Source organism: Variovorax sp. Soil_C_26 (assembly GCF_057657075.1).
Map to the genome: position 1 here is coordinate 55,304 of NZ_JBDGJC010000004.1, position 182,445 is coordinate 237,748.

General features: G+C 69.1%; 156 protein-coding genes and 2 pseudogenes (1 of these 158 running past the window's edge). 71 read left to right on the forward strand and 87 right to left on the reverse strand.

Annotated features, from left to right (window positions below):
• On the reverse strand, positions 1 to 75 hold the start of the coding sequence (locus AC3A6G_RS13040) for a ShlB/FhaC/HecB family hemolysin secretion/activation protein (RefSeq protein WP_487864728.1). The gene continues 1,539 nt to the left of window position 1, outside the view; only the first 75 of its 1,614 coding nucleotides appear in the window; its start codon is at positions 73 to 75; its stop codon lies beyond the left edge, outside the window.
• A gap of 188 nt (positions 76 to 263) precedes the next feature.
• Positions 264 to 1,490 (reverse strand): alkaline phosphatase PhoX, encoded by a 1,227-nt coding sequence (locus AC3A6G_RS13045; protein WP_487873814.1) that lies wholly within the window; start codon positions 1,488 to 1,490, stop codon positions 264 to 266.
• A gap of 343 nt (positions 1,491 to 1,833) precedes the next feature.
• Here AC3A6G_RS13045 and AC3A6G_RS13050 point away from each other — a divergent pair, with 343 nt between their 5' ends.
• Entirely contained in the window at positions 1,834 to 2,451 is a 618-nt protein-coding gene (locus AC3A6G_RS13050; protein ID WP_487873815.1) for a YdeI/OmpD-associated family protein, read from the forward strand.
• 27 nt (positions 2,452 to 2,478) lie between these two features.
• Here the strand turns inward: AC3A6G_RS13050 and AC3A6G_RS13055 are convergent, their stop codons facing one another.
• Positions 2,479 to 3,198 (reverse strand): GntR family transcriptional regulator, encoded by a 720-nt coding sequence (locus AC3A6G_RS13055; RefSeq protein ID WP_487873816.1) that lies wholly within the window; start codon positions 3,196 to 3,198, stop codon positions 2,479 to 2,481.
• A gap of 113 nt (positions 3,199 to 3,311) precedes the next feature.
• On the opposite strand from AC3A6G_RS13055, the gene AC3A6G_RS13060 reads away from it, so the two are divergent.
• Genes AC3A6G_RS13060 through AC3A6G_RS13080 form a run of 5 tightly spaced genes read left to right on the forward strand, consistent with a single transcriptional unit; the run spans position 3,312 to position 8,472 of the window.
• Positions 3,312 to 4,199 carry a fumarylacetoacetate hydrolase family protein gene (locus AC3A6G_RS13060; RefSeq protein ID WP_487873817.1) on the forward strand — a complete coding sequence of 296 codons (888 nt, stop codon included), beginning with the start codon at positions 3,312 to 3,314 and terminating at the stop codon, positions 4,197 to 4,199.
• Positions 4,200 to 4,208: 9 nt separating this feature from the next.
• Complete coding sequence (locus AC3A6G_RS13065; RefSeq protein WP_487860491.1) at positions 4,209 to 5,228, forward strand: TRAP transporter substrate-binding protein; 1,020 nt, start codon at positions 4,209 to 4,211, stop codon at positions 5,226 to 5,228.
• A gap of 15 nt (positions 5,229 to 5,243) precedes the next feature.
• Entirely contained in the window at positions 5,244 to 6,659 is a 1,416-nt protein-coding gene (locus AC3A6G_RS13070) for an FAD-binding oxidoreductase (protein WP_487873818.1), read from the forward strand.
• Between the two features lie 16 nt (positions 6,660 to 6,675).
• Complete coding sequence (locus AC3A6G_RS13075) at positions 6,676 to 7,179, forward strand: TRAP transporter small permease (RefSeq protein WP_487860489.1); 504 nt, start codon at positions 6,676 to 6,678, stop codon at positions 7,177 to 7,179.
• A gap of 12 nt (positions 7,180 to 7,191) precedes the next feature.
• Positions 7,192 to 8,472: a TRAP transporter large permease subunit gene (locus tag AC3A6G_RS13080; protein ID WP_487873819.1), complete on the forward strand. Its 1,281-nt coding sequence runs from the start codon at positions 7,192 to 7,194 to the stop codon at positions 8,470 to 8,472.
• A gap of 35 nt (positions 8,473 to 8,507) precedes the next feature.
• On the opposite strand, the gene bioD is transcribed toward AC3A6G_RS13080, so the two are convergent.
• Genes bioD through bioA form a run of 3 tightly spaced genes read right to left on the reverse strand, consistent with a single transcriptional unit; the run spans position 8,508 to position 11,837 of the window.
• On the reverse strand, positions 8,508 to 9,230 hold the full coding sequence (gene bioD / locus AC3A6G_RS13085) for a dethiobiotin synthase (protein WP_487873820.1): 723 nt from the start codon (positions 9,228 to 9,230) through the stop codon (positions 8,508 to 8,510).
• On the reverse strand, positions 9,227 to 10,459 hold the full coding sequence (gene bioF / locus AC3A6G_RS13090; RefSeq protein WP_487873821.1) for an 8-amino-7-oxononanoate synthase: 1,233 nt from the start codon (positions 10,457 to 10,459) through the stop codon (positions 9,227 to 9,229). The genes bioD and bioF overlap by 4 nt, the downstream gene beginning before the upstream one ends.
• The gene (bioA, locus tag AC3A6G_RS13095; RefSeq protein ID WP_487873822.1) at positions 10,443 to 11,837 is read right to left on the reverse strand and encodes an adenosylmethionine--8-amino-7-oxononanoate transaminase; all 1,395 of its coding nucleotides are present in this window, start codon (positions 11,835 to 11,837) and stop codon (positions 10,443 to 10,445) included. The genes bioF and bioA overlap by 17 nt, the downstream gene beginning before the upstream one ends.
• 545 nt (positions 11,838 to 12,382) lie before the next feature.
• Between bioA and AC3A6G_RS13100 the strand changes: the two genes are divergently transcribed.
• The 3 genes and pseudogenes from AC3A6G_RS13100 to rrtA all read left to right on the forward strand — a co-directional run bounded on the left by AC3A6G_RS13100 (position 12,383) and on the right by rrtA (position 15,506).
• Positions 12,383 to 14,719, forward strand: a complete 2,337-nt coding sequence (locus AC3A6G_RS13100) for a nitric-oxide reductase large subunit (RefSeq protein WP_487873823.1) — start codon at positions 12,383 to 12,385, stop codon at positions 14,717 to 14,719.
• Between the two features lie 37 nt (positions 14,720 to 14,756).
• Positions 14,757 to 14,858: pseudogene (locus AC3A6G_RS13105) on the forward strand (YdeI/OmpD-associated family protein); the annotation flags it as partial.
• Between the two features lie 36 nt (positions 14,859 to 14,894).
• Complete coding sequence (gene rrtA, locus AC3A6G_RS13110) at positions 14,895 to 15,506, forward strand: rhombosortase (RefSeq protein WP_487873824.1); 612 nt, start codon at positions 14,895 to 14,897, stop codon at positions 15,504 to 15,506.
• Between the two features lie 54 nt (positions 15,507 to 15,560).
• Here rrtA and AC3A6G_RS13115 read toward each other — a convergent pair whose 3' ends face one another.
• Positions 15,561 to 18,341 (reverse strand): endo-1,4-beta-xylanase, encoded by a 2,781-nt coding sequence (locus tag AC3A6G_RS13115; RefSeq protein WP_487873825.1) that lies wholly within the window; start codon positions 18,339 to 18,341, stop codon positions 15,561 to 15,563.
• 59 nt (positions 18,342 to 18,400) lie between these two features.
• The gene (locus AC3A6G_RS13120) at positions 18,401 to 19,618 is read right to left on the reverse strand and encodes a fumarylacetoacetate hydrolase family protein (RefSeq protein ID WP_487873826.1); all 1,218 of its coding nucleotides are present in this window, start codon (positions 19,616 to 19,618) and stop codon (positions 18,401 to 18,403) included.
• A 141-nt stretch (positions 19,619 to 19,759) separates the two neighbouring features.
• Between AC3A6G_RS13120 and AC3A6G_RS13125 the strand changes: the two genes are divergently transcribed.
• The gene (locus tag AC3A6G_RS13125; protein WP_487873827.1) at positions 19,760 to 20,722 is read left to right on the forward strand and encodes a LysR family transcriptional regulator; all 963 of its coding nucleotides are present in this window, start codon (positions 19,760 to 19,762) and stop codon (positions 20,720 to 20,722) included.
• Between the two features lie 23 nt (positions 20,723 to 20,745).
• Here AC3A6G_RS13125 and AC3A6G_RS13130 read toward each other — a convergent pair whose 3' ends face one another.
• The gene (locus tag AC3A6G_RS13130) at positions 20,746 to 21,447 is read right to left on the reverse strand and encodes a TetR/AcrR family transcriptional regulator (RefSeq protein ID WP_487873828.1); all 702 of its coding nucleotides are present in this window, start codon (positions 21,445 to 21,447) and stop codon (positions 20,746 to 20,748) included.
• Positions 21,448 to 21,583: 136 nt separating this feature from the next.
• Between AC3A6G_RS13130 and AC3A6G_RS13135 the strand changes: the two genes are divergently transcribed.
• Positions 21,584 to 23,647 (forward strand): carboxylesterase/lipase family protein, encoded by a 2,064-nt coding sequence (locus AC3A6G_RS13135; protein ID WP_487873829.1) that lies wholly within the window; start codon positions 21,584 to 21,586, stop codon positions 23,645 to 23,647.
• Positions 23,648 to 24,647: 1,000 nt separating this feature from the next.
• On the opposite strand, the gene AC3A6G_RS13140 is transcribed toward AC3A6G_RS13135, so the two are convergent.
• The gene (locus tag AC3A6G_RS13140) at positions 24,648 to 25,325 is read right to left on the reverse strand and encodes a GNAT family N-acetyltransferase (protein WP_487873830.1); all 678 of its coding nucleotides are present in this window, start codon (positions 25,323 to 25,325) and stop codon (positions 24,648 to 24,650) included.
• Between the two features lie 2 nt (positions 25,326 to 25,327).
• Positions 25,328 to 25,807 carry a MarR family winged helix-turn-helix transcriptional regulator gene (locus AC3A6G_RS13145; RefSeq protein ID WP_487873831.1) on the reverse strand — a complete coding sequence of 160 codons (480 nt, stop codon included), beginning with the start codon at positions 25,805 to 25,807 and terminating at the stop codon, positions 25,328 to 25,330.
• A 218-nt stretch (positions 25,808 to 26,025) separates the two neighbouring features.
• Between AC3A6G_RS13145 and AC3A6G_RS13150 the strand changes: the two genes are divergently transcribed.
• The 3 genes from AC3A6G_RS13150 (at position 26,026) to AC3A6G_RS13160 (ending at position 27,773) form a co-directional block, all read left to right on the forward strand.
• Complete coding sequence (locus tag AC3A6G_RS13150; RefSeq protein WP_487873832.1) at positions 26,026 to 26,574, forward strand: P-loop nucleotide/nucleoside kinase family protein; 549 nt, start codon at positions 26,026 to 26,028, stop codon at positions 26,572 to 26,574.
• 189 nt (positions 26,575 to 26,763) lie between these two features.
• Complete coding sequence (locus AC3A6G_RS13155) at positions 26,764 to 27,156, forward strand: VOC family protein (protein WP_487873833.1); 393 nt, start codon at positions 26,764 to 26,766, stop codon at positions 27,154 to 27,156.
• A gap of 137 nt (positions 27,157 to 27,293) precedes the next feature.
• Positions 27,294 to 27,773, forward strand: coding sequence for a shikimate kinase (locus AC3A6G_RS13160; protein WP_487873834.1), 480 nt, complete (start codon positions 27,294 to 27,296; stop codon positions 27,771 to 27,773).
• A gap of 436 nt (positions 27,774 to 28,209) precedes the next feature.
• On the opposite strand, the gene AC3A6G_RS13165 is transcribed toward AC3A6G_RS13160, so the two are convergent.
• From AC3A6G_RS13165 to AC3A6G_RS13205, 9 genes are all read right to left on the reverse strand, one after another.
• Positions 28,210 to 29,406, reverse strand: coding sequence for an IS91 family transposase (locus AC3A6G_RS13165; RefSeq protein WP_487873835.1), 1,197 nt, complete (start codon positions 29,404 to 29,406; stop codon positions 28,210 to 28,212).
• A 9-nt stretch (positions 29,407 to 29,415) separates the two neighbouring features.
• A complete protein-coding gene (locus tag AC3A6G_RS13170; RefSeq protein WP_487873836.1) occupies positions 29,416 to 30,288 on the reverse strand; it encodes a tyrosine-type recombinase/integrase in 873 nt (290 codons plus the stop codon).
• A 203-nt stretch (positions 30,289 to 30,491) separates the two neighbouring features.
• Positions 30,492 to 31,262 carry an SDR family oxidoreductase gene (locus AC3A6G_RS13175; protein ID WP_487874003.1) on the reverse strand — a complete coding sequence of 257 codons (771 nt, stop codon included), beginning with the start codon at positions 31,260 to 31,262 and terminating at the stop codon, positions 30,492 to 30,494.
• 86 nt (positions 31,263 to 31,348) lie between these two features.
• Entirely contained in the window at positions 31,349 to 31,753 is a 405-nt protein-coding gene (locus AC3A6G_RS13180; RefSeq protein ID WP_487873837.1) for a VOC family protein, read from the reverse strand.
• Positions 31,754 to 31,911: 158 nt separating this feature from the next.
• A complete protein-coding gene (locus tag AC3A6G_RS13185) occupies positions 31,912 to 45,663 on the reverse strand; it encodes a filamentous haemagglutinin family protein (protein ID WP_487873838.1) in 13,752 nt (4,583 codons plus the stop codon).
• A gap of 151 nt (positions 45,664 to 45,814) precedes the next feature.
• Positions 45,815 to 46,804, reverse strand: a complete 990-nt coding sequence (locus AC3A6G_RS13190) for a FecR family protein (RefSeq protein WP_487873839.1) — start codon at positions 46,802 to 46,804, stop codon at positions 45,815 to 45,817.
• A 34-nt stretch (positions 46,805 to 46,838) separates the two neighbouring features.
• On the reverse strand, positions 46,839 to 47,399 hold the full coding sequence (locus AC3A6G_RS13195; protein WP_487860463.1) for an RNA polymerase sigma factor: 561 nt from the start codon (positions 47,397 to 47,399) through the stop codon (positions 46,839 to 46,841).
• Between the two features lie 27 nt (positions 47,400 to 47,426).
• Positions 47,427 to 48,098, reverse strand: a complete 672-nt coding sequence (locus AC3A6G_RS13200; protein WP_487873840.1) for a TonB family protein — start codon at positions 48,096 to 48,098, stop codon at positions 47,427 to 47,429.
• 186 nt (positions 48,099 to 48,284) lie between these two features.
• The gene (locus AC3A6G_RS13205) at positions 48,285 to 49,970 is read right to left on the reverse strand and encodes an InlB B-repeat-containing protein (protein WP_487873841.1); all 1,686 of its coding nucleotides are present in this window, start codon (positions 49,968 to 49,970) and stop codon (positions 48,285 to 48,287) included.
• Positions 49,971 to 50,251: 281 nt separating this feature from the next.
• On the opposite strand from AC3A6G_RS13205, the gene AC3A6G_RS13210 reads away from it, so the two are divergent.
• Together AC3A6G_RS13210 and AC3A6G_RS13215 are read left to right on the forward strand one after the other, a co-directional pair.
• Positions 50,252 to 50,860, forward strand: a complete 609-nt coding sequence (locus AC3A6G_RS13210) for a response regulator transcription factor (RefSeq protein ID WP_487860460.1) — start codon at positions 50,252 to 50,254, stop codon at positions 50,858 to 50,860.
• Positions 50,857 to 52,716 (forward strand): ATP-binding response regulator, encoded by a 1,860-nt coding sequence (locus AC3A6G_RS13215; RefSeq protein ID WP_487873842.1) that lies wholly within the window; start codon positions 50,857 to 50,859, stop codon positions 52,714 to 52,716. Before AC3A6G_RS13210 ends, AC3A6G_RS13215 begins: the two co-directional genes overlap by 4 nt.
• Before the next feature lie 20 nt (positions 52,717 to 52,736).
• Here the strand turns inward: AC3A6G_RS13215 and AC3A6G_RS13220 are convergent, their stop codons facing one another.
• From AC3A6G_RS13220 to AC3A6G_RS13275, 12 genes and pseudogenes are all read right to left on the reverse strand, one after another.
• Positions 52,737 to 53,720, reverse strand: a complete 984-nt coding sequence (locus tag AC3A6G_RS13220) for a fumarylacetoacetate hydrolase family protein (protein WP_487873843.1) — start codon at positions 53,718 to 53,720, stop codon at positions 52,737 to 52,739.
• Positions 53,721 to 53,760: 40 nt separating this feature from the next.
• The gene (locus AC3A6G_RS13225; protein ID WP_487860457.1) at positions 53,761 to 54,423 is read right to left on the reverse strand and encodes a Crp/Fnr family transcriptional regulator; all 663 of its coding nucleotides are present in this window, start codon (positions 54,421 to 54,423) and stop codon (positions 53,761 to 53,763) included.
• Positions 54,424 to 54,432: 9 nt separating this feature from the next.
• Entirely contained in the window at positions 54,433 to 54,759 is a 327-nt protein-coding gene (gene fdxA / locus AC3A6G_RS13230; RefSeq protein ID WP_487860456.1) for a ferredoxin FdxA, read from the reverse strand.
• Positions 54,756 to 55,532, reverse strand: a complete 777-nt coding sequence (locus AC3A6G_RS13235; RefSeq protein WP_487873844.1) for a ferredoxin--NADP reductase — start codon at positions 55,530 to 55,532, stop codon at positions 54,756 to 54,758. Before AC3A6G_RS13235 ends, fdxA begins: the two co-directional genes overlap by 4 nt.
• Positions 55,533 to 55,539: 7 nt before the next feature.
• Positions 55,540 to 56,508, reverse strand: a complete 969-nt coding sequence (locus AC3A6G_RS13240; RefSeq protein ID WP_487873845.1) for a tripartite tricarboxylate transporter substrate binding protein — start codon at positions 56,506 to 56,508, stop codon at positions 55,540 to 55,542.
• The gene (locus AC3A6G_RS13245) at positions 56,505 to 57,878 is read right to left on the reverse strand and encodes a (Fe-S)-binding protein (protein WP_487873846.1); all 1,374 of its coding nucleotides are present in this window, start codon (positions 57,876 to 57,878) and stop codon (positions 56,505 to 56,507) included. The genes AC3A6G_RS13240 and AC3A6G_RS13245 overlap by 4 nt, the downstream gene beginning before the upstream one ends.
• Positions 57,875 to 58,366, reverse strand: a complete 492-nt coding sequence (locus AC3A6G_RS13250) for a RidA family protein (RefSeq protein ID WP_487873847.1) — start codon at positions 58,364 to 58,366, stop codon at positions 57,875 to 57,877. The genes AC3A6G_RS13245 and AC3A6G_RS13250 overlap by 4 nt, the downstream gene beginning before the upstream one ends.
• On the reverse strand, positions 58,273 to 58,566 hold the full coding sequence (locus AC3A6G_RS13255) for a DUF1330 domain-containing protein (RefSeq protein WP_487873848.1): 294 nt from the start codon (positions 58,564 to 58,566) through the stop codon (positions 58,273 to 58,275). Before AC3A6G_RS13255 ends, AC3A6G_RS13250 begins: the two co-directional genes overlap by 94 nt.
• Positions 58,567 to 58,710: 144 nt before the next feature.
• Positions 58,711 to 58,830: pseudogene (locus AC3A6G_RS13260) on the reverse strand (peptidoglycan-binding protein); the annotation flags it as partial.
• Positions 58,831 to 58,912: 82 nt separating this feature from the next.
• A complete protein-coding gene (locus AC3A6G_RS13265) occupies positions 58,913 to 59,905 on the reverse strand; it encodes a hypothetical protein (protein ID WP_487873849.1) in 993 nt (330 codons plus the stop codon).
• 82 nt (positions 59,906 to 59,987) lie between these two features.
• Complete coding sequence (locus AC3A6G_RS13270; protein WP_487873850.1) at positions 59,988 to 61,745, reverse strand: ATP-binding response regulator; 1,758 nt, start codon at positions 61,743 to 61,745, stop codon at positions 59,988 to 59,990.
• An 11-nt stretch (positions 61,746 to 61,756) separates the two neighbouring features.
• Complete coding sequence (locus AC3A6G_RS13275) at positions 61,757 to 62,467, reverse strand: response regulator transcription factor (protein WP_487873851.1); 711 nt, start codon at positions 62,465 to 62,467, stop codon at positions 61,757 to 61,759.
• 171 nt (positions 62,468 to 62,638) lie between these two features.
• On the opposite strand from AC3A6G_RS13275, the gene AC3A6G_RS13280 reads away from it, so the two are divergent.
• Entirely contained in the window at positions 62,639 to 62,992 is a 354-nt protein-coding gene (locus AC3A6G_RS13280) for a hypothetical protein (RefSeq protein WP_487873852.1), read from the forward strand.
• 25 nt (positions 62,993 to 63,017) lie between these two features.
• Here AC3A6G_RS13280 and AC3A6G_RS13285 read toward each other — a convergent pair whose 3' ends face one another.
• The 9 genes from AC3A6G_RS13285 to AC3A6G_RS13325 all read right to left on the reverse strand — a co-directional run bounded on the left by AC3A6G_RS13285 (position 63,018) and on the right by AC3A6G_RS13325 (position 81,301).
• On the reverse strand, positions 63,018 to 63,485 hold the full coding sequence (locus AC3A6G_RS13285) for a YbaB/EbfC family DNA-binding protein (RefSeq protein WP_487873853.1): 468 nt from the start codon (positions 63,483 to 63,485) through the stop codon (positions 63,018 to 63,020).
• Positions 63,486 to 63,604: 119 nt separating this feature from the next.
• Complete coding sequence (locus AC3A6G_RS13290) at positions 63,605 to 64,246, reverse strand: RNA polymerase sigma factor (RefSeq protein WP_487864764.1); 642 nt, start codon at positions 64,244 to 64,246, stop codon at positions 63,605 to 63,607.
• A gap of 12 nt (positions 64,247 to 64,258) precedes the next feature.
• Complete coding sequence (locus AC3A6G_RS13295; RefSeq protein ID WP_487873854.1) at positions 64,259 to 75,697, reverse strand: filamentous haemagglutinin family protein; 11,439 nt, start codon at positions 75,695 to 75,697, stop codon at positions 64,259 to 64,261.
• An 89-nt stretch (positions 75,698 to 75,786) separates the two neighbouring features.
• Positions 75,787 to 76,782 (reverse strand): FecR family protein, encoded by a 996-nt coding sequence (locus AC3A6G_RS13300; protein ID WP_487873855.1) that lies wholly within the window; start codon positions 76,780 to 76,782, stop codon positions 75,787 to 75,789.
• A gap of 110 nt (positions 76,783 to 76,892) precedes the next feature.
• Complete coding sequence (locus AC3A6G_RS13305; protein ID WP_487864767.1) at positions 76,893 to 77,411, reverse strand: RNA polymerase sigma factor; 519 nt, start codon at positions 77,409 to 77,411, stop codon at positions 76,893 to 76,895.
• Positions 77,412 to 77,415: 4 nt separating this feature from the next.
• Positions 77,416 to 78,132, reverse strand: coding sequence for a secretin and TonB N-terminal domain-containing protein (locus tag AC3A6G_RS13310; protein ID WP_487873856.1), 717 nt, complete (start codon positions 78,130 to 78,132; stop codon positions 77,416 to 77,418).
• Positions 78,133 to 78,306: 174 nt separating this feature from the next.
• Positions 78,307 to 78,744 (reverse strand): hypothetical protein, encoded by a 438-nt coding sequence (locus AC3A6G_RS13315; protein WP_487873857.1) that lies wholly within the window; start codon positions 78,742 to 78,744, stop codon positions 78,307 to 78,309.
• A 77-nt stretch (positions 78,745 to 78,821) separates the two neighbouring features.
• On the reverse strand, positions 78,822 to 80,309 hold the full coding sequence (locus AC3A6G_RS13320; protein ID WP_487873858.1) for a Fic family protein: 1,488 nt from the start codon (positions 80,307 to 80,309) through the stop codon (positions 78,822 to 78,824).
• A gap of 191 nt (positions 80,310 to 80,500) precedes the next feature.
• Positions 80,501 to 81,301, reverse strand: a complete 801-nt coding sequence (locus AC3A6G_RS13325; protein WP_487873859.1) for an IclR family transcriptional regulator — start codon at positions 81,299 to 81,301, stop codon at positions 80,501 to 80,503.
• A gap of 89 nt (positions 81,302 to 81,390) precedes the next feature.
• On the opposite strand from AC3A6G_RS13325, the gene AC3A6G_RS13330 reads away from it, so the two are divergent.
• The 8 genes from AC3A6G_RS13330 (at position 81,391) to AC3A6G_RS13365 (ending at position 88,141) form a co-directional block, all read left to right on the forward strand.
• On the forward strand, positions 81,391 to 82,377 hold the full coding sequence (locus AC3A6G_RS13330; protein WP_487873860.1) for a tripartite tricarboxylate transporter substrate binding protein: 987 nt from the start codon (positions 81,391 to 81,393) through the stop codon (positions 82,375 to 82,377).
• A 32-nt stretch (positions 82,378 to 82,409) separates the two neighbouring features.
• Positions 82,410 to 83,288, forward strand: coding sequence for a TauD/TfdA dioxygenase family protein (locus tag AC3A6G_RS13335; RefSeq protein WP_487860436.1), 879 nt, complete (start codon positions 82,410 to 82,412; stop codon positions 83,286 to 83,288).
• 194 nt (positions 83,289 to 83,482) lie between these two features.
• A complete protein-coding gene (locus AC3A6G_RS13340) occupies positions 83,483 to 84,547 on the forward strand; it encodes a LacI family DNA-binding transcriptional regulator (RefSeq protein WP_487873861.1) in 1,065 nt (354 codons plus the stop codon).
• Positions 84,544 to 85,332 (forward strand): SDR family NAD(P)-dependent oxidoreductase, encoded by a 789-nt coding sequence (locus AC3A6G_RS13345; RefSeq protein WP_487873862.1) that lies wholly within the window; start codon positions 84,544 to 84,546, stop codon positions 85,330 to 85,332. The genes AC3A6G_RS13340 and AC3A6G_RS13345 overlap by 4 nt, the downstream gene beginning before the upstream one ends.
• A 33-nt stretch (positions 85,333 to 85,365) precedes the next feature.
• Entirely contained in the window at positions 85,366 to 86,340 is a 975-nt protein-coding gene (locus AC3A6G_RS13350) for a Bug family tripartite tricarboxylate transporter substrate binding protein (RefSeq protein ID WP_487873863.1), read from the forward strand.
• On the forward strand, positions 86,333 to 87,103 hold the full coding sequence (locus AC3A6G_RS13355; protein WP_487873864.1) for an SDR family NAD(P)-dependent oxidoreductase: 771 nt from the start codon (positions 86,333 to 86,335) through the stop codon (positions 87,101 to 87,103). The genes AC3A6G_RS13350 and AC3A6G_RS13355 overlap by 8 nt, the downstream gene beginning before the upstream one ends.
• Positions 87,104 to 87,136: 33 nt before the next feature.
• On the forward strand, positions 87,137 to 87,688 hold the full coding sequence (locus AC3A6G_RS13360; protein WP_487873865.1) for a VOC family protein: 552 nt from the start codon (positions 87,137 to 87,139) through the stop codon (positions 87,686 to 87,688).
• A gap of 12 nt (positions 87,689 to 87,700) precedes the next feature.
• On the forward strand, positions 87,701 to 88,141 hold the full coding sequence (locus AC3A6G_RS13365; RefSeq protein WP_487860430.1) for an ester cyclase: 441 nt from the start codon (positions 87,701 to 87,703) through the stop codon (positions 88,139 to 88,141).
• 15 nt (positions 88,142 to 88,156) lie between these two features.
• Here the strand turns inward: AC3A6G_RS13365 and AC3A6G_RS13370 are convergent, their stop codons facing one another.
• From AC3A6G_RS13370 to AC3A6G_RS13440, 15 genes are all read right to left on the reverse strand, one after another.
• The gene (locus tag AC3A6G_RS13370) at positions 88,157 to 88,576 is read right to left on the reverse strand and encodes a BLUF domain-containing protein (RefSeq protein ID WP_487873866.1); all 420 of its coding nucleotides are present in this window, start codon (positions 88,574 to 88,576) and stop codon (positions 88,157 to 88,159) included.
• Between the two features lie 17 nt (positions 88,577 to 88,593).
• The gene (locus AC3A6G_RS13375; protein ID WP_487860428.1) at positions 88,594 to 89,556 is read right to left on the reverse strand and encodes a hypothetical protein; all 963 of its coding nucleotides are present in this window, start codon (positions 89,554 to 89,556) and stop codon (positions 88,594 to 88,596) included.
• A complete protein-coding gene (locus tag AC3A6G_RS13380) occupies positions 89,553 to 90,890 on the reverse strand; it encodes a glycosyltransferase family 2 protein (protein WP_487864781.1) in 1,338 nt (445 codons plus the stop codon). Before AC3A6G_RS13380 ends, AC3A6G_RS13375 begins: the two co-directional genes overlap by 4 nt.
• Positions 90,891 to 90,994: 104 nt before the next feature.
• Positions 90,995 to 91,249, reverse strand: a complete 255-nt coding sequence (locus tag AC3A6G_RS13385; protein ID WP_487873867.1) for a hypothetical protein — start codon at positions 91,247 to 91,249, stop codon at positions 90,995 to 90,997.
• Between the two features lie 47 nt (positions 91,250 to 91,296).
• Positions 91,297 to 91,563: a glyoxalase superfamily protein gene (locus AC3A6G_RS13390; RefSeq protein ID WP_487873868.1), complete on the reverse strand. Its 267-nt coding sequence runs from the start codon at positions 91,561 to 91,563 to the stop codon at positions 91,297 to 91,299.
• A 42-nt stretch (positions 91,564 to 91,605) separates the two neighbouring features.
• Complete coding sequence (gene blaOXA / locus AC3A6G_RS13395) at positions 91,606 to 92,415, reverse strand: class D beta-lactamase (RefSeq protein ID WP_487874004.1); 810 nt, start codon at positions 92,413 to 92,415, stop codon at positions 91,606 to 91,608.
• A 298-nt stretch (positions 92,416 to 92,713) separates the two neighbouring features.
• A complete protein-coding gene (locus AC3A6G_RS13400) occupies positions 92,714 to 93,412 on the reverse strand; it encodes an EthD domain-containing protein (RefSeq protein WP_487873869.1) in 699 nt (232 codons plus the stop codon).
• Positions 93,409 to 94,602 (reverse strand): NADH:flavin oxidoreductase/NADH oxidase, encoded by a 1,194-nt coding sequence (locus AC3A6G_RS13405; protein WP_487873870.1) that lies wholly within the window; start codon positions 94,600 to 94,602, stop codon positions 93,409 to 93,411. The genes AC3A6G_RS13400 and AC3A6G_RS13405 overlap by 4 nt, the downstream gene beginning before the upstream one ends.
• A complete protein-coding gene (locus tag AC3A6G_RS13410; protein ID WP_487873871.1) occupies positions 94,599 to 95,564 on the reverse strand; it encodes an MBL fold metallo-hydrolase in 966 nt (321 codons plus the stop codon). The genes AC3A6G_RS13405 and AC3A6G_RS13410 overlap by 4 nt, the downstream gene beginning before the upstream one ends.
• 36 nt (positions 95,565 to 95,600) lie before the next feature.
• Positions 95,601 to 96,311, reverse strand: a complete 711-nt coding sequence (locus AC3A6G_RS13415; RefSeq protein WP_487873872.1) for an ABC transporter ATP-binding protein — start codon at positions 96,309 to 96,311, stop codon at positions 95,601 to 95,603.
• A gap of 10 nt (positions 96,312 to 96,321) precedes the next feature.
• Positions 96,322 to 98,115 carry a branched-chain amino acid ABC transporter ATP-binding protein/permease gene (locus AC3A6G_RS13420; protein WP_487873873.1) on the reverse strand — a complete coding sequence of 598 codons (1,794 nt, stop codon included), beginning with the start codon at positions 98,113 to 98,115 and terminating at the stop codon, positions 96,322 to 96,324.
• Positions 98,112 to 99,035: a branched-chain amino acid ABC transporter permease gene (locus tag AC3A6G_RS13425; protein WP_487860419.1), complete on the reverse strand. Its 924-nt coding sequence runs from the start codon at positions 99,033 to 99,035 to the stop codon at positions 98,112 to 98,114. The genes AC3A6G_RS13420 and AC3A6G_RS13425 overlap by 4 nt, the downstream gene beginning before the upstream one ends.
• Positions 99,036 to 99,095: 60 nt before the next feature.
• The gene (locus tag AC3A6G_RS13430; RefSeq protein WP_487873874.1) at positions 99,096 to 100,292 is read right to left on the reverse strand and encodes an ABC transporter substrate-binding protein; all 1,197 of its coding nucleotides are present in this window, start codon (positions 100,290 to 100,292) and stop codon (positions 99,096 to 99,098) included.
• 28 nt (positions 100,293 to 100,320) lie between these two features.
• Positions 100,321 to 101,097 carry an SDR family NAD(P)-dependent oxidoreductase gene (locus tag AC3A6G_RS13435; protein WP_487873875.1) on the reverse strand — a complete coding sequence of 259 codons (777 nt, stop codon included), beginning with the start codon at positions 101,095 to 101,097 and terminating at the stop codon, positions 100,321 to 100,323.
• On the reverse strand, positions 101,094 to 102,824 hold the full coding sequence (locus tag AC3A6G_RS13440) for an FAD-dependent oxidoreductase (protein WP_487873876.1): 1,731 nt from the start codon (positions 102,822 to 102,824) through the stop codon (positions 101,094 to 101,096). Before AC3A6G_RS13440 ends, AC3A6G_RS13435 begins: the two co-directional genes overlap by 4 nt.
• A gap of 135 nt (positions 102,825 to 102,959) precedes the next feature.
• Here AC3A6G_RS13440 and AC3A6G_RS13445 point away from each other — a divergent pair, with 135 nt between their 5' ends.
• Positions 102,960 to 103,793 carry an IclR family transcriptional regulator gene (locus AC3A6G_RS13445; RefSeq protein ID WP_487864791.1) on the forward strand — a complete coding sequence of 278 codons (834 nt, stop codon included), beginning with the start codon at positions 102,960 to 102,962 and terminating at the stop codon, positions 103,791 to 103,793.
• 20 nt (positions 103,794 to 103,813) lie between these two features.
• On the opposite strand, the gene AC3A6G_RS13450 is transcribed toward AC3A6G_RS13445, so the two are convergent.
• From AC3A6G_RS13450 to AC3A6G_RS13475, 6 genes are all read right to left on the reverse strand, one after another.
• Positions 103,814 to 104,134 carry a DUF3325 family protein gene (locus tag AC3A6G_RS13450; protein WP_487873877.1) on the reverse strand — a complete coding sequence of 107 codons (321 nt, stop codon included), beginning with the start codon at positions 104,132 to 104,134 and terminating at the stop codon, positions 103,814 to 103,816.
• Positions 104,127 to 105,824 carry a PepSY-associated TM helix domain-containing protein gene (locus tag AC3A6G_RS13455; protein ID WP_487873878.1) on the reverse strand — a complete coding sequence of 566 codons (1,698 nt, stop codon included), beginning with the start codon at positions 105,822 to 105,824 and terminating at the stop codon, positions 104,127 to 104,129. The genes AC3A6G_RS13450 and AC3A6G_RS13455 overlap by 8 nt, the downstream gene beginning before the upstream one ends.
• Positions 105,825 to 105,857: 33 nt before the next feature.
• Positions 105,858 to 106,139 carry an iron uptake protein gene (locus AC3A6G_RS13460; protein WP_487860412.1) on the reverse strand — a complete coding sequence of 94 codons (282 nt, stop codon included), beginning with the start codon at positions 106,137 to 106,139 and terminating at the stop codon, positions 105,858 to 105,860.
• Between the two features lie 494 nt (positions 106,140 to 106,633).
• On the reverse strand, positions 106,634 to 107,371 hold the full coding sequence (locus AC3A6G_RS13465) for a competence protein CoiA (protein WP_487873879.1): 738 nt from the start codon (positions 107,369 to 107,371) through the stop codon (positions 106,634 to 106,636).
• Between the two features lie 105 nt (positions 107,372 to 107,476).
• A complete protein-coding gene (locus tag AC3A6G_RS13470) occupies positions 107,477 to 107,797 on the reverse strand; it encodes a type II toxin-antitoxin system RelE/ParE family toxin (protein ID WP_487873880.1) in 321 nt (106 codons plus the stop codon).
• The gene (locus tag AC3A6G_RS13475; RefSeq protein ID WP_487873881.1) at positions 107,794 to 108,078 is read right to left on the reverse strand and encodes a YlcI/YnfO family protein; all 285 of its coding nucleotides are present in this window, start codon (positions 108,076 to 108,078) and stop codon (positions 107,794 to 107,796) included. Before AC3A6G_RS13475 ends, AC3A6G_RS13470 begins: the two co-directional genes overlap by 4 nt.
• A gap of 133 nt (positions 108,079 to 108,211) precedes the next feature.
• Here AC3A6G_RS13475 and AC3A6G_RS13480 point away from each other — a divergent pair, with 133 nt between their 5' ends.
• The 5 genes from AC3A6G_RS13480 to AC3A6G_RS13500 all read left to right on the forward strand — a co-directional run bounded on the left by AC3A6G_RS13480 (position 108,212) and on the right by AC3A6G_RS13500 (position 114,101).
• A complete protein-coding gene (locus AC3A6G_RS13480) occupies positions 108,212 to 109,345 on the forward strand; it encodes an SMP-30/gluconolactonase/LRE family protein (protein ID WP_487873882.1) in 1,134 nt (377 codons plus the stop codon).
• A gap of 89 nt (positions 109,346 to 109,434) precedes the next feature.
• A complete protein-coding gene (locus AC3A6G_RS13485) occupies positions 109,435 to 111,132 on the forward strand; it encodes an FxLYD domain-containing protein (protein ID WP_487873883.1) in 1,698 nt (565 codons plus the stop codon).
• Between the two features lie 49 nt (positions 111,133 to 111,181).
• On the forward strand, positions 111,182 to 111,856 hold the full coding sequence (locus tag AC3A6G_RS13490) for a response regulator (RefSeq protein WP_487860407.1): 675 nt from the start codon (positions 111,182 to 111,184) through the stop codon (positions 111,854 to 111,856).
• Complete coding sequence (locus AC3A6G_RS13495) at positions 111,843 to 113,252, forward strand: sensor histidine kinase (RefSeq protein WP_487873884.1); 1,410 nt, start codon at positions 111,843 to 111,845, stop codon at positions 113,250 to 113,252. The genes AC3A6G_RS13490 and AC3A6G_RS13495 overlap by 14 nt, the downstream gene beginning before the upstream one ends.
• Positions 113,253 to 113,372: 120 nt before the next feature.
• The gene (locus tag AC3A6G_RS13500; RefSeq protein WP_487864815.1) at positions 113,373 to 114,101 is read left to right on the forward strand and encodes a TerC family protein; all 729 of its coding nucleotides are present in this window, start codon (positions 113,373 to 113,375) and stop codon (positions 114,099 to 114,101) included.
• Between the two features lie 6 nt (positions 114,102 to 114,107).
• Here AC3A6G_RS13500 and AC3A6G_RS13505 read toward each other — a convergent pair whose 3' ends face one another.
• Positions 114,108 to 115,292, reverse strand: coding sequence for an FAD-dependent monooxygenase (locus AC3A6G_RS13505; protein WP_487873885.1), 1,185 nt, complete (start codon positions 115,290 to 115,292; stop codon positions 114,108 to 114,110).
• A 93-nt stretch (positions 115,293 to 115,385) separates the two neighbouring features.
• Here AC3A6G_RS13505 and AC3A6G_RS13510 point away from each other — a divergent pair, with 93 nt between their 5' ends.
• The 5 genes from AC3A6G_RS13510 (at position 115,386) to AC3A6G_RS13530 (ending at position 120,339) form a co-directional block, all read left to right on the forward strand.
• A complete protein-coding gene (locus AC3A6G_RS13510; RefSeq protein WP_487873886.1) occupies positions 115,386 to 115,955 on the forward strand; it encodes a TetR/AcrR family transcriptional regulator in 570 nt (189 codons plus the stop codon).
• A 57-nt stretch (positions 115,956 to 116,012) separates the two neighbouring features.
• Positions 116,013 to 116,780: an alpha/beta fold hydrolase gene (locus tag AC3A6G_RS13515; RefSeq protein WP_487873887.1), complete on the forward strand. Its 768-nt coding sequence runs from the start codon at positions 116,013 to 116,015 to the stop codon at positions 116,778 to 116,780.
• Between the two features lie 63 nt (positions 116,781 to 116,843).
• Complete coding sequence (locus AC3A6G_RS13520; RefSeq protein ID WP_487873888.1) at positions 116,844 to 118,058, forward strand: ABC transporter substrate-binding protein; 1,215 nt, start codon at positions 116,844 to 116,846, stop codon at positions 118,056 to 118,058.
• On the forward strand, positions 118,037 to 119,701 hold the full coding sequence (locus AC3A6G_RS13525; protein WP_487873889.1) for an ABC transporter permease: 1,665 nt from the start codon (positions 118,037 to 118,039) through the stop codon (positions 119,699 to 119,701). Before AC3A6G_RS13520 ends, AC3A6G_RS13525 begins: the two co-directional genes overlap by 22 nt.
• Positions 119,698 to 120,339: an ATP-binding cassette domain-containing protein gene (locus AC3A6G_RS13530; RefSeq protein WP_487864806.1), complete on the forward strand. Its 642-nt coding sequence runs from the start codon at positions 119,698 to 119,700 to the stop codon at positions 120,337 to 120,339. Before AC3A6G_RS13525 ends, AC3A6G_RS13530 begins: the two co-directional genes overlap by 4 nt.
• On the opposite strand, the gene AC3A6G_RS13535 is transcribed toward AC3A6G_RS13530, so the two are convergent.
• Genes AC3A6G_RS13535 through AC3A6G_RS13545 form a run of 3 tightly spaced genes read right to left on the reverse strand, consistent with a single transcriptional unit; the run spans position 120,311 to position 123,685 of the window.
• Positions 120,311 to 121,303 (reverse strand): nucleoside hydrolase, encoded by a 993-nt coding sequence (locus tag AC3A6G_RS13535; RefSeq protein WP_487873890.1) that lies wholly within the window; start codon positions 121,301 to 121,303, stop codon positions 120,311 to 120,313. The genes AC3A6G_RS13530 and AC3A6G_RS13535 overlap by 29 nt on opposite strands.
• Positions 121,293 to 122,633, reverse strand: coding sequence for a TIGR04283 family arsenosugar biosynthesis glycosyltransferase (locus AC3A6G_RS13540; protein ID WP_487860398.1), 1,341 nt, complete (start codon positions 122,631 to 122,633; stop codon positions 121,293 to 121,295). The genes AC3A6G_RS13535 and AC3A6G_RS13540 overlap by 11 nt, the downstream gene beginning before the upstream one ends.
• Positions 122,630 to 123,685, reverse strand: coding sequence for a hypothetical protein (locus AC3A6G_RS13545; RefSeq protein WP_487860397.1), 1,056 nt, complete (start codon positions 123,683 to 123,685; stop codon positions 122,630 to 122,632). Before AC3A6G_RS13545 ends, AC3A6G_RS13540 begins: the two co-directional genes overlap by 4 nt.
• Positions 123,686 to 123,811: 126 nt before the next feature.
• On the opposite strand from AC3A6G_RS13545, the gene AC3A6G_RS13550 reads away from it, so the two are divergent.
• The 4 genes from AC3A6G_RS13550 (at position 123,812) to AC3A6G_RS13565 (ending at position 128,247) form a co-directional block, all read left to right on the forward strand.
• A complete protein-coding gene (locus AC3A6G_RS13550; RefSeq protein ID WP_487873891.1) occupies positions 123,812 to 125,977 on the forward strand; it encodes a dihydrolipoyl dehydrogenase family protein in 2,166 nt (721 codons plus the stop codon).
• A gap of 17 nt (positions 125,978 to 125,994) precedes the next feature.
• Positions 125,995 to 126,762, forward strand: coding sequence for a DUF3047 domain-containing protein (locus tag AC3A6G_RS13555; RefSeq protein WP_487860395.1), 768 nt, complete (start codon positions 125,995 to 125,997; stop codon positions 126,760 to 126,762).
• Complete coding sequence (locus AC3A6G_RS13560; RefSeq protein ID WP_487860394.1) at positions 126,759 to 127,868, forward strand: FAD-dependent oxidoreductase; 1,110 nt, start codon at positions 126,759 to 126,761, stop codon at positions 127,866 to 127,868. Before AC3A6G_RS13555 ends, AC3A6G_RS13560 begins: the two co-directional genes overlap by 4 nt.
• Before the next feature lie 106 nt (positions 127,869 to 127,974).
• Complete coding sequence (locus AC3A6G_RS13565) at positions 127,975 to 128,247, forward strand: hypothetical protein (RefSeq protein WP_487860393.1); 273 nt, start codon at positions 127,975 to 127,977, stop codon at positions 128,245 to 128,247.
• On the opposite strand, the gene AC3A6G_RS13570 is transcribed toward AC3A6G_RS13565, so the two are convergent.
• Positions 128,244 to 129,380, reverse strand: a complete 1,137-nt coding sequence (locus tag AC3A6G_RS13570) for an AI-2E family transporter (RefSeq protein ID WP_487860392.1) — start codon at positions 129,378 to 129,380, stop codon at positions 128,244 to 128,246. The two genes, AC3A6G_RS13565 and AC3A6G_RS13570, sit on opposite strands and share 4 nt — an antisense overlap.
• 257 nt (positions 129,381 to 129,637) lie before the next feature.
• Here AC3A6G_RS13570 and AC3A6G_RS13575 point away from each other — a divergent pair, with 257 nt between their 5' ends.
• Positions 129,638 to 129,970, forward strand: coding sequence for a hypothetical protein (locus tag AC3A6G_RS13575; protein ID WP_487860391.1), 333 nt, complete (start codon positions 129,638 to 129,640; stop codon positions 129,968 to 129,970).
• A 13-nt stretch (positions 129,971 to 129,983) separates the two neighbouring features.
• Here AC3A6G_RS13575 and AC3A6G_RS13580 read toward each other — a convergent pair whose 3' ends face one another.
• Entirely contained in the window at positions 129,984 to 130,910 is a 927-nt protein-coding gene (locus AC3A6G_RS13580) for a LysR family transcriptional regulator (protein ID WP_487860390.1), read from the reverse strand.
• Positions 130,911 to 131,008: 98 nt separating this feature from the next.
• Here AC3A6G_RS13580 and AC3A6G_RS13585 point away from each other — a divergent pair, with 98 nt between their 5' ends.
• A complete protein-coding gene (locus AC3A6G_RS13585; protein ID WP_487860389.1) occupies positions 131,009 to 131,464 on the forward strand; it encodes an ester cyclase in 456 nt (151 codons plus the stop codon).
• An 8-nt stretch (positions 131,465 to 131,472) separates the two neighbouring features.
• Entirely contained in the window at positions 131,473 to 132,393 is a 921-nt protein-coding gene (locus tag AC3A6G_RS13590; RefSeq protein ID WP_487860388.1) for an NADP-dependent oxidoreductase, read from the forward strand.
• A gap of 48 nt (positions 132,394 to 132,441) precedes the next feature.
• On the opposite strand, the gene AC3A6G_RS13595 is transcribed toward AC3A6G_RS13590, so the two are convergent.
• Positions 132,442 to 132,945, reverse strand: a complete 504-nt coding sequence (locus AC3A6G_RS13595; RefSeq protein ID WP_487860387.1) for a Fur family transcriptional regulator — start codon at positions 132,943 to 132,945, stop codon at positions 132,442 to 132,444.
• Between the two features lie 124 nt (positions 132,946 to 133,069).
• On the opposite strand from AC3A6G_RS13595, the gene AC3A6G_RS13600 reads away from it, so the two are divergent.
• The 8 genes from AC3A6G_RS13600 to AC3A6G_RS13635 all read left to right on the forward strand — a co-directional run bounded on the left by AC3A6G_RS13600 (position 133,070) and on the right by AC3A6G_RS13635 (position 142,339).
• The gene (locus AC3A6G_RS13600; RefSeq protein WP_487860386.1) at positions 133,070 to 135,172 is read left to right on the forward strand and encodes a TonB-dependent receptor; all 2,103 of its coding nucleotides are present in this window, start codon (positions 133,070 to 133,072) and stop codon (positions 135,170 to 135,172) included.
• 8 nt (positions 135,173 to 135,180) lie between these two features.
• Complete coding sequence (locus tag AC3A6G_RS13605; RefSeq protein ID WP_487860385.1) at positions 135,181 to 135,918, forward strand: ABC transporter ATP-binding protein; 738 nt, start codon at positions 135,181 to 135,183, stop codon at positions 135,916 to 135,918.
• Positions 135,915 to 137,339 carry an ABC transporter permease gene (locus AC3A6G_RS13610; RefSeq protein WP_487864811.1) on the forward strand — a complete coding sequence of 475 codons (1,425 nt, stop codon included), beginning with the start codon at positions 135,915 to 135,917 and terminating at the stop codon, positions 137,337 to 137,339. The genes AC3A6G_RS13605 and AC3A6G_RS13610 overlap by 4 nt, the downstream gene beginning before the upstream one ends.
• Complete coding sequence (locus AC3A6G_RS13615; RefSeq protein WP_487860383.1) at positions 137,336 to 138,730, forward strand: DUF3526 domain-containing protein; 1,395 nt, start codon at positions 137,336 to 137,338, stop codon at positions 138,728 to 138,730. The genes AC3A6G_RS13610 and AC3A6G_RS13615 overlap by 4 nt, the downstream gene beginning before the upstream one ends.
• Positions 138,731 to 138,832: 102 nt before the next feature.
• Positions 138,833 to 139,333, forward strand: coding sequence for a pyridoxamine 5'-phosphate oxidase family protein (locus AC3A6G_RS13620; RefSeq protein ID WP_487860382.1), 501 nt, complete (start codon positions 138,833 to 138,835; stop codon positions 139,331 to 139,333).
• Between the two features lie 113 nt (positions 139,334 to 139,446).
• Positions 139,447 to 140,415, forward strand: a complete 969-nt coding sequence (locus AC3A6G_RS13625; protein ID WP_487860381.1) for an NAD-dependent epimerase/dehydratase family protein — start codon at positions 139,447 to 139,449, stop codon at positions 140,413 to 140,415.
• Positions 140,412 to 141,725: a flavin-containing monooxygenase gene (locus AC3A6G_RS13630; protein ID WP_487860380.1), complete on the forward strand. Its 1,314-nt coding sequence runs from the start codon at positions 140,412 to 140,414 to the stop codon at positions 141,723 to 141,725. Before AC3A6G_RS13625 ends, AC3A6G_RS13630 begins: the two co-directional genes overlap by 4 nt.
• The gene (locus AC3A6G_RS13635) at positions 141,722 to 142,339 is read left to right on the forward strand and encodes a TetR/AcrR family transcriptional regulator (protein WP_487860379.1); all 618 of its coding nucleotides are present in this window, start codon (positions 141,722 to 141,724) and stop codon (positions 142,337 to 142,339) included. The genes AC3A6G_RS13630 and AC3A6G_RS13635 overlap by 4 nt, the downstream gene beginning before the upstream one ends.
• A 35-nt stretch (positions 142,340 to 142,374) precedes the next feature.
• Here AC3A6G_RS13635 and AC3A6G_RS13640 read toward each other — a convergent pair whose 3' ends face one another.
• From AC3A6G_RS13640 to AC3A6G_RS13655, 4 genes are read right to left on the reverse strand one after another with little or no spacing between them, the layout of a single operon-like run.
• Entirely contained in the window at positions 142,375 to 144,708 is a 2,334-nt protein-coding gene (locus tag AC3A6G_RS13640; RefSeq protein WP_487860378.1) for a penicillin acylase family protein, read from the reverse strand.
• On the reverse strand, positions 144,705 to 145,097 hold the full coding sequence (locus AC3A6G_RS13645) for a Rid family hydrolase (RefSeq protein ID WP_487860377.1): 393 nt from the start codon (positions 145,095 to 145,097) through the stop codon (positions 144,705 to 144,707). The genes AC3A6G_RS13640 and AC3A6G_RS13645 overlap by 4 nt, the downstream gene beginning before the upstream one ends.
• A 42-nt stretch (positions 145,098 to 145,139) precedes the next feature.
• Positions 145,140 to 145,841 carry an aspartate/glutamate racemase family protein gene (locus AC3A6G_RS13650; RefSeq protein WP_487860376.1) on the reverse strand — a complete coding sequence of 234 codons (702 nt, stop codon included), beginning with the start codon at positions 145,839 to 145,841 and terminating at the stop codon, positions 145,140 to 145,142.
• A 13-nt stretch (positions 145,842 to 145,854) separates the two neighbouring features.
• Positions 145,855 to 146,844, reverse strand: coding sequence for a Bug family tripartite tricarboxylate transporter substrate binding protein (locus tag AC3A6G_RS13655; protein ID WP_487860375.1), 990 nt, complete (start codon positions 146,842 to 146,844; stop codon positions 145,855 to 145,857).
• Positions 146,845 to 146,888: 44 nt separating this feature from the next.
• Between AC3A6G_RS13655 and AC3A6G_RS13660 the strand changes: the two genes are divergently transcribed.
• From AC3A6G_RS13660 to AC3A6G_RS13690, 7 genes are all read left to right on the forward strand, one after another.
• Complete coding sequence (locus tag AC3A6G_RS13660; RefSeq protein WP_487860374.1) at positions 146,889 to 147,989, forward strand: helix-turn-helix transcriptional regulator; 1,101 nt, start codon at positions 146,889 to 146,891, stop codon at positions 147,987 to 147,989.
• A gap of 192 nt (positions 147,990 to 148,181) precedes the next feature.
• Positions 148,182 to 151,109, forward strand: coding sequence for an ATP-binding protein (locus tag AC3A6G_RS13665; protein WP_487860373.1), 2,928 nt, complete (start codon positions 148,182 to 148,184; stop codon positions 151,107 to 151,109).
• A gap of 85 nt (positions 151,110 to 151,194) precedes the next feature.
• Positions 151,195 to 154,206 (forward strand): type VI secretion system Vgr family protein, encoded by a 3,012-nt coding sequence (locus tag AC3A6G_RS13670; RefSeq protein WP_487860372.1) that lies wholly within the window; start codon positions 151,195 to 151,197, stop codon positions 154,204 to 154,206.
• Positions 154,207 to 154,243: 37 nt separating this feature from the next.
• On the forward strand, positions 154,244 to 156,904 hold the full coding sequence (locus tag AC3A6G_RS13675; RefSeq protein WP_487860371.1) for a DUF2169 family type VI secretion system accessory protein: 2,661 nt from the start codon (positions 154,244 to 154,246) through the stop codon (positions 156,902 to 156,904).
• Positions 156,901 to 157,953: a pentapeptide repeat-containing protein gene (locus AC3A6G_RS13680; RefSeq protein WP_487860370.1), complete on the forward strand. Its 1,053-nt coding sequence runs from the start codon at positions 156,901 to 156,903 to the stop codon at positions 157,951 to 157,953. The genes AC3A6G_RS13675 and AC3A6G_RS13680 overlap by 4 nt, the downstream gene beginning before the upstream one ends.
• 34 nt (positions 157,954 to 157,987) lie before the next feature.
• Positions 157,988 to 158,629: a DUF3540 domain-containing protein gene (locus AC3A6G_RS13685; protein ID WP_487873892.1), complete on the forward strand. Its 642-nt coding sequence runs from the start codon at positions 157,988 to 157,990 to the stop codon at positions 158,627 to 158,629.
• An 8-nt stretch (positions 158,630 to 158,637) separates the two neighbouring features.
• Positions 158,638 to 159,033, forward strand: coding sequence for a DUF4150 domain-containing protein (locus tag AC3A6G_RS13690; protein ID WP_487860368.1), 396 nt, complete (start codon positions 158,638 to 158,640; stop codon positions 159,031 to 159,033).
• A gap of 10 nt (positions 159,034 to 159,043) precedes the next feature.
• On the opposite strand, the gene AC3A6G_RS13695 is transcribed toward AC3A6G_RS13690, so the two are convergent.
• The 4 genes from AC3A6G_RS13695 to AC3A6G_RS13710 form a co-directional block, all read right to left on the reverse strand.
• Positions 159,044 to 159,448 (reverse strand): hypothetical protein, encoded by a 405-nt coding sequence (locus AC3A6G_RS13695; RefSeq protein ID WP_487860367.1) that lies wholly within the window; start codon positions 159,446 to 159,448, stop codon positions 159,044 to 159,046.
• A gap of 197 nt (positions 159,449 to 159,645) precedes the next feature.
• On the reverse strand, positions 159,646 to 160,356 hold the full coding sequence (locus tag AC3A6G_RS13700) for a L,D-transpeptidase (protein WP_487860366.1): 711 nt from the start codon (positions 160,354 to 160,356) through the stop codon (positions 159,646 to 159,648).
• Between the two features lie 25 nt (positions 160,357 to 160,381).
• Positions 160,382 to 160,705, reverse strand: a complete 324-nt coding sequence (locus AC3A6G_RS13705) for a proteophosphoglycan ppg4 (RefSeq protein WP_487860365.1) — start codon at positions 160,703 to 160,705, stop codon at positions 160,382 to 160,384.
• 219 nt (positions 160,706 to 160,924) lie between these two features.
• Positions 160,925 to 161,869 carry a LysR family transcriptional regulator gene (locus AC3A6G_RS13710; protein WP_487860364.1) on the reverse strand — a complete coding sequence of 315 codons (945 nt, stop codon included), beginning with the start codon at positions 161,867 to 161,869 and terminating at the stop codon, positions 160,925 to 160,927.
• Between the two features lie 139 nt (positions 161,870 to 162,008).
• On the opposite strand from AC3A6G_RS13710, the gene AC3A6G_RS13715 reads away from it, so the two are divergent.
• On the forward strand, positions 162,009 to 162,428 hold the full coding sequence (locus AC3A6G_RS13715) for a RidA family protein (RefSeq protein WP_487860363.1): 420 nt from the start codon (positions 162,009 to 162,011) through the stop codon (positions 162,426 to 162,428).
• Here the strand turns inward: AC3A6G_RS13715 and AC3A6G_RS13720 are convergent.
• A complete protein-coding gene (locus tag AC3A6G_RS13720; protein WP_487860362.1) occupies positions 162,376 to 163,296 on the reverse strand; it encodes a LysR family transcriptional regulator in 921 nt (306 codons plus the stop codon). The two genes, AC3A6G_RS13715 and AC3A6G_RS13720, sit on opposite strands and share 53 nt — an antisense overlap.
• Positions 163,297 to 163,490: 194 nt before the next feature.
• Between AC3A6G_RS13720 and AC3A6G_RS13725 the strand changes: the two genes are divergently transcribed.
• Positions 163,491 to 164,273: an SDR family oxidoreductase gene (locus AC3A6G_RS13725; RefSeq protein ID WP_487860361.1), complete on the forward strand. Its 783-nt coding sequence runs from the start codon at positions 163,491 to 163,493 to the stop codon at positions 164,271 to 164,273.
• A 19-nt stretch (positions 164,274 to 164,292) separates the two neighbouring features.
• Here AC3A6G_RS13725 and AC3A6G_RS13730 read toward each other — a convergent pair whose 3' ends face one another.
• The 7 genes from AC3A6G_RS13730 to AC3A6G_RS13760 form a co-directional block, all read right to left on the reverse strand.
• Positions 164,293 to 164,601 (reverse strand): copper-binding protein, encoded by a 309-nt coding sequence (locus tag AC3A6G_RS13730; protein ID WP_487860606.1) that lies wholly within the window; start codon positions 164,599 to 164,601, stop codon positions 164,293 to 164,295.
• 29 nt (positions 164,602 to 164,630) lie between these two features.
• Complete coding sequence (locus AC3A6G_RS13735; protein ID WP_487860360.1) at positions 164,631 to 165,137, reverse strand: cupredoxin domain-containing protein; 507 nt, start codon at positions 165,135 to 165,137, stop codon at positions 164,631 to 164,633.
• A 43-nt stretch (positions 165,138 to 165,180) separates the two neighbouring features.
• Positions 165,181 to 166,596 (reverse strand): multicopper oxidase family protein, encoded by a 1,416-nt coding sequence (locus tag AC3A6G_RS13740; protein ID WP_487860359.1) that lies wholly within the window; start codon positions 166,594 to 166,596, stop codon positions 165,181 to 165,183.
• Between the two features lie 21 nt (positions 166,597 to 166,617).
• The gene (locus AC3A6G_RS13745; RefSeq protein WP_487860358.1) at positions 166,618 to 168,051 is read right to left on the reverse strand and encodes a TolC family protein; all 1,434 of its coding nucleotides are present in this window, start codon (positions 168,049 to 168,051) and stop codon (positions 166,618 to 166,620) included.
• The gene (locus AC3A6G_RS13750) at positions 168,048 to 168,374 is read right to left on the reverse strand and encodes a hypothetical protein (protein ID WP_487860357.1); all 327 of its coding nucleotides are present in this window, start codon (positions 168,372 to 168,374) and stop codon (positions 168,048 to 168,050) included. The genes AC3A6G_RS13745 and AC3A6G_RS13750 overlap by 4 nt, the downstream gene beginning before the upstream one ends.
• A gap of 137 nt (positions 168,375 to 168,511) precedes the next feature.
• Positions 168,512 to 168,880 carry a hypothetical protein gene (locus AC3A6G_RS13755; protein WP_487860356.1) on the reverse strand — a complete coding sequence of 123 codons (369 nt, stop codon included), beginning with the start codon at positions 168,878 to 168,880 and terminating at the stop codon, positions 168,512 to 168,514.
• Positions 168,881 to 168,937: 57 nt separating this feature from the next.
• Positions 168,938 to 169,282, reverse strand: a complete 345-nt coding sequence (locus AC3A6G_RS13760) for a hypothetical protein (protein ID WP_487860355.1) — start codon at positions 169,280 to 169,282, stop codon at positions 168,938 to 168,940.
• Positions 169,283 to 169,473: 191 nt separating this feature from the next.
• On the opposite strand from AC3A6G_RS13760, the gene AC3A6G_RS13765 reads away from it, so the two are divergent.
• From AC3A6G_RS13765 to AC3A6G_RS13775, 3 genes are read left to right on the forward strand one after another with little or no spacing between them, the layout of a single operon-like run.
• A complete protein-coding gene (locus tag AC3A6G_RS13765) occupies positions 169,474 to 170,157 on the forward strand; it encodes a heavy metal response regulator transcription factor (protein WP_487860354.1) in 684 nt (227 codons plus the stop codon).
• A complete protein-coding gene (locus tag AC3A6G_RS13770) occupies positions 170,154 to 171,494 on the forward strand; it encodes a heavy metal sensor histidine kinase (protein WP_487860353.1) in 1,341 nt (446 codons plus the stop codon). Before AC3A6G_RS13765 ends, AC3A6G_RS13770 begins: the two co-directional genes overlap by 4 nt.
• Positions 171,495 to 171,529: 35 nt before the next feature.
• Entirely contained in the window at positions 171,530 to 171,916 is a 387-nt protein-coding gene (locus AC3A6G_RS13775; protein ID WP_487860352.1) for a RidA family protein, read from the forward strand.
• 16 nt (positions 171,917 to 171,932) lie between these two features.
• Here AC3A6G_RS13775 and AC3A6G_RS13780 read toward each other — a convergent pair whose 3' ends face one another.
• A complete protein-coding gene (locus tag AC3A6G_RS13780) occupies positions 171,933 to 172,835 on the reverse strand; it encodes an amidohydrolase family protein (protein ID WP_487860351.1) in 903 nt (300 codons plus the stop codon).
• A 55-nt stretch (positions 172,836 to 172,890) separates the two neighbouring features.
• On the reverse strand, positions 172,891 to 173,889 hold the full coding sequence (locus tag AC3A6G_RS13785) for a Bug family tripartite tricarboxylate transporter substrate binding protein (RefSeq protein ID WP_487860350.1): 999 nt from the start codon (positions 173,887 to 173,889) through the stop codon (positions 172,891 to 172,893).
• Between the two features lie 148 nt (positions 173,890 to 174,037).
• Between AC3A6G_RS13785 and AC3A6G_RS13790 the strand changes: the two genes are divergently transcribed.
• The 8 genes from AC3A6G_RS13790 to AC3A6G_RS13825 all read left to right on the forward strand — a co-directional run.
• Positions 174,038 to 174,598 carry a VOC family protein gene (locus tag AC3A6G_RS13790; protein ID WP_487860349.1) on the forward strand — a complete coding sequence of 187 codons (561 nt, stop codon included), beginning with the start codon at positions 174,038 to 174,040 and terminating at the stop codon, positions 174,596 to 174,598.
• Positions 174,591 to 176,099, forward strand: a complete 1,509-nt coding sequence (gene mhpA / locus AC3A6G_RS13795) for a bifunctional 3-(3-hydroxy-phenyl)propionate/3-hydroxycinnamic acid hydroxylase MhpA (RefSeq protein WP_487860348.1) — start codon at positions 174,591 to 174,593, stop codon at positions 176,097 to 176,099. The genes AC3A6G_RS13790 and mhpA overlap by 8 nt, the downstream gene beginning before the upstream one ends.
• Positions 176,100 to 176,132: 33 nt before the next feature.
• Entirely contained in the window at positions 176,133 to 176,870 is a 738-nt protein-coding gene (locus AC3A6G_RS13800) for an IclR family transcriptional regulator (protein WP_487860347.1), read from the forward strand.
• A 46-nt stretch (positions 176,871 to 176,916) separates the two neighbouring features.
• Entirely contained in the window at positions 176,917 to 177,768 is an 852-nt protein-coding gene (locus AC3A6G_RS13805) for a fumarylacetoacetate hydrolase family protein (protein ID WP_487873893.1), read from the forward strand.
• A gap of 74 nt (positions 177,769 to 177,842) precedes the next feature.
• Complete coding sequence (locus tag AC3A6G_RS13810) at positions 177,843 to 178,295, forward strand: DUF1801 domain-containing protein (RefSeq protein ID WP_487860345.1); 453 nt, start codon at positions 177,843 to 177,845, stop codon at positions 178,293 to 178,295.
• 10 nt (positions 178,296 to 178,305) lie between these two features.
• Positions 178,306 to 178,554: a DUF7661 family protein gene (locus AC3A6G_RS13815; protein ID WP_487860344.1), complete on the forward strand. Its 249-nt coding sequence runs from the start codon at positions 178,306 to 178,308 to the stop codon at positions 178,552 to 178,554.
• Complete coding sequence (locus AC3A6G_RS13820; RefSeq protein WP_487860343.1) at positions 178,551 to 179,072, forward strand: N-acetyltransferase family protein; 522 nt, start codon at positions 178,551 to 178,553, stop codon at positions 179,070 to 179,072. The genes AC3A6G_RS13815 and AC3A6G_RS13820 overlap by 4 nt, the downstream gene beginning before the upstream one ends.
• A gap of 475 nt (positions 179,073 to 179,547) precedes the next feature.
• A partial coding sequence (locus tag AC3A6G_RS13825) for a hypothetical protein (RefSeq protein ID WP_487873894.1) occupies positions 179,548 to 182,445 on the forward strand: 2,898 nt, incomplete at its 3' end.

Below are 182,445 nucleotides of genomic sequence, written 5' to 3' on the forward strand. Positions count from 1 at the left end.
ACTGCCCAGCGCCATCACTGCCAGCCACACCGCTTTCCAGCACAGCGGCGGCCGGCTCTTCTTCATGTCATGCATTTACAGCTCGGTTCTCAAGGATGAAGCTCGCTTGCAGCGGCTCATGATGGAGAGCCTCGATGTCGCTGCTGCGTACGGTTACCTAGACGCGTGGCGTACGCAACGACTGCGGTTTGTCACGAAAACTTCATCAAGAAAAAAGGCCTCCCGATCGGGAGGCCTTGAGCAGACTCTTCACCTTGGCGTCGTCACCGCGCCGGGCGGGGCAAGACGATCTCGAAAGTGATGCCATCCTCGGATCTGCCCGTCGTGCCGCGCTGCGAGCTGAAATACAGGCGCGTCCCGTCCGGAGAGAGGGCCGGCCCGGTGGTTTCGCTTGCGTTGTGTCCGACCAGGCGCGCGATCACCTGGGCACTGCGGTCGGCACGCACGATGCCGACTTCCAGGTTGCCGCCATCCTCGGTCGCAATGATTTCGCCGAGTGCGGTGATCGTGATGTTGTCAGGCCGGTTGACGGCGAAAGTGACCGGGTCGACCGAGTTCTTGTTGCCGTCGTAGATGACCTCGATGGTCTGGTTCGCGACGTCGAAAGCCCAGATGCGGTGGTTGCTCTGGGTAGCGAAGTAGACGATGCCGTTGAAGTACCAGGTCCCCTCGCATTTCGGAAAGAAGGTGCCCGGCGGGACGACGCCTTCCGCGGGCGCCACCGCGAGGCGGACGTAGCCTTGGCCCTGCTCGGGATGGAGGGCATCGACCCAGTCGACTGCGCATGGCTTGTCGATGTCGAGCCCAGCCGTTGCTGCGGCGGCGATCACCTCGGCGTTTGCGGGCAGGCCGCGAAGCTGCAGCACCTGCAGCTTGCCGTTCTGCAAGCGCGGCCGGTCCAGCCCCTCGGGCCAGTCGGTCGCATCGCAGACGAAGCGATAGATGCGGCCACCGCTGGAATCCTCGGTCAGGTAGAGGACGCGGTTGAATGGATCGACACTCACCGCCTCGTGCGAGAAGCGGCCCAGCGCGGGGAAGCTTCGTCCCGTCTGGCCGTCGACCCACGGCGTGAACGGATCGCACTCCCACACCAGGCCGGCGCTTCGGCCGATCAACGCGACCAGCGGATCGTTCGGGGCCAGCTCGAACTCCTCGCAGGACAGCCAGGTGCCCCATGGCGTGCTTCCGCCAGCGCAATTGCCTCCGGTGTTCTTGAGGATCGGGTAGCTGTCGATCAGTTCGCCATCCTTGCTGAAGCGCAGCGCGCCGGCGCCACCGGCAGGCTTCATGTCGTCGTCCAGGGCCAGTTCGGAATTGCTGACGTAGACCCAGCCGCCATCTGCAGCGGCGAAACACGCCCCGCCATCCGGAGCGCCGTGCCAGGCCGGCCTGCCCGGCAGCGGGGGCTGGCCCGATCGCGCCACGATGCGCGAGCTGAAACCCTGGGGCAGCATCACGCCATTGGCATCGGCGGGCTGCAGTTCGGACATGTCTTCGAACGGGCTCGTCGAACGGGGCGGTTCGGACGGCGCGGGTGCGGGTTCGGGTGCAGGCGTCGGTGCAGGTTCTGGTGCGGGCGCAGGGACAGGGGGTTGTGCCGCCCCCAGTACGGGAACGATCCGGTCACTGCCGCCCCCGCAGGCTGCAACGAAGCTGGCGACGGACACGCCGCCACCGCTCGCGAGCGACAAGCGCAAAAATCGACGACGACCAGGAAGGTCGAGAGGAACAATGTCGGGCATCTTCGTGGTCTCGAAACGTGAAAAGGCGTAAGCCTGGCCGGCGTCGATGTCAACCGCGTGTCGGCTCGCTCGCTGCGGCACACTCCACGCGATGCCCGCCGCCAAACCAGCCATCCAACCCGACGCCTCCCCGGCCTTGTTCAAGAACGCCAAGGCCTTCGAGACCTGGCTGAAGAAGAACCACGCCACCTCCGACGGCCTCTGGCTCAAGATCGCCAAGCGGGGCGCCGATGAGCCCAGTGTCACCTACCCCGAGGCGGTGGAGATCGCGCTCTGCTGGGGCTGGATCGACGGCCAGAAGAAAGGGCTCGACGACCAGCACTTTCTGCAGCGCTTCACGCCGCGGCGCGCGCGCAGCGTCTGGTCGAAGATCAACGTCGACAAGGTCGCGGCGCTCATCGAAGCGGGCCGCATGCAGGCGTCGGGCCACGCGCAGATCGAGGCCGCCAAGGCCGACGGACGATGGGCGCGGGCCTACGACGGCGCGCGCACGTCCACCGTGCCGGAGGACCTGCTGGCGGCGCTCGAAGCCGAGCCGAGCGCCAAGGCCTTCTTTGCAACGATCAATGCGGCCAATCGCTACGCGGTGCTGTGGCGGATACAGACTGCCGTGAAGCCCGAGACGCGCGCCCGACGCATCGCCCAGCTTGTGGAGAAGCTCGCGCGCGGCGAGACCATTCACATCTTCAAGCCCGCTGCGAAGGCGTGATCTCGACGAGGCGGACCTGGCACGCTTCTATTGCGGCGCAAAAGAAGCACGTGAAGACGACGGACGGCTCTGGGGTGCTGCAAGCAGAGGTGATCGCAAGATGATCTCGGCCGTTGCAAGGAAATGCTGTTCCAGCTCTTTGAGGGCCGCTTTTTCGTCACGCTTCAGCACCGCCTCGGTCAGGCGGCGGTGCTCACCGCGCACATCGCGGGTGTCGGTTTCCAGAGGGGCCGAAAGGCGGCGATAGCGCTCGCTCTGCTCGTGCAGCAATTTGCGCAGCCGCAGTAGCCAGGGGCTGGGGCACGCGCTGACCAGCGCTTCATGAAATTCCTTGTGCGAATGGCTCCAGACGTCGGTGACCCGCGTTTCCGCGTCGGCTGGCGAGTCCTGCAGCCGTTCCATGCGATGGGCGGCAGCGACGATGCGCGATTCCCATTCGACGTCGCCCAGCCTCATCGCCTGCGCGAGGCACAACGACTCGATCTCGACGCGGGTGCGGGTGATGTCCAGCAGTTCTTCGCGGCTGACCGGACTGACCCGATAGCCGCGATGGGACTCGGCGATCACCATGCCCTCCGCACTCAGGCGAGACAAAGCCTCCCGAATGGCCCCGAGGCTGACCTCGAAGCGCTTCTCCAGTGCGCCGATGTTCAGCTTTGCCCCGGCAGGCAACTGGCCGTCGAGGATCTCGGCGCGTATCAGGCGACAGACCGTCTCGGCCTGCGTGGGTTTGGCGGTAGGCAGCATGGCTCTGAAATTTTATCCGGGTATGTACTAGCTGCCGAATAATATATTGTTAGCTAAATTATACATATCGCCTGATGAAAACAAAGTTCAGGTCATTCAAAGGAAAGAGACACATGAAATTGCTGCGTTTTCTGTCGGAAGGACGCGAAGGCTGGGCGGTCCACGACGCGGCTGGCGACGCATGGCACGGCACGACGCAAAGCGCCCTCGCGTATCCGGGCGCACTCGACGACCTGATCCGCCAGGGCCGGCCGGCGCTCGATGCCGCAGCATCCGTGATGCGCCAACAGCCTGCGCTGGACCTGGCGCAGGTGCAATTGCTGGCCCCGCTCGGTCGTCCCGCCAAGATCATCTGTGTCGGGCTGAATTACCGGGACCACTCGGAAGAAAGCGGCTTTGTACAGCCGGACTACCCCACGCTCTTTTCCCGCTTCACCACCAGCTTGGTCGCGCATGAAGCACCCATGTTGCACAGCGCGCTCTCGGACACGCTGGACTACGAAGGCGAACTGGTCGTGGTGATCGGCAAGGCAGGTGCGTGCATCACGCGCGAGCACGCACTGTCGCACGTGCTGGCGTATTCGGTGTTCAACGACGGCAGCGTGCGCGAGTACCAGTTCAAGTCGCCGCAATGGATGGTCGGCAAGAACTTCGACGGCACCGGCGCTTTCGGACCCTGGCTGGTCACGGCCGACGAACTGCCGCCGGGCGCCCGCGGCCTGCTGCTGGAGACGCGACTGAACGGGCAGACCGTGCAATCGGCCAACACCAGCGACATGGTGTTCGACGTGGAATCGCTGATCGTCACGATCAGCGAAGCCATCACCCTTGAAGTGGGCGATCTCATCGTCGCCGGAACCCCCTCGGGCATCGGGCATGCGCGCGAGCCGAAGCTCTACATGAGGCCTGGCGACGTCTGCGAGGTCGAGATCGAAGGCATCGGCCTTCTGCGCAATCGCGTGCAGAGCAGGCCCGCGTCCCACCCGCCCGTCAACCACTGAGGAGACACCATGAACTGGTCCCGATTTATTTCCACTGCAGCCTTCAGCACGCTCGCGGTGCTGGCGCCATGGAGCGCGGGTGCGCAGGACATCAAGGCGCGCACCGCGCGTTTCGGCCACGGCATGGCCGACGCGCACCCGGCGGGGCAGGCGGCCCGGATGTTCTCGGCCGAGATGGAAAAAGCGACCGGCGGCAAGATGAAGACCGCCGTCATCGCCAACCAGGCGCTGGGGCCCGACCCGCAGATGCTGGGTGCGCTGCAGGGCGGCGTGCAGGAGTTCTACACCGGCAGCGCGCTGGCGCTGCTGGGCCAGGTCAAGGAGCTGGGGTTCCAGGACGTTCCGTTCCTGTTCAACACCGAAGCCGAAGCCCACGCCGTTTTCGACGGACCGGTCGGCAAGCACCTGAACGACAAGCTCGCCGGTGTCGGCATCCATGTCTTGGGCTGGTGGGAGAACGGTTTTCGGCACATCACCAATTCGAAGCGCCCGGTCAACACCCTGGACGACCTCAAGGGGCTGAAGCTGCGCACCCAGCCCAACCCGCTCACGCTGGACGCCTTCAAGGCGATCGGCGCCAATGCGTCGCCGCTGCCGTGGTCGGAACTCTTCGTGGCACTGGAAACGCGGGCGTTCGACGGGCAAGAGAATCCCGTCGTGCTGATGTACACCCAGCGCTTCTACGAAGTGCAGAAGTACATGACGCTGTCTGGCCACGTCTACTCGCCGCTGATCTTTGCGGTGTCCAAGAAATTCTGGGACAGCCTTTCGGCCACCGAGAAGCAGATGATGACCACCGCCGCCGCCAGGGCCACCGCATTCCAGCGCAAAACCACGGCCGCCGAGGCCAGCAGCGCGCTGCAGGGCATGAAGGACAAGGGCATGCAGGTGACCCAGTTCTCCGCCGCCGATCTGCAGGCCATCCGCGACCGCGTGCCGCCGGCCATCGCGCCGCACCTGGAGAAGATCGGGCCCGAGTTCATGACCCTGGTTCGCAGCGAGATCGCCCGCGTTCGCGCCGCCCAATAACGTTCCCGCTCCACTGTGAATTCCCGCCCTCCACTGCCTGCCGTCTTTCTCGAGAACCTGAGCCAGCTGCTGGGCGATCGCCTGTCCACCAGCGCCGCCGTGCGCGCGCACCATGGCCGCGATGAATCGGTCCTGCCGGCCATGCCGCCCGATGCGGTCGCATTCGCACGCACCACGCAGGAAGTGGTGGCCATCGTCAACCTGTGCCGCGTGCATCGCGTGCCCCTGGTGCCGTACGGCGCCGGGTCCTCGCTCGAGGGCCACACGCTGGCCGCGCAGGGGGGTCTGACATTGAATCTGCAGCAGATGGACCAGGTGCTGGCCATCCATGCGCAGGACCAGACCGCCACCGTGCAACCCGGTGTGACGCGCAAGGCGCTCAATGCGCTGCTTCGCGACACCGGCCTGTTCTTTCCCGTGGACCCCGGCGCCGATGCGAGCTTCGGCGGGATGTGCGCAACGCGCGCGTCGGGAACCAATGCGGTGCGCTACGGCACGATGCGCGAGAACGTGCTCAACCTCACCGCCGTCACGGCCGATGGCGCGGTCATCAAGACCGCACGCCGGGCCAGGAAATCGGCTGCCGGCTACGACCTGACACGGCTGTTCGTCGGCTCCGAAGGCACGCTCGGCGTGCTGGTCGAGGCCACCGTCAGGCTCTATCCCCAGCCCGAGAGCATCATGGCGGCGGTATGCGCCTTCGCGGACATCCACGCGGCGGTGGAAGCCGTCGCCCTGATCATCCAGATGGGCGTGCCCATCGCGCGTTGCGAGTTTGCAGATGGCGTGGCCATCAAGGCGCTCAACCTGTACAGCAAGACCGGGCTGCCCGAACAGCCCCATCTGTTCTTCGAGTTCCACGGCAGCGAAGCGGGCGTGCGCGAGCAGGTCGACGTGGTGCAGAGCATTGCAACGGACGGTGGCGGTGCGCAGTTCCAGTGGGCCAGCAGCCCCGAGGAACGAAGCCGGCTCTGGGAGGCTCGGCACAACATCTATTTCGCCGCGCTGCAACTGCGTCCGGGCAGCCGCTCGGTGGTCACCGACGTGTGCGTGCCGATCTCGCATCTGGCCGCCTGCGTGACCGAGACCGCGCACGACCTTCAGCGCAGCGGCATGCTCGCGCCCATCGTGGGCCATGTGGGCGACGGCAACTTCCATGTGCAGATGCTGGTCGACGGCGCCTCCCAGGCCGAACTCGACCAGGCCGAACACCTCAACGCACGCCTGGTGGCGCGCGCCCTGGCCATGGACGGCACCTGCACCGGCGAGCATGGGATCGGCCTGCACAAGCAAGGCTTCCTGCTCGACGAACTGGGCAGCGCCCCGGTCGATCTCATGCGGCAGATCAAGCGCACCATGGACCCGCACAACATCATGAACCCCGGAAAGATCTTCTCCGGGGCCGAGCCCGTGGCTGCCCCGTCTTCTTGAACGTGCACAGACAGCAATGAAACGACTGATCCACTGGTATTTCAAGGCGCTGGAACTGGTGATGGTCCTGTGCCTGGCCGCGATGTGCCTGATGGTGTTCGGCAACGTGCTGCTGCGCCACTTCTTCGATTCGGGAATCAACGTCTCCGAAGAACTGTCGCGCTTCATGTTCATCTGGCTCACCTTCCTGGGCGCCATCCTCGCGATGCGCGAAGGCGGCCACATGGGCGTGGACATGGTGGTCCGCCGGCTGACCGGCAAGGCGCAGTTCGTGGCCGTGGTGCTGGCCCAGGGCCTGGTGTTCGGGTGCTGCGCCGTCCTGCTGTGGGGCCTGATCAGGCAGTACGCGCTCAACGCCGCCAACATCGGCCTGGTGACCGGCATCTCCCTGGCCGTGGTGTATTCGGTGGCCTACCTGTGCGCAGCGTCCATTGCCATCATGGCGTTGGCCAACATGGTGCGCCTGCTGCTCGGGAAGACCAGCGCGCAGGCACTGTTGCAGACCGGCAGCACGGACTGAGGACGCACAGCCATGATCGTCACCATCTTCGTTGTTGCGCTGCTCGCCGCCATGGCGCTGGGCGTGCCGATTGCCTTTGCGCTGATGGCCTGCAGCATGGCCATGATGCTGTACATGGACTTCTTCGATGCGCAGATCATGGCGCAGAACATGTTGTCCGGCGCCGACAGCTTTCCTCTCATGGCCATTCCGTTCTTCGTGCTTGCGGGTGAGCTGATGAACGCCGGCGGCATCAGCAGGCGCATCGTGAACGTGGCCAGCGCATGGGTCGGCCACTTCAAGGGCGGCCTGGGGTATGTGGCCGTCTTCGCATGCGTGCTGATGGCGTCGCTGTCGGGCTCGGCGATCGCCGACACGGCCGCGGTGGCGGCGCTGTTGATCCCCATGATGCGCAAGGCCGGCTACGACATCCCGCGTGCCTCGGGCCTGATCGCCTCGGGCGGCATCATCGCGCCGATCATCCCGCCGTCCATCGGCTTCGTCATGCTCGGCGTCGTGGGAAACATCTCCATCACCAAGCTGTTCATTGCCGGTATCGTGCCCGGCTTGCTGATGGCCGTGGCGCTGGTGCTGACCTGGGCTTTCCAGGCCAGGCGCGGCGACATGCCGCGCGGCGAGAAGATGCCGCTGCGCGCGCGTTGGCAAGCCACCTTTGCGGGCCTCTGGGCCTTGCTGCTGCCGGTCATCATCGTGGGCGGCCTGAAGGCGGGCTACTTCACGCCGACCGAGGCCGCCGTCATTGCCGTGTTCTACGCACTGTTCGTGGGCTTCGTCGTCTACCGGGAGCTGAAGGTCGCGCAGCTGTACGCCTTGCTGCTGGCGGCCGGCAAGACCTCGGCAGTCGTGATGTTCCTCGTCGCCGCGGCGCAGGTCTCGGCCTGGCTGATTGCCGCGGCGAGCATCCCCATGGTGGTCGCAGACCTGTTGCAGCCGCTGGTGGACAGCCCGACGCTGCTGTTGCTGGTCATCCTGTTGCTGGTCTTCGTGGTGGGCACCGCGCTGGACTTCGCGCCCACGATCCTGATCATGGTGCCGGTGCTCATGCCGATCGTGAAGATGGCCGGGATCGACCCCGTCTACTTCGGCGTGCTGTTCATCATGAACAACGCCATAGGCCTGATCACCCCGCCCGTGGGCACCGTGCTCAACGTGGTCTGCGGGGTCGCCAGGGTGCGCATGGAGCCGGTGATCCGCGCGGTGCTGCCTTATCTGCTGGCGCAGCTGGGCGTGCTGCTGCTGCTGGTGCTCTTTCCGCAGATCGTGATGGTGCCTCTTCAATTCCTGACACGTTGACGATGTCCTCGAGCCAACCTGAAGCGCCGGGCGATTCAGCATGTCGCAGCGGGCCGCGATGCGGCATGCGCCGCAATGGCGCGCAAGGCTCGCAGGTCGAGGTGCCGCGCGGCGCTGGCCGGGTCGGGCTCGGCCAGGTATGGCACGACGCCGAGCAGGGGCGCGCCGAGCGCGGCGCGCAGTGTCTGTAGGTTGGCTTCGGGCGCGAGCATCGCGGGATCGATGCTGCTTGCGACCCACCCCGCCAGCAAGAGGCCGCGCGTCCGGATGGCCTCGGCCGTCAACAGCGCATGGTTGAGGCAGCCCAGCCGCAGCCCCACCACGAGGATCACCGGCAGGCCCAGTGCGACGGCCAAGTCGGCGCTGTCGAAATCGTCGCCCAACGGCACGCGGAAACCGCCCACGCCTTCGACCACGACCGCCTCGGCGCGCCGCGCCAATGCCGCGAAGGCCGACAGCAAAGGCGGCAACTCGATGCGCACGCCCTCTTCGGTGGCAGCGAGGTGCGGGGCCATCGGCGCGCGCAGCAGGTAGGGGCAGCGCAGCGCTAGCGGCGCGTCGGCATTGCCAGCCGCGCGCAACTGCTCGACGTCGTCGTTGCGCCATTCACCCTCGACGAAGCTCAGGCCCGCGGCCACCGGCTTCATTCCGACTGCCTTCATCCCCGATGCGGCCAGCAGGCTCAGTATCGCGCTGCTCACCAGCGTCTTGCCCACGCCCGTGTCGGTGCCCGTGACAAACCAGCGCAGCGGCATCATGCGGCGTCCCTCCAGGGCTGCGCCAAGGCCTTGCCCACAGCGTCGACCAGCCGATCCACGTCGGCCTCGCTGTGGCTGGCCGACAGCGTGATCCTCAATCGCGCGGTGCCCGGAGGAACTGTCGGCGGGCGGATCGCGCCGACGCGCAAGCCGCTGGCGTCGAGGTGCGCCATCAAGTGCATCGCACGTGCGTTGTCGCCGACGATCAAAGGCTGGATCGCCGTGGGCGAATCCGGCAACCAGGCGCTGCCGTCGGGCGGCAGGATCTCCCGGAGTCCACGCCGAAATTGCACGATCCTTTCTTCGAGACGCGAGCGGCGCAGGCTGCCTTCAAGACCCTCGATCATCGCAAGGCTCGCCAGCAGCGCATGCGCGATGGCCGGCGGTGCGGCGGTGCTGAAGATGTAGGGCCTCGACCGCTGCACGAGGTAGTCGATGACGGTGCGATGCGCCGCCACGAACGCCCCCGACACGCCGGCCGCCTTGCCAAGCGTGCCGACCAGCACCAGCCGTTCCGAACGCAGCGCCGCAGCTTGCAGCACGCCACGGCCGGTGGCGCCGAGCACGCCGAAGCCGTGGGCGTCGTCAAGCACGAGCCACGCGTCGTGGCGTTCCGCCAGCGCGAGCAGTTCGGCCACCGGCGCGATGTCGCCGTCCATGCTGAAGACGGCATCGCTCACGATCAGCTTGACGGGCGCGTTGCAGGCGCCGAGCTGTGCGTCGAGCGCGGCAACTCCGCGGTGCGGGTAGCGCTCGACGCGCGCCTTGGCCAGCCGCGCACCATCGATCAGCGACGCATGGTTGAGCGACTCGGAGAAGATCACGGCCTCCGCACCGCCGAGCGCCGAGAGAACAGCAAGGTTCGCCATGTAGCCCGTGCAGAAGAACAGGCTCTGCGCCTGCGGAATGTACGGGGCCATCCAGGAAGCCAGCCGCTCCTCGAGTTCGGCATGCGCGCGCGAGTGGCCCAGGACGAGGTGCGAGCCACCGCTGCCCGTGCCGTAGCGCGCCGCGCCTTCTGCCATCGCAGCGGCCAGCGCCGGATGCGCGGCGAGGCCCAGGTAATCGTTGCTGCTGAAGCAAAGCATCGCGCGCTGCGCGGCCGAACCGGCAAGCGTGAGCGACTGCCCGGGTGCGCAGGCTGTCTCGGCGATCTGCCGGAAGCGGCGCAGCGACTGCGCGTCGAGGGCTGCGATCTCGTGCTGCAGGCGGTCAAGCAAGCGCGACATCGCCTTCTCCTTGCGTGCGGGTGGAGGCGGCCACGTCCTTCAGCGTGGCGATCGTTCCGTCGACGAGCAGGTCGATCTCCCTCTCGCCGATCGCATACGGCGGCATGAGGTAGACCGTCGCGCCGATCGGGCGCATCAGCAGTCCGTTCGCCCTGGCAGCCAGGTGGAAACGTTCGGCGAAGCGGGATCCGGGCGCACGCACGTCGAAGGCGGCGATCATGCCGCGCTGGCGCAGGTGATCGACCGGCATGCCCCGCAGAGCCTCGCGCAGGCGCGCGTTCATCCGTTCTGCACGGCCGCGGTTGCGCCGTAGCGCGTCCTCCTGCTCGAACAGGTCCAGCGTTGCGAGCGCAGCGCGGCAGGCCAACGCATTGCCAGTGTAGGAATGCGAATGCAGGAAGCTGCGCGCCACGTCGTCGTCCACGAAGCCCTGGTAGATTTCGTCGCGCGCCATCACCAGCGCCAGCGGCAGGTAGCCACCGCTGATGCCTTTCGAAAGGCACAGAAGATCCGGCCAGATGCCGGCCTGTTCGCACGCGAAGAAGCTGCCCGTGCGGCCGCACCCGACGGCGATCTCATCGGCGATCAGGTGCACGCCGTAGCTGTCGCACAGCGCGCGCACGAGGCGCAGGTATTCGGGGTCGTGCATCGCCATGCCGGCCGCGCATTGCACCAGCGGCTCCACGATCACGGCGGCTATCGACTCATGCTGCCGCACAAGCAGCGTCTCGAGGTCCGCCGCTGCACGGCGCGCCACCGCGACGGAATCCTCACCGGCTCGGGCGGCCCGTGCGTCGGGCGATGCAACGTGGTGTGCGTCGGCCAGCAGCGGGCCGTAGGCGCCGCGGAACACCGGTACGTCAGTGACATGCAGTGCGCCCAGCGTTTCGCCGTGGTAGCCCTGCCGCACTGCGACGAAACGCTGCTTGCCGCTGCGGCCCGCGTTGCGCCACGCGTGGTAGCTCATCTTCAAGGCGATCTCCACGGCAGAGGCCCCATCCGATGCATAGAAGCAGTGGCCCAGCGCATTCCCGCTGAGCGCGGCCAGCCGTTCGGCCAACTCGACGGCCGGCGCGTGCGTGCAGCCCGCGAGCATCACATGCGAGAGCGTATCGATCTGGTCCTTCAACGCAGCATTGATGGCAGGATGGGCGTGGCCGAACAGGTTGACCCACCACGAACTCGTCGCGTCGAGGTAGCGACGTCCGTCGTGATCAAACAGCCACACGCCCTTGCCCCTTGCGATGGGCAGCGGCGGCACCGCTTCGAGCCGGATGCTCTGCGTGCAGGGATGCCACACATGTTGCCGGCTGCGCTGCTGCCAACGGGTGTTTTTCGATGGCGCGGGCAGCAGGGAAGAATTGATCGGAGAGGCCATTCATTGCGTGCTGGAGTTGCGAAGGGCGCGATCGTATCGACGCGCCTCGCGTGCGACAAACCACCGGATCGGCGTCGAACATCCGCGCCGAAGCCCGAGCTTGGGTCGGGTACGCGGCGAGTTACGCGCAGCGCCGCGCAACATGGCCGCTTTTCAGCGAACCCCGCACCGGCGACGAGAGCGCAAGTTGTCGTTCTTGCGATAGATATAGCTGCGCAATGTCGATCGAACTCAACGGCCGCGGACCGTTTTTTGTAATCGGACAGCTCTATGGCGGACTCTCGCTATCGCCCGCTGCCGGCTGGTTTCCGAATGGATTCGCGCAACGCAGGCATTGACGCTGTTGATGGAGAGCGTGCCGTGCGCGCCATGAAGCGCCTATAGTGGGTCGTCAAGCCTCCGAAGCACGAGCTGCTGGCCACTGCCGCCGCATCGTTCCCTGACCAAGGAGGTCTCATGCACCGCTTTCTTTCCAATGGCCGCGACCACCTGACTGGAGTCTCCGCACGCTCGACCGCCGTCGTTCTTAATCTACGGAGACTTGCATGACCAGCACTCGCAAGCTCTGGACGGCGCTGGCCGTTCTGCTGGTGACCTCGTTCGCTGTACTGCTGTGGGCTGGTGGGGAGATCTTTCGCGCCGCGCCGCCAATGCCCGAGAAGGTCGTGGCGCAAGACAGCGCCGTCCTTTATACCCGTGGCGACATCGAAAGAGGCCGTCAGGTTTGGCAGTCGACGGGTGGCATGCAACTGGGATCGATCTGGGGCCACGGCGCCTACGTTGCGCCCGACTGGAGCGCGGACTGGCTCCATCGTGAAGCGACCGCAGTGCTGGACATATGGGCGCGCGGCCAGGGTGCCGACGTCACGTACGCGCAGCTATCTGCAGAGCAGCAGTCCGCCCTGCGCGGTCGCCTGCAGGCAATGATGCGCGAAAACACTTTCGATCCCCAGACAAGGACGATCACGGTAACGGGTGACCGGGCCGCCGCCATGTCCATCGTCGCTGCGCACTACGTCAGCCTGTTCGGCAATGACAGCGCAACAGCCGAGCTGCGCGAGCAGTATGCGATGAAGGAATCCACGGTCGGTACGGCCGAAAACCGGCGCGCACTTGGCGCCTTTTTTTGGTGGACGGCGTGGGCTGCCACCACCGAACGCGCCGACAAGCCTGGGGACCTGCCCGCGCCCGACACCGGTGGCATGACCGCCAAGAAGGTGACATACACGAACAACTGGCCCTCGGAGCCACTCGTGGGCAACGTGCCCCCGCCGGCGCTCTGGGTCTGGTCGGCCTTCAGCGTTCTGTTCCTGATCGCAGGCATCGCCATCCTGGGCTGGCACCACGCGATCACCCATGGACGCGCCGAAGAAGCGCGCGCGGTTCCGACCAGCGATCCCTTCGCATCGCTGCGGATAACACCATCGATGCGCGCCACTGCCAAGTATTTCTGGGTGGTTCTTGCGTTGTTCCTTCTGCAGATCCTGCTCGGCGCGATCACCGCCCACTACCAGGTCGAGGGGCAGGCCGCCTACGGCTTCGCGTTGTCCAACTACCTGCCCTATTCGCTCGCGCGGACATGGCACACCCAACTGGCGGTGCTCTGGATCGCGACAGCGTGGCTGGCCACCGGGCTGTACATTGCTCCGGCGCTTTCGGGCCATGAACCCAAGTACCAGCGATTCGGCGTCAACTTCCTGTTCGTATCGCTGCTGCTCATCGTGAGCGGAGGGTTTGCCGGCCAGTGGTTCGCGGTGATGCAGATCCTGCCCCTGGACTACAACTTCTGGTTTGGACACCAGGGCTGGGAGTACGCCGACCTGGGGCGGTTCTGGCAGTGGTACCTTTTCATCGGCCTGCTGCTCTGGGTCGTGATGGTTGGACGGGCCTTGTGGCCGATCTTGAAAGGACCGTCCAGTCACTCCAAATCGATCGTGGGGCTGCTGTTCCTTTCGACGGTCGCCATCGGCCTCTTCTACGCATCGGCACTGATGTGGGGCGAGCACACCCACCTCTCCGAGGTGGAGTATTGGCGCTGGTGGTTGGTGCATTTGTGGGTCGAAGGATTCTTCGAAGTGTTTGCCACCGCGGTCATGGCGTTGATCTTCACTCGCCTGGGGCTGATCAGGACATCAAGCGCCAACATCGCGGTGCTGTTCGCGACGATCATCTTCATGTCGGGCGGTGTCCTGGGCACCCTCCACCACCTCTACTTCATCGGCACGCCGATTTCGGTGGTCGCACTGGGCGCCAGCTTCAGCGCACTCGAAGTCGTGCCGCTGGCCTATCTGGGCTTCGAGGCGTACCACACCTGGAAGATGGGGCAGGCAACGCCCTGGATGGCTCGCTACCGCTGGCCCGTGATGTTTTTCATCGCGGTGTCATTCTGGAACCTGGTGGGTGCGGGGCTGTTCGGCTTCCTGATCAACCCGCCTCTGTCCCTCTACTACATGCAGGGCCTCAACCTCACTCCGTTGCATGCCCACACTGCACTGTTCGGCGTCTACGGCATGCTGGGCATCGCACTGATCCTGTTCTGCCTGCGTGGCCTGCGCGGACACATGGTCTGGAACACCGGGATGTTGAAGCTTTCGTTCTGGTCGCTCAATCTCGGGCTGGCCCTGATGGGCGTGCTGACCCTGCTGCCGCTGGGCACGCTGCAGTTGCTGGCGGCGATTGAGCACGGTTATTGGTATGCGCGTTCAGCAGCGTTCATGCAGAAGCCGATCGTGGAAGCGCTGGTCTGGATGCGCACGCCAGGCGACATCCTCTTCAGTGTGGGTGCATTCGCTCTGGCCTGGTTCGTGCTGAGGCTATGGATCGCACCCCGACGAGAGCCTGGGCTGGCTGGTGAGGTGGAAGCGCCCGGCAGCCCATCTTGAATGGGCCCGGCGCTGCGGCAAGGATGGTGGCCACCAAGCCGTGAAGCCCGAGACGCGCGCCCGACGCATCGCCCAGCTTGTGGAGAAGCTCGCGCGCGGCGAGACCATCCACATCTTCGAGCCCGCTGCCAAGGCGTGACGATCACCCGCAAGCTAACGGCACAATTCCGCCACCGTGCAACCTCTTCCACAGCGGTCCTTCGCCAATTGGCTCGTTCCCGTCGCGCTCGCCTGCCTCATGCTGGCCTTGCAGGCGGGCGGTGAGCCGGTGTACGAAGCGCTGCGCTACGAACGCGCGGCCGTGCTCGGCGGGCAGTACTGGCGCCTGCTTTCGGCGCATGCGGTGCATCTCGGCTGGGCGCACTGCCTGATGAACACTGGCGGGCTGGCGCTGTGCGCCGCGTTCGCGGCAGGCACTTGCAGCGGGCGTTCCTGGGCGGCCGCGATCGTGGTGCTGGCCTTGGGCGTGGGGATCCTGCTGATGGCTGCATCGCCCGAGGCCACGAACTACGCCGGCCTCTCCGGCGTGCTCTATGGGCTGTTCGTCTGGGTGCTGGCGCCGCGTGCCTGGCGCGGCGATCGCGTGGCCTGGATCGTCATGGTGGCCGTCATCGCACGCATCGGCTGGCAGATGTTCCATCCGCCTCCGGACGCGCAGCGTGCGCTGATCGGCGGCGAGGTGATGGTCGAGGCGCACCTGTACGGCGCGTTGTGCGCAGGAGCGCTCTGCCTGTGGCAGGGTGCGTGGCTGCACTTGCGGCGGGCAAAGGCCGGCGCCGAGGACTGACCTCGGCGCCCGCTTCACAGCTTCACAGCTTCACAGCTTCACAGCTTCACAGCTTCAGGGCCGGCGGCGGCGGACGAGCGCAAGCGCTGCGAGGCCTGCCAGCGCCAGCGCGAGGTCGCCCGCGTCGAACGATCCGCCGCGCCTGGTGAATGGGAAGGCGATCGCCATCCCCGGCGACGCAGGGGGCTGTGTCGTCGGCGGCGGCTCATTGTTCGGCGCCTGGGGCTCGATGTCGTAGGCATAGAGCTTGACGCTCGTTCCCTCCGCGGGACCCTCCGCCTGCATGGCGACGAACCCGCCAACCGATGCCTGCCGCTGGCTGATGGCGTTCCCGGCGTCCCTGTTCGGCGTCTCGCCATCGCCAAGTTCCTTCAGGACATGGTGTTGTTTGACACCGTCCTTGTCGGAATACTGGAACATCTTCATCTCGCCGGTCTTCTGGTCGATGGGCGTGTTGAACCAGACCGCCTGATCAAGCGATCTCTCGGCGATCTGCGAGCCCTCCTGGCCGTTCGTCTGGCGCGTGATCAGCGAGTGCTGGTTCCCCACGACGGTGCCATTCGCGCCATTGCCTCTGAACATGACATGCGGGTAGACATTGGTGCCATGGATGAAGCTCTGCATCGTGTGCCCTTCCTCCGCGGCGTACGGCCCTGCTGCAGGGCTCTTTGCCTCTTCGAAGACGAACTTGAGGTTGTCCTGAGCCAGAGCGGGCTCGCTCGCGGGTGCATTCGAATTGGGCAAGGGCACAAGGATGTCGCCACGGACGATGACAGGCGTGCGCGACAGCGATTCAGGTGAGGCCGTGGTCGCGGGCTTGCTTCGATTGGTCAAAGCAGCGGCTTGTGTCTGTCCGTTGAGATCCGACGCCCCGGACACGACCATGTACGTCCTCCCAGGTTCGATTCTCGTGGCGAGCCGCCAGGCTTTTTCCGTCGCTGCATGCTTTTGCAACCGCAGTCCGACCGGATTGTTGATCGGGTCTCGTGAGGACAGGACGAGCGTGTTGTGGCCATGTTTCGGCACCGCCTTCATTTCCGTGACGCCGGTCGCTCTCGCCATGCCGTCGTTCCCGTAGGAGGTCTTGTACTGCTTGAATGGGGTCACACCGTCACTGAAGCGGACTTCCGCATACGAGAGGGGTGCCTCCAGTGCGTTGGCGGCATCCATCCAGCCGACGGTCATCTTGCCGAAGGACAGCACGAACGTCGCCGTGTTCTCCACGTGGGCAGCCGCCGGTGCGGGCCCCCTCGCGGTCACCGTCACGTGGCAGGGCTTGCCGGGAATCACAGCGCAGTCGGGCGGGTTGAACTTCATGCTCTCGACGGCAAACCCCGAGGGCAGGGAGACGTTGGCAGCGGTGAAGACGACGTTCTTCGTGTCGACCGGCACGTTGATGTCGAGCATCGCCTGAGCGTTCTTGCCGCCCCAGGTCCGGGCTTTGAAGGATTCGCCGCCATAGCTGAAAGTGGCGGTCACGCCGTTCGGCGGCAAGCCCGCATCGATGAGGTACTGCTCCGGGTTCGTCGTGGCCCAGTACGCCTCCTTGGGTTTGCCGACGCTGGACCACGGGTACCCGTTGGTGTGATAGCCCGGGTCCGTCATCCCCCACCAGGTAACCCGGTGCACGCCTCCCTTGTACTCAGGGTGACGACCTCCCGGGCCGGCGGCGTATTCCTTGAGCAGGCTGAAAAGTTTCGCGTACTGGATGCCCTGCTCCATGAACAGGGCCTCCATTTCGGGGCCATTCTGGATCCGCTGTCCTTTGTCCAGGCCCAGGTTCGGCGCGAGATCCAGCTCGGTCAGATCGACATTCGCGCCGGTTTCGAGATAGGTCTTGATGGTCCGCTCGAAGGCGTCGAGGTTGAGCCTCATGTCCCAATGCCCCTGCGTGCCGATGACGTCGATCAGCGGCCTGGGCTTGCCCTTGGCGTCCAGGAGGATCCGCCCCTTGCCGGCAGCCGATTCGGCCGCGTACCGTTCATTGAATTCCTTGACCATCGCAGCGATCGCCGTGGCCTTCGAGGCGCGCTCGTTGTCGTTGAAGTCGTTGTAGTTCAGGATGGCCGTCGTGTTCTGGCGCGCGTAATAGAAAGCGTCATACATGTATTCCCAGCTCTTCCCACCCTTGGCATAGGCTTGCGCCCATCGGGCCGGCCGCTCCTCGGGACTGTAGCCCGTTCGCAGGGCGTTCCTCCAGTCGGCGGGGTTGTCGGGGTTGTCCTTGAACGCTTCGTTGACGACGTCCCATGAGTAGGCCTTGAAGGGTTCCCGATCGAAATGGCCGGCCACGGTCCGCACGTAGTGCTCCAGACCGGTCTTCGCCGTTGCGTAGTCCCACGGCGTTTCCCATCCGCCGTTCGAAGTCAGGACGTTGGGGGCCGGCCATTGCGCCGACTGGTTGTGCCAGAGCAGCACGTGCCCGGTGACCTTGACGCCGCGCGCATTGGCCGCGCTGATGTCGGCGTTGATGCCCGAGGTCAGATTGGTAAGGAAATTGGGGGTGAGATTGCTCATCCCCCCATTCCAGAAATCGGGCTTCATCGCGTTGCTCGGCGTCACCGCGTTGAAGTGTTTCAGGGTCATGGCGGCGACCGAGTTTTCACCCGGCACCACCTCGGCGCCGAAGTTGCGCGCGTCGAGATTGGTGCTGCCGATCAGGAAGTAGTTCTTGTACACGTCCTTCAGCGCCGGCCAGGCCGCAGGATCCGAAGGCCGATCAGCCGCCAGGGCAGCGCTCGCGATCACGAGTCCGGTTGGCAGCGAAATCAAAAGCCGCATGAAGCCAGGTCTGCTGCGCCCCCTCGCAGATCCACGTTCGATGGTCAGATGCATGCTTGTCTCCTTGGGTTGAAAGGACTCACTCCGGGCGGTGTCCAGGCGGTGGCCGGCCATCACAGCCGCCCCCCCTGCAGCAGACCGCGCTCGGCCAGGTTGCCGATGAAGGCTCGCAGGCCGAAGCGCCAGGGCGGCGCGGCCTCGCAATGCGTCACCCGATTCAGGAGGCAGCCCAGCCAGGGGCTGTGGATGCTGACCATGTCGCCCAGCTTGTGGGTGAACCCGCCGCCAGGCTCGTCCCGGTCTTCGGTGGGCGCGAACAGCGTGCCCAGGAACAGCATGAAGCCGTCGGGATACTGGTGGAAGGCCAGTGTCTGCGCCACCAGGTCGACCGGGTCGCGGCTGATGCTGGCCATGGTGTTGATGCCCTGCAGCGTGTAGCCGTCGTCGCCGGCCACCTGCAGGTGCACGGTCTCGTGGCGCAGCTGATCGAGGCCGAAGTGGCCATCGAACAGGCGGATGAAGGGGCCGATGGCGCAGGACGCGTTGTTGTCCTTGGCCTTGCCGAGCAGCAGCGCACTGCGGCCTTCGATGTCGCGCAGGTTGACGTCGTTGCCCAGCGCGGCGCCGACGATGTCACCACGGCTGTTGACGGCCAGCACCACCTCGGGCTCGGGGTTGTTCCAGGTCGATTCGGCGCGGATGCCGATGTCCTGGCCATGCCCCACCGATGCCAGCACGGGCGCCTTGGTGAAGACCTCGGCATCGGGGCCGATGCCGACCTCCAGGTATTGCGACCACAGCTTCTGTTGCTGCAGCAGGTTCTTCAACGCCAGTGCCTGGGCCGAGCCGGGGCGGATGTCGGACAGGCTGGTGCCGATCGACGCGGTGATCTGGCTGCGTAGCGCGAGCGCACGACTGGCGTCGCCGCCGGCCTGCTCCTCGATCACGCGTTCGATCATGCTGCCGGCAAAAGTCACGCCCGCGGCCTTGACGACCTGCAGGTCGCAGGGTGCCAGCAGCCAGGGAACGGCGGGGTCCTGGCCTTCCGCCTTGCTGTTGTCGAGCAGCGCATCGACGCTGCACAGGAACTCGCCGGCCACTGAACGCACAGCTTGCGCCGGATGGTCCGTCTCCAGCAGCGTACTCATGGTGGCGAAGTGCTTGCTCAGATCGAACACGCCCTCCGGGCGCAGCACCACCACGGCCGGGCCCGCGGGCGTGCCGGCACGCCAGACACGGCCGACGAGCGTTCCGGCCAGGCCGTCCTGCGGCAGCACCTGGTGCAGGCCATCGGTGCGCACCGGCGCCAGGTCCAGTGATCTGATTTTCATGATGTCTCCGGAATGGACACGCGGCGTGCGCCGACCTTGCCGCGACTCGCCGGCTCTCTGCGGGGCCGTGCTTGATCGACCCGAAGGCTAGGTCACGGCCCCCTGACGGTCCACTGACTTTTTCGGTAGCATCCATTCCAAATGCTTATGAGTTCAGGCAAGACTTCGGACAAACCCCTGCTGCTGGCGCAAGTCTCGAGACTGCGTTTCCGGCATCTGCAGTTTCTCGACATCCTGGGAAAGACGCGCAATCTGCGCCTGACTGCCGAGCAGATGTACATCACGCAGCCGGCGGCCACCAAGGTGTTGATGGACATCGAGGAGATGCTGGAAGCGCGCCTGTTCGATCGCCTGCCGCGCGGCATGCAACCCAATGAGCTGGGACTCTTCACCTTGCGCTATGCGCACTCGGCACTCGACAGCCACCGCAAGTTCGTGGACGAGTTCAGCAATCTGAAGCTCGGCGGGCACGGCCATTTGTCGATCGGCGCCATCTCGGGAGCGGCGGCGCATCTGCTGATCGCCGCAGTGGCCGAGCTGCAGCGCCTGCGGCCGCTGCTGGTGGTGAAGGTGCAGGAACAGAGCAGCGATCAGCTGATCGTGTGGCTGTCCGAGCGCAAGATCGACGTGATGATCGGCCGTTTCACCGATGAATCCCAACGCGACCAGTTCCACTACGAAAACCTGACCGGTGAAAGGTTGCAGGTCACCGCAGGCGTGCACCATCCGCTGCGCGGACCGAGCACCCCTGGGCTGAGGGAACTCTCGAACTGGCCGTGGATTCTCTATCCGACATCCACGGCGCTGCGCAAGGTGTCGGATGACATCTTCCACAGCCGAGGCCTGTCGCTCACCTCGGGCATCGTCGAGACGTCGTCGTTCCTGATCGCGCTGGAGTTGATGCAGAGCACGACCATGCTGTCGCTGCAGCCCGCCGCGCTGGTAGAAAAGTACGTGCGGCGCGGCCTGCTGACGCGCATTGCGGTCGAGCTCCCCAACCGCATACCCGACTTCGGCCTGATCACGCTGCAAGGCGAGCCCCCCAGCACGGCCGTGCAGGCGTTCATGGACGTGATCCGCAACATGGCGGACCAAGAGGCCTGACCAGTCGGTCGAAGCGAATCGCGCTATGCCGCGTTCGCAGGCACCGGAAACGGATGCCGGATGCCGGCCTCCAGGTAGTCCATGAACAGGGCGCGTTCCTGCGCTTCGTTGCCGCGGCGGCCGATGCTCAGCGGCCCGAACGGTGAGCGCTTCGCGTAGCTGCGGTACGAGATGCCGTAGTACAGCGAGTTCATGGTGAGCAGCAGGCGGAACTTCAGATGCTCCGTCTTGAGGTTGGGCATCAGCATGCCCAGGCGCTCGAGCGTGAGCGTGAGCAGGTCGCGGTGCAGGTCGGCCGAGATGCGCTGCCCCTCTTCGCCGAAGTCCCAACCCAGTCGGCCGATGAAACACACGGCGTCGCGCCCGAGTCCGGGCTCGGCCAGCATGTCGATCATCGGACCGAAGGCTGCCTCCAGCACCTCGCGCACGCCGTGGCCGCGCGCACTGTCCGCACTCAATGCGTTCAGGCGCTCCAGGCACCGCGGTTCGAGGATGCGCTTGAGCATCTGCGCCACTTCGCGCACCACGCTCTCGCGATTGCCGAAGTGATAGTGCAGCGCCGACAGGTTGCTGGCGCCCGCAGCGGCCACGATGCGCCGCAACGACACGGCGTTCATGCCTTCGCGAGCGAACAGGCGCATGGCTTCCAGCAGCAGACGCTCCCGCGTGCCGGTGCATGCGACATCGCGGCGGGTGTCCTGGGCGGGCGTCGGAGGCTTGGGCATGGCGTCGCGATTGTGACGCGCACGGCGGGTCATCCCTAATTCAAGTGAATTAATTCAGTGGAATTATGGCTGCTGTGAAAAGCGCGCGCCATGCGCTGGCCGTGCCCGCAGACATCCCGATTTGAAGGAGACGAACATGACGAGAGACAGGAAGACCCTCGATGCGCGCGCATCGAAGCGATGGTGGCTGCCGGCCCTCGTGGGCAGCGCGCTCGTGCTGGGCTGCGGTGGCGGCAACGGCGGAGGCGGTGGCGGCTTCGCCTTCGTGCCGCCGCCCGCGCCCGACACGCAGCCGCGGCTGTCGGGCACCTTCGCCGGCGGGCCGGTGGTCGGGCTGAACTACAGCGGCTCCGTGTCTGGCGCGCGCACCACCGATGCCGAGGGGCGCTTCCTGTACGCATCGGGCGAAACGGTCAGCTTCTCTATCGGTGCACTCGTGCTGGGTTCGGCCGCCGGCGCCGAATCGCTGTCGCCGCTGAGCCTCAGCGACGGCGCTGCATCCCCCGCCGACCCGCAGGTGAGCAACAAGCTGGTGCTGCTGCAGACCCTGGACGCCGATGGCGACCTGAACAACGGCATTCAGATCACGGACCCGATTCGCGACACGATTTCCAGACACGCTGCGGCCATCGACTTCGCGCAGCCCTCGGCCGCCTTCCGCACCAGCCTGGCGACCGTGCTGGCTGAGCTGGAGCAGGCCAACGCCTTCTCCGATCTGGACCCGCGCCCGCGCACGGCGCGCACGGCAACCGCGGCGCAGGAGCAGTTTGCGCGCGCGACCAGCGTGCGCCATGTGGTGAGCACAACGGGCGGCTCGCTGCGCGGCTTCGAGGCCACGCCGACCACCTGGCAGTACCTGGGCATTCCGTATGCGCAGCCGCCCGTGGGTGATCTGCGCTGGCGCGCGCCGCAGGCGGCCCTGCCCTGGAGCGGCGTGCGCGAGGCCACCGCGTGGTCCAACCAGGCGGCGCAGAACCCGACGATGGAGCCGCTCGGCGAAGGCGGCATGAGCGAAGACTCGCTGTACCTGAACGTGACGGCACCCAAGAACGCGTCGAAGCTGCCCGTGATGGTCTGGTTCCATGGTGGTTCGTTCGCCATCCTTACCAGCAACTCCAAGCAGTACAACAACGCGGCCAGCCTGCCGGCCAAGGACGTGGTGCTCGTCACGGTCAACCACCGGCTCGGGCCGTTCGGGTATCTGGCGCACCCGCTGCTCAGTGCCGAGAGCGGCCACGGCGGCTCGGGCAACTACGGGCAGATGGACCTCGTGGCGGCCCTGCAGTGGGTGAAGTCCAACATCGCAGCCTTCGGGGGCGACGCGGACAACGTGACGATCTTCGGCCAGTCTGGCGGGGGCGGGAAGGTCTATTCGCTGATGAATTCGCCGGATGCGAAGGGCCTGTTCCACAAGGCCATCGTGCAAAGCGGTGCCAGCGAAATTGCCACCGAGGGAACGCCGCAGTCTTCCCTGGCTACAGGCGAAGCCATCGGCAAGGCGGTGTTCGCGCGCGTGGGCGCCACCATCCTGGCGCAGGCGCGTGCCCTGCCGTGGACCGCGTTCACCCAGGCCGACCTGGACGCCGGCATCCCGCGCGAGACCTACCGGCCCAATGTGGACTATCGCTACCTCGTCAAGACCTATGGCCAGAACATGACGGACGGCATGCCCAGCGACGTGCCGCTGATGGTGGGCGCGACCTCGGGTGACTACCCCTCGCTGCGCGCCGCGCTGCCGGTCTTCATGACCCAGCGCACGCCCACCTACCGCTCGCCGCAGTACGTCTACAAGTTCAGCCGCGTGCCCGCCGGCTGGGCGCGGCTCGGCCTGTTGAGCGGACACAGCGGCGAGCTGCCCTACCTGTTCGACTACCCGCGCGGCATTGCGACCAACTACAGCCTGGGCCTGACGCTCACGCCCGACGGCAACAAGCCGCCGATCGGTGACCTCAACGGCAACGGCGTGAGCGGCAGCGCCGGTGACGAGGCCGACGTATTGGCCGCGATGGAATGGGGACCGGCCGACACCGCGATCTCGGAACAGACGATGACTTTCTGGACCAACTTCGCCAAGCATGGGCGTCCCGGCACGGCCGCGCTGGACTGGGCTGCCTACACAGTGACAGGGGATGCATTCATGGAGATCGGCCCGGAAGCGACCTCTTCGGTACGAACCGGGCTGGTGACAGCGTTCCCGTGAGCCTGACAGCCGCTGCCTGAGGTTTCGGGCAGGGCGGCCCCCGCATCGCCTTGGCGTGCAGCCGGCGCACCGGCCTTGGTTCAAGGTCGGTGTTTGCCACGCGCGGTCCAGGCCGCCATGCCGAGCGCCCCTGCCGCCTCTTTTCCAACGCCGCCTCGTTTCACCGTGCCACCGGCGTGTCGCGGCTGCGGCACTTCGTCATTGCGCTGGGGCCGACTGCTGGACAATGGCCGGACGAGCCAGAGTTGAGCGATGGCCATGCGCCGCTGGTCGCGCATGACGACTGGCATCTCTTGTCACTTGGTTCGATGTGTCCAACGCCTCGTCTCGGAAGCAGGATTCGACTCCTGTGATGATGTGGCGCATCTTTTAGACGGAGCCTGAACCGCCGAAGGCAGAATGCGGCTGTTTGCCGACAGCGAAGACTGCAATCGGGCCAAGAGCGGACTTTGAACTCGTCCTCTCGATTGTCTGGTCGTAGGCTCAACGGCCCCGCGAGTCCTTTGAAGCCGCGGCGGGCGCTGTGAGTGCGATACCTACCCTGCAGGAGTGATGCGATGAGCTTTCCGGAACGTGCCACTGATGCCTTCGAGCGGGTCCAACTGGGACTATGGGCCTCCTTCGCTGGCATCACCTTTGGCTCGCCTTCGGCCGGGTTGATGGCGTGTGCGTCGCGTGCGGCTTCTTGGCAATCTGCGGCCTCGTGGCCTGTGGCGTGAAGGCCGTCGCAGCCAAATCCCTTCGCTCCACCGTGCCTCAGCGCAGGTTTCCAGCGACGAGCGTTCCTCGGGCCCGTCGCTAAAGAAGCGCACCTTCGAGACCAGGCGCTCTATGCGCGCCTACCGCGAACGGACTCAAACGATTGCTACCAAGCGCCGTGGCGGAGCCGCCGGTCGTATCCATGTCGATGGCACCAAGTTGGCCTGATTGCGCTGCCTGCTACCCGGACTCGGTCGGCGCGATTCGCGCGCTCCGCTACGGCAGCGACCGCGACTTGGCGTCAAGCTGGCTCGTGCTGGAGCACCGCGACATTCACCGCTGTGCGCACTTCGAAGCCCAGGCTCTTGTACAACTCGATTGCGGCAGTGTTCGTTGTCCAGGCGTGCAGGAACGTCCGCTCACCGCGTCGCTGGATGTCAGCCGTCACGGAGGCCGACAGCCGCCGCGCTAGGCCGCGACCTCGGAAGTCTGGGTGGGTGCACACACCGCTGACCTCGATATGGCCGGGAAAGCGCATGCGCTCTCCTGCCATCGCGGCCAGCCGGCCGTTGACGCGCAGGCCGACGAATCGACCCATCGTGTGCGTCCGGGCAAGGAAGGGACCGGGCTGCGTCAGGGTGGCCAGGGCCAGCATCTCGGCCGCGTCGGCATCGCCTAGCACCAGCACGCCGTCGTCGTCGGCCGGCAGCCGACGCGTTGCGACCATCTGCACGCCCTGCGCCACCTTTACGGCTTGCAAGCCAGGCGGCACGGCGATGGGCGGGACCTGCAGAAGATAGACGCTGTCGTCGCCCGGCTGCACCAACTCAGCCAGCGCCGTCAGGCTGTCGGCACTCTCGTCTGGCGTCGCGGCAAAGCAGTTGACGTCACGATGGAACCGCCGCGCGCGCTTGTCACCCAAGCCCCAGTGCGATTGGTGCTGCAGGCTGGCCCAAACGGGTCGGTCGAGGTCGGACATACTCAAACCTCCTGCGCCCGAAGATGCAACGGTCTCTCCGCCAGCGCCACTTCGAGCGCGGCAAGCTGGGCGAGCAAGTCACCCTTCAGGTCCACGCAAGCCTGGGCGACGGCCGCCTCGATGGCCGGCCATGCCTCTCGTTGTGCGCGCTGCACAAGGCCGCGCCCCTTGCGGCTGAGACCCACGTGGCGGACCCGCCGGTCGTCAACGCTCGTCGCCGACTGCACAAGGCCATCGCCCTCGAGTCCCCGTAGCGCGCGTGTAATGACAGGCTGGCTGACGCCCACAGCCTGACTCAAATCGCCCACGCTCAACGGCCCCAGTCGGTCCAGCGCTGCAAGCAGCGGGAAGTGGGCCGCCGGCTGCTCGAAGCCGTGCGCCGCCAGAACGGCCTGCGTCTGTGCCTGCAGCCTCTCACCGATTCGCTTCAAACGCGTGCCCAGGCTCAGATGGCCCAGCACCTTGACAACATCTTCGACCACGATGACTCCTCGACAGCGGCAATGCATAGCATGCTATGCAATTAGCATGTGCTAGTCAACCGTGACATCGAACAGGGCTTCAGGTTGCGCAGTCCGAATGGCTAGACGAACGCCTGCATTGCGGCGCCCATTGGCGCTGGTGCACGTGCGGCAGAATGCGGCCAGTAGCGGACCTTCGTCTCTGTCGCAGAATGACGCCTATTTTCGGAACGTCAAGAATGTCGCGAGTTCATTTGATCGAGGGTCCGGTCGGGGCAGGGAAATCAACCTTCAGCGCGGCTCTGGCCGCAAGCACCCAAGGCGTGCACATTCCGCTCGACGAATGGTTCGCAGCGCTGTTCAGCCCAGACCGCCCGGCCGGCGATTTTGTACCTTGGTACGTCCAGCGCAAGGAACGGTTGCTGGATCTGATATGGACCCACAGCCGCCGGATACTGGCGTCGGGTCGAGACGTCGTGCTCGAGCTCGGTCTGATTCGGCAGCAGCAACGACTTCAGTTCTGTCGAAGAATCGCCAGCGAAGGATTTCCGCCCTACCTCCATGTGCTCGACGCGCCCGTGGAAGTTCGTCGAGAGCGTGTTCGACGCAGGAATGAAGACCGGGGCCCGACCTTTTCGATGGTCGTGCCGGACCATGTCTTCGAGATGGCGAGCCAGCTTTGGGAGCCGCCCGACGAACTGGAACGCGAAGAGTTCGACATTGACTTCGTGACAGAAGGCGTGAAGTGCCGTGTGACGCCTGATGAAGCCGATCAGCACGATTCTTGAAAGATGGCTATAGAGCAAATCGCACGTCGCTCTGTGGCTCTGCGCAACGGCGGCACGACCGGCTACAGTCGGCCAAAAGCGGACCATCTGCCTCTCCCTGCCGTGAAGCAAGCTGCCAGCCGTTGACATGGGAAGATTGAGCTACGCGCTCAGCATCGGGCACACTCACAAATCAACGCTCAACCTCAAATGAAGTTCGGATACACCATCGTCTACGTGCCAGACGTCGAAGCCTCGCTACTATTCTTTGAGCAAGCATTTGGTCTGTCGCGGCGGTTCCTGCACGAGTCCGGAATGTACGGGGAGGTTGAGACCGGGGCCACGACCCTTGCCTTCGCACACCATGAACTGGCATCCATAAACTTTCACGGCGGACATGTAGCCGCTTCGGAGTCTAAGAAGCCTTTGGGCATGGAGCTCGGCTTGGTCACTGACAACGTTGAATCCGCGCACGCGCGCTCGCTAGCGGCGGGGGCGACGGAACTGGCCGAGCCTCGCGCCAAGCCCTGGGGACAAGTCGTGTCGTACGTGCGCTGCCCGGATGGCACGCTCGTTGAGCTTTGCTCCCCCATGGGCGGTTGACGTCGGCTGGCTCGTTCCGGCCAGAACCCGACTTTCGAGTGGCTGGCTTTCTAACCATTTTTAGCAGCATGAAACTTGTTTTTGTCCATGGCCCCGTCGCTTCTGGAAAGCTGACCATTGCGAAGGAGCTCGGGCGCATGACCGCCTACGCCGTCTTCCACAACCACTTGGTGGTTGATGCCGTGGCAGCGGTGTTCCCTTTCGGAACCGAGCAGTTTGTGAGGCTGCGCGAAAAAATGTGGCTCGACATGATACGCGAGGCGGCAATGGCTAAGCGCTCTCTCATCTTCACGTTTGCGCCAGAGCCGACGGTCGTCGAAGGCTTCGACAGGCGGGTGGTGGAGAGCGTGAGGGCCGCCGGTGGCAGTACCCATTTTGTTCAACTGACCGTTCCTGCAGCCGTACAAGAGGAACGTCTTACGGCACCGAGCCGGGCTGCTTTTGGAAAGCTTCAGTCGGTGGACCTTCTGCGTGAATTGCGCACGCAGTTTGAAGCGTCCGAGCGGTTGATGCCGAAAGCGGAAGTAGTCATTGACACCTCCGCTCTCGGCCCTGCAGAGGCCGCGCGCGCGATTGCCGAAACATTGGGTTTGCCACTCCTGCCAACTCCTCACTAGTCGCGGCTATTTGGGACAATGAGGCGTCGGCTCAGCGGGAGGTCACACCGAGCGTCCGCTCCCCCGGCAGGCTGAAGGTCAGCAGTGGCTAAGGGTTGTCCGACACCTGCCCGCGCAACACCACGAGCCCGCGCACGACAACGGCCTGAGGGCAGGTGTTGGACAAGCCTCTAAGGAGGAAACCGCGGAATGCGCTGCTGCGGACTGGGAAGGCTACGGACCTATGGGGATTCGGGACGCTTGGCCCGATCTGGCTCCGATGCGGCGCCCGGGGGCGCCTCCAATGGCGTTGCCGAAGCGCGGTAAATCAAGGCCGTCGTTTGCGTCGCCTGACGCCAGGACGGCCGACGAATGGCATTGCAGGACTCGAAGACCAGATTTGCTCCCATCGGCCCGATAGCAAGAAGGGTCGAAGGTTGGCTGAGCAGCTGCGTCGTCATGGTGCCCGGACCTGTGGTGGCGGCGCACGGATCGGCTGCCCGCGAGCCAACGTCAGCAAGACGATCATCGCAGCGCCGCAGTGCATGCAGACGAAGGTCGGTTGAGGACGGCAAGGCTCGGCATCCAGGCTCGCGATTTGCGCGACCGCGTCAGCCTCTTGCCCCAGCAGTTCGCGAATGCGCGCCAAGCTGGCCGCGCGGTTGCCGTTGGCCAGGAGTCCATAGTGTCGGATGCGATGGAAGCCACCCGGCAGGACGTGCAGCAGGAAACGGCGCATGAACTCGTCGGCATCGAGGGTCATCGTCTTGCGCCGGGTGCGGCCCTTGGCCCGGTAGTCCTTCCAACGGAAGGTGATGCCTTGTTCGTCCATCGCTACAAGCCGGCTGTTGGAGATGGCGACGCGGTGCGTGTAGCGAGACAGGTAGGCCAGCACCGCTTCGGGTCCGGCGAACGGTCGTTTGGCGTAGACGACCCATTCGCACTTGCGCAGCGGTGCCAGCCAGTCCGCAAAGGCGCGCGCGTCGGTCAGCGCGGCGAACTCGCCGAAGAACCGCAGGCGGCCCGCGCGATGCCGCTGTCCGAGCGCTTCGAGGAAGCGCCTTCTGAACAGGCGCGACAGCACCCGCACGGACAGGAAGAAGCCGGGCTTGTAGGCGACCCAGCGCTCGCCATCCGGCGACAGACCTCCGCGCGGCACGATACCGTGCACATGCGGGTGGTGCGTCAGTGCCGAACCCCACGTGTGCAGCACCAGGGTCGCGCCGATGTTCGCACCAAGGTGCTTGGGATCGGCTGCGATGGTCAACAGGGTCTGGGCGGCCGTGTCGAGCAGCAAGGCGTAGATCTCGGCCTTGTTGTAGTAGGCGATGGCGCTGATCGGCGCGGGCAAGGTGAAGACCACGTGGTAGTAGTCCACGGGCAGCAGATCGGCCTGGCGCGCCTGGAGCCAGCGCTGCGCCGCACTGGCCTGGCACTTCGGGCAATGCCGGTTGCGGCACGAGTTGTAGGCGATCTGGTCTTGCCCACAGCCTTCGCAGCGCAGCACGTGACCCCCCAGCGCCGCGCTGCGGCACTGCTCGATGGCCGACATGACCTTGAGCTGGCCCAGGCTCAGGTGACCGCGCTGCGCCTTGCGCCAATCGGGGCCGTGGGTGCGGAAGATGTCGGCGACTTCCAGGGCGCAGTGCGCCATGAAGACGGCCTACGCAGACAGCTTCTCCAGCGGGCTGACGACCTCGCGCAGGACTTCGGTGGCCACGTGCGTGTAGACCGACGTGGTCTCCAGCTTCTTGTGGCCGAGCATCACCTGGATCACGCGGATGTCTACCTTCTGCTCCAACAGGTACGTGGCGAAGCTGTGGCGCAGCGTATGCATGGTGACGCGCTTGTCGATCTTGGCCGCTTTGGCCGCGTCATGGACTGCGCGGTTGAGCTGGCGTGCAGTCAAGGGATCAACGGGATTCATGCCAGGAAACAGCCAACCGTTGGGCAGCAACTTGCCCATCGCATTGGCATACCGCCACCAGGCCCGCAGCCGCTCCAGTAGAACGGGGGAGAGCATCGCGTAGCGATCCTTGCGGCCCTTGCCCTGCTCGACGCGCAGGGTCATGCGCGGGCTGTCGATGTCGCCGACCTTCAGCGCGACGATCTCGCTGACCCGCAGCCCGGTGCCATAGGCGATCGACAGTGCCGTGTGGTACTTGAGGTTGGAGGCCGCGGCGATCAGGCGCGCGGCCTCGTCGCGGCTGAGCACCACCGGCAGCTTGTGCGGCACATGGACGTAGCTCATCCTCTCGACCAGTTCGCCGCGATTGAGCGTGACATCGAAGAAGAACTTCAGGCCGGTGATGGTGGCGTTGAGCGTGATCGGCGAGACGCCCCGGTCGACCAGGTGCAGCTGGAAGCGGCGCAGATCCTCAGCGGTGGCCGTGTCGGGGGAGCGTTGGAGGAAGCTCGCGAGGTAACGCACCGCGCGAACGTACGCAGATTGCGTCTTCGGGCCGAGCTTGCGCATGCGCATGTCGTCGAGCAAGCGCTGGCGCAGCGGGGACACCGCCGGTGTGGAAGAGATCATGATCGTGCTCCTGTCGAAGAACGAGGCCGATTGCCTCGCTCGCCAACATAGACAGGGGCGCGATCTCTATTGGCTTCGGGGCCTTCGCGGCGGACTACCGCGCGAGCGGTTTAGTCCTCGGGCCCATCTGAGACGTTGGGCCTCGCCCATAGCTGAAGTACCGGTCGAGGGAAAGCGGACTTCCTCTTTCGAGCCCGCGCCGCTCACCCGACCATTCCGAGGTACATCGGCGGCTGGGTGGTCAGCCTGGCGTGCACGCTGCGCGTCATGTCGTCGGCGAGCAGTTCCGACTGCCCGGCTTCGAGCGCCGCAAGGGCCTGGCGCACGACTTCGTCAGGCGAAGCCTTCGGCCCCGGTACGCCGCGCGCCATGTCGGTGTCCATAAAGGCCACATGCAGCGACAGCACCTGCGTGCCCTGTGCCTGCAGTTCCTGCCGCATCGCATTGCTCAGCGCCCAGGCGGCAGCCTTCGATGCGCTGTAGCTGCCGGTCGCGCCTGGCAGCGTGACCCAGCTCAGCGCCGAGATCACGTTGACGATGGCGCTGTGGCCGCGCTCCCCCAGCGTACCCGCAAAGGCCTGCGCCATGCGCAGCGGCCCGACTGCGTTGGTCTCGAACTGCCGGTGCAGCGTGTCGATCGCCTTCGGGTCCAGCATTGGGCCGGAGCCGCCAATGCCGGCGTTGTTGACCAGCAGGCTCACGTCGGTCAATTCGCGGGCGAGTGCAGCGATCTGGTCGGGCTGGGTCACGTCCAGCCGCACGGGCACCACACCGGGCACGGTGACACTGGCGGGGTCCCGGGCGGCGGCATAGACCTTGGCCGCGCCGGCGGCAACAACCACCTGTGCGATCTTCGAGTCACGGCAGGTGGGCCCTGAGCCAACGAAGTTTGTTCGCTTGTTCGGCCCAGTCCTTCCCTCGACGTGGCACTCGCTGAACGGCAGAACCTCAAGGGGGCCATCGCGAAGCGCGATTGCATCCGCCCGACTGTCGGCTTACGAGCGCGAAGCTGAAGGACCGGATCTGGCCGAGCCTTGTCCCAACCAAGCTGGCGACAAGCTCATGCACCATCCCCCGTCGCCACATGGCACGCGACGCACAGCTTGTTCCCGTCCGGGTCGCGAAAATACGCGCCGTAGTAGTCGTCGTGGTACTCGGGGCGAAGGCCCGGCGGGCCCTCGCAGGTTCCGCCGTGGTCCAGCCCCGCGCGGTATGCCGCTCGGACGATCTCCCTGGAGGCCGCGGCAAAGGCGGTCATCTGCCCGTTGCCAGGGTGGTGGGGCTGGCCGTCGAAGGGCTTGCAGATAGCGAACAAGGGGCGTGCCCCACCTGCGCTGTGCCAGCCCGCCCACGGCCGCTCGCGCTCGCAAAAGCGCAATTCAACGCCGAGGCTGTCCATCAACGCGCTGTAGAAGCGCAAGGCGCGCTCGAAATCTCCGACGCTCACAAAGACATGGGAGAACACGGTGGCTCCTCAGGCAGCAATTCGAAGAACAGCTTCGACCGTCCGGCGCTGGTCGCGTGCAGCCGGCAGTCGCATTCTGCCGCGGCGACCGACCGCGCTCCCCGGTGCACCGCGACACCCGCCCCATCCCTTCAGTCCACCGCCCCTGACCCACTTCCTCAGCGCACGAGCCCGCCGCGCTCGCCCGGCGTCAGCGCCTGCTTCTGCGCGGCCGTGAGCGTGCCGGCGCCGAGCACCTGCACCACGCCCTCGGGGTCGTAGCTCGCGCGCGCATCGCGTGCGGGCGGCGTGTTGCTGCTGCTGCCACCGCCCTCCCCCGCGCCGCCCTCGCCGACTTGGCCGCCGAAGCCCAGCACGCGCACGGTGAACACCGACGGCAGCGCCTGGCGCTGCGCGGTGCGGTCGCGCTGCACCGCCTCCTGCGCGGCGGTGGCGGCCTGCGAGGCCGCGGCGCTGGCGTTGGAGAGTGCGCCCACGTTCACCGCGGCCACCACCGGAATGCCGGTGGACTCGCCCTGCACCTGGATGTTCTCGGCGTTCACCACGCGCAGCGCCGCCAGGTTCACGTTGCCCGAGACGCGGATGCCCGCCTCGCCGGCGTCGATGGTGCCCAGCGGCGCGATCAGGTCGATGTCGCCCGGCGGCACCTCGGGCACCGGGTTCAGCGTGGCGATGCCCGCGCCGGTGTTGGGCGTGTTCGGCGACAGCGTCACGCCGCCCAGGTCGTCGTACACGCGCCGCTGGGGCGTGTAGACCACGGTCGACTTGGAACCGCGGCCCGCGTTGATGTCGCCGCCCGCCGACCACGCGAGGATGTTGCCGCCGAAGGTGGTGAAGACGCGGCTCTGGCCCAGCAGGATGCTGCCGTTCGAGAAGATCTCGATGTCGCCCGTGCCCTGTGTGAGCACGCCCGAGCCTTCGCCCGGCACGAAGCCGCCGTCCACGCCCACCAGCGTGCGCCCGCCGGGCACCATCACACGGATGTCGCCGCCGAAGTCGGTGTGGATGCCGGCGTCCTGCACCTCGTAGTGCGGCACGTCGTAGGAGGGGCGGCCGAGCGCGATCCATTCGGCCTCGGTGAGGTAATTCACGCCGGGCTTCGGCCGTGTGGTCGGGATCGCGGTCACCGTGTCCTCGAAGTAGCGCGCGCTGCTGAACATCGTCAGGTCGCCCTGGTAGTCGATGGCCTTGCCTTCGGCGTCGTGCGTGGGGAACAGTGTGGCGATGGCTTCGCGCCCGCGCAGGTAGCTGCCCTCGCGCGGGCCGCCCGCGGCGTTGTACTCGCGGCCGGCGGCCTTGAGCTCGGCGTAGTACACCGGGCGCAGGAAGGCGCGCTGCTGCTCGGCCGGCAGCGCGGCGAAGAAGCCGCGCGCGTCCATCGTCGCGGCGTCGAAGCGCAGTCCCAGGCCGTTGCGCTTGCCATCGCCGAAGCGCTCCTCGAGCCAGTTGACCAGGTGCAGCTGGCTGCGCTGGCCGTACTCGCGCTGCAGGTCGCGCGCCGGCGCGGCGTTGCCCGAAGCGCCTGCGCGTGCGCGGTCGATCTCGGCCTGCTTGCCGGCAAGGTAGGCCGCCGCACCGGCTTCGTCGCCGCCGTAGCCGAACTCCGCCTGCAGCCATTGCGCGAGCGTGAGGCGCCCGCCGTACACCGCCACGGCCTTGCCGGGCTGGTCGGCCAGCGGCCGGCCCGTTTCGGCCAGGTTGGCTGCGTCGAGGTAGCGCGCGGCGAAGGCCGAGAAGTCGAGCCCCCTCGCGCCCACGCCCGCGGCCACCGCGATGCCCGCGCCGCTGCTGCGCTCGCCAGGCGCGCCGTTCACGACGGCACCGATGCTCTTGAGCTCGCCCTTGTCGGCCAGGTACACGTCGCGCCCGGCCGTCACTTCGAGCAGGCCGGGGCCGGCGACGTAGAAGCTGCTGTGGCGCACGTCGCGCCCGGCCGACACCACCGACACGTCGTCGGGGTCGTTGTGCACGATCAGGTTGCCGCGCGCGCTGCCGAATTCGACCGCGATCGGCTTCAGCGGTGCGCCGGCATCGGCGCGGTTGACCTGCGTGGTCCAGCCGAGCGCGCCGACCGGAACCTCTTCGTACTCGCCCAGGCCGGTGCCCGCGTTGACGACGTCGCGCCCCGCGCGCAGCGCGACCGGGCCGCCGCCTTCGTACCAGGTCGGCTCCTCGCCGGCCGAGCCGCCGCTGGCGCCGCGGCCGCGGTAGACGATGGCGCCCGTGCGCACGCCGATCAAATCGCCTTCGAGCGCGTAGAAGCGCGCCGGCTGCCGGCCGGGCACGCTGTAGCCCGACGCGCCCGACGGCGCGAGGCTGAAGAGCGGATAGACCTGGTTGTCTTCGCCTGGCCGGAAGGGCGAGAGGAACACCGACGGCGCGAGCGCATCGGGGCTCACGTTGCTGAGTTTGCGCATGCCGAACCAGACCTGCTCGAGGCTGCCGCTGAAGCCCGGATTGAACGGGGTCGGCAGCGCGGTAGGGTCGGCGCCCGACGCTGTGAAGCTGTAGCCGCCGGCATAGATCGAATCGCCCGCCATGAGCTCGAAGCCGCCCGTGCCCGTGCCGGTGAACTGCGGCCCCGCCGGCGGCGGTGCCAGCACCACGCCGGTGCCCGGCTGCACCGGCTTGTTGCTGCCGTCCATGGCGCCGGTGATCGCGTTGCCGTAGTAGAGGCTGCCGCTCGCCGCAACCGCGCGGAACATCGACGGCACGACGAAGCGGCCGTCGGTCGGCTGCGCGTCGCTGCGGGTACGGTAGCCGGCGATGGCGCTCGACGGCGCGAGGTTGCCGCCGGCACTGAACAGGTCGATGCCGCTGGCCGGCGTCCACAACGAGAACCAGCTGTAGCCGTCGCCCGGGCGCTGCTCGCCTTCGCCCACGAATGGCGTGCCGTTGTTGAATTGCGCCACGCGGCCGGCGTCGGCCACGCCGCCCAGCACCAGGTCGCCGCGCGCGTCGATCTGCACCGCGGCATCGCCGGGCACCAGCATCGGTCCGCCGCCCGCGATCGACGAGGTGGCGGTATAGACCTCGTAGGCGCGCGATTCCTCGGGGTCGGCGCGGTCGAAGCGCAGCTCGAGGCCGCCCACCGATCCGGCCTGCATGCGCAGCGCGCCGCGCAGGTTGACGAAGGTGCTGTTGAGGTCGGGGCGTGCGCCCCGCCAGGTCGTCTGGGGCGTGATGTCGGCGCCGTTCGGGAACGAACGCAGCTCGGCCACCGGATTGAGGCCGCCGCCGATGCGCACGTCGAGATCGCCGCCACCGGTGAGCGTGAGCTGTTGGCCATCGGCCGAGACGCGTCCGCTGCCGCCCACCACCAGGTTGAGGCCGGTGCTGCGCGCGACGAACGTGCCGAGCAGGTCCATGCGCCGGCTCAGCATGCCCGCGTCGCCGCCGGCCTCGAGCACGAGGTTGCCGCCGCCGAGCGTGCCGATGCCGGTGAAGCCCGTCATGAACGGCACGGTGCCGAACAGGTCGTAGGCGGTGCTCGGGCCGGGCACGTAGCTGCCGAAGTTGATCCACCATGCGGTGGGCACGCCTTCGCTGCCGGCCACCGTGCTGCCGGTGCCCTGGCGCCAGAGCCAGTTGCCCACGTCGGCGCTCGCGCCCATCGGGCGGATGACGCCGATGGCGTCGGGGCGCGTCTGGCTGCCCGGCCGGCCGATCAGGTCGCCGCGCACGTCGCCCTGAGCGCGCACCAGTACATTGCCGCCGTGCTCCGGATACCAGGCGCGGTAGAGGCTTTGCGTGCCGCCGTCGACGAAGGGTTCGTACGCCGCGCCGTCGGCACCGAGCACGGTGCCGCCCACCGTGGCGCGCGGCAGGTTGTAGGCCGCGCCCACGCCGCGGGCCTGCGTGCCGGCGGTGTACACGCCATACGGCGAGTTCATCGTGAAGTCGCCGCCCGCGAGCAGGTCGAGGTCGCCGGTACCGGTGCGCAGCACGCTGAAGAGCTGCTGCGTGGCCGGCAGCGGCACGGTCTTCGGCTGCTCGCCCTCGGGCGCCCAGGTCACGAGGTTGCCCAGGCCCCAGTCGTTGATCGCGAGCACCGCCTCTTCGCCGCCCCATTCGTCGAGGTTGATGAGGGTGCCCGGCGCATAGCCGATCTGGTTGAGCGAGTCACCCATCCAATAGAACTGCCCCGGCACGCCCGGCGTCGGCAGCTGCAGCGTGAGGCCGCTGCCCATGCCGTAGTGCGTGTCGGCCAGCAGCAGCTGGCCGTTCGCTTGGCGCGCACGCAGCGCGCGCGTGTCGGCCGCGCCGGTGTCGGCACCGGCCACGAGCCGCATCGACCACGACTGCGAGCCTTCGGCCAGCATCGGCGCGATCGCCAGGTTGCGGCCCTGGTCGCCGGCGGCATCGGCCGGGCGCAGGTTGACGAAGTCGACGCCGTCCGGCAGCAGCACCAAGGTCTCGGCGGGCACCACGGCGCCCTTGGCGAGCTTCAGCGAGCCGGCCAGGATCACGCCGTTGGCCGGCGCGTCGGGCACGCCGTCGCCGTTGTAGTCGGGGCTCGGCGTGTCGTTGACGGCACCGATGGGGAACGGCAGCGGCACGCCGGCCGGCCAGGTCATGGCCGCGACGCGCGCGCCGCCGGGCAGGCGATTGCCGGCGTCGAGCTTCATGCCGCTTTGCAGCGTCACGGCCGTGGCCAGCACGGTGCCGGCCGCATGCAGCACGTTGCCCGCCGCATCGCGCACCGCGCCGCCGAGCACCGTGCCCGCGGGCAGCACGAAGTCTTCGGCCAGCGTGGCGGTCGTGGCCAGCACGGTGCCGGCGCGCAGGCTCATGGCCTGCATCGGCAAGGCGTAGTTGAGCGTGCGGCCCGGCTGGAAGAAGGTGCCCTCGGCCAGCTCGGCCATGCCGCCGCGCGGCACCACCAGGTCGCCGCCCCAGGGCACGCGGCCCTTGATGAGCACCCAGCCGCGGTCGCTCGGCGTCGGCTGCAGCACCGAGGTGTCGAAGCCGTCGGTGATGCTGCCGTACACGTTGAGGTTGCCGCCCGCGCGCAGCACCAGCGCGCCCGATTCGCCGGAGCCGTGCACGCCGGTCTGCGGCGTGTGCGGGTTCACGCTGGCATAGCGGTGGCCCGACAGGTCGATGTCGCCGTCGATGTGCAGATCGCCGTCGGGCGTGGCGCTCGCGATCGCGACGCCGGGGCGCAGGTGGAAGGCGTCGCCGTAGGCACGCAGGCCTGCTAGCCGTGCGTTCATGAGGCCGCCGTTGGCGAGCACGTTGGTCATGAAGGCCTGGCTGTCGGCATGCTTGGCGTCGAGGTAGGCCTGGTTCACCACCTGGTAGGGCCGGCCGTCGGCCGCGGCATCGGTGCCGGGCGCGGCGTCCTTGTAGGTCCAGAAACCGTTCACGGTGACGGCGCGTGCGCCGTCGATCTGCAGCGTGCCGCCCGCGTCGATCGCGATGTCGTTGCCGCGCGCGCCGCCCAGCCGCTGGGCACTGAGTTCGACCGTGCCCAACGACAGCGCCGCGCCGTCGGTGCCCGCGCGCACATCCATGCGCGCGCCGCTCGCGAGCACGAGCCGGCCGCTGCCGGCATCGATCTCGATCACGGCGCGGTTGGGCGCCTCGATCACCTGGCCGTAGCTGTCCAGGCGCAGCACGCGGCTGTGCGCGTCGAGCACCGCCGCGGCGCCGAGCGTGACGCCGTCGCGCGCGGCCAGGCGGATGCTGCCCGCCTGCGCACCGCTCGCGTCCACCGTGCCGTCGACGGCCAGCCGGCCACCGTCGACCGAGACGCTGATCTCGCGCGCCTTGAGTTCGTCGCCCAGCACCAGGTCGCCCTGCTTGAGCTGGAAGCTGCGGCGGCCGACGACACCGCCTTCGGTGAGGCGCCGGTTCAGGCCCGCGAAGTCGTCGATGTGCTGGCCGCGGATGTCGGCGCCGCCGGCTGCGTAGGGCACGCGCGTGCCGCCCGCGTCGTACACGCCGCTGCTCGCACCGGCGATGGCGCCGTCGAGCGCGACCGTGCCCGCGCCTTCGCTCAGTGCCAGCACCGTGAGCTTGCCCGCGCGGTTGTGCTCGGCCGAAAGGTCGATGCGCGAGCCCGCCGCCTGGCGCACGTCGCCGCCGTGGCTTTCGAGGATCGCGTCGCCGCCCCAGCTGTACTTGGGCACGTCGAAGAAGTCGATCCGGCGGCCCGCCAGGTCGAGCTGCGCGCCGTCTTCGAGGCGCAGGTCACCCCCGGCCGAGGCCGTGAGCTTGCCGCTCGGCAGCGCGATGCGGCTGTCGAGCGTGAGGCGACCACCGGCGGCGAGGCCGATCTCCGCGCCGAGCGCCTCGGCGAGCGCCTGCCCTGCGAGCGCGGGTGCCGCCATGCCGCCCGGCGCGGCGAGCACGATGTCGCTGCCCGCCTTGATCCTGTTCACCGAGCCGGCCTGGCCGGTGAGCAGCGGCGTCTCTATGCGCAGGTTGCCGCCGCTGAACGCGTATCCCTTCGAGGCATCGTCCCAGGCGCCTTGCGACTGGTACACCGAGAGCGAGCCCGTGTGGTTGGCCGTGACGCGCTCGCTGGCATTGAACACCACGTCCTTGAAGCCGAGCACCAGGCGGTCCACGCCGTGGAGGGTGTCGGGCCGGCTGTTGGGGCCGTAGCCGAACTCGATCTGGTTGGCGTCGATCTGCAACCGGCCGCTGCCTGTGCCCGCGCCGCCCGCGGCCACCAGGCCCGGCGGCGTGGCGGCGCCGTTCCACACCAGGATGCCGGTGTGGATGCGCGCCACCGCATCGGCACCGCCCGCGCCGTAGAGCGCCGGCGCGCCGAGCACCAGCCGCTCGAGCGACGAGCGGCCGGTCGCGGGGTCGATGGTCGAGAGCGTGATCGAATCGTGGAAGTTGACCGCGTCGCGCGCGGTGAGCACCAGGTTCTCGAGCGCGGGCGCGCCGTTCGCGGTGTCGCCGCGCAGCAGCCGGTCGAGGATGTCCTGGTTCAGCGTGAGGCCCGGCGGCAGTGCGTTGCGCGCGGCCGCAGCGGCCAGTGCGGCGTCGCTGCCAACGTTGATGCCGCCCACCGACAGCACGAGGTTGCGCGTGCCGTAGCGCGCGCCTTCGCGCAGTTCGAAGCTCTGGTCGGTGGAAGCGGCCAGCGTGCCCTCGGAATAGAGCTGCGTCGTGCCGTGGCAGAGCGAGCCGGTGGCGCAGACGCCGATGTCGATGCGCCCCGCGCCCGCGTCGGGCGAGGTGCTGAATTCCGGCGCCAGCAGGTCGAGCCAGCCATTGGACACCGCCAGCACGCTGACCGTGCCCGGCGCATAGACGAAGCCGTCGCGCGAATCCCAGGCCGCACGGCCGCGGCCCAGCGTGTTGATGCCCGCGCCCTGCTCGACGACGATGCCGCCGGTCTTGGTGTTGGTGACGAGGTAGACCTCGCCGGCACGCAGCACTGCACCCTCGCGCAGCACGATGCTGCTGGCGCCGGTGAGAAAGCGCGCGATGTTGGCGCGCTGCGAGCTGCCGGTGTGGTCGATGTAAGAGACGCTCGGCAGCGCGCCGATGCCCAGGCGCGGCGCACCGATCGCGTTGAGCGCGCCGGCATGCACCGAGACGCCCGCGAAGTCGGGCGTGGGTGCGGCGCCGTCGGCCAGCACTTCGTAGCTCTGCCCATAGCCGCCGACCAGCAGCGCACTGCCGCCGAAACCGCCCGCGGCCGGGGCATAGTCGGCCTGGCCGGCGAAGCGCAGCGCGGGCACGTCGCCGATGGTCCCGATCGCGCCGGCGCGGCTGGGCGCGACCAGGTCGAAGCGCAGCATCTTCGCGTCGCGCTCCAGCACCGTGCGCGGCACGCCGTTGCGCTCGGCCATTGCGATGGCAAAGGCGGCGTAGCTGGTCTCGTTGTATTGCGAATAGCTGCGCAGCGTGTCGGCCGGCGTGAGGAACACCTGCGTGGGCAGCGCATCGCGCAGCGCGGTGTGCGCCGTGCCCATTTGCGCGGCGGCCGCGTAGGAGCCGTTGCGCATCGGCACCGTCACGCCCGCAGGCGGCAGGTTGGCCGCGAGGCCGTTGAGCTCGACGCGGAAAGCGCCGGGCAGCAGGGCGAAGGTCGACGGCAGCAGCGTGTAGGTGCCGGCGGGCAGGCCCGGCACGCCCGCGCCGATGGTGATCTGGCGGCCCAGCGCCGGGTCGCCGGCGCCGTGCTCGTTGACCAGCGGCGCGTAGCCTGCCTGCGCGCCGGGCACGATGGCGTACACCGGGTTGGTGGCCAGGCCCGGCAGCGTGAAGCTGCCGCGCGCGCTGGTCTGCACCAGCGGATTCAGGCGCGCGTCGGTCGAGCCGCCGCGCCCCGCGAGGAACGCCGCGCCCGTGAGCTCGCCGCCGCCGCGCAGGTCGAGCACCGCGCCTTGCTGCACGTCCACCGCGTGCGCGGCCAGCGTGACCGACGGGTCGTTGCCCACGCCCTTCCACTCGACGTCCTTGCCGTCGTGCAGGTAGCTCAGCCCATCGAGCGTGCCGCCGTAAGGCATGGTGAGGCCGTTGGCGCTGACCGAGGTGACGCTGCCGGGCAGCAGGTTGACTGCACCCGAGAGCACCGGCACCCCGACCGCGCCGAGCACGATCTCGCCCAGTGGCGCGCGCACCACGCCGCCCTGGTTGATGGTGGCCGCGGCAAAGCTCAGCCGGCCGAACACCGAGTACGGCTGCGCCGGCAGCGCGGCCGCGGGGTCGATGCGTTCGATGTCGAGGCTGCGTGCGGGGTCGAACTCGCGCCCCAGCGTGCCGAACTCGTTGAAGGCACCGCGCTCGCCCACCACGAAGCTGCCGCTGTCGTTCATGGCGGGATAGATTTGCGAGGCCGCGAGCCGCAAGCTGCCGGGCGTGTAGAACGCCGCCGCCTGCGACAGCCGCAGGTCGCCGCGCGTGCGCATCACGATCTGGTCGAAGGCCAGGCGCTCGACCGCGAGCGGATCGCCCGCGTTCTGCACGATGCTGCCGCGCGCGCCGACGTTGAACTGGCCGACGATGTCGATCAGATGCGCATCGAGCGCCAGGCCCGAGTCTTCGGCCACCAGCGGCAGGCCGAGCGCGCCGGCACCGGCGCCGCTGTTGTGCGAGCCGCGCACCGGGTTCGGCATGATCTCGCCCTCTTCCTGGCCGCGCGTGCTGCCCGCGAGCCGGATCGAGGGCGCGGCCAGGCGCACCTGCGCATCGGCGGCGCTGCCTTCGGCCAGGCCGATGGCACTGGCCGCAAGGTGCAGGCTCTGGCCCAGGCGCAGGTCGACGCTGCCGTCGAAGCTCACGAGGCCGTTGGCCAGCAGCGAGAGATTGTCGAAGCCGCCCGCGGCAATGCGGTCCACGCCGATGCGTGCGCGGCCGAAGGCCAGCGCGGCCTCGCGCTCGCCGGGTGCGAGTTCGCCCGAGAGACCGCTGTCGCCCTGCACCTGCGCCAGCACCAGTTCGCGCGGCACGCGCACCGCGTCCTCGACGTTGATGCCCTTCAGGTCCTGCCGGCCGACCGGGCCGTAGTTCGGTGTTTCGAGGTTCAGCGCCAGCGTGCCGCCGGCCGCGCCCGCGCCGCCCGCCGCGGCGCGCATGTCGCCGTCGAGGAACAGCCCGCGGTACGAGCTTAGCGCGATCACGCCGCCGTCGGTGGCCACCTCGCGCACGCCGTAGCCCGGCACGTCGAGCCGTGCGGCCGCGCCCGAGGCATCGAGCCGCGCACCGGGCCGCAGCACCACGAAGGCGTCGGCCGCATCGACCTCGCGTGCGCCGTCGACATGGGCCGCGCCGATCTCGATGCGCCCGCCCTCGCCCACTTGGCCGTAGCTGCGCCCGCGCGCATCGATGGCCGTCGTCGCGCGTCCCGCGGCGTCGAGCACCGCGTCGCCGCCGATCCAGATCGAGGTGGCATTGGCCGTGCCCGACGGCCGGTCTGCGTCGTTGCCGATGCCGAAGCCGCCCGGCAGCACGCCGATGCGGCCGCCCCAGGCATTCAGCGTGCCGTCGATGGTGATCTGCGCATTGCCCGTGAGCGTGAGCGAACGGCCCGGATCGACAGAGATCGTGGCGCCGCGGCCCACCACCAGCGGCGCCTGGCTGTAGACCGAACCCGCGCCGAGCGCCAGGTCGGCGCCCGCGCGCTGCGTGAGCACGCCGGCGAGCGGATCTTCCTGCCACAGCGGCGGCAGCCACGGCTGCAGCACGGCCGATGGATCGGCGCCGGTGGCCGTGGCCAGGGCCGCTGCCGGGTCGGCACGCAGCACGGGCATGGCCACATCGACGCGTGCGCCGGCGGCCACCTGCACGCCCTGCTGCGCGCTGACCGCGTAACGCGAAAAGCCGCTGCGGAACAGGTCGTCGTCGAGCACCAGCAGCGGCTTGACCGCCACGTCGGCCGGCAGACGGTTGCCGGCCAGCAGCAGTGCGCCCTCGCCGAGCACCACGTCGCGCGGGAACGGCGTGCCCGCTGCTACGGTGGCGGTGTAGTCGGCCACGGGCATGCCGTTCGGAAAGACATCGGCGGGCACCACGTAGCCCGGCGCCATCGTGCCGCTGATGTTGACCAGCTCGGTGCCCGCCGGCACGGTGCTGCCGCTCGGGTAGAGACTGCCGTTCTTGCCGTGGACGTAGACGTATTCCCAGGCCACGGTCGCGGCCGGCACCACCCAGGCGGCCGGCAGCGTGTAGCTGCGCGTGGCGGTGAACATCGGCGCCACCTTCAGGGCCTCGCCCGGCGCCACGGTGTTGGCGATGTAGCTGAAGTCCGTGGGCAGCGCGGTGCCCGCGGGAACGGTGAAGGCCTCGGCCAGCGTGAGGTGCACCGGCACCGCCTCGCCCGCCGTGAGCCGGCCCGCATGCGCGAGCACGCCGCCACCGATGGCCACGCCGATGCCGGTGTCGATCGTCAGCGTGCCGCCGCCCTTGACGCCGTGGCCGCGCAGCGTGCCGTCCAGCAGCAGCGCGCCCGCGCCGCGGCCGGTGCTGTCGTACTGGTTCGAGCGCAGCGTGATGTCGCCGCCGCGTCCGCCCTGCAGCGCACCGTTGGCCATCAGCGCGGCGCCCGACGAGGTGTCGATCACCGAGCCGGCATGCAGCCGCAGGTCGCCGGTGCTGGCGATCGAAACGCTGCCGCCGTTCACGTAGGGCAGGCCGCCGATGTCGGCCGGCTCGGTGCGCAGGTTGGTCCACAGGCCGCGCGTGTCGAGCTTGGTGCCGCCGGCCAGCGTGACGCCTGCCGTGTAGCCTTCGGGCGGCGCCGCGGCGATCGGCTGGTCGATCCAGTTGGTGGTGCTGCCGGTCTGCAGCCGGCCGACCATGTTGCCGAGCGCAATGCTGCCGCCGCGTGCCGTCAGGTCGGCATTCACGTCGACCTGCGTGGCATGCAGCGCAATGCTGCCGCCGGGCGCCACCGTCACGTCGGCGTCGACGCTTATGCCGCCTGTGGCATAAGCCTTGAAACCGCCCAGGCGCAGGTCGCTGAGCCAGCCCGCCTCGATGCCGATCTTGCCGTCGAGCTCGGCGGGCAGCGCGTCGTCGAGCTGCAGGTCCTGCGCGATGCGCTGCACCGCGCCGATGTCGATGCGCTCGGCCATCGCCTGCGGGCTGTCGCGCAGCGCGCCGGTGGCGGCATCGACCGCCGGCTGCAGCCGGCCGATGACGAGCTGGCCCGCGCGTGGCGCCGCGTTCTGCGACTGCCGGTAGCCGTCGAGCCCCGCGTCGGGCGCATTGCGCTGCCGCTCGCCCTGGAAAGCCGTGGCCTCGATGTGGCCTTCGAGCACCGCCGAGCGCGTGCCGACGATCACGCGGCCCGCGTCGCGGCCCACGGTGTAGCCGTTCTCGAGCCGCTCGCGCGGCGCGATCAACGGGTTGTAGAAGAAATCGGTGGTGTTCTTGCCCCAGCGTTCATGCGGGCTCTCGAAGCCGCGGTACACGCCGTCGTAGAGCATGTCGCCCGGCGCACTCGACAGGTTGTAGAGCCGGCCGTCACGGCCCTTGAGCCAGCTCTGCTTGAGCATGCCGGTCTGCACGTCGAGCGAGCCGCCCGAGACGTTGATGGCCGAGCCCGTGCGCGTCACCAGCTCGCCGCCGCCGAAGGCCACGGTGCCGCCCGAGGCGGCCCATTCGCCGATGCCGTGGCCGTCGGTGTTGAGGTAGCCGCTCACCTCGAGCAACCCGCCGCCGGTGTACCAGCGGTCGGTCGCATGGCCCTGGGTGCCGGCCGGCACGCGCACCAGGTAGCGGCGGTCGATCCAGAGGTTGGCGTTGTTGAGGTTCTTGCTATCGCGGTTGCCGGGCGCGTCGCGCTGCTCGTTGCCCTGCACGTTGACCTCGACATTGTTCGACGCCATGGCCACGCGCACGCCCACCGCACCCGCCACGTCGATCGCCGCGCGCTCGGCCAGCTGCACGCGGCGCGCCGCGGTCACGTTGACCTGGCCGCCGGTGGCGAGCGTCATCGAGTCGGCCTCGAAGGCCACGTCGCCGCTGGAGGCGATCTGCACCAGCGACTGGTCGCGCCGGTTGTAGGCGCCGTCCGAAAGGATGGCCGACTCCTTCAGCAGCGTGTCGCGCTGCACGTCGAGCGCCGTCGCGTTGCTGTCGTCGAGCAGCACCGCGCTGACGCTGCCCGGCGCGAGCGTGACGCGCGCGTCGGCATCGCCGGCCGCGTTCAGGTGCAGCGTGCCGCGCGTGTTGACGCTGGTGCTCGACACCAGCACGCCGGCCTGCTCGACGCTGTGGCCGGTCAGCGTGATGTCGCCCGTGAGCGCCTGGATCAGCCCGCTGTTCGACACCCGGCCGGCCGCGCTGCCCTCGACGCGCGCCGGGGTCACCTCGTTGCCGCGCGTGCTCGATTGCAGGTTGCCGTCGGTGCCCAGCCCCTTGCGGATCACGAAGCTGTCGCCGGCCGCCAGCGTGGCCTGCCCGGCCGGCGTGACGATGGCGCCGCGGTTGTGCACCTCGCGGCCGGCCAGCAGCACGTAGCCGCCACCCTCGGTGACCGACTGCGGCTTGCGCGTCTCGATGCGCGCGCCCGCCTCCACCACCACGTCGGCCGTGGCCGCGCCGTGGGACGAGTCAGTGGGAGTGACCACGAGGTCGTTGGCGAGCGTGGGCACATGGCCCGTGCCCAGCGCCTGGCTGTAGATGCCGCGCTGGAACTGCGCGTCGGTCATGCCCACGGCCGAGGCCAGCAGGTTGCGCGTGTTCACCTGGCTGCTGCCGCTGAACACGATGCCGTTGCGGTTGACCACCATCACCGTGCCGTCGGCCTGGATCTGCCCCTGGATCTGCGACGGCCGTGCCTGCGGATCGTTCACGCGGTTGAGCACGGCCCAGCTCGGCTGCTGCTCGAACCGGAGCGTGGTGTTGCGCCCGACGTTGAAGCTTTCCCAGTTCAGCACCGCGCGCTCGCCGGTCTGCGTGACGGTGACCTGCGTGCGCCCGCCCTCCTGCGTCTGCACCGGTGCATTCGCGTTGGCCCAGCCGGCCGTGAGGCTGTTCGTGTCGACGCGCAGTCCGCCTTCGGCCATGCCGTCGGGCACGCCGCCGCCGGCCGCGAGCGCCGCGCGGCGGGCGGCTTCCTGTGCGGCCTGCTGCGCCGCGATGGTGCGCGCCGTGAGGTTGAGGTTGCCGATGGAACGCTGCAGCTGCTCGTTGGCGCGCTGCTGCTGCGCCTGCGGGCTGGTGAGCATGGAGGCCGGCATGCCGTTGGGCAGGCGGCCGGTGGCGATGGCGGCGCTCTGCGCCATGTTCTTCTGCGCCATCCAGGCGCCGCTGAAGGCCTGCTGCGCCTGGGCATCGAAGGAAGCCGCCGCGCCCGCGGCCAGCATCAGCGCGATCGCGTGGACCATGGGAGTGAGCCGGGCCTTCGGAACGAAGGCAAAGGGCAAGGCGAGGGACGACGGATTCGTGCGCGAGCGACGGGCCACCGTGCTGCGGGTGCTGCTGCTGCGTTGCATGCGGACTTCCAGGGGTTCGTGTTTCATTGCTGCTGTTCGATCGCTGCCACGAAGCGCACCCGGAAATCGGCCGGCCCGTGGTCTACCGATCTATGACAGCGGCACCCGGGCGCGACTGCACCATGTCACGAAATCTTCATGCACGCGGCGCTCACGCGTTCGCAGGCAGGCCCAGCAGCACGATGCCGCCCGGCAGCTGCGTGAGCTCGGCGCCATACACGTCGCGCACGAGGAACGCCACGTCGTCGAGCCGGTCGATCGAGAAGCTCGCCTGCACCCGGCTGCGGCCCAGCGCTTCGCTCGTGAGCACGAGCCGGCCGCGCCGGTAGCGGTTGACTTCGGCCACCACCTCGGCGAGCGGCACCTCGTTGAATACCAGCTGCCTGCGCCGCCATGCGCTGACGGGCGCCGTGTCCACCGGCGCGGGCCTGCCCAGGCCGGCGGCGCCGTAGCGCAGCTGCCGCCCTTCGCCGAGGCGCACCTGCTGCGTGCCGCGCGCCACCTCGACCTGGCCCGCCAGGCAGGTGACGCAGACCTCGCCGTCGAGGTGGCGGATGTTGAAGCGCGCGCGCAGCGCCGACACCCTGCCCTGTGCGGCCGCCACGGTGACGCGCGCCGCGCCCGAGGCGCCGGCCAGCACCTCGGCCTCGCCGGCCAGCAGCTCGATGAGATCGCCGCCCTCGCCCGTGCCGCTGCCGGCGCGCTGCACGTTGACGCGCGTCTGCGTGTTCAGCTGCAGCACCGTGCCGCCGCCCATGGCCACCTCGCGCTGCTCGCCGGTGCCGGTGCGGTAGTCGGCGCCCCATTCGGTGGCCGGCGCCCACAGCCCGAGCGGTGGCGAGACCGCAAGGTACGCGACCGACGCCGCGACCGCGCCCCCGAGCAGCGCCCGCCGTCCCGCGACGGGCATGCGCGCATCGGCCTTGCTGCGTTGTTGTTGCTGCTGTTCGTGCCGGCGCACGCGCAGCGCTGCCGGCGCCATGGCCTGCCAGACCTCGCGCGCCTGAACGAAGGCGTTGGCATGCGCGCGGCTCTGCGCGCACCAGCGGCGAAAGGCTTGTGCGTCCTCGTCCGTCACCTGGTGCGAGCCCAGCCGCACGACCCAGGCCTGCGCTTCGCGTTGAAGGTGCGTGGCGTTCATGGGGTCGGTCTCCGCGGATGATTCTTTGGGTCGTTCAGCTGCCATCACGCTTAGACTGTTTTCCCGCGCCGGGACCGAAGCGCTGGATGAAATCTCTTCCCAATCGCTCGCAGCAATGCGCCAGCCCGGCGCGCAATTCCTTCTCGACCGTGCGCGCCGACACGCCGTAGCGCGCCGCGATGTCCTTGTGCGGCATCTCGTCCACGCGCGCGGCCAGCACGATCGCGCGGCGACGCCGCGGCAGCTCGGCCAGCGCGCGCTCCAGCGCCTCGAGCTCGTTGCGCGCCTCGGCGCCGCGCGCGGGGTCGGCCATCTCGTCGACCATGTCGTGCAGCGCATCGACCTCGCCGACGCTCAGCAACCGTGAATTGCGCTTGCGCTGGTCTTCCGCCACGTTGAGCGCGATGCGGAACAGGTAGGCCGAGGGATAGCGCACCGCCGTGCGCACGTTGCTGGTCTCCACGCGCAGGTAGGCCTCTTGCAGCGCGTCATTGGCCAGGTCTTCGGAGCCGAGCCGGATCTGCAGGTGCTTTCTGAACTGCGCATAGCGCGAGAGGAACAGCGCGCGCAGCGCTGCCTTGATCGAATCGGGCATGGTCGCGGGGGCCTTGCTGCTATTTCTTCAGCGCGCTCGCGCGGCGCGCTCGTAGAGACGACAGTCGCGCGCGGGGTCGGCGCGCGGCGTCAGCAGGATCGTCAGGGGTTGCGCCAGGCCCGGCGGCGGCGGTGCATCGAGCGCCATCGCGCGCAGGCTCGCGAGCACCGCTGCGTCGCGCGGCGCCAGGCCGCTGCCCTGCAGCACGCGCGCGTCGCTCACCGCGCCCGTCGCGTCGATCCACAACTGAAGGCCAAGGCGGTAGCGGCCGAAAGCGTCGGGCTGCGCGATGCAGAGCACGCGCGTGACCGAAGCCTGCAGCACCCCCGCATAGCCGGCCTGCGCGCGGGCGGCTTCGGTGGTTGACGCTGCACTCTCACTTTCAGGTGTCAGGCCTTGCGCGACTTCCCCCTCGTCGCGCGGCGCGATGGGCACGAGCGTGAACGCGTCGGCGCCCGAATAGCGCGCCACCAGGCCGGTGCCGGCCAGCAACTGCTGCAGCGCCTCGCGCGGCGTGAAGTCGCCATGCACCGCGGCAGCCTCGCGGCCGGCCGTGACGCTGCTCGCCACGAGTACCGAGTGGCCCGTGACGCGGCCGAAGACGGAGAGAGAAATCTCGAGCGGCTGGGCCGGCAGGTCGAACCGCATGACCATGCCACCGGCCGAGGCGGCCTGTGCGGCGGCGAGACCTGCACTCACCACCAGCGCCATAACGAGGCACCAGGACAGTGTCAGGGCACTGCCCGATGCGGAAGTACGTGTCATTTAGGGCGCGAGGGTATCTGGGGTGCGTGACTGGAATGTGACGTTTGGTTTGCATGGGGGCGCGCGTGGGGCGCGGCTGGCCGGCAGGCCAGGCGTTGAAGACGCGCAGGACCGCAAGGCTTATCGGCCGGAACCGTACTGCCGTACCAGAATGCGCGTCCCGCTCGCCGGCTCGAATTGCTGCCACGCCAGAACCGCATTCCCCAGCTCATTCATCGCCAGGTCGGGCGTGGCAGCCACTTCGTCGGTGCTTTCCTGAAGCACCGGCATGCCCCAGCCATCTGCCAGCGTGTATCGGGCCGCATGGAGGTCGCTGGTCCCAGCACCATTGGCCTGCGCCCACGCCACCAGCGCGTTGGTCGCGTCGTCCAGGCCCAGTGCAGGCAAGCTCGCCAGCGCCGGTGAAGCGGCCGCCCGCACGACATGGTCCGCGCCAAAAGCGCCCCCTGGTGCCGCCGTCGCAGCCATGAGCGCGTTGTCCAGCCGGCCCCAGCTCACGACCGCCGAGCCGGCCGCGTTCATGCGCAGCACGGGCGTGCTCAACAACGCTTGCGTGGCGACGAACGGTGCACCCACCCGTGCGGTGCCGCTCTGCCACGCGCCTGCCGAGAAGCGCTTGAACCACACGGCGCTCTCCCACTGGTTGCTGCCGCCGGGCAGGTCGGCCTGGCCCCAGGCGAGCAGCGCGCTGCCGGTGGCGTCGACCGCCAGGTCGTGGGCGCCGATGGAGTGCGCGGTGCCGGTGTCCGGCACGAGTTCGATCGAGGTGGCCCAGGTGCCGTTCGCATTGGCGCGGTTGGTCCAGAGCGAGGCGCTGCCGCCGTTTGAGCGCTTCCACACCGCAACCGATTCGCCCGACCCCGCGACCACGACCGCCGGGTCGCCATCCACGCTGCCGACGACCTCGTTGGTCTCGATGAGTGCGGCGGTGCCCCAGCCACCGGCCCAGGTGTAGCGGTTGGCATAGATGCTGAAGCGCGTGGCCGGCCCGATCTGCGACCACACGGCGACGGCGTTGCCGCTGGCGTCGATGCCCACGCTGGCGTTGCCGACGATGCCGGTGCCGGTCTCCAGCAGAGCGGGGCTGCCCCAGCCGCCCGCAGGGTCGACCGGTAGCGCCCACAGGTCGTAGCCCGTCACGGAGCTCAGTTGGGTCCACAGCACGACGGCGCGGCCACTGGGCTTGTCGATGGCGATGCGGATGTCGCGCACGCTGCCGGCGTTGGCCTCGAGGCGCTGCGGCGCGGTCCAGCCGCTCCCGGGCAGGTAGCGGCTGCCCCACAGGCGATCTTCCTGGGGGCTGCCTTCGACCTGGCGCCACACGACCAGCGCACGCCCTTGGGCGTCGATCGCGGTTTTCGGCAGGCTGGCGCCGCCGGCCGACAGCGCCGACGCATCGCCCCAGCCGATCGCCGGCGGCGCGGCCACGAAGGCGGCCGTCACACCGAGCGCTGCGTCCATCCGCACGATGCAGGTGCTGGCGTTGCCGCTGCACGCGCCACCCCAATTGCCGAGTACCTGTCCCGCGGCCGGCGTGGCTGCAAGCACGACCTCGGTACCTGCGCTGAAATCCGCACTGCAGCGATCGGTGCAGTCGATGCCCGCGGGCTGCGATCCGACGCGGCCGTTGCCGGTGATGTCGACCTCCAGGCGATGGGCCACCGCCACCGGCGGGGGTGCGGGCGGGAGGATGCCGAAGGGCGGCAGCGCGCCGCCGCCCGATCCTCCGCCACCGCCACAGGCGGCCAACAGGGCCAGCGCTCCTCCCCACACCATCCACCGTCCGCAACTGCTCGTCTTCGTCATGTCCGTGTTCTCCTCAAAGGCCGGATCGTAGAGACGGCTCCGTGTGCGGCCCATAGCACCTTGGGGCACATGCCCGAAGGTGCTATGGGCCGGCGCAAGGTGTCCCGATAGGCTTCCGGCATGACCTCTGCCAGAGCAATTCACCCCCGTCCGCGCGCCGCCGGTCGTTGCCGCTGAGGCTTCGCGCAGGCCGGTGCTGCGCCGACCCGTCGGTGTGGACAACAATGGCGCCCTATGAGGAGAGGGTGCGGGCCGGGCCCGCACCCGAAATCACGGCACCCATGAAACTCCTGCTTGTCGACGATCACCCGCTGTTCGGTGTCGGCTTTGCGCATGCGCTGACGCACGCCCGTCCCGACTTCGAGGTCCAGACCGCGCTCTCGCTGGGCGAGGGTGTGGAGCGTGCCTCGCAATGCGCCCCCGACATCGTGCTGATCGACTACCGCCTGGGCGGCGAGGACGGGCTCGAAGGCTTGCGCCTTTTCGGCGCTCGGCATCCCCTCGTGTCGCGCCTGATGATCTCGGGCGACGAGGAGCCGGCACTTGCCGCACGCGCACGCGCCGCGGGCGCAGCCGGCTTCATCGGCAAATCGCGGTCGGTGGCGCAGATCGCGGCGGCGCTGGACGAGGTGGCTGCCGGTGGCGAGTCTTTCGATGTGCTGCCCTCGCGCACCGGCCTGCCGGTCGCGAGCCTCACTCCGCGCCAGCTCGAAGTGCTGCTGCTGGTGGCGCAAGGCCGCCAGAACAAGCAGATCGCCGCCGAACTGGCGATCGCGGAGCGCACGGTCAAGCTCCACATCACGGCACTGCTCGACACGATGGATGCGCGCAATCGCACCCACCTTCTGGTCCAGGCGCGGCGCGCGGGGCTGCTGCTGGAGCCGCGATGAAACCTTCGGCTCCAGCGGCAGCCCCGCTGAAAGCGCCGAACGTGCCCGGTGTGCGCGGCGTCATCGCCGCGCGCCTGCGCTTCTCGGATCTCCAGCTCCAGCAGGTCGAGCAGATGATCCGCACCACGCCCTGGGTGTGGATGCTGGCCGCGCTCGGCGGCTACCTTTGCTACCGCGAATACGCGACAGGCGCGGACGGCGCGCGCGTGCAGGCGTGGTTCGCCGTCTACTGCTTTCTCGTGGCCGTGCGGGCCGGCATCTGGGTGGCCTGGGTGCTGCGGCCCGGCCTTCGATCCAACCTCGCGGCAATGGCGCTACCCATCATGGCCAGCAGCCAGAGCCTGGCCTTGTCATGGGGTGTCCTGTGCGTCCTGCTGCAAAAAGACGGACCGCCGCAGGCCGAGGCCATCCTTCACATCGCGATGGTCACCGTCTCGCTCGGCGGGGCAATCCGGCTCTCGACGATGGAACGGTCGGCCATCGTCTACGTCGGCCTCATCCTCGGCCCCCTGGTGCTGCGCGACATCTGGTTTGGCGGCAACTACCACCTGGCCATGGCGCTGATCGTGACGCTGATCGGCGTCTACACCCTGCTGAGTTCCAGGGAGCTGTCTCGCGCGTTGCACGAGATCCAGGCGCAGCGCCGGCGCAATGCGGAACTGGTGATTGCGCTGAGCGCCGAAAACGAGCGCAGCCGCTCGGCCTGCCAGACCGCCGAAGAAGCCGTTGCGGCGCGCATGCGCTTTTTCGCCTCGGCCAACCACGACCTTCGCCAGCCGCTCAACGCGATGGCACTGCTCGCGCAGACCCTGCACACCGTCAGCACGCAGCCCCAGGTGCAAGCGCTTTCGGAGCAGCTCGTGGCCTGTGCCGACGGCATGACCGAGGTGGTGGACGACCTGCTGAACATCACGCGGGCCGATGCCGAGTCGATCAGCCCGCAATGGGCGCTATTCGCCATCGACGACCTGCTGCGCAATTGCTGTCGGCCCCACCAGGCGGTGGCCGCAGCCAAGGGGCTGAAGTTCGAGATGGCCATCGAAACCGCCATGGTCCGCAGCGACCCCGCCCTGCTCACGCGCGTGATCACCAACCTGCTGGCGAACGCCATCCGCTACACGCGCAGCGGCACGGTGCGGATCATCGGGAGCCATTCCGGTGGCAACGGCCGGTTGCGCCTGGCCATCGAGGACACAGGGATCGGCATCGCGCCCGAGCACCTGCCGCACATCTTCGACGAGTTCTATCAAATCGATAACCCCGCGCGCGACCGCCGCCTGGGCTACGGCCTCGGCCTCGCGACCGTCAAGCGCTTGAGCGAACTGCTCGGCCTGGGGGTGACCGTGCGGTCCCTGCAGGGGCAAGGCAGCGTCTTCGAAGTGCAGGTGCCGATGGCCGACGTCGCCGAAGGCGGCCGGCCGGACGATGCCGAGCGGCTCGCCGCATCATCGAGCACTGCGTTGGCGGCGCGCGTGCTGGTGGTCGATGACGACCAGAGTTCGCGGCAGGCGCTGCAAGGGCTGCTGGCTTCCTGGGGCACCGAGGTCCGCGCTGCGAGCGACATGGCGGGCGCGCTGGGCTTGCTGGAAACAGGCTTTCGTCCGAACGCACTGGTGGTGGATCTGCGGCTTGGCCTGCAGGCGAGTGGCATCGATGCCATCGAAGCCCTGCGCACAGCACTCGAGGACCCCGGGCTGCCCGCGGTGATCATCACTGGCGACGTCGCCAGCGTCACTTTGATGACGGCGCGCGCGGCAGCTCTGCCCGTGATCATCAAGCCGGTGCGACCTCCCCAGTTGCGAGCTTTCCTCGGCTATGCCCAGACGCGCGACAGCGGCCAACTTCGGCAGCGTTGACCGTTCTCTGGCACCACCCCTTATCGGGGTGCTGCGACCCTTTGCTGAATCGCGCCGAAAACGGTATGGCCGCTTGCGTCGAAGGCTTCGATCCGCACGGTCTCGCCATCCCGCAGATAGGGAGTGACAGGCTCTCCTCCCTCCAGCACCTCGCGCATCCGCTGCTCCGCGATGCAGCCATATCCCGCGTCGGCTCGGCGGTTGGAGACGGTCCCGGCGCCCAGCAATGTGCCGGCGCAGACGGTGCGCGTGCAACAAAGGTGCGCGGCGAGTTCAGCGAACGAAAAATGCATATCGTCGCCGCTGCGGAGACTCCCCACCTGTTCCTCGTTGCGCCAGACAGCCAGATTCAGGTGCAGGCGCTGCCCATCCCACGCGGTGCTGAATTCATCGAGCGTGACCGCCACGGGCGCGAACGCCGATGCCGGCTTGCTGCGAACGAAGCCGAAACCTTTTGCCAGTTCGGCGGGGATCAGCTCGCGCAACGAGACGTCGTTGACGAGGACCGCAAGTCGCGCCGCGCTGGATGCCTCTTCGGTCGTTGCGCCCGCGCGCAGGTCTCCCAGCACCAGCGCCAATTCGGCTTCGAAGTCGATGCCCCATGAAGCGCTGTCGAACGCCATGTCCTCGTTGGGTCCGAGAAAGCCGTCGCTGGCCCCTTGGTACATGAGGGGGTCGCTGTAGAGTTCGGGCGGCATGGCCGCACCCCGGGCCTTGCGTACCAATTCGACGTGATGCAGATAGGCTGAGCCGTCTGCCCATTGGTAGGCGCGCGGCAGCGGCGCCATGCACATGGATGCCTGGAACGGGAATGCCCCCGCCAGTCGTCCGGCTTCCAGCTGTGAGGCCCGCAGCTTCAGATCCTGTTCGACCGCCATCCAGCGGTCCAGCGCCCCTTGCAGCGTCTGTGCAATGTCTGCGACGAACACGGCCCTGTCCAGCCGTTTGGTTACCAGCACCAATTGCCCGTCGCGCGAGCCGTCGCGGTAGGTCGCGAATTTCATTCAGTTGCCTCCATGGGTTGTGCAAGCGCCTCGGGCGCGCTCAGCGCGTCAATCCGGCCGGGTCCAGGATCGCGATGCAACCTGGCTGGCGGTTCACAAGACCGCGGCGTTCGAAGTCCGCGAGCGTCAGGCTCACCCAGGTCCGACTCGCGCCGATCATCTTTCCGAGGTCATCGTGAGTGAGATCGTGCACGGCCTGCTTGCCCCCCGGCGTGCGGGTGGCCAAGGCCACGAGAATGCGCCCGAGCCGTTGCGAGGCTGAATCGAGCACCAGCGGCGCGCTGCGCTCGATGTTCTCCACCGCCAGCAGGGCCAGCAGGCGGGTGATGTTGTGCGAGAAGCGGGGAATCCGTTCCAGGCAGGCCGCAAAGTCGAAGGTGGACAGAATGGACACATCCACAGGCCCGGCCGCCTCCACCGACAGAATGCGGGGGCGCTGCAGCACGGCTGCGGCCAACCCGAGGATGCTGCCGCCCGTGAGCATGCTGAACGTGAACTCGTCCCCCTCGGGCGAGGTGATGAACAGGCGCACACGCCCGTTGCGTACCACCACCAGCGTATCGCTGGGTTCGCCCTGGCTGAAGATCAGTGAGCGAGGCGCATAGGAGCGCGCACGCATGAGGCCGTGCACGGCCTCCGCCTCTGCATGGCTCAGACCGTGCAGCGCCTGGTTCCACTTGGGGTCGATCCGCTGTTGTTCCATTGCCGCTCACTATGCCGCAGCCCCGTCGAAATACCGATCGAACTTGTCGGCTTCGTCCCGGAAGCGCTCGGCGTCCGGTGGCGCAGGCCTGGGGCTCGTGATCACCGGCCACTCGGCCGCGAGCCGCCGGTTCAGATCGCGCCAGCGTGGCGCGGCATCCATGTCGAACGCGATGGCCCCGGCAGGGCATTCGGGCTCACACACGCCGCAGTCGATGCAGACCGCCGGATCGATGACCAGCATGCTGCGCCCTTCACGGAACGCATCCACGGGGCAGATCGCGACGCAATCGGTGTACTTGCACCGGATGCAGGCCTCGGTGACGACGTAGCTCATTTGTCGACGAATGCCCGCTCGAAGACGTAGTCGCCCATCTCGCCGGTGCAGGGCGACGCTTCGAACCCACGGGCGTCCAGCTCGGCGCGGATTTCTGCCAAAGCAGGCGGGTTTCCGCACACCATCACCCGATCGCGCTCGGGCGACAGCGGGGGCAGCCCCAGGTCCCGGCACAGTTGTCCGCTGCGAATCAGCGCCGGTATGCGGCCCGTCACCTTGAATGGCTCTCGGGTGCAGGTCGGGTAGTACACGAGGCCGCGTGAAACATGCTCGCCCAGGTACTCGTCGCCAGGCAGGCGCGACTGCAGCTCTTCTGCGTACGCCAGTTCGCTCACGTACCGCACGCCGTGCACCAGAACCACGCGCTCGAACCGCTCGTATATCTCGGGGTCGCGCACGAGGCTCATGAACGGGGCAAGACCCGTGCCGGTGGCCAGCAGGTAGACGTTGCGGCCCGGTCGCAGGTCGTCGAGCACCAGCGTGCCCACCGCCTTGCTCCCCACCAGCACCTCGTCGCCCGCGTTCAGGTGCTGCAGCCGCGAAGTCAGCGCGCCATCGCGCACCTTGATGCTGAGGAACTCAAGCTCCTCCGCGTGGTTCGGACTGGCGATGCTGTAGGCGCGCATCAGCGGCCTTCCCGCTACCGGCAGCCCCACCATGACGAAATGGCCATTGCGAAATCGCAGTCCGGGTGCACGCGTGGTGGTGAAGCTGAACAGGGTGTCGTTCCAGTGGCGCACGGACGTGACGCGCTGAGTGGTGATTGCGGTCATGCGGAGCTCACTGAACCTTGATGTTGCTTTCCCGTACCACCCGGGACCAACGAGAGACCTCCGAGCGGATGAACCGGTCGTATTCCTGAGGGCTGCTGCCCACCGGCTCCATCCCGAAATCCCGCACCCTCGCCGCGAAAGCCGGCTCTTTCACGACCGCCGCGATGTCCGCACCGAGCTTGTCGATCAGCGGCCGCGGCACCTTGCTCGAGGTGACCATGCCGAAAGCGGACACCACTTCGAAGCCCGGCACCGTCTCTGCAATCGCAGGGTACGCGGGGTCGCTGGCCATCCGCTCCTTCAGCGTGATGCCAAGCACCTTGAGCCTGCCCGCGCGGACGTACTCCTTCACAGGCGCCCAGACATCGAACATCAGGGGAACCCGCCCGCTGAGCACGTCGGCATGCGCGGCCGCGCTGCCGCCATACGGCACATGCAGCAGGTCGGTGCCGGCCATCGCGTTCAGCAATGCGCCGGACATGTGGTTCAGCGTACCGGCGCCTGGCGTGGCGTAGCTCAGGGAGTCGGGCCGGGTCCTGGAAAGCGCGATCAGCTCGCCCACGCTGTTGGCCGGCAGCGACGGATGGGCGACCAGAACGCATGCCGAGGTGGTGATCTGGCTCAGGCCGGCCAGGTCCCCCAGCGTGTCGTAGGGCAAGTCGCTTCGGATGGCCGGATTCACCACATGGGCCATGACCACCATGCCGATGGTGTGTCCGTCCGGGGGCGCCTTGGCGACCAGGTTGGTGCCGATGGTGGAGCCTCCGCCAGCGCGGTTCTCCACCACCACGGGCTGCTTCCACTTCTCGGACAAGCGTTCGCCCAGCATGCGGGCGAGAACGTCGGTCGGCCCGCCAGCGGTGAACGGCACCACGATGCGCACCGGTCGGGACGGGAACGTCTCCTGCGCGCGCAAGGGCAATACGGCACAGGCCGTGGCGGCCAGTGCGAGCATGAGTCGGATCGAGTTCTTCATGGGGTACCTTCGGTTGTCGCGGGATGGGGCGCATGGACGGCGCTTTCCGGGTCGCCCTGCGGCGCCTCGTGGGCCAGGCAGTCCAGTCCGCCCTTGAATTCGGAGACCGCAAAGATTTCCGCGCCGTGGCGCTCCAGCCATTCGCTGTCGACGGACAGCCCGTTCTTCTGCAGCAATGGCTGCGATGCCTCCACGATGGCTTTCCAGTCCTCCAGGTGTCGCAACGCCTTCAACCGGTCCGGGTGCGGCGCCTGCCCCAATGCCTGGGCGAGAAGCTCGGTGAAGTTCACCACCTCGAAGGCTTCGGTGCGCTCCAGGCCGATGAAGGCCATGTGGCAGCCGTGATAGAGCGTGACCAGCGCGTCGGCCTTGTGGAACCTCACGCGGTCCACGAGGTACTGGTGCTCCTCTGCCTGCAGCGTCGGCGTCTTGGAGCAGCCGGAACCGCCACAGGTGTAGGACGACTCCAGCACCGTCTCGACCACCTCCAGCCCCGGGATCGCGCGCAACAATGCCTCGACGTTGCGGCCGACCTCGGGCACGCCATGATGGGCATGCAGCACCACGCGTCGCGGTATCCGGTGCACGAAGAGCGCCTTCAGCCGGTCGGCGCGCGACACGAAGTAGGACGTCACGTGATCGAAGTCGTACGTGCGCGGCGCAAAGCCGTGCAGGGTTTCGTTCAGATGAAGGTCGCAGGTCGGACACCAGTTCAGAACCTTTTCCGGTTCGAATGCGCCGAAACGGCTGAGCGTGTGCGCCGTGACACGTCCCCCCACCTGCACTTCGCCCTGCCATTTGGAGGCGATGACGCCGCAGCAGGACGAGGGACCGCCGGCCACTTCGTAGTCCACCTCCAGGGCGTCCAGGACCGCCATGGTGTTGAACAGCAGATTGGGCGTGCGCAGCGCGTTGCAGCCGGTGTAGAAGACCATCTGCGACTTGCGGGGACGCACCGGCTTGAACAGGCGTGCGTAGTCGGGGGGCAGCAGCTGCATGGCGATCATCAGCTTGATGGAGCGTGCCATGCGCCTGAACAGCTGCGGCGTCCGGCTTTCCCTTGCGGCGTCGTGCATGCTGGCCAGCATCAGCAGGCGGCGGGGATTGACGCCTTCAGGACATGCGGGAACACAGTCGCCGCATCCGTTGCAGCCGTGCAACCAGTCCGCCGAGGCCGCCTCCGGGGCCTGCCCTTCGCGCAACAGGTCCAGGACACCGCCGATCACCTGGCGCGGATCAGCGCCTGATGCGGCACCATGCGGCACCACCGGGCACACCTCGACGCACCGGGCGCAGCCCGTGCACGCCGACAGCAGGTCATCGGTCTCGCGGCGCAGGAACGCGCCCGCATCGACTTGCGCCTCGCTCATGGTGCCTGCTGCGGCAGATGCACCACCGCCTCTATCTCGACCAGCATGCGCGGGTCGATCAACCGCGACACCTCCAGCAGCGTGGCGGCCGGCCTGCCTGCGAAGTACGGTGCTCTGAGCTCGAGTGTCTCGTTGTGGAAGCGCTCGATGTCGGTCGTGTAGAGCGTGTACTTGACCACGTCTTCCCAGCGCGCGCCTGCCGCATCGAGGATGTCGCCGAGGTTGCGAAAGCACTGCGCGGTCTGTTCCCGGATGTCGCCCTCCCCCACGACCTGCCCGTCGGCATCGCGCGCCGTCACGCCCGCCGTATGCAAGGTCTGTCCCGAATGCACGACGCCCAGGGAGAACCGAACAGCGCTCTCCCAAGGTTTGCCCACCTGTACGACACGCCGGCTCATGTGCGAACGCCCCTCAGCAGCAGAACCACGCAGTCGGCGCCCGTTCGGCGGTCGCGCGCGATCGCTTGATACGCCGGCGATTCCGCCCATGCGCGATAGGCCGGTTCATCGGGGAACGAAAGGACCACGACCTTGTCGCCCGTCCAGTCCCCCTCCTCCACCTTCGGACTTTCGTCGGCGGCGAGGACCTGGCCTGCGAACGCTCGAAAGACACTGCCGAAGGCTGATTGGTAGCGGTCGTAGGCCGGCCGATCCTTGAACTTCAGTTGCGCAACAACGTATACGGCCACGAGAACACCCTGTTTCGAGTTGAGGTGTCCCAAGTGTGTCGACGCGAGCCTTCAAGGCTGGTTAAGTTCTTAACAGCTCAGCGCCCTTGGCAGCAATGGTTGACTCCGCCATAGCGTCTCCGTGCTTCGGCTTCTTTGACTACCTTGGAGATGACCTGAAGATGGACCCTGGCGCATCTCACCGGACTGCATCAGCGCCCGCTCGCGCGTTATCGCGTTCATGCAGGCGGCGCCGCGCTCGACCACCACGATGCAGTTCGCGCGAGCATCGCCAGGCCCGCCAGCACCGCTGGCGGTTCGCGTGAAGCGCTTCAGGTGCGCAGGATGTCGCGAAGCAATGCGCAGCTCAGAACCCGAAAGCGCTGCGCACGCCGCACAGCAGCCCGCTGCAGGCGGACGGCGTGACATAGAGCGTCTTGATCTCGCCGCTCGGCAGACCCAGGTCGCCGATCAGCACCGCGCCGTTCGCCCCCTGGGCGTTGGCCTGCGCGACCAGATCGTTCGCGTTCGCCGCGCTCGTCAATGCGGCGTAGCTGAAGGTGGCGGATTGCGTCGTGTCCTTTTCATAGAGGGCGCGCATGCCTTCGCTGCCGAAGATGTAGTCGCTCTTGAAGCGGAAGCCGCGCGCGCCCTGGGCTTCGAGTTGTGCCATGAATTCGGCATCGGTCGTGGCGCTGGGCAGCACTTCGACGTCGTACCTAGCGGTGCTCTGCGAGTCTTTCTGGAAGATGCGCACCGTTTCGCTGCCGACGATCAGCGAGCTGCCGAGGTGGTAGTAGCCCTCTGCGCCCTGCGCCTTGTCTTGCGCCAGCAGTCCGGCGATGGTGTTGCCGGCCGGCTCCGGCAGCACGCGGTAGCTGTAGGTCGAGCTGCTGCCGTTGTCCTTGCGGTAGATGGCGCCCCGCGTGTCGGGGCCGGCATAGCTGAAGCCGCGCGCCCCCTGCGCGTCGAGCTGCTGCTGCAGTTCGGCGGCCGTGCCCGCGTTGGGCGGAAGTTCGAAGCTGTAGGTCGTGGTGTGGCTCTTGGCGAACAACACGGAGAGGTCGTAGGTCGTCGTGCCGGTGGTGTAGATGATGCCGCTGACGTAGTTCCAGCCGTTGGCACCTTCGGCGCTCAGCTGCGAGAGGAAAGACGGGCTGGCCGGCAGGGCCTGGTAGCTGATGGTTTGCGTGGCCGGAGCGGGCGCCGGTGCTGGCGCGGGGGCCGGTGCGGGGGCTGGCGCCGGCGCAGGGGCTGGGGCCGGGACAGGCATCAGTCCGATGCCGTTGCCACCACCACCGCCGCCACCGCATGCGCTCAAAACGACGGCGGTCGCCGCGATCCACAGACTGCTTTTCATGGAGAACTTTCAGGAGAGAAATGCCCTTGCCGGGCGGGCCCGAAAGTTAAGCGGTGCGCGCTGGATTTGACAGTGCCGAAAGTCATGTTTCGGCGGTGAGCGCGCGCCGCAGCGCCGCGACGTTGACCGGTTTGAACAGCATCGGGACGCCCGCTTCGCGCGCATGCCGCAAGGGCTCTGGCGCGGTCTCGCCGGTGATGAGCAGCAGGGGCCGTTCGATGCCGAAGCGCCGGTGCAGGCGAAGGCCGACGTCGAGCCCGTTGACGCCTTCGGGAAGGCGGTAGTCGCAGATCAACAAGTCGACCTGCTGCGAAGGCACCTGGGCGCGGCTGAGTGCGTCCACGGCGGCCTGTTCGTCGCAGACCGCCATCACCTCGATGGACCACGCGCGCAGCAGCACGGTCATGGCTTCGCGGATGTCGGCCTCGTCGTCGATCAGCAGCACGCGCCGGGGCAGGCGACCGGCCGGACGCGCGGCCAGCGCGACACGGGCGCGGGCTTCGGCCAGCGGCAGCGAGATGCGGAATCGGCTGCCGCGCCCTGGCCGCGAATGCAGTTCGACCGGATGACCGAGCAGGCGCGACAGGCGCTGCACGATCGACAGGCCGATGCCCAGGCCGCGCGCACGATCCCGGCCCGTGTTGCCGACCTGGTAGAACTCCTCGAAGATCCGGTCGCGCTGGTCGGGTGCGATGCCCGCGCCGGTGTCCAGCACGTCGATGCGCACCGTGCGGCCGAACGCGCGCGCCGTTACCGCGACGCCACCGCGCTGGGTGTACTTGATGGCGTTGTCGATCAGGTTCGACAGCATGCGCGCCAGCAGTTGCGGATCGCTGTGCACCCAGAGGCCGCTGGCGCGCAAGCGCAACTGCAGGTTCTTCTGCTCGGCCTGCGCCGAGAACACATGGTTGAGCGACAGCAGCAATGCATCGATCTGCACGGGCTGGAATGCGGGCGTGACCACGCCGGCGTCGAGGCGCGACACGTCGAGCATGGTGTCGAGCGACTTGCCCAGCGCGTTGACCGCGCGCATCAGGCGCTCGGCGTTGCGCCCCTCGGGCCGGTTCTGGAGCGCACTCTCGAGGGCGGCGCCGAACAGAGCGACGGCGTGCAGCGGCTGGCGCAGGTCGTGGCTGGCGGTGGTGAGAAAGCGCGTCTTCTCGGCGCTCGCGCGCTCGGTGGCCGCGACCTGTTCGCTCAGGCGCGCGGCCAGTGCCTCGTTCTCGAAGCGCAGCAGCAGCGCGTCGGTCAGCTGCCGGTGCTCCCGCACACCGACACGCAGCATCAGCGCGAGGTTGATCGTGGCGAAGGCGGCAAGGAACCAGTGCACCCCGCCGCCGTGCACGATCAGTGCAGCGATGAGCCCGACCAGCATCGGCAGCGTGTGGCCGTACATGGCGACCGTGAGCGGGCGCAGCGACTGCACCGCGCGCGCGCAGTTGCCGAGCATCACCACCATTAGCACCGCGGTCACGGCGATGTTCCCTGCGGGCACGAAGAGCCAGGGTGCCATGGCGTCGGCCAGGCCCATGAGCGTGACCGCGACCGTGATGCGCCGCACCCATTGCGGGCTGTCGGCGGCCGGCGCCGCCGGCGTCCAGCGCGGTGCGAGCGCCAGGTAGCCGTACAGCGCGAGGTGCAGGCCGACGAAGGCGATCACCGCGGGATCGCGCAGCTGCAGGTACAGGAAGCCGCCGAGCACCAGGATGAACACGACCCTGGAAATCAGCGTGGCGTTGTAGATGTAGTAGACCGAAGCGACGTGCTCGCGCAGTACGCGCTGATCGAGCGCGTCGTCGCCGGCGTTGCCCGCACTGCGGGCGGGGAGAGGCTTGCCCACGGGCCGCGGCCTCAGCGCAGCTGGCTGATCAGCTGCGCCCGCGAACGCACGCCGAACAGCAGCAGCAAGGTCGAGACATGGTTCTTCACCGTGCCTTCGCTCAGATGGGCGAGCTGCGCGATCTCGCGGTTGGCCTTGCCTTCGAGCAGCCATTGCAGCACCTCGAGCTGCCGCGGCGAGAGTTGCTCCAGGGCCTCGGTCCGTTCGGCCGGCGGCGTGGGCGACACCGGCCCCGCTGCCGCCGCCAGCCCGATGGCGGCGCTCTGCACGTCGAGCAGGCCGCAGGCGCGGATGAAGCTCACGACCTCGTTGAGGTCGGCCGATTTGGGCAGGAAGGCGACCGCGCCGTGGTCCAGCGCGCCGCGCGACTGCGTCGTGTCGACGGTACCGGAGAGCACGACGATGCGAGCCGAGGGAAAGCGCGTGCGAAACGCGATGAGGCCCTCGAGGCCTTGCGTGTCGGGCAAGGCGAGGTCGAGCAGCACGAGCCCGATCGCGTCCTCCGCAGCCGCATAGAGGGACAGCGCGTTGGCCAGGGTGTCGGCCTCCAAGACCTCGGTGGCCGACGCCGGATCGGCGGCCTGCGACTGCACCAGCGCACGCACGCCCAGGCGAACCAGATCGTGGTCGTCGACGACCAGGATCGCGCGCGGTCGTGCCAGCGGTGGAAAGGTGTCGGCGTGCGGGGCCGCAAGGGAAGACAGGGTCGTTTCGGGTCGCATTGCTAAACATGTTAACGAAGCACCCGGCACGCGGAAGTGCCGGAAGTCATCTCTGGTGCGCGGACCTTCGCGGGCGTGTTCGCCGGACGCTACGAACAAGGGGCGCGCGGCCGTCTTTCTCCTGACTTGCACCCAGCGCACACTGCAGGGTTCCGTCCAATGGAGGCGCCCATGCGCATGGAATTCCTGCAGGGCTTTTTCCCGGCCCTCGCGCTGTGCGGCCTCTGCGCCGGCGCAGCAGCACAGGCACCCGACAGCTGCGTCGAGGTCGTGGTCAACGGGGAGCGCACGCCCTCCTACGCCTGCCTCACGCAGAAGCTCAGCCCGGCAGCGCCGCAGCGCGGCACCGGCGATGCACACCCGGGCATGGCGTCGGAAGCCATCGTGCAGCGGCCATCCAACCAGCTTGGGCTGTTCAACCGCGCAGCGACAGGCCACCGCATGGGCAACACCTTCGGCACGTCGGTCCATCCGCAGCGCCCGCCGCCGGTGGTGCCCTCGTCGCCCCTGATGAACGGCCGCTGAGCCCGGCCGGGCCCTTGGCCTCGCCTCAGGTGTGCGACACGAGACGCAGCGTGAGCTGCAACACCATGGGCTGGCGCATGTCGCGTGGCGGCGGTTCGGCCAAGGGCTTCGCCGTGAGCACCGCGCGCAGGTCGGTGTCGGCCTGCGCGTCGCCGAGCGGGTCGAAGGCCACGCGGTCGATGCGGCCGGTCGGCCCCACCCAGACGCGCACCACGAACGGTGCGGGCGGCACGGCACGGCCTTCGTCGCGCATGCGCGACTGCATCGCGGTGTGCAGGCGCACCACTGTGTCGTCGTCCGGGTCGCTGAGCGACGACTGCAGCTGGCTGCTTGCACGCGTGGCGTAGCTCACCCAGTGTTGCGGCACCTGCTGCTGGTGCGGCTGGGTCTGCGCTGCCACGGCGGCGCTGGCGAGCCCCAGGCCCAGCCAGCCCAGCGCGCGGCGCAGGCGGCCTCGTGGGGGCGCAGGTGTCGAAGCAACAGCAGCAGTCATCGCGGTCTTTCAGGAAGGAAGCCCGACGCAACGCGCGCCGCACCTGCGGCGCACGCGGTTGCGCGGACTCTCAAGGAGACGGTCCGCGCCGCACCGGACTGCGGTTTGTCACCAAAACTTCATGAAAATCCGCGCCCTGGGCGCAGCGCGCGCCTTGCCGCGCTGACGCCTGCGAGCGCCTGTTGACCGGCGTTGCCGGCGCAGTAGTCGAGCGCCTGGCGCAGCGCGGTGTCCACGCCACGCAGCGACAGCGCGTACCGGCTGGCGACCTCGTCGCGGGTCATCTCGTCGATGCGCAGCGCGACCAGCACCGAGCGATGGCGGCGCGGCAGGCGGTCGATGGCGCGCTGCACGGCCGCGAGGTCGGAGCGGGCCTCGGCGATGCGCTCGGGGCCGGGCGTGTCGTCGGCCAGGTGCTCGATCTCGCCGTCGGCGTCCGCGCTGGTGTACTGCCACGAGCGGTTGCTGCGCATGCGGTCCATGGCCGCATTGCAGGCCATGCGGTAGACGTATGCGCTGGGGTTCTGCACCGGCGATCGCACCTCCAGGTGGCCCAGCCGCAGCCAGGCATCGTGCAGGCATTCGCTCGCCATGTCGGCGCAGCCCAGGTGGTGGACCAGCCTGCGCCGCAGCGCGTCGTAGTTGGCCGCAAGAAACGCCCGCAGCGCAAGGCGGCGCTGCGCCTCGTCGAGCGGCTCGTTGGCCGCTTCGTCGGCCGCGGGCGATGGCTGCTGCAGTTCGCAAAGGGCAATCGATGCCATGGCGTGAACCTCTCAGCGGTCCTGCCGCAGGCGGCGAAGCTCGTCGCTGCTCAGCTCGGCCCAGTGCGCGGGGTCGATGTTCGGGCCCATGCCCACCACCTGCACCGGGCTGCGCGCGTCGTAGTTGCTGGCCGATGCACCCGCTGGCAGCCCGCGCGCAGGCGGCGAGGCGTCGGCGCCGCCGGATGCCGGCTCGTTGCCGAAGCCGAGCACGCGCACCGTGAAGACCGAGGGCAGCGCCTGGCGCGCGGCCGCGCGTTCGCGCTGCACCACGTCCTGCGCCGCGGCCGTGGCTTGCGCTGCCGCGGCGCTCGCATTGGTGAGCGCGCCGATGTTCACCGCCGCGATCACCGGTAGGCCCTTGGTCTCGCCCTTGACCTGGATGTTGTCTGCGTTGAGCACCTGCAGCGCCGCGATGTTGAGGTTGCCCGCCACGCGCAGGCCCGCATCGCCCGCGTTCACCGTGCCGCCCGGCGCGACCAGGTCCACGTCGCCGTCGCCCACGGTGCCGATGCCGCTGCCGCTCATGTCCGATTTCTCGCGGACCACGGTCGTGCCGTCGAGGTCGGTCACCACTTCGGGTGCCGAGGGCACGCGCAGCGTCTTCGAGCCGCGGCCCGCATCGATGTCGCCGATGGTGGACCAGATGATCTGGTCGCTGCCCTCCTGCGTCACCTCGGGCACGAACGACAGGATGCGCGACTGGTTCACGGTGACGTCGTCCCGCGCGAAGATGTCGATGTGCCCCGAAGCCAGCGTGACCAGGCCGTAGCCGGCCGGCACCGTGGCGCCGAGCGCGGCCACCTGCAGGCCGCCGCCGGGCGTGAGCACGTTGATGTCGCCGCCGGCCTGGGTGCGCAGCATCAGGGTGTTCGCCGCCACGTCGCCCTTCCAGCTGTCGCCCGGGAACAGCGTCTTGATGGCTGCATGGCCGCGGTTGTAGCCGCCGTTGCGCGGCAGGCCGCCAGCGCCCGGCTCGTTCTGGTCGCGCCCCGCTTCGCGCAGTTCGAGCAGGTAGACCTGCCGCAGAAACTGCTGCTGCGCGAGCTGCGGCAATTGCTGGAAGCGCGCCCACGCGTCCAGCGGCGCGAGCGTCTCGCCGGTCATGGTCTTCATGTAAGACACGAGGCCGCGCCGCACGGTCTTCTCCTGGCCGCCCGCGCGCACTTCGAGCTGGTCGACCAGGTGCAGCGGCAGCACCGTGCCGTCTTCGGTGCGGGTCTTCAGGTACTCGGGCATCGAGGCGACGGCCGCCGGGTCGAGGTAGGCGCGGGCCATCGCGTCGTAGCCGACCGCACTGTTCAGCCCGGCCATCGCGGTGATCGCGGCGCCCTGCTCGGGCAGGCCGTTGACCTGCGTGTCAGGCATCGCGCGGTTGTTCGCGTCGTAGCGCTGGTTGCCCAGCGTCTGGACCTGCAGGTTGTCGGCGTACAGGTCGCGGCCGGCGGCCAGCACCAGCGTGCCGGGGCCCTGCATCTCGATGTTGCCGGTCAGGCCCTGGCCGATCTGGCTGTCGGTGTTGAGCGCCGCCACGCGCTCCACCGCGAGGATGTCGTTGCCCGCCTCCAGCAGCGTGACGTCGGAGGCGCGCAGGTTGCGCCCCGCCACGCGAACGCCGCGGATGTCGGTGCCCGCGCGCACCCAGGTCTGCTCGTTGGCCCTCAGGTCCAGCCCGATGATCGAGCCCTGCGAGGCATAGATGCGGCTGGGCTCGAAGTCGTTGGCGAGCGGCAGCACGTCGGGGTTGCCGACTTCGCGCAGGTACGGGTCCCGGATGTAGGAGGCGCCCGGCCAGTTGATCATGTTCTCGAGCAGGCGGTCCAGGTCGACCTGGTTGAACGGCGAGTTCGAGCCCCCCGGCAGAAAGCCGGACGGCATCATCGCGGGCGTGGCGTAGGCCATGGCGAGCTGGCCGCGGTCGAAGCGGATGTCGTTCTTCGCCACCAGCGTGACGTCGTTCGTGGTGCCCGGCAGCACGTGCAACGGCCCTTCGATGCTGAGGCCGCCGTTCAGCGCGGCCGCCGAGAGCCGCGCCGGATACCGGTTGCCGCCGAAGCCGACGAGCGTGTCGGTGTCGAAGCTGTTGAGCCGCAGGTCGCGGAAGATGAAGGTCGCGCGGTTCACGAAGGTGATGTCGCCGCCGGTCGACACCAGCTTGAGCGCGCTGCGGTCGGTGTAGCCGCTCATGTAGGCGCCGTAGTTCAGCAGCTGGCCGTCGTTTCGCAGGCCTTCGCCGTAGGTCACGAGCAGCGGGTCGATCACCGACTGCAGGCGCAGGTCGCCCGCGGTGCGCAGGCTCAGCGTGGCGTCGCCGAGCGCGAGCACCGGCGCCACCGTGTAGTCGGTGGTGGTGGTGCCGCCGTTGCTGTCGTCGCGGGTCAGCACCACGGTGCGGCCAACCGCCGTCTCGCCGGCGCGGATGTCGCCCGCGCCGCGCGCCACGTAGTACTGGCCGCCGCGGATCGCGCCGCCGGCAGTCACCGTCATGGCACCGCCGTTGCGCACTTCCATCGCCATCGCTTCGCTCGCGGAGCGGCCGCCGCGCATGCGCATGTGTGTCGGCAGCGCGACCAGCAGGTTGCGCAGGTCGCCGCCCGCATCGACGCTGACGTTGCCGCCGCCCAGCGCGCCCACGCCCTGCTGGAACTGCCCATGGTTGACCCACCAGCTCGATTGCTCCGGCGCATGCTGGATCAGGCCGTAGCTGCCGTCGGGCAGCACGCCGTACTCGTTGTTGGTGTAGACGCCGAAGTAGCGCTCTTCGTTGAGGTTGCCCTGGCGGTTGAGCCACTCGGTGAAATGCTGGTCCGACGGCGCGGCCTCGATGCTGCCCTGCGCGCCTATGGCGAGGTTGCCGCCCTCGACGCCGTAGCGCGCGTTCGGGTTGGCGGTGGTGAAGTCGCTCCACGCGGTGGTGTCGCGGCGTCCAGCGGTGTAGACCACCGATTCCTTGTGCGCCAGCACCAGGTCGCGGCCCGCGCGCACGTCGAGGTCGCCGGTGCCGGTGCGGACCTGCTTGCCCGCGCCGTTGTCGGGCGCCGGCTCGCCCTCGGACGGCACCGCCGTGTTGGCCGTGCCAACCACGATCGATCCCTTGCCCGCGGCCTGCGCCGCCAGCGGCTTGAGCGCCAGCGCGTCGGCCGAGCCGAGTTCGCCGCCCGCCACCAGCCGCAGGTTCCACGACGCGCCGGCCTGCAGCAGGCCGCTGCGGTCCGCGGCATCGAAGCCGTCGCTCAGGTGGCCGTGGATGGCCAGGTTGCCGCCCGCGCGCAGGGTCAGCGCGCCTTCACGCGCGCCGGCGAAATCGCTGTAGAGGTTCCAGTCGCCGTTCAGCGCCAGGTCGCCGGCACTGCGGATCTCGATGCCCGGCATCACCGCCAGGCCGGTGCCCAGGCGCGCGGCCACCGCGGCCGATGCCGCACGGAAGCGGCCGGCATCCGCGATCGCGTCGGCCTTGACCGAGTCGACCGTGGCGCCGTCGTAGTCCTCCACGTCGTAGACGCTCACGCCTTCGAGCACCGCCGAGCGTGCGCCGGCCACGGTGGCACGCAGCGCGGCCACGGCGAGGTCGTCGTGCGCAGCGTTCTGCCGCGCCCGCAGGCGCACCTTGCCGCCTTCGTTGCCGGCCACGTCGATCAGCCCGCCCTGCAGGTCGAGCTGCCCGCCGGCCGCTTCGAGCGTGACGCGACCGTTGCCGAGGCTGCCGGTGGCGCCGGCCAGAAGCCGTGCGCCGGTCTGCATCGCCACGCCGTTGCCGCCGGTGATGCGGATGGCGCCGCCATAGGCCGAGCGCGCATCCACCGTGCCGGCGATGTCGATGCTGCCGCGGTCGGCCGTCAGACCGAAGTCCTCGACCGTCGTCAGACCGCCCAGCACCACGTCGCCCTGGCGGATGCGGAACTGGCGCGACCGGTTGAAGCCGGCGTCGTTCAGCCGTTGGCTGAAGCCGGCGAAGTCGGGCAGCGCCTCGATGTCGAGCGCGAAGCTACCGGCCCGGCCCCCATTGGCACCGGCCTGCGCCGCGATCCGTCCGTCGAGCACGACCGTTCCGCCGCCCGACGCGGCGAGGCTCAGGGTGCCGGCGTCGCCGCCGCCCGGGTGCGCCGCCAGGTTCAGTTGCCCGCCCGCGTCGAGCCGCACGTCGCCGCCCACCGCCGACAGGTTGATGCGGCCCGCATCGGCGTATTCGCTCACGTCGAAGAACTGCTTCGCGAAGCCGCCCACGTCGATCAGCGCGCCGTCGGCCACGACCAGGCTGCCGCCGGTCGCGGTCATGTCGATGTTGCCGCCCAGCGCCACGGCCCGGCCGCCGAAGACGATGCTGCGGCCGGTGAGGCCGAGGCGCAGGCCCAGGCTGTCCTGCAGGTCGACCGATGGAGACGCGCTCCCCGGGGATGCGAGCACCTGCAGCGCGCCGCCGGTGGCAATGGTCTGCACCGCGCCGCCGCGGCCGGTGAGCAGCGGCGTGTTCAGCGTGAGCGGTGCGGCGCCGGTGTCGATGCCGCCCACGCCCTCGCCGACGATGCCTTCGCGGCCCGTGAGCGTCACGCTGCCGAAGCCCGAGAAGCTCTTCTGTCCGGCGCCCAGCACCAGCGTGGCCGCGTCCAATGTGAAGCCGCCTGCGCCGGTGCCGCCCCCGGCCGTGGCACCGCCACCGCTGTTGGCGAGCGCGATGCCCTCGCCCCGGATCACCACGTCGCCCGCGCCGCGGCCGACGAAGGCGGCGCCGTCGAGCGTCAGCGCCTTCAGGCCGGCCGCGCCCAGGTCGAGCGAGCCGTAGAAGTCGAAGTCCGAGTAGCTGCGCAGCGTCAGCCGCGTCGAGCGCGACAGCTGCGCGAGCGCGCCGCTGTCGAGCACCATGCCCTCGGTGCCGCCGCCGAAGCCGATGCGGCCCGCCGCCACCGACAGGTCGGCGCCTGCGATCTGCGCCGAGGCGGCCAGTTCGGTGGTGCGCGTGGCGTCGATCAGCAAGGCGTTGCCGCCGTCGACCACGGCGCCCGCGCCGATGGTGACCAGCCCACCGCGCGCGGTGTCCACGCCCTCGCGGATGACCTTGACCGCGTCGCCGGTCGCCACGCGCACCAGCGCGCCCCAGTCGCGGGCCGGCGTGGTGAGCACATCGTCGACGGCGTCCCTGGCGTCGATCACACCGTCGTTGTTGTCGTCCGGCTGCCCGTCGGGGTCGGTGTAGACCGCCGCGACCTGGGGCTTGACGACCAGGCTGCCGGTGCCGCCGGTGCCGCGGCCCCGTGCGCTGACGCGGCTGCCTGCATCGATGGCCACCTGCTCGCTGGCCGCCAGGATGACTTCGGGGCCGAACAGTTCGTAACCCTCGTCGTTGCGCACCACGATGTCGGTCGCGGTCACGTCCAGTTCGAGGCCGAGCGCATTGCCCTGGCGCTTGCCGCCCACCAGCAGGCTGCCGGCGCCGAAGTTCGACAGGCTCGCCGAATCGATGACAAGGTAGCCGTCGGCCTGCAGGCTGGTGCCGTCCTGCCCGCGGCCGACGATGGCGATCTTCTTGCCCGCGATGTCCACCAGCCCGCCGCGCCCGCCCGCCTCGGGGGCCGAGCGCAGCGTGCCGTCGAGCACCAGCCGACGGCCCGCGTCGAAAACGACCGCGCCGCCGTCGCGCGGCAGCCGCGGCGTGACCACGTCCTGGCCCGTCAGGCGGTATTGCGTGAGCTTGAAGGCCTCGGACGAGAAGAAGTCGTTGGCCGTGGCCTCGTTGTATTCGGTGTAGCGGCGCAGCGTGCCGCCGGGCATCACGCGCCAGGCCGTGGCCTGCGCGTCCTGGTTGCCGCCGTAGGCGTTGCCGGCGCGGCCCTGCATGACAAGGCTGCCGTCCGGCGCGCGGGTGGCGGGCGCGGGCGCGCCGCCCCATGCCTTGCCCGTGGCCTGCACCGCGAAGGCGCCGGGCAGCAGCGCGAAGCGCGCGGGCAGCAGGTTGTACCAGCCCGCTGCAAGGCCCGGCCCGCCGGCCAGCCAGACGCGCTGGCCGGCCGGTGCGCCACCGGCCGGCGCCGCGCCCGCCTGTCCGGGCAGGATCGCGTACATGCCGGGCACGTTCAGCACGTCGTGCGAGCCGCCGGGGCCGGGCACGAACTCCGAGGCATGCAGCTCGCCGCCTCCGGCGATGTCGACCACCGCGCCCGGCGCCAGCGCCACGTCGGGCGACTTCAGCGTGATGCGCTTTTCGGGCGGCGCCACCAGCGAGCCGCTCGAAGGATTGGCCGGGTCCACGGGTTTCGACGGGTCTTGCCAATGCTCGTTGTTGGACAGCGTGCCGTAGGGCACGGCCAGGCCGGCGCCCGACACCGAGGTGAGGCTGCCCGCACCCAGCGCGAGGCGCTCGCCCGCCGCCAGCTCGATCTGGCCGAACGGTGCGCGCAGCACGCCGTTCTGCGCGATCACCGGCGCTTCGAGGCGCAGGCTGCCGCCGGCCGAGAGCGGCGCGCCGCCCGCATCGCCGAGGCGCTCCACGGTGATCGAATCGCCGGCACGGATGATGCCCGTCATGGCGGTCGCCGGGTACACCTGACCGGCGTTGAGCTGCAGCTGGCCGTCCACGTCCAGGTTGACGTGGAGCCGCGTCTCCTCGCCGAACTGCGCGGGCAGCGCGCCGCCCAGGCGGATCTCGCCGGCCTCGAGCACCGTGCGGCCGAAGCCGGTGATGCGGACGACACCCGACTGGAATCCGCTCGGGTCGTCGGGCGAGGCGATGTCGATCAGCGCGCCGGTGACGCTCAATTGGCCCGTCGCGCCGGGGGCCTGCGGTGCGGGCACGGCCGCGGTATCGGGCGTGGTCGCCAGCAGGATGTGGGGCGCGCGCAGCGAGGACGACGAGGCCGCATGCCCGACGATCGGCCCCTGCAGCGAGATCGAGCGGCCCAGCGCGAGGTGCGCGTTGTCGAGGCGGATGGCGCCCTGCGCGGCAGTCACCAGCGCGATGTCGGCGAAGCCACCGTCCCTGAACGCCTGCGGACGCAGCGTGAGCGCAAAGTGCTGGCCCGGCTGCTGGAGCACGTCGCGCAGCAGCTCGCCCCCGAACAGCGTGTCGCGAAAGCTGTCCAGCGTCTGGGCCGAGAGGCCGAACGCCGCCGGGTCGAGCGGGCCGGGCACGCCCGGCGCTGCCAGGCCGTCGGACAGCACCAGTTCCTTCTTGTCCGCCAGGTGCGCGAGCAGCGTGGACGGCAGCACCATCGGGCCGGCGATGTCGTAGCCCCAGCTGCGCAGGCCGGGCGCCCAGTCGAAGTCCAGGCCCTGCTTCCAGTCGCTGCAGTTGCCGTCGACGAAGAAGCCGTAGCAGTCCGGGTCCGGCAGCGAGCGCTCCAGGTGCTCCAGCGGCGAGCCGTTCGGGCCCGAGGCCGCCATCATGTTCACGCGGATGCGGCCGCCGACACCACCGGGGCCGCCCGCCGCGCCGCGCATCGTGCTTTCGACCAGGCCCTTGCCGGTGATCTGGATCAGACCGCCGTTGCTGTCGAGCGTGATCGACGGCACGCTGCGCGGCAGCCGCGTGCCGCTGGTGCCGGTGTCGGGCACGCCGTCGATGGTGCCGGTCGCGCCCGAGACGTCGATCAGCGCGCCCTTCTCGAGCGTGAGCTCGCCCGCCCGGATCTCCACCGTGCCGCCGTCGCGCACCTCGCCCACGCGGCGGCCGGTGCTGTCGGCGTGGATCAGCGCCGCGCCGCGCGCCAGCAGTTCTCCGCCGGCCTCGAGCGTGAGCTCTGCGCCCGACAGCACGATGCGCCCTGCCGGTGCGTCGAGCCGGCCAGCGACGGTCAACGCGCCCAGCTCGCCACCGGCCTCCAGCGCCATGGCGCCGCCGGTGTCGGTGCGCACCGTTGCGCCGCGCGCCACCCGGATCGGGCCGTTCTCGGTGCCGAGCGACAGCGATGCGGGCGTGCGCGCCGCACGCTCTTCGGGCCGCAGCACGCCCAGCGGCGCCACGTCGGCCAGCATCCGGCCGCTCGGCAGGTCGCGCCAGGCGAAGCCGCTCAGGTCGATGTTCGTGGCCTGCTGCGAGACCGTGACGCCTTCGGGCACCTCGATGCCGTGGCCTTCGCCGCGCGCGGCGATGGTGACCCGTCCGAAGCCGCGCTCGCCGAAGAGCGTGGCCGGCAGCAGGGTGACGGCGGCTGCCGCATCGTCACCGGTGGATGGGTCGGTCGGTGCGCTGTTCAATGCACCGCCGATCTGCACCGCCGAGGCGGTCTCGATCGACAGGCTGCCCGCCGCGCCGGCCGCATGGGCGCGCAGGTTCAGCGCACCCAGGTCGAGCTCGGGCGTCACGCCGGTCAGCGCGATCGAACCCGCATCGCCGACGCGCAGCGAGGGCAGGCCCTTCTTGCCGAGGTCGGCGCGCCCGCCGCCCGAGACGTCGAACACGGCGTCGCGGTGGGCCGAGATCTCTCCGACGTTCAGCGTGATCGCGCCGCCGTCCACCGCCCAGGCGCCGCGCGGTGCGCCGTCCCGCCAGGCGTTGATCCATTGGCCGCTGGCATCGATCCGGCCGTGCTCGCCCACTTCGAGCATGCCGTTGACCGAGGTGAGCGAAATCCGCCCGCCCGCGGCGCGGATTGGCCCATGGATGCGGATGTCGTTCGTCGAGCCTTCGGTGCCGGCCACGAAGAGCGATGCGCCCGGCGACAGGTCGAGCGCGGCACCCTCGGCGAGTTCGAAGTCGCCGTTGATGTTGTTGAGCACGATCGTGCCCATGCCCGAGTCGCTGAGCATGCGGTCCGACAGGAAGGTCAGCTTGGGCGACTTCGGTTCGTCGGGCACGAGCGGCAGGTAGAAGTCTTCGCCGAGCGTGGCCTTCGCGTCGAAGCCGGGCGCGAGGCGCTTCGGGTCGTGTGTGACGATGATGGTGCCCGGCGACCACGGCCGGCCGTCGGGCGTGTTCTCGCCCAGCTCGAGCCGGCCGCCCTGGTTGGCGGCCGGTTTCTGCGCCTGGCGGTCGCCCACCACCACGCCGCCGAGCATGTCGCCCTCGAGCACCATCGCGTCGCCCGCGAGGATATTCACGCTGCCGGCCTTGCGCCCTTCGGTGTAGCCGGCCTCCTTGTGGTTGGCGCCGATGAGCGGCGTGCGCCAGGTGTTCTTCACGCCCCAGCGCGCATGCGCGTTCGTGAACTCGCCCGCGATGCCGATGTAGTCGGTCTCGGGCATGGCCCGGTCCATCGTGTGCACGCGGCCGTCGGCGCCCATGAGCTTGGTCGCGGTGTTCATGCCGTCGGTGTAGCGCACCGATCCGCCCGACACGTCGAGCATCGATCCCGCGCGCGTGATCACCGCGCCGCCCGCGCGCAGCTCGATGCTGCCCGCGTCGGCCGACAGCTCGCGCAGGTCGGTCTTGCCCACGCCGACCCAGCCCGTCACGTCGGCCAGCGGCGTGCCGGTCCAGGCGCCGGGAATGTAGGTCGTGCCGTCGGGGCCGAGCACCCATTGCACGCCCGCCATCGGGCCGTCGCGGAACACGCCGGCCATGCGGCGGTCGACGATCACCTTCTTGCCGCGCAGCCACGAGTCGAGCAGCAGCGGCGAATCGCGCAGTTCGTTGATGCGCAGCTCGGCCTCGATGAAGTTGCGCGACATGTCCACACGCATGTCCTGCAGGCCGGCCACGCTCAGGAAGGCGTCGCTGTCCAGGTAGATGCGGCTCGCGTCGCCGCGGCTGCCCGGCTTGAGGTACGGGAGCAGCGTGAAGATGGGATTGGTCGCCGAGTCGGCCCTGATCGTTCCCGCCGGCACCAGCACGCCGGCGTTGGCCTGCACGTCGATCAGCTGCCCGAAGAGGCTCACGCGGCCGGGCTGGTAGCGCGTGGCGAGCGCGGAGGCCTCGATCTCGCTGGTGTCGGAGGCGTCGCGCAAGACCTGCGCGATGCTGCCCTCGCCAAGGGTCAGCGTGCCGGCCGACCAGTTGATCAGGTCGTTCACGCCGTCCGCATACATGTGGGAGCCCTGCCCCCAGGCGCGCAGCAGGATCGAGCCGTTGCGGTTGTTCAGTGCGCTGGTCGAGGCCAGCACACCCGACTGCCGCACGTCCTGCGCCTGCAGCGTGATGTTGCCGCGCTCGGCCTGCACCGTGCCGCTGTTGACCACCTCGTAGCCGACAGACTTGGCGCGTGCGGCCATCTCGGGCAGCACCACGTCGCGCAGGCCGAAGACGAAGTGCGCGTCGGAATAGACCTGCGCCAGCCCCAGTGCGCCCAGGATCTGCCCGCCGCCGAAAGCCCAGCCGGGCACCGCCGAGGCGGCCACATCGAGGCCGCGCGGCGCGTTCGGGTCCTGCGCGGAAGCGGTCTTCAAGAAGACGTTCTCGCCGGCCGCGAGGATGACCTGGCCGTCGGGCGCGGCGATGTGCCCCGCATTGCGCACCTTGGGCGCAAACAGCATGACCTTGCCGCCCGCGGCCGCCGCAAGGCGCGCGCCGGCTTCGACCGTGACCGCGCCCGGCGCGGCGCCGGGATCGAAGCGGTCCACGCCGCCCATGCGGTCGGGCGTGCCGCCGCTGCCGGGCTTGAAGCCCGAGTCGCCATAGATCTCGGGCCGCATGGATGTGAATTCGCCGAACTGCGGAATCGCGAAGTCGTTGCCCTGGTTGGCAAGCACCTGCGGGTTGTTGATGCCCAGGTTGAACTGCTTGTCCGACAGCGCCAGGCTGGAGGCGACCAGCGTGCGCGTGTTCACCTGGCTGCCGCCGCCGAACACGATGCCGTTGCGGTTGACCAGGTACACCGCGCCGTCGGCCTGGATCTGCCCCGCGATCCGGCTCGGCTTGCCGCTCGGGTCGTTGATGCGGTTCAGCGCGATCCATGCGTTGGTGCCGTCGGGCTTGGCGCCGCCCTTCTGGTCGAAGCGCACGGTGGTGTTCTGGCCGACGTTGAAGCGCTCCCAGTTCAGGATCGCCTTCTCGTCGGTCTGCTCGATGCCCACCACGGTGCGGCCGCCGGCCACCGTCTGCACCGGTGCGCGGGCATTGAGCCAGCCGGCGGTGAGGCTGTTGGTGTCGACCTTCAGGCCGCCGTCGGCCAGGCCGTCGGGAATGTCCGAGCCGGCGTTCGTTGCGGCGTCGCGCGCGGCGGCCTGCGCGGCCTGCTGCGCGGCAATGGAACGCGCGGCCAGGTTCAGGTTGCCGATGGAGCGCTGCAGCTGCTCGTCGGCTTTGCGCTGTGCCTGCGGGTCGGTCAGCATCGATGCCGGCATGCCGTTGGGCAGGCGGCCCGTGGCCGTTGCGGTGCTTTGCGCCGCATTCTTGCCGGCGAACCACGCGCCGCTGAATGCCCGCTGCGCCTGGGCATCGGCGAGCGCACCGTTGGCGACCACCACGATGGCAATCGCACGCGCCACGGGCGCCATGCGAAAGCGCCCACCGCGCGGGATGTGCGGCGCAGGCGCCGCGTGGATCGGTGTCGTTGCTGCGCCCTGGGGTCCGCGTGTGGTCATGGGTCGTTTCCGCCGGAAAGTTGAGTCGATGCACATCGACGAACGGGCACCCCATCTCCCGCAACTTATTTCTCCCGCAACTTATTTTTTCAACTCAGGACGACCACCCCGCCCGGCAGCGAGCGCGCCTGCAGATCGAAGGCGTGCTGTAGCTGCGCCAGCGCGAGGTCGAGCGACGCAATGTAGAAGCTGCCCGTGACGGGCCGGTCGCGCGCGGCCGCGTTCACCAGCACGACGCGGCCCGGGCGATAGCGGTTGATCTCGTCGAGCACGTCGGACAGGCGCGTCTCGGTGAACACCAGCGCGCCCTTGCGCCAGGCGGCGAGGCTTGCCGCGCCGACGAGCGCCACGCCGCTCACCGACCGGTTGTCATACACCGTCTGCTGGCGCGCGCCGAGCTCGCGCGTGCCGGCCGGGTGCTCCACGCGAACCGCGCCCTCGATGCAGGTCACGCAGACCTTGTCGTGCAGGTAGCGGACCTCGAAGCGCCCCGCCGTGGCCAGGCTGCGCCCGGCGCCCGCGACGACGCCGAAGGCCGGCCCGCCGCGGCCCCCGGACGGCAGGTCGAAGGCCGCCTCGCCCGCGAGCAGCTCGACGCCGGTGGTCTGGCCGTCGGCCGTCTGGCGCCGGATGCGGGTCTGCGTGTTGAGCGTGACCTGCACCCGCTCGCTCAGGTCCACCACGAGCTGCTCGCCGGTGGCGGTGCGGTAGTCGGCGCCCCACTCGCCCGGTGCGGGCCACAGCCCCGCGGGCGGGCGGAACACGGCCACGCCTGCCACGCCGGCCATGGCCGCCGCACCGGCTGCGGCGCCGAGGAAGGCACGGCGCGGCAGCGCCGGCCGGGGCCGGTGGCGTGCATGGAAGGCCGCTGCTTCGGCATTGGTGCGCAGCAGCTCGGCGGAGGCCGGGCCGAGCGCGGCCCATTGCGCCTTCGCCTCCCGCACGGCCGCGGCATGCAGGTGGCTGCGCGCCACCCACCGCTTGAAACGTTCGGCGTCCTGCGGCTTGACCGCGCCCGAATGGAACAGGCGAAGCCATTCCCAGGCCTGGCGACGGGTTTCGTCGTCGTGCAGGGACGGGGTCATGGCGTCATGCGTCACGGCCGCGGCCTTTCAAGGGGCCACGGCCCGTGCTGCGGCGCGGGGCGATGCGGTGCTTCACCCCATACGACGAACGGGGCGGCCGGACCCCGCAACTATTTTTCGTCATGGGCGATCCTCGCGCTCAGGTGGTCGTGCGCATGCTTGAGCTCGTATTCGACGGTACGCAGCGAAACGCCGAGCCGCCTCGCCACCTCGGGCTGGGTGAGCCCTTCCATGTGCACCAGCACGACGACCTCGCGCCGCCGCGCGGGCATGCGGTCGAGCAGCCTGACGACCGCGTCGAGCTGCGAGCGCGCCTCGGCGATGCGGTCCGGGCCGGGCGCCGTGTCGGCGAGCTCCAGCAGTGCATCGATCTCGTCGAACGGCAGGTTGCGGCTCTGGCGGCGCTGGATGTCGAGCGCGATGTTGTACGCCATCCGCACGAGGTAGCCTCCCGGGCGCTGGATCGGCCCGTCCGCCGTGCCGCCCTGGTCGTTCACGCGAAGCCAGGTGTCGTGCAGCGCGTCCTCGGCCAGGTCGGCATTGCGCAGCGCCCGCCCCAGCTGACGCTTGAGGGCGTCGTAGTGGCGGGACAGATAGTCCATCAGCAGGGGGCGTGCGTCTTCGGCCATGGCATCAATTCGCGGGGTCGCGGCAGCCGGGGTCGCCGCCGGACTCGGCCGGGCGCACCAGCAGCGTCAGCGGCTGGGGCATGCCGGGCGGCGGCGCCTCGGCCAGGCGCACCGCCTCGAGCGCGCGCAGCATGGCCGCGTCCCGCGCGGCGTCGCCGCTGGAGCCGAGCAGCCGCGGCCGCTGCAGCCGGCCCGTGGCGTCGACCTCGAAGCGCAGCAGCGAGCGGTAGGCGCCCGGCCGCGTGCGCGGGTCGTCGCACAAGGCCTGCCAGACCCGCGTCTGCACCAGGCCCGGATAGCCCGCGAGGTTCCCGAGGTTGGCGGCGCGCGGCGGTGGCGCGGCGGCCGGTTCCGCCGGCTTCAGCGCGAGCGTCGGGCCCGAGCCCGTGTGCACCTGCTCTGCGACCAGGCCCGTGCCTTCGAGCAGCAGGCGCAGCGCGGCATCGGGCGCGTAGCGGCCGCGCACCGCCGAAGAGGTGCGACCCGCCAGGATCTCGCTGCGAAAGAGTGCGGGCTGCCGCGTCAGCGCTGCATAGCGCTTGAGCGCATCAGCCAGCGGCAGGGCCGGCAGGTCGAATGCGATGGCGGCATCGTCCGGCGTCTGTTCGGCCGCGGGCGGCAGCGACGGGTCTGCTACGGGCGGCTCAGCCGCGCAGGCCGATGCGGCCGCGCGGCACAGCACCAGCCCGCAGAGCGGCAGGAGAGGAAATCGGGTCGGCAAGGAGCGCGCGCCATTCGGGAAACTTGCATGCTGTCACCGGCATGTGACGGGCGCGTTGCAAACCATCGCATTAGCGCGCGGCTGTTGGTTTTCACCGGGCTTGGAATTTTCTCCACTGAGAATGGAACTCCGATTCCGGTGCCAGTCGTTAGGGGCGCCCCCCAAAAGCGTCGATCATGGAATACAGATGGTGCAGTTCACATTGCCTGTCAGGCTGACCTTCAAGTAGATCGATTTCATGCCGAACTCGATGGAACTCTGGTTCCGTGCGGATTTTTCCGCGATCAAGCACCTTGGCAAGTCGTCGTTCCTCGTTCGCCATGAACTCAGGATATGCGTGCTCGGTCGCCGCGAACCACAAGCTTTTGCGACAGCTGGCCGCCATTCTTCCGGAAAGTCCGGAAGCGAATCCAGCATCTCTCGCCAACCTTGTTCCAATCCCGCAGCCACCTGCGAGGGGGTCGGTTTGGGAGTTCCTTCGCGAACTGTGGCGACGAAGCCTCGCACTCCGGCACATACTTGGTAAATCGCCTCTGATGTCTTGCCCGGAATCTCCTTTAATGCCAGGCCGAACAGCTCATAAGTGGCACAAAGCTCGTCTACTTTTGACATGGTGCGAACGCCCCTTTTTTGGCTGCAACCAGCCCTAACCGTCAACCTCGACAATCGTGAGCCCAGATGGACCAAGCTCACTGCGTTGGCTCTCGGGCGGTGAGAACTTCTCGGGCCTTGCCCTCGATCGCATCGAAGATCTCAGGCGCGACCTCATCGGCATAGCGCTTTCGCTTGTTATTCGAGATCGCACCGCCGTTGTTCAGCGCAATCGACACCAGCGTCGCCAGCGTCGAACCACGCAGCTCGTACTGGTCATTGATTTGTTTGCGCACCGCGTCGAAATGAACGATGAAGTTCGTCTCACTGCGCAGCTCCACCTCCAGTGCTTCGCGCGCCATGCTCAAGCCGAACTCCACACAGCGAGTGGCATCCCAGAATCGAAAGATCGTGTCGTCACACTTGAAGGTGAATTCGAAGTCTCCCTCGCCGGCCGCCCTGGCGTTGACCAGCGCGCGCGCCGGACGGGAGAAGTCCTGCAGGACGCTCAGATACTGTGGCTCGTGGCGCTTCATGGCCACAGAAACCGGAAGGAGCATGCCGTCGGGCAATTGGCCGGACTGGCATAGGACCTTGTGAAAGAGAAAGCGGGAGAGACGTCCGTTCCCATCCATGAATGGGTGCAAGAAGACAAAACCGAAAGAGGCAATGCTGGCGGCCATTAGCGGATCCAGACGCTTCGCGGTGTCGTTGGCGAAACGTGACCAGGCATCCATCAGTTCCGGCAGATCATCAGGCCGCGGAGGCACAAAGGTCACGCCCAGCGCACCGCGGCCACCATCGCTCAGCCAGTTCTGCTCCGTCCGGTATTGAACTGCCTTGTTGTAAGGGTTGGAGACGATCGAGGTCTGCAACTCCACCAGATACTGCTCGTCGAGGGCACGCGGCTCGTGCGCCTGGCGCAGCAGGCCGATGAATGTGCGCGCCTTGTCTTCCGACGGCGCCTCGTTCTCGATCGCGTAGCTGTCTTGGGTCTCATGCAGATACGCCCAAGTCAACGTGCGATCGAGTAATTCGCGGTTGAGCGAGGAAACGAATTCGCGAGTGGCCGCCAGCACATCAAAGTCCAACAACTCCTTGATCGCCGGCGTGCGCTCCACTGTGACGCAGTAATCCCAGGTCCCGAGACCGTTGAAGTTGACTCGCCATCGAGAGTCGCGGTCGGTCCCGCCTGTGTAGTAACGACGTGGGTCGAACAAGTCAACATAGCCCGCGGTGATGACCGGCTGGGCCACCACTTGGTTGCCGTTGAAGTGTTCCCACGCGCTGCAGAGCATTCGCACGTACTGTCCATTCGGAGTCGCGGCAAGCGCCGCGGCCAGATCGGCGCCGGCGAGGTGCTTGGATGCGCCTGCAAGCACCTGCAGGTTCACTCCCTCGTGCTTGAGGGCAAAGAGCAAGTGCGCCACCAGGTCGCCGTCGGCCGGCGCCAGGGCGCCCGGCACGCCAAGGGCTTCAGCCGATGACATGATGCGCGTGACCGGTTTGACCAAAGCGGGTCGGCGCACTTCGAAGATGGGCAGGTCCAGGCTTGACCGCACGTATTCGTAGCCCACGTAGGCCATTTTTTCCTAAGTGTTACAAGTTTTTTTGCATTTTAAGGCCTGAATCCCAGATTTTAGCCATTCTCCGGCGCTCGGCCCAGGGCCTCGTCGGCTGGCGATCTGGCGAACCATCTTGAGTGGGACGACGGTTCAAAGCCGAGAGATTCATCGGCCCGAAAGTGTTGAATCCAAAGGCGGTCGAGGTCCAACCCTCACTGAGAATCCGCAGCGGCGCCCGAGCCGATCTCCTCGCGGATGCGCGCCACGGTCTCGAGCAGCCGCGGCGCCACCTTGGCGATCATCATGTCGCGCGGCAGCAGGTAGGCCGGCCCGCCGCAACTGAAGGCGAAGCGCTCGCCCTGCGGCCCGCGCACCGCGAAGCCGAGCGCATGGATGTGCGGATTCCATTCGCCGAACGAACTGCAGTAGCCGAGGCGCGCGTGCTCCTCGAGCCCCGCGGCAAGGCGCGGCGCAAGCGCGGCCCAGCCCTCGCCGCTGGCCAGCCGGATGCGCTCGAGCATGGCATCGCGCTCGGGCGGATCGAGGCTCGCCAGGTAGGCCCGCCCCGAGGCCGAGGTGGCGATCGTCATGCGCGAGCCGATCTCGATGCGCGAAGTGATCAGGGCGGTGCGCGGCCGCAGCGAATCGATGATGAGGATGTCGAGGTCGTCGCGCACGCCCATGTGCACGCTGGCGCCCGCGAACTCCGACAGCGCGACCAGGTGCGGGCGCACCGCCGCGCGCAGGTCGAAGTGGCGCAAGTAGCGGTTGCTCAGGTCGAGCAGCGCGGGCCCCAGCGCGAAGCGGTCGGTGTCTGCGGCCTGGCGCAGGTAGCCGGCCGAGACCAGCGTCGCCGTAAGCCGCGAGACGGTGGCTTTCGGAATGCCTGTCGCATCAGCCAGTTCGCGGTTGCTCAGCGGGCCCGCCGCGTCGCCCACCACACGCAGCAGCGCGAGCCCGCGCGCCAGCGCCGCCACCTCGGCGCCGCCGCCCGATTCCAGTCGTTCATTCATTTTTCAAAACACCGTTTCATTTTTCTGTTGACCTTGCGTCGCAACTCGATCATATTTCGGAACGTTGTTCCATTAAAGAGAGACAAGCCATGCACACGATGCACCAGCCCACGCGGCGACACCTGATGCTTTCCGCCGGCCTCACGGTCGCGGCGCTCGCCGTTCCGCTGCGCGCCGCGGCCCGCGACTTCCCGGCCGGCCCGGTCAAGATCATCATCCCGTTCGCGCCCGGCGGGCCGACCGACACGGTGGGCCGGCTTATCGGCCAGAAGCTGCAGGAGATCTGGGGCCAGCCGGTGATCATCGACTACAAGCCCGGGGCGGGCACCGCGATCGGGGCCGATTTCGTCGCCAAGTCGGCGCCCGACGGGCTGACGATCGGCATGGTGAATTCGTCGTTCGCGGTCAATCCGTCGCTGCGCCGGAACCTGCCCTACGACACGGTCAAGGACCTGGCCGGCATCACGCAGATCGCCAACCTCGAACTCGCGATCGTCGCGCGGCCCGACACCCCGTTCAACAACGTGCGCGAACTGGTCGCCTACGCGAAGAAGAACCCCGGCAAGCTCACCTACGGCACGCCCGGCGCGGGCAGCACCACGCACCTGGGCGCCGAACTGCTCAAGCGCGAGGCCGGCTTCGACATGCTGCATGCGCCGTTCAAGGGCAGTGCACCGGCCCACACCGAGCTGATGGGCGGGCGCATCGACCTGGTGTTCGATCCGCTGCTCTCGGTGCTGCCTTACGTGAAGGCCGGCCGCATGAAGATGATCGCCACGCTCGGCGAGCAGCGCGTGCCGGGCTTCGACTACCCGACCGTCGCGGAAACGCTGCCGGGCTTCCACGTCAACGCGCTGCTCGGCTTCGTGGCGCCGCGCGCCACGCCCGCGGCGGCCGTGCAGAAGATGCAGCAGGACATCGCCCGCGTGCTCAACGCGCCCGACATGCGCAAGCGCATCGAAGAACAAGGCATGACGGTGGTCGCCTCGACCTCGGCCCAGTTCGATGCCTTCGTGCAGTCCGAGATGAAGCGCTGGGCCAAGACCATCGCCGATGCCGGCATCCAGGCCGAATAGTCCCCTCCTCCGAAGAACGTCATCCGAACTCCATGACACTGCAACTCAAGCCCCTTCACCCGGTCTTCGCCGCCGAGGCCAGCGGCATCGACATCGCCCGCCCGCTCGGCCAGTCGGAGATCGACGACATCCGCGCCGCCATGGACGAATACGCCGTGCTGGTTTGGCGCGACTGCCCGCTCTCGGGCCAACAGCAGCTCGACTTCGCGAAGGCCTTCGGCCCGCTCGACCTCGGGCTCAAGAAGGTGTTCCGCCGGCCCGAGCGACTCGAGGACGAGCGGCTGATCGACATCTCCAACGTCGACGCCGAAGGCAACGTGGCGCGCCGCGATTCGCCGAAGAACCTGTCGAACTTTGCCAACCAGCTGTGGCACAGCGACAGCTCGTTCCAGAACCCGCGCGCCGCCTACTCGATGCTGCATGCGCTGGTGCTGCCGAGCTGGGGCGGCACCACCGAGTTCGCCGACCTGCGCGCGGCCTACGACACGCTGCCCGAGCGCACCCAGCGCGAGATCGCGGATCTGCGCGCCGAGCACTACGCGCTGCACACGCGGCTGCTGCTCGGCGACGATGCCTACACCGACGCGCAGAAGAAGGCGATCCCGCCGGCCGTCTGGCCGCTGGTGGAAACGCATCCGGGCTCGGGCCGCAAGCTGCTCTTCGTGGGCGTTCATGCGCGCGAGATCGTCGGCTGGCCCATCGCCGAAGGCCGCATCTACCTGCTGGACCTGCTCGAGCATGCGACCCAGCGCGAGCGCGTCTACAGCCACGAATGGCGCGTCGGCGACCTCGTGATGTGGGACAACCGCAGCACGCTGCACCGCGGTCGGCGCTACGACATCGCCGAGCGCCGCGAACTGCGCCGCACGACGACAGAAGACGTGCCGTCGACGGTGCCTGCCGCCGCCTGAAGGCCGGCCGGCCGCCGTGCGGTGGGCGGTGGAACCGTTTCTAGCTGATCGACATAACTCGGACAAGCCAGTCAGGGTTATTGCGTATAGAAACGTTTCCACAACATGCCGCACACTGCGGCCATGTTCGCTGCCGCACTCTTTTCTTTTTCTCTTCTCCTTTCCGCATCGTCGGCGCAGCAGGCGGTGCGCGCATGAAGGCCAAGGTCACCATCCGCGAGGTCGCGCGGGCCGCGGGCGTAGCGATCGGCACCGCCTCGCGCGCGCTCAACCGCACCGGGCGCGTGAGCGAGCAGGCGATCGCGGCGGTCACCAAGGCGGCGCGCGATCTCGGCTACACCCCCGACGCGGTGGCGCAGAGCATGCGCACGCGCTCCACCGGCGTGGTCGGGCTCATCGTGTCCGACCTCGCCAATCCGCTCTACGCACGGATCATCACGGCCGTCGAGTCGCGCCTGTTGACGGCGGGCTACACGCTGCTGGTGGCGAGCACGCACAACGACGGAGAGCGCGAGAAGGTGCTGATCGATCTGTTCCGGCGCCGCCGCGTTGACGGGTTGATCCTCGGCCCCTGCCATGCCGAGACGCCGGCCTACCTCGACCTGCTCGCGGCCGACGGCCCGGTGGTGGCGCTCGACCGCGACTTCCAGGGCGAGAACGCGGGCGTGCACGTCGACCACTACCACGGCGCGCTGCAGGCCACGCGCTACCTGCTGAACCTGGGCCACACGCGCATCGCGCTGCTGACGCCGGGCAGCGTGCTGCGCCCCGGGCGAGAGCGCATCGCGGGCTACCGCGACGCCTTTGCCGAACGCGGCCTGCAGCCTGACCCGAAGCTGATCCGGGCCGAGAAGTCGGCGATGGACTTCGCCTTCAGCGAGGCGCTCGCGCTGCTCGGCGCGCCTGCTTCGCCCACCGCCTTTTTGTGCCTGGGCACGCGCATCCTCTCGGGCGTGCTGCAGGCGCTGCGCCATGCGGGCCGCGTGGTGCCCGACGACGTGAGCGTGGTCAGCATCGGCGACACCGACCTGTCGCAGCTGTTCAGCCCGGCCATCACCTCGCTGACCTGGGACCTCGAGGCGGTCGGCACGGCCGTGGCCGAACTGCTGCTGCGCCGCCTCGACAGCACGGCGCCGCTCGAGCAGGAGCGCATCCTGCTGACCACGCAGATGGTGCTGCGCGAATCGTGCGGGCCCGCTGCGAAGCCCGCGGCTCGCGCCAAGACCTCGGCTACCGCACGGAAAGCCGGCGCGACATGACGACCGAGCAGCGCCTGCACGGCAAGGTGGCGATCGTGGTCGGCGCCGGCTCGATCGGCGAGGGCATCAGCAACGGTGCGGCCGCGGCCCTCACCTTCGCGCGCGAAGGCGCGAAGGTGGTCTGCGCCGACCGGTCGCCAGAGACCGCGGCGGCCACGGTGCGACTGGTGCGCGACGGCGGCGGCATCGCGGAGCCTTTCGAGGCCGACGTGCGCAGCAGCGCGCAGATCGCGGCCATGGTGCGCCACTGCATCGAGCGCTTCGGCCGCATCGACGTGCTGCACCACAACGTGGGCGTGGAGGAATTCGGCGAACTGCTCGAAGTGACCGAGGACTCCTGGGACCGCGTGCATGCGATCAACCTCAAGGGCCCGATGCTCACGGCGCGCGAGGTGGTGCCGCACATGATCCGCCAGGGCGGCGGCTCGATCATCAACATCTCGTCGATCGCGAGCCGCAAGTGGAGCCCGATGCAGTTCCTGTCGTACAGCACCTCGAAGGCGGCGCTCAACCACATGACGCGCGTGGTGGCGCGGCAGTACGCGCAGCACCAGGTGCGCTGCAACGTGATCGTGCCGGGGCTGATCGACACGCCGCATGCCGCGGCCTTGTTCGAGGGCGACGAAGCGGCGCGCGCCGGCCGCGAGATGCGCAACGCGCGCTGCCCCATGGGCCGCCAGGGCTCGGCCTGGGACGTGGCGAATGCGGCGCTCTACCTCGCCTGCGACGAATCGAGCTACGTCACCGGCCTCGAGCTGGTGGTCGACGGCGGGCTGTCGCTCTAGGTCCCATCACATCTACAACAAGGAGACATCACCATGCGCAAGATCTGGATTGCAGCGGCGCTCGCGGGCCTGGCGCTCGCGGCGCGGGCCGAGACGCCCTCGGACTATCCCTCACGGCCGATCCGCTTCGTGCTGATCTCGGCCGCGGGCAGCGGCGGCGACACGCTCGGGCGGCTGCTCGCCGACAAGATGGCGCCGCTCGTCAAGGGCGTGTTCGTGATGGACAACAAGCCCGGCGCGAGCGGCGCGATCGCGACCGACTTGGTCGCCAAGGCGCCGCCCGACGGCTACACGATCGGCATCGGCGGCGCGACCACGCACGTGCTGCTGCCCGCGAGCAATCCCAAGCTCTCGTACGACTCGGTGAAGGACTTCGCGCCGATCGGCCAGGTCGGCACCGCGTCGATCTTGCTCATTGCGACCAACGACTTCCCGGCCAACAACGCCAAGGAACTGGTCGCGCTCTCGAAGAAGGCGCCCGGAAGCGTGCAGTACGCGAGCTGGGGCATCGCGTCGACCGGCCATTTCTGCGGCGAGCTGTTCAACCTGCGCACCCAGGCGCAGATGAGCCACATCCCCTACAAGTCAGTGGTGCAGATCCAGACCGACATGCTGGGCGGCCACGTCAAGCTGGCCTACGTCGACATGGCCTCGGGCACGCCGATGGTCAAGTCGGGCAAGGTGAAGGCGATCACCGCCTGCACCTCGCGCTCGCCGAGCCTGCCCGAGGTGTCGAGCTACGACGACGAGGGCATCGACTTCGCGGGCAAGCACATGGGCGCGCTGCGCTGGGCGCTGTACGCACCCGCGGGCACGCCGAAGCCGATCGTCGCCAAGCTCTCGGCGGCGCTCAAGCAGGTGGTCGAGATGCCCGACGTGAAGGCGCGGCTGCTCGACCTCGGCATCACCGCGGCCTACGTGGGCGGCGACGAGTTGCGCAGCATGACGGCAGCCGACATCGAAGGCTGGAAGCAGATCGCCAAGGCGGCGAACATCAGCAATGAATGAGGGCGCGGCGCTCCGGCTGCTGGACGGGCGCGTGGCGCTGGTCACGGGCGCATCACGCGCGCGCGGCATCGGGCTCGCGACCGCGCGGCTCTTCGCGCAGCACGGCGCCCGCGTGGCGCTGCTCGACCTCGACGAGGGCGAGGCCGGGGCGGCCGCGCATTCGATCGGCGCGGCGCACATCGGCATCGGCTGCGATGTGCGCGATGCCGAGGCCTGCGCGGCGGCGGTGGCGCGCGTGCTGCAGTGGGCGGGCCGCATCGACGTGCTCGTGAACAACGCCGCGGTCACGCAGAAGCGCGCGGTGCTCGACGTGACGGCCGACGATTTCGACACGGTCGTGTCGATCGCGCTGCGCGGCACGCTGCAGATGTCGCAGTGCGTGATTCCGGCGATGCGCGCGCAGCGCAGCGGCTCGATCGTCTGCATCTCGTCGATGTCGGCGCAACAGGGCGGCGGCGTGTTCGGCGGCAGCCACTACTGCGCCGCCAAGGCGGGCGTGCTGGGCCTGATGCGCGCCATGGCGCGCGAACTCGGCCCCGACGGCGTGCGCGCGAACGCGGTGACGCCCGGGCTGGTGATGACCGACTTCTCGCGCGGCGCGACCTCCGACGAGCGCAAGCACGAGTTGGGCAAGGGCTTTCCGCTCGGGCGCGTCGGCACGCCCGAGGACATCGCGGGTGCGTGCCTCTACCTGGCCTCGGACCTGTCGTCGTTCATGACCGGGGCCACACTCGACGTCAACGGCGGCGCCTACATGCGCTGACCGGCGCGCACGCTTTCAAGGATCGACTTCATCATGAGCAAACTTTTCGGCAGCGTGCGCCAGGTCGGCTACGTCGTCAGCGACATCGAGCAAGCGATGGCCCATTGGTCGCGCACGCTGGGCGTGGGCCCCTGGTTCTACAAGGAAGACGTCGGCACGACCGAGTTCAACTACTACGGCAAGCCGTCGCGGCTGCCGAAGCTCTCGATCGCGTTGGCCAATTCCGGCGACCTGCAGATCGAACTGATCCAGCAGCGCGACGATGCGCCCTCGCTCTACCTCGACTCGCTGCGGCGCGGCGGCGAAGGCGCGCAGCACCTCGCCTGGTGGACCGACGACGGCTTCGACGATGCCGTGCGGCAGCTGCTGTCGATGGGCTACGTCGAGGGCCACAGCGGGCGCATGGGCGCACGCGGGCGCTTCGCGTACTTCGTGCATCCGGCGCTGCCGAGCGGCATGTTCGAGATCTCGGAGATGGCCGGCGGCAAGGGCGACTACTTTCGCGAGATCCGGCGCGCGGCCGAGGGCTGGGACGGCCGCACCGAGCCGATCCGCCGCATTGGCGCACCCATTTCCAATCCTTGAGGAGAACACCACGTGGAGACCCCAGCCATGCTGCAGGCGGCAAGAATCAAGACCGTGCGCGACCACATGGCGCTCGAATGCACCCAGGAGTGGGATGCGGTGATCGCCACCTTCGCGCACCCGCGCTACGAGATGCACGGCAGCGGCGCGGTGTTCGACGGCGAGGCAGAAGTGCGCGGCTATTTCGAGAGCTCGCGCACGCCCTTCCCCGACCTCGCCAACGAGATCATCGCGATCGCGGCGGACCACGACACGGTGCTGGTCGAGTTCTGGCTCAGCGGCACGCACCTGGGGCCGCTGCAGGCCGAGGGCAAGGTGTACGAGGCCACGGGCCGCCGCTTTCGCATCCGCATGGCCGCGAGCTTCGAGTTCGCGCCGGGCTCCGACAAGATCGTGTGCGAGAGGCCCTACTCGGCCGCCGATGCGAAGCTGCGCGCGCTCGGGCTCGAATGAGCCGCGTGCGCCCGCCTACAGCGCCACCCAGTTCGGCGTGGCGGTGAGTGCGCGGAAGAACGGCGCAACGGCGGCCGGCGCGATGTCGTAGGGCGATTGCGAGGGATCGAGGCCGTGCCGCCGGGCAACGGCCCGCATGCGCTCGTCCCAGCGCAGCAGCGCCATGGACCATTCGGGAAACGCACGCACTGCAATGAAGGTGCGGTCGAGCACGACCGGCGCCTGGTGGCGCAGGTCGACCTGGATCCTTGCGTACAGCGCCTCGAGCGCCGCATTGTCGCCCTCGAGGTACTGCAGGTACACGCCGTCGAGCAGGCCCAGCGCACCGGTGATGCCCGCTTTTTTATTGTCGGTGCGCGAAATCTCGAGGATGTCGGCCAGGTCGGCGGCACGGAAGGCGATGGCCTTGCTGGCATAGATGAGGCGGGCGAGCATCGGAGGTCGGCGGCAGATCAGAAGAGGATCACCCATTCGCCGCGCAGGTACCGGTACTGGTAGCTGGGGCCCGAGAAGCTGGTGCTGCGGCTGTAGCCGGCACTGAAGCGGAACACCTGCGAGCCCCGCACCGGGCTTTGCAGGTTGATGTCCAAAAGCCGCGTCGGCTGGCTCACGTCGTGGTTGATCTTCTCGTTGCCGAGGCCCGCGGTGACGGCGGCCGTCCAGCCCTGGAAACGGTAGCGCCAGCCCACCGCGAGCATCGCCTCGCTGTAGCTCTTGGGGTTGAAGTAGGCGCGATCGACGTCCTCGTGCGTGCTGCGGTAGGTGCGATAGCGCGCCTGCAGCGTCAGGCCCAGGTCGAGCGAGGGCTGGTAGATCACGCGGAAGCGGCCGAGGTCGCGCCGGTTGCCGTCCGAGAAGTACTGCTGCCCGAGCAGGCCCACCAGCGTGACATGGCTGCCGATGCCCTGGTCGACGGCCACGCCGACGATCGAGAAGTCGACGCCGCGGTCGAGCGCGCGGGGCGTCTCGACCCAGTCGCGGTTCACGATGAATTCGACCGCGGTGCTCTTCGTGGGCGAAATGCGGTAGCTGCCGTCGAGCGTGAGCAGCGTGTGCCCGCCCTGGCGGAACAGACCGGCCTCGATCACGCCGCCGTCGGCGGTGCGGGTCTCGACCGAGCGCGCGAGGAACGAGACCTTCTGCCCGTTCCTGCGCCAGTTGTCCTGCCGGTACTGGTATTCGCCGAGCCGGAAGCCCAGGTAGCGGTCGGCATGCGCGAAGGCCGGGAAGAATTCGGCCGACACGCGGCGCGACTGGAAGTTGTCGCTGTCGTGGGTCAGGTACACCTCGCTGCCATAGGCCATGCCCGAGCGCTCACCGGCGGGCTTCGGCGCCTCCTCGGCCCAGCTGGGCGCGGCCAGTGCCATGCAGAAACCCGACAAGGCGCCGGCCACGACGCGTGCGACGCCGGTCATTTCGTTCCCCACGATTTGGGCTTTCTCAAAAGTTCGTCCAGGTAGCCCAGGGCGCTCGCGGGTTGCAGCAAAAAGCTGTAGAGCAGCACGTAGATGAAGAACCCCCCAAAATTCCGCCGCACCACGAGGCCCGTGCTCCTGAACATCCGGCGCTCGATCGAGAACATCAGGAAGCTCAGTGCGAAGGCGGCGGGCAGCAGCGCCAGCGTCATCGGCCCGACGATCCAGTAGTAGCCGAACAGCGCGAACACCACGCCGGGGATGAAGCCGATGGTGAATGCCACGTCGAGCCATGGGAAGAACACGTTCCAGTAGATGAAGAAGGTCGAGAGCCGCGGCTGCAGCAGGATGCCGGGGTGCTGCACGAAAGCTTCGGCCATGCCGCGCGCCCAGCGCTGGCGCTGCTTGACGAGCTGCCCGACCGTGGTGGGCACGTTGGTGAACAGGCAGGCGTCCTCGCAGTGGCCGATGCGGTAGCCGGCCTTGAGCAGCGCCCAGGTGAGCACGATGTCCTCGCCCACGCACTCGGGCCAGCCGCCCACCTCGGCCAGCGCGGCGCGGTCGTAGATCGAGAAGGCACCTTGCGCCACCAGCGTGCCCTGGAACAGCGACTGCACGCGCTTGATCGAGGCGATGCCGTGGAAGTAGTCCCATTCCTGGCAGCGCGTGAGCCAGTTGAGCCGCGAGTTGCGCACCAGGATCTTGCCCGCCACCGCGCGGGTGTTGGGCGGGTCGGCGCGGTAGCGCTCGACGATGTTGACCAGTGCGCCGCGGTAGAGGAACGAGTCCGCATCGACCGTGATGACGAGGTCGTGGCGCACTGCCTTGAAGCCGATGTTCAGCGCGCGTGCCTTGCCGCCGTTCTGTTGCAGGTCGACGAAGGTGAGCCACGGAAAGCGCGCCTCGGCGGCGCGCACCACCTGCGCGGTGCCGTCCTTCGAACCGTCGTTGATGACGATGACCTGCAACTCGCCGGGGTAGCCCTGCCGGTCGATGCTGACGAGCGTTTCCTCGATCGAGGCTTCCTCGTTGTAGGCCGCCACCAGGATCGAGATCGGCGGATAGGCCGTGAGCGGCCGGCGCACGGGCCGGCGGTCGAGCATCAGGCTGATCGCGAGGAACGCATTCATGAAGCCCGGGATCACGGCGATGCCGTAGACCAGGAACACCGCGACCACGATGCCGACGTACTGCCGCAGGTCGGCCAGCCAGTGGGCCGCCGCCCAGATGGAGAAAGCCGCCCAGGCGCTGGCGCCTGCCAGTGCGATGAAGAATTTGGCGACGACGGGCAGGTAGAGCCTCGATCGTGGCCTGCCGTGATGCGCGTCGGTCATGGTGTCCTCGTGAGCACGAGAATGTAACGCCATCGCCGATTTTTAAGGCATTTGTTTACACTTCCAAGCCTAACTCCGTGGTATGCGTGCCACGTTGCGCAGCCTCATCGATCAGGGCCTCTTGCACCAATCAGATCGCGCACGGCAATGGCCAGGACGAAAAGCGCTAAGCCGGCGGCGGTCAGGGTTGCCGCCGTGTAGAAGCCGATCAGGCCCCAATAAAGGACAGGCTGCTCGACGGCAACGATCTCAGGTCCTTTGCGGTTGTTGAGCACCCCGGTGCGCACGCTTTCCACCACTTCGGTGGCTCCAATAAGGCAACCCCAGCCGATCAAGGCCGCGACGACGAGGGCTGCCATCGACTGTAGCCATGACCGTCGGTGGCTCGGGGCATTCGGACGGCCCGTCACGTTCGCAATGCGTTGCCACAGATCAGCCGATTCCCGTAGGAATGCCGCACCGTCACCTCATGTGTTCCCCACCCCGTGTCCTTGATGCCAGGACGCGCATGGCCGTACTGCTTGGCTGTCAGCCCGGCATGCAAGCTAGCGATCCCGAATGCGCAGGACACACCGCCGCAGCCGCCCCTGTGGTGTTCAGCCAAGTGCTGCACACGGCCGGCGTGCGACACGAGGTACGGTGGCAGCGCAGGCCCAAAGCGATGTTGCTCCATTGGCGTTGTTTCCTTTTGGTTGTCCCGCTCCAAAGCCTAGCATCAGCGGCTGGGATTGATCACCGTAGACAGTTGTTGCAGTAGTTGTTCGCGAGCACGAATGCCGGCGTTTGGGGATCGCGCTCTTTTGTCCTGAATCAGGTGGGCGAACACCAGGGACTGCGCACCATTCGTGGCCCAGCCCACGTACCAGCCATACGCTTGATCCGCCCGGTATCGGTTGTCTCTTCCCGGTGAGCCGGTGCCAGTTTTCCCGTGAACGCTCCAGCCATCCCAGTGCCGGCTCTCCAGGGTGATACGCGCGGTCATCTTCAATGCGTGAGCGCTTATTGGAAGCTGGCTGTTGACGAGCTTTCGCAGGAACGCGACCTGCTCAGCGGGTGAGATCTGCAGCGACGACATCACCCAAACGCCGTTGCTTCCCGGATTCAGAACCGAAACTGCCGTTACGTCGGCATTGCCATAGCCGAAGGATTTCACGTATCTCTCGAAGCGGGCCTGCCCCAACTCCTTCACCACCTGCTGCGAGTACCAAAACACGGAATTTTCAATCCATGTGGTCGGGTTGATGTCCCGCCTCCAGGCGTCTCCAGCCCAGTCCGGGTATCCAGTACGGTACGGCCACGACGGCTTTTCCGCCTCCACCAGGATCCCAGAGTCAAATCCCATCGCGCTGATCGCGAGCTTGAACGTCGACGCAGGCGTTACACGCGTGTCGCAGCCTGTGCCGCTCCTGACGACTGGGTTGCCGGTCACCGCGTCCACAATCAGGGTACACATTGGGCTGGCGGATGACGTGAATGTTGCGAGCAGCACAAGCGGGGTGAGAACGGTTACTACAGCTGTGCGCATTTTCGAACCCAAAACATCAGGAGCGGGAGTTTCGCTCAACGGGCAGCTTCGAGCACCGAACACTCGAGGACCTCAGCGTCTGCTTTCGGCGCCCAGCTACTTCTGCTTTGGGCGAGGGCCCACAGGTCGATGCAAAGGCGCGACGCACGCGTGGATCCAATGGCTTGAAATCGAGACTTGCGAAAGTTCAACGGCGCGCTACGCGAAAGTCGGATGGGGCCAGCGGCGCAATTGGAGGATGGTTTCCGGGGGTCAGACACCAAGGTTCGTTGGCGTTCCGCCGTATTTGCCAGCTTTGTCACGGAAGGATTGCGCGCTCAGTGACGAGGAACGCGGTGATCTCGCCGAGGAAGGTCTTCGCATGCGCCATCGTGTCGCGGCCCGCCGGCGAGGCGAAGGCGGCCTGCAGCGTGGCCGCGTCCTCGAACCACAGCTCGACGATGCCGTCGATCGGCAGGTCGTCGCGGCTGCAGGGTTGCCCCTTCGTGCGCTCGCGTGCCACGACGGTGTTCTGCCGGTAGCCGCTCACGCCGGGCATCCTGCGCACCAGCTCGCCGTGGCGCTGCCATTCGCGGCGGAAGGTCGCTTCGTCGAGACCCGGCAGCCGCTCGAGGATCGACATGCGCTTGAGCAACCGCGCGCGCACGGCCGGCGCGGGCGGCGCAATCACCACCGCGGTCTGCGCGCCCACGATGTGCAGGTCGCCGAGAAAGTGCTGCTCGTCGGCCACGAGCCGGGCCGCGGTCTCGCCTTCGGCGAACGGGCGCGCGGCGTTGCTCGCATCGTCGAGCCACAGTTGCGAGAAGCCGTCGAAATCCCACGGCCCGCGCGGAAAGTCGATGCCGCGCTGGAGCCGCTCGACGACCGTGTTCTGCCAATAGGCGCGCAGGCCCGGCACGCGCGCGGCCAGCGGGCCGTGGCGGTCGCGCCAGTGGGCATCGAAGTCTTCCTGCGTCCAGTCCGCCTTCTTGCGGATCAGCCCCATTCGCACGTTCATGGGTTCGGCCTTTGGTTCGTTGGAGATGCCGCATCGGCGGCGGCGGCTGCGGCGCGGGCGCGCGCAAGGCCGGGCGCGCGCTTGGCGAGCCAGACGCCATGGCGCTCGGGCCAGCGCCGGAATTCGGGGTCGAGCCCGAGCGCCGCGGCCGCGTGGTGCGCCCAGTACGGATCGAACAGCGCCTCGCGCCCGAGCGCGACCAGGTCGGCCTGGCCCTGCTGCAGCACCGCCTCGGCCTGCTGCGCGTCCACGATCATGCCGACCGCCTGGGTCTTCACGCCCGCATCGCGCCGGATGCGCGCCGAGAACGGCACCTGGAAGCCAAGCCCGCGCGGCACCGGCAGCGCGCGCGTTTCCTCGGTGAGGCCGCCCGAGGAGCAGTCGATGACGTCGACGCCGAGCGCCGCCAGTTCGCGCGCGAGCACCACCGAATCGTCGAGCGACCAGCCGCCCTCGCTGCCATCGACCGCCGAGAGCCGGCAGAACAGCGGCTTGTGCGCCGGCCACGCCGCGCGCACGCGCCGCGCGGTCTCGAGCGCGAGCTTCATGCGGCCCGCGAGGCTGCCGCCCCATTCGTCGGTGCGCTGGTTCGAATTCGGCGAGAGGAAGCTCGCGACGAGGTAGCCATGCCCGAAATGCAGCTCGACCACGTCGAATCCGGCCTGCTCGGCGCGCGCGGCCGCGTCGACGAAACGGGCGATGGCTTCCTCGATGGCGCGCGCGTCCATCGCCACGGGCGCCGACCAGCCGGGGCCGGCCGGCAGCGCGCTGGGCCCGAGCCGTTGCCAGGGTTCGGCATCGCCTTGCAACTGCGCCTCGCCGAGCGCGGCGCCGCCCTCCCAGAGTGGCTGGCTGCCGGCCTTGCGCCCGGCGTGCGCAAGCTGCACCCCGATCGCGCCGCCATTCGCATGGACGAAATCGACCACCGCCTTGAGCGGCGCGATGTGGCCGTCGTTCCAGAGCCCGAGGTCGGCGGTGCCGATGCGGCCGCGCGGATCGACCGCCGTGCTTTCGGTCAGGATCAGCCCGGCGCCGCCGAGCGCGAACTTGCCGAGGTGCACCAGGTGCCAGGCCGTGGCCCGCCCGGCCTCGGCCGCGTGCTGGCACATGGGCGAGATGACGACGCGGTTGCGGAGCGCCAGCCCGCGCAGCTGCAGCGGCTGGAACAGCAGCGGTGCGGCCGGCGTCACTGGCCCTCCAGCGCCTTCCACATCTCGATGTCGCGCTCGGCGGTCCAGATGCGCGGGTCGGCGTACTGCGTGGCTTCGTCGTAGCAGCGCGTCACGTCGAAGGGCATGCAGTGGTCGAAGATGACCCAGTGGCCGTACTTGGGCTTGAGCGCGGCATAGGTGTCCTTGTAGACGGCGTTCAGGTCCTTGCCGGCCGCGACGCCCTGCTGCACGCTCGCATACACGTCGGCGATGAAGCTGCGCGTCTCCTGCAGGCCCTTGGCCACGTCGGCGGGCGTGGTAAGCGCCGCGCCGCGGCCCGGCACCAGCGCCGCAGGCTTGAGCGCCGCGAGGTTGTCTAGCGTCTGCGGCCAGTCCTTGAAGTACGCGTCGCCCGCATAGGGCGTGGCGCCGAACTCCACCAGGTCGCCCGACAGCAGTGCACGCTCCTCGGGCAGCCAGACGACCGTGTCGCCCTTGGTGTGGCCGCGGCCCAGCTGCAGCAGCTGCACTTCGAGCTTGCCCAGCCACAGCGTCATCTTGCCGGTGAAGGTCATCGTCGGCCAGGTCATGCCGGGCGGCACCGTCTCGACGTTGCTGAACAGGCGCGGGAAACGGCCGATCTCGCTGGCCTTGTCCTGTTCGCCGCGCTCGACGATGAGGTCGTAGGTGTCCTGGCTCGCGATGACCTGTTGCGCGCCGTAGGCGCTCGCGCCGAGCACGCGCACCGCGTGGTAGTGCGTGAGCACCACGTATCGGATGGGCTTGTCGGTCACTTCGCGGATGCGCCGGATCACGTCGGCCGCCATCGCGGGCGTGGCCTGGGTGTCGGCCACCAGCACGCAGTCGTCGCCGATCACGATGCCGGTGTTGGGGTCGCCCTCAGCCGTGTAGGCCCAGGCGTGTTCGGAGATCTGGCTGAAGGTGACCTTCTTCTCCTCCATGTCGGCCTGGCTGGCGAACTTCTTGGTTTCGGTGGTCATGAATGGGGCTCCTGTGGGTGTCTGGTGGGATGCGGGTCAGTGCGCGCCGAGGTAGGCCGCCTTGACCTTGGGGTCGTTGAGCAGCACGCAGCCCGAGCCTTCGAGCGTGATGCGCCCGGTCTCGAGCACGTAGGCCCGGTCGGCCACGCCGAGCGCCTGCCGGGCCATCTGCTCGACGAGCAGGATGGTCAGGCCGGACTCGCGCAGCTGGCGGATCGCCGCGAAGATGTCCTTGATGATCAGCGGCGCGAGCCCCAGCGACGGCTCGTCGAGCAGCAGCAGCCGCGGCTCGCTCATGAGCGCGCGTGCGATCGCGAGCATCTGCTGCTCGCCGCCCGAGAGCGTGCCCGACAGCTGGTGCTGCCGCTCGCGCAGCCGCGGGAAGCGGTCGAACTCGCGCTCGATCGCGGCCTCGACCGCGGCCGGATCGCGCCGGCGCGTATAGGCGCCGAGCAGCAGGTTCTCGCGCACGGTCTGGTCGGCGAAGACGCCGCGGCCCTCGGGCGACATCGCCACGCCGAGGCCCACGCGCCGGTGCGCCGGCACGCGCGTGCAGTCCTGGCCGTCGATGAGGATGCGGCCACCGGCCACGGGCTCGAGGCCGACGATGCTCTTGAGCAGCGTGCTCTTGCCCGCGCCGTTGGCGCCGATGATCGTGACCACCTCGCCGGCGCGCACTTCGAGGCTCACGCCCTTGACGGCTTCGATCGCGCCGTACGAGACCTTGACGGATTCGAGTTTCAACATGGGCGCTTCCTCAGGCCACGACCGCCGGGGCCGGCTCGGTCTCGTCGTCCACGCCGAGGTAGGCCTCGACGACGCGCGGGTTGCATTGCACTTCGGCCGGCTTGCCCTCGGCGATCTTGATGCCGTAGTCGAGCACGATCACATGGTCCGAGACCGACATCACGAGGTCCATGTGGTGCTCGACCATCAGGATGCTCACGCCGCAGCGGCCGATGCGCAGCAGCAGCTGGCCGAGTTCGGCGGTCTCCTGCGGATTGAGGCCGGCCGCGGGCTCGTCGAGCAGCAGCAGCTGCGGCTCGGTCGCCAGCGCGCGCGCGAGTTCGACGCGCCGCTGCAGGCCGTACGGCAGGCTGCCGGCCGGCTGGTGCGCGAGCGGCGCGAGGTCGACCAGTTCGAGCAGCTGCAGCGCGCGTTCGCGCGTCGCGGTTTCCTGCCTTCTCGCGCCCGGCAGGGCGACGAGCGACGAGAGAAAACCGTTCGCCATGCGGCTGTGGCGGCCGAGCATCACGTTGTCGAGCACCGAAAGGTCGGCGAACAGGCGCAGGTTCTGGAAGGTGCGCCCCATGCCCATGCTGCAGATCGCATGCGCGGGGCGCCCGGCGATCTCCTCGCCGAGGAAGCGGATCGAGCCCGCGGTCGGCACGACCACGCCGGTCAGCATGTTGATCATGGTGCTCTTGCCCGCGCCGTTGGGGCCGATCAGCGCATGGATGTGGCCGCGCTGGAGCCGGAACGACACGTCCTGCGCCGGCTTCACGCCGCCATAGGCCTTGGTCACACCCTCGACCACCAGCAGGTCGCCGTGCGCATCGGGCCCGATGCGCGTGGCTGCATGCGCCGGGCGATTCGATGCCGCGGCGGCCCTGCCCTTCGGGCGCCACCGGAACCACGGCGCCAGCACGCCGGTCACGCCGCCGGGCATCACGTAGAGCGCGAACAACAACAAGAAGCCATAGAGGAAATGCTGCGCCGAGGGCCAGCGCGAGAGCATCGCGTCGACGGCCGTGAGGACGACCGTGCCCACCAGCGGCCCGTACATCGAGCCCGCGCCGCCGAACAGCACCAGCAGCAGGATGAAGATCGACAGGTGGAAGGTGATGAAGTCGGAATTGATGTATTGGTTTTGCTGCGCCACCAGCGCGCCTGCGATGCCGCAGGTGACGGCCGCGACCACGAAGGCCATGACCTTGGCGCGGTAGACACGCACGCCCACCGACGACGACGCGATCTCGTCGGCCTGAAGCGAGAGAAGCGCGCGCCCGAAGCGGCCCTGCAGCAGGTTGCGCAGCAGCAGGTGCGCGAGCGCGCACAGCACCACCGCGAACCAGACCCACTGCAGCGTCGTGAGCGGCTGGCCGTTCCAGGTGATCGGCCGGATGCCGTAGATGCCCTGCGCGCCGCCGAACACCTCGGTCCATTCGCCGACGAGCTTCTCGACCACGATGCCGAAGGCGAGCGTCACCATCGCGAGGTACGGGCCCTTGACGCGCAGCGACGGCAGCGCGATCAGCACGCCGCAGACGCCCGAGATCACCGCCGCCGCGACGAGCGCGAGCCACGGGCTCATCTCGGTGCGCGTGGTCAGCAGCGCGACCGCATAGGCGCCGGCCGCGAAGAGCCCCGCCTGACCGAGCGACTTCTGGCCCGCATAGCCGACCAGCACGTTCATGCCCGCCGCGCACAGGTAGTAGACGCACATCATGAAGACGATGCGCAGGTAATAGTCGTTGCCGAACAGCGAGGTGGCGCCGATCACGCCGGCCACCACCAGCGCCACGCCGGCAAGATGCTGGGCCTGCTTCATACCTTTTCCACCATCGGCTTGCCGAACAGGCCCGTGGGCCGGAACGCGAGCACCAGGATGACGAGCGCGAACACCGCCACCTCGCGCCACTGCGCCTGCCAGAGGTTGACCAGCGACTCGATCACGCCGAGCGCGAAGCCCCCGATCACGCAGCCGCGCGGATTGCTCAGCCCGCCGATCATCGCGCCCGAGAAACCCTTGAGCCCGACGGTGAGCCCCATGAAGAGCGAGGCCTGCGCGATCGGCGCGAGCAGGAAGCCCGACAGTCCCGCGAGCGCTGAACTGACGACGAAGGCGCCGATCATCACCGCGTTGGTGTTGATGCCCATCAGGCTCGCGACGTTGCCATTGGCCGCGACCGCGCGCATGGCCTTGCCGATCATCGTGCGGTTCATGACGCGGTCGAACACGATCATGATCACCACCGCGACGGCGAGCGTGAGCAGCTCCTGCGGCCGCACGCCGATGCCCAGGAACCGGATCACGCCGTCGCCCACCGGCCCCGGCACCACCACCGGCTTGGGCCCCCAGATCGCGAGCCCGATGCTCTGCAGGATCACGCCGAAGCCCAGCGTGCTCATGACCCACGCCATGCCGGGGCGGCCCGCGAACGGCCGCACGCCCACCAGGTACAGCAGCCAGCCGAGCAGCCCCATGACCACCAGCGCCGCCACCAGCGCGAGCAGCTGCGCGCCGGCGCCGGGCAGCGCCGAGCCGAAGGTGGTGGAGCCGATCGGCAGCCCCAGCACCAGGAACAGCGCGCTCATGCCGACGAAGGCGCCCGCGGACACGAACTCCCCGTGCGAGAAGTTCAGCGTCTTGGTGGTAGTGAAGGTGATGCTGAAACCCAGCGCCACCAGCGCGTAGGCACCGCCCACGGACAGGCCGCTGAGGATGGCCTGCAAGAGTGCCTCTGCCATGTTGCCTCCGAGATGGTTGGCGCGGCCCGCCCGGCGGGCGCGCTGCGGTTGCTGCTGTGCTTACTGCTTGAAGTCGGCCGCCGAGAGCGCGCCGATGATCGGGTCGGTATAGGACAGCAGCTTGCCGTCCTTCCAGCGGATCCACACCAGGTCCTTGGCGGTGAGCGCCTCGTGGTTGGTCTTGCTGAAGGGCTTGTCGTAGGTCTTGAGCACGCCCTGCACCGGCGCCTTCAGGTCTTCGAGCGCGAGGCGCACCGCCGAGCCCTCGATGCTGTTGGCCTGCTTCGCGGCCGCGGCGTACAGCATGACCGAGTCGTAGCCGTGCAGCGCGAACGAGAACGAGCCGGGCGCCTTGAGCTTCGAACCGATGCGCTCGAACAGCTTCTGCTGCGCCGGGGTGCGCGTCTCGCTGACGGTGCGCATGAAGATCGGCTTCTCGGCCAGCGCCTTGCCCGCCGCGTCGTAGAAGGTGATGTTGTCCGCCGCCCACGAGGTCAGCACCAGCGGGAAGTAGTTGATCTTCTCCATGCTGCGCACCAGCTGCGCGATCGGCGTGCCCTGCGCCCAGACCACGACCGTGTCGACGTTGGCCGACTTCATCTTGCCGAGCTGCGAGGTCATGTCGGTGTCGCCGACGCCGAAGCGCTCGGTCGCGGCCACCTTGATGCCCTGGAGCTTGGCGATCTCCTCCATGTCCTTCAGGCCGCCCTGGCCGTAGCCCGTGGTCTCGGCCATGAGGCCGACCACCTTCGACTGCGCGGTGTTCTTCTTCACGTAGGCCATCAGCGCCGCGACCTGCTCGCGGTCGACCATCGAGACGCGGAACATGTAGTTGTCGGCGCCGGCACTCATGGGCTTGGTGATGTCCGTGCCCGAACCCACGTTGCCGATGACCGGGATATTCTTCTGGTTGGCGATGTGCTTCCAGGCCATGGCGTTGCCCGAGTTGGTCGGGCCGAACACGGCCGCGACCTTCTCGTTGTCGACCAGTTCGCTCATGTTCTGGATCGACTTGGGCGGCGCCGAGGTGTCGTCACGCGTGACCAGCGCGAGCTTCCGGCCGAGCACGCCGCCCGCGGCATTGATGTCGGCGATCGCCGCCTCCATGCCGAGCACCGCGGCCTGGCCGCTCTGCGCCGAGGGCGAAGCGGACAGGTCGCCGTTGTAGCCCAGCTTGATGTCTTGCGCGCTGGCCGCCGCAGCGGCAACGAGCCCGGCGGCGAGCACCGCACGCTGGAAGAACTTGGGAATGCGCATGGCTGTGTCTCCTTGTGGTTTTTGAGGATCAGGAAGCGAGGAAGCCGCCGTCCACGGGCAGCGTCACGCCGGTCACGTAGCTGGCCATTTCCGACGCGAGGAACACGACCGGGCCGACGAGCTCTTCGGGCTGGCCCACGCGCGCCATCGGCGTGCGCTGCATGAACCGGTCGAGCCGCTCGGGCGCTTCGCGCGTGTAGGAGGTCATCGGCGTGTCGATCACGCCGGGCGCGATCGCGTTGACGCGGATGCCGTCCTTCGCGAGCTCGACCGCGAGCGCCTGCGTCATGAGCTTGACCGCGCCCTTCGAGGGCGAATAGCCCACCGCGTTGGGAATGCCGGCGCTCGAGGCGATCGACGCCACGTTGATGACCACGCCCTTGCTTCGGCGCAGCGCTTCGAGCCACGCCTGCAGCGGATGGAAGCTGCCCATCACGTTCACGTCGAGCGTGCGCGCGAGGTTGGCGGCCGCCTCGGGGCTGTCGAGCCCTTCGCGGATGATGATGCCGGCGTTGTTGACGAGCACGTCGATCGCGCCCACCTCGGCGGCCACCGTGCGCGCGAGCGCGCGGCAGGCCTCGGGCGAGGTCACGTCGAGCTGGTACGCGAAGGCCCTGGCGCCCGCGGCCTCGATCTCGGCCGCAACGGCGCTTGCGTTGTCCTCGTTCAGGTCCGTCACCACCACGCGCGCGCCGGCCGCGGCGAGCCCCATGGCGATGGCCCGGCCGTTGCCCTGCCCTGCGCCGGTGACGAGTGCGGTGCGGCCGCCGAGCACGTGCGGTGCGATCTGTTCGGAAATGTTCATGGGTGCGAAATCCTTGCGGGCTGCGGTTGCTGCAGCTGGCCCGCGAGCGTCTGGCCGACGATGTAGCCGAAGGTGAGCGCGGGGCCCAGCGTGATGCCGGCGCCCGGGTAGTTGCCGCCCATGATGCTGGCGGCGTCGTTGCCGACCGCATAGAGCCCCGCGACCGGCGCGCCGGCCTGCGTGAGCACCTGACAGGCGGCATTGGTCGCGAGCCCTGCGAAGGTGCCGATCTCGCCGACCACGATCTTGATCGCGTAGTAGGGCCCCTGCTGGATCGGCGCCATGCAGGGGTTGGGCGCGACCAGCGAATCGCCCTGGAAGCGGTTGTAGGCCGTGCTGCCCTTGGCGAACTTGGTGTCGGTGCCCTGGGCCGCATCGCGGTTGAAGCACTCGACCTCTTCCTGCAGCGCGGCGTGCGGCACGCCGATGGCGCGCGCGAGTTCCGCCAGCGTCTGCCCGCGCTTCAGGTAGCCGCTGCGCAGGTGCCGGCCGATCGGCAGCGGGAACGGCGCCACGCAGCCCATGCCGTACTGGCGCAGGTGCTTGTGGTCGCAAACGAGCCAGCAGCTCACCTCGGCCGCGCCCGCGCAGGCCTTCACGAGGTGCTGCACGAAGTCGTGGTACGAGAGCGCTTCGTTGGTGAAACGGCGGCCGTTCTGCGTCACCGCGATCACGCCGGGCTTGGCGCGGTCGATGAAGTGCGGCATGACGCCTTCGGAGCCGTCCTTGCGCCGCGTGACCGACGTGGGGCACCAAGCCGCCGCGTTCGGGATCGTGGCGTCGACCCAGCCGCCGACCGATTCGCCGAGGCGCAGCCCGTCGCCGGTGTTGAGCGCGGGCGACGGCGTGTAGTGCTCGCGGCCGGTGGGCGCATGGGGGAACAGCGCCTTGCGGCGTTCGACGTCATAAGGAAAGCCGCCGCAAGCCAGCACCACGCCGCGGCGCGCGCGCACCTCGACCGGCCGGCCCTCGCGCAGCACGGTGGCGCCGACCACCGCGTCGCCTTCGACGATCAGCCGCTCCACGGGCGCATCGAGCCACACCGGAATGCCCAGGTCCATGCCGGCCTTCGCGAGCCGGCCCGCGAGTGCGTTGCCATTGGTCAGCGTCATGCCGCGGCCATGCCGCAGCACGTCGAGCAGGTGGCCGCCGAAGCGCTTGGCCACATACCAGAACGACTCGAGCGACTTGAACGCGCGCAGGAAGTGCCAGAGCTCCTTGCCCGAGCCCAACATCATTCCGAACACGGTCAGCTCGGGCACCGGCGGCGCGAGCTGCTTCACACGGGCGCCGAGCTCGCGCGCATCGAAGGGGCGGGTGACCATCGACCGGCCCGCCTGCTGGCCGCCCGGCGCTTCGGCGTGGTAGTCGGGAAAGACCGGCGGCATGTCGAACTGCACGCAGGTCTTGTCGGTGAAGAAATCGATCGCCTCCGGCCCGTGCGCGAGGAAGGCGTCGACCCGCGCCGCATCGAAATGCGTGGTCGCTTCGTGCTGCAGGTAGGCGCGCGCGGCGCCCAGCGCCTCGTGGATGCCCTGCTCCCTTGCGAGCCGCGTGCCCGGAATCCACAGCCAGCCGCCCGAGCGCGCGGTGGTGCCGCCGTAGACCGGCGCCTTGTCGACCACCAGCACCTTGAGCCCGTGGTGCGCCGCCGTGACCGCGGCCGACATGCCCGACGCACCGGTGCCGACCACCAGCACGTCGTACGCTGCTTGCTGCTCACTCATTGACCATCTCTCCTTGCCATGCGGATCGCACCTGGCGATCCATCATCGTTAGTATGGTGCTAACGCATCTTGTTCTATCTAATGATTTACCCTGAACTAACTGGCTAGATAGAATCGAAAAATTAGGAGACACACATGGGCCCATCCGCCGACATCAGCGACAGCGAGAGCAACGACGCGAGCGCAGAGAAGGAGCGGCGCGGCATCCAGTCGATCGAGGCCGGCGGCCAACTGCTGCTGGCGCTCGGCGCGCACGGCCGGCCGATGCCGCTTCGGGAACTGGCCAAGGCCGCCGACATGGCGCCGGGCAAGGCCCATCCGTATCTGGTGAGCTTTTCGAAGCTCGGGCTGGTGACGCAGGAGTCGTCGACCGGTTATTACTGGCTCGGCCCGACCGCGATGCAGCTCGGACTCGTGACGCTGCGCATGCTCAACCCGGTGCGCGAGGCCACGCCATTTGCCGAGAACCTGGCCCGCGAGACCGGCCACAGCGTGGCGCTGTCGGTGTGGGGCAACCAGGGGCCGACGATCGTGTTTCTGTTCGACGCGATCTATCCGCTGCACACCAACATCCGCACCGGCACCGTGATGTCGCTCGCGGGCACGGCCACCGGACGGCTGTTCGCGGCCTACCTGCCGGCCAAGCTGATCGAGGAATCGCTGCTCGAGGACGAGCGCCGCCTCGGGCCCGACATCGCCGCGCCCGTGGGCGCCGACAACCTGCAGGACATGCTCGCCGAAGTGCGCAAGCACCGCGTCTCGCGCACCGTGAACAACCCCACCCCGGGCGTCTGCTCGTTCGCGGCGCCGGTGTTCGACTATTCGGGGAACATCGTGCTCGGCATCACGCTGATGGGGCGCTCACGCTCGTTCGACACCGACTGGAACGGCACGCAGGCGCAGGCGGTGAAGGCCTGCGGGGTCGAGGTGTCGAAGCGGCTGGGGCACCAGCCGTTGCGGGTGGGGTAGCCGGGCGCGTCAGGCGCGGCTCAACGCCGCACCCACGCCACCATCGGCGCCAGCACCGCGGGACGCCAGGCCAGCGCAAGGGCCACCGTCACGGCTGCGCCGGTCAGCGTCATGATCCACACCAGCACCGCCATCGTCGGATGGTCCGCGCGCAGGCAGAGCACGAACGCCGTGGCGATCGCGACCACGGCCGCGAGGCGCATGGTTGCCGCAGTTCCCGCGCGCAGCCTCGCGGTGCTGCCGCGCACCTGCTCCCAATGCGCCTCCATCGCCAGCGCCAGCCAGGCCATGCCCGCGAAATTGGCGAGCACGGCGGCGATCAGCAGCAAGGCCTCAGCCATGGCGGTCGGCCTCCGCCATCGGCACCGGCCTGAGCGAGCCGCCGCCGCCCGTGGGTGCCACCACGCCCTGCCGCTCGCGCCGGCGCAGCCGCAGCGCGGCCAGCACCGCTAGGCCCGCGCTCACCAGCAGCGCCAGGTCGAACCCGGCCACGGGCCAGTAGCCCTGCGCCAGGGTCTTGCCCAGGTGGTCGCCGGTGGTGATCCAGTTCAGCGCCACGGCCGCGAGCGCCAGCACGGCGATGGCCCAGCACTGCTCGCGCCAGGCCGGCGCGAGCCGGGCCTCGGCCACGGGCGCGCTGCGCCAGGCGGCATGCGCGAAGGCCAGCATCCAGCTGCCCCAGAAGGCCCACTTCTCCCAGTCGCCGCGGTGCGCGAGGTCGGTGGGGAGCACGCGGTTGGCCACCAGCATCACGAGGGCCGCGACCACCATGCCCGTGACCGTGGTCACCGCCAGCGCATCGACACAGCGCACCGCGCGGCTGCCCTGCTTCGCATGCTGCGCCTTGCGCTTCTCGACGAAGAAGAAGAAACCGGTGGCGATGCACGCGCAGCCCAGCAGGCCGCCCAGCACGTAGAACCAGCGCAGCAGCCAGTGCTCGAAGTGCTGCAGGTGCAGCCCGGTCAGGAAGTTGTTGATGCTGGCCACCGGCGTAGGCGGCGGTTCCTCGAGGATGACCTTGCCCGTGGGCGCCTCGAAGTGCACCGCCTGCCCCACCAGCGCGACGCGGTCGCTGCCGGCGCGGTAGATGCTGACGTAGCCGTTGGCGTCGCCGACGTGGCTGATGTGCAGGAAGCCGACCTCGCCGGGCATGTCGCGCGCAGCCCAGCGCCGCTTGGCCTCGACCACCATCGCATCGACCGAGGCCATGGGCGCGGCCACGCCCGCGGGCTTGAAGGCCAGGCCCTTGGCCTTGGCGTCGGCCATCGCATGCGCCTGCGCCTCGGGCTTGAGCATGGTCTCGGACACCGGCAGGTAAATGCCAGCAAAGATCGTCAGGCCCGACAGCGCGAAGATGAAATGGAACGGAAGCGCGACCACGCCGGTCAGGTTGTGCAGGTCGAGCATGCTGCGCCGCACATGCTTGCCGGGCCGGAAGGTGAAGAATTCGCGGAAGAACTTGCGGTGCATGACCACGCCGCTGACCAGCGCCGCGAGCATCACCAGCGCGGCCAGGCCGACGATCCAGTAGCCGACCGATTTCCACTCGATGTGCAGGCTGTAGTGCAGCGGATAGAAGAACTGGCTGCCGATCTTCAGCTGGTCGTGCGGCAGCACGGCGCCGTTGCGCGGATCGATCGTGACGTGCCCGTGCACGTGGTCGTCGGGGTCGTCCGGGTTGTTGGTGACCGCGTACTCGGCGAACATCTGCAGCACCGGGTCGCGGTGCGTGGTGTAGGCGCTCCAGTTCATCAGCGGCATGTCCTTCGGCAGCGGGCCGCCCACGCGTGCGCGCGCCGCTTCGAGCTCGTCGTCGTCGGGGCCGATGGTCTTGAAGATCGGTTCGAGCATGCGGTCGAACGAGGGCATCACCTGCGGCTCGAAGCGCGTCTCGGGAATCGCCCAGCGGTCGATCTCGCGGTCGAAGACCGACAGCGAGCCGAAGAAGAACGCGATCATCAGCACGTAGCCGAGCACCAGGCCGAACCAGGTGTGCAGCCAGGCCATCGACAGGCGGAAGGACTGGAACATGACTTCTTCTCTTTCTTTCTCTTGCTCGCTCGCTCAGCGGGAGGCGCCGAGCAGCAGCCAGGCCGCGCCGGTCATCAGCGCGCCCCCGCCCGCCAGCACGCCCCACACGCGCGCCAGGCTGGCCGCTGCAAAGGCCCAGCAGAAGCAGGCCAGGAACACCAGGAACGCCAGCAGGTTGCACATCAGTCGGGCATCTTCATAGCCCACGCCCGTCGCGAGGAGCAAGGCGATGCCCAGAGTGACGAAGCCCCAGACGAATGCGTAGCCGCCGAGCAGGCTGGCGGCCACGCGCGATGCAATGTGCAAGGGCGTCATCTTGAAAATCGGAATGCGCTGAAAGGGGTGGTCGAAGAGAATGCGAGCGAGTCGCATTCATATTGTAGGGCGCCGAGGTGGCTTGGCGGTGGATGTCCCTGCGGAGCGGAGGATGTCGCGGGCGACTTTGGCGCGGCGAGGTCCTGCTGAATTGCTAAAAATAGCCCACCGATTGAGGAGTTCACCCATGCAGATCAGTGCCACGGAAGTCGGGAAGCGGTTCGGCCACTACCTCCTCCAAGCCGAGCGCGAGCCCGTGCACGTCATAAAGAACGATCGCACGGTCGCGGTCATCGTTTCGGCTGCGCTTCGCCGAACTCGAGGCTTTGGCGCTGAAGAAATCGCGGTCCCTGCACAAGGGAGAATTCGACAAGACATACAAGGACTGGATCGCTGCACAAAACGATCTCGTCGAACGCATCGGCGTGTTCGGGGAAGAGTTCAGGACTTGGTGAGCAGCCTGTGAACCCGGCGAGCGCGGCGCGCGATGCGCCCTACGCCCACCAGTTCGGCTGCCGGTCGACGAAGAGCGTGCAGTCCGGGATCGCCAGCTTGCCGCCGGCCCATGCCGGCCGGACGCGCCGCTGAAAGTCGGCCGACAGCCGCACCGGCCTGCCCGCCATCGGCGTGATCCAGAGCTTGGAGCGCCGGTCATAGCCGCCGGCCGTGAGTTCGCGCCCCGCCCTGCGCCATGTCTGCTGCGGCACGTGCAGCGCGAACGGCGCAAAGCGAATGGGCCGCAGAAGCTGCCCTTGCTGCCAGTAGTAAACCCGCCCGAAGTACGCCGCGTGACACCAACGCTCCCAGGCCGCAGGGCTGTACCGGTCGAAGTCCAGCCGGCCTTCGGGCAGCGCCCAGACCACGGCGATGCCGAGGCGATGGTAGGCGGCGGTGCGCGCCTCGATGTCCGCGATGCCCAGCACGCTGCGCTGCACCTCGATGGCCACGGGAACGCCGGAGATGAGCGCGAAGATGTCGGCGATCGCACCGCGCAGCCGCTTCTCCAGCTCGACGCCGCTGACGTTGGCCTCCCCGCGTAGCGCGTCGTGGATGGCGAGCTTCACGAGCAGATGGTCTTCGGTCTCGCCCGCCGCGGCCCGGCAGGATGTCGGCGCCTTGTGCGCGAAATGGTGGATGCGAATGGGGCCCTTGCGCAGCGTCATCTCAGCAGCGCAGGCGGCGCAGAGAAAGGGCGCGTCAGGCCGCTCGGCGTCGCGCGCCACCAGCTTCATTCCGTCGGATTGGCGAAGGGCTGTGAGCACAGGAGGCTTCGGATGTTCGAGTATTCGTCGCTATTGCTGCGCCTCGTGCGCTACATGGCCCCGCATTCACTGGGCTCAGTGGTAGTCATCTTCAAGCTGATGACGAATCGCAAGCACGTCGATGGTTGAAGCATCGGCGATCTCGAACAATGCCACATAGCCTGAATGTCCGAAAGAAATCACCAACTCACGCAAGAACGGACTGTTGATGGCCTTCCTGCAGGTGAAGGGTGAGCTCTTGAGCGTCTCCATGCCTGCGTGGATCGCGGCCAGGGCACTCTCTGCCAGCATGAAGTCTCCACCTCCAGGGCGGGCTGCTTCTCTTTCGAGAATGAAATTGAAGAGCCGCTGAAGATCGCCCTGGGCATGGCGCGTGAAGCGAACCCGGAACGTCACTTTTTCAAGCTGCGCGATGTCGCGCTCCGCGCGATGTCCAGGCTGCGCTGTAAGCCCTGCAGAACTGCATCTGCACTGACATAGTCATCATTCTGCCGAGCATGATCGCGACTTTGCAAGCCCCGGGCGATGAAGGCATCTTGGATGCGGCGCCGCTGAACCCCGTCACGGACCGCCGCCTCGACGAACTCCGACAAAGTCTCGCCTTCCGTCAGGACCGACTCGACCTCGGCCCGGAATGCGGGTTCGACTCTCAAAGAAGGAAGCGTTGCAGTCTTCATCTGAAAATTGTATCGCAGATGCGATGCGTGGCGTCAGCCACGATGGTGACACGCATCGACAACGCGTAGCATCCACCGCTTTTTCGATCCCTCGGTTCGCTGCATCTTTCACCCCCACGCCATGAAGTGAGACATGAAAACGGAAGCACTCGATTCGAAACCGCATCGCCCCTCGCCGCCGAGCACCATCACGCAGCCGCCGCGCGACTTCGGCCCGAACGGTGCGCCGACCACCTACTTCACCGACCCCGACGTGCTCACGGTCGACCCGGCGTTCGACGCGCTGCGCCAGCCGAACGCACCGATCCAGCGGCTGTGGACCGGTGCGCTGTGGTCCGAAGGGCCGGCCTGGAACGGGGTGGGCCGCTTCCTGGTGTGGAGCGACATTCCGAACAACCGCCAGCTGCGCTGGAGCGAGGACGACGGGCATGTGAGCGTGTTCCGCTCGCCGTCGAACAACAGCAATGGCAACAGCTTCGACTTCCAGGGCCGGCAACTCTCGTGCGAGCACCTCACGCGCCGGCTGGTGCGCTATGAGCTCGACGGCTCGGCCACGGTGCTGGCCTCGCACTTCAACGGCAAGCGGCTCAATTCGCCGAACGACGTGGTGGCGCATCCCGACGGCAGCTACTGGTTCACCGACCCGCCCTACGGCGCGCAGCTCTATGAAGGCGCGGTCGATGCGCCGGGCGGGCCCGCAAACCGTTCGGGCCGGCTCAACCCGCGGCTGGGCCAGCCGCCCGAGATCGGCGCGTACAAGCGCGAGCTGCCGACCGCCGTCTACCGCCTCGACAAGAACGGCACGCTCGCGCAGGTGGCCGGCGAGGACATCGTGCCCGACCCGAACGGCCTGTGCTTCTCGCCCGACTTCAAGAAGCTCTACATCGTGAGCACCGGCCAGGGGCCGGGCGACACCATCGCGGGCGGCAAGGGAGACATGTACGTGTTCGACGTCGGCGCGGAAAACCGCCTGGGCGGCGGGCAGCGGTTCAGCGACTTCATGGTCGACGGCGTGAAATGCGCCCCCGACGGCGTGCGCGCCGACGTCGACGGCAACCTCTGGTGCTCGAGCAATGCCGGGCGCAACCTCGGCTACAGCGGCGTGACGGTGTGGAACCCGCAAGGCCGGCTCATCGGGCGCATCCGCCTGCCCGAGGTCTGCGGCAACCTGTGCTTCGGTGGCCCCAAGCGCAACCGCCTCTTCATGGCCGCGAGCCAGTCGCTCTACGCGGTCTATACGGCGACGCAGGGCGCAGCGCCGTCCTGAGCCAGCGCGCGCCTTCTCCTTCGTCTCGTTAAGATGCGCGCGGCTGCGCACCCTCGCGCCGCGCGCTCTCTCGAACGAGGAAAATCCCTGTGACCATCAACCTGCAAACGCTCAAGTGCGGCGAATGCGGCAGCGGCGTGCTCCAGCGCTCCGGGCTCAACCAGTACACCTGCGCCCACTGCGGCTCGGTGTCGATCGTGGAAGACGACGTCTCCGACCGCCTGGAGCGCGTGCTCGAACAGGTCAAGGACGAAGCCGGCCGCCGGCTCGCAGCCGAGCAGTCGGCGCGCCAGCGGCATGCGGGCAAGTCCATCGGCATCGCCGCGGCGGCGGTCGTGGGACTCGCGGCCGTGTTGATCACCGGCATGGTGTTCGTCGGAAGTGGCCGGGAGTCATCGCCTGCGCCCGCCGCACGACCGGTGACGGCCGCGGCGCCGCGCGCCATCCCCGTCGAAGGACTCAAGCTCGACACCCCGCGCCAGGTGCTGGCGGGCAGCAGCAGCAACTCGGCCAAGCCGCGGCTGCTGGTGGTGGCGCGCAACGACACCGGCATGCCGCTCGAGCGGCCGGGCATCAAGGCGGTGTTCTACGACGGCGAAAGCCGCATCGGCGAGCGCAGCGAGACGCTGCCCATCGGCATGCTCGCGCCCGGCGAGAGCGCGCCCGTGCTGATCGACATGCCGGCAGGCGACCGCAACGTCACGCGCCAGGAGGTGCAGGTGGTGGGGCCGCTGTCGGCGCCCTATCGCAGCGTCGAGGGGCCGGCGCTCAAATTCACGCGCGTGCGGCTGGTGCAGCAGGACGACAACCTGCGCCTGGTCGGGCGCATCGTCAACGACCGCACCGACCGCGCCATGCTGGCCGGTGCCGAGGTGCTGGTCACGGTGTACGACGATGCCGGCGCGGTGATCGGCTTCGGCCGCGGCTACGCGCAGGCGAGCGAGATCGCACCGGGCGAACGCAGCGCGATGGACGTGCGCGTGACGCGCATCGGCAACCCCGAGACGCCCGTCGCGGCCTGGGACTACCGCATCGACTACCACCTGGCCGACAACGCGCAGCAGGGCCGCACGCGCGTGCTGAGCGCGGCGCGCGTGGTCCGCACCGCCGCGGCGCCCGAGCGCTTCCACCCCGCGCTGCGGCTCGGCAGCGAAGACCTTCTGGCCGACGAATCCGAGCGCTTCGATGCGGCGCAGATCGAACTGCTGCCGCTCGTTGCCGCGCGCGACACCACGCAGCGGCCGGTCTACTTCACCGAGGTCGTCAACCGCAGCACCGATGCGATCGCGATGTCGCCCGGCGCGGTCGTGTCGCGCTACGACGGCAGCCGGCTCGACGGCACCACGGCCGTCGGCGGGCCGGCCTACCTTTATCCCGGCGAGCGCTTTCCGGTGCTGCTGGAGCCGCACCGCAACGGGCGCATCACATCGACGCGCGCCGAATGGAAGCCGATGCGCCGCGCCGCGCTGCCCGGCCCGCGCGTGCCGCTCGAGGTGCGCGTGACCGACACGCGCGCCGACACGAGCAGCGTGCTGGTCAACTTCAGCCGGCGCTATACCTACAAGTACGTCGAGGTCAGCGGCACAGTGGCCAACCCGACGCAGTCCATCGTGCGCAAGGTGCGGCTCTGGGTCAGCCTGCGCGATGCCGGCGGCAAGCTCGCCGGCTTCACGCTGCTCGAGAACCTGCCGGCCATCGCGCCCGGCGAGAGCGTGCCGTTCCAGGCCAAGGTCGACCAGTTCGGACGCGACTTCGCGCAAGTGGAGACGCTGTTCCAGAGCGAGTAGGCGCGTAGCATCTGCGCCAAGCACACAAAGCAGGAAGACAAGACACGCCATGCGCATATTGCTCGTCGAGGACGACCGGGTGCTGGCCGACGCGCTCTCGCGCGCGCTGGTGCAGTCCGCCCACGCGGTCGACGTCGTCTCCACCGGCGAGGAGGCCGACCATGCGCTCGCCGCCGGCAGCTACGACCTCGCGATCCTCGACATCGGACTGCCCGGCCTGAGCGGGCTCGACGTGCTGAAGCGCCTGCGCGCGCGCAAGTCGACCCTGCCGGTGCTGATGCTCACCGCCTTCGACACGCTGGCCGACCGCGTGCACGGGCTCGACCTCGGCGCCGACGACTACCTCGCCAAGCCCTTCGACCTGCCCGAACTCGAGGCCCGCGTGCGCGCGCTGCTGCGCCGCAGTACGGGCTCCACGCCCTTTCTCGAACACGGCCTGCTGCGCTTCGACACCGTGGGCCGGCGCGTGTTCCACGACAAGCGGCCGGTCGAACTGTCGCCGCGCGAGCTTGCGCTGCTCGAGCTGCTGCTGATGCGCGCGGGCCGCGTGGTGAGCAAGGAGCACATGGTCAACCATCTCTACGGCTGGGGCGACGAGGTCGGCGACAACGCGATCGAGGTCAACGTCTACCGGCTGCGCAAGAAGCTCGAGCCGCTCGGCTGCGAGATCCGCACGGTGCGCGGCATGGGCTACCTGATCGACAGCAGCGATGAACCGGTCTGAGCCCCGCCTGCAGCGCAAGCTGTTGGCATGGCTGCTCGGGCCGCTCGCGCTGCTGCTGGTGCTCGACACGGGCGCGGCCTACTGGAATTCGCTGCGCTTCGCCAACATTGCCTACGACCGCGCGCTGCACGAGGTCGGCCGCGAGATCGCGATGCATGTGCAGCGCGAAGGCGACCGCCCCCGGCTCGTGCTGTCGCAGGCCGCGGCCGACATCCTGCTCGTGGACCCGGACGACCGGATCTTCTTTCGCGTCGTCGACGAAGCCGGCAACCACCTGGGCGGCGATGCGCAGCTCCCCGCGCCGCGCGCGCCGAAGGCGGCCGGGCCCGACTTCTACGGTGCCACCGTGCACGGCGAGCCGGTGCGCATGATGGACGCCTGGATGCCCACCGGACCCGAGGCGCGCCCGCCGCGCGTGCGCGTGCAGGTGGCCGAAACGCTGCACAAGCGCTCGCGCCTGACCTGGGAAATGGTCGCCAACGTGGTGCTGCCGCAGCTGGCCCTGATCGTCATGGCCACCGCGGTGGTCTGGTTCGGCGTCTCGCGCGGGCTCGCGCCGCTGCAGCGGCTGCGGCGCGCGGTGTCGGACCGCTCGCACCTGGACCTGAGCCCGATCGACACCCACGACGTGCCGGGCGAGGTGCGCCCGCTGGTCGACGACGTGAACGAACTGATGGCCCGGCTCGGGCGCACCTTCGATTTCCAGAGCCGCTTCGTGGCCGACGCCGCCCACCAGCTCAAGACACCGGTCAGTGGCCTCAAGGCGCAGATCGAACTGGCGCTGCGCGAGAACGACCCCGAGCGCGTGCGCCATTCGCTCACGCAGCTCTACATCAGCGCCGACCGGCTCTCGCGACTGGTGCGCCAGCTGCTTTCGCTCGCGCGCAACGAGCCGGGCGCGCTCGACGCGATGCAGCTGCAGCCGCTCGACCTGAACGCCCATGCGCTCGAGGTGAGCATGGAATGGGTGCCGCAGGCGCTCAAGCGCAACATCGACCTCGGCTTCGAGGGCGCCGACCATGCGCTGACGATCGATGCCGACCGCGACCGCCTGCGCGAGCTGGTGAACAACCTGATCGACAACGCGATCCGCTACAGCCAGCCCGGCGGCCACGTGACCGTGCAGACCAGCCAGGTCGGCGACGACCAGTGCCGCCTGGCCATCAACGACGACGGCCCGCGCATTCCGGTCGAGGAACGCGCCCGCATCTTCGAGCGCTTTCACCGCCTGCTCGGCACTCAGGAGGACGGCAGCGGCCTCGGCCTGGCGATCGTGAGCGAGATCGCCACGCTGCACGGCGCGCGCATCACGCTCGAGGAAGACGCCGACGGCGTGGGCAACACCTTCAGCGTGTTCTTCCCGCTGCGCAACCCGCGCGCACTGTCAGCTGGCTGACAGCTTGCCGTTAGCCTGCAGTCAGCCGGGCGGCAGAAAGGCGACAGCCCAGGCGCCTACGCTCGTGGATGACGGAACCGCGTGTGGTTCCGAACCCATTTCCACCGAGGAGCCGCCGTGCTGTCGTTTTTGTCGAGCCCCGATTTCTGGATCGCCCTGTCGCAGATCATTCTGATCAACATCGTGCTGAGTGGCGACAACGCCGTCGTCATCGCGATGGCTTCCCGCTCGCTGCCGCCCGCGCAGCAGAAGAAGGCGATCCTGTTCGGCAGCGTCGGCGCCATCGTGCTGCGGGTGGTGCTGACCTTCTTCGCGGTCTACCTGCTCACCCTGCCCTACCTCAAGCTGGTGGGCGCGGCGCTGCTGCTGTACATCGGCGTCGGCCTGCTGCAGCAGGAGGACGACGGGCATGACCTCGCAGGCCATTCGGGCCTGGCCGGGGCCATCAAGACCATCGTGCTCGCCGACCTCGTGATGAGCCTGGACAACGTCGTCGGCGTGGCAGCCGCGGCCAAGGGCAACGTGCCGCTGCTGGTCTTCGGCCTCGTGATCAGCATCCCGCTCATCATCTTCGGAAGCACGCTGATCCTGAAGCTGATGGACCGCTTTCCGATCATCATCATGCTCGGCGCCGCGCTGCTGGGCTGGGTGGCCGGCGAGATGGCGATCGGAGACCCGGCCATCGCCGGATGGGTGGCCGACCGCCATAGCCTGCACCGCGTGGTGCCCGCGCTCGGCGCGATGTTCGTGGTGGCCATCGGCAAGTGGCTGAGCATGCGGCGCACGCAGCGCCGCGCGCAGAGCGAGGCCGAGGCGCAGCACGAAGCCGAAAAGCAACCCGCGGTCTGAACACGATCACGGCTGGCGGTACACCAGGCCGGACAACCGCATCGCGAGATCGCGGCGAACGAACGGCAGCCGCGACAACGCCGACAGCAGCAGGTTGCGCGGCATGCGCCAGGCCGGCCGCACGGTCGCCAGCCGCGTGAGCCGGTCGGCCAGCGCCACCACCTGCTGCGCGATGGGGCGGCGCTCGCGCCCGTAGCGGTCGAGCGCCGACGCATCGCCGGCCAGCGCATCCACCAGCGCCGCGGCCAGTCGCACGGCGTCGAGAATGCCTGCGTTCATGCCCTGGCCACCCGCGGGGCTGTGCACATGCGCCGCATCGCCGGCAAGCACGATCCGGCCCACGCGATAGTGCTCGGCAATGCGGTGGTGGACGCGAAAGCGCGAGCCCCACACCACCTCCTGCACCACCGCACGCACGCGCTCGGGCCCGCGCGCGTCGAGCAACGCCTGCACGCAGGCCGCGTCGGGCTGCTCGGGCGCGTCGGCCACCGTCGCCACGATGCGGTGCATGCCGCCCGGCAGCGGCGCGACCACCACCATGCCGGCCGGAGAGAAATAGAGGATCACCTCGTCGGCCGACAGGTTGCCGCCGAGGCGGACGTCGGCCAGCAGGAACGACTCGCCATAGCTGCCGCCGTCGAACGCGATGCCGGCACGCTCGCGCACCGTGCTGTGCATGCCGTCGGCACCCACCGCGTAGCGGACGCGCAGCCGGCTGCCGTCGTCCAGCGTGGCGCTGACGCCCGATGCCTCCTGCGCCAGGTCGACGAGCTGCCGCGGGCGCAACACCCCCCCACCGAGCGCCATGAAGCGCGCCAACAGCACCTGCTCGGTCTGCGCCTGCGAAATCATCAACGCATACGGATACCGGGTCGGCAGCCCGTCGAAGGCGATGGGCACCAGCACGCGGTCGCGATCGCGCACGGTGAAGCGCGGCGCCTTCAGGCCCTGCGCGACGAGTGTGCCGGCAACGCCCAGAGGCTCCAGCACCTCCAATGTCCGGGCATGCACGACGGCGGCCCGCGAGGTGTTGGCGCCCTCGGCGAGCCGATCGACCACGAGCGCCCGCACCCCGCGCGCGGCCAGTGCCAGCGCCAGCGTGAGGCCGGTGGGTCCGGCGCCGACGATCAGGACGTCGGCGTCGAAGGCGATGTCGGCGGAAGCGGTGTCGGCGGAAGCGGTATCTGGCATCGCGGTTTCCTTTCAGCAGATTTGGTCAACGGTTGTTGACATGGTAGGCCACCCCCACGAAATTTGTCAACACACGTTGACATATACTTCGGCATGGCCGACACCCCTGCCTCACCTCGCCGTTCCGACGCCACGCGCGCCGCCATCCTTGCGGCGGCCCGCGAGCATTTCGCGGCCCATGGCTACCAGGGCGCGACCATTCGCGCGATCGCGGCCGCGGCCGGCATCGATCCGGCCCTGGTGATGCGCTACTACGGCAACAAGGAGGGGCTGTTCGCAGCGGCCGCAGAGTTCGATCTGCGCCTGCCCGACCTCAGCGCGCTGGCGCGCGAACAGGTCGGCGCGGCCCTGGTGACGCACTTCCTCGACCGTTGGGACGGCGACGAAACGCTGATGGCCCTGCTGCGCGCGGCCGTCACCAACGAGGCCGCCGCCGAGCGCATGCAGTCGATCTTTTCGACCCAGCTCGTGCCGCTGATCACCCGGCTGCGCGGCGAGCCGCGTTCGGCGGCGGCGGCACGCGCGGGTTTGATCGCGACGCAGATCCTGGGCCTGGCCCTGTGCCGCTACGTGCTCCGGCTGCCGCCGGTCGTGGGGTTGAAGCGCGCAGAGCTGGTGCGGCGTGTCGGGGCGACGGTTCAGGCGTACCTGTTCGATGCCTGACGGTCGCTGCGGCCTCGACTATTCTTCCCCCATCGAACCCGCATGGAGACCGTCGAGATGCACACCCAACAAGGCGGCCAAGGCCCCGACCTCCTCGTGCTGCTGCATGGCATGGGCGCGACCGGCGCGGTCTGGTCGCCCTTCGTGGCCGAGGCCGGCGCGCACTGGCATGGCCGCTGGCTCGCGGTCGATCTGCCGGGGCACGGCCACTCCGCGCGGCAGGCGTCGTATGCCATCGGCCAGCTGGCCGCGACCGTGGCGCGCGCGGTGCTGCCGCACACCGATCCTGCCGGCCGCCTGGTCGTGCTGGGCCATTCGCTGGGCGGCGTGGTCGGCCTGGCGCTGGCCACGGGCTGGTTCGGCGTGCTGCCGTACCGGGTCTTCGGTGCCGGCATCAAGGCGGCCTGGAGCGACGAGGAACTCCAGCGCATGGCGACGCTCGCCGCGCAACCCGGCAAGCGGTTCGCCACCGAAGGCGAAGCGTGGGAGCGCTACCTCAAGGTCTCGGGCCTGGCCGGCCTCGCAGCCGCCGGATCGCCCGTGGCCGCGCGCGGCATCGTGCACGAGGCCGACGGCTGGCGCCTCGCGATGGACCCTGGCGCCAATGCGGTCGGCAAGCCGCCGCTGGCCGAGCTGGCCGGGCTCGCGCGCTGTCCGGTGCAGCTCGGCCGCGGCGGCAGCGATGCGCTGGTCACGCTCGCGCAGACCCGCACGCTCGACCCGGCGGCGCGCGACATCGGCCCGCACGGGCACAACGTGATGGTCGAAGCGCCGGGCCTTTTGTGGGACTGGATGGCCGCGTCGGGCGAGCCCGGCCTGCGCTGATGTAACCCGGAGGGCCTGCGCTTCGAATCAACGGAATTCACCGCCACTTTTCCAGAAGAAGCCATGCACGCCATCCCCCCACGCCGCCGCCTTTTCCTGCAAGCCGGCGCCGCTGTCGCCGCCACCGGCATGGGCCTGCCTGCCCTGGCACGGTCGCCCGCCGCCTGGACGCAGATCGAGCGCAAGGCACGCGGCCAGACCGTGTACTTCAATGCCTGGGGCGGCAGCGAGCGCACCAACGCCTACCTGGCGTGGGCCGCGGGCGAGCTGTCGCGCAGCCACGGCGTGGCGCTCCAGCATGTGAAGATCACAGACACCGCCGAGGCGGTGAAGCGCGTGCGCGGCGAGAAGGCCGCGGGCAGGCTCGCCGGCGGCAGCGTCGACATGGTATGGATCAATGGCGAGAACTTCCTGACGATGAAGAACGAAGGCCTGCTGTTCGGCCCGTTCGCCGAACAACTGCCCAACTACCGCTGGGTCGACACGGTCGGCAAGCCCACCACGCGCACCGATTTCTCCGAGCCCGTGGATGGCCTGGAGGCGCCCTGGGGCATGGCGCAGCTCACCTTCTTTGCCGATCGCAACAGGCTGCCGGAACCGCCGCGCGACCTGGCCGCACTGCTCGAACTGGCGCGCCTGCACCCGGGGCGCATCACCTACCCGCGGCCGCCGAATTTTGTCGGCACGACCTTCCTCAAGCAGGCGCTGCTCGAGCTCGGCACCGACCGCACCGTCTTCTACCGCCCCTTTGCGGCCGATGCGTTCGACGCGGCCACACGGCCGCTCTGGGCCTGGCTCGACGCGCTGCGTCCGCTGCTGTGGCGCGCAGGCCGGCAATACCCGCAGAACGCCGCGGCGCAGCGCCAGATGATGGCCGACGGCGAACTGCTGCTCGCACTGACCTTCAACCCGAACGAGGCGGCCAACGAGATCGCCGCGGGCCGGCTGTCGGCCAGCGTGCACAGCTGGCAGAACGCGGGCGGGGCCATCGGCAACACGCACTTCCTCGCGGTGCCGTTCAATGCCAATGCGGCCGAAGGCGCGCAGGTGGTGATCAACTTCATGCTGTCGGCGCGAGCGCAGGCACGCAAGGCGGACATCGGCGTGTGGGGCGATGGCACCGTGCTCGCGCTCGACCGCCTGCCGCGGGCCGAGCGCGCCCTCTTCGCGGCCGGTGCGCACCCAGGGCAGGTCGCGATGCCCGCGCCAGTGATCCTGGAGCCGCACGGCAGTTGGGTCGATCCGCTGGAGCGCGAGTGGCAGCGGCGCTACGGCTAGCCGCGCTTCCACCGGCACAGTGGCTTGCGCTCGCCCTGGGCGCGGCCGTGGCCGTGCCGCTGCTGTGGTCCGCCGTGGCCGCGGTGGCCGCCGGAACGGATGCCGCTGCCTGGCGCGCGCTCGGCGCCGAGCCGCAGTGGCTGCACGCGCTGGCGCTGTCGCTGTTCACGGGCCTGGCAGCCACCGGCATTTCGCTCGCGCTCGCTGCGTGGCTGCTGTCGCGCGCCTTTGCCAGCCGCGCCTGGGGCGCCGCGATGCGCATGCTGCCGCCGATGCTCGCGGTGCCGCACGTCGCCTTCGCGGTCGGCCTCGCGTTCCTGGTCGCGCCGAGCGGCTGGATCCTGCGCGCGCTCTCGCCCTGGGCCACCGGCTTCGAGTGGCCGCCGGCCTGGGAGACCACGCAGGACCGGTGGGGCATCGGCCTCGTCGCCGCGCTGGTCGGCAAGGAGGTGCCCTTCCTGCTCTGGACCGCGGCCACCCAGCTGCAGCGCGCGGACGTCGGCGCACGGTGGCAGCGCGAACTCGCCATCGCCTGCACGATGGGCTATGGCCGGCGCGCCGCATGGTGGCGCGTGGTGTGGCCGCAGCTGTGGCCGCGGCTGCATGCGCCGCTGATCGCGGTGCTCGCGTACAGCCTGACGGTCGTCGACATGGCGATCGTCATCGGTCCCGCCGCGACGCCCACCGCCGCCGTGCTCGCGTGGCAGTGGCTGCTCGATGCGGACGCGGCCGTCAATGCACGCGGCGCCGCGCTCGCCTGGCTGCTGGCGGGCATGGTGACCGTCGCAGCCGGTGTGCTTTGGGCCCTGCGCCATCGGCTGCACTGGCGCGCCCGCTGGACGCGCGGCACGCGCGGCCGGGCCGACCCCGCACCGGCCACCGACTTTGCGCCGCTGCTCGCGCTTGGCGCCGTCTACGCGCTGGTGCTGGCCGCCACCGGCGTGGCGAGCCTTTCGGGCGCCTGGCCGTTTCCTCTTTTCTGGCCGCAGAACTGGAGCTTCGATGGCTGGCGCTCGGTGGCCGCGAGCGCCGACATCGTGGTGCTGACCGCGGTGCTGGCCCTGGCGAGCGGCGCCACCGCCCTCGTCTGGGCCGTGGCATGGCTGGAGACCGCGCCCCCCGCATGGCTGCCGATGCTGCGCCGGCTGAGCTACCTGCCGCTGCTGCTGCCGTCGGTGCTGTGGGTCATCGGGTTGCACCGGCTGGCGCTGGCCTGGCGGCTCGATACGCACTGGGCCGGCCTGTGGCTCGCCCACACGCTGGCCGCGGTGCCTTACGTGCTCATCACGCTGAGCCCCGCCTACCTCGCGTTCGACCCGCGCCAGCGACAGGTGGCCGCGAGCCTCGGGCGCGGCACCCTCGCCTTCCTGCTGCGCGTGAAATGGCCGCTGCTGCGCGCGAGCCTGGGCGGCGCGCTGGCGATCGGCTTTGCGGTGAGCGTCGCGCAGTACCTTCCGACCCTGTTCATCGGCGCGGGGCGCTACGCCACCGTGACGACGGAGGCCGTCGCGCTTTCGGCCGGCGGCCAGCGCTCGGTGCTGGCCGCGTATGCCTGGCTGCAGTGGCTGCTGCCGGCGCTGGCCTTCGCGGTCGCCGCCTGGGCCGGACGGCCGCGGCGCTTCGGCGGCGGAGCGAAGCCATGACGGCGCAGCTCTCGGTCCATGTGGCGCGGCTCAGCGTGGCCGGCCAGGCGCTGGTGCACGACCTTTCGCTGGCCGTGCCCGGCGGCACGGTTCACACGCTCATGGGCGCGAGCGGCAGCGGAAAGTCCAGCCTGCTGGCCGCGATCTGCGGCACGGCGCCGCCCGCGGTGCGCTTCGAAGGCAGTGTCACGCTCGACGGTCAGCGCGTGGACGGCTGGAGCACGCGCCGCCGACGCATCGGCATTTTGTTCCAGGACGACCTGTTGTTCGCCCACATGACCGTGCGCGAGAACCTGCTGTTCGCGGTGCCCGCCGGCGCACGGGCGACACGCGAGCGCGCGGTGCGCGAGGCGCTGCGCGATCTCGAACTGCCCGGCTTCGCCGACGCAGACCCGGCCACGCTGTCGGGCGGCCAGCGCGCGCGCGTGGCGCTGATGCGGGCCTTGCTCGCCGAACCGAAGGCGCTGCTGCTCGACGAGCCCTTCGCGCGGCTCGATGCGGCCCTGCGCGACCGCATGCGCGCCTACGTCTTCGAGACGGTGCGCGCGCGCGGCATTCCCGCGCTGCTCGTCACGCACGATGCGGCCGACGTGGCCGATGCGTCGGCGGTCACGCGGCTGGCCGCGCCAGCTTCCTGAACAGGTCGTTGAAGATCGCATCGCGGTCGACCGAATGGGCCTCGCGCATCGGCGGCCGGTGTGCGGCGGCCTGCCAGCGGCGGTCGTCCGCGAGGCGTGGCGTCGGCACCAGCGTGCTCGGCACCCAGCGCGGATCGATCAGCCAGGCGACGCAGATGAGGTCCCAGATCACCCAGCTGTAGGCGCCGGCGGTGTCCACCGGCAGGATGGTCCACAGCGGGTTGTGCGTGAACAGGTGGTGCAGGTAGTCGCCGATGGCGCCCTGCCCGCGCACGTGGCGATCGACCTCGGCGAGCGACAGCCGCAGCTGCGCGCCCACGTGAAAGCCGGGCAGGTACACGAGCGGCACGCCGCTGTCGAGCAGCACGCGGCTCGCATGCAGGTCCTGCTCGAGGTTGAAGGAGTCGTTCACATGGGGCGCGCACGACGGATAGCCGCTGGTCCAGACCACCACGATCCGGCGCGCGATGTCGGGCGCGAGCAGCAGCGCGCTCGCCACGTTGGTCGGACAGCCGAGCACCAGCACGTAGAGCGGCGGCGCATTGTCGGCACTGCTGCGCGCGAGCGCGATCAGGTGCTCGGCCGCGGGGCTCGGAAGCGGCGTCGCAGGGCCCGGCAGATAGCCTTCGCTGCCTGCATGCACCGGCGGGTGCGGCCCGCCGCCGAGCTTGTCGAGCACCCGCAGGATCTCGCCGTGGCTGCGCCACATGCCTTCGGCCGGCGGATTGAAAGGCGGCGCATCGGCCGGCGCCCGCGCGAGCTGCGCGCGCCGGTGCGCAAACGAGAACGGCGCAGCATGCAGCCCCTCGATGCAGAGCGCCTCGGGCGAGAGCAGCGCCCAGGCCAGCGCGAACTGGTCGTCGATCTCGTTGGCGGCGTCGGTGTCGATCACCACGCGCACCGGACCCTTCGGTTCGGCGAGCCTGGCGTGCAGCCAATCGGTCGGGGGAAATTCAGGCGTCATGCGAAGGCTCCATGCCGGCGGTTCGGCCGATGAGTTTCTGGTAACGCTGCCAGTCGGCGGGTTCGTCCACATCCCACACGGGGGGCAGCTCGCGCCAGCGCGCGCCGAGCGAGGCTAGGCGCTCGCGCGTCTGCTGCAGCACCTGCGGCGTGCTCCAGTCGATGCCGGCGAACACCTCGGGCAGCGGCCGCCGCATGCCCAGCAGCGCGTAGCCGCCGTCTTCGGCCGGCATTAGCACGGCGTCGTGCAGGGCCAGCACACGCGCCGCCTCGTGCAGGTGGCCCGGCGACAGCAGCGGGCAATCGGTGCCCATGATCAGGAGCGGCGGTGCATCGCCGCCCTGCGCGAAATGATGCGTCACGGCCGCCCGCAGCCGCGCGCCGAGGTCGCCCGTCGGCTGCGCCAGCAATTTCGTGCCATGCACGCGTGCCAGCGCGCGGAAGAACCGGTGCGAGGCATCGGGCGCGCACCAGAGCGTGACCGGCCCGAGCCCCGCCTGCCGCGCCGCGCCGAGCGAGAGCCGCGTGAAAAGGCGCTGCGCCCGCGCCGCGCCCTGCGCACCGATGCCGGGTGCGAGGCGCGTCTTCGCCAAGCCCGGCACGGGCGCCTTCGCAAGGATGGCGATGGCCGCCTGCGGAGGTGTCTCGCTTGGTTCGTAGCCGTAGCGGCGTGCCAGTTGCGACGGGTCGGCGCCGAGAAAGTAGCGCGCTCGCAGCTGCCACATGAGCAAGATGGTCCTGAAGATGCCGTGGCGCTCCCAGCGCCGGGCCGAGGTGAAGACCGGAGGCCGCAGGCAGGCCGGCCGCCCGATGCGCCGCAGGCCCGCGCTCAGTGCGATGTCTTCCATCAACGCGATCTGCGCGAAGCCGCCGAGCTGCTCGAAGCGCTGCCGCCGCACGAACATGGCCTGGTCGCCGGTGGCGATGCCGGTCAGCCGCGAGCGCAGGTTCATCGCGCCCGCCACGATGCGCAGCAACCAGCTTCGCCCATCGATGCGCACATCGAAGCGGCCCCAGTCGGCACCGCCGGCCATGGCCGCGGCAATCGCCTCGTCGGCGCGCGGCGGCAGCGCCGTGTCGGCGTGCAGGAACAGCAGCACCTGCGCAATCGCGCCTTCGGCGCCGGCATTCATCTGCGCGGCGCGCCCGCGTGGCGCCAGCAGCACGCGGTCGGCATGCCGGCAGGCGATGGCCCAGGTCTCGTCGGTGCTGCCGCCGTCGACCACCACCACCTGCGCGCCGCGCTCGCGCAGCGGCCGCAGGGCCGCGAGGCGGTCGGCGAGCGACGCGCCCTCGTTGAGCACGGGCACCACGATGCACAGAAAACTCATGCCAGTACCTGCTGCAGCGCGACGAGCTCGTCCCGCACGTGGCGGATGGCGGGCAGCGACAGGTAGTGGTCGACGCGGCCGCGCACATGCGCGATGAGCTGCGCGTCGCTGTGCGCCGAAGACCAGTCCTCGCCGCCATGGTCCGCGAGCGGCGCCTCGCCCGACAGCATGCGCCACTTGCAGCACCAGGTGATCGACCACAGCCACATGGCGCGCCGCAGCGCGACGTGCCATGGCTGGGCAGCATCGGCGACCGCCGGCCCGGCCGCGCGGGCCCACGCGCGGTAGAAGCCGGCCACCTCATCGACCTGCAGCACCGCATGCGAGGCCACGTCCCAGGTGGTGGAGGTGTAGAGCGTGGCGTGCGCCAGGTCGAGGCCCGGGCTGCTGTAGCGGCACTTCTCGAGGTCGACCAGCACCGCATCGCCGCGCGCGCGCAGCACGAAGTTGCCGGGATGCGCATCGAAGGCGATGAGGTGCACGCCCGGCCGGCCGGGCTCGCCCGCGAGCCGGCCGAGCGCATGCAGTTCGTCCTCGAGCGCGCGGCGCACCTCGGGCGCGAGCCTGGCGCGCGGCAGGTGCACGGCCTGCGCATCGATCTCGCGCACGAGCGCGTGAAGGGGGTCGCGCGGCGATGCGAGCGGCGCGCGCCCGGAAGCGGCCGGCACCGGCAGCCGGTGGACCGCCGCGAGCGCCGCGGCGATGGCCGGCAGGTCCGCTGGCAGGGCCGCGGCGCGGCCCTCGATCTCTTCCACCAGCAGCGCGCCGCGCGGCAGCTGCGAAGAGACCGGCAGCGTGCCGAGCAGCCGCGGCGTGTGGCCGCTGGCCCCGGCCCGGTCGAAGCAGGCCGCCTCGTGAAGCAAGTTGGCCTCAGGGCCGAGCGCCACCTGGCTTTGCTTGGGAATGCGCGCGAGCGCGCCGGTGCCGGCAAGGCGCACGTGCAGGTGCGCAAGCCCCTTGTCGGGCAGCGGCTGCAGCGCGGTGTCGGGCCATCCGCCGGCCCGCAGCGCGGTGCGCAGTCCGGCTTCGACTTCGGGGCAGACTCCTTGCATGGCGCTTCCTGACGGGTTCGGTGGTGATGCTGTTGGTTCGTTGCCGCAAGATGCGAAGTTACACGCTGGCCGCGCAGCGCCCGCGCATTCCTGTAACTTATCGCGGCCCTGGCGCGAACAAGACCCATGAGCAGAAGAAATGCGGCCATTGCCGCCGCGATCGTCCTGGCCATCATCGCCTTCTTCGCGCTGGGCCTGGACCGCGTGCTGAGCCTCGACTTCTTGAAAGAGGCGCACCGCGAGCTGGCCGAGGTCTACGCCGAGCACCCCGTCAAGGTCGCCGCCACGTATTTCGTCGTCTACGTCGCGGTCACCGCGCTGTCGCTGCCCGGTGCGACCGTGCTGACGCTCGCCGGCGGCGCCCTGTTCGGGCTCTTCACCGGGACGCTGCTCGTATCGTTCGCGTCGAGCCTGGGCGCACTGCTCGCGTTCTTCGCCTCGCGCACCCTGCTGCGCGAAACGGTGCGCAAGCGCTTCGGGCGCCGCCTCGAAGAAATCGACGCCGGCGTGGCGCGCGACGGCGCGCTCTACCTCGCCACGCTGCGGCTGGTGCCGGTGGTGCCGTTCTTCGTCATCAACCTGGCGATGGGGCTCACGGGCATCCGGGCGCGCACCTACTACGCGGTGAGCCAGGCGGCCATGCTGCCGGCGACCGTCGTCTACGTGAACGCCGGCACCCAGCTCGCGACGCTCGACTCCTTGCGGGGCATCCTGACGCCGTCGATCCTCGGCTCGCTGGTCCTGCTCGGGCTCTTTCCGTGGCTGGCGCGCCGGGGCGTGGCCGCGCTGCAGGCACGCAAGGCGCACGCGCGCCGGCGCGGCATGCGGCCGCGGCGCTTCGACCGCAACCTGGTGGTGATCGGCGGCGGTGCCGCAGGACTGGTCTCGGCCTACATCGGCGCGGCACTCAAGGCATCGGTCACGCTGGTGGAGCGCCACAAGATGGGCGGCGACTGCCTGAACTACGGCTGCATCCCGAGCAAGGCGCTGATCCGCTCGGCCACGCTGGCCCACCAGATGCGCCATGCCGACCGCTACGGCCTCGCGCCCAGCGCGCCGCCCTTCGCGTTCCGCGAAGTGATGCAGCGGGTGCGCGCCGTGATCCGCGCGGTCGAGCCGCACGACAGCGCCGAGCGCTACCGCGGCCTCGGTGTCGACGTGGTCGAGGGCCACGCGAAGATCGTTGACCCGTGGACCGTCGAGGTGGCGCTGAACGACGGCGGCACGCGCCGCATCACCACGCGCAGCATCGTGATCGCGGCGGGCGCCGAGCCGGTCGTGCCCGCGCTGGACGGCCTCGAAGAAGCCGGCTACGTCACGAGCGACACGCTGTGGGCGGCGCTCGAGACGATGGATCGCCCGCCCGCGCGGCTGGTCGTGCTTGGCGGCGGGCCGATCGGCTGCGAGCTGGCGCAGGCCTTCGCGCGGCTCGGCTCGCAGGTGACGCAGGTCGAACTCTCTGCGCGCCTGCTCGCCCGCGAGGACGACGAGGTGTCTGCGCTGGTGCAGCAGTCGCTCACCGCCGACGGCGTGCGCGTGCTGGCCGGCCACGAGGCGTTGCGTTGCGAGACTCGGGGCGGCGACCGGTTCCTTGTCGCGCGCGCCGAGGGCGGCGAGGCGATCGAGATCCCGTACGACATGCTGGTCTGCGCGGTCGGCCGCCGCGCCCGCCTCGCGGGCTACGGCCTGGAAGAACTCGGCATTCCCACCGAACGCACCGTGGAGACCGACGCCTGCCTTCGGACGCGCTACCCCCACATCCTCGCGGCCGGCGACGTGGCCGGCCCGTGGCAGTTCACCCACACCGCCGCGCACCAGGCCTGGTACGCCACGGTGAATGCGCTGTTCGGTGGCCTGCACCGGTTCAAGGTCGACCACAGCGCCATCCCGGCCGCCACCTTCGTGGACCCCGAGGTCGCGCGCGTTGGGCTGAACGAGCGCGAGGCGAAGGACAAAGGCGTGGACTTCGAGGTGGTGCGTTATGACCTGGACGATCTCGACCGCGCGATAGCCGACGGCGACGCCCGGGGCTTCGTCAAGGTGCTGACGGTGCCCGGCAAGGACCGCATCCTCGGTGCCACGATCGTCGGCCCGCATGCGGCCGAGCTGCTGGCCGAATTCGTGCTGGCGATGAAGCACGGGCTCGGCCTCGGCAAGATCCTGGGCACGATCCACACCTACCCGACCTGGTCCGAAGGCAACAAGTACGCCGCGGGCGAATGGCGGCGCGCGCACCAGCCCGCGCGGCTGCTGCGGTGGGTGGCGCGCTACCACGCATGGCGGCGCGGATGAAAGAGGTCTCGATGCAGATGACGACAACGATCAAAGCAAGCAGCGGCATCGCGCGGCGCGGGTTGCTGCTCTCGGGCGCGCTCGCCGCCGCGGGCGTTGCGCTGCCCACGCGCGCTGGCACGCCCATCGCAATCCCGCCCTTCTCCACCGCCCCCGTGGGCAGCGCCGTCGCGCCGGCCTGGGCCCACCAGCGCCTGCCGAAGGTGCCCGAAACCAACCGCTTCGAGATCGTGCAGGACGGCAGCCGCCGCGTGCTGCACGTGCATTCCGCCGCCGCCGCATCGATCTGGATCGCCAGGCTCTCAGGCGACACGCCCGAGCGGCCCCTGCTCGAATGGCAGTGGAAGGTCTCGCGCGCGCTCGCGGGCTCCGACCTCGGCAGCAAGGACGGCGACGACTATGCGGCCCGCGTCTATGTGCTGTTCGACCTGCCGTCGGAGCGGCTCTCGCTGGGCGACCGCCTGCGCTTGGCGGCGGCCCGGGCGCTGTCGGATGCCGAACTGCCCGCGGCGGCGCTGTGCTACGTCTGGGGACGCGCGCAGCCGGCGGGCGCGGCGGGCTGGAACCCCTACACCGACCGCCTGCGGATATTCGTGGTGGACAGCGGCGACGCCTTCGCGCAGCAGTGGCGCAGCGTGCGGCGCGACCTGCGCGCCGACTGGGACGCCGCGTTCGGCGGCGCGATGCCGCCCATCGCCGCGGTTGCCGTGGGCGCCGACACCGACAACACCGCGGACAGCGTGCAGGCCTGGTTCACCGACCTCGTGCTGGCGCCCGCGCCATGAAGCGGCTGGTGCTGGTCGGCGGCGGACATGCGCACCTGGGCCTGCTGCGCGCGCTGGCCGCCCGGCCGATCCCCGGCTGGCAAGTGCAGCTCGTCTCGCCGGAGCCGCAGCAGATCTACTCGGGCATGCTGCCGGGCTGGATCGCGGGCCACTACCAACTGCCAGAGATCCTACTGCCGGTGGCCGCGCTCGCGGCCAGAGCCGGCGTGGCGTTCCACGAGGCGCGCGGCGTCGCGCTCGATCTCGTGGGCCAGGCCCTGCACTGCGACGACGGCCAGCGCATCGCCTTCGACGCGGTCTCGCTCGACGTCGGCTCCGTGGGCGCCATCGAGGCCGCACTCGAGGCCGCAGATGCCTGCGTGCCGGTGCGCCCGCTGTCGCGCCTGGCCGCGTCGTGGCTGGCGGCGCAGGCACAGATCGGCAGCCAGTGCCGCCCCTTCCATGTCGTAATCGTCGGCGCCGGCGCTGCAGGCGTCGAGCTCGCCCTCGCGGTGCGCCACCGCGGCATGCGCGAGGGCTGGTCGCACCTGCGCGTGACCCTGGTCGGAAGCGATGCGCTGCCGCTGGACGGCGCCCCCGCGCGTGCGCGCCGCGCGGTGCAGGGGCTGCTGGCGCAGCGCTGCATCGGCTGGCTCGGCGCGCGCCGCGCCACGTGCCTGCGCGCCGGGCAGATCGATCTCGACGACGGCGGCGCGCTGCCGTTCGACCTGTGCTGGACGGCGGCCGGCGCGGCCGCCCCGCGCTGGCTTGCGGCGAGCGGGCTCGCCCTCGATGCCGACGGCTTCGTGCGCGTGAATGCTGCGCTGCAGAGCGTGTCGCACCCCGCGGTGTTCGCGGCCGGCGACGTGGCCGCGCATCCACAGCCGCTGCCACGCTCGGGGGTCCACGCGGTGCGCGCGGGGGCGCCGCTCGCGCGCAGCCTGCGCGCCTGGTGCGCCGGGCAGGCACTGCCTGCATGGACGCCGCGTGTGCGCGCGCTGAACCTGCTGAGCACCGCCGACCGGCGCGCCATCGCGCTTTGGGGACCGTGGAGCTGGCACGGCACTTGGCCATGGCGCTGGAAGGACGCGATCGACCGGCGTTTCGTCGGCGCCGCGGGCCGGTGAAAGAAGCGTCCGTGCAAGTTCCGGTGTTTGTCCTACACACCCTTGCGCAGGACCGTCGCAAGGTGATCGGCCCCGCATTTTTTTGGGCTGATCGACTGGAGACACCATGATCACGATGGATGGGCAGCATGTGCAGAGCGGCACCGGCGAGACGGTGACCTACGAAATGAGCCTGATCCATGGCCTGGAGTCCAGCACCTACAGCGCCCGCGTGCTGCTCGCGGGCAACGTGCGGCACGAGCTCGAGGGCGGGACCGTGGTCGGCCCCGACCCCGATGCACGCACCGCGAGCGCAAGGCAATCGGTGCTCGCGCAGGTGGACAACCTCGACTTCGAAGCGCTCAACCGCCCGCTGAAGCCGCTGCGCGAACGGGCCTAGCCGCTGCCCCCGCTGCCGCTGCCGGTGCCCGTCGTGGGCGCCGCATCGGCCGCCCGGCCGAAGCGCGTGCGGTCGCGCCAGATCTCCACCAGCGCGACGGTCAGCGCCAGCACCAGCGGACCGATCACCACGCCGGGCGCACCGAACGCCACGAGGCCGCCCAAGATCGCGACGAACACCGCGAGTGTGTGCAGCCGCAGCCGGTCGCCGACCAAAATCGGATAGAGCAGGTTGTCGATCAGCGCGACCACCACCGACCCCCACAAGGTCAGCACCAGCGCCTTCTCCCAGCTGCCTTCGAGCAGCAGGAACAGGGCCGCGGGCACCCAGACGGCCGCCGCGCCCAAGAGCGGCAGGATCGACAGCAGGAACATCACCGTGCCCCAGAGCAGCGGCGCCGGCAGGCCGAGCCACCAGAACATCAGGCCGCCGAGCAGCCCCTGCACCGCGGCCACCAGCAGCGTGCCGAGCACGCTCGCACGCACCACCTCCGAGACACGCTGGAACATGCGATCGGTCTCGGCGCCCGTGAGCGGCAGCAGCGTGCGCACATACGCGAGTGCCTGCTCGCGGTCGCGCAGCAGGTAGAACAGCGCGAAGAACGTGACCAGCAGCTGCACGCCGGCCCAGAGCGATCCCGTGAGCAACCCCGACACGCGCGGCGCGACCTGCTTGGCGAGTTCTTCGCCCGACGGCGCCTGCCGCGCCACCCAGTCGACCACCGGCGCCAGCGCCGGCTGGGCCTGTACCGCCTTGTCGACGCGGCTTCGCACGGATTCGGAGCGCAGGCTGTCCCAGCCTTCGACCGCACTGTCCACTGCCGTGGGCGCAAAGGCCACCAACGGCGCGACCACGAGCGCGCACAGCAGGCCGGTCACCAGGCCGGCGCTGAGGTTCGGCTTCTGGAAGCGATCGCACAGCCGCCGGTGCAGGCGCGCACCGAGGATCGCGAGCGTCAGCGCCCACGCCATCGCGGGCATGAAGGGCTCGGCCATCTTCCAGCACAGGTAGAGCGCCAGCGCGGTGACCGCCATCAGCAGCAGTGCTGACGTCCTTGCGCGCGTGAACCAGCCGGTGTCGCGGCGCGGCGCTGCGTTGTCGGGGACGGGCGAGCTGGACGTTGGAACGGTCATGGGCGACGGGCTCGTGGAAAAAACGGGAGCAGCATAGCGGTGCCGGCCCGTGTTTAACAACTTGGCTAGATATTCGCAGCCAAAGCGCATTTCTAACATCTGAAAAATCTTCTGCTCCGAAAGCCGGGAGCGGGAGGGCCGCGTGTAACCTGCAAGGTCCAGAGCGCCTGCAAGGGCCACAGCCTCAAGGCTGCGCCCGCGGGCGAATGCCCGTCGAAGAACGGCGTCATCGGCGACATCACGGCCGGGAGTAAGCCATGCGCACGGCGTTTGCCTTGCGGCCGGGCACGGCGCCCGGCTTCATGCCGGTACCGAACTGGACGCTGCTGGAACAGCGGCACAACAAGCTCGCGCTCTGGCTCGCGCTCGACGCCGAGGAGCCGCCGTCGCCCGTGCAGGCGCTGGCCGCGCCGCAGACGGTGATGGTGTGGCGCAAGGACCTGCAGCCGCATTTCCGCAGCATCGCCGCGGACGAGCGCGATGCGCTGCAGATGCTGCACGGCGGCAGCCGCTTCGCCGACCTGACCGCGGGCCGCTGGCTGCAGCGCTGGCTCGACGAGGAACTGCTCGCGGCCGTGACCGGGCGCTGAGCCGGGCGCCAAATCACAACGCGGCGTGCTCGGCGACAAATTCCCTGAACCAAAGCTGGGCAGGATGCGCGTCGCTGCGCCTGTGCCAGATCAGGTCGAATACGACCTCGGGCAATGCAACAGGCGGCGGGAACAGCACCAACTTTCGACCGGCTGGCGAATGCAATGCAACCCGCTTCATCACCGTGGCCGTCATGCTTGTTCGAGCCACGATCGCCGGCACCGCGAACATCTGCGGCAGCGTCAACGCGATCTTGCGCTTCTTGCCTTGTTGCGCGAGAGCTTGATCCACGAGCCCGTACAGCTCTCCTTCGGGAGACACGAGAACATGGAACAACTCAAGGTAGGTCTTCATGCTCACTGGTGCATCCTTGGCGCTGCGCATTCTGGCCGCCGGATGGCCGCTGGCGACGATCGTGACGAACTCGTCCCGGAGCACGGGGCGCGTCAGTATCCGGCCATCGGCATGCGTAGGTGGCACGCCGATGGCCGCGTCGATCGCGCCAGCATCCAGCAAGTCGACCGCATGATCCCGGTTGTTGAACGCATGCACGTTCACCGATATGCCCGGCGCCTTCTTTCCAAGCGCCTGCAGCAGTGAAGGCAGCAGCACGAAGGCCGGGTAGTCCGACAGCCCCAGCTTGAACGTCAACGACGCCGTCCCGGGCACGAACTCGGGCTTCTTCACCAGCTTGGTTTCGATCTGCTGCAAGGCCTGCGAAATTGGTTCGGCCATGTCCCGTGCTCGCTGCGTCGGCAGCAAGCCATCGCTGCTGCGCAGGAACAGCGGATCGCCGAAGAGCGTGCGCAGCCGCGACAGCGCCGCGCTCATGGCCGGCTGGCTGACCCCGACCTGGGTGGCGGCACGGGTCACGTTGCGCTCGTTCATCAGGGCGTCGAAGGCCACGAGCAGATTCAGGTCGATGCCATGGAAATCCATAGGACGAATAACTCTATATATGGCTTATTTGTTGGACGGATCTTACTGCCCTGCACAGAATTGGCGTCGTCACGAATCACACATCCACGGGCAACACCATGAGCACATCCAGCATCGACCTCTCTGATCGGCTTCGCGCGGAGCGCCTGGCGGTCGAAACTTTCTACCGCGCCTTCAGCGACAGGAACCCCGATCTGGTGGACGAAGTCCTTGCGCCCACTTGGGACGACATTCCGCTGGCGCCTGGGCAAGGCCCCGGACCGGAAGGCATCAAGCCCATCATCCAAAGCGTCGTGCAGGCATTCCCGGACGTTCGGATCACTGTCCACGACATGGTCCAGGAGCCCGGCAAGATCGGCGTTCGCGCCGAGATCAGCGGCACCCATCAGGGAGAACTCTTCGACATCGCCCCCACGGGCAAGAAGGTGAGCTTCCGCCTGCACGAGTTCCACACGCTCGACGGCAAGCGCGTGACCACGACATGGCACATGGAGGACTGGTTCGGTCTGTTCCTCCAGCTCGGGCAGTTTCCGCCGCAAGCCAGGAAGGAATGAAGTCATCCATGAAAACCGCTCTTGTCCGTGCCTTCGGCGGCCCCGATGTCGTAGCGATCGGCGAAGCCCGTCTGCGCGATCCACAGCCACACGACGTCGTCGTTCGCGTCGAAGTGGCCGGCATCAACCCGCTGGACCTGAAGATCATCGCTGGCTACATGCAACAGGTCTTCCCGGTCGAGTTCCCCTATGCACCGGGCACGGACTTCAGCGGCGTGGTCGAGGCGGTCGGCGCGCAGGTGACTGGCCTGAATGCGGGTGACCGCGTGGTGGGGCGTACCGCGCCCAGCACGGGAGGCGCGCTCGGCAGGCGTCTGGTGACAGCCGCCGCGGATCTGTGCGTCATCCCGGCAGAGATGAGCTTCGAGCAGGCGGCAGCCATGCCAACTGCATTTGGTGCCGCCTGGCAAGGCCTCTTCGACGTTGGCCGTCTGCAGCGCGGGCAGCGGGTTCTGATTCATGCGGCGACGGGTGGTGTCGGCAGCATGGCCGTCCAGCAGGCCCATCATGCGGGCGCGCATGTTGTCGCCACGGCGTCTGCCAGGAACATCGAACTGGTGAAGAGTCTGGGTGCGGACGAGGTCATCGACTACCGCACCCAGGACTTTTCCCAGGTGCGCGACATCGACCTGGTGCTCGACACCATCGGCGGCGAGACGTTGGAGAAGTCGTGGTCGGTGCTTCGCACCGGTGGGCGTATCGCCAGCCTGGTGGCGTTCGGCATCCAGCCCAAGGACGGACACACGGGCGAGTTCGTGTTCTTCACGAGCGCGACCCCCTTTTTGCCGGAAGCGATCCGACAGTTCCAGGCCGGGCAGATCCAGATCATCACCGACTCGATCTTCCCGCTGGACGAAGCGCGTTCGGCGCTGGAGAAGCTGGCCACTGGACACGCGCGCGGCAAGGTCCTCATCCACGTGGGCAGCTGATTCCCGGCGGCTCGCCGCGCAACACGGATGCCGTGCCCATATCAGGTTTCAAGCCTTGCGTGATTTGCGCGAAAGGCTTGAAACCGGCCCTTTTTCGGCCGCGCGCGGCGTGGCAGCCTGCCCGCGGCAGTCGGCGCACTGCCCGTAGAGCGTCAGCTCGTGCCCGTCGACGCGGAATCCCTTCGGTGCCATGGCCGAGAAGTTGCCCGGGCAGGCGTGCACGTCGAACACGCGCGCGCACGTGCGGCACTGGAAGTGATGGTGATGGCCGTGCCGCGTCGACTCGTAGCGCGGCGCCTCGCCCGGCAGCTCGACCGCGCGGATCTCCTCGGCTTCGGCCAGGAGCTTGAGGTTGCGGTAGACGGTGGCGATGCTCAGCGCCGCCACCTCCTGCTGCGCGGCCTCGAGGATCTCCTGCGGCAGCAGCGGCCGCGCCGAGCCATCGATCACGCTGCGGATCGCGGCCTTCTGGCGCGTGCCGCGTTGCACCACGGCGGACGCCGCCGCGGCGCGGGCTGCTGGAACGGGTCGGGACGAAGAAGAGGCGGCCATCGGGGCTGAACGGGGCGAGAAGGAAAGCGAGTCTATCCCGCTCGGGCCGCTGCGCCAGGACGAGAGGAAATGAACCGCTATTGCGATTGCAATATCATTACGTTCCGCTCACCCCTTGCCGACCATGAACACGCGCCCGAAGAAATCCAGACCTCGCCTCTCCCTCCCACTGGCATTGAGTGTCGGCGTCGCCTGTTCGGCCGGCGCCGCTGCCGACGACAGGCCGGTGCAGACGCTCGGCGAAATCAGCGTCACCGCCGACGGCGAGGACAACGCGCCGCGGCAGATCCGCCGCACCCGCGTCACGAACGACAGCACCGGCCTGCCCGCGGCGCTCAGCGTCATCACGGCCGAAGAGATCGGCACGCTCAACGTGGGCCGCGACATCTCCAACGTGTTCCGGCGCGTGCCCGGCGTGGTCGCCAACAACATCGACCAGGGCGACACCGGCAACGGCTTTCGCATGCGGGGTTTTGCCACGCAGGGCACGCATGGCGCCGACACCGCCGTCTACGTCGACGGCGTGCCGCAGAACATGCCTTCGAGCCAGGCCGGCGCGGGCCACGGACCGGCCTTTCTCGAATGGCTCACGCCCGAAATGATCGGCCGCGTCGACGTGATCAAGGGACCGATCTCGGCACTCTACGGCGACCAGAACCGCGCCGGCGCTGTCAACATGGCGACGCCGACCGTTGCAGTGCCTTCGAGCGTGGCGCTCTCGCTCGAGCGCTACGGCGGGCGCCGCGCATCGCTGGTGCTGTCGTCGCAGCCCTTCGGCGAGATGCAGTCGCTGCTCGTCGCAGACAGCTACCGCACCGACAGCTTCCGCTTCGCGGGCCGGACCGAGCGCGACAACCTGTTCTGGAAGCTCTCCAGGCGTGTCGGCGACGGGCTCTACAGCCTGCGCGTCAACCACTACCGGTCCGAAAGCGCGGCGCCCGGCTACCTGCTGCTGCCCGACCTGCAGCGCGGCGCGCTGGACCCGCGCGCGACCCAGTTCAACCTGCCGGGCTACGGCAGCGGCCAGCGCACGGGGCTGGTGTTCAACCGCACGCCGGCCACGGGCGAGGCGGGCTGGTCGGCCACGGCCTATGCCGAGCGCTTCGAGCGCGTGCGCGGCATCGCGAACAGCAGCGTGCAGCACACGGTGGGTTCGGACGACCGGCATTTCTATGGCGGCCGGCTGGCGCAGAACTTCGTCTTCGGCGAGCACGCTTCACTGGTGGTCGGTGGCGAGCTGCGCCGCGACAGCGGCGATGCCGAGCGCCGCATCTGGCGCAACGGACAGCCGACAGCGAACTACATCAACGCCCAGAAGCTCGACCTGCTGACCTACGGCCTGTTCGCCCAGGGCCAGTACCAGCTCGCTCCCGGCTTCAAGCTGCTCGGCGGCGTGCGGCGCGATGCGTTCGACTACGACATCGGCAACCGCAAGCTGCCGGGCGCCTCCACGTCCTACGACGACGCAGTGACGACGCCGAAGCTCGGCGCCGTCTGGAGCATCACGCCCACGCTCGATGTGTTCGCCAACCTGGCCGAAGGCTTCCGCTCGCCGGCCGCTGAGCAGATCAGCAGCAGCGGCGCGACCGGCCCGCTCGGTGCCGCCGGCGGCACGGTGTTCGACGTGGCACCGTCGAAGGTGAAGTCGCGCGACCTCGGCTTCAGCTTCAGCCCCTCGCCCGACTGGACCACCTCGGGCGCGGTCTACCACACGCTCAACCAGGACGAGATCGTGGCGCAGCCCGACGGCTCCTTCAAGTCGGTCGGCGAGACGACGCGCAAGGGCTTCGAGTTCGAAACGCGGCTGCGCTTCGGTCCGCGCTGGTCGGCCTACGGCAGCTACGGCCGCATCATCGAGGCGCGCGTGAACAACCCGCTGCCCAACACCGGGGCGCGCCTGTCGGTGCCCGAGCACCAGGTGAAGCTCGGGGTCGAATACCGCCAGCGCCTCGGGGCGGGGCGCCTCACGCTCAATGCCGACGCCTACCTCACGGCCAAAAATCCGTACTACGTCGGCACGCCGCAGACGCAGCTGCGCATGATGCCGACCTACACGCGCTACGACCTCAAGGCCACCTACGACCGCGACCAGTTCCAGTTCAGCGTGTTCGCGGTGTTCCAGCCGCACCGCTACGCGAGCGACATTGCCTACGGGTCGGCCGCGGGGCTGCTGCTTTCGCCGCAGCCGCGCACGCAGTTCGGCGCGTCGGTGCGCTACTTCTTCTGAAGGCCGCGATGACCGCCGGCGACGAACCCATCCTCGCGCTGCGCGCGCTCACGGTCGAGCGCGGTGGCCGGCGCACCATCGACCGCCTTGACCTCCATGTGCCCTCGGGTTGCGTCTTTGCGCTGCTCGGCGGCAACGGCGCGGGCAAGACCACCACGCTCGACGTGCTGCTGGGCTTCGTCGTGCCGGCCTCGGGCGAGGCGCGCGTCGCAGGCTTCTCGCCCACCGGCGATGCGGCCGAGGTGCGCCGCAGGCTTGCCTACCTGCCCGAGAACGTGGCGCTCTACCCGTACCTGAGCGGCGTGGAGAACCTGCAGTACTTCTGCACCCTCGCAGGCATCGAACTGGCGCGCGAACCCGCGGGCGCGCTGCTGGCGCAGGCCGGCCTGCAGCTGCAGGCGCACGGGGCGCGCGTGTCGACCTATTCCAAGGGCATGCGGCAGAAGGTCGGGCTCGCGATCGCCCATGCCAAGGCGGCGCGGGCGATGCTGCTCGACGAGCCGACCTCGGGCCTGGACCCGGGTGCCGCGAACGATTTCGCCGAGCGCGTGCGCGCCGCGGCCGACGGCGGCATGGCGGTGCTGATGGCCACGCACGACCTCTTCAATGCGCGTCAGGTCGCCGACCGAATCGGCATCCTGCGCGAAGGCAGGCTGGTGGCCGAGTTCGACGCGCACACCGTGAACCATGCCGAACTCGAGCGCGCCTACCTTGCGCACACGCGCGGCGCAGGGGTGCCCGCATGATGCTGCTCGCGGTGGTGCGAAAGGAGCTGCGGGCGCTGCTGCGCGACGGACGCTTCGCGGTGCTGGCGCTCGCAACGGGACTGTTGCTGGCCGGCCTGCTCGCCGTGTCCGCGCAGCAGCACCGCCGGCTCGCCGCCGAGAAGGCCGAGATCGCCGCGGTGGTTCGCAGCCAATGGGATGCGCAGGGCGAGAAGCATCCGCACCGCGGCGCGCATTTCGGGCTTTATGCACTGCGGCCGGACTCGCCGCTCGCGGGCATCGATCCCGGCCTGGAGCCCTACCTCGGACAGGCGCTCTGGCTCGAGCCCCACCGCCGCAACATCACGCGCTTCCAGCCCGCGGCCGACGAAGCGCCGTCGGTGCGCTTCGGGCAGATGACGCCCGCCTTCGCACTGCTGGCACTGATGCCACTGCTGATCATCGCGCTCGCCTACGACGCGGTGAGCGCCGAACGCGAGAGCGGCACGCTGCGCATGCTGCACAGCGCGGGCCTGCGCGGTGGCCGGCTTCTCGCCGGCAAGCTCATCGCGCTGCTTGCGGTGGTGGCACTGATGCTGCTGGCCGCACTCGGCGGCGGGCTGCTGCTCGCGGCGGGCAGCGCTGCCGTCCCCGGCATCGATGCGCTCGGCCGCGGCGCCCTCTTGGCCGGCTCGTTCCTCGTCTACTACGGCGTGATCGCCGCGCTGGCGCTCGCGGTGTCGGCCTGGCTCCCGACCCGCCGGGCCAGCCTGTTCGTGCTGCTGGGCCTCTGGGTCGCCTTCGTCTTCGTCGTGCCGCGCCTCGGCGCCGCAGCGGCCGCGCAGGCCGTGCCGCTGCCCACGGCCGAACGCTTCTGGAGCGACATCCAGCGCGACTACACGCAGGGCCTGCCGGGCGACGCCGACCTGGCGGCGCGCGGCAAGGCGCTCGAAGCCGAGCTGCTGCGCCGCCACGGCGCCACGCGGCTCGAAGACCTGCCGTTCGGCGTGGCGGCGGTGCGGCGCCTGGCGCGCGACGCCTATGCCGATCGCGTGCACGCGCTGCACTTCGACGCGCTCTGGGCGCGCTATGCGCTGCAGGAGCGCTGGCTGCGCGCGGCCGGGGCGCTGAGTCCTGCGGTCGCGATGCGCGCCATCTCGATGAAGATGGCAGGCACCGACCTCGCGCACCAGCGCCACTTCGAAGAGGCCGCCGAAGCCTACCGCCGCCGCGTCAACACGGCCATCGACCGCTGGGACGCCGACCACACGCGCGGCCTCACCTCGTTCGACGACCGCTACGCAGATGATTCGCTGTGGCGCTCGGTCGAGCCCTTTCGCTATGCGGCGCCGGCCACCGGCTTCGCCTGGAAGGCCGCGCTGCCCGACATCGCGCTGCTGCTGGCCTGGGCGCTGGCCGCCGGTGCGCTCTGCATCGCGAGCCTGCGGAAGCTGAAGCCATGAAGGCCGCGATGCAATGCGTGCGGGCCGAATGGCGCCGCCTGGTTCGGCAGCGCTCCAACCTCTGGGTGCTCGCCGTGTTCGCGCTGCTGCTCGGCGCGAGTGCGGTGTGGTCCGGCCTCGCTGCACGGGAGCATCGGGCAGCGGCCGCGGCGCAGCAGGCACATTGGGAACAGCGCCGCGTGACGGTGCAGGCACAGGCCGGGGCCTCGCGCGATGCCGCGAAGGCCATGATGGACGCGTTCCAGTTCGCGCGCGGCGACGCGCCGCCGGCCACGCTGCCGGCGCTCGGCGGCCTCGCGCTCGGCACTGGCGGCTTCGAACTGCTCGCACCCGACGCCCGCGTGACGGTGGAAAGCCGCCACACCGACGCGCGCAAGGCCGAGCGCCTCGGCAACCCGCTGCTCGAGGGCTTCGGCCTGCCCGATTTCTCCACGGTGCTCGCCCTGCTGCTGCCGCTCGCCATCCTCGCACTCGGCCACGGGCTGGTGCAGGAGCAGCGCGAGCACGGCCAATGGCGGCTCGTGGTGGCGCAGTGCGCGCGCCCCGGTCGTGTGCTGGCCGTGGCGCTGGCCCTGCGCGGCGCCGCGGCATGGTGCGTGGCGGCAGCCGCTTCGGCGCTCGCTTTTGCGCTCGATCCCGGTGCCACGGCCCAGGCCCTGCTCGGCTGGCTCGCCGCCGTGGCGATGTTCTGCGCCTGCTGGACCGCGCTGGCCGGCCTGTTCAACCTGCTGCCGCTGTCCTCGGGTTCGGCCGCGCTCGGGCTGCTCGCGTGCTGGCTGATGTCGACCTTCGCGGTGCCTGCGGCCCTGGCCGCATGGGCCGACCGCGAGGCGCCGATGCCTTCGCGCCTGGCCGCCATCGCGGCCGTGCGCCAGGCCCAGCAGGAGGCCGAAGTCCATATGGACGAGCATCTCGCCGACTGGTATGCCGCGCACCCCGAAGCCGTTCCGGCGGGGCGCACGAGCCACACCTGGCCGGTGTCTTTCCTGCCGCGCTATCTGGCGCAGGAGCGCATGGTCCGGCCGCTGATGCTGCACTTCGATACGGTGCGCGCGCGCCGCTTCGCGTGGCTCGCCGACCGGAGCTGGCTCTCCCCGAGCCTCGCGCTCGCGGTGCTCGCCGACCGACTCGCCGGCATCGACGCGCCGCGCCACCTGCAGCACGTCGAGCGCGTGAATGCCTACGAGGACGACTGGCGCGACTTCTTCGTGCCGCGCGTCATGGCCTACCGCGGGCTCTCGGCCGGCGACTTCGACCGGCTGCCGCGCTTCGAGCCAGTGGCGGACGGCCGGCCTGCCGGCATGTACCGGCCGATCCTGTGGCTCGGGCTGCTGGCGCTGGCACTGTGCGGCTGCATCGCGCTCGCACGCCGGTCGCTCGAAAAACCCTAGCAGCCGTCGTCGGCATCGGATGACACGCGCATGCGCCCAAACGCCGCATGGCGAACGCACGCGGCTGGCTACGGTGGTCTCTTCTTCAAGGAGTGCACACACATGACCACCAACGACGAACACGCCAGGCTCTGGGACATGATCAAGGACACGCGCTACGGCATGCTGACCCATCGCCATGGCGATGGCCAGCTGCACAGCCATCCGCTGACCACGCAAAGCAAGGGCATCGACGAAGCCTCGACGCTCTACTTCTTCGTGCCGAAGAACGGCGACATCGCGCGCCATGTGGCCAGCGACCCCAGCGTGAACATCGCGTATGCCAACACCGACGACGACCACTACGTCTCGGTAGTGGGCCGCGCCATGCTGCGCGACGACCAGGCCCTCAAGGAGAAGCTCTTCAACCCCGCAGCCAAGGCTTGGTTCCCGGGCGGTGTGACCGACCCGAACCTGGGCCTGCTCGCGGTCGAGATCGTCGGCGCCGAATACTGGGACGTCAAGGAAAGCAAGATGGTGCAGCTGCTGAAGATGGCTAAGGCGGCCATTACCGGCAACGAGACGCCGTCGCTCGGCGAACACAAGAAGCTCGACATGCGCTGAACCTGCGGCGCGTTGACGCGCCGATCTTTCGTCGACATACTACCGGGTATCTTTTTATGGAGATGCCCGCCGATGAACCGATTCGCCCGCCGCCCGCCTGAGCACGCCCTGGCATGCGCGTACTGATCCTCGGTGCGGGCGGATTTCTCGGCGCAAGGCTCGCGCGCCGGCTCGCAAGCGATGCGCGGCTCGGCACGCAGCCGATCGACGAACTCGTGCTGTCCGACCTGCGTCCGGTGCCCGCGCCGGCCGATGCCGCCTGCAAGATCGTGACGGTGCACGGCGACCTGCGCGACAGCGCGCTGCTCGACAGCCTGTTCGCGCGCCCGCCCGACGCGATCTTCCACCTCGCCGCCACGCTGACCGTGGACGCCGAGACCGATTTCCGCCGCGGCCTCGAGACCAACCTGCTCTCGCTCATTGAACTGCTCGAGCGCTGCCGCGTGCAGCCCGCCGCGCCCCTGCTGCTGTTCGCGAGTTCGATCGCCACCTTCGGCGGCACGCTCCCGCCGGTGGTGGGCGACGAGGTGCGCCAGGCGCCGAGCACCTCCTACGGCACGCACAAGGCCGTCACCGAACTGCTGCTGGCCGACTACAGCCGGCATGGCTTCGTCGACGGCCGCGCGCTGCGGCTGCCGATCGTGGTTACGCACCCCGGGCCGCCGAGCGGCAGCATCTCCGACCAGGTCGCGTCGCTGGTGCGCGAGCCGCTGCGCGGCCAGCGCACCACCTGCCGCATGGCGCCGGACAGTGCGCTCGCGCTGGCCTCGGTCGACAAGGTCATCGAGGGCTTTCTGCGGCTGGCCGCGCTGCCGGCCGAGGCGATCGCCGGCCACCGCACGATGAACCTACCGGGCCTGTCGGTGACACCCGCGCAGCTCGTGGAGGCGGTCTCGCGCCGGCTCTCCGGCGGCATCGGCGACCGCGTCGCATGGCAGCCCGATGCGCAGGTCCAGCGCATCGTCGACGGCTGGCCCGCGGGCTTCACGTCGGAGCGTGCGCTGGCGCTCGGTTTCAAGCCCGACGACTCGGCGGATGCGCTGGTCGCGGCCTTTCTCGCACACGAAGGCGTACAAGCATGAGCGCCGCACCTGACCAACACCCGGTCTGCATCATCGGCGCCGGCTCCTCGGGCATGGCCGCCGCGAAGGCATTGCATGCGCGCGGCGTGCCGTTCGAAGGCTTCGAGATAGGCTCCGACATCGGTGGCATGTGGCGCTACGAGAACGACAACGGGCTCTCGTCGGCCTACCGCAGCCTGCACATCGACACCAGCCGCGGCAATCTCGGCTACCCCGATCATCCGATCCCCGAGAGCTATCCCGACTTTCTCTCGCATGCCGAAGTGCTCGAATGGCTCGAGAGCTACGCCAGCCGCTTCGACCTGAAGCGCCACTTCCGCTTTCGCACCACCGTGACGAACGTGGCGCGCACGCCCGACGGCCTGTGGCGCGTCGAACTGGCGGGCGGCGAAGCGCGCAGCTATCGCGCGGTGATCGTCGCGAGCGGGCATCTCTGGGACCCGCGCATGGCGGCCTTTCCCGGGCACTTCGACGGCGAGCAGCTGCATTCGCACCACTACCGCACGGCAGAAGCCTATGCGGGCAAGAACGTGCTCGTGGTGGGCATCGGCAACTCCGCGGTCGACATCGCGGTGGACGTCTGCAAGAACGCGCGCCGCACCTTCCTGTCGACGCGGCGCAGTGCCTGGATCCTGCCGAAGTACATCATGGGCCGGCCCGTGGACCGGTGGTCGGCTCTCTTCGCGCGCACGCTGCGCCTGCCCACGCCGGTCACGCGCACGCTCGTGCGCTGGCTCTCGTACCTCGTGGTGGGCGACCAGGCGCGCTTCGGCGTGCCGCGGCCCGCGCATGCGGTCTGGCGCGAGCACGCCACGCTGAGCCAGGAGCTGCTGCCCTACTGCGGCCACGGCTGGATCCGCATGAAGCCGAACGTGCAGGCGCTGCAGGGCGAGCGCGTCGCATTCGACGACGGCAGCAGCGAACCCGTCGATGCCATCATCCTCGCGACCGGCTACCGCCCCAGCTTCGCCTTCCTCGACCCCGCGCTGTTCGAGGTGGGCGAAGACGTACCTCCCCTCTACCGCCGCATGGCGCCACCGCACTTGCCGGGCCTGTTCTTCCTCGGGCTGGTGCAGCCGGTGGGGCCGACCATTCCGCTGGTCGAGGTGCAGTCGCGCTGGCTCGCCGCGCTGCTCGGCGGCGCGATGCGGCTGCCGGCCGAAGCGGCCATGGCGCGCGAGATCGAGCACCATGCCGCGGCCGTGCGGCGGCGCTACGTGGGCACCGCACGCTATGCGCTCGAGGTCGATGCCCGCAGCTACGCGAAGCAGCTCGCACGCGACATGGCGCGCGGCGAGGCGGCGGCATGACGACGGAACTCACCGCCGCCCGGCTCGAGATCCTCGAGGCCGCGGCCGAGTGCTTCATGGCGCAGGGCTTCCACGCGACCAGCATCGACGTGGTCGCACGGCGCATGGGCGCGACCAAGGGACGCGTGTACCACCACTACCAGTCGAAGGTCGATCTGTTCTTCGACGTGCACCGGCTCGGGATGGACCTGCTCTTCCACGCGGTCGAACCCGCGCAGGGCGCCGGTGGCGACCCGCTCGAGGTGCTCGCGGCGATGATGAAGGCGCATGCGCTGGCGCTGTTCGTGCATCACACCTTCGCCAGCGTGGTGGTGCAAGGCGTGCAGCTGCACCGCTTCGGCGCGCTCACGCCACGCCAGCGCGAGGAGCTCGACGCGCTGATCGCGTCGCGCGACCGCTTCGAGAAGCTCTTCAAGAAGCAGCTCGCCGCGGCGAAGAAGGCGGGGCGCGTCGACGGCGACCTCGACGTGTCGATCGCGGTCAAGACGCTGCTCGGCGGATTGCAGTGGTCGCTGATCTGGTATCGGCGCCGCGACGACGACGACGAGGTCGCGCTCGACCGGCTCGCGCAGCGCATGGTCGACACGCTGGTGCTGGGGCTGGCCGCCCGGTAGCGGCCCAAGGGCCGCCCGAGCCGGCCACCCGTACCTCATTCGCGCAGCACCATCGTCTCGAGCGCCGGATCGGCGGCGATTTCCGCATCGCTGAACGGCGGGACCACCAGCTGTTTGCGCGAGAACAGCGCCAACTGGTCATCCCGGTGCGGCGATGCCGGATCGCCCGACTGGCCGGATGCCAGCATCACGCGCGCATCGAGCCGGCCCTCCTGCCAGGTGACGACATGCATGTACGCGGTACCGGCCACGATGTCGCCGAAGCCCTCTTTCGTGAGCGGCGCACCCTGCAGCGCGTTGAGCACACCCTGCTCGCCCGAGCCGCCGTGCAGCGGCACGCGGCCCTGCGACGCAGGCCGCGCGAGCATGCGACCCCAGAGTTCGTCGCCGCGGAGGCCGAGCGCATCGAGCGACTGCGCCGCCTCGCGCAGCGCCGCCACGATGGCCGCACGCACGCCGGGCGCCGTCGATACCGGTCGAACGCGAAACGGTTGCGCGGAGTCGTAGGGCTCCGCATGCAGCCCCGGCACGGCGGCGAGCCGCGGCGCGAGTTCGTGGAACAGCAGCGCCCCGCGGCTTTCCGCATTGTGGCGCCGGTCCCATGCCGACAGGATGGCGCAGGCCGACTGCACCTGCGCGTCGCCCATGGCGGTGCCACAGGCAGCGAGCACCGCGTCGAGCAGGGTCTCGGCCATGTAGCTGCGGTTGCCGAACACCATGTCCAGCGCTTCGGCGCTGTCGATGCGGCCGTCGGCCAGGCCGTCATCGATCTGGCGCTGCGACATCAGCGTGCGCGGCCCTGGCGGCAACTTCGGGCTGCCGAGCAGCAGCGAGTAGCCGTCGAGTTGCCGGCCCACCACCGAGAGGCTGTAGCTGTCGTTGGCGTTCTGCACGATGCCGCGCGTGGCGAGGGCGGGAATCCGATCCGCGGGTGCCAGCCTCGCGCGGCCCTCGGTGTCGCGCACCGCGCAGGCACTGCGGCTGCCGTCGAGAGCGGCCGGCACGGCCGTCTCGTCGGGCGGCGGCATGGTGGCGCAGCCGCGGAGCGTCGCATCGTCGATGTCCAGCAGCGGCCCCGATTCGATGTACAGCGCGCCGCCCTGGCTGTCGCCGGCGATCAGGTGCGCGGTGATCCCTCGGTTGGCCGCCACCGCCTGCGCAAACCCAGCGACGTCGCGCGCCTTGGCCGCCGTGAGCATCTGGTCGAGGGCGCGCGCATTCGCGGTGCCCGGATCGGTGATGGCATGCCAGCCGGCCGAGCGGCCGGGCGCGGCCGGCAGCCGGTACAGCGGCCCGAGATGCGACACCGGCACGCGGTAGTGCTGCAGGCGCACGCTGCCGTCGTCCTGCCGCACGCGCAGCGCGATGGTCTTGGCAACGAGCGCGCGGCGCTGCCCGTCGACCGTGTACCCCGGCGCCGCGCCGTCCTGCACGTCGAGCGCGACGAGCAGCGGGTAGGTCACGGTCGACGGTGCCTCGATGCTCCACGCCAGGTGCTGCGTGAAGCCCGAGAGCGGCAGCGGCAGTCCGAGGAAATCGGCGCCCATCACGTCGAGCTCGCCCGGAATCGTGAGATGCATTTGGTGCATCAGGAGCCAATGGTCCTGCCACACCGTGTGCGGGTTGGCGACCATGATCGCGCTGCCGGTGCCGGTGGCGTCGGCGCCGAAGGCCCAGGCGTTGCTGGCCATGCGCTGCGCGGGGGGGCGGTCTGCGGCGGCCTTCGCGAGCGGCGGCGCGCCCAGCTGATCCCACGTCGACGCCGACGCATACGGCGCCACCGCCAGCGCTTTCCAGAGCGAGTTGACCTGCATCACGGCCCGCACCACGTCGCTGGCCTTCATCGGCGGCGGCGCCATGCCCTTGCAGGCGGTTGCGGCCGCCTCGATGCCGATGTCGCGCAGCCGGCGGTTGAAGCCGGCCGCATAGCCCTCGGCGAGCGCGCGGGCATCGGCCGACAGTCCCTGCCATGCCGCCTCGACCTCTTCGTCGGACAGCTGCACACGATAGAACAGGTCGCTGTCCAGATTCGGCGCCTGCAGGAACGCCACCAGCGCCATGCCGTCGGGCCCGAAGCGCTCCGAACGCTCGCCGCGCAGCGTCAGCACGCGTTCGGCCAACAGGCACAGCTGGTCGCGTGCGACCGCGTAGCCGTAGCCATAGCCGAGCCCGCCGTGGTCCGCGGCCTTCACGTGCGGCAGGCCGTATTGCGTCCAGCGCACCTCGGCGCTGAACCTGTCTTCGGGCGCGGGCGGTGCGACAGGGAAAGAGCCGCCGCGCCCGCCGCCGTCATTGCCGCCGCCGCATGCCGCGATCGCGCCTGTGACGGCGAGGGCGCATGCCGCCACACGCAGCCAGCCCGCTTTCACTGCGCGCCCCCCGACGGCGCATGGCTCTTGCGCGCGATCACCTGCATCTCGACCCAGGCCTTCGGCACCGCGATGCCCGCGAGCATTGCGGTGCCGGTGGGCTTGCAGGGCAGCACGTCGGACAGGGTCGCCACCACCGCGCCGAGGTGCTCGGCGCCCGCGACGATCAGCGTGTAGTTGACGATCTGCTCCAGCCGGCCTCCGCAGGCCTCGAGGTAGCGCGCGATGTTGCGCACCATCAGCCGGGTCTGGTCTTCGGCGCTCTCGGCGAGCTGCTGGGTGTCGTAGTCCATGCCGATGGTGCCCGAGACGAAGATCCAGTCGTCGTCGAACATCGCGCGGGTGTAGGGCGCGTTCACGAAAGGCAGCGGGAATTCGGCGGTCTGCATGCGGTGTCTCTCTTTCGGTCGATGAAGGGGATGGGCGAGGATTCAGGCGCGCGTCATCTCACGCACGATGGCGTGGGCATGAATCTCGGTGGTGTCGAAGAGCGGCACGTCGCAGTGCAGCCAGGGCCGCGTGCCGCTCAGCTCGGTGCAGCCCAGCACCACGCCCTCGGCACCGCGTGCGATCAGCGCCTGGCAAAGGGCCGAGACGGTCCGGCCTTCTTCCGGCGTGGCCTGGCCGTGCGCCAGCGGGCCGAAAATGGCGGCGTCGAGCGTGCGGCGTTCGTCCGCGTCGGGCAGCACGAGTTCGAAGCCGGCGTCCTTGGCGAGCATCTGGCCGAAGAAAGGCGCATCGAGCGCGAAGCTCGTGGCCAACAGGCCCAGGCGGCGCAGCTTGGGGTGCGCGGCGGCGATGGCCGCGGCGGTCTCGCGCGCCACGTGCACCAGCGGCACGCCGGCCGCGGCCTCGACCTCGTCGGCGGCGAAGTGGCCCGTGTTCGCCAGGATGGCGATCAGCTCGGCGCCCGCGGCGCGTGCCTGCTGCGCCGCGGCCTCCATCTGCGCCCTCGCCTCGCCCGGCCGCCCGGCCGCCATGGCCGCGTGCACCGGCGCGAAGTCGAGCGTCACGATCACGCAGCGTGCCGAATGCAGCCCGCCGAGCTGCCGCTGCACCCCTTCGTTCAAAAGCCGGTAGTAGCTGAGCGTGGAAGGCCACGCGACGCCTCCGATCAGGCCCGCGGTTTTCATGCGCACCGCGCCCTCAATCGAGCTTGAAGCCGAGTCGACGGATCACCGGCGCGTAGCGCACGATGTCGCCGTCGATGCGGCGCGCGAGCGCCTGCGCACTGGTCTCGGCGGCGGGCTCGAAGCCGAACACCAGCAGCTTCTGCACCACCTCGGGGTCGCGCAGCGCGCGGTCCACGCCTTCGCTCACGCGCTGCACGATCTCGGGCGGAAGCCCCGCGGGGCCGACGATGCCGAACCACACCGAGAAGTCCACGCCCTTGTAGCCCAGTTCGTCGAGCGTGGGCACGTCGGGCTGGCCCGAGAAGCGCTTCAGCGAGGTGAAGGCAAGGATCTTCGCGCGGCCGCCCTGCACGAACTGCACATAGGGGGCGATGCCGTCGAAGGCCGCGTCGATGTCGCCCGCGATCGTGGCCTGCGCGACCTCGGCGCTGCCCTTGTAGGGCACGCGCGTGGCCTCGATGCCGGCAGCGTGCTTGAACTCCTCGAGCGCCATCTGCGAGAGGATCGCGGCCGCGCCGATGTTCGTCTTGCCGGGCTCGGCCTTCGCGCGCTTCACGAGCGCATGCACGTCGGCCACCGACCCCGGCGCGCCCGCACGCACGATCAGCGCGTTGGGCGAGGTGATCGCCAGCGCCACCGGCGTGAAGTCGCGCCGCGGATCGTAGGGCAGGCGGTTGTAGAGCGTCGGGTTGAGCACGAAGGTCTGGTCGATGGACCACATCAGCGTGTAGCCGTCGGGCGCCGCCTTGATGAGGTCGTTCGCGCCGATCAGCGTGTTGCCGCCCGGCTTGTTGTCGACCACCACCTGCTGGCCCAGGTGCACCTGCAGCTTCGCGGCGATGAGGCGCGCCGTCACGTCGGCGCCGCCGCCCGCGACGAAAGGCACCACCAGCCGGACGGGCCGCGCGGGCCAGGCCTCGGCCGCGCGAAGCGGCGTTGCGAGCAGCGCCGCTGCGGCGGTTGCAGCCAATGCCAGGAAACGGCAGACACATCGAACATTCATGCCTAAACTCCGCGAAAACCAAAGTGTTGCAACGCTAACGCCCGATGGCCGGGTTTTCTATGCCGATCCGTTCGCAGACTGTGCCGATTCCTTCGCCGGCCGCGGGCCATGCGCTGCGCGAGGACGACTTCAACGCCGCGCTACTGCGCCTGCCGGTCGAGCGCCCGCTCGCGCTGCCCGGCCTGCACGACGGCGCCAGCCGCGCGGTGCGCTGGCCGCGCGACGGCGGGCGCATCCTGCGGCTGCGCACCACGCCCTGGGAAGGCGCGAGCGCGCTGTACTTCGACTTCCGCCTCAACCAAGACCTCGACGTGCAGCTGCCGCCCGGCGACGAACTGCTGCTCACCTTCTTTCTAGCGGGCCATGTCACGGGCCAGATCGGCAGCGCGCAGGGACGGGCGCTCGAGTTCCGCGTCGACCGCGCGCTTCTACGCACGCCCAACCGCGATGGCGGCTACCTCATCCACGTGCCCGGCGCCTGCCACAACAACTTCGTGCAGTTCCGGCTGCGCCGCAGCCTGCTGCCGCGCTGGCTGCAGGCGTTCGGCGTGCGGCTCGGGGCACGGCAGCTGGCCGAGCTGGTCGAGCGCGACGACGGCCGCGTGCTGTGCAATGCGGCGCTCACGCCACGCGTGCGCGACTGCCTGGCGCGCATCCGCGACGAACCGGCCGACCATGCGGCCTTCGTGCCGCTGTTCCATGCGCGCGCCACCGAGCTGCTGACCTGCGTGCTGCTCGACCTGCAGCAGCTGCTGCGGCCGGCGCGCTCGGGCGCGGTCTCGGGCGATGGCGGCGACGAGGCTGCGCGGACGGTGCAGCGGCTGCGCGACCTGGTGGCCGAGGCGCCTTCGCGCGCCTGGACCGTGGACGCGCTGGCGCGCCGCCTGGACATGCGCGCCACCCGGCTCCAGGCGCTGGTACGCGCGGCCGCGGAGCGCACGGTGCATGGACTGGTGGTGCAAGAGCGGCTCTTGCTTGCGGCGCGGCTGCTGCGTGAGACCCGGCTCGACGTGAAGGCGATCGCGGCCGAAGCCGGCTGGGATTGCCACGGCCGGTTCACCGCCGCGTTCAAGCGCCAGCACGGCGTGGCGCCGCGCGCGTTCCGGCTGGGGTCCGCGGAGACCGCCGAAGCGGCCGCGCCCTGAGCCATCGCGGCTGCCGACTTTGGCAAGGCGCAGCGCCAGCGATTATTTTGCTGTTCTTTCTTCGAAAATCGCCCGTCTGATTCGTCCTGGAGTTTCACCGACCCGACCCAGCTGCCACCGATGCCGAAAGAGCATTCGCCGACCACGCACCGCCTCGCCGCCGCCCCGGCGCAAACACCATCGCCCAAACCCATGGCGAACCTTCACCGGTCCGCCCTGTGCTTCGGCCCCTTCGTCCTGGACATGGCGGGCGGCCAGCTCATGCGCGGCCCCGACCCGGTGGCCTTGCAGCCCAAGGTGTTCACGCTGCTGTGCGCGCTCGCGACGCGTCCCGGCAGCCTGGTGGCCAAGAAGACGCTGCTGCAGGAGGTCTGGCCCGGGCAGGCCGTGGGCGACGCCGTGGTGAAGACGGCCATCAACCAGTTGCGCAGCGCGCTCGACGACGATCCCTCGAAGCCGGGCTATGTCGAGACGGTGCCGCGCCGGGGCTACCGCTTCATCGCCGCGATCGAGGGCATGCCTTCGGCCGCGCTCGCGGGCATGCCTGCCGGCGAGCGCCATGCGGCCGACGGTCTGATCGGCAGGGAAGCGGCGCGCGAGGCGCTTTGCTCGGCCTGGCGATCGGCGCAAGGCGGCATCGCGCAGGTGGTGTTCGTGGTCGGCGAGGCCGGCATCGGCAAGACGACGCTGATCGACCATTTCGCGCGGCGGGCCGGCGCGGCCATGGTGGCCCGCGGCCAGTGCGTCGAACAGGGCGGACGGGACGAACCGCACATGCCGGTGCTCGATGCGCTCAGCGGACTGTGCCGCGAGCACCCCCGCGCCATCCCGCAGATCCGCCGCATCGCGCCGACCTGGCTGGCCCAGATGCCGTGGCACGCGAGCGAGGCCGAACGGCTCGCGTTGCGGCAGGAGATCGAAGGGGTCGGCATGGGGCGCGTGCTGCGCGAGTTTCGCGAATTGCTGAACCGCCTCGCAGGTTCCGGTCCGGTCCTGTTCATCCTCGAAGACCTGCAGTGGAGCGACCTGCCCACGCTGCAGCTGCTCGAGCAGCTCGGAAGCCAGCGCGAGCACGCGCGATGGATGCTGCTGGCCACGCTGCGTCCGGCCGATGCGCCGGGCGGTCCGATGGCAGCCGCCGACCTGCACGCGCGCCTGCGCCTGCGCGGCCTGGCGCGCGGCATCGAACTGGCGCCCTTTTCCGCCGACGACGTGGCCGCGTACATGGCCGCGCGCTATGCGCCGCGAGCCGTAGCGCGGGATGTGGCACTGCGGCTGCACGCGCAGACCGGCGGCCTGCCGCTCTACCTTGCCAGCTGGCTGGAGGCCGCCGACCGCGAGCACGCGCGCGACCGGGGCCTGCACCCGCTGGATGCCGGCACCGAACCGCCCGCTCGGTTGACCGACGGACTGGCCCACTTCATCGAGCGCCAGCTCGGCCTGCTCGATGCCGAGGACCAGTCGCTCCTCGAAGCTGCATCGGTCCTGGGCGTGGAGTTCTGGAGCGTTCCCCTGGCGTCGATGCTCCAGCGCCCGCGCCTGTCGGTGCGCGCGCAAACCGACAGGCTCGCCCGGGTGGGTCACTGGCTGGTGCCGTTGTCGGTCGAGCGCCTGGCCGACGACAGCTTCGACGCGCGCCACGGCTTTCGCCACGCGTTGCACCGGCATGTACTCTATCGCCGCATCGGCGAAGCCCGTCGGGCCGAGCTCCACCGGCGCGCCGCGCGGGCACTCGAGGAAGCGGGAAGGATCGGCATCCCGACGGCGCCGGCGGAACTGGCCGACCACCACGAACGCAGCCACGATCCGGCCGCCGCCGTCCGCTACAGCGCCGAGGCGGCGGCACTGGCACTCTCGCGCTTCGCGCCGCAGGAGGCCGTCCGCCTCTCACGGCGAGCGCTGGCACTGCTCGAGCACTGCAACACTCTGCCCTCCGCCGAACGCGACGCGCTCGAACTTGCGCTGAACGGCCATCAGGCCGTCGCCTTCGCGCAGTACCTGGGCTTTGCGGCACCGGAGCGCGAGCGGTCGCTGACGCGCGCACTCGCGCTCTGCGAACGTGGTGCCCCGGCGGCTGCGCATGGCTGGCCCCATGGCGGCCTCGGATGGGTTCATCTGGCGCGTGGCGACCATGCGCTGGCGCTTCGAATGGCCGAGCGCGTGAAGGAGATCGGGCAGCGCTTCGACGAGCCTGCGGTGGTGGTGTGCGCGATGAACCTGCGCGGCGTCGCATTGTCGTTCCAGGGCGCCTACGCCGAAGCCGTGGACTGCATGCGCGAAGGGCTGGCGATCTGCGCGTCGCAGGAAGCGCGCATTGCCGGAGCGCCGCTGCCGGTCGATCCGATGGTTTCGCTGCTCGCCAACTCGGCGCATCCGCTGGTCGCGACCGGCGACATCGGCACCGCACTGCGTCACCTCGAACGGGCGCGCGAGCGCGCCGCCCGGCTCGGTGCGCCGATGGCCAGCATGGTCGCTGCCTGGGGCGAAGCGACCGCGGCCGCCGCCATGGACGACACCGTACGCGTGGCGCGCATGCTGCCCACGCTGAAGGCGGCGGCGGGCGCCGACGACATCGGGCAGGCCGAAGGGCCCGCCCTCTGGTTCGCAGCCTGGGTCGCCGGGAAATCGCGCCGGCCCTCTGCAAGTGCGCTGCAGGAGGTGCGGTCCGCGCTCGCCCGGCACCAGGAACGCGGGATGCGCGCAGGTGCGAGCCAGGTGCACTTCTATGCGGCCGACCTGGCACTGTGCGCAGGGCGGCTCGACGAGGCCCGTGCCGAGATCGATGCCGGCCTGCACTGCGCCGAACAACTCGGCGAGTACGGCTACCTTGCCGATCTCCATCGCCTCGATGCCCGCTGGCACGCCGCGCACCGGCACGACGCCTGCGTGCGGCACGCGTTCGCACGCGCGCTTCGCCACGCGGAGGCATCGCACAACGCCTGGGCCGCGCTCGCGGTGTGGATCGATGCCTGCGAACGGCACGATGCCACGGCGTCGGACCGGAACGCACTGGCGCAGGCGCTCGCGCTCGTGCGCGGCGGCGACGGGCTCGAGCGGGTGTTGCGCGCCAAGGCCCTGCTGCGGGGCGACGGCAGCGCCCACACGCTTACCGTTCGCTGACCGCTCAGGCGCTCGCGCCCGCCTAGGCTCGATCTTTTCGCGCGCACCGCGCGGCGGCCAAGCCACTCCGAACCTCGAACACGCCATGCAGACCCCCGACATCCGCATCGACAGTGATGCCCCCGTAGCCAGCGAGCTCATGTTCTGGAGCATCGTGGGGCATGAGGGGCTGTCGCGGGCCGCTGTCTACGAGCTCACGGTGCTGTCGAAGAACGGCCAGGTGCAGCCGAAGGACGTTCTGGGCCGTGCCTTCGATGTCCGCATCGACTTCGTCGATGCCGACGATCGCCCGCACGCGCGCCATTGCCACGGGCACGCCGTGCGCTTCGCGCGCGAAGGCCGCATCGGCCGCTACCACCGATACCGCCTGACGCTCACGTCGTGGTTCTGGCTGCTGACCAAGCGCCGCAACTCGCGCATCTTCCAGGACCAGCCCCTGCTCGAGGTGATCGGCAGCGTGCTCGAAGACAGCGCGGTGCGCGGTATCCGGCGCACGGACGCGCATGGCGTCATCGGCACGCACGCGCCGCACCGCTATTGCGTTCAGTTCCAGGAGAGCGATCACGATTTCGTTTCGCGGCTGCTTGAAGCCGAAGGTGTCTACTACTGGTTCGATGCGCACGACGAACCCGGCCGCATGCACCTGGCCGACGCCAGCTTCGTCGCCCACAAGCGCCTGCCGGGGTCGCCGGTGCTGCGCTTCGCGAGCGAGTCCGGCGAAGCGCGCTTCAACGAGATCGCGCAATGGGTTTCGGCGCAGCGCCTCGACGCGGGCCGGCACGCCGCACGCGACAGCGACTTCAAGGCCATCCGCAAGAACCTCGGCGCGGCGATCGACGCCACCGACGCGCACGCGCTGGCCGACTTCGAGGAGTTCGAGTATCCCGGCGACTACTTCAACGCCGAGGACGCCGAGACGATGGCCCGGATCCGGGGCGAGGAACTGATCGCGCGCCGCGATCGCCACTGGGCCGTCACGCACTGGCCCGACGTGGCCGCGGGCCGCAGCTTCGTGCTCGAAGGCGATGCGCCGGAGCTCCCGCGCGGCGAGCATCTGATCGGCGCGTGCAGCTTCGTCGTGAGCCACCCGGGCTACGAGGGCATCGGCGACCCGCACTTCGGCACTTCGCATGCCGAGCGCCTGTGCGCGCTGGCCGCCGGCGACGCGGTGAACGAAGGCGCCGGCGGCACGCTCGCCGAGCTGATCCGCAGCGATCCCTCGCTGCAGCGCACCGGGCGCGGCCTCTGCATCTTCTTCTTGACGACGCTGCCGATGCAGCTGCCGTTCCGGCCACCGCGGCTCACGCCGCGCGTGGCCATGCCCGGACCACAGACCGCCATCGTGGTCGGCCCCGCCGGCGACGAGCTGCATGTGGACGAGCACGGCCGGGTGAAGGTGCACTTCCATTGGGACCGCTACGACCAGAGCAATGAGACATCGACCTGCTGGGTGCGCGTGTCGCAGCCTTGGGCCGGCAAGGGCTGGGGCGGCTACTTCGCGCCGCGCATCGGCCAGGAGGTGATCGTCGATTTTCTCAACGGCGACCCCGACCGCCCGGTGATCGTGGGCCGCGTCTACAACGACGACCAGCCGATCCCGTACAAGTCGCCGACGCAGAGCGGCTTTCGCACGCGCTCCACGCCCGGTGGCGACGCGAGCAACTACAACGAGATCCAGTTCGAGGACCGCAAGGGCGAGGAGCTGCTGTCGGTGCATGCGGAGCGGGACATGCGGCGCGTGGTCGAGCGCGACGACACCACGGGCATCGGGCGCGACCAGCGGCTGCGGGTTGATCGCGACCAGCATACTCACGTGCAGCACGACCAGACCCTGCGGGTGGACAACGACCGCCAACTGCATATTCGCAAGAACGAGTCGCACCAGGTCGACCTGACGCAGCGCACGAAGATCGGCGAAGAGCAGCATGTTCACGTGGTGTCGAACCAGATGACGCAGGTGGACGGCGAGCAGTCGACGGTGGTCAAGGGCAACTTGTTCACCCATACGCAGTCGTCGCGGCAGGACATGACGGACGGTGACGAACGGCGTCTTGTGAAGGGCAACCAGACCATCGTGGTCGACGGCGACCTGGGCTACAAGGCCACGAACATGACCTTCGAAGCCGAGCACATCGATTTCAAGGTCACGGGTGCGAACTCGATGGTGCTGGAGTCACCCGATGGGCCGTACACCATCATGGCGAACAAGTTCACGCTGATGAGCAACACGGATGCTTCCATCCTGGCGGTCGGCAAGATCAACCAGACCTCGATCGAGAACAACACGACGGTCTACGGGTCGAACAGCAGCGGCTACATCGGCAACGCGAGCGAGACGACCATCGGAATGAGCCGCAGCACCACGTTGGGGCTGGTCATGGAGTCGACGATCGCGCCCGTCGTGAGCAACACCCTCGGCCTTGTCTATGAGGCATTCGCAGGGCTGAAGATGTCTGCCAGCGCTGGTGCCAACGTGGAACTGAACGCGATGAAGCTCTACCTTCCTGCGGGAACGGCGAACGCCAACCCGAAGGACCTGATGACACCCGGGTGGACTCAGAGCTCCATCGCTGGTGTGGTCATCGGCAGCGGACTCGGAATCTTCACGACCACTTACGGTGGTGGGGAAGTCTCAAGCCAGAACCACGAGGCCACGAAAGAACTGCGGGAAGCAGCCGTCGCGGCAGCCCGCGCCGGCCATCCTGGCTTGGCGGCACGACTTCGGCGTCTGGCGATGCCTGGGCACAGCGTCGATCCGTTGACTGACGGCAAGGCTCCCACAAGTACCAGGGCAACCCGTGGGGATGACTTCACCGACGACTACAAACGCTACGAGGTCAAGCTCAGGGAGCCCGGCGAGGAACCCAGGCGCATCGATATCGAATACGACGACGGCATCGCGACATACGCCGAAGAAGAGAAGCTATTCATGCTGGACCAAAAGGACGACTATGACGCCGCGCTGCGGGAAGAATACGAAGCGCATGAGGCCGCGCTGCGCGCCGCCGAATCGGAGTCGCCGCTCCAGAGTTCAGAAGGCAACATTTCGTCCACGCCCCCGCCCGACGAGGAGCCGGAAGGTGGGGTGTCGCCATGAGACGTGCCAACATGGCCATGTGGCCCTGACAAACACCATGCAGGTCATCAAACCCCAGGCCCTCGGCCTCTCCTTCCGCCCCATGGAGTTCCGCAAGCGCTTCGGCCTGTGCGTCTCCGGCTACCTCCACGTCCCCTTCGCCCAGGCCGCGCGCGGCACGCTTTGGGCCGAGCAGTCGATGTGGGACTTTCTTGCAAAGGAGATGGCCCAACCCGTCATCGACGAAGGCATCGTCAAGCTGCACCCCGAGTTCCTCGTGCACGGCCATGCCTACTCGCCCGCGGCGGACACGCGCGCGGTCGCCGTCCGCGCGCGCATCGGCACGCGCAGCAAGACCGTGCTGGTCTTCGGCGATCGCCAATGGGACGGGCGCGACCCGACTGTGCCGCAGCCGTTCTCGAAGATCGCGTTCGACTGGGCGAATGCCTACGGCGGGCCCGACTTTGCCGCGAATCCCTATGGCCGAGGCCGTACCGTCGTCGACGGCATTCAGGTTCTTCCCCATCTCGAACTGCCCAGCGACCGCCTGCTGGAAAGAGACCAGGCGATTGCGCCCGCAGGCTTCGGCCCGCTCGACCTCGATCATCCGCAGCGTGCCGCCTGGCGCGGCACCTACGATGAAGACTGGCTCACACAGCATGCGCCCGGCTTCGCGCCCGACACCGACTGGCGCTTCTTCAACCTCACGAGCCAGGACCAATGGTTCGACGCGCCGCTCGTGGGCGACGAGGACTTCGCCTTCGACCACATGCATCCCGACACGCCGCATCTCGAAGGCCGCTTGCCGGGCCTGCGCGTGCGGGTGTTCGCAGGACGCCGCGCCTCGCATGAAGCACCGGCCGCGGACGGATCGGCGGCGCTCGAAGAAGTTCCGATGCAGCTGACGACCGTGTGGTGCTTCCCGCACGCCGAGCGCCTTGTGCTCGTGTTCCACGGACTGGCACAGATCGCGCACGACGATGCCGCCGACATCACCCGACTGGTCGGTGCGGTCGAGCGCATCGGCGAACCGCGTGATCCGCAGCACTACCTCGACACGCTGGACAAGCGGTCGACCGGCCGGCATGCCGCGCTCCATGCGCTCGACGACAGCGCACTCCTGCCACCCGGCATCCACACAACCGATCCCGCCACCGAAGCTGCGCAGGCCGCGCTGCGCACCGACGGCCTCCAGGAGGATGCGCAGTACCGCCGCGCCGCGATCGACGTGGACATGGCGCGCGACCAGGTGCGCGCCCAGGGCAAGGATCCCGATGCGCTGGGGCTTCGGCTGCCGCCGCGCCAGCCGCCGCCCAAGCCCGAGGAGATGCCCGCGTTCATCGCACGCACCATCAAGAACATCGAGGCCCAGGAGTGGGCCGCCTTGGAGGACACCGTCACGCTGCTAGAGAACGCCAAGGAATTCGCACGGAAGCACAAGGTCGATCTGAAGCAGTCGCAACACCGCGGGCCGCCCCTGTTCAGTGCGCGCGACGAGATCGCCCGGCTCGAGGCCGCGCATGCACGCGCTGGAAAGCCCTTCGAGAGCGCGGACTTCCTGCCCCAGCTGCAGCAGGCCGAAGCTGCTCACCGCTCGAACTATCTGCAATCGGCGCATCGCCAGCCGCCGGCGGATCCGCTGCCTGCGGCGCAGGCCGCCGAGCGCCGTCGCGAAATGCAATGGATGCTGGCCCACGGCTTTCGACGCTGGCTCGGCTTCGATCTGACCGGTGTCGACCTGTCCAATCTCGACCTGCGCGGCGTGGACATGACGGGTTCCTGGCTCGAAAGCGCGAACCTCACGAACACCAACCTGACGGGCGCGGTGCTGCGCTTCTGCGTGCTCGCGCACGCCTGCCTGGAAGGCGCCGTGGCCATCGAGGCGCAACTGCAAGGCAGCAACCTCGGCGGTACGCGGCTCGCGAACGCGGTGTTCGACCGTGCCGATCTCACGGGAGCGCAGCTCGGCGGTACCGCGCTCGTCTCCACGCAGCTGCGCGAAGCCGTCATCGACAAGCTGCAGTCGATGGACACGACCTGGGGCCCGGCCGACTGGAGCGGCGTGCGCGGCGCCGGCCTGCTGTTCCACAAGCTCGACCTGCGCGGGCTGGTGCTCGACGGCGCGCATCTGACCGGCTGCCAGTTCCTCGAATGTCGCCTCGAGGGCGTGCGCGCGCATGGCGCGGACTTCAGCGGCACCACCTTCGTGGGATGCCGGATCGACGGCGCAGGCCTGGCCGGCGCGAACCTGTGCGGGAGCACCTTCGTCGATGCATGCACTTTGCGCGGAGCCGACATGTCGGGCGCCCAGTTGGTCGGCGCCAACCTTGCCGGGTGCGACCTCGGCACCGCAAGGCTGACCCGCGCGGTGCTCGACGGCGCGCACCTTGCGCACGCGCGCTTCGACCAATGCGACGCCAGGCTCGCGAGTGCACGCGGCACCCAGCTGTCGCATTCGCACTGGTCCGGCGCCGCGCTGTCGGGCGCCAACCTGCGCGAAGCGATCCTGCAGCATGCCGATCTTCGCGGCTGCGATTTCCGCAACGCCAATCTGTTTGGTGCCGATCTCTCGCGCGTCCTGCTCGATGGCAGCGCGCGCTTCGATGGCGCCCTGCTCGAGCGCGCCCGCACGCATCCACGCCTCACGCCCGAGCAGCAGGCGGCCGCAGCCCTTGAGGCCGAGCGGGCTTCGGTGCAGCCGGGAGAGCAGCCGGCATGAACGCCACCCTCCTGATGCTCGCGGTCCTGCTCGGCGAGGCGCTGGACGGCAAGGACTTTCGCAAGGGCGACTACGCGGGCGCCCGCATCGGGGGCGGCGTTTTCTCGCGCACCCGGCTGAACGAAGCGGACCTGCGCGGCGCCGATGCGCGCGAATGCGTTTTCGAACGCTGCGACCTGCGCGGCGTTCTCTTCTCCGGCGCCAACCTGCGACGCGCGGTCTTCAACCAGTGTGAACTCGACCATGCGGACCTGCGCGATGCCAACCTGGAAGGCGCCGTGTTCTCGGGTTGCCGCGCCACCCACGCGCAGTTCGCCGGCAGCGCACTGTCGATGGCCGCATTCACGGGGAGCACGCTCGACCACGCCGGCATGGCGGGCGCGCAGCTGCAGTCGAGCAGCTTCAGCACCTGCAGTCTTGTCGACGTGAACGCGGACGACACGCACTGGGCGCACGCTGCGGTGATCGAATGCGACGTGACGCGCCTGACCTGGCACCGGGCGACGCTGCGCCGGGTCGTTTTCGACAAGACCTCGCTCGTCGGCAGGTCGTTTCGCGGTCTCTCGCTCGAGGCCTGCCAGTTCAGCGGGGCCGCGCTGTCGAACGCTGACTTTCGCGAGGTGCCGCTGAAGCAATGCAGCTTCTTGCGCGCCCAGATCGAAGGGGCCGACTTCTCCGGCGCACAGGCAACCGGCGCGATCTTCTGCGGCGCTTCAGGCTCCGGCGTGGGCTTTGCGAGCGCGAACCTGGCGCAGGCGCTGTTCACGGGCGCAACGCTGCCGGGCGCGCGTTTCGAGCGGGCCAACCTTTACCAATGCCATTTCGCCGATGCCGCTTTACCGGGCGCATCGCTGCGCGCTGCCGACCTGAGCTACGCCGACCTCAGCGGTGCGGACCTGCGGGGCGCCGACGGACGGGAAGCAACACTCGTGCGCACCCTGCTGCATGGCGCGCGCACCGAGGAGGCACGGCTGCCGGACCGGGTGCGCGCCATCGAGATCGACGAGGCCCGCGCCCGAGCCGATGCCTGGATGCCCATGGCCGCTTGAACGAATGACACGCGATGAAAGACGGAACCCTGCGATGCTGAATTCACTGACCCTCGAAAGTCCCTCCTCGGCCGCGCGCCAGAAGGAGACCGCCGCCACGTTCGTGGGCGTGGTCGTCGGCGTGCATGGCCACCAATGGACGGTGGCGGAAGACGGCGCGCGCCGTGCAGCGCGCCGCGCCGCCAGTTGCCTTCTGAAGCCCGAGGCCGGCGACACCGTCGCTGGCCTGCGCGGCGCGGATGGCGAGCAATGGATCACCGCCGTGCTCGAACGCGCGGCGGACACGCCGCAGACCTGGCACTGCGATGGCCCGGTCCGCCTCGAGGTGGAGGGCGATCTGACGGTGACGAGCAACGCAGTGGACGTCCGGAGCGCGGCGTTTGCGGTCAGCGCCGAGAACGTGGCGTTCACTGCCGACGAGACGCGCTTCGTCGGAGAACGCATGAAGTTCTTCGGCCGGCAGGTACAGCTGGTGGGCGAAGCACTGCAGACCGTGTTCGAGCGGGTCAGCCACTTCAGCCGCAGCCACCTGCGCCGCACCGAAGGCCTGGACCGCGTGCATGCGGACCACTTCGAGCAGGAGGCGACGCACGTGCTGCGCATGAGCGCCGAGCACACGCTGATCGACGGCGAGAAGCTGGTCAAGGCGCGCGGCGGCCAGATCCATTTCGGCTGAGAGCGCCCATGTTTGCCAACTGCCAGTTGATGGGCACCGACATGGCGTTTCCCGACGTCTGCATGACGCCGGCCGCGCCATCGCCGATTCCGGTGCCCTATCCCAACATCGCGATGGGGCCCATGGCCATCCCCAACTGCCCGACCGTGCTCATCATGGGCGGCCCGGTGCACAACCTCGCCACCACCATCCCGATGACCAACGGCGACAACGCCGGCGTGCTGCTGGGCGTGGCCTCCGGCACGGTGATGGGCCCGAGCCGCCACACGACGGGCGCGAACACCGTGCTGTTCCACGGCATGCCCGCGACGCGGCTCACCAGCACGACGCTGCAGAACAGCACCAACGCGATGGGCGCGCGCATCGTGCCGAGCCAGACGCTGGTGCTGATCCTCGCGCCCTAGGGCGAAGGGCTCAGGCTCGGAAAGACAGCGGCTTCTCCAGTGCCTTCTCGAGCGATTTCCTGTGCCGGCGCAGTGCCGACTTCGAGGGCAGCTGCCCCTTCAGTTCCTTGAGCCTCGCCATCGCCCGCCCGCCCGCCGGCGTGCGCCGCGCATACAGCAGCGCGACCGCGAGCCCGATGCCCGCGACCGCCGCGCCGCCCCACACGGCGGGGCTGTGCAAGGCGCGCGAAAGGCGCGATCGCTCGCCGTCCCGGCCCGGTTGCTGGGAGCCGGTGGCGGCGCTTTCGAGCGGGGTCAGGGGCCGCGCGGTGTTGGGGTCCTCCTCGCCTCCGAGCATGGCCTGGGAGATTTCCAGCGGCGTGAGCTCTTCGGCGGTCGGGCCCTCGAGGGACTTGGCTTTCGTGTCGACGCTCATGGGGAAACCTTTCTGTCTCTGTTGGACGGTGATGTTGCAGTCGCCTCAAGCGTCGCCTACCGCTGCCGGACGAGCCTACGGCGGCCAGCGGACATTCGCGTAGGCCAAACGCGCAAGCGCGGGCGCAGGGCTGACCTCGTGCTGCCGACAGCACGATGATCAGGCCCCGCATTGTGTTGAAGGCAGCCTGGCGGCCGCTACAGCGCGGGCTGCTGCGCGGCCGCAGGCGCGCGTGCCTGCCCGACCGGCTTCAGAAAATCGAAGCGGCTTGCCACCGGCGACGAATCCGGCAGCACATAGACCACGCCACGCCGCGTGCCGAGCGCAGGCTTCACGTAGGCATCGTAGAACGCTGCGGGCACGTTGATGCACCCGTACGAAATGCGGTTGTCGGCGACGGTGCGCGATGCCAGGCGTTCGAGCCGCCGGTCGGCCGCATTGGTGGTGCGCACGCGGTGCATCGACACGGCGGCGTCGTAGTCGACCCACACGATGTCTTCGCCGTGCGTGTTGCGCCCCGGTTCCGACGCGAAGCGGCCGGCGGGGGTGGTGCGTTCATGGGGGCGGACCTGCGCCATCGGCCTTTCGCCGATGCCGGGCACCGATTCATCACCGCGCGCGAGGCCGAGCAGCACCGGCGAGGCGCCGATCAGCCTGCCCGCAGGGTCGAAGACGAACACGCTCGCGGCCTTCTTGTCGACGATGGCGAAGGCCTTGCCGCCGTTGTCGCGTGCCGCGACCGCTGCCTTCGCCATGCGTTCGGCATCGGGTGTGAGCGGTGCAGCCGGCACAGGCGGGACCCGCCCGCCCGCAACAGCCGCCGCAGCTGCGAAGGCCAGCAGCAGCGGTGCCAGGTGGCGCACTGCCATTCGGCGCCGGCTGGCGATCGGCATCGCGATGGTGTTCATCTGCGGCAAAGCTGAAATAGCGGCCTTAGTTGCGGTCCGCACGGGCCGGGCGCATCGGATCGGCCTGGGCCATGTTGGTGCCGCCGCCGCTGTTCATCGTGCCGGTGCCGCCGGTCGTGCCGCTGCCCTGCGACATGGTGGTGCCCGACGACGTGCCGCCGGCGCTACCGCTGTTGTTGTTCTGTGTCAGCACGCCGGTGGTGCCCATGGGCGTGCCGGTCTGGCTTTGCTGCCCCGCCCCGGTGGCGGGGTTGGGCGAAGCAGTGGTCGGCGGGGTGCCTTGAGCGAAGGCGACGCCTGCTGCGGCGCCGAGTGCGAGGGCTGCGATCAGATGGGTAGAGCGATTCATGACGAGTCTCCTGGAGAGTCCGGACGGGCCGGATGGTTGAGGGAAGATTCCGCCGGACCGTTTGCCCGACTGAGGCCAACTTAGGCGACCACGAAAATCCCCAGGTCAGTTCGCAGCGCTGTGTCCTGTAGGAGCTTGGAGCGCGCTTGCGCCGTCACCATCCCGGTCGGCGAAGGCCTGGTCCCACCCGATGCGCAGGTCTGTCTTGCAGGGTCAGGGTCATGCCAGGCTGGCCAGCAGTGCACCACCAGACCGCATGGCAGCAGGCTGCCGGGCCATCAGCTCGCCCACCCAATCGATGAATGCGCGCAGCTTCGCGCCGACGTGCCGGTTCGGCGGGTACACGACGTACATCGGCATCGGCTCGATGCGCCAGTCCTCGAACAGCGGCAGCAGTTCGCCGACAGCCGCATGGGGCGCGGCCATGTAGTGCGGCAGCCAGAGAATGCCCATGCCTGCGACACCGACCGCCAGGTAGGCGTTGCCGTCGTCCACCGCGACAGCATGCCGGCACCTCACTTCGACGTGCTCGTCGCCGCGCCGAAGCGCGAGGGACGCAACCTTGCCGCTGCGCGTGCTCAGGTAGCCGACGATGCGGTGGTGCGTGCCTTCGAGCTCGCTCGGATGCGCGGGCCGGCCTGCGAGCCTCAGGTAGGCCGGCGCCGCATAGACGCCGAGTGCGAGCGCGCCGATGCGTCGCGCCACCAGCGACGAATCGCTCAGTTCGCCGCCGCGCACCACGCAGTCGACGTTATCGCCGATTACATCCACCATGCGGTCGCTCGCGCCGAGCTGAAGCTCGATCTCGGGATGGCGCGCATGGAAGTCCGGCAGTGCGGGCGCCAGCACCATCCGCGCGAACGGGCTCGGCACGTCCACGCGCAGGCGCCCGCTCGGCGACGCCGAGGCGCCCGACAGGCTGGTGTCGGCATCGTCGAGGTCGGCGAGCAGCCGCACCACACGCTCGTAGTAGGCGGCGCCATCGGCCGTGACCTTGACCTGCCGCGTCGTGCGGTTCAGCAGCTTCACGCGCAGTCGCGCCTCGAGCTGCTGCACCTGCTGCGTCACCGTGGTCTTGCTCATGTGAAGCGTCTGCGCCGCCTTGGTGAAGCTGCCGGCCTCCACCACGCGGGCAAAGGCCCGCAGTGTGTCGAATCTGTCCATGTTCATGCCTCCGAACGATTGTTTGCTGCAAGCAAACAATCATTGTGCGACCTGCCTGTTTATCTCGCGGCGCCACCTGCGTAAGGTCGACCCCATCGCACTTTCAACCTACTCCCAACCTTTTCACGAAGGCTGTTCCATGTCATCCACACGCGACGTTGTCTTTCCCGCCGGCCGCCAGGCGCTCTACGAGCGCAACCGCTACTCGCCCGCGATCCGCTCCAATGGCTTTCTGTTCGTCTCCGGCCAGGTAGGCAGCCGCCCCGACGGCTCGCCCGAGCCCGATCTCGCCGCGCAGGTTCGCCTGGCGTTCGACAATCTCAATGCGATCCTCACGGCCGCCGGCGCCAGCTTCGCCGACGTGGTCGATGTGACGATCTTCATCGTCGATCCCGCCTCGAAGTTCGAGACCATCTGGAAGGCCGCTGCCGACCATTGGGGCGAAGCGCCGCACCCGACGCTCACGGGCGTGGGCGTGACCTGGCTCTATGGGTTCGACTTCGAGATCAAGGTGATTGCGCGCCTCCCGGCAGGTCCTTGTCCAGCATGCAATCGATGAACGCGCGCAATGCGGCCGGAAAGTGGCGCCGGCTGGGGTGATACAGAAACAGGCCCGGCCGCACTATCGACCAGTCCGCGAGCACCTGCACCAGCCGCCCCTCGGCGAGATGTTCATCGACGCGCCCGCGGTCGAACGCGTACACGATGCCCAGGCCCTGCAGCGCTGCGGCCACGCCGAGGTCCGAATGGTTGGTGACCAGGGGGCCGTCCACCGCCACCTCGATGCGCTTGCCTTTCTTCCCGAACTCCCAGCGGTAGGCGCTGCCGTCGACCTGCAGCCGCCAGTTGATGCAGGCGTGGCGTTGCAGGTCGGCCGGCGCGCGCGGTGTGCCGCGACGCTGCAGATAGTCGGGCGAAGCCACGGCGACCATCTTCACGTCCGGCGTGAGGCGCACGGCGATCATGTCTTTTTCCAGCCGCGCGCCCACGCGGATGCCGGCATCGAACCGGCCGGCAACGATGTCGCTCAGCCCGTCGTCGACCACGATGTCGAGCGCCACTTCGGGGTGCGCGCGATGGAACCGGGCGAGCCGCGGCGCGATGACCTGCGACGCGGCCATGGCGAGCGTGTTGATGCGCAGCGTGCCGCGCGTCTGCCCAGCCGCTGCGCTGGCTTCGTCCACCGCCTCGGCCATGTCGCGGAACAGCGGCGCGATGCGCGCATGCAACCGCGCGCCGGTGGCAGTGGGCGCCACGCTGCGGGTGGTGCGGTTCAGCAGCCGCGTGCCCAGCCGCGCTTCGAGCTGGCGAATGGTCTGGCTCAGCGCCGAAGGCGAGAGACCCAGGTGCTCGGCGGCACGCGCAAAGCTCGCGCGTTCCACCACCGCGGCAAAGGCCTTGAGCTCGGCGAAATCGGATCCGCGCATTCTGTATCGTCCTCTACATAGCTCCTGAAGATTCTAGGAGATTCACTAATCTATCCCGAGCGCGCATCCTGAGGGCTTCACCACCAAGGAGTCGTCACCATGAGCACCCTGATCCTTCCCGAACCGATCGCCGCCTACTTCGAGGCCGATCGACTGAATTCCGAAACCCTGATCGCATCGCTGGAGCTCACGGCATGAGCTTCGACCTTCAGCTGAAAGGCCAGCGGGCGCTGGTCACGGGCGGCACCAAAGGCGTCGGCGCCGCTGTCGTCGAGGTGTTGCGCGCGGCCGGTGTGGAGGTGATGGCCACCGCCCGCGCTGCGCCCGTGCAACCGGCCGAGGGCGTGACCTATCTCGCCGCGGACCTGTCGACAGCGGAAGGCGCGGCGGAGGTTGTACGCGCAGTGCGCGAGCGCTGGGGCGGCGTCGACATCCTCGTCAATGTGGTCGGCGGTTCCAGCGCGCCTGGCGGCGGCTTCGCTGCGCTGGACGATGCGCAGTGGTTCGACGCGTTGAACCAGAACCTCATGCCAGCCGTGCGGCTCGACCGCGCATTGCTGCCTGCGATGCTGGCGCAAGGCGCCGGCGTCATCGTGCACGTCAGCTCGATCCAGCGCCTGCTGCCTCTGCCGGAATCAACGACCGCCTATGCGGCCGCGAAGGCGGCGTTGTCCACCTACAGCAAGGCCTTGTCGAAAGAGGTGACCCCGAAAGGCGTGCGCGTGCTGCGCGTGTCGCCCGGGTGGGTCGAGACCGAAGCGTCCGTCGCGCTGGCTCAGCGGCTGGCCACGCAGGCCGGCACCGACTACGAAGGCGGCAAGCAGATCATCATGCAATCGCTCGGCGGCATTCCGCTCGGGCGGCCTGCGAAGCCGCAGGAAGTCGCGGACCTGATTGCCTTCCTGGTGTCTCCGCGGGCGGCTTCGATCTCGGGTTCGGAGCACCTGATCGACGGGGGGACGGTGCCGACGGTGTAGGCGCGAAGCCGCACACGGCTCAGCGCGCGCCTTCGATCCGCGTCACAACGATCTTCCCTTCCACCTTTTCCGCATCGAACCGCACCTTGTCGCCCACCTGGAGCTTCTCGAGCAGCGCCGCGTCCTTCACGCCGAACACCATCGTCATGGGCGGCATGTCGAGGCTCTTGAGCGGGCCATGCTTGATCGTGAGTTTGCTGTTCTCCTTGTCGATTTTGCGGATCTCGCCGTCGGCGAGTTCGGCAGCAACAGCACCGGACACCGAGGCGATCACCAACAACGACGCGGCGAATGCCTTGCGGGTGAAATCACCCCAAAAATTCTTCATCATGCTTCTGTGCTCCTTCATCTGATCGATCACTTGGCTGCGGCACCAGCTGCCGCCACCTTGCCGACATTCACGGCCCCTTTCATGCCTGCGTCGTAGTGCCCCGGCTGCAGGCACCCGAAATCGACCTTGCCGGCCTCGGTGAAGCGCCAGACGATCTCGCCGGTCTTGCCGGCGGCCAGGGTCACCATGTTCGGCTCGGCATGTTCCATCTCGGGGTTCTTCTTCATCGCCTCGTAGTGCGCCTCGAGGTCCTTCTGGGTGCCGAGCACGAGTTCATGCTTCAGCTGCCCGGCGTTGCGGACGACGAAGCGCACGGTGTCGCCCTTCTTCACGCGGATGTCGGCTGGCGAGAAGCGCATGTTGTCGGTCATGTCGACATGGACGGTTCGCGTGGCCCGGGCCGCCACGCCGGGCCGGCCGATGGCGTTGCCGGCGTCGTGCCCATGGCCGCCGGCGTGGGTGCCGGCGGCCATGGCGCCTGTCGCCGCCAGGGTGGCGAACAAGATGGTGGTGTTGCGCAGGATGTGTTTCATGGTGTCCTTCGGGAGTGGGTAGTCAAAAACAGGAAAACAAGGATCAATGCCCCGCATGCCCGCCACGTGGCTTGCGCACCTGCACCTCGATGTCGGATGCGGGCATGTTCCGCGCGGGCATCGCGGCGGCGCCGGCGTGGCCGCCGTGCCGTTGCAGTGGTGGTGGCGGCGCCTCGGCGCCTGCGCCGTCGAGTTCATAGGCCACGGTGCCCTGGGGATGCTTGAACCACCCGGGGTTCGCGTAGTCGCCGGGCTTCTGGTCCTTGCGCACCTTGACGACGCTGAACATGCCGCCCATCTCGACCGAGCCGAACGGGCCCTGGCCGGCCATCATGGGTGCGGTGTTGTCGGGCAGCGGCATCTCCATCTCGGCCATGTCGGCCATGCCGCGCTCGCCCATGACCATGTAGTCGGGCACGAGCCGCGTGATCTGCCGTGCCACGTCCTTGTGGTCAAGGCCGATCATCGTGGGCACCTCGTGGCCCATCGCGTTCATCGTGTGATGGCTCTTGTGGCAATGGAAGGCCCAGTCGCCCTCCTCGTCGGCCACGAACTCGATCTGCCGCATCTGGCCGACCGCCACGTCGGTGGTCACCTCGTGAAAGCGCGTGCTGCGCGGCGTGGGGCCGCCGTCGGTGCCGGTCACCAGGAACTCGTGCCCGTGCAGGTGCATCGGGTGGTTGGTCATGGTGAGGTTGCCCATGCGGATGCGCACCTTGTCGTTGAGCCGCACGTTGAGCGAGTCGATGCCGGGAAAGATCCGGCTGTTCCACGACCAGAGGTTGAAGTCCAGCATCGTCATGATCTTGGGCGTGGCGCTGCCGGGCTCCACGTCGTACGCGTTGAGCAGGAACACGAAGTCGCGATCGACCTTCTCGATCAATGGATGCTCGCCCTTCGGGTGCGTGACCCAGAAACCCATCATGCCCATCGCCATCTGCGTCATCTCGTCGGCATGCGGGTGGTACATGAAGGTGCCGGGGCGGCGCGCGACGAACTCGTAGACGAAGGTCTTGCCCGGCCGGATCGGCGGCTGGGTCAGGCCCGAGACGCCGTCCATGCCGTTGGGCAGGCGCTGGCCGTGCCAATGCACGCTGGTGTGCTCGGGCAACCGGTTGGTCACGAAGATGCGCACGCGGTCACCTTCGACGACTTCGATGGTCGGGCCGGGCGACTGGCCGTTGTAGCCCCAGAGGTTGGCCTTGAAGCCGGGCGCCATCTCGCGCACCACGGGCTCGGCGACGAGATGGAACTCCTTCACGCCGTTGTTCATGCGCCATGGCAGCGTCCAGCCGTTGAGCGTGACCACGGGGTTGTAGGGCCGGCCGGTCGCCGGCACGAGCGGCGGCATGGTGTCGGGGCGGGTCTGCAGCACGGGCTCAGGCAAGGCGGCCATGGCGACCTTGCTCACGCCCGCGGCGGCGATGGCACCCGCGAGGAAATTGCGTCTGTTGGTCATTGGATTGGTCGTTCGAATGGTTCAGTGGGCGGGGCCGGCAGGCGCGGCAGTGCCCGCCGATGCGGCCATGGCCGTCGTGGCGCCGGGTTTGCCGATCAGCGATGCGGCGAGCGCCGCATCGGCCAGCCAGAACTGCTGCTGCGCGTTGATGGCGCCGGTCACGCTCGCGATCTGGTCACGCGCCTCGGCGAGCAGCTCGAACACGCCGATCAGCATGCCGTTGTAGCGAAGCACGTTCTCGTCGGCCATGGCCTGGCGCAGCGGCACGATCTCGTCGCGGTAGTGCCGCGCGATGTCGTAGGCGGTGCGGTAGGCCGAGTAGCCCTCTCGCAGCTGCGACGAAGCGCCGCGCACGGCGGCGTCGTAGCGATGGGCCGCGGCCAGCGAGCGCGCATCGAGCGCATCGCGCTGCGCCGAGCCCCAGTCGAACAGCGGCAACCGGATGTCGAGCTCGAAGCCGCGCCGCGTGCTGCGGTGGCCGTCGGCATTGTCGAACACGGTGTCGCGCCGCCCGCCCACCTCCACGTCGATGAAGCTCGACAGCAGGTTGAGGCCCTGCGACCGGCCCGCCACGTCGAGCTGCGCGCTCGCCAGCTGCACGTCGAGCCGCTGCGCGGTGGCAGTGGCGGCCACCTCGCCCGCTTCGCGCGGCGCCTTCGGCAGATCGGGCAGCCGTTCGGGCAGCGCCAGCCTGGCGGCCTGTGCGTCGTCGAGGCCGAGCACGCGCACCAGTTCCTCGCGCGCGGCAGTGGCGGCATGCTGCGCCGAGGCCAGCTGCGTGGCCGCGTCGGCATAGAACACCTGTTGGCGCGCACGCTGCAGCTTGCTGAAGTTGCCGATGCGCTGCATGCGCCGTGCGAGCTCCGCACTGGCCTCTGCGGCGCTGTTCACCTGGCGCGCGTAGTGCAGCAGCTGCTGTGCGGCCACGGCGCGCACCCAGGCCTGGCGCACCTGCGTGACCTGGTCGACCACCGCACCGGTGAGCTGCACCCTGGCCGCGGCCGACTGGCTGCGTGCCATCGACAGCCGCTGCGGCAGCAGGATCAGGTCGACGAGCCCGATGGACAGCAGCCGCCCGAGTTCGAGCTCGCTGTCCATGCGCATGCGCTCGAAGCTGAACACCGGGTTCGCGATCCGGCCGCCCTGGTCGGCCGCGGCCATGTCGGCCCAGCCCTCGGCGACGAGCGCCTGCACGGCGGGGCTGTTGGCCAGCGCCAGCCGCACGGCGTCGTTCTGCGACAGCGGGCGGGACAGCAGGTCTTCGGCCAGCGCTGCACGGCGCTCACGCTGCGCGGGGGTGCGCGCCAGTTCGAGCTGGCCGTGCGTGAATTGGCCGGCCTGCGTGTTGGTGTCCTGCAGGGCCTCGTCGATGCCGACCGAGGCGCAGCCGGCCAGCGCGAGCACCGCGAGCGCGGCCGCCACGGGACGCAGCGGCAACAACAGCATGCGACTCATGGCTGCTTCTCCTTCGACGGCGCGGGGTCGTGGCGATGGTGATCCGCATGCGGATCGGGGGGCGCGGTTTGGCCCGCGCCGCCCGCTTCGGACGACGGCTCGGCTGCTTCCCTGGCATAGGCGCGCCATCCGCCACGGCGGTGGACCGTGTCGTTGGCTTCCTTCCAGGGAATGGGCTTCTCGTCGGCGAAGGCTTGGTAGCCCTCGAATGCGCTCTGGTAGCGCGGGATGGCGGTTGCGGGAGCGGGCTGTGCCACGGCAGCGGACGCCGCCGCCATGGCGGAAAAGACGGCCAGCCAGGCGGCCGGCAAAGAATGGAACATGGAGTCGGTCCTCGCGCGTTCAGGAACGGAATGCGTCGGCGCGGCCCGCGAAAGCGGCCGTGCGCGGATGACGCAGGCGATGCAGGCGCTCGCCCGTGGTCCGAACGGACCGCGAGCGCGCGCGAATCAGCAACGCTTCAGGCGCGAGGAGGTCGGTCGAGAAGGCGCGGCGCGACCGTGGCCAGCGCGGAGGGCGGCTCGGTCAGGTCGGCGCGGGGAAGACCCTGGAACACGACGAGTTCCAGCGTGCAGGTGAGCGCGGTCGCCTGGCAGGCGCCGCAGTTTCCGCACTTGTGCGCGGCATCGTCGGATGCATGGATGGACCCTGTCCCGGCATCGTCTGCCGCGGACGCGTGCATCGCATGGGCGTCGTGCGAGGCAGCGGGTGCCGCGCTCGCCACGCTGCCATGCTCGGATTCGCAGAATGCCATGGCCGCCGCCGCATAGGCCTGGAAAGGCACTGCGAGCGCGACGAGCCAGAAAACGAAGAGGCGGACCCTTTGCATGCTGCCTATTCTAAGAGGCCTGAGAGACAAGCTTGCGCCGGAGGCCGCTCGCGGGTCTCAGCGCGGGCCGAGCCGCGAATAGGTGTCCCAGTTGGGTTGCGATCGCGCGGCCTCCAGCTCGGCTACAACTTCCTGCCGCGACTTGGCGGGCCCAACCTTTGGCGTCGCACGCACGCCCCAGCGCAGCATGCCCGCCCATTGGGGGCTTTTTTGCGCGGCGGCCAGATCGGCAGCAGCCTCTGCGCTCGTCTTCGGCTTGCCCGCGGCGGCTGGGTGATAGACGATGCCCGCTTCGGTCGGTGCGAAATGCGATGGCCCGTCGGCGAACGCCGTGAGCGGCACCGCGGCCATGCTGCCGAAGCCAAGGGCCAATGCGAGAGAGAGGGTATGGCGGTTCGTCATGAGGAGTTTCCTTCGGTCGATGTCAGTAAGAGACGCATTCCTGCGATCGCCGGCTGCCCTTTTACAAACCGGCGATGCGAGCCTTTCGACTTGCACGGCTCAACTCTAGAAATCGCATCCGTCGATCACCCGTCATTTGCATTACAAAGAAGTAATCTGCGCCTGCCCTGCCTGCGGCTACCATCCCCGCCATGCGAATCCTGGTCATCGAAGACGAACCGAAGCTCGGCGACTACCTGCAGAAAGGGCTCTCCGAAAGCGGCTTCGTGGTCGATCTCTCACGCACCGGCATCGAAGGACGTCCACTTGCGCTCGATGGCGAGTACGACCTGCTGGTGCTCGATGTGATGCTGCCGGGCATCGACGGCTTTGCCGTGCTGGAGGGCGTGCGCAAGTCCAAGGCCATGCCCGTGCTGATGCTCACGGCGCGCGACGAGGTGGCCGACAGGGTCCGCGGGCTGCAAAGCGGTGCCGACGACTACCTGGCCAAGCCGTTCGCGTTCTCGGAACTGCTGGCCCGCATCCAGGCGCTGCTGCGGCGTGGCCAGCTTCGGGAAGTCTCCGCCTACGTCCTCAAGGACCTGACCCTCGACATTGCGGCGCGCAAGGCCAACCGCAGCGGCCAGCGCCTGGACCTCACGGCCAAGGAGTTCGCGCTGCTGACGCAATTGATGCGCCGGCAAGGCAACGTACTCTCGCGCACGCAGCTCGCGGAACTGGTGTGGGACATGAATTTCGACAGCGACACCAACATCGTCGAAGTGGCCATTCGCCGCTTGCGCAGCAAGCTCGACGATCCGTTCAGGGAAAAGCTCCTGCACACCGTGCGCGGCATGGGCTACGTGCTCGAAAGCCGCCAGGGTCCCGATCGGTGAGCACGCGTTCGATCGAGCGCTCGCTGTCGCGCTGGTTCGCGGCCCAGACACTGGCGGGATTGAGCGTGGTGTGCATCGCGATCTACGTGGTGACATCCTGGAGCTTCCAGGTCAAGCAGGAGAGCGAGTTCGAACGCCAGTCCGAGCTGGTGTGGCACCTGATCCAGGAATCCCGCGACAACCCCGGCGGCGACAGCTTGCGCCACAAGCTCGACGACTTCTTCGCCACCCACTCCGAAATCAGCCTCGTGCTTCGACAAGGCGACACGGTCATCTACGCCTCTCAACCGCGCCGCACGTCGGCGCTCTGGCAATGGATGCCCGGCACGGGACAACGGCACCCTTCCGAGGCCGGCACCATGCAACTGCAGCTCGCCATCGACGTTCAGGAAGACCGGCGGTTGCTGACGCGCCTCGCCTGGACACTCGTCGGCGCGGTGGTGTTCGGTGCCTTGCTGGTCGCCTGGACCGGCTCGCTGCTGGTGCGCCGCGGCCTCAAGCCGCTGCAGACGCTGGTTCAACAGACCGCGGCCACAGGCCCTGCATTTCCAGGGCGTCGCATCGACCCCGCGCCCTACACCTCGGAGATCAGGCCCTGGGTGGTCCAGTTCAACGCGGTGCTCGATCGCGCCGAACAGGCCTACCAGCAGCTCGAAGCCTTCAATGCCGATGTCGCGCACGAACTGCGCACCCCGCTCGCGAACCTGACCGGCATGGTCGAGGTCGAACTGGCGCGGCCACGCTCGGCGGAGGAGCTGCACGAGGTGCTCCTGTCCGTGCTCGAAGAGGCGCGGCGCATGTCCACCATCGTGGCCGATATGCTCTTCCTGTCGCATGCGGACCGCGGCGCCGTCGCACGGCGCTCGGTGCCGGTCAGCCTGGCGCAGCAGGTGCGCACGGTGCTCGACTTTCACGAGGCGATGCTCGAGGCCTCGGGCCTGTGGGTCGAGCTCCGGGGCGACGCACAGGTCGGCATCGACGCAGGCTTGGTGCGGCGGGCGCTGTCGAACCTGTTGAGCAACGCAAGCCGCTACGCGATACCGGGGTCCAGCATCGCAGTGACGATCGACGAGGATGCTGACGGTGTCTGGATCAAGGTTGCGAATCGCGGCGAGCCGATTCCGGCCGAACTGCTGCCGCAGCTCTTCAAGCGGTTCTATCGGGGCGAGCGCTCCCGCACCGCATCGTCCGAGCACCACGGGTTGGGCCTCGCGATCGTGGCGGCGATCGCGCGCATGCATGGTGGACAGACCTGCGCATCGTCGTGCTCGGGCGTGACGGAGATCGGCTTTTCGCTGACGGCAGACGCGGCACGGCAACTGCCGCGCGTGGTTTAGCATCGCCAGCCTTCCCACAGACTGGCGACAGAACCATGGCGCGACAACGCATCAGCTCAGGCTCCACCTTCGAGGAACAGATCGGCTATTCGCGCGCCGTGGTGGCGGGCGACTGGGTCTTCGTCTCGGGCACCACCGGCTTCGACTACGCGACGATGACCATCGCCGAGGGCGTCGTCGCGCAGGCCGAGCAGTGCCTGAAGAACATCGTGTCGGCGCTGGCGCAGGCCGGCGCGACCATAGACGACGTGGTGCGCGTGACCTACGTGCTGCCCGACGGCACCGACTTCGAGGTCTGCTGGCCCGTGCTGCGCAAGTACTTCGGCAGCGTTCGCCCGGCCGCGATGATGATCTCGGCCGGGCTCGCGGACCCGCGCATGAAGATCGAGATCGAGGTCACGGCATTGAAGGGCTCGGGCTGACCCGCAGCCTGAACGATCAGGGCGCCATGCCCACCAGCCGAAGCAGGTTGCCGCGCGCCACCGCTTCACGCGCGGCCGGCGCGAGCTGGCGCAGCAAGTTCTGCACACTGGCGAACTTCATCGCCTCCAGCGGGGCCGAGCGATGGCTCGCATCGGTGCCGACCATGAAGCGGTGCGGCATGTCCTCGATCAGCCGCAGCCACTCGGGCCACACGTTCTCGTGATCCCGGAGGATCGTGTAATCGGGCGAGCGCGGATGCCGCGGCCAGGTGCGTGCGCTGAGCTCGTAGTGGAGGTTGGGATGGCGCTCGAGCATGCGCCGCGCCAGGAACAGCGGCGTGTAGCCGCCATGGGCCCAGATTACGTCGACATCGCGAAAGCGCTCGAGCATCTCGCCCAGTTCGGCCATGCGGGTCGACTCGACGTGCACCATCACCGGCACCTTGTGCTTGCGCGCGAGCGCCATGATGCCGGTCATCATCGCGCCGGTGGGGCTGAAGTCGGTCTCGGCGAAGCCGGCCGACGGAAAGTGCGCGGCCGAGATCTCGCCGATGCCCTTGAACTCGCCCGACGAGAGCAAGGCATCGAGTTGCGCGAGCAGCGACGGGTCGTCGCTCTCCCAGGCGGGCCGGTAGGCCGTGCGCTCGGGCGAGATCGACGCGAACGGGATCAGCCGGCCCGGATGGCGGCGCGCCGCTTCCAGCACCGTGTCGTTGCTGCTCCGGCCGCCCCAGAACACCACCGCATTCGTGGCGCCCCAGCGCGCCATCAGCTGCAGCTGCATGTCCGGGTCGTTCAGGTGCACGTGCGCATCGGCGAACGGGACTAACTCCGGGTCCGCACCGGAGAGCGGCTGGGCGCATGCGGGCAGTGCAAGCGAAAGGCAGGCGGCGGACAACAGTGCGACAGCAAGGCGCATGGGCGGCGAGATCAGATGAAAACGACGCACGCATGATGCCGCAACGCGCGGCTTTTCAGCGCTCCCCGTCGAGCTTCACCCCCGCTTCGCGGATCACCTTGCCCCACATCGCGCGGTCGGCCGTGATGAAGGCCGCGAACTCGGCCGGCGTGTTGCAGCGCAGTTCGCCGCCGTAGTCGCGCCACTTGCGGGCGAGCTCGGGCGACTGGCAGGCCTTCTGCATCGCGGCGCTGAGCTTGTCGAGCACCGGCTTCGGCGTGCCTGCGGGCGCCAGGATGCCCTGCCACGCGATCGGCGCGTAGTCGGGCAGGCCGGCCTCGGCGAAGGTCGGCACATTGGGAAAGCTCGCCGACCGTTCCTTGCCCGTGATGGCCAGCAATTTGAGCTTGCCGGCGTGGATATTGCCGGCGGCCGCGGGCAGGCCGTCGAACATGAGCTGCACCTGCCCGGCCAGGAGGTCGGTGTAGGGGCTGTTGCTGTTGTAGGGCACGAGATTCGTCTTGACGCCTGCGGCGCGGTTGAACCACACGGCCGACAGGTGCGAATAGCTGCCGATGCCCGCGGTCGCGACCGCCACCGAATCGGGCCGTGCCTTGAGTGCGGCGATCAGCGCGCGCGCGTCCCGAGCCTCGACGCCCGGCGCGGCGATCAGCCCGGTGTTCAGCACGCCGAGCAGGCTCACGGGGGCGAAGTCCTTCTCGGCATTGAATGGCAGCTTCGCATAGAGATGCGGCACCACAGAGAGCGAACTGGTGGTGCCGATGTAGAGCGAGTAGCCGTCGGCCGGCGCCTTGGCCGCGGCCTCGGTGCCGATGATGTTCGAGGCACCGGGGCGGTTCTCGACGAAGAAGCTCTGGCCGAGGAGCTTCGTGAGTTCGGCCGCGATCTCGCGCGCGTTGGCGTCGGGCCCGCTGCCTGCCGGGAAGGGGGCAATGATGCGCACCGGCTTGGCTGGGTAGTCGGCCTGCGCGGCCGCGGTCGCGCCGAGCGCCGCAAGCGCGACGCCTGCCAGCCAGCGCATGGCCGGCATTGTGGTCCTAATCGAAAGCTGCATGGTTTGTCTCCGTATGGGAATGCGTGCGGGGCGCACGGGCCGGATGATGGAATCAAACATTCTAATTGTCAAAATACGATAATCACGCTATTATTTATCCATGCGGCAGTGCGAATTGCCGTACTACTTATCGCATGGAGACATTCGAATGACATCGACCAGCACCCCCGGCCTGCAGTTCAGCCACATCGGCCTCTACGTCACCGACCTGCCGCGGATGGCGCGCTTCTACAAGCAGGCGCTGCGCTTCACGCAGACCGATGCGGGCGATCTGGGCGCGGTGCAGCTGGTGTTCCTGAGCCGCGATCCCGGCGAGCACCACCAGCTGGTGCTGGCCACGGGCCGGCCCGCCGATGCCGGCTTCAACGTGGTCAACCAGATCTCGTTCCGCGTGCCCGACCTCGCGGCGCTGCGCTGGTTCCACGAGCGGCTCATCGCCGAAGGCGGCACCGACATGCATCCGGTCACGCACGGCAACGCGGTCTCGCTCTACGGCCGCGATCCCGAGGGCAACCGGCTCGAGCTCTTCATGGACACACCCTGGTACTGCGAGCAGCCGCTGCGCGAGCCGGTCGACCTCTCGCTGCCCGACGCTGAGATCCTGGCGCGCGCCGAAGCCATCGCCAAGCGCTTTCCAAACTTCATGCCGCGCGCGCAATGGCAGGCCGAGGTGGCGCGCCGCATGGCGCAGGACCAGCAGCGTGGTTGAGCCCGCGCAGCGCTGCCACGACGTGGCAATCGTCGGGCTCGGCCCCACCGGGGCGGTGCTTGCGAACCTGCTCGGTGCCGCGGGGCTTTCGGTGCTGGTGCTCGAGAAGGAACGCGAGGTTTTCGCGCTGCCGCGCGCGATCCATTTCGACGGCGAGGTGCTGCGCATCCTGCAGGCCGCCGGGCTGCGCGAAGAGGCGTTGGCCATCGCACGGCCCGGCGAGCAGGGCATGCATTTCGTCAATGCCGCGGGCGAGACCATGCTGATCCGCGGCGGCACCGCCGCGCTCGGGCCGCACGGCGGCGCCAACAACTACTACTTCCACCAGCCCGAGCTCGAGGCCGTGCTGCGGACAGGACTCAAGCGCTTCGCCAACGTCGAGGTGCGGCTCGGGCATGAGCTCGCCGGCATCTCGCAGGACGCGGACGGCGTCACGCTCGAGGTGCGCGACCTGCTGCACGAGGGCGCGCGCACGTCGCGCGTGCGGGCGCGCTATGCGGTCGGCTGCGACGGCGCGCGCTCGCCGGTGCGCCGCCACATGCAGAGCGCCATGGTCGACCTCGGGCTGCGCCAGCCGTGGCTGGTGTTCGACGTGGTGCTGCGCGAGTCGGTCGACCTGCCCGGCCACACGGTGCAGTACTGCGATCCGGCACGCCCCATGACCTATTGCAACGTGGTCGGCAACCGGCGCCGCTGGGAGATCATGGTGCTGCCCGGCGACGACCGCGAGGCGCTGGTGCAGCCCGCATCGCTCTGGCGGCTGGTCGCGCCCTGGCTGCAGCCCGAGCAGGCGCGGCTGGAACGCGCGGCCATCTACACCTTCCATTCGGTCATCGCCCAGGGCTGGCGCCAGGGCCGGCTGCTGCTCGCGGGCGACGCCTGCCACCAGACGCCGCCCTTCCTCGGCCAAGGCATGTGCGCCGGCCTCCGCGATGCGGCCAACCTGGGCTGGAAGCTCGAGGCCGTGCTCGCGCAGCGGGCCCCGGCCTCGCTGCTCGACACCTACGAGTCGGAGCGCGCGCCGCATGTGCGCGCGCTGATCGAGATGGCGGTGCGGCTCGGCGACATCATCCAGACCACCGATCCCGTGCGCGCGGCCGAGCGCGATGCGCGGTTTCGCGCCGGCCGGCCCGAGGTCTTCGAGCTGCCGCCGCAGATGCTCGGTGCCGGCGCCTTCGAGCCGGCGCCCGGCACGCCCGCCGGCCGCCCGTTTCCGCAGCCGCGCCTGGGCGACGGCCGGCTGCTCGACGAGCTGCTCGGACGCCGCAGCGCCGTCATCGGCCGCGCCGACGCGCTCGCCGCCGCGGCACCCGCGACCGCCGAGCGCTGGCGGCGCAGCGGTGCGCTCGTGATCGATCGGCCCGAGGCGCCGATCGGCGATTGGCTCGACGCCCATGCGGCCCATGCGGTGATACTGCGGCCCGACCGATATATCGTCGGTGTCGCGCGCACGGGGGCCGATCTGGATCGCATTTCGCAATACCTCCCCGTCGCGCCATGAAACCCTGGAGGAATTGGCGTGCCGGAAAAATCCATGTCCAGCCTGGGACGGATGCTGGGCGTGCTCGACCTGTTCGACGACACGCATCTCACGCGCACGGCCGAGGACATCGCGGCCACGCTCGACGTCTCGCTACCCACGGGCTACCGCTATGTGCGGCTGCTGCTCGAGGCCGGGCTGCTGCAGCGCGTGGAAGATTCGCACTACGCGCTGGGGCCGCGCATCATCCTGCTCGACCACTACATCCGCAAGGCCGACCCGGTGCTGCGCGAAGGCGTTCCGGTGATGCGCGAACTGGTCGCGGCCACGGGCTTCGACTGCGTCGCCTCCGGGCTCTTCGGCATGCAGGTGCTCGACACGCACCGCGAGATGGGCGGCGTGCCCGCCACGCTGGCCTACGGCCGCGGGCGGCCGCGGCCGCTCTTTCGCGGCGGTGCGCCCAAGGTGCTGCTCGCTACCTTCGCGCCGGCGCAATTGCGCAAGGTGTTCGATGCGCGCCACGACGAGGCGGTGCAGAGCGGCCTGCCGGCCGAATGGAGCGAGTTCCGCCGCCACTACGCGGCGATCCGCAAGGCCGGCCACTACGTGTCGATCGGCGAACTCGAGCCACAGCTCGCGGCCGTCGCCGCGCCGATCCGCAAGGCCGACGGGGGCGCCTGGGCGGCGATCTCGCTGGTCTTCGACACCTCGCGCCTCGCCATCGTCGATCTCGAAAAGCTGGTCCACCTCGTCACCGAAGGCGCGTCGCGCATAGGAGGTCGGCTGGCGTAGGTGCTTCCTTTCAACCTTCCCCACCAACCTTCCTCACGGACAGACCATGAAATTCATCAGCTACCAATACAACGGCACCGACAGCTACGGCGCGGTGACGGGCGAAGACCGCGTCGTCGACCTGCGTGCGGTCTTCGGCGCGCGCGCCGCCGATCTCAAGGCGCTGATCGCGGCAGACCTGCTCGGCGAAGCGGCCGCGGCCGTCGCCGGTGCGCGCGAAACGCTGCCGCTGAACGCGCTCGGCCTGCTGCCCGTGATCCCGAACCCGGGCAAGATCGTCTGCGTCGGCCTCAACTACGGTGAGCATGTGCGCGAGACCGGCCGCGAAGTGACCGAGAAGCCCACCCTCTTCCTGCGCGTGGCCGAGTCGCAGGTGGCGCACGGCGAAGACATCGTGCTGCCGCCGGAATCGTCGAAGCTCGATTACGAAGGCGAGATCGCCGTCGTCATCGGCCAGGGCGGACGCCGCATCGCCGAGGCCGATGCCTGGAACCACATCGCGGGCTACGCCTGCTACAACGACGGCAGCCTGCGCGACTGGCAGTCGGCCACGCCGCAGTGGACCGCCGGCAAGAACTTCTGGCGCACCGGCGGTTTCGGCCCATGGCTGGTCACGCGCGACGAGATCGCCGACGGGCAGGTCATGACGCTCGTGACGCGGCTCAACGGCCAGGAGATGCAGCGCACCACCACCGACAAGCTGATCCACAGCATCCCGCGCCAGATCACGCACATCTCGGCCTTCATGCCGCTGGCGCCGGGTGATGTGATCGTCACCGGCACGCCGGGCGGCGTGGGCGCCAAGCGCACGCCGCCGGTGTGGATGAAGGCTGGAGACGTGGTCGAGGTCGAGGTCGATGCGATCGGCGTGCTGCGCAACGGCATCCGCGCCGAGTGAGCCTGTGAGCGCGGCGCGGCATCGCGGGCAGTTAGCATCTCGAGAGAACCGATGCTCCACCCCGAGGAACGCGCATGGCCAAGCCCCACACCACCGTCCCTTCCGCCAGTCCTTCCACCGACAGCGAGCCGGCCGCTTCGGCGCTGATCGACCGCAAGATCGCCGAGCTCGGCGACTGGCGCGGCGCGACGCTCGGCCGCATGCGCGCACTGATCCGCGAGGCCGTGCCCGAGGTGGTGGAAGAAGTGAAGTGGATGGGCACGCCCGTGTGGTCGCACCACGGCATCCTGTGCACCGGCGAGACCTACAAGGCCTGGGTCAAGCTGACCTTCGCCAAGGGCGCGTCGCTCGACGATCCGGCCGGCCTTTTCAACGCGAGCCTCGACGGCAACATGCGCCGCGCGATCGACATCCGCGAAGGCGAGTCGGTGGATGCGGTCGCATTCAAGGCGTTGGTCCGTTCGGCGGCCGCGCACAACGCGTCCAAGGTCAAGGCCAAGACCGCGACGAAACCCAAGACGGCATAGGCGCAGCGCCATGCACCACCTGTTCAACGTCTTCGGCCAGATGGTCCGCGTCGAACGCAGCAGCGACGGCGGCGCGTGGCGGCCCTGGCTCGTAAGCCCCGAAGGCAAGCGCCGGCCGATGGAGCTCGCGATTCCTCCCGAGCTCGCAGCCGGCGAGCTCGGGCAATATCTCTACGACATTTACCACGAGAACGCGACGCCGACGAACGGCGATGTGTTCGAGGTGACTGCGGGCGCACCCTCGGGCGCATCGCCATGAGCCTTTCCATCGAGCCCGTTGCCGAGGCCCACTTCGGGGGCCTGCACGCCGCACTCGACGCGGTCGCGCGCGAGAAGACATACCTCGCCTTCACGCAGGCACCCCCGCGCGAGGCGGCCTTCGAGTTCTACCGCTCGGTCATCGCCGGTGGCGACTGCATGTTCGTCGCGCTCTGGAACGCGCAGGTCGTGGGCTGGTGCGATGTGCTGCCGGTGCGCGGCGAGGCGCGCGCGCACGTCGGCACGCTCGGCATCGGGCTGCTGCCATCGTTCCGGCGGCGTGGCATCGGCGAGCTGCTGTTGAAGACCGCGATCGCGGGCGCCTGGGCCCGCGGGCTCACGCGCATCGAACTGAGCGTGCGCACGGACAACGCGAGTGCCAAGGCGCTGTACCAGCGGCTCGGTTTCGCCACCGAAGGACTGCTGCGGCGCGCCACCCGCGTGGACGGCCGCTACGAGGACAGCCACGCGATGGCGCTGCTGCGCGAGGATGACGACTCGCCGGCCGGGCCGGGATGACGCTCGCCCCGATGTCGAGCCGCCCTGCTCCCGAACGCCTCGGCCTCATGATCGCAGCACGACGTGGCGCGCCACCTCGACGGCCTCAGCTGGTCTGCAGCGCCGCCGACTGAGCGGGACTGGCCGGATCCCGTTGCCATCTTCGGCCGGGCGGCCGCCTCTTCGACCGCCTCTTCGACCGCCTCTTCGACCGCCTCTTCGACCGCCTCTTCGACCGCCTCTTCGACCGCCTCTTCAGACGTCCAAAGTACTCGTCTGACGCGGTCGAATGCCAGAGGCCTCGGGTTTTCCCCCTCCTGTTGTCTGGGGACGTTACGGCGTTCCGTCCTGCTTCGTAACGTAACGACAACCCACGCAACCGGCTCAAAACCGCTTGAAAGCGTGATCTTTTGCGCATTTTTGGCCTTTTGAGGGGGTCTTTGAACACGGCACGCAACTTGCCCCTGTGTTCGGACTATTCACCGAGGAGGCCCTCATGGCTGTTGCTGACAATTCGAATTCTTCTTCTGCCCTGGCGAGCGACAGCAAGGTCGCTCCCGTAGTGATTGCACAGAGCGGGCAGACGCCCGTCATGTCCGGCGGTGTGGCGCCTGTGGTCGCCGGAATGGCGCCGGAAGCCCGCGGCATTGGCTCGATCACCGAGGCCACGCCAGGAACCATGGTGATCCGCGACGGCGTGCAGATGCCCGTGAACGGATCGCAAGCGCTGATTCCCGGCGACCGCGTCATCGTGCCCCAGGACGGCACTGCCAATGTGATCTTCCCCGGCTCGGCCTCCAACAAGGCCCCGCTCGCCGGCGTCCTCACCGGCGGCACCGACGCCACCATCGGCTCGACCAAGCTGCCTGGCGGCCTCGAGCAGGTCAATGTCGACGTGGCGGCCGGCGATCTCCAGATGACACCGCCCGACAGCGACGCCGATGCTGCAGCAGTCGCAGTGACGAAATCCGTGCCCGCAGCTGGCGGCATCGGCCTTGGCGAGTTCGCGCTCGGCGCACTCGGTGCCGTCGGCCTTGGCGCTGCGCTGGGCGGCGGCGGTGGCGGCAGTGACGGCGGCTTCGTTCCTTTCTTCTCCGGCATCGGTGGTACGCCTCCCCCGGGCGGAGGTGAGGACACCGATGCGGACGCTGATTCCGATGCGGACGCTGATTCCGATGCTGACGCCGACGCCGATGCCGATGCCGATGCCGATGCCGATGCCGATGCCGATGCCGATGCCGACGCCGACGCCGACGCCGACGCAGATGCTGATGCTGATGCCGACGCAGATGCAGATGCAGATGCAGATGCAGATGCAGATGCAGATGCCGATGCCGATGCAGATGCCGATGCCGACGCCGATGCCGATGCGGACGCCGATGCGGATGCGGACGCCGATGCGGATGCGGATGCGGATGCAGATGCGGATGCGGATGCGGATGCAGATGCCGATGCCGATGCGGATGCGGATGCCGATGCGGACGCTGATGCAGATGCGGACGCTGATGCAGATGCAGATGCGGACGCTGATGCAGATGCAGATGCAGATGCAGATGCGGATGCGGATGCGGACGCTGATGCAGATGCGGATGCAGATGCAGATGCAGATGCCGATGCCGATGCCGATGCCGATGCCGATGCCGATGCGGACGCTGATGCAGATGCGGACGCTGATGCCGATGCAGACGCAGACGCAGACGCAGACGCAGACGCAGATGCAGACGCAGACGCAGATGCAGATGCCGACGCCGATGCAGACGCCGACGCCGACGCCGACGCTGATGCAGACGCAGACGGCGACGCCCTCCTCAATCCGGGCGACGACCTCCTCGGCGGCATCATCGGCTCGACCGGCGACGGCCTCGGCCTGGGCGACTCGCTCGATCCGCTTACCGGCGTCATCGACGAAACGACCGACCTGGTCGACAACATCCTGGCCCCAGTGCTGGGTGAGGAATTCACGCCCGACAATCCGAACCAGTTCGACCCGGTGGACGACGTGGCAGAGACCGTGCTCGACAGCGTCGGCGAAGCCATCAGCCCCGCGCTGGACGGCCTGCTCGGCGCTGGCGCCACCGATTCGCTGGTCGGCCAGGTCGACTACGTGACCGATGCGCTCCAGAACGGCCTCGACAACCTCGTGGGCACCGACGGCATCCTGAGCGGCGCCACCGAAGCGCTCGGCTTGGACGGCGTCGTCAACGACCTGGTCGGTGACGGCGGCGTGGTCGAGAACGTGGTCGAGGGCCTGCTCGGCGACAACAGCCTCGTGGCCGGCCTGGTCAGCGAAGAAGGTCTCGTGGGTGGCCTGCTCGCCGAAGAGGGCCTGGTCGGCGGCCTGCTCGCCGAAGACGGTGTGGTCGGCGGCCTGCTCGGCAGCGTGATGAACGACGACGGACTCGTGGGTGGCCTGATCGGCGATGACGGCCTGCTGGGCGGCCTGCTCGGCGGACCGCTCGGCGAAGAGGGCCTGCTGGGCACCCTGCTCGGCGACGACGGTGCGCTCGGCGGCCTGCTGGGCGACGAAGGCCTGGTCGGTGGCCTGCTCGGCGGCGACGGCGCCCTTGCCGGCCTGCTCGGCAGCGAAGGCCTGACCGGCGGTCTGCTGGGCCAGGACGGCGTGGTGGACAACCTGCTGGGCGCTGACGGCGTGCTGGGCGGCGTGCTCGCCGACAGCCCGCTGGGTGGCCTGCTCGGCGGCGAAGACGCCCTGCTTGGCGGTGTGCTCGATGGCGTGCTCGGCGACAACGGCCTGCTTGGTGGCCTGCTTGGCGACGGCGGTGCCGGCGGCATTCTCTTCGGCTCCGGCGGCCTGCTGGGTAACGACGGTCCGGTCGGTGGTCTGTTGAACGGAGACCTCCTCGGCGGCGACCTGCTGGACGGCGTGCTCGGCGAAGACGGCCTGCTCGGTGGTCTGCTGGGTGGTGGCCTATTGGGTGGCGACCTGCTCGGCGGTGACCTGCTGGGCGGCGTGCTCGGTGAAGACGGCATCGTCGGCGGCCTGCTCGGTGGCGACCTCCTGGGTGGCGACCTGCTCGGCGGCATCCTCGGCGAAGACGGCCTGGTAGGCGGCCTGCTCGGTGGCGACCTCCTTGGTGGCGATCTGCTCGGCGGCATCCTCGGCGAAGACGGCATCGTCGGCGGCCTGCTCGGTGGCGACCTCCTTGGTGGTGACCTGCTCGGCGGCGTGCTCGGCGAAGACGGCATCGTCGGCGGCCTGTTGGGCGGCGACCTCCTCGGCGGTGACCTGCTCGGCGGCGTGCTTGGCGAAGACGGCATCGTCGGCGGCCTGCTCGGTGGCGACCTGCTCGGCGGCGTGCTCGGCGAAGACGGCATCGTCGGCGGCCTGTTGGGCGGCGACCTCCTCGGCGGTGACCTGCTCGGCGGCGTGCTT

What these genes read in the sequence shown, in the direction of transcription:
- AC3A6G_RS13045 (WP_487873814.1), bottom strand. Translation starts at nt 1,490, where the DNA reads ATGTCCGAACTGCAGCCCGCCGATGCCAATGGCGTGATGCTGCCCCAG.
- AC3A6G_RS13050 (WP_487873815.1), top strand. Translation starts at nt 1,834, where the DNA reads ATGCCCGCCGCCAAACCAGCCATCCAACCCGACGCCTCCCCGGCCTTG.
- AC3A6G_RS13055 (WP_487873816.1), bottom strand. Translation starts at nt 3,198, where the DNA reads ATGCTGCCTACCGCCAAACCCACGCAGGCCGAGACGGTCTGTCGCCTG.
- AC3A6G_RS13060 (WP_487873817.1), top strand. Translation starts at nt 3,312, where the DNA reads ATGAAATTGCTGCGTTTTCTGTCGGAAGGACGCGAAGGCTGGGCGGTC.
- AC3A6G_RS13065 (WP_487860491.1), top strand. Translation starts at nt 4,209, where the DNA reads ATGAACTGGTCCCGATTTATTTCCACTGCAGCCTTCAGCACGCTCGCG.
- AC3A6G_RS13075 (WP_487860489.1), top strand. Translation starts at nt 6,676, where the DNA reads ATGAAACGACTGATCCACTGGTATTTCAAGGCGCTGGAACTGGTGATG.
- AC3A6G_RS13080 (WP_487873819.1), top strand. Translation starts at nt 7,192, where the DNA reads ATGATCGTCACCATCTTCGTTGTTGCGCTGCTCGCCGCCATGGCGCTG.
- bioD (WP_487873820.1), bottom strand. Translation starts at nt 9,230, where the DNA reads ATGATGCCGCTGCGCTGGTTTGTCACGGGCACCGACACGGGCGTGGGC.
- bioF (WP_487873821.1), bottom strand. Translation starts at nt 10,459, where the DNA reads ATGTCGCGCTTGCTTGACCGCCTGCAGCACGAGATCGCAGCCCTCGAC.
- bioA (WP_487873822.1), bottom strand. Translation starts at nt 11,837, where the DNA reads ATGGCCTCTCCGATCAATTCTTCCCTGCTGCCCGCGCCATCGAAAAAC.
- AC3A6G_RS13100 (WP_487873823.1), top strand. Translation starts at nt 12,383, where the DNA reads ATGACCAGCACTCGCAAGCTCTGGACGGCGCTGGCCGTTCTGCTGGTG.
- AC3A6G_RS13115 (WP_487873825.1), bottom strand. Translation starts at nt 18,341, where the DNA reads ATGCATCTGACCATCGAACGTGGATCTGCGAGGGGGCGCAGCAGACCT.
- AC3A6G_RS13120 (WP_487873826.1), bottom strand. Translation starts at nt 19,618, where the DNA reads ATGAAAATCAGATCACTGGACCTGGCGCCGGTGCGCACCGATGGCCTG.
- AC3A6G_RS13125 (WP_487873827.1), top strand. Translation starts at nt 19,760, where the DNA reads ATGCTTATGAGTTCAGGCAAGACTTCGGACAAACCCCTGCTGCTGGCG.
- AC3A6G_RS13130 (WP_487873828.1), bottom strand. Translation starts at nt 21,447, where the DNA reads ATGCCCAAGCCTCCGACGCCCGCCCAGGACACCCGCCGCGATGTCGCA.
- AC3A6G_RS13135 (WP_487873829.1), top strand. Translation starts at nt 21,584, where the DNA reads ATGACGAGAGACAGGAAGACCCTCGATGCGCGCGCATCGAAGCGATGG.
- AC3A6G_RS13140 (WP_487873830.1), bottom strand. Translation starts at nt 25,325, where the DNA reads ATGTCCGACCTCGACCGACCCGTTTGGGCCAGCCTGCAGCACCAATCG.
- AC3A6G_RS13150 (WP_487873832.1), top strand. Translation starts at nt 26,026, where the DNA reads ATGTCGCGAGTTCATTTGATCGAGGGTCCGGTCGGGGCAGGGAAATCA.
- AC3A6G_RS13155 (WP_487873833.1), top strand. Translation starts at nt 26,764, where the DNA reads ATGAAGTTCGGATACACCATCGTCTACGTGCCAGACGTCGAAGCCTCG.
- AC3A6G_RS13160 (WP_487873834.1), top strand. Translation starts at nt 27,294, where the DNA reads ATGACCGCCTACGCCGTCTTCCACAACCACTTGGTGGTTGATGCCGTG.
- AC3A6G_RS13165 (WP_487873835.1), bottom strand. Translation starts at nt 29,406, where the DNA reads ATGGCGCACTGCGCCCTGGAAGTCGCCGACATCTTCCGCACCCACGGC.
- AC3A6G_RS13170 (WP_487873836.1), bottom strand. Translation starts at nt 30,288, where the DNA reads ATGATCTCTTCCACACCGGCGGTGTCCCCGCTGCGCCAGCGCTTGCTC.
- AC3A6G_RS13185 (WP_487873838.1), bottom strand. Translation starts at nt 45,663, where the DNA reads ATGCAACGCAGCAGCAGCACCCGCAGCACGGTGGCCCGTCGCTCGCGC.
- AC3A6G_RS13190 (WP_487873839.1), bottom strand. Translation starts at nt 46,804, where the DNA reads ATGAACGCCACGCACCTTCAACGCGAAGCGCAGGCCTGGGTCGTGCGG.
- AC3A6G_RS13195 (WP_487860463.1), bottom strand. Translation starts at nt 47,399, where the DNA reads ATGCCCGATTCGATCAAGGCAGCGCTGCGCGCGCTGTTCCTCTCGCGC.
- AC3A6G_RS13205 (WP_487873841.1), bottom strand. Translation starts at nt 49,970, where the DNA reads ATGACGAAGACGAGCAGTTGCGGACGGTGGATGGTGTGGGGAGGAGCG.
- AC3A6G_RS13210 (WP_487860460.1), top strand. Translation starts at nt 50,252, where the DNA reads ATGAAACTCCTGCTTGTCGACGATCACCCGCTGTTCGGTGTCGGCTTT.
- AC3A6G_RS13215 (WP_487873842.1), top strand. Translation starts at nt 50,857, where the DNA reads ATGAAACCTTCGGCTCCAGCGGCAGCCCCGCTGAAAGCGCCGAACGTG.
- AC3A6G_RS13220 (WP_487873843.1), bottom strand. Translation starts at nt 53,720, where the DNA reads ATGAAATTCGCGACCTACCGCGACGGCTCGCGCGACGGGCAATTGGTG.
- AC3A6G_RS13225 (WP_487860457.1), bottom strand. Translation starts at nt 54,423, where the DNA reads ATGGAACAACAGCGGATCGACCCCAAGTGGAACCAGGCGCTGCACGGT.
- fdxA (WP_487860456.1), bottom strand. Translation starts at nt 54,759, where the DNA reads ATGAGCTACGTCGTCACCGAGGCCTGCATCCGGTGCAAGTACACCGAT.
- AC3A6G_RS13235 (WP_487873844.1), bottom strand. Translation starts at nt 55,532, where the DNA reads ATGACCGCAATCACCACTCAGCGCGTCACGTCCGTGCGCCACTGGAAC.
- AC3A6G_RS13240 (WP_487873845.1), bottom strand. Translation starts at nt 56,508, where the DNA reads ATGAAGAACTCGATCCGACTCATGCTCGCACTGGCCGCCACGGCCTGT.
- AC3A6G_RS13245 (WP_487873846.1), bottom strand. Translation starts at nt 57,878, where the DNA reads ATGAGCGAGGCGCAAGTCGATGCGGGCGCGTTCCTGCGCCGCGAGACC.
- AC3A6G_RS13250 (WP_487873847.1), bottom strand. Translation starts at nt 58,366, where the DNA reads ATGGGCGGAATCGCCGGCGTATCAAGCGATCGCGCGCGACCGCCGAAC.
- AC3A6G_RS13265 (WP_487873849.1), bottom strand. Translation starts at nt 59,905, where the DNA reads ATGAAAAGCAGTCTGTGGATCGCGGCGACCGCCGTCGTTTTGAGCGCA.
- AC3A6G_RS13275 (WP_487873851.1), bottom strand. Translation starts at nt 62,467, where the DNA reads ATGCGACCCGAAACGACCCTGTCTTCCCTTGCGGCCCCGCACGCCGAC.
- AC3A6G_RS13280 (WP_487873852.1), top strand. Translation starts at nt 62,639, where the DNA reads ATGCGCATGGAATTCCTGCAGGGCTTTTTCCCGGCCCTCGCGCTGTGC.
- AC3A6G_RS13285 (WP_487873853.1), bottom strand. Translation starts at nt 63,485, where the DNA reads ATGACTGCTGCTGTTGCTTCGACACCTGCGCCCCCACGAGGCCGCCTG.
- AC3A6G_RS13290 (WP_487864764.1), bottom strand. Translation starts at nt 64,246, where the DNA reads ATGGCATCGATTGCCCTTTGCGAACTGCAGCAGCCATCGCCCGCGGCC.
- AC3A6G_RS13295 (WP_487873854.1), bottom strand. Translation starts at nt 75,697, where the DNA reads ATGACCACACGCGGACCCCAGGGCGCAGCAACGACACCGATCCACGCG.
- AC3A6G_RS13300 (WP_487873855.1), bottom strand. Translation starts at nt 76,782, where the DNA reads ATGACCCCGTCCCTGCACGACGACGAAACCCGTCGCCAGGCCTGGGAA.
- AC3A6G_RS13305 (WP_487864767.1), bottom strand. Translation starts at nt 77,411, where the DNA reads ATGGCCGAAGACGCACGCCCCCTGCTGATGGACTATCTGTCCCGCCAC.
- AC3A6G_RS13315 (WP_487873857.1), bottom strand. Translation starts at nt 78,744, where the DNA reads ATGTCAAAAGTAGACGAGCTTTGTGCCACTTATGAGCTGTTCGGCCTG.
- AC3A6G_RS13320 (WP_487873858.1), bottom strand. Translation starts at nt 80,309, where the DNA reads ATGGCCTACGTGGGCTACGAATACGTGCGGTCAAGCCTGGACCTGCCC.
- AC3A6G_RS13325 (WP_487873859.1), bottom strand. Translation starts at nt 81,301, where the DNA reads ATGAATGAACGACTGGAATCGGGCGGCGGCGCCGAGGTGGCGGCGCTG.
- AC3A6G_RS13330 (WP_487873860.1), top strand. Translation starts at nt 81,391, where the DNA reads ATGCACACGATGCACCAGCCCACGCGGCGACACCTGATGCTTTCCGCC.
- AC3A6G_RS13335 (WP_487860436.1), top strand. Translation starts at nt 82,410, where the DNA reads ATGACACTGCAACTCAAGCCCCTTCACCCGGTCTTCGCCGCCGAGGCC.
- AC3A6G_RS13340 (WP_487873861.1), top strand. Translation starts at nt 83,483, where the DNA reads ATGAAGGCCAAGGTCACCATCCGCGAGGTCGCGCGGGCCGCGGGCGTA.
- AC3A6G_RS13345 (WP_487873862.1), top strand. Translation starts at nt 84,544, where the DNA reads ATGACGACCGAGCAGCGCCTGCACGGCAAGGTGGCGATCGTGGTCGGC.
- AC3A6G_RS13350 (WP_487873863.1), top strand. Translation starts at nt 85,366, where the DNA reads ATGCGCAAGATCTGGATTGCAGCGGCGCTCGCGGGCCTGGCGCTCGCG.
- AC3A6G_RS13355 (WP_487873864.1), top strand. Translation starts at nt 86,333, where the DNA reads ATGAATGAGGGCGCGGCGCTCCGGCTGCTGGACGGGCGCGTGGCGCTG.
- AC3A6G_RS13360 (WP_487873865.1), top strand. Translation starts at nt 87,137, where the DNA reads ATGAGCAAACTTTTCGGCAGCGTGCGCCAGGTCGGCTACGTCGTCAGC.
- AC3A6G_RS13370 (WP_487873866.1), bottom strand. Translation starts at nt 88,576, where the DNA reads ATGCTCGCCCGCCTCATCTATGCCAGCAAGGCCATCGCCTTCCGTGCC.
- AC3A6G_RS13375 (WP_487860428.1), bottom strand. Translation starts at nt 89,556, where the DNA reads ATGACCGGCGTCGCACGCGTCGTGGCCGGCGCCTTGTCGGGTTTCTGC.
- AC3A6G_RS13380 (WP_487864781.1), bottom strand. Translation starts at nt 90,890, where the DNA reads ATGACCGACGCGCATCACGGCAGGCCACGATCGAGGCTCTACCTGCCC.
- AC3A6G_RS13385 (WP_487873867.1), bottom strand. Translation starts at nt 91,249, where the DNA reads ATGGCAGCCCTCGTCGTCGCGGCCTTGATCGGCTGGGGTTGCCTTATT.
- AC3A6G_RS13390 (WP_487873868.1), bottom strand. Translation starts at nt 91,563, where the DNA reads ATGGAGCAACATCGCTTTGGGCCTGCGCTGCCACCGTACCTCGTGTCG.
- blaOXA (WP_487874004.1), bottom strand. Translation starts at nt 92,415, where the DNA reads ATGCGCACAGCTGTAGTAACCGTTCTCACCCCGCTTGTGCTGCTCGCA.
- AC3A6G_RS13400 (WP_487873869.1), bottom strand. Translation starts at nt 93,412, where the DNA reads ATGAACGTGCGAATGGGGCTGATCCGCAAGAAGGCGGACTGGACGCAG.
- AC3A6G_RS13410 (WP_487873871.1), bottom strand. Translation starts at nt 95,564, where the DNA reads ATGACCACCGAAACCAAGAAGTTCGCCAGCCAGGCCGACATGGAGGAG.
- AC3A6G_RS13415 (WP_487873872.1), bottom strand. Translation starts at nt 96,311, where the DNA reads ATGTTGAAACTCGAATCCGTCAAGGTCTCGTACGGCGCGATCGAAGCC.
- AC3A6G_RS13420 (WP_487873873.1), bottom strand. Translation starts at nt 98,115, where the DNA reads ATGAAGCAGGCCCAGCATCTTGCCGGCGTGGCGCTGGTGGTGGCCGGC.
- AC3A6G_RS13425 (WP_487860419.1), bottom strand. Translation starts at nt 99,035, where the DNA reads ATGGCAGAGGCACTCTTGCAGGCCATCCTCAGCGGCCTGTCCGTGGGC.
- AC3A6G_RS13430 (WP_487873874.1), bottom strand. Translation starts at nt 100,292, where the DNA reads ATGCGCATTCCCAAGTTCTTCCAGCGTGCGGTGCTCGCCGCCGGGCTC.
- AC3A6G_RS13435 (WP_487873875.1), bottom strand. Translation starts at nt 101,097, where the DNA reads ATGAACATTTCCGAACAGATCGCACCGCACGTGCTCGGCGGCCGCACC.
- AC3A6G_RS13440 (WP_487873876.1), bottom strand. Translation starts at nt 102,824, where the DNA reads ATGAGTGAGCAGCAAGCAGCGTACGACGTGCTGGTGGTCGGCACCGGT.
- AC3A6G_RS13445 (WP_487864791.1), top strand. Translation starts at nt 102,960, where the DNA reads ATGGGCCCATCCGCCGACATCAGCGACAGCGAGAGCAACGACGCGAGC.
- AC3A6G_RS13450 (WP_487873877.1), bottom strand. Translation starts at nt 104,134, where the DNA reads ATGGCTGAGGCCTTGCTGCTGATCGCCGCCGTGCTCGCCAATTTCGCG.
- AC3A6G_RS13455 (WP_487873878.1), bottom strand. Translation starts at nt 105,824, where the DNA reads ATGTTCCAGTCCTTCCGCCTGTCGATGGCCTGGCTGCACACCTGGTTC.
- AC3A6G_RS13460 (WP_487860412.1), bottom strand. Translation starts at nt 106,139, where the DNA reads ATGACGCCCTTGCACATTGCATCGCGCGTGGCCGCCAGCCTGCTCGGC.
- AC3A6G_RS13465 (WP_487873879.1), bottom strand. Translation starts at nt 107,371, where the DNA reads ATGAAGCTGGTGGCGCGCGACGCCGAGCGGCCTGACGCGCCCTTTCTC.
- AC3A6G_RS13475 (WP_487873881.1), bottom strand. Translation starts at nt 108,078, where the DNA reads ATGAAGACTGCAACGCTTCCTTCTTTGAGAGTCGAACCCGCATTCCGG.
- AC3A6G_RS13480 (WP_487873882.1), top strand. Translation starts at nt 108,212, where the DNA reads ATGAAAACGGAAGCACTCGATTCGAAACCGCATCGCCCCTCGCCGCCG.
- AC3A6G_RS13490 (WP_487860407.1), top strand. Translation starts at nt 111,182, where the DNA reads ATGCGCATATTGCTCGTCGAGGACGACCGGGTGCTGGCCGACGCGCTC.
- AC3A6G_RS13495 (WP_487873884.1), top strand. Translation starts at nt 111,843, where the DNA reads ATGAACCGGTCTGAGCCCCGCCTGCAGCGCAAGCTGTTGGCATGGCTG.
- AC3A6G_RS13505 (WP_487873885.1), bottom strand. Translation starts at nt 115,292, where the DNA reads ATGCCAGATACCGCTTCCGCCGACACCGCTTCCGCCGACATCGCCTTC.
- AC3A6G_RS13510 (WP_487873886.1), top strand. Translation starts at nt 115,386, where the DNA reads ATGGCCGACACCCCTGCCTCACCTCGCCGTTCCGACGCCACGCGCGCC.
- AC3A6G_RS13515 (WP_487873887.1), top strand. Translation starts at nt 116,013, where the DNA reads ATGCACACCCAACAAGGCGGCCAAGGCCCCGACCTCCTCGTGCTGCTG.
- AC3A6G_RS13520 (WP_487873888.1), top strand. Translation starts at nt 116,844, where the DNA reads ATGCACGCCATCCCCCCACGCCGCCGCCTTTTCCTGCAAGCCGGCGCC.
- AC3A6G_RS13530 (WP_487864806.1), top strand. Translation starts at nt 119,698, where the DNA reads ATGACGGCGCAGCTCTCGGTCCATGTGGCGCGGCTCAGCGTGGCCGGC.
- AC3A6G_RS13535 (WP_487873890.1), bottom strand. Translation starts at nt 121,303, where the DNA reads ATGACGCCTGAATTTCCCCCGACCGATTGGCTGCACGCCAGGCTCGCC.
- AC3A6G_RS13540 (WP_487860398.1), bottom strand. Translation starts at nt 122,633, where the DNA reads ATGAGTTTTCTGTGCATCGTGGTGCCCGTGCTCAACGAGGGCGCGTCG.
- AC3A6G_RS13545 (WP_487860397.1), bottom strand. Translation starts at nt 123,685, where the DNA reads ATGCAAGGAGTCTGCCCCGAAGTCGAAGCCGGACTGCGCACCGCGCTG.
- AC3A6G_RS13550 (WP_487873891.1), top strand. Translation starts at nt 123,812, where the DNA reads ATGAGCAGAAGAAATGCGGCCATTGCCGCCGCGATCGTCCTGGCCATC.
- AC3A6G_RS13555 (WP_487860395.1), top strand. Translation starts at nt 125,995, where the DNA reads ATGACGACAACGATCAAAGCAAGCAGCGGCATCGCGCGGCGCGGGTTG.
- AC3A6G_RS13560 (WP_487860394.1), top strand. Translation starts at nt 126,759, where the DNA reads ATGAAGCGGCTGGTGCTGGTCGGCGGCGGACATGCGCACCTGGGCCTG.
- AC3A6G_RS13565 (WP_487860393.1), top strand. Translation starts at nt 127,975, where the DNA reads ATGATCACGATGGATGGGCAGCATGTGCAGAGCGGCACCGGCGAGACG.
- AC3A6G_RS13570 (WP_487860392.1), bottom strand. Translation starts at nt 129,380, where the DNA reads ATGACCGTTCCAACGTCCAGCTCGCCCGTCCCCGACAACGCAGCGCCG.
- AC3A6G_RS13575 (WP_487860391.1), top strand. Translation starts at nt 129,638, where the DNA reads ATGCGCACGGCGTTTGCCTTGCGGCCGGGCACGGCGCCCGGCTTCATG.
- AC3A6G_RS13580 (WP_487860390.1), bottom strand. Translation starts at nt 130,910, where the DNA reads ATGGATTTCCATGGCATCGACCTGAATCTGCTCGTGGCCTTCGACGCC.
- AC3A6G_RS13585 (WP_487860389.1), top strand. Translation starts at nt 131,009, where the DNA reads ATGAGCACATCCAGCATCGACCTCTCTGATCGGCTTCGCGCGGAGCGC.
- AC3A6G_RS13590 (WP_487860388.1), top strand. Translation starts at nt 131,473, where the DNA reads ATGAAAACCGCTCTTGTCCGTGCCTTCGGCGGCCCCGATGTCGTAGCG.
- AC3A6G_RS13595 (WP_487860387.1), bottom strand. Translation starts at nt 132,945, where the DNA reads ATGGCCGCCTCTTCTTCGTCCCGACCCGTTCCAGCAGCCCGCGCCGCG.
- AC3A6G_RS13600 (WP_487860386.1), top strand. Translation starts at nt 133,070, where the DNA reads ATGAACACGCGCCCGAAGAAATCCAGACCTCGCCTCTCCCTCCCACTG.
- AC3A6G_RS13605 (WP_487860385.1), top strand. Translation starts at nt 135,181, where the DNA reads ATGACCGCCGGCGACGAACCCATCCTCGCGCTGCGCGCGCTCACGGTC.
- AC3A6G_RS13610 (WP_487864811.1), top strand. Translation starts at nt 135,915, where the DNA reads ATGATGCTGCTCGCGGTGGTGCGAAAGGAGCTGCGGGCGCTGCTGCGC.
- AC3A6G_RS13615 (WP_487860383.1), top strand. Translation starts at nt 137,336, where the DNA reads ATGAAGGCCGCGATGCAATGCGTGCGGGCCGAATGGCGCCGCCTGGTT.
- AC3A6G_RS13620 (WP_487860382.1), top strand. Translation starts at nt 138,833, where the DNA reads ATGACCACCAACGACGAACACGCCAGGCTCTGGGACATGATCAAGGAC.
- AC3A6G_RS13625 (WP_487860381.1), top strand. Translation starts at nt 139,447, where the DNA reads ATGCGCGTACTGATCCTCGGTGCGGGCGGATTTCTCGGCGCAAGGCTC.
- AC3A6G_RS13630 (WP_487860380.1), top strand. Translation starts at nt 140,412, where the DNA reads ATGAGCGCCGCACCTGACCAACACCCGGTCTGCATCATCGGCGCCGGC.
- AC3A6G_RS13635 (WP_487860379.1), top strand. Translation starts at nt 141,722, where the DNA reads ATGACGACGGAACTCACCGCCGCCCGGCTCGAGATCCTCGAGGCCGCG.
- AC3A6G_RS13645 (WP_487860377.1), bottom strand. Translation starts at nt 145,097, where the DNA reads ATGCAGACCGCCGAATTCCCGCTGCCTTTCGTGAACGCGCCCTACACC.
- AC3A6G_RS13650 (WP_487860376.1), bottom strand. Translation starts at nt 145,841, where the DNA reads ATGAAAACCGCGGGCCTGATCGGAGGCGTCGCGTGGCCTTCCACGCTC.
- AC3A6G_RS13655 (WP_487860375.1), bottom strand. Translation starts at nt 146,844, where the DNA reads ATGAATGTTCGATGTGTCTGCCGTTTCCTGGCATTGGCTGCAACCGCC.
- AC3A6G_RS13660 (WP_487860374.1), top strand. Translation starts at nt 146,889, where the DNA reads ATGGCCGGGTTTTCTATGCCGATCCGTTCGCAGACTGTGCCGATTCCT.
- AC3A6G_RS13665 (WP_487860373.1), top strand. Translation starts at nt 148,182, where the DNA reads ATGGCGAACCTTCACCGGTCCGCCCTGTGCTTCGGCCCCTTCGTCCTG.
- AC3A6G_RS13670 (WP_487860372.1), top strand. Translation starts at nt 151,195, where the DNA reads ATGCAGACCCCCGACATCCGCATCGACAGTGATGCCCCCGTAGCCAGC.
- AC3A6G_RS13675 (WP_487860371.1), top strand. Translation starts at nt 154,244, where the DNA reads ATGCAGGTCATCAAACCCCAGGCCCTCGGCCTCTCCTTCCGCCCCATG.
- AC3A6G_RS13680 (WP_487860370.1), top strand. Translation starts at nt 156,901, where the DNA reads ATGAACGCCACCCTCCTGATGCTCGCGGTCCTGCTCGGCGAGGCGCTG.
- AC3A6G_RS13685 (WP_487873892.1), top strand. Translation starts at nt 157,988, where the DNA reads ATGCTGAATTCACTGACCCTCGAAAGTCCCTCCTCGGCCGCGCGCCAG.
- AC3A6G_RS13690 (WP_487860368.1), top strand. Translation starts at nt 158,638, where the DNA reads ATGTTTGCCAACTGCCAGTTGATGGGCACCGACATGGCGTTTCCCGAC.
- AC3A6G_RS13695 (WP_487860367.1), bottom strand. Translation starts at nt 159,448, where the DNA reads ATGAGCGTCGACACGAAAGCCAAGTCCCTCGAGGGCCCGACCGCCGAA.
- AC3A6G_RS13700 (WP_487860366.1), bottom strand. Translation starts at nt 160,356, where the DNA reads ATGAACACCATCGCGATGCCGATCGCCAGCCGGCGCCGAATGGCAGTG.
- AC3A6G_RS13705 (WP_487860365.1), bottom strand. Translation starts at nt 160,705, where the DNA reads ATGAATCGCTCTACCCATCTGATCGCAGCCCTCGCACTCGGCGCCGCA.
- AC3A6G_RS13710 (WP_487860364.1), bottom strand. Translation starts at nt 161,869, where the DNA reads ATGGACAGATTCGACACACTGCGGGCCTTTGCCCGCGTGGTGGAGGCC.
- AC3A6G_RS13715 (WP_487860363.1), top strand. Translation starts at nt 162,009, where the DNA reads ATGTCATCCACACGCGACGTTGTCTTTCCCGCCGGCCGCCAGGCGCTC.
- AC3A6G_RS13720 (WP_487860362.1), bottom strand. Translation starts at nt 163,296, where the DNA reads ATGCGCGGATCCGATTTCGCCGAGCTCAAGGCCTTTGCCGCGGTGGTG.
- AC3A6G_RS13725 (WP_487860361.1), top strand. Translation starts at nt 163,491, where the DNA reads ATGAGCTTCGACCTTCAGCTGAAAGGCCAGCGGGCGCTGGTCACGGGC.
- AC3A6G_RS13730 (WP_487860606.1), bottom strand. Translation starts at nt 164,601, where the DNA reads ATGAAGAATTTTTGGGGTGATTTCACCCGCAAGGCATTCGCCGCGTCG.
- AC3A6G_RS13735 (WP_487860360.1), bottom strand. Translation starts at nt 165,137, where the DNA reads ATGAAACACATCCTGCGCAACACCACCATCTTGTTCGCCACCCTGGCG.
- AC3A6G_RS13740 (WP_487860359.1), bottom strand. Translation starts at nt 166,596, where the DNA reads ATGACCAACAGACGCAATTTCCTCGCGGGTGCCATCGCCGCCGCGGGC.
- AC3A6G_RS13745 (WP_487860358.1), bottom strand. Translation starts at nt 168,051, where the DNA reads ATGAGTCGCATGCTGTTGTTGCCGCTGCGTCCCGTGGCGGCCGCGCTC.
- AC3A6G_RS13750 (WP_487860357.1), bottom strand. Translation starts at nt 168,374, where the DNA reads ATGTTCCATTCTTTGCCGGCCGCCTGGCTGGCCGTCTTTTCCGCCATG.
- AC3A6G_RS13755 (WP_487860356.1), bottom strand. Translation starts at nt 168,880, where the DNA reads ATGCAAAGGGTCCGCCTCTTCGTTTTCTGGCTCGTCGCGCTCGCAGTG.
- AC3A6G_RS13760 (WP_487860355.1), bottom strand. Translation starts at nt 169,282, where the DNA reads ATGACGAACCGCCATACCCTCTCTCTCGCATTGGCCCTTGGCTTCGGC.
- AC3A6G_RS13765 (WP_487860354.1), top strand. Translation starts at nt 169,474, where the DNA reads ATGCGAATCCTGGTCATCGAAGACGAACCGAAGCTCGGCGACTACCTG.
- AC3A6G_RS13775 (WP_487860352.1), top strand. Translation starts at nt 171,530, where the DNA reads ATGGCGCGACAACGCATCAGCTCAGGCTCCACCTTCGAGGAACAGATC.
- AC3A6G_RS13780 (WP_487860351.1), bottom strand. Translation starts at nt 172,835, where the DNA reads ATGCGCCTTGCTGTCGCACTGTTGTCCGCCGCCTGCCTTTCGCTTGCA.
- AC3A6G_RS13785 (WP_487860350.1), bottom strand. Translation starts at nt 173,889, where the DNA reads ATGCAGCTTTCGATTAGGACCACAATGCCGGCCATGCGCTGGCTGGCA.
- AC3A6G_RS13790 (WP_487860349.1), top strand. Translation starts at nt 174,038, where the DNA reads ATGACATCGACCAGCACCCCCGGCCTGCAGTTCAGCCACATCGGCCTC.
- AC3A6G_RS13800 (WP_487860347.1), top strand. Translation starts at nt 176,133, where the DNA reads ATGTCCAGCCTGGGACGGATGCTGGGCGTGCTCGACCTGTTCGACGAC.
- AC3A6G_RS13805 (WP_487873893.1), top strand. Translation starts at nt 176,917, where the DNA reads ATGAAATTCATCAGCTACCAATACAACGGCACCGACAGCTACGGCGCG.
- AC3A6G_RS13810 (WP_487860345.1), top strand. Translation starts at nt 177,843, where the DNA reads ATGGCCAAGCCCCACACCACCGTCCCTTCCGCCAGTCCTTCCACCGAC.
- AC3A6G_RS13815 (WP_487860344.1), top strand. Translation starts at nt 178,306, where the DNA reads ATGCACCACCTGTTCAACGTCTTCGGCCAGATGGTCCGCGTCGAACGC.
- AC3A6G_RS13820 (WP_487860343.1), top strand. Translation starts at nt 178,551, where the DNA reads ATGAGCCTTTCCATCGAGCCCGTTGCCGAGGCCCACTTCGGGGGCCTG.